This is a genomic window from Clostridioides sp. LIBA-7602 (genome assembly GCF_056688945.1).
The window spans coordinates 4,036,999-4,267,684 of the sequence record NZ_CP196991.1 but is presented as its reverse complement, the minus strand read 5'-3'; the positions used below and the strand labels follow the sequence as shown (position 1 = coordinate 4,267,684).

Here is a 230,686-nt window from a genome sequence, read left to right as displayed (position 1 = left end):
CTACTTAATAATGAATCCTTTAAAAGCTAAGCTGGCTGCTAACTCTAAGGAGGAAAAAGTTAATGAGAAAAAGCCTAAAATTAATAAAAAGTAAAAGTAGGGAAGAAGCTATAAGTAAGGCTATAGCAGAATTAAATTTAAAAGCAGAGGATATAGAAGTTGAAATACTTGAAAATCCGAGCAAGGGGTTTTTAGGTCTCATAGGTGCTAAAGATGGGACTTATGAAATTTTTGTTATCGAGAAGGAACTAGATGTAGCTAAAAATTTTATAGAGGTAATGTTGAAAAATGCAAATGTTGATGCCAAAGTCAATGTATCTCAAAAAGATAATTTAATCATGGTTGATATTGAAGGCAAAGAAGCTGCAAGTTTAATTGGTAGAAGAGGGGAAACTTTAGATTCTATTCAATTTTTAACTGGATTAGCTCTTAATAAAATAAATAAAGATTCTCATACAAGAGTGCTTGTAGATATAGAAAACTATAGATCAAAAAGAGAAGAATCTTTAATAAGATATGCTAATAAAGTTGCTAGAGAAGTAGCGAAAACAAGAAAAACTAAAAAATTAGATTATATGAATCCGTATGAGAGAAGAATAATACATTCAGCTCTTCAAAACGACAAATATGTAATTACATATAGTGAAGGAACCGATCCATATAGAAGATTAGTAATTGAGTGTAAAAGATAAAATCAACCTCCTAAACATTAGGGGGTTTTATTTTTTAATATTATTATATTATTGTGATTAGTCAAAAGTAAATCTATATGTAAAAAATTATAAATTAAGAGGTGATAAATTTGTTTATAGATGATACAATTGCAGCAATAGCTACAGCACCTGGAGAAGGTGGTATAGGAATAATTAGAATAAGTGGAGAAAAATCTTTAAAGATTGCAGAAGAAATTTTTAAGTCTATGTCAAGGAAGAGTATTAAAGAATATAATAAGAGAACATTAATATATGGAAATATAGTAGACGATGGAAATGTAATTGATGAAGTTTTATTGGCATATATGAAAGGTCCAAATTCATACACAGGAGAAGATGTAATAGAAATCAATTGTCATGGTGGATTTATTTCAGTAAAGAAAATCTTAGAATTAATATTATCAAAAGATGTTAGATTATCAGAAGCTGGAGAGTTTACTAAAAGAGCATTTTTAAATGGGAGAATAGATTTATCACAGGCAGAGGCAGTAATTGATGTTATAAAAGCCAAAACTGATATAGCTCATGAAGTTGCTCAAAACCAATTAGAGGGTTCTTTATCAAAAAGGATAAGAGAATTAAGAGATAAAGTTACAGAGATATTAGCTCATGTGGAAGTTGCTATAGATTATCCTGAAGAAGACATTGAGCATATAACATATCAAACTCTTAAAGAAAAAACTGATGAGCTTAAAAAGGAAATTAAAAAATTATATGACACAGCTGAAAGTGGAAAAATACTTAGAGAAGGTTTAAAAACAGTAATAGTTGGTAAACCAAATGTAGGTAAGTCTTCACTACTTAACTCCATTTTAGGAGAGAACAGAGCTATAGTTACTGATATACCAGGAACTACTAGAGATGTTATAGAAGAGTTTGTAAATATAAAAGGGATACCTTTAAAAATCGTTGATACAGCAGGTATAAGAGATACTGATGATATAGTTGAAAAAATAGGTGTTGAAAAATCTAGAGAATCATTTACTAGTGCAGATTTGATTATAATGGTTTTAGATGCATCTAGAAAGTTGTCAGAAGAAGATATAGAGATATTGGAAAGCCTTAGAGATAAACAAACAATAGTACTATTAAATAAGAATGATTTAAAACAGCAAATTGAAGAAGAAAAAATACTTAAATATGTAGAAAATAATAGTATAATAAAAATATCAGCTTTACAACAAGAAGGTATAGAAGAATTACAGGATAAAATAGAATCTATGGTATATAAAGGTAGCGTTAAAAATAATTCGAGTTTAGTAGTAACAAATTCTAGACATAAAGATGCACTTAGTAAAGCATATAAATCTGCCACAGATGCTTTAATTGCTTTAGAACAAAGCATGCCATTTGACTTTGTAGAGGTAGATTTAAAAAATATATGGGATTATCTTGGTTATATTAATGGAGATACAGTAACAGAGGATTTATTAGATAATATATTCCATAATTTCTGTATAGGTAAGTAAGGTTTAAAAGCAAATTTGATTTTTTTTATTATAGAGGTTTTAAAAAAATTATAGTGTTTCTCATGAAACATTAATTTAAAAAGAAAGGAATTATAAATGATAAAGTTTGAAGCAGGAAAATATGATGTTATAGTAGTTGGGGCAGGACATGCTGGGTGTGAAGCTGCTTTGGCTACTGCAAGAATGGGATATAAAACTTTGATAATAACAATGTCTTTAGATTCTATAGCATTAATGCCTTGTAATCCATCCATTGGTGGAACTGGTAAAGGTCAATTGGTTAAAGAAATAGATGCTTTGGGCGGCCAAATGGGATTAAATATAGATAAGACATATATACAAAGTAGAATGTTAAACACTGCCAAAGGACCAGCAGTACACTCTTTAAGAGCTCAAGCAGATAAATTTAAATATCATGAAGAAATGAAAAAGACATTGGAAGATGAACCAAATCTTGATATAGCTATGGATGAAGTAGTGGAAATTTTACATGAAGGAAATGTTGTAATAGGAGTTGGGACTAAATTAGGATGTTCATTTAAATCTAAAGCTGTAATACTAGCTACTGGAGTTTATTTAAATTCAAAAATATATATGGGTGAGGTTGCATTTTATGAAGGACCTAATGCATTAGGATATGCAAAATACCTTACAGATAGCTTAGTTGAATTGGGTCTTAGAATGAGAAGGTTTAAGACAGGAACTCCAGCTAGAGTCCATAGAGATAGCATAGACTTTTCTGTAATGTCTTTACAAGAAGGTGATGAAAAAGTAACTCCATTCTCATTTATGAATGAAAATATAGAAAAAAAGCAAGAACCTTGCTATTTAACGAGAACTACTGAAGAAACTCAGAAAGTTATATTGGATAATTTAAAAAGGTCTGCTATGTATAGTGGAGTAATAGAAAGTACTGGACCAAGATATTGTCCTTCTATAGAAGATAAGGTAGTAAGATTTAGCGATAAAACATCACATCAACTATTTATAGAACCAGAAGGGTTAAATACTAAAGAAATGTATATCCAAGGAATTTCAACTAGTTTACCTTTTGAAGTGCAATTAGATATGTACAAAACAATAAAAGGGCTTGAAAACTGTAAGATAATGAGACCTGCATATGCTATTGAATATGATTGTGTTGACCCAACACAACTAAAAATAAATTTGGAAATAAAGGGAGTAGAGAACTTATTTAGTGCTGGTCAATTTAATGGAACTTCTGGATATGAAGAGGCAGCAGCTCAAGGGCTTATGGCTGGTATAAATGCAGTTAGAAAAATAGAAGGAAAAGAACCATTTGTATTAGACCGCTCAGAAGCATATATAGGTGTTTTATTAGATGACCTTGTTACTAAAGGGACTAATGAGCCTTATAGAATGATGACATCAAGAGCAGAATACAGGTTGTATTTGAGACAAGATAATGCAGATATGAGATTAACTCAAAAAGGTTATGATATAGGATTAGTTAAAAAAGATAGATATGAACGATTCATAAATAAAAAGACTGCTGTAGAGAAAGAATTTGAAAGATTAAAAAATGAAAGAGTTACGCCAAAAGAAGTAAATAGTCTGTTAGAAGAAAAAGGAGCAACACCAATAAAAGTTGGAATTTCGTTGTATGAGTTTTTAAAAAGACCAGAGGTTACTTATGAATTGCTTGAAGAATTAGGAAAAGGCGCTGGTGAAGATGTTTCAAGAGAAGTTAAAGAGCAATGCGTAATAATAACTAAATATGAAGGTTATATAGAAAAACAATTAAAACAAATAGATCAATTTAAGAAACTTGAGAATAAAAAGTTAGATGAGAAAATAAACTATTCATCTATAGAAGGACTTAGATTAGAGGCTAGACAGAAGTTAGATGATATAAAACCTATTTCAATAGGACAAGCTTCCCGTATATCTGGAGTTTCTCCAGCTGATATATCAGTTTTACTTATATACCTAGAACAAGTCAGAAGAACTAGAGGTGGCAAAGGTGAATAACATAGAGCTTCTGAAAAATGGGATTGAAGATTTTAATATAATTACTAATGATAGTATGCTAGAAAAATTTAAAAAATATAGAGAGATATTAGTTGATTGGAATCAAAAGATGAATCTTACTGGGATAGAAGATGAAAAAGAGGTATATGTGAAGCACTTTTTAGATTCTATTTCAGCTGTAAAAAATGGATATATAAAAAATGGTATGTCTATAATAGATGTTGGTACAGGTGCTGGATTTCCTGGGATACCATTAAAAATATGTTTAGATGATTTAGAACTTACCTTACTAGACTCTTTGAATAAAAGAATAAACTTTTTAGAGGAGGTTGGTAGAGAATTAGAATTAGCTAATATTAAATTTATACATGGAAGAGCTGAAGATTTTGGTAAAGATGAAAAGTATAGAGAAAAGTATGATATTGCTACAGCAAGAGCTGTAGCTGGATTACCAATTCTTATGGAATTTTGTGTACCATTTGTAAAAGTTGGAGGATACTTCATTTGTTTAAAAGGTCCAAATGCTAATCTAGAACTAGAAGAATCACAAAAAGCTATTGATATTTTGGGATTAGAATTTGTTGAAAAAATAGATGTGGAATTACCAGAAATAGATTTAAATCATAATATATTAATTTTTAAAAAAATAAAAGAAACACCAGTTAAATACCCTAGAAAAGCTGGCAAACCAGCTAAGAATCCTATTATATAGTTGAAAAATTATTATAGGTAAGCTTAATTATTTCCTGAGAAATAATTAAGCTTACCTTAAACAAAACAAAAATAAAGGAATTATTAAAGTGGATGCAGAAATAAATTTGTATGTACATATAGAGAACAAAAATATTTATATCTAAAATAAGAGAGGTATGTTATGGAAGATAAAAGAGTTATGGAGATACCTATAGAAGATGTAGTTCCAAATCCATACCAACCAAGAAAAATATTTTCACAAGTTTCATTGGAGGAATTGAGTAATTCTATAAAGGTATATGGTATAATTCAACCTATAACAGTTAGAGCAAAAGATGGCAAATATGAATTAATTGCTGGAGAAAGAAGATTAAGAGCGGCTAAATTAGCAGAACTTAAAACTGTACCAGCGATTATAAATAATATGAATGATGAGTCTTCTGCTGTTCTAGCGTTATTAGAAAATTTGCAACGAGAAGACTTAAATTTCATTGAAGAAGCAATTGGTTATGAAAACTTAATAAAAGAACATGCTTTTACTCAACAGCAATTAGCAGAAAAATTGGGCAAAAATCAATCTACTGTAGCAAACAAGCTTAGAATATTAAAGCTTCCAAACAACATAAAAATGAAGTTGATAGAAAATAACTTAACAGAAAGACATGCTAGAGCATTCCTTAAACTACCAAGTGAAGATTTAATGCAAAGTGTACTAGAAAAAGTTATAAAAAATGAATTGACTGTTAAAAAAACAGAGAAATTGATACAAGAGATATTAGAAGAAACTAAAGTTCAAGAAGAGCCTGATAAAAAACAGAATATAAAGGGTGCTATGAGTATAAGAATTTACATAAATACTATAAAGCAGGCCTTTGATGCTATATCAAATACAGGAATTGATGCTAAGTATAATGAAATAGATAAGGGAGATTATATGGAAGTTGTTGTAAAAATCCCTAAAAAATAGAGATTACTGCTTACCAGTAATCTTTTTTTGTAATATAAGCCTTGTAATATAAATTGATTTATAGACATTATTTGTAATTATAAAAACACCTAGTCAACATTTAAAATTAATTCAATTCTTAAAGGGGGGGGAACATCATGGGCAAAGTTATAGCTGTATTCAATCAAAAGGGTGGAGTCGGAAAAACTACAACAAATGTAAACTTAAGTGCTAGTTTAGGAACTTTGGGGAAGAAAATATTAGTATTAGATTTGGACCCTCAAGGAAATACAACTAGTGGATATGGTATTAATAAAAACGAAGTGGAAAATACAATCTATGAAATTATGTTAGATGGGTTACATATTAAAGAAGCAATAATAAATACTGAGTTTGAAAATATAGATTTAGTTCCATCAGCTACTGAGCTATCAGGTGCAGAAATAGAACTTACATCTAAAAGTAATAGAGAGTATATTTTAAGAAATTCCATAAGAGCAGTAGCAGATGAATATGATTATATATTTTTGGATTGTCCACCCTCACTTGGGATGCTTACAATAAATTGTTTAACTGCTGTAGATAGTGTTTTAATTCCTATACAATGTGAATATTATGCTTTAGAAGGTGTTAGTCAATTGATGGAGACTATAAGATTAGTAAAATCAAGATTAAATGCAGACATAGAGATTCAAGGTGTTGTTTTAAGTATGTTTGATGGGAGAGCGAATCTATCAATACAAGTAGTTGAAGAAGTCAAAAAATATTTTAAAGGAAGTGTATATACGACCCTAATTCCAAGAAATGTAAGACTTGCAGAAGCTCCAAGTCATGGGAAACCTGTTATTTACTATGATAGAAGGTGTAGGGGGGCTATAGCTTATTTGGAACTAGCAGAAGAATTTATAGATTTAGAAGAGGAGGAATAGTAGTATGGAGAATAAGTCTAAAAGAAGTAACAGATTGGGTAGAGGTCTTAGTGCATTGATACCAGAGATTAAAGGAGAAACTTCAGAAAAAGAGATAGTCAACATAGATATAGACGAAATATATCCAAACGAAGTTCAGCCTAGAAAACAATTTGATGAAGAAAAGATAAAAGTGTTGTCTGATTCTATAAAAAACTATGGTGTATTACAACCAATAGTAGTTAAGAAGGATGAAAATGATAAGTATATGATAATAGCAGGGGAAAGAAGATTTAGAGCATCAAAACTTGCAAATAAAAGTAAAATACCTGCTATAATTAAAGATATAGATATGAAAGATATAATGGAGATAGCTTTAATTGAAAATTTACAGAGAGAAGATTTAAACTCAATAGAAGAGGCTCTAGCATATAAAAGTTTAATAGAGCATTATAATGTAACTCAAGAGGAAATATCAGAAGCTGTTGGTAAAAGTAGACCTCATATAACCAATACACTGAGACTTTTAAATCTTGGACAAGATGTCATAGAAATGATAGATAGTGGTAGAATTACAGCAGGGCATGGTAAGGCATTGTTGAGAATTGTAGATAAGGATTTACAACTACAAATAGCAAAAAAAATAGAGGAAGAAGAGCTTTCTGTAAGAGAAGTCGAAAATATAGCTAAAAAAATATCTGAAAACAAAGAAGAAGTACCAAAAAAATCTAAGCCTAAAGATGTATTTATCTTGGATGTAGAAGATAAACTTAGAAATATCTTTGGAACTAAGGTAAATATTTCCAAAGGAAAGAAAAAAGGCAAAATAGAGATAGAATACTATAATGATGATGATTTAAATAGTATTGTATCAATGCTTCTTGAATAGAACAAAACTATAAAACAGAGAGGAAGATTGTTATGATTTATTTAGATAATGCTGCAACTACATATCCAAAACCAGAAAGAGTGTATGATGCTGTTTTAGATTGCATGAAAAACTACTGTGCAAATCCAGGTAGAGCTGGACATAAACTTGCTATGAGAGCTGCTAGGGAAATATATGATACAAGAGAGAATATAGCTAAGTTGTTTAATGTGAGTAATCCTATGAGTATAGTATTTACATCTAACGCTACAGATTCCTTAAATTTAGCAATAAAGGGTGTATTACAAGAAGGAGACCATGTCATAACAACATCTATGGAGCATAATTCAGTAATAAGACCTATAAAATCATTGGAAAAAAAAGGTGTTGAAAATACTGTAGTAAAATGCGATTATGAGGGATTTTTAGATTATGATGAATTAGAGAAATCAATAAAGAAAAATACTAAATTGATTGTAACAACACATGCATCTAATGTATGTGGTACCTTAATAGATATAAAAAAGGTTGGAGAAATAGCTAAAAAACATAATATACTGTTTTTAGTAGATGCGTCACAAACGGCAGGTGTTTATGACATAGATGTAAATGAATGTAATATAGATATGTTGGCAATGCCAGGTCATAAATGCTTATTTGGACCTCAAGGAACAGGTATATTATATGTAAGAGATGGTTTAAATTTAAATATATTAAAAGAAGGTGGAACAGGTAGTAAATCAGAAGAAATGGTTCAACCAGAATTGTTCCCAGATAAATATGAATCAGGGACTCATAATACCCCTGGAATAGCAGGTCTTAACCAAGGCGTATTATTTATATTTGAAAGAGGAATCAACAATATAAGACAACATGAAGAAGAATTATGTCAATATATGATAGACAAATTAGAGGAAGTGCCAGATATAAAGATATATGGACCAAAAGATAGTAAAAAAAGAGCATCAGTAATAGCTATAAATATAGGAAACATGGATTCTGGAGAGGTTACTTTTTTACTAGATAGTGATTATAATATAGCAACTAGATCAGGAATACATTGTTCTCCACTAGCGCATACTACTTTAGGTACTTTAAAACAAGGTGCAGTAAGATTCAGCATAGGATATTTCAATACAAAAGATGAAATAGATAAAGCGGTAGAAGCTCTAAATAAAATTTCAAAAAACAAGTAGCATATAATAATTAAATAATATAAGAATATAAAAATAGTGTAGATTGTACAATCTACACTATTTTCTTGTAATAGCATGGCTTAAGTATATCTTAAAAAATTACTTTAAGTAATCTCCTTCTTCAAGAACTATATGACCACTTTCATAATTACCACCATCAACAGTAATTTTTATTTGTTCAACATTCATATTTTTTATGTAAGTACGAGCAACTGAATCAAGCATTAAAGTTTCTGCATCACTACCTAAGTTTGAATTTGTAAAATCAGAGTTAACATCTAATATACCAGTTTTTACACCATCAATATCTTTTGTAGTAAATGAATTTAGTTTTGAAGATTCTGGAACAACTTTAAGTTTTTGAAGTTCCTCAAATAAAGTATTTTCATCAACTTTATTTAAGTCAATCTTGTTTTCTATTAAATCTGTTTTATCTACATCAAAAGAATAAATAACAGCTGATTGAGTTTTCTTTTCCTCTTTTGGAGTAGATGTAGCTTTTTTATCAGGTGCCTCTTTTTCAGTATTGTTTTCCTCTTTTGGTTGCTCAACATTTGTATTACTCTTAGCTTCTTTTTTAGGTGTATCATTACCAACTTGAGCATTAGTACAACCAATTGCAAATATAGATATAGATAATATACTTAACACTAACATTATTTTCTTATTTTTCATAAAAATTTCTCCTCTCATAAAAACTATTCTTATATATAATTATAGTCGTTATGAGCAAATATATGAATACAAAATAGTAACAAATTTAAAAAATGATTTATTTAAATTAATTAAATTCAAAATAAACTAAATTTTAGTCATTTTTATGGGAAATCATTTAATGTACACAGAAAATATTGTAAAATAAAAGTAGTGTTTTTAAAATAAATATAAGTTATAATTATATTATAAAAAAATGTCTTCAAAAGGTGGGAATAGTATGGAAATTTTGAGCTTAGGAGAAAAGATTAAAAAATTAAGAAAAGAAAAAAACATGACATTAAAAGAATTAGCTGGAGATAGGATAACAGCAGCACAAATAAGCCATATAGAGAGGGATAAATCTCATACTAGCTATGAACTGTTGGAATATCTAGGCGATAAGTTAGATGTAAGTGTAGAGTACTTATTAGAAACCAAAGAAATGCAGTCAAAAAAGATAACTGATAATTTAATACTACAGAGCGAAATATATATAAAAGAAAATGAACTAAACAAGGCTGAGGACCAAATAAAAGAAGTTTTAGATATATGTAAGAGATACGATTTAATGGAGAACTATGGCAGATGTAATTTTTTAATGGCTAATATTAATCTAAAAAAATCTGATTATAATGATGCTATAGAAAACTTTGAAAAGGCATTATACTTCTTTATAAAAAATAGTGATAGTGAAAATATACTTAAGTGCTATTTAAACATAGGAAAAATATACATGCAAGAAGACTTTTATAAAGGTGCTATAAGCCACTTTAATTTTGCAGAGGAAATTTTGTTAGAGAGTAAGTTTGAGGATGTTAACATATACAAGGAACTATACAGTAAGATGGCATATTGCTACATAAAATTAGATAATCCAAATATGTCATTGAAGTACATAGATAAAATAAATGAAATAGATAATAGAAATGATAGAAAAGAAGATGTCGATATTTTGGTGTTAAAAGCAAATAATATGCTTGAAATAGGAAAATATGAAGAATCAAAAGATTATTTTAAAAAAGCGTTAAAGATACTTGAAAATGAAGATAATAAAACTGGATTAGCAAATGTATATTTAACAATTTGTGATGTTTACAGAAAAATAGGTGAGACAGATAGAGTACTTGAATATTCACAAAAGGTATATGATATAAAGAAAAATGATGAAGACGAATACATGATGTCAGGTTTATTTAAGATAATAGAAGCATATATAGATAAAGAAGATTATGATTTAGCTAGAAAATATTGCAAAATAGCTTTAGCTTCATCAATAAAAAATAAAAATAAGTTCAATGAATATAAAGCATTAAAATTCTATTCTAATATGTATAAAAATCAAAATGAAATTACCCTTGCAATTGAGTATTTAATTAAATGTATAAAAATAGTATCAGACTTAGGAAATAGTAGAATATTGGCTAATTTATATATAGATTTAGGTCAATTATATTCAAGTATTTCAAAAGAAAAAGAGTTAGAATATTATCAAAAAGGTGTATTTATGTATAAAAATTTAGAAATAATGTAAAAAAATAAACCTATAAGGCTATAGAAACAATCTATAACAAGCAAGATAACATCTATGATAAAATATAAATTGTATGAATATTTTTAAGGAGATGAATCAAACAATGAGTATAAAAATAGATGCTAGAGGACTTGCTTGTCCTAAACCAGTTATAAACACAAAAAAAGAATTGGATAACATAGAAGAAGGTATTGTAGTTACAACAGTCGACAATGAAACAGCTAAAGAAAATGTATTAAAACTTGCTAAATCTTTAAATTGTGAGGCAAATATTGTTGATGAAAAAGAGAATTTTATATCTATAGAAATTATAAAAGGTCAAAATATCTTAGATAAACAAAATAATGTAGACAAGAAAGAATGTGAACTAGAAGATACATGTGTATTTATATCTTCAGACAAAATGGGACTTGGAAATGATGAATTAGGGAAAGTATTAATAAAAGGATTTATATATACTTTGACAGAATCTAAGCCTTATCCTAAATATGTACTTTTAGTTAATGGAGGAGTAACACTAAGTGCTGAAAATGAAGAAACTATAGAAAATTTAAAAATACTTGAAAATGAAGGCGTAGAAGTCTTATCTTGTGGTACTTGTTTAGACTACTACAATTTAAAAGACAAACTACAAGTAGGTTCAGTTACAAATATGTATACTATAGTTGAAACATTAAAGAATGCATCAAATACTATTTCTATATAATGTATGTTTGTTTAATAATATAAAAACTAATAATAATGATTAACTTAAAGAAAAACAGATAGTCAGAAAGGATTAAGCAATGAATCAGATGTATATAGTGTCATTTAATTCGACACATCATGCAATAAGATCAGAAAAGTTATTTGGTGAAAATGGTCTAAAGGTAATGGCTCTTCCAACACCAAGAGAAATAACAGCAAGTTGTGGAATATCAATTAAATTTTCTTTTGAAGACATGGAAAAGATAAAAACAATTTTAACTGAAAATAATGTAGATATAAAAGGAATTTATTGTATAAGTAAATTAGAAGATGGTTCGAAAGAAGCAGAGAAGCTAGATTAGGAGGCTAATTATTTATGCCAATGGATTTAAAAATAGGAGACATTGTCGAATTAAAAAAACAACATGCATGTGGATGTAAAGAATTCGAAATCATAAGAACTGGAATGGATATAAAGATAAAATGTACTAAGTGTTCAAGGTTAATAATGCTTGATAGAGAGACTTTAGAAAAGAGAGTAAAAAAGCTAATAAAAGAATGATATAAATTTAACATTTAAAAAATGTCAAATACCGTATATTAATATCCAAAATTTTGGTATAATAGAAAATGAAGAAAACATTTTCATGGGGGTGCTTTAATTATGGCAATTAAATATGCAAGAAGAATGGAAGGTTTACAAGGATCTGAAATACGTGAGCTTTTAAAACTTACTCAACAACCACAAATAATATCTTTTGCTGGTGGAATGCCTGCTCCAGAATTATTTCCAGTTGAAGAAATGAAAAAAGTATCAGTTGCAGTGCTTGAAGAAAATGGAAGATCAGCTATGCAATACACTACAACAGAAGGATATGAACCATTAAGAGAGAAAATAGCAGCTAGAATGAATGAGAAAAATCAAACTAATGTAGACAAAGATGATATATTAGTTACAAGTGGTTCTCAACAAGGTCTAGATTTTGCAGGAAAAGTATTTATTGATGAAGGTGATGTAATTTTATGTGAAAGCCCATCTTACATAGGAGCTATAAACGCATTTAAATCTTATCAACCTAAATTCATAGACGTTCCAACTGATTCTAACGGAATGATAATGGAAGAATTAGAAAAAATACTAGAAACAACTGATAGAATAAAAATGATTTACGTAATTCCTGACTTCCAAAATCCAACAGGAAGAACTTGGCCACTTGAAAGACGTAAAAAATTCATGGAAATAGTAAACAAATTTGAAATACCAGTAATAGAAGATAATCCATATGGAGATTTAAGATTTGAAGGAGAATCTTTACCATCTTTAAAATCAATGGATACAAAAGGATTAGTAATATTCTTAGGAACTTTCTCTAAAATATTCTGCCCAGGATACAGATTAGGATGGACTTGTGCTTCTCCAGAAATATTATCTAAATTTAACTTTGCAAAACAAGGTGCAGACTTACAAGCATCAACTATATCTCAAATGGAAGTAAGTAAATTCATGGATATGTATGACTTAGATGCACACGTTGAAAAAATTAAAGCAGTTTATATTAAACGTAGAGATGTAATGCTTAAGACTATGGAAGAAGAATTCCCAGAAGGATTAGTATTTACTCATCCAGAAGGTGGATTATTTACATGGGTAGAGCTTCCAAGTAACTTAAATGCTAAAGAATTAATGCCAAAATGCTTAGAAAAGAATGTTGCTTATGTTGCTGGAGGAGGATTCTTCCCTAATGGTGGTAGAGAAAATACTTTCAGACTTAACTATTCAAATATGCCAGAAGAAAAAATAATAGAAGGTATAAAAAATATAGCATCAGTTTTAAAAGAAGCTATGGGTGTTGAAGCTTAATTAAAAATAATAACTTATATAGATATATTATAGGGGATGGCTATTGCCATCCCTTGTTAATTTAAGAATATATAATTTACCTTATATTAAACTTTGTCCAAAATTTAAATTGACATAAATGAGAATAAATGATAAAATGTGTAGGTATGAGATTTTAGTCTCATTTCTCTGCTCTAAGAGTGTAGAGCCGTTAAGTCCAAAGGGAGGTGAATTATAGTGAGAAATTATGAATTAGTTTATGTGGTAAAGCCAAACTCTGATGAAGAAGTAAGAGAGGCTATACTAAACAAAGTTAAGGAAGTTGTTGCAACTGACGGAGAAATAGTTAAAGTTGATACTTGGGGAACTAAAAAATTAGCTTATCCAATAGCTAAGTTTACAGAAGGTTTTTACGTATTAGTTAACTTTAAATCAGCAGTAGACGTTCCTAAAGAGATAGACAGAAACTTAAAGATAAATGAAAACGTAATAAGACACATGATAGTTGTTGCTTAATAACTGGGTTTTATTATAAAAAATAGGTGGTGTTTTTATGAATCAAGTTGTATTAGTGGGAAGATTAACTAAAGACCCTGAATTAAGATACATCCCAGGTACAGGAACACCAGTGGCATCCTTTACAATAGCCATTGATAGAGACTATGTAAAAAAAGATGGATCTAAAGAAACTGATTTTATACCTGTTGAAGTAATGGGTAAATCTGCTGAATTTTGTGCTAACTACATAACTAAAGGTAGATTAGTTGCATTGCAAGGATCTATAAGAGTAGACAATTATCAGACACAATCAGGTGAAAAGAGAACTTTTACAAAAGTAAGTACTAGATCAGTACAAGCTTTGGATAGTAAGAATAAATCGGAAAATTCATATAGAGAGAGTGCTCCAGCTTTTGAGCCAAGCTTTGAACCTCAAGGTCTAGACCCACAAGGTTTCCAAGCTATAGATGATGACGATATACCATTTTAAAAAGGAGGGAAAAAAGTCATGATGAATAAAAAAAGACGTAAGAAAAAAAGAGTTTGTCAATTCTGTGCTGACAAAAACGCTAAAATAGATTACAAAAGTACTCAGAGATTACAAAAGTATATAACTGAAAGAGGAAAGATATTACCAAGAAGAATATCTGGAACTTGTGCTAAGCATCAAAGAGAATTAACAGTTGCTATAAAAAGATCTAGAAATATAGCACTTTTACCATATACATTAGACTAAAAAAATGAGCCTTGTGCTCATTTTTTATTATAGGTATTTATATATCTAAATGAGGCGAGCTATAAAGCTCGTTTTTTTGTTTATATACTTAAATATATTATTATTTATGATATAATATTATATATTAAGGAGGGTTGTAAACGTGAAAATAGATAAAGGTTCTGAGATAACGAGAAACATAAAGATAATAGAATGGATGAAAACAGAAATATTAATGAGTGTAAGTGATTTGTTTAACTTATTATTTAAAGGGGTAAAACCTTTAGATGAAGCAATTCAAGATACTCTAGCAAATATAATAATGATAACATATCTCTTAGCAAAGAGATTAGGAATTAGTTTTAGAGATGTGGATTATAAAGTCAAAGAAAAAATAAAAATTGGTATAGATGAAGACCATAGTGTTGAAAGATGGTATGGAGATTTATCTAATTTAAAAAAACATATGGACAATAGGGAGTGATATTAAATTGAATAATAAAATTAGACTATCTAAAGCAATGTCTATAATAATTTTAGCTATAATAATCGCTTTAGTGATAGCCTATATTCCAATGCTAGGAATGTTTAGTATATTAGCAGCTGTTCCATATGTAATTATAGGTGCTATTACTGATAGAAAGTATTCTTTTATATCTATTTTGATTACATTTTGTGTACTAATTCTATTTGCAGACATTTCTTATGCATTAAATATATGTATAATGTATTCTTTACCAGGTATAGCAATAGGAAAGATGTTAAAGAGAAGTTTTGAACAAGAAGATAGTAATAAATTTGAACCAATATATGGTGGAACGATAATATTTGTACTTTCAATGCTTGTATATTTCTTTGTATTAAAAACATTTTTAAATGTAAACCTATTAGATGAAGTTTCTAAGATGATAACAGAAATTGTAAATATTCAAAAAAATAGTTTTTCAGCAGCTGAGCTTAAATTATTTGATAAAATGAAGCCAGATGAGATTGTAAGTTATTTTACAAATATGCTACCAATGATGCTATTTTTACAAGGGTTATTATCAGCATTTGTAACATATTATTTAAGTGTATTTTTTATCAAAAGAATTACAAAGATGAATATAAGATTTCCTAAATTTGCAGATTTTTATTTACCAGGAAATGCTATACTCACAACTTTTTTACTTTATTTATTAGTCTTATTTATTCAAATTATTGGTTCAAAACTATATACAGAATTAATAATGACTAATTTACAGCTAGTTTTTAATTTAATGTTTGTAATTCAAGGTATAGCAGTTTGTATCTATTTTTTAAAGAAATGGATAAGACAGGGACCAAATAAAATTATGTTTCTTTCAGGGATAATTTTATGTTTATTTGGATTTATGGGAATATCTTTTGTTGGTATGGTAGATAGTATAATTGACTTTAGAAAGGTGAGAAGTTATAAATCCACTTAGGAGGATAGAAATGAGTAATAAACAAACCTTTAAATTAAATATGCCAGAAATAAATTTATATATAATTGTTATTGGTATTTCTAGTATAATTTTGCTTTATTACAACTTGTATGTAGGGTGTTTATTTTTCTGTATTTTTGTATATATGGTTTTTCACAATTGGAGAACAACTAATATTAGACGTCATGAATGGACAGAGTATATTCAAAATTTATCTTTAGATATAGATGAGACAACCAAGAAAGCCATAATAAACCTTCCAATACCACTGTGTATCTTAGAATTTGATGGAAATATATCGTGGTACAATGGGAAGTTTTATGATATGATTGGTCAAAAAGATTTACTTGATAAAAATATAGAAGATATAGTTAAAAATCTTAACTTAAGAAAAGTATTAAATGAAAATAAAGAAATGTACACAGAAATAAACTACAAAGAAAAAGAATATACAATAATTTATAATGTTATAAAAAATGATCAAGAAAAAAATCCTAAATATTTGATGATATTATACTGGATAGACAAGACAGAATATTTAAAAGTAAAACAAGATTATGATGATGAAAAAAATGCAATGATGCTAATACAAGTAGATGGATACGATGAAGTATTAAAAAGTGCAGCAGAAGATAAGAGGGCTTTAATTAATGTTGAAGTAGAAAAAATACTTTCTGCTTTGGAATTAAATTCAAATGGTGCATTGAGAAGAACCTCAAAAGATAAATTTTTCTTGGTAATGCATAAAAAAGAGTTGAAAAAATTAGAAACTGAGAAGTTTTCTATTTTAGATACAATAAGACATATTGATTATGGAAATAATCTTCCTGTTACTATAAGTATAGGAATTGGTATAGATGGAGATACATTAAATGAGAACCTAAAACTTGCTACGGGTGCCCTTGACTTAGCACTTGGTAGAGGTGGTGATCAGGCTGTTGTAAAAACAAAAGATAAATTTGTATTTTATGGAGGAAAATCTAAAGCTGTAGAAAAGAAAACCAAAGTAAAGTCCAGATTGATAGGTCACGCTCTAAGAGAAGTTATACAACAAAGTGACCAAGTTTATATAATGGGACATAAATATCCAGATATGGATGCTATGGGAGCGGCAGTTGGAGTTTATGATATATGTAAATCCTGTAACAAAACAGCAAACATAGTTTTACACTCTGTAAATGAATCTATAGAAATATTTATAAATAAAATAAATGAAAATAATTATTATAAGAAACTATTTATTGGAAAAGAAGAAGCTATTGACAACTGTACTAAAAATACGTTAGTTGTAGTAGTTGATACTCATAGACCTAATTATACTGAATGTGAAGAGTTATTAAAGCTATCAGAGAAGATAGTAGTAATAGACCATCATAGAAGAGGTGTAGAATTCATAAATGATGCGGTACTTTTATTCCATGAGATATATGTATCTTCAACCTGTGAAATGGTTACAGAATTAGTTCAATATATGGATGAAGATGTAACAATAAATAAACTCACAGCTGAAGGACTTTTAGCAGGAATAAGTCTAGATACTAAAAACTTTGCGTTTAAAACAGGTGTTAGGACTTTTGAAGCAGCTTCTTATCTTAGAAAAGTTGGAGCAGATACTATTGAGGTTAAAAAGTTTTTCAATTCTGATGTAAAAGACTTCATAATAAAAGCTGAAATAATTCAAAGTACTAAAATAATTAATAATAGGATATGTTTAGCATATTCAAGTACAGAAATAGATAGTATAAATGTTATAATAGCTCAAACTGCTGATGAGTTATTAAACATAAAAGAAGTAGAAGCTTCCTTTGTATTAGGTGAAAAAGATGATACTATATTTATAAGTGCAAGGTCCTTAGGACAGATAAATGTACATGTGCTTATGGAGAAATTAGGAGGCGGGGGACATATAGATATAGCTGGAGCACAGTTAAAAGATGTTTCTCTAAAAGAAGCTTATAAGATGGTAAATAAAATAATAGAGGAGTATTTGGAGGAGGAAGAATAGATGAAAGTTATATTATTAAAAGATGTAAAAGGGACTGGTAAAAAAGGGGAAATGAAAGAAGTAAGTGATGGATATGCAAGAAATTTCTTATTTCCTAAAAAGATGGCTGTGCAAGCAGATAATGTAGCAATAAAAGAATTAAATGAAAAGAATAAGTCTAAAGAAATAAAAGCACAAAAAGAATATGAAGAAGCTGTTTTATTAGGTAAACAAATGGAAGAAATTAATATAGAAATATATTCAAAAGCAGGAGAAGGTGGAAGACTTTTTGGTTCAATAACTGCTAAAGAGATTGCTGAGCAATTAAAGAAACAAAAAGATATAGATGTAGATAAAAGAAAAATATTATTAGATGAGCCAATAAGAGCCCTAGGTTCAACTTTTGTAGAAGTAAAAATACATCAAAAAGTAACTACTAAAATAAGAGTAGATGTAAAAGAAAAACAGTAATAACTAGAGGTGATAAAGATGGAAGATATGACGAGAATTCCTCCTCATAGTGTAGAATCGGAACAATCAATATTGGGTTCTATACTTCTAGATAAAGATGCTATAATAACAGTCACAGAAACTATAAAGCCTGATGATTTCTATAAAGAGGCTCACAAAATAATATATGAATGTATGATAACTTTAAGTAATAAAGGTGAGCCTATAGACTTGATAACATTAACAGAAGAACTAAGAAAACAAGGGCATCTTAATGATATTGGAGGAATCAGTTATATTACAAGTCTTTCTACTATAGTACCGACGACTTCAAACGTAAAATACTATGCTGATATAGTAAAAGAGAAGTCTGTGCTTAGAAAGCTTATAAAAGCTTCTAATGAAATAATAAATCTAGGATATAGTGGAGCAACTAAAATTGAAGATGTTTTAGAACAAGCTGAAAAGAGTATATTTGATATATCACAGGAGAAAACTAGTGATGATTTTAAATCTATAAACTTAGTTTTAATGGATGCCTATGATATGATAGAAAAGTTATACACTAATAAGAGTGATGTGACTGGTATAACTACTGGTTTTAAAGATTTAAACAAAAAAATAAATGGTCTTCAAAGGACCGATTTAATATTAATTGCGGCTAGACCAGCAATGGGTAAAACTGCCTTTTCTTTAAACTTAGTGCAAAATGCAGCCCTAAAAGGTGATGCTTCTGTAGCTGTGTTCAGTTTAGAGATGTCTAAAGAACAATTAGTACAACGTATGCTATCTTCACAGTCTAGTGTAGAATTAAAAAAAATAAAGACTGGAACACTTAATGATAATGACTGGCCTAGAATTATAGATGCTATGGCGGTGTTATCAGATGCGAAAATACACATAGATGATACTCCTGGTATAAAAATATCAGAATTAAGGTCAAAGTGCAGGAAGTTGAAAATAGAAAAAGGTCTGGACTTAGTGCTTATTGATTATCTTCAACTTATGGAAGGTGAAGGCAATAATGAAAGTAGACAGCAGGAGATATCTAAAATATCAAGGTCACTAAAGGTCTTAGCTAAAGAATTAAACTGTCCTGTTGTAGCATTATCTCAGTTATCACGTGCACCAGAACAAAGAGCAGATCATAGACCTATGTTATCTGACTTAAGAGAATCTGGAGCAATAGAGCAGGATGCAGATATAGTTATGTTCTTATATAGAGATGAATATTATCATGCTGATTCTGAGAGTAAAAATATAGGAGAAGTAATAATAGCAAAAAATAGACATGGTGAAACTGGTTCTGTAGAACTAGTTTGGCTTGGTGAAGTTCAAAGATTTGGGGATAAGTTGAGAGACCTATAATCTAACGAATATCCACAGAACATCCTTTCTTTCTACAGGAAAAATGTGGATACCTGTCACTAAATATGTCTAAACATTGAAATTTAGCTAAAAAATTATCCACAGTATCCACAGGTGCCCTGTTGATAAGTGTGAATAAGTAGATAAAGCAAGCTTTTGGCTTGCTTTATCTGTGTATAAATGTTAATTATTAGGAGGAATAATATGGAAAAAATAAGCTTAAAGTGTATATATCCCAATATAATTAAAGTACTTGATGAAATAAACTTATTTAGAATAATTGATAATAACCTAAAAGAATCGATTGTTGTTTATGCTAGTATTGTGGATAGTCAGTATTATATAAATATGACTAATACAAACTTTGGAAATATAATTAACATATGTAAGTTAGAAAAACTTTTAGATGTGGATAAATTTATGGAAAAAATTATAAAATATGAAAAAGAAATTATAGAGAAAGATGAATTTTCAAAAATAGAAAAGTATTTGTTAAATATTGGAGAACGCTAAAAAAGTTGAAAAAAATACGAATGTTTGATAGAATAAATAAGTAAAGCGTTCGAGAGTATATAAAATATAGAGGTGAATTACATGAAAACAGTTGCAATTGTTGGTTCTCAATGGGGAGATGAAGGTAAAGGTAAAGTTATAGATTATCTTGCTACTCAAGCAGATGTAGTAGTGAGAGGACAAGGTGGAAATAATGCAGGGCATACATTAGTTGTGGAAGGTAAGAAGTATGCATTACATTTAATTCCATCAGGAGTATTAAATCCAAAAACAGTAAATATAATAGGAAATGGTATAGTATTTGACCCTAAAGGATTTTTAGAAGAATTGGAAATGTTTAAAGCGGATAATATAAGTACAGAAAATATAAAAATAAGCGATAGAGCCCATGTCATATTCCCATATCATAAAGAGCTAGATGCATTGTCAGAAGAAGCCAGAGGCGATTTAAAGATAGGTACAACAAAAAAAGGTATTGGACCTTGTTATATGGATAAAACAGAGAGATCTGGAATAAGAATATGTGATTTAATGGATAAAGATAAATTTGCTATAAAGTTAAAAGCTCAGATAGATGCTAAAAATGAAATAGTTAAAAATATATATGGAAAAGAAGAATTATTTGATTTTGAAACTATATATAATGAATATATAGGATATGCAGAACAGATAAGAAAATATGTTGCAGATACGTCAGTTATTGTATATGATGCGGTAAGAGCAGGTAAAAAAGTATTATTTGAAGGAGCACAAGGAACTTTATTAGATTTAGATTTAGGAACATATCCATTTGTTACATCGTCTCATCCAACATCTGGTGGATTTGCAATTGGTGCAGGTATAGGGCCAAATATGATAAAAGATGTTGTTGGTATAGTAAAAGCATATACTACAAGAGTTGGAGAGGGACCATTTGTTACAGAACAAATAAATGAAACTGGTGATAAAATAAGAGAACAAGGTCATGAATTTGGAGTAACTACTGGTAGACCAAGAAGATGTGGATGGTTTGATGCAGTTATAGTTAAGTATGCAGCTAGGGTTAATGGTTTAACTAGTATCTCATTTATGTTACTAGATGTTTTAACTGGATTTGATAAGATAAAAGTTTGTACATCTTACAAAATGGGCGATAAAATAATAACAGATTTCCCAGCATCATTAGATGATTTAGCAAAATGTGAACCTATATATGAAGAATTAGACGGATGGAATGAAGATATAACTCAAGTAGATAATTTTGATAATCTTCCAGAAAATGCAAAGAAATATATAGCTAAAATAGAAGAGTTGGTCGGAGTGAGTGTAGACATGGTTTCTGTTGGGCCTAATAGAGCTCAAACAATAATAAGAAAAAATATATTTGCTTAATATTTTATTAAACAATTTAAGTTATGAATAATAAGGAAAGAGTATCTCAAGGTAATGATTATAGTTATTAGAGATACTCTTTTGTGTTAGATTTGTATTAAATTTTTATTCAGTTAAAATTATTTATGTATATTCTATGTGTAATTAAAGTTGAATTTCTGTATTCTAATTACATATTTTATTTAAAATACTTGTTGAAAATAGGTAGTTCAAGAGGATTTTAATTATATGCTAAAAAAAATAAAAAAACTATTGACTAAAAATTGTACAGCAGTTATAATATAACTTGTGAGTGAAAGAAACGACGAAAAAAGTCGAAAAAATGTGGTCTATTAGCTCAGTCGGTAGAGCACCTGACTTTTAATCAGGGTGTCCCGCGTTCGAGTCGCGGATAGATCACCAAATTATGGCTCGTTGGTCAAGAGGTTAAGACACCGCCCTTTCACGGCGGTAACAGGGGTTCAATTCCCCTACGAGTCACCAGTATGGGACTATAGCTCAGCTGGGAGAGCACCTGCCTTACAAGCAGGGGGTCACAGGTTCGAGCCCTGTTAGTCCCACCATTTTTGAATTAGAGATGAATACTAGATTATATGCTGGTGTGGCTCAACGGTAGAGCAGCTGACTTGTAATCAGCAGGTTGTAGGTTCGATTCCTATCACCAGCTCCACAAAGTACATAAATTCAAATTAATATAATTTTCTATGTTACAGGATACTTTTAAGTATCTTTTTTTGATTGAAAAATTAAATTTAATTACAATAAAGTATTAAGTTATTTATAATGATATAATTTTAAGATTAAAATTTAGAATCTTTTTAGAATAGTATTATATAATCTGATAAGTTTATAATATTGATAAATTACAAGTAATATAAAGAATTAGATGTATTAAAAATACTTTAGAAGTGTACTTATAGCAGAGAGATTAGTTTCTTTAGTATAAGTTTTAAACAGAGAAGCAAGTTTGTTCTTACCTCTCTATTTAAAAATAAAAAAATGTTTTTTAAGGGCTATTTTATTTAAATCTTTCCCATCTCAAATCATCACCAGTAAATTCTAAAATCCTAAATTTGTCTAAAATTCTAGAAAGAGTTCTTTGAGTATAAGTGTTTCCTATTTGGGATGGTGTTAAGTTGGTTGAGATAATAATTTTTTTACCAGTAACTAGTCTTGTGTTTACAATGTTGAAGATTTCTCCACTAGTAAAAGAGTTATTAAGTTCAGTACCAAGGTCATCTATTATTAATAAATCACAATCAAACAAGTTTTTATAATTATCTTCACTTATCTGATTATTTGTGTCTCTTCTAAATTTATAGTCTTCAAGAATATCTAATATTCTAAAAGAAGTTTGATAGATTACAACATTTCCTTTGTCCAATAATTCCTTTGCAATACAATTGCACATATATGTTTTTCCCAGTCCAGTAGAACCATAAAACAGTAGATTTTCATCATTATCTTTCTTGAAATCATGAACAAAATTTTCGCAGATACTTAAATTATTTAGCATATTTTCTCTAGGAGATATTTCTCCATTAGAACCTTTTTTAGGAGAAAATATATTCAAGTTAAAATTCGAAAAATTTTCCTGACTTAAAATCCTATCTAAATTAGACATTTTATAAGCTTCATTTACAATTTCTTGTTTAAGACAAGAGCATTTTTCACCATTAGGTAAAAAACCTTTGTCTTTACAAGAAGCACATTGAAACTTTATTTCTAGGTAATCAAGAGGTATGTTATTTTCAACTAAAAGTTCTTCTTTCTTTACCTTTAAAGATTCTATAGTATCTTTAGATTTATTCACAATTTCATCTTTAGACTTAGGATTTAAAAGTACTATTCTAGCTAAGCTAAGGCCTATTTTAGAAATCTCATCATCTATAGATTTTATTTCTGGAATTCTATTATATACCTCATTTTTTCTATTTTCTAATAAGAGTTCGTTATTATCTCTTTTCTTATCGTATTTAGCAAGTATTTTTCTTATTTTATCTTCATTCATTTAATCACCTACTTAAACTTTTCTTTTTGACTTTTTTTAATAATCTCATCGAGTTCATCAGAGGTATACTGAGTGAATGTTTCGTTGAAATTATGAAACTTAGTTTTCTTGTAAGTATTGTTGTTTTGAGTAGTATTAATCTGCTTCTTATTAATATTCTCCTTAACTATACGTTCTTCCTCTTTTTGCTTTAAATCATTTAAATTTTTTATATTTTTTTCATTCCAATTTTTAACTATACCATTTATATAAGATATACTTGGGTTTGAAATATTTTTAGACTTAGAACAGGCATTTATTATCAAGTCCATATCCATATCAAATTTATCAAACCAACTGTCCATAAGTTCTTTTTCTGACTTTGATGGTTGTCTTGAAAATCCTAACTCATTGAAAATGGTTTTATATAAAATATATCTCTCACTTCTAACTAAAAAGCTGTCTTCAACATCTTTTGGTGTATATAAATTTGAATCATACCAATTCCTGATAATACCCTCAATGTATTTAACTGGTTTTGATGTACCTGTTTTATCTTTGACGTATTCATAAGCACAAAGTATCATATCAGGGCTCATATTGTATTTATTCATTATATCCATAATACTTATTTTTTCACTTGGGTCGAGATATCTGCCAACTATTTTATTTATGGAATTGAACATTTTTCTAATACTTGGATTTTCAGAAGTAGATACAACTTGATCTGTATTAGATTTTATAGATGAATTATTACCTAATATATTCTCAATATAGAAATTTTTTAAATCTAAAAATTCTATTGAATAATTAAAACTATCAAATTCTCCATTGTCATGTATTTTTATAATCTTCTTTTCCTCCCAAAATTTCCAAGCAAATAACACATCAGACAAAGGTATATTTAGGTTTTTGGCTATTGAATTATTGTCGAACTTAGGATTAGAAGTAATATCACATGCTTGTCTATAACCTAAAAGATAAACTTTTACGTATAACCCGTCCGCCATTGGCATAAATATATCTATAAAGATATTGGGAATAGTGATTTCACCTAAATCTATTTCATTGCTTTCTTTGAAAAACATTTTATCACCTCAGATTAAATTATATCATTTTTTATATTATATTTGTCTGTAAACAAATAAAAGGTCACAAGATTAGCATGTAAATATTTTCTAGCAATATTCATTTTGAAAGGGAGGAGATATTTTGGTTATAAAATTCAACCAAAAAGTAAGAAGAACATTATCAGTAGCAATTCTATTTGTGGTATTAATAATAGGTTGCTTTATAGAAAAGGATGACAGTTTAGAAACGTACAAAGAAAAAAATAATTCTAAGATAAATCAATATAATATGGATGTTATATTTGATGATGAAACTAAGAGGCTAATGTGTAATCAGAATGTTGAGTACATAAATAATACAAAATCAAATATGGATAAAGTATATTTTCATATATATCCAAATGCTTTTTCCAAAAAAGATTTTGCTCCTTTTGAAAAAGAGGAAATGACAAGAGCTTATCCTAATGGATTTAATGAAGGATACATAGATATAAAGAATATATTAAATAAGAATAGTAAAATGGAGTATAAAATTAAAGGGGATAAAAATGATATATTAGAAATAGAATTAGGAAAAGAATTGAAACCAAATGAAAAAATATCATTAGACATAAAATATAATGTAAAAATGCCAAATTCAGTTGGAAGATTCGGATATGGAGAAAATACTATAAATGTTACTAATTGGTTTCCTATAGCTTGTGTTAATGATGAAAGAGGATGGAATTTAAAGAGTTATGAAACAATTGGGGACCCATTTTATAGTGAAACTAGCGATTTTCATGTGAAACTATTGATTCCAAATAAATATAAAATTGCTCATACAGGAAAACTTATAAATGACAAACATGACAATAAAAAGATGTTATATGAAATAGAAGCTGAAAATGTTAGAGACTTTGCATTTATATTAAGTAGTAAATTTGATGTAAATAAAGTGGATTCAAAAGGAGTAGCTATTAGTACATACAATTTAAATAAAAAACTTTCTAAAAAAGCAACTGAAGCTGCAAAAGACTCAATAGATATATTTAGTGAATTATTTGGCAAATATCCATACAAAGAATACTCTGTTGTAGCAAGTGATTTTTTTATAGGTGGGATGGAATATCCTATGCTTGTTATGATAGACCAAAGTTTATATAATGAAAAAAATGAATTTCTACTTGAATATGTTATTGCTCATGAGACAGCACATCAATGGTGGTATTCTGCTGTTGGAAATGATGAAATAAGTGAACCTTGGTTGGATGAAGCACTTACTGAATATTCTACAATAGTGTATTTTGAACAGAAATATGGTAAAGAAATGGCAAATAAACTTCTAAAGACTATGGAAATACAGACAAAGAGTTATTTGAGTGAGAATATATTTAAGCCAACAAATGAGTATAAAAATTCTACTGAATACAGCTTAAATGTTTATACAAAAGGGGCAATAGCTTTTAATGAAATAAGAAAAGAAGTTGGCGATAAAGTATTCTTTGAGACTTTAAATGAATACTATAATAAATATAAACATAAAAATGCTAATGGAAGAGCTTTTGTAGAGCTATGGAGTAGTAAAGGGGTAGATATAAATAAGATTATAAGTGAATACAAGTAAATTCTGTACAGGGAATGTTTCAAAATAAGAATTTGGAGCATTTCTTTTTTTGTGTAAAGAACAGAAAAAATAGAAATGGAGGTTCTTAAGAACCTCTAATCTACAGTAGTTTTTAATGATAAATACAAATTTTTTTCATCATCATAAATTTGTGAGATTGAATTAGACATCTTCTTCAAAAGTTCAACATTAGCTGTCTGAGATAATTCCCACATATCATTAGCTATTTCGTTCCAATGTTCAGAAACATCAATAAACTTTTGACCTATCACAAATAGTCTCTCATCTTTTATTATTGGAGCAGATTCAATTAAAAACTCGCCATACATCTTGCGGAAAATACCACCACCAGTTCCACCATCTTTACTGATTTGAAAATAATTTGTTATCCCAGCCAAGCGTAGTTTGTTTGAGCTAAATTGCTTCCACTTTAGTATTTCTTTTGAAAATTTCATGATTCCATTAATACCCAGAAGTTGTGCTGGGGGGGCTAGCATTGTATCACAAGTTTCTTTTATAGCTTCTTGTAAAATTACTTTATCAATCACTCTGAAACCAGTAAAATCAAATATTAAATATTTATTGTTTGCAGGAAAAGGTCTATATACACTACTGCGTGCCTTTTCAATTTCATCGTAATCGACCATATGATAATCTTGAGATATTTGCCCAGAGGGAATTTTTATCGGATAATCATGATTATCTCTATCACTTATCCAAAATTTTCTTGATGTTTCATCATATCCAAATAAAACGACTGCATGACCTCCAAAATGGTTATTTTGGTTCATTCCTAGATATTTCATATAAGGCATATCTACATAAATTAGGACTGGATTATTTGTATCAACCAAATGTTTTGTACTGTCAAAAATCTTAGAATAATTATTCCCAGACTTACATTTAATTTCTATGTTTAATCGTTTGGCAAGTTTATTTTCAAACTCAAATATTTTTGTTCTTCCATTTATCATAGGTGAGGCAGATTGATTTAAATATAGAAATGATATACCTGATGCTAATCCGAATAACATTTCTTCTGACATTGGATAACCATAATAAGTAAAAATTTGTTTCAGCGAATTAGTAATACAGTGTTTCCCGCCTTGTGGAACAAAACTTTCAATTAATTTTTTCATAATTACTCCTTTTCTATTATTTCAAGAGGCAAAATAATTTCAGTTATATAATTAGCAGGATTTCCCCTGAAAATAGCACCAGGCCCTTTGATATATACTTCTCTACTTGGAGTCAAAAATTTCAAGTTATTAGCATTAGCATATTCAAACATAGCCTTATATGCAAGATATAAAGTATCATAGCTACCATAGTGTTTTGTACATATTGCTTTAATTTTAGGTAATACTTTACACTCAATACTTGTATCTGTAATGTGCTTTTTTAGAGGTATACATAATTCTATGTCTGCATTTTTAACATACTCCTCATCAAAATAGCAGTTAAAATGTTTTCCATCTTTATTATTTTTTACTGCTTTATAAAGCAACGGGACATACTTATCAAGGTCGCTATACTTTCCAGTGAATCTGATAGAAGCAACAAGCATTTTTTGAATTTCAATGTTTTCAATTTTGTATTTGTTATTCTCATGCGTAATTTCTAATGAAGATGTAGCCGTGCTAATTTTCTGTATGAGTTTCTTTTCTCTTGAAATATTCATTTCAATAAATTTAATTTTTTCTTGTAAGATATATACTAAATCATCTTCGTTTTTGACAGTTTCAACAACTTCTTTGATTTCTATTATAGAAAAATCTAAAGAGCGTAAATACTTAATAAGCATTGCTTTTTTCAAATTATCATCATCATAGTATCTATACTGATTTTCTTCATTTCTAAATGACGGTTCTAAAATACCTTCTTTATCATAATAGCGTAGAGCTTTTACAGTCAAACCAGATATTTTAGAAAACTGACTTATTCTATACATAATTGCCTCCTTCGATTTTAATTGTAAACTATCCTCTGCACTGGAATGTCAAGAAAATTATAACGTATTAAATATGACTATACAATAAGCTATTTATCTCTCTATTTATATATATAATGTCCTTATGGAATATAGAGTTGATACTCCTAGTAATTTATAATGTATTTTTAAAGTAATTTGCTTTATGGTTTGCATATTGAAAATATTATGTATAGTATTTAAATATGTTTGTGCCATTTAATAATATTATTACTTTGGGGCTTAAAAAGAGCATTGTAGGACAAGCCACAATATATGCTAGATGATATCATATTAACTATAAATAAAATAAACTTATTGGAGGAAATGAAATGTCAAGAATAACAGACATTACTGTGGTTGAACAGAGTGCATATTATGCTTTAGTAATAAGGAAAACAATTAACTTCATGCTTGAATTTCAAGAGTTCTCTGCTCAAGGATATGCCAAAATCATGGACTATATAAAAAGTAAAAATACTTTCGTAGCAGGAGCACCTATTGTCTGCTTTCACAATATGGACTTAGAAAACTTAAATATTGAAATAGGTTTTCCTACTGCAACTAAGATGGAAGGCGTAGATGATATTCAGGGGATAGAAATACCTGCACAAAAGATAGTTACTGCAATTGACCAAGGTGATTATCTTTTACAAGACTCTACATTAGAAGAATTGTTTGCATGGGTACAGAGTAGTCCATATGAAATGCTTGGAGAAATTTATTATCAATACCTAAATACGCCAAATCGCCCAACGAGCGAACTTTTAACCAAAATGATGTTGCCAATTCATTAATACAAGGTAGAGATTATATAGGTGATTGAATAAAAATAGATTGTATATCTTGTGTGCTAAAGTAAAGCAAGTCTGAAGACAGCAAGTTAGAAAAATTTCTAATATTTACCTAAGTGTAAGCCGTATAGAAGGAATATTTCTTTATTAAAAACAGGAGTTGAGCTTAAAATTTGATTAGAAAAAATCAATTTCGAGACAACTCCTGTTTTTTTGGTATAATATAATTTATAAGGCAGAAAAAGAGGTGAAGGAATGCTAAAGTATTGTTCAGTCGGAAGTGGCAGTAGTGGAAATTGCCATTATATAGGATATAAAAATACCAATATACTAGTAGATGCAGGATTAAGTGGAAAGAGAATAACTACAGGTCTTAAAGACATTGATGTAGATGCAGATAAATTAAAAGGAATATTTATAACACATGAGCATGTTGACCACATAAAAGGGGCAGGTATATTATCAAGAAAATTTGATATACCAATATTTGCTAATATAAAGACATGGTGTTCTATGAAGGATAAGTTAGGAGATGTTAAAGATAAAAATATGAAAGTTTTTGAAAATGATAAAACTTATTCATTAGGAGATATTATAGTTAGACCTTTTTCAATAGAACATGATGCGTCTGACCCAGTTGGATACAATTTCTATACAGAAAGTGATGAAAAGATATCTATAGCTACTGATATAGGATGTATAACTCAAAATATAAAAAAACACCTATATAAATCTAAGCTAGTAGTGTTAGAATCAAATTATGACCCTAATATGCTTATGATGGGGTCATATACATATGCTTTAAAGAAAAGAGTAATGTCAAATACTGGCCATTTATCTAATGAAGATGCAGCTAATTTCTGTGTTGAGCTTATTAATGAAGGGACAGAATCTATATTATTGGCACACTTAAGCAAAGAAAATAATTTTCCAGAATTGGCATATGAGACTTCAAAAGGAGTATTAGCATCAAATGATATAGTAGTTGGACAGGATGTAAAACTAGATGTACTATCACGAAATGATGTTTCTAATGTTTATGAAATGAAGTAGAGGTGAATAACTTTGCTAAAAAGAAATTTCGAAAATGTCGAAGATAATAAAATTTTGTATTCTATAAAGCAAGGAATGATTTTAGCGATACCTGCTATTATGGCTGGTTCAACTGCTCTTGTCATTTTGAATCTTCCAATTGATGCTTATCAAAAGTATTTATCAAGTTTGTTTAATGGAGAAATTACAAATATACTTAACTTTATAAATGATTCTACTTTAGGAATTATTTCATTAATAATATTATTAACAATAAGTTATAGTTATGGGAAAATATATGGGAGCAAGTATACAGTACTTGTTCCTATAGTTGCAATGTGCTCATTTTTAGTATTTTCAAGTGGTAATGAACTTAATTATATAGAAGTATTTAAGACCAAGTGGTTATTTACAGCTATTATTGTAGCTATGACATCATCTGTATTGTTTGTAAAACTTACAGAATCTTTTGTCACAAGTGTAAAGTTTCATACAGAGGGAGCAGATGCAGATTTTAATATGGTAGTTTCGGCTATAGTTCCGTTCATAATTGTAGTATTTTTATTTTCTATTTTTAGAGTAATAATGATAAGTCTAATTGGAAGTTCAAACTTTCAAGATATATTTTACGATTTATTTTCAAATGTGTTTAGTAAAATGGGAAGAAATCTCATGAGTGCCTTATTATTTATTTTCTTGATGCATTTCATGTGGTTTTTTGGAATTCATGGGAGTAATGTACTAGATACAGTTGCAAAAAGTTTATTTGAAAATAGTATGGCAATTAATATCAATTTAGTTAATAATAATCAATTGCCAACAGAAATTTTTACTAAGACTTTTTTTGATACAATGGTCTTGTTGGGTGGATGTGGTTCTTTGCTATGTCTAGTAATTGCGATTTTTCTTAGTGAAAAACGTATAAATGTAAGAAAGCTAGCCAAAATTGCTTCCATACCAGCTCTTTTTAATATAAATGAGATGTTAGTTTTCGGAATACCAATTGTTTTTAACCATATTATGTTTGTACCTTTTGTAATTACGCCTATAATCTTAACTATTACAAGTTATATAGCTATGTCTATAGGGTTTGTTCCATGTACAGTTTCTCCTGTAGAATGGACATCACCTATATTTTTAAGTGGCTATATGGCTACAGGCTCTATAAGAGGTAGTATGTTACAATTGTTTAATCTATGTATTGGGATTATGATTTATATACCATTTATAAAAATGTCGCAAAATAGATATACATACATGTTTAAGAATAATATAGAAAACTTAACAAATTTAATAAAAAGGTATGAATTAACAGGTGAACAGCCAAATCTTTTAAATTACAGTGGTAAAATAGGGTCAATTTCAAAAATGTTAGCTTCAGATTTAAAATTTGCTATGAAAAGAGGAGAGATAGAACTTTTTTATCAACCTCAAGTTAATTATAATGGAAGTGTCGTGGGTGCAGAGGGATTACTTAGATGGAAACATTCAATAGGGGGATTCATTTATCCACCACTAGTTATAATCTTGGCTAAAGAAGAAGGCTTTTTAGATGAGCTTGGGGAGTATATTATTAATAAAGCATGTGTTGATTTAAAGAAGAGTGAAAAGCTACTGAGAAATCCTGTTAAATTCTCTGTAAATATATCTCCAGACCAACTTGATGACCCTAAGTTGCCAGAGCAAATAAAAAATATAATTAATAGTAATGATATAAATCCCAATATGCTAGGTATAGAAATCACAGAGCAAGTTGCATTGTCAGGTTCACAAATAATTATTGAGCGTATAAATGCGATACATAACTTGGGAGTAAAGTTAATTATGGATGATTTTGGCATGGGGCACAGCTCTCTTATATATCTTCAAAATAATAATTTTGATATAGTTAAATTGGATGGTTCGTTAGTCAAAGAGATACTTACAAATAAAAGAAGCAGTGAAATCATAATGTCTATTGTAAATCTTTCAAAGCATTTGGATTTTGATATAATTGTAGAGTATGTTGAAAATTTAAATCAAAGAGATAAGTTATATGGATTAGGATGTGAAATATATCAAGGATATTATTACAGCAAAGCTGTAACTTTTGAAGAGTTTATAGAGTATGCAAATCAAGAAAGAGAGAGATGATTTTATAAGAGTTTATAGATTATATTAGGATATAAATTTGTAGCAAAATTAAGTTTAGGAGAAACATATGAATATAAGTATAATTGTAGTAGGAAAAATTAAAGAAAAGTATTTAAAGTTAGGTATTGATGAGTTTAAGAAAAGACTTTCTAAGTACTGTAAGTTGGAAATTATAGAGTTGGACGATGAGAAAGCTCCAGAGAATTTGAGTGCTAAGGAAATGGAAATTATAAAAGATAAAGAAGGTAAGAAAATTTTAGGGAAGATAAAGCACAATAGTTATGTTATAGCTTTAGCTATTGATGGAAAAAATTTGTCTTCTGAAGAGTTAGCTAAGACGATGAGTGATTTAGCGGTTAGAGGGAATAGTAGTGTCTGTTTTATAATTGGAGGTTCTCTAGGGCTTTCTGATGAAGTTTTAGGAAGAGCAGATTATAGGTTATCTTTTTCTAGGATGACTTTTCCTCATCAGATGATGAGGTTGATATTGTTAGAGCAGATTTATAGGGCATATAGGATAAATAATGGAGAACCATATCATAAGTAATGGAGTGTGAGTTAATTTATATGTAGTTTTATTATAAAAAAATATGATAAAATATAAAATTTGAATTGATTAAATATATACACAAATACAATAAATATTACATCAATAGCATGTCATGATAATATGAAACGTATAAAGCACACAATTCATATTATCATGGCAGATTTAGCATTTCTAATATTACCTTAAAAGTTTAGGTATTAACTCTTTAGCATATTGTATTAGAGGTAAATTTTCATTTAAAAAGGATATTGTTTTCATCAATTTTAAGAATATATTTTGATATAATGGCATATCTTTATCTTCTACCATTGATTTGTTTATAAGCATAGATCCAATACAAGTTTCATATGCCTTAAGAATTTCATCTGAACCATATATTTTATACTTTTCTACTACATTTAAAATTTCATTTATTCTATCGCTCAAAAGATCTTTTAGCTTAATACTAATGCCTGAGTTGATAATTTCATCTAAAATTACTCTAATATCATCACGAATTTTATCTAATTGATTTTCTGTTATAACTATATCAGAGCTATTCAATGAATAAGATAACATTTTTAAATTAGAAATGGTGTCAGTGTTTAAAATAGATTTAAAATCTTTAAAATCACCATTAGGCAAATCTATCGCACACAGTGCAGACATAACATTTTCTATTCTAGATTTCATAAACTCATTTTTAGACGAGTTTTCTTCAAAAGGAGCTATTTTATCAATTGTGTTAAGACAATTATTACATAGCTCAAATATTGAACCATATGTAGAATACACTTTCGTAGCATCATCTTTATCTATATCAAACATTCTAGAAAGAACCTGATTTAACTTATCTGTTGGTTTTCTTTCAATGTCAATAGTAATAGTACTATTAAATTCCTTAACTATATAATGTAGTCTATCTATACAATTTAGAGTTTCCATATTAACTTACCTCCTAATATAATATACAAATATATTACAATGAAATGTAAAATAATTCAAATACAGATTAAATGTTTCTAGTTATTTTTATAATTAAAAAGATTAGAAAAAATCAAAAGAAGTATTCTAATACAGACAAATTAGATGAAAATGCAAAAGGTAAAGGAGATTTATATAACAATGTGCATCAGATACCCTACAAACTGTTTGATGTAGAAACAGATAGTAATGTTTTAATAGGAACAGAGCTTTGGAATAAAATAGGAGCAAATGAACATGCTTATGATGAATTAATATATATATATTTGAAAAAGTAGGATAAGTATGTACTAAGAGAATCAGAGAGGAATGTTAAGTAAGGGATATAACATAATAAATAAAACAAAGGTAGACAAGGTAATAAACACCTAATCTACCTTATTTTATTAAATTGATGTATAAGCGCCATCCCACACTATTCTTTTATAATTTTCAGGATCAGTATCACCCTCTGTACTTATAACAAGTATTTTTGAATCTTTGTTTATGTTTAGCTTCTCAGCTATTTCTTTTAATCCATCTTCTTCTAAAATCAAACTTAAAATTCCTAAACCTACCGCACCAGATTCTCCAGATACAACCTTAGGGTCTCCCTTTAATGGGCTAGCAAGTATTCTCATTGCTCTTGCAGCTACATAATCAGGGCAAGAAATATACATATCAGAATAATCTCTTAAAATATTCCAACCTATAGTATTAGGTTCACCACAATTAAGCCCTGCCATTATAGTTTCCATAAAACCTGTAACAGCATGTGGTTTTTGGTCATTTATTTCTACCGATTTAAATATACATGCTGCTTCATTTGGTTCAACTATCGTAGTTATTGGTCTATTATTGCCAAATACATATTCTAAATATCCTTGTACAGTTCCAGCAAAAGATCCAACTCCTGCCTGAAGGAATACATGGGTAGGAATTCCATTATCTAAAGAATTTATTTGATTTATAGCTTCATCAATAAGAGTAACATATCCTTGCATAATCCAAGTTGGAATTTCTTCATAACCATCCCAAGCGGTATCTTGTATTATAACACCATTATTTTCATCAGCATATTTAGTAGCTAATCTTACTGCATCATCATAATTTAAATCTGTTATAGATGCTTTTGCACCTTCTTTTCTAATATTATTTAATCTTATCTCAGAAGACCCTTTTGGCATAAATACTACTGATTTTTGTCCAATTTGATTTGCAAACCAAGCAATCCCTCTTCCATGATTTCCATCAGTGGCTGTTACAAAAGTTAAGTCTCCAAGCTTTTCTTTTATATTTTTACTATTTAGCATTTCAAAAGAAAGATCAGAAATATCCATATTTAATTTTTTTGCTATATATTTTCCAACCGCGTATGAACCACCAAGACTTTTAAATGCATTAAGTCCAAATCTATATGACTCATCTTTTATCCAGATATTACTAATACCTAATTCATTAGCTAATTCACTTAAACTGTGAAGAGGAGTTACTTTATACTCTGAAAAGCTTCTATGGAAGTTTCTGATTTTTTCTATTTGTTCTTTGTTAATAAAGTCTATACTTACTTTAGATTTGTGTAAATTTCTTGAATTTTCATTTTGTATATATTTGATATCTTTTATATTTCTCATAGTTTTTATCTCCTAAAATTATTTATTATTTATTTCTTAATTATAATTATATTGACTAATTCACAAAAAATATATAATAATATAGGCAATAAATATCGTTATATTATCAAGTTATATATAATTTAAAAAAATCGAAATTAGTAAAAGGAGGATTGATTTATGCAGGATAATATTGTTACTAATAAAAATAAAAAAGAAGTAACACAACAAGGTTCATTTGAATTTCCAATTACAGTCTATCAAACTAAAATAAGTGAAAATATTTTAGGATATATTGATTGGCACTGGCATGAAGAGTTGCAATTTTGTATTGTAACAAAGGGTAATATTAATTTTAATGTTGATGGAGACTCAATAATTTTATCTGAAGGAGAAGGGATATTTATAAATGCAAGGCAATTACATCAAGCAAAAAATTATAAGGGAAGTGATTGTTCTTATATAAGTGTAGTTTTTAATTCAGACTTTATATTTAGCTTTGCAGGAAGTCTTGTAAATATAAAATATATACAACCTTATATAGATAATTCTAGAATTAATTATTGTATTTTGAAAAATGATATTGAATGGAAATCGGTTATATTAAACAAGGTTTTCAAAGTTTATGAAGAGTATAACAAAAAGGAAATGGGGTTCGAATTACAGATATTTATCTTATTAATAGAGGTATGGAACATTTTAATAAAATCTTATTTTGTATTATTTCCTAATGATAAAGCTAGAAACAATAGTTTGCATATAAAAAATATAATTAGCTATATATGTAATCATTATATGGAGAAAATTGAACTTAATAATTTAGCAAAAGAAGTTAATTTATCTAAAAGTACTTGTTGTCGTGAATTTAAAAAATATATGAATTGCACTATTTTTGAATATATTACTAATTACCGTTTAGTAGCTAGTTCAAATTTATTAATTACAACTAATGATTCAATTTCAGATATAGCTTATCAGTGTGGATTTGGAAGTACTAGTTATTTTATTGAAAAATTTAAAATAAAAACAGGAGTATCACCATCTATTTATAGAAGACAAAAAATAAATTTGTAATAAAATAGTCTTATTAATAGTTATAATTAGATATACTGGGGTATTGAGTATTTTATATTAAGGTTTAAGCAAATAAAATTCAATGATTAATCACTTATAGTTAAGTAATAAAAACACGCTCAGTGGATTAAGTTATGAAGAACTGTATCACAAGCAAATGATACGGTTTTTATCTGTTTTGCAACTAATAACATTAAAATAATAAAAAAGTGTTGAAAGTATATAGCATTTAAGGTAGAATTAAATAAATATTATAACATTATAATGTTTAAAATGTTATTAACAAAAAATAGGAGGGGAATATATGATAAAAATAATGTTGGCTTGTTCAGCGGGAATGTCTACAAGTTTATTAGTTAATAAAATGGAAAGTGCAGCTAAAGAAAACGGTATAGAGTCACAAATTTGGGCAATACCAGAATCAACTATACAAAATGAAATAGAAAAATGTGATGTTTTATTATTAGGTCCACAAGTTAGATACATATTACCTAAGGCTCAGGAAATAGCTAAGCCATATAATATACCAGTAGAGGTTATAAATATGATGCACTATGGGACAGTTGATGGAAAAGCTGTTCTAAATAGAGCAATAGAACTTAACAATGCGAAGTAATAGAAAATATAATTTATTTTTAATATATAAATTGGGAGAATCAAAGGATGGACGAAAAAATTATAGAGATTTCTTTTGGTATAATAGGTTATGCAGGTGAAGGTAAAGGATTAGCTTTTGAGGCAATACAAGAAGCTAAAAATGGAAATATAGAAAAAGCAAAAGAATTGTTAAAAGAGTCTAAGGAAGTTATAAATAAAGCACATAGATATCAAACAGAATTAATACAAAATGAAGCTAGTGGAAACAAGACAGAAATGAGTGTCATACTCGTACATGCACAAGACCACTTAATGAATTCTATGAATTTTCAACAGTTATCTGAGGAAATCGTTGATTTACATTTGAAGCTACAAGATAAATAAGAATTAAAAGGAACAAATTAAGAGAGTTCTTAAAATATACATTAAGTTTATTTTGAGGACTCTTTTTATATTAAGTTTAAAGTTAATATATATACTACTATTAAAGTATAAGATTATATGTTATAATATTATAACATATAATCTAAGAGGTGAATCATGTTAAGAAATCAACCATTATATATACAAGTTGTAGAGATATTAAAGCAAAAAATATTAAATAATGAATATAAAATTGATGAAAATATTCCAACAGAAAAAGAGTTAGAGCAAGAGTTTGGCGTTAGTAAAATTACTATTAGAAAAGCTATTGAGATATTAGAATCAGAAGGATATGTAGAGAAAAAAAGTGGGAAAGGTACAAAAGTAATAAGTAATAGTCTTTTTAATAGGTTATCTAAGGCAGATTCTTTTTCAAGTATACTTTTATCTAAAGGTCATAAGTTATCTAAAGAGATTATTTCAATTGAAAAAATTACAAATGATGCAAACTCACAAGAATTTTGTATATTTGGAGAAAACTGTAGTAAGATTACTAGAATGTATTACTTGAATAGCAAACCATACATATATTTTACTCATTATATACCTTTTGACGAAAATCTAACTATTGAAAGCTTTAATAATCACAGTTCTTTATATATGTACTTATATAGACGAAATATAAACATAACTAGATTTGAAGATGAATTTTTTATAGAAGAATCAGAAGTAGAAATATCAAAGGCTCTAAATCTTGAGAAAGACAAATTATTAGGAAGAAAGAGAAAAACATATGATGAAAATGATAGCATAGTTGAATTATCATTTGCAAGATATAATACAGAAGTACAAAATTATGTAATTAAATATGAAATATAATAAAAATCCTGAGCTTATTAAAGTGATAATATGCTCAGGATTTTTATTTCCTTTATAAAATATTATAACATTATAATGTTTACAACTAAACATTATAATGTTATAATATTTTTAAGCAAATAAGTGATATTACCAATTACATAAAAATTAATTTTTATTATGAAATAGTTATTGAATTATAAATAAAGGAAAATATCACTAATACAGGGGGGAATTATGGAAAAATTCGCAAGTTTTTTAGAACGTAAGGTTATGCCTGTAGCGGCGAAGATAAGTAATCAAAGGCATATGAGAGCTGTAAGGGCAGGTATAATAGCAACCTTACCACTAACAATAGTGGGTTCATTTTTTACAATATTACTAAACATACCTATTGATGCTTATATGGATTTTATAGCTCCATTCAAGGCAACATTAGATATACCATTTAGATATACTGTAGGATTTTTATCTCTATATGCTACTTTTGGAATAGCATCATCACTTGCCAAAAGCTACAACCTAGATACAACAGGTGTTGGTATGCTTGCAGTTATGGCATTTTTGGTTTCTACAATAGTTCCAACTCAAGTGATTGAACCGATAAATGGAGTTATAGAAGCTGGAAGATGGATGGATATGGCAAAACTTAATTCGCCATCATTATTTGGAGCAATCGTAACATCATTAATTACAGTTGAGATATATCGTTTTATGAAGGAAAGGAATATTACAATTAAGATGCCAGCAGGGGTTCCACCAGAGGTTTCAAACTCATTTACTGCATTATTACCAACAGCAGTGGTGTTAATGTTATTCTGGGTAATAAGACATATATTAGGATTTGATATAAGTACAGCGTTAAGTTCTATGTTATCACCTTTAAAAGGATTCTTATCAGGAAACAGTTTGGGTGGGGGACTGCTGACAGTATTCCTAATAACAGTATTCTGGGTACTTGGAATACATGGTCCAGCTATAATGGGTCCAGTAATAAGACCTATATGGGATATGTCCATAGCAGAAAATATAACTGCATTCACAGAAGGAGTATCAGCTCATGCAATGCCAAATATATTTACAGAACAATTTTTACAATGGTATGTATGGATAGGAGGAGCAGGAGCTACTCTTGCATTAGTTATAATGTTTATGTTTTCTAAGTCAAAATACCTAAAAAGTTTAGGGAGATTAGGATTTTTACCAGGGCTATTTAACATAAATGAGCCTATAATATTTGGAGCACCAATAGTTATGAATCCAATACTAGGGATACCATTTATAATTGGACCTATGATAATGACAGCTTTGTCGTATGTTCTTACTATTACAGGGATTATACCTATGATGGTAGCAAGACTACCCTTTGCAATGCCAGCACCAATAGCAGCTGTAATGAGTACTAACTGGAGTATAATGGCAGGTATCTTAGTATTAATTAACTTTGTGATATCATTTGTTGTTTATTATCCATTCTTCAAGGTTTTTGAAAAACAACAATTACAAAGGGAGCAAGAAGAAATGAGTGAAAGTTTATAAAAATACATAGAATAGAAGTTTTGTATTGTAAATATAAAAAACTTATAAATTATTAAAGGTGAAGGTAGGAGGAATTACCTTCACCTTTAATAATTTATATACTTTAAAAATGTAACTTGAGGAGGAGAAAGATGGAAAGAAGATTAGGGATATCAGTATATCCAGAACATAGTAATATGAAAGATGATAAAGCATATATAAAAATGGCTTCAAAGTATGGATTTAAAAGAATATTTATGTGTATGCTTTCAATTACAAGACCAAAGGAAGAGGTTAAAAAACATTTTAAAGAGATTATAACCTATGCAAGAGACTTGGGATTTGAAGTAATCCTTGATATAGCTCCAAATATATTTGATATATTAGAAATATCTTATGATGATTTAACATTCTTCAATGAGTTAAATGCTAGTGGAATAAGACTTGACTATGGATATGATGGAAGTAAAGAAGCCATGATTTCTTTTAATCCATATGATTTAAAAGTAGAGCTAAATATGAGTAATGATGTAGCATACTTAGATAATATAATTACGTACAAGCCAAATGTAAATAATATATATGGTTGTCATAATTTTTACCCTCAAAGGGGTACAGGTTTACCCTATGATTTCTTTGTAAGATGTTCAAATAGATTTAAAAAGTATGGAATAAGAACTGCTGCTTTTGTTAATTCAAAACATGCAACGATAGGACCTTGGGATATAAATGATGGATTGTGCACACTTGAAATGCATAGAAATTTAGATATATCTACAGCGACTAAGCACTTATTTGCAACTGATTTGATTGATGATGTGATTGTAGGAAATGCATATGCAAGTGAAGATGAACTAAAAAGAATGTCTGAAGTAAATAAATATCAAATTGTATTTAATGTAGTAGCTGAGGAGCAAATTTCTGAGGTAGAAAAGATAATAATGATAAAAGAGCAACACTTTAGAAGAGGAGACATAACTAGCCAGGTGGCCAGGTCTACAGAGGTAAGAAAAAAATATGCTAAAGAACATTTCCCTAAACATGATAACAGTACTGTTTTTAAAAGAGGAGACGTAGTGATTGGTAATGATGACTTTGGAAAGTATAAAGGAGAATTACAATTGATACTTCAAGACTGTGAAGATGAAAGAAAAAATAGGGTTGGTAGAATAAAGGAAGATGAAATAATGCTTTTAGACTTTATTGAACCTTGGAGCAAATTTAAGATTATTTTAGAGGGAGAGTAAAGTGAAGATAGACATATTAATCAAAGGTGGAAAAACAGTAGATAAACATATAATTGATATAGCTATATTAGAAGGTAAAATAATAGAGGTAACAAATAATATAGATGATTCTAAGTATCAAGCAAGCCAAATCATAGAGCTGTATGGAGAGACATTTATTAGTGCAGGATGGATAGATATACATACACACTGCTATGAAAGGTTAGAGATTTATAAGGATTATCCTGATGAGGTTGGAATAAAAAGTGGAGTTACCACTGTGGTAGATACAGGGACAACAGGTGCTTTAGATATAGAAAAATTTTATGAGGATACTAAAAAGTACAAAACAAATGTGTATGCTTTGATAAATATTGCAAAGCAGGGAATAACGTCTCAAGATGAACTTTCAAATATGATGAGCATAGATGAGGAGGCGCTTAAATATGCAGTTAAAAAATACAAAGACTTTATTGTTGGAATCAAAGCTAGAATGAGTAAAAGTGTTGTAATTTCAAATGGTATTGAACCTTTGAAGTTAGCTAAAAGAATTAAAAAAGAACTTAATCTACCTATGATGGTTCACTTTGGCAGTTCTCCTCCAACTATAGAGGATATATTAGGATATATGGAAAAAGGTGATATATTAACTCATATATATAACGGAAAACCAAATGGAATATTGAAAGGTAATAAACTTAAAGAGGAAATTATAGAAGCTAGGAAAAGAGGTATAATCCTTGATGTAGGTCATGGAACAGAAAGTTTTAGTATGGATGTTGCAATGAAAGCTAAGGATGCAGGACTTTTTCCAGATACCATAAGTACAGATATATATATTAAAAATAGAATAAATGGTCCAGTATATAGTTTATCTACAACAATGGAAAAGTTTATATATATGGGTTACTCACTTGAAGATATAATAAATAAGGTTACTAAAAATGCAGCAAATGCAATAAATTTGAAAAATAAAGGTTTAATAAAAAAAGGATATGATGCTGATTTAACTATATTTGATGTAGTAAATGAAGAAAAAGAGCTTCAAGATTCTTTGAATAATTCAGTAATCACAAATACGTCCATAAAACCAAGGGCTGTAGTAATAAATGGAGATTATTTGAATATATGTTAGTCCATAAAATAGAATGTATAGATGGGAGAGGCTGATTGTATGAGTAGTATATTTGAAAAGTACTCTGTAAGACGTGTTATAAATGCTTCAGGTAAGATGACTATACTAGGGGTGTCAACATTAGATAAGGAAGTTATTGAAGCAATAGGTCAAGGGTGTGAAAATTTCTTCATAGTAGAAGAGCTTGTAAATAAAACTGGTGAATATATATCGAGTTTATTAGGCTGTGAAAGTGCAGTAATAGTTTCTAGTGCATCTGCTGGAATTGCACAGAGTGTAGGTGCAATAATAGCAAAGGATGATATAAATTTAATTTACAATATAAATAACCCTAAGAAACAAATTAAAAGGGAAATAATAATTCCTAAAGGACACAATGTTGACTATGGAGTTCCAGTAGAAACAATGATAAGACTTGGTGGTGGAGAAGTTGTTGAGGCTGGTTATAGTAATATGTGCAGTAAGGAACATATAATAAGAGAGATAAATGACAATACAGCAGCAATTATGTATATTAAATCTCATCATTGTGTTCAAAAGAGTATGCTAAGTGTATTAGATGCAGTGCAAGTTTCCAAAGAATACAACCTACCTTTAATAGTAGATGCAGCAGCAGAGGAAGATTTAAAAGTATACTATGAATTAGGAGCAGATTTAGTTATATACAGTGGTGCAAAGGCTATAGAGGGTCCTAGTTCAGGGTTAGTAATAGGTAGGAAAAAATACATAGATAATGTAAAGCTTCAATCAAAGGGTATTGGAAGAGCTATGAAAATAGGAAAAGAAAATATAATAGGTTTAACATGCGCAATTGAGAGATATGTGAATAGTGCTAAAGTAACTTTAAAAGAAATGGAGGATAAGTTAAATCCATTTATAGATAAGATAAATACTTTAAAAGGGGTTAGTGCGAATATAACTAGAGACTCAGCAGGGAGAGAAATATTACGTGGAGAGATTAATTTTAATGAAGATATAATAAATAAATCAACACAACAAATTATAAACGAACTTAGAGGTGGAAAGATAGCTATATACACTCGAGATTATAAGTCTAATGAAGGCAATATAGAGGTTGATATAAGAAGCGTGAGTGAAGATGATTTAGATATTATTTATAATAGAATAAAAGAGATAATAGAAAAATAGAAAATAAGATAAATAAAATTATAAAGATTTATTAAATTTTACTAACGGGGGTAAGTGATATGAATTGTACGCCAAAATATTATAAAGATAGAGTTTGTTTAAATGTTCTTGCAGGAAGTATAAAAAACGCCAAAGAAATATATGATGCTTGTGATGGGCATGTATTAGTAGGAGTATTATCGAAGAATTATAGTACTGTAGAAGCAGCTATTGAAGATATGAAAAAATACTCAAAGGAAATAGATAATGCAGTATCTGTAGGTCTTGGAGCTGGAGATCCGAATCAGTCAAATATGGTATCTCAAATTTCTAAAGAACTTCAACCACAACATATAAATCAAGTATTTACAGGTGTAGCTACATCTAGAACATTACTTGGTCAAAATGATAGTATAATAAATGGATTAGTTTCTCCAACTGGTAAACCAGGATTTGTAAAGATATCTACAGGTCCATTAAGTTCAAAGGAGGAAGATGGCATAGTTCCTATAGAAACAGCTATAGCTATGATGAAGGATATGGGAGGAAGTTCAGTTAAGTTTTTCCCAATGAGAGGGCTTAAAACAAAAGATGAATATATAGAAGTTGTAAAAGCTTGTGCAGAACATAATTTTTATCTAGAGCCAACAGGAGGCATAGACTTAGATAACTTTAAAGAGATAGTTCAAATTGCACTTGATAATGGTGTAGAAAAGGTCATACCTCATGTTTATACATCAATAATCGATAAAGTAACAGGTGATACAAAAGTAGAAGATATAAAAACACTTTATAAAATAATGAAAGAATTATTGGGATAGATTTATGAATATATTAGCTTTTGGTGAAATAATGATGAGACTTTCAGTACCTGATTATAAATTTTTAACACAAACTGACCAACTAAATTATGTAATTACAGGTACAGGGTTAAATATATTATCTGGACTTAAAAACTTTGGATATAATACCTATATGTTAACAAAGTTACCTAATAACAATGTAGGTAAAGCATCAAGTGCAAACATAAGAAAGTTTGGAGTAAAAGATGACTTTATTACATATGGAGGAAATCATATGGGGGTATACTTTCTTGAAAGTGGATATGGGGAAAGACCTTCAGAAGTGACTTACTTAAATAGGTTAAATAGTTCATTTTGCGAGAGTAGGATACAAGACTATGATATTGATAAATGTTTAGAAGGAATTGATGTGGTTCATATTTGTGGTATTGCTATGCAACTTACAGATTCAGTTAAACATATTGCTTTACAACTAGCTAAAGAATCTTATGAAAAGGGAATAAAAGTATTCTTTGATTTTAATTTTAGACAATCACTAAATCCAGATAAGACTTATGATGATTTAGTAAACGATTATAAAAAAATACTGCCATATTGTCACGGATTATTTGCTAGTTATAGAGATATAAATAAAATACTTAATATAGATACTTTAGATATAAAATGGAGTTCAGAATTAATTAGAAAAGAGTATAATATAGAAATTGTAGCTGGAACTATGAGAAGATTTGATAATATGAACAATAGATTTATAAAGGGATACATATCAAATAATGATGGCTATTTTGAAAGTAAGGAATATAAACTAGAAATATACGATAGAGTAGGTGCTGGGGATGGATATGTAGCAGGAATTATATATTCATATTTGGAAAAGATGAGAAATGAAGATATTGTTGAATTTGGAGTTGCTAGTTCAGTGTTAGCTCATACAACTTATGGCGATAGTTCCTTAATAAATACAAATCATGTATTTAGATTGATGAACAATGAGAAATTAGATATATTGAGATAATATTTTTATATCATATTTATAGTGTTCCATTATTGATGTTTTGGTAAACCTAATTAATATAATTAAGTAGAAAATAGCATTAACCATATAAAAGTGGTTAATGCTATTTTTATAATTAATTTTATACTATAGAAATAAATTTTTCTAATGCTGGGTTTGTATTGTTTTTATTCCATACAACTACAACTTCAATTCTATCTTCTACTTCTTTTATAGGTACTATTGCAATACCATGTTCTATCATAGTATCTAGAACACAAAATGAAGGTAAAATGGATATCCCCATATTAGATGCTACTAGTGATTCAATAGTGTTAAGATTATTTGAACGTTGAACTACATTAGGCACAAATCCTGCTTCACGATATCTATTCTGTATCATGGATTTTTGACCATATTCATCTCCTGTTTCTTTTACAAAAATAAATTTCTCATGTTGTAGTTCAATTAAATCAATATAATCCTCATTGCAAAGTGGATGACCAGGGGGTAAAAGAGCTACCAAGGAATACCTTTCTACAGTTTTATATTCAAAATCTTTTAATGGTTGATTTTCTGGATTAATTACAAATGCAAGGTCCATAAAATTATTTTTTACTAAGTTTAAAAGTTCAGTTATCTCATTAGTACAAATTTCCATAGATATATTAGGGTATATATTAGAAAATTCTTTTAAATATTGTTGAAATTTGTTTTTTTCATATCCTATTAAAATTCCTATACTTAAAGTTCCAAAAAAACCATGTGCAAATTGCTGTGTTTTTGTAATAGCATCATCTATATTTTTTATTATAGTACGTACCTCAGATAAAAAAACTTTTCCAGCAGGTGTTAGTTCAACATGTCGTTTACTTCTTGTAAATAGAGTTACATTTATTTGTTCTTCTAAAGCTTTTATTTGCTGTGTAACAGCAGTTTGGGAAATATAAAATTTTTCTGCTGTTTTGGTAAAACTTAGGCTTTCTGCTACAGATATAAAATATTCTAATTGTTTAGTATTCAAATAATCACCCCTATTTAAACTTGATTGTTCGTAAACATCATTTATATATAATTAAAACTTATTATAGTATAAGAAAATTTACTTTTAAAGGATATTGAAAAATATTTGTATAAAAATATATATTTTAAACATATTTTCACACTAGATTTTATAAATTTATTAATAAGAATAACTTATATATTCCCATGAAAACGATATTGGATTTAAGTAAGTTTATCTCATAAAATGAAAGTATATCAATTGATAATACCTTAAATGAGAAGGGAGAAAAAATGGAAGATAAATTTTATGCAAAAGGTAAAGGAAATAACGGTTATATTAAAAATCTTGAAGTTTGTTCCTTTAATAACTTAGATGGAACTTGTGGAATGTTTCAAATGGCTCTGTACAAAAGAGATGAAAAATACTATTTATATGGATGCTGTTTTGGCGGAAGTAAGAAAAATGGAGTAATGATTAGTGATATTACAAATCCTTATAATCCACAATTTATAAAGCATTTTCAAATGTTAGACCCAAAAGAGTATCCTACAACAACAACTCCAAAAATTCAAATAGCAGATGATTTAATGATAGTAGCTATGAGCTGTGGAAGTGGACCAGGAGCTCTTGTTGACCAAGCTAAATTATCAAGTATTAAGTGTGAAGCAGGAATTAGAATATATAGTTTAAAAGAAGACCCTTTAAATCCTAAGTTTTTAGGATATTGGGATTGTGGATTAAAGCATGTGATGGGTGTTCATAGATTTATGTATAATGGTGGAAGATATGTACATTTATCAAGTGACTGTGTTGGATTTGAAGGTATGATTTACAGAATCATAGATATAATAGATCCAACTAATCCAGTAGAAATAGGCAAGTGGTGGAGACCAGACCAATACGCAGATGGATATCCAAATAAGACATTTGATCCAGGAGCACCTCATTGCCCAGAATTTATGGATAAAGGATGGCTTCATGGGCCTCCATTTGTAAGAGATGAAAAAGCATATTGTGGTTATGGTGGAGCTGGATTAGTTGTGTTAGATGTTGAGGATTTAACAAGACCAAGATGTTTAGGTGAATTACCATTTATGCCTGCATTTTCTAGTAGACTTGCAGGAGCAAGAACTCATACAGCACTACCATTACCAGGAAGGGATTTAGTAGTTGTTCAAAATGAAGGAGAGCGATTTCAATTTTTTAAACCAGATAGTATCACAGATGTTCAAGCCATGAACAATATACATATGGTTGATGTTAGTAATCCAACAAAGCCAACATTAATTGCTCAATTCCCATATCCTGAAGTACCAAAGGATTTTCCTTATCCTAATTTTAATGTTGCAGGTCTAGGAAAGCCAGGACCATTTGGCCCACATAATCTTCATGAACCAATGGATAATAAACCATGGCTAGAGCAAAGAGGAGATAGAGTATATTGTTGTTATTTCCACGCAGGTTTAAGAGTTTATGATGTATCAGACCCATATTACATCAAAGAGTTAGCATATTTCATACCACCAAATCCAAATAAAACGCCAGAAGAGTCTTATTTTCCAGGATTCCCTGGACCACGTTTGGCAGTAACAGAAGATATTATTGTTGATGATAGAGGATACATCATTATAGATGCTCTAGATGATGGATTCTATATATTAAAAATGAAAGAAGATTAATAAATACTGAAGAGGGAGAGTTAAAAATGAAAATATTAGGTATTTCTTTCGGAACAAAAAATGGAAATAATGACACAATGTGTAAAGTAGCACTTAAAGGAGCTCAAGAAGCAGGAGCTGAAGTAGAATTTATTCAAATGTCATCTCTTAATATTAAACATTGTACTGGGTGCTGTGCATGTGTTAAGACTTTATTATCTGGAAAAGGTAGTATGTGTGTACTAAAAGATGATTTTGAGTGGCTACTTGACAAAATGAAAGATGCAGATGGGATAGTAGCTTCAGACCCAATATTCGAAGAAGGAGCATCAGGATTATTTCATACGATAATGGATCGTTTTGGGCCAAGAGTAGATAAAGGAAATAATATTATAGGAACAAAAGTTGCAGAAGCTACAGGAGGAAAAATTCCAGACCCAAGGATTCTTAAAGATAAAGTAATATCATTTATGGGAATAGGTGGTTCAGACTGGGGTACAAGAGTTCAATGTGAGCATGCTATGTTAGCTCTAATACCAATGTGGAAAGTGATAGATAATGCTTGGTTTCCATGGGCAAAGGAACTAGTCATGAATGATGAAAAACTTGCTCAAGTTCGTCAAATAGGAATAAATATAGTTGAAGCAGCAAAAGATTTTGAAAAAGCTTCATACCAAGGAGAAGAAGGAGTCTGTCCACATTGCCATAATAGGCTATTCTACCTTGAACCAGGTACTAAAAAATCAATATGTGCTCTATGTGGTATAGTTGGAGAATTGGATACAGCAAATGGAAAAACTGTATTTAGTTTTCCAAAAGAGCAATTAGGTCATGCTCATGATACTTTACCAGGTAAGTTTATACATGGAGATGATATTAAACAAATGGAAGGTCATTATGCAGAAATTCGTAAAACACCAGAATTTAAAGAAAGAAAAGTAGCTTATAATTTTATAGAACCATTAACTAAAGAAAAGCAAGTTGAAGTTTCGTTAGGAGAATAATTGAAATATAAAGACTCTTTTTTAAGGAGTGTTATAGGAGGCTTATTATATGAATGAAAAGCCGTGCTTTAGACAAACTGTAGCTATCAATACAGTAAAAAATATACCCATAGCACTTATCGTGTCAGTTGTAGTACTAATAATACCACTATACCTAAGTTATTTTGTAGCATCTATAATTATAAGTCCAATAGCAATTAAGCTAATAGGAATGAGACAAACTAGAAAATTTACTAATTACAATATAGAAAATGGATAGAAAGAAAAAAGAAATATTAACACTATCCATAGGAATTGCTTTATTACCTCCTTTATGGGCAGTATTAGCACCTTATATAGGAATAAAAACTGGAGCAGTAGCATTAATTTGTGCAGGGTTATATGTAACTAATGGTAATAAACAAAAAGATGGATTAAAAATAATGTTTGGGTTTTGGTGTGGAGATTTATGGGCACTTTTGGCCATTTTAATTATGGAACATATAAATTTCAATCAAAACCTAGAATTATTTTTAACACTTAGTATATTGGGATTCTTTGCAGTTATAATTGCATCTTTATTTGAAAAAATAATTTTCTTACCATCATGGCTTTGTGGTTGGGCTATAGGTCTAACTATCATGACAGGTGAAAATATTATTAATTTACAGGACACTTGTATTCAAATTGCTATAGCTATGGCAGTAGGAGTGTGGTATGTGGGAGCAGGTGTAGATTTGTTTACTAGAGGTATTTTGAACAAAGATAAAAAAGAGAAAAATTGAAGCATGTGAATATAATTTGATTATAGGAGAATGTTTATGGGATTTGAATTTAAAATAATGAGAAGTTTAATATACGTAGGGCTTGCTAAGGAAGAGTATAGACCTAAATTAATGGACTGGTTATATCGTTACCATATTCCAGATAGTATTAGTAATTTTGGACCATATTGTACTAAATATGCTTTTTATCAAGCATATCCTACACCGAATGAAGGAGAACGCTTTGGGGTACGTAAGATGCAATTAACAGAGCATTATTGGATTGTGGATGAGCATATGCCTGAAATGGCAAATAGAATTATGACAGAGTACATGCCTATGGATGTTCTTCGTTGGCAAGGATGTATACCAGATGTGGAAAATAAAAAAGTTCATGAGAATGCAGAAAGTGGAGATGCAGGACGTGCAGTAGGTGGGGACAACGGATGTCCACCATTTATATTTGCTTTTGTTCCAATAAACTGGGAAGAAGATTTTAGAGGAAAAGGACGTACTGTGCAAGATGGACCAAACTATCGTTGGCAATTTATGATTAAGTATCCAGATGGCATTTCTAAAGAAGAAGGGGAAAAATGGTTCTATGATGAGGTAGTTCCATACTTTACAAACTGCTGTTATGTTAATCGTTTTGTAAGTAGTAAAATTATGATTAACTATGGAGCAACTGCTTTTGACCGTGTAGTAGAATTATGGTTTGAAGGAGAAGAAGAATGGTATAAAGCTGTGGTTGAAGAGGCAAAATCATTTATTAAAAAGCCAGAATGGGCACAAGAAGAGGAGTTTCCATATCTAAAGCCACAATTCAATATCGCATCAGTATTTTTAGGTGATATAGCAACAATGGATGCATATTCACAATATCGTGGATATATTCCAATGAGATAAAAATTTATAAGATATTTATTAAAAAGTGTTTAGAGTGTATTTAAAAATTGAGATATTCCTTTTATGATAGAGAGTTGAAATAATAAAACTGTTACCATGAAGGGAATATTTTTATGTCTAGAAAATCTTGTGAGGTAAAATTTTAAATATATGAAAGGGTATCTTAAAGGTAAAAAATTAAAAAATATTTTGGAGAATACACTATAGGAAAATATACTATAAAAGAAATGAAAGACTACATAAGATTGTATTCACTTTTTATGGTAAAATATAAAGAAATTTTAAAAGAGATTCAAGGAGGGATAAATATGGTTTTATTGGTAGTCGATACACAAAAACTAATAACAAATGAAAAGTTATATAATTTTAATGGATTTGTAGCAAATGTAGAAAACCTAATTGATACAGCTAGAAAAAATAACATAGAGATAATATATGTACGTCATGATGATGGGGCTGAAAATGAGTTGACTAAGGGTAAAAATGGTTTTGAGATATATGAAAAATTTAAACCATACGATAGAGAAAAAATATTTGATAAAGAAGTAAACAGCGCTTTTAAAGAAACTGGTCTATTAGAATATTTAACAAATAAGGGTGAAAAATATATAATTATCGTTGGGCTTCAAACAGATTACTGTATTGATGCAACTATAAAATGTGGATTTGAACATGGTTTTAACATGATAGTTCCGGCTTATTCGAATACAACTGTAGATAATTCATTTATGTCAGCAGAACAGTCATATAAATACTACAATGAACTCATATGGGATGGAAGATATGCAGAATGTATTTCATTGGATGAAACTCTTAAAAGAATGAAATAAGTATAGACTACTTATAATAAAAAAGTGTAATCTACTTGAATTAAAATATTAAAATCATAAGAAGTATAAGCTACTGAATCTTGTATTTAGACAACTTAATTTTAGAAAAGTATGATACTAGAGTAAAAGTTAATGGACAAATCTAGTGTATTAGAATTATATAAGTAGGATAAGGCACATCAATTTTATTTTAAATTAATGTGCTTTTTAAGTGAAATAATGTGCTAAAAGTGAATATGATTTTTATTTATAAAATCAGTTTTCTTGTGTTTCTTTACTAAAGAAACCTTTTTTATTTATAAAATCTACAATTGTAATATGGTATCTATTTTAGATAAGTATAATTTTTGTCTCAATCTAAAACAAAAGTTATACTTAAATGAAATTGAAAACAATAAAATTCTCCAATAAAATAAATATTGTGGAGGTGATGAAAGAATCCAATGATAATATGAAGACTAATCTTAATAAGAAAGTAGGGATTAATGGTAGTGGACAAAGAAATTGTATCAATTCTCCAGATTTTATTAAATAGCACGTTGATTACAACTAATGGATTACAAGAAGAATCCAACTCATCAAAGAGGCAAATTACTTATAGAATAAATAAAATCAATGACATGCTTAAAGTAAAAAAAGTACCACTTATATGTTTAAGAGCTGATAAAGATATTATCGTTAGAAAAGAAACTAAAAAAGCAATTAAAGAAATTTTAGAAAAAAACTATTCTAAGAATACTTATTACTTTAGTAAAGAAGAAAGACTTTTATATATGTACCTAATGCTTTTTATTAACATGGAGGATATCTCAATTAACCATTTTACAAATTCTATAAAAGTGAGTAGGTCTACTGTAAATCTTGATTTTAAGGATTTAATACCAAATCTTGAAAAAAAAGGCATATATGTTAAGAACAATCGTATAAGTGGTTATTATTTAGTTGGAAATGAAATGGAAATTAGAAGGGTACTTATTAAGAATATTATAGAAACTCTGTCTAATGAGAAGAGCTCAAGAGTATTTGATATTTTTATTGAAGAATATCATTTAGATAGCTTTGAAGAAGCCAAAAAAATTATATTAAAGCTCATAAAAAGATACGAAATTAATTTTGTTGAAGATAGATTAATAGAATTTATATATATATTTATCTTTCTAAAAGCAAGGATGTGTTCAACTAGAATAGTTACTCAAGAAAATATAGATATTCCTAATATTTCGGTTATGAGTTCAATGAAGGAATATAAATTTGCTAAGGAATTATTAGAAGTATATGAAAGTGAAGAAAAGATAAGACCTCATAATATAATGTATATTAGTGCTTGGATTTTAGGTATATCAGTAGGAAATTATGAAGAAGATACAGAAGATAAGGCTGTAATTTCAGAAATTGTAAATAAAATGATGACAAGGTTTGGATATTTAAGTGGGGTTTATTATATAAGTCAAGAAAAGATATTTAAACAATTATATTCTCATTTTAGACCAGCTTATTATAGACTTTTGTTTAAATTGCCTATTTATAATCCAATTTGTGAAAAGGTAAAAGAAGAATATAGATTAGTTTATAGAATTGTAAGTAATTCAATGAAAGAGTTTTGTGGATTATTTGGAGAAGAAATTCAAGAAGAGGAATTAGCATACTTAACAATGCATTTTGCAACTCTTTTTTCAAATAAAAAGGAATTCGAAGACTTTAGAAAAAGAATAGCATTAATAGTTTGTTCAAATGGTGTTGGGAGTTCAGCTATTTTACATGCAGAACTTACAAACTTATTTCCTGACTTGCATTTTATACCAATGTCAGAATCAGTTGGTTTGGAAAATATAAGTGAACCTGTAGACATTGTATTTACTACTAATTATAATACAGAGAGTCTAAAGACAGATGTACCAGTAATTAAAGTAAGTCCTGTTATGACCACAAAAGAAAAATATAAGATTACACGTGAAGTGTACATTCAATTGGGAGATATTTTTTTAAGACAACCTAAGATAGATGAGGTTATGAATATAATAAAAAAATATGCAAAAGTAACTTCTGAAAGTATGCTTTCAAGCGAGTTATTAGCTTATTTTGCACAAATAGAGAATTTTACATCTAAGGAAGGAGAGGGGCCTATGCTAAGTGAGATTACTAGTGAAACACTAATAAAATTAAAGATAAAAGCTAAGAATTGGGAGGATGCTATTAGACAATCAGCTTCTGTTTTAGTTGAAAACAATAAAGTAACTGAGGGATATGTAGATGCCATGATTGACTCAGCAAAAGTATCTGGGCCATACATAGTAATTACAAAACATGTGGCACTTCCACATGCTAGACCAGAGGCTGGCTCAAAAGAGATTGCAATAGGTATTGCTACTTTAGATAGCCCTATTAAGTTTGGAAATGATGAAAATGACCCTGTAAAATATGTATTTTGTTTAAGTGCAGTAGATAATAATAGTCATTTACGTGCTATGTCTGAACTGGTTGAATTATTGGAACAAGATGAATTCTTTAGCGTGTTGGATACTGCTAAAGAAGGTAAAGAAATTATTGATTTTATAAAAAGACACGAATTATAAGGGAGGATTTAATAATGTATAAAATTTTAATCGCATGTAGAGCAGGAGTTGGCTCAAGTTTAATGTTAAAAATAAAAACTCAACAAATTATTAAAGAAAATAACTTTCCAATCGAAGTAGAACATGGTTCATTGGATTCATTAAATGGATTTAATGGAGATGCTGTAGAAACATTAATTGATGTTGCTGAAGAATTAAAAAAGAAAAATTTGAAATTCGATATAATTGGAATTCGTAATATTGTTGACCGTAACGAGATTAAGGCGACACTAGAAAAATTCCTTGCTTCAAAAGAGGGATAAATTTAAGAGAATAGGGAGGAATGTTTATGGAGTTTATTATTAGTTTGTTGAGTACACCTGCTGTTTTGCTTGGTGTAGTTGCATGTATAGGATTGATTCTTCAAAAGAAATCAGCTGTTGAAGTATTTACTGGGTCTTCAAAAACGCTTATTGGCTTTCTAATATTTGGTATTGGTGCATCTGCTATGACTGGTGCACTTCAGAATTTCAATAAATTGTTCCAACATGGGTTTGGAATTACTGGTGTTATAGCTTCACCAGAAGCAGCTACAGCACTTGCACAAAGTACATACGGTTTTGCAGTTTCATGTACATTAATTCTTGGATTTATATTAAATTTAGTTTTTGCACGTATTACAAAGTTTAAAAATATTTTCTTTACAACAGGTCATAGTTTATTCTTTTCTTGTGTATTAGTTTTAATCATGAAAGCACATGGATTCGATAATACAATCACTATTTTAATAGGTGGAGTTATTTTAGGATTTATGTCTGCTGCACTACCTCAATTTTGTCAGCCATTTATGCGTGAATTGACAGGTGGAGATGAACAAGCCATTGGTCACTTCAATATGATTGGTTATGGTCTATCAGGATATATAGGACGTTTATTTTCAAAGCATAAAGATGATACAACAGAAACTATAGAATTTCCTAAGTGGTTATCAATATTTAGAGACTTTTTAATGGGTCTATCTATAGTTATGTTAATCTTATTTTATATTGCAACATTAAAAGCTGGACAGGCATTTACTCAAGAAATCGCTGGTTCAACACATTGGTTAGTATTTCCACTTATAGAGGCATTTACATTTGTAGCTGGTATGTCAATACTGATGTCAGGTGTTCGTATGTTCTTAGCTGAAATAACTGCGGCATTCGTAATTATTTCAGAAAAATATATTCCAGGTTCACGTCCTGCACTTGATGTTCCAACAGTATTTCCATATGCACCAAATGCAGTTATTATTGGCTTTATATCAGCATATGCTGCGGGTCTATTAGCAATTGTTATTATGGCATCATTTCCTAGTATATTCCCTGTAGTAATTATTCCAGCTGCTCATATATGTTTCTTTTCAGGTGGTACAGCTGCGATATTTGGTAATACTTCAGGAGGATGGAGAGGAGCTATTGCAGGGTCGTTTGTTGTAGGATTATTACTTGCATTTTTACCAGTTATACTATATCCAGTTTATGGAACTCTTGGTATAGAGGGTGCAACTTTCCCAAATATTGATTATAACGTAGTTGGCTCAATCTTACATAATATTTTACAATTTATAAAACCTATCTAGTCTTAAAGTAACAATGTAAAAGTCATAGGTATGGTTACCATAATTTAAAGGAGGATAAGTCTATTATGGAAAACACGCTATCTGAATTTCTAGACACTCTATCTAATGAAGTATCAGAGTTTATTGCATCAATAGATGAAATATCTATAAATAAAGCATGTGATTTAATTTTTGAAGTTGAAAGGAATCATGGACGTGTACACGTGACTGGTATTGGTAAACCAGGACATGTATCAGGGTATATTTCATCATTACTTTCATCTACTGGAACGCCAGCATATATATTACATGGTACAGAAGCAGTACATGGCTCAAGTGGTCAAGTAGTAGCTGGGGATGTTGTTATTGCAATATCAAATAGTGGTGAGACTCAAGAATTAAAAGCAACTATTGAGACATTAAAAGTAAATGGAGCAAAGATAATTGGTGTAAGTGGTAATACAAATTCATTCTTAAAGGATGTTTCTGATATATTCTTGTTTGCAGGTGTTAAACAGGAAGGTGATTGCCTTAATAAAGCCCCTCGTGCTTCGATTCTTGCTGAAACTATAGTCTTACAGTCCTTAAGTGTTGCATTACAATATGCTAAAGAACTTGATGTACAACAGTATTTGAAGTGGCATCCAGGAGGAAGTCTTGGAAAGTCTATTAGAGAGGAAATGTAATTTTATGAAATATAAAGGTATTATATGTGCAATGATAACACCTTTTGATGAAAATCAAAATATAAATCCACAGGCAACATGTGAGTTAATTGACTATCTAGTAGGTAAGGGAGTTTATGGGTTATTTATTTTGGGAACTAATGGTGAATGTCATGTGCTAACAGATGATGAAAAGGTTGAATTCGCAAAAATTGTTGTTAATCACACTAATAATCGTGTACATGTTTTTGTTGGAACAGGTGGTAATTCAACTCGTGAAGTTATAAGTTTATCTAAGAGAATGGAATCTATTGGAGCAAGCGCTTTATCTATTATTACACCATACTTTGTAACACCAACACAGGAGGAATTAATTTTACATTATAAAACTATTGCTAATTCAGTTAATTTACCCATTATGATGTATAACATGCCAGGTAAGACAGGGATTAATATTGAGCCTGAATCAGTGCGTGAATTGGCAAAGATAAAGAATATCGTTGGTATTAAAGATAGTAGTGGTAAACTTGACAACATGAAAGCTTATATTGAAGTAACTAAGAGTGAGGATTTTAGTATATTTTCAGGTTCAGATTCACTTATTCTTGATAGTTTGAAGGCTGGTGGACAAGGTGCTGTTGCTGCAACAGCAAACTTTCTTACAGAGATTGATATTGCTATTTATGAAAATTTCATGAAGGGGGATTTGGAAGAAGCTCAAAAAGCTCAAAGTAGTATAGAGGAGCTTCGTCGTATCCTAAAGCTGGGAACAATTCCATCTGTTATAAAAAAAGCTGTTGTATTTAATGGAATTAACGTTGGAACTGCACGACTTCCTGTAACTGAACCAACTGGAAAAGCACTTGAAGAAATTAAGCAAGTGGTTAAAAATTATAGAGGAGTACTTAATCAATATAGTGATAATAGATAACATAGATAAGGGAATCACATTTGCATATGACTAATATATGTCTTATGAAAATGAAGTTAACTTAATGGAAAAGTAAAATGGTTTGATAAATATAGAGGTGATGATATGAAAAAGATGAATATAACCAAAAGAATGGCAGAATGTGGGGCTCTTGCAATTGTAAGAGAAGAAACACTTAATCGTGCATGTGAAATTGCTGAAGGTTGTATAAAAGGTGGAATAACGGTTATGGAAATGAGCTATACTTTGAATAATGCTGGAGAAATAATTCAAGGGCTTAATAAAAAATATGGTGAATCCCTTTGTGTAGGAGCAGGAACCATTTTGGATAGTGAAACAGCTCGCCATGCTATCTTACATGGAGCTCAATTTATTATTGCACCAAATTACAATGAAGATGTAGCAAGGCTTTGCAATAGATATCAAATTCCTTATGCTCCAGGATGTACATCATTGACTGAAGCAGTAGATGCACTGAGCTTAGGAGCTGCCTTTATCAAGGCTTTTCCAATATCAGATTTCTATGGACCTAAACTAGTAAAGGTATTTAAAACACCGATACCTGATATGCCAGTTTTGGCAAGTGGTGGAATTAACCTTGATAACCTGCATGTATGGCTTGGAAACGGTGTTGATGTATGTGGTTTTGGTGGCTTATTAACTAAAGGTAATGTTGGGGATATTGCTGAAAATGCTAAAAAGATTCGTGAAATCATTAAAAATACAAGAGAAGTTTAATATTCAGGCTATATCATAGTAGTTTATAATTACTATGATATAGCCTCTTTAATATTTGTTATATTTTAATCTAAACTATAGATAAAATTAGTAATGCAACTATTAGTTAACAAAATGCAACTATATAAGGATTGTGAATCAATCAATATATAAATATAATTAAGTTGAGATGAGGTGATAATATTGAATTTTGGAGAAAATTTAAAGCGACTAAGAAAAGAAAGAAATTTATCACAAGAACAACTTTCTGAAATGCTAAACGTATCTAGGCAAGCTATATCAAAATGGGAATCCAATAAAACATATCCAGATATAGAGAATTTAATGTTACTAAGAAATATATTTAATATAACTTTAGATGATTTGTTATTTGATTAAAAAATAGCTACGCACACTCGTGACTTTAGTCGTGAGTTAGTAGCTAAAGTAGTCAGCATATAGGGAAACTTATATGTAGAGATAGGAAAGAACCTATCCAATACTACTTGAATTGCTGGAAACCCCTAAAGCTAACTAAACTAAAACATAAGGATGAAATAAACCTAAGTGTGAAAGTTACGAAAGTAGAAAAAATTGGTTAGATGGTATAAGGTTAAACCCTAAGTACTTTAAAATGGGCAATCAGCAGGTAAGCTCCGAATAGGAGAAACTTCAACGACTATTCCTCTTGAGGGAAGTACACTACAAGCTATTGGTAGTGGAAGTGGGTAGACCTTAACGGATAATGCCGAAGGATAAGATATAGTCTGTGCTTGCATGAAAATGTAAGAAGTTCATAAGAGAACTGCATAGGTAGTAGCGAACTTATGTGAACGACAACCTCAAAAATGATAAAAGTTAAGGGCTTACAGTTCTTATATATGTTATTTAAAAAATAAATATGAAAACCTTCAAAATACTTGTTTTAAATGTTAATATTATGATGGGTGATGAATAATCAGAAAAAACAAGTAAAGTGAGGTGATAGTAGTGGAAAAGGCATATAAGTTTAGAATGTATCCAAATAAAAAACAGCAACAGTTAATTAACAAAACTTTTGGATGTTGTAGATTTGTATATAATAAGTATCTTGCTAAAAAAATAGAAGTTTATGAAAATAATAAAGAAACTTTTACTTATAAACAGTGCAGTTCTGATTTGACCAATTTAAAAAGAGAATTAGAGTGGCTTAAAGAACCTGACAAATTTTCACTACAAAACACCTTAAAAGATTTAGAAAACGCATATAAAAAATTCTTTAAAGAAAATGCAGGATTTCCTAAATTTAAATCAAAGAAAACTAATAGATTTTCATATAGAACTAACTTTACAAATGGAAATATTATGTGCTGTGGTCAATATATAAAATTACCTAAACTTGGTATGGTCAAAGTAAGGGATAAACAAGTACCTCAAGGGAGAATACTTAATGCTACTGTATCTAGGGAGCCAAGTGGTAAATATTATATATCATTATGCTGTACTGATATAGAGATTGAAGCACTTGAAAATACTAATAATAAGATAGGTTTAGATTTAGGAATTAAAGAATTTTGTATCTTAAGTTGTGGACAATTTATAGAAAATCCTAAGTATCTTCAAAAGTCATTAAACAAACTTGCTAAATTACAAAGAGAATTATCGAGAAAAACAATTGGTAGTTTAAATAGAAATAAAGCAAGGTTAAAAGTTGCAAGACTTCAAGAACATATAGCTAATCGTCGAGAGGATTTTTTACAAAAACTATCTACTAAATTAATACGAGAGAATGATATTATTTGCATAGAAGATTTACAAGTAAAGAACATGACTAGAAATCATAAACTATCTCTTTCTATTTCTGATGTATCATGGTCAGAATTTATTCGTCAATTAGAATACAAGGCTAATTGGTATGGTAGACAAATTGTAAAGGTAGGTAAATTCTTTGCAAGTTCACAAATATGCAATAAATGTGGGTACAAAAACGAGGAAATGAAGAATTTAAGTATAAGAGAATGGATGTGTCCTTGTTGTAATGAAACTCACGATAGAGATATAAATGCAAGTATAAATATACTAAAAGAAGGATTAAGACTAATAAGAGTTTAAAATAAATAACTTATGTAAGAACCGTAGGAACTACGGGGATAGCTTGTGGAGAATTGGTAAGACATATTTTAGTATGCAAAATTCTATGAAGCAGGAACCCTGTGACTTTAGTCATGGGAGGTTCAGGAAAATACAGATAAAATTGAAGACATGATTGAGTCAAGCAAATTGCCTACAAATAGTATAAATTATGATGAAAATGAGTCAGAAGATGAACTGTCAGAGAATTTCATTATAGGTGGTTTTATAATAGGAATATCAATTGGATTTATTACAGATAATTTTATATGGGGGCTAGCAGGTAGTTTTATAGGTATGGGAATTAGTTATCTAATCGAATATGTAAATAAAAAAGACAAGATAAACTAAATAAAAAAACTTTCAATAAAAGTGCAACATGGAAATACATTATAAATAAGAATATATAGTTTGGTTATAAGTGAGCAATACATGTATATAGAGTATTATCTAGTAAATATATTGTATAGTATAGAAGTAACAATTATTAGAATTAAAAAAGGAAATTTACCTTAAGCATATTTATTGTATAATATCTTGAAATAAAACTTTATATCAATGAATAATCAAGACCATATAGGATAATTACTTATATGGTTATTTTTAGTGAAGTAATTTCAGTTGTTTTGTATTGTTTCTTTGACTTAGAAAAGGACTGATTTAAAAATCAAGTTATGATATAATTTCATTAAAAGAATGCAAACTTGAGATATGTATGAAAAAATTATGATTGAAGTAGAAATAAATTTGGTTCTATATATTAAATAAATCAAGCTTTGTTTACAACAAATCAAACTTATCATTTAAATGACAATAAACAAACCTTACAAACTAAATTTTTAAAAATAGTCTTAAGTATATTATCAAAGTCAAATAAATAAAACTTTCGTCTTTAAATTTGGAAAAAGATTAATTATAATTACAAAAGATTTAATATTAAGTAAAAAGAAACAGGGAAAGAGAACTTATATATTTCAGAGAGAAATTTAAATATGGATTTAAGTTAAGAAGAAGCTGTAAATAAGATAGGTTAACACACATTGATGATTCACTTTTAGCATTATGTTATAAAAAGCATAATGTATTGAAAAAGGGTGATAAGGATAGGAGGATAACAAAAAATGATACGAGATAATGCTGGGTTAGATAAAGTATTTGAAAAAGAACAAACAATAAATAATGAAGTTATTTCAGAAGAAATGTTAAAATCCATGGGTATTGGAGTTAGTAAGCATTTTTTAGATGATTCATTTACAGTTATCTGGGGAAATGCAGCTTTTTATCAGTTGTTAGGATATACAGAAAAAGAATTTTTGAATGAATTTTCTAATCTAAGAGATTATTATGAAAATGATTATGATGATTTTGAATCTATGAGAGATTATTTTTTCGATGTTTACCATAATGGTAAGAAGAGTGGAGAGCATAAAACTTGCATTCCAATAAATTATGGAAGTAATCTTTGGGTAATAATGAATGGCATATTAATCGAATCACAGGAACATGAAAAAGCAATAATCTATATATTGTATTCAAATATCAATGAATTAAAAATAAAGCAAGATGAACTGTGTGAGAAGGAAAAAGAAAGTAAAGAGAATTTTGAATGGATGATGTCAGAGTATGCTGGAAACGTTTATATTAGCGATATGAATACGTATGAGTTGTTATATTTAAATAAACAATCGTGTAATACCTTACAAGCATCACCAAGTGAGCTGATTGGAAGGAAATGTTATGAGGTAATTCAAGGAAGAACTTCTCCATGTCCATTTTGTACGAATTCATATTTAAAGAAAGATGATATATATGAATGGGAGTTTTACAATAAAAAACTGAAAAGAACATTTATGATTAAAAATCGCATGATAGATTGGAAAGGTCGAAGAGCTCGCATAGAGTTATCTTATGATATGTATAGTGCTGAGTATAAGCTAGCGAAAAAAGACCAGGAAAGAGAATCAATCTTGAAAACTATTCCAGCAGGTATGGTTCGAATAGATGCAAGAGATTTTAGTACAATACTTTGGCATAATAACATATTCTTGAACATGATTGAATATACAAAGGAACAGTTTGAAAAAGAACTTGATAATCAATGTAGATATTTATTTTCCGAGGATTATAAACGCAGTAAGGAATTGGCACTAGATTTAAAAGAGTCTGGAGATAATGTTGTATTTGAAACAAGAATATATACACGCTCAAAGCAAGAACGCGTATGGACTGTCACGCTGTGTTATGTTAGTGGAGAAGATAGTTGGGATGGAATACCATCTTTTTACAGTATAGGGCTTGACATTACTAAAGAAAGAAAGCAGATTGAGAAATTACAGTACATATCAGAGAAAGATGCATTAACAGGAATTTATAATCGTGCTGAAACCGAGAGGCAGATTAAGAAATATTTTGAAGAGAATTTAGATGTTATGGGTGCATTGTTTATGATTGATACAGATAATTTTAAACAGATTAATGATACAGAAGGACATATGATTGGAGACATAGTGCTCACTGAAATAGCAGCAGGTATGAAAAAAATAATGCGAGACAATGATATTGTTGGCAGGATTGGTGGGGATGAGTTTACTATTTTAATGAAGAATATTTCTTCATTAAAAGATGCGGAAAAGAAAGCAGAAGAACTTTTATATATGTTTCGTCATCTATTTCATAAAGAGAAAAGTTCCATAAAAGTGACCTGTAGTATTGGAATAGCTATATATCCAAAAGATGGTGGTACATTTAAGGCGATGTACAAAAGAGCGGATAAGGCTTTATATCAAGCAAAAATTCTGGGGAAAAACAATTATGTCATATATGATCAAGGTTACTTTGAAGATTTGGAAGAATTTAATTACTCTTCTCTTGGAACAGCTATTGATTCAGAAAAGAAATATGCTGAATGTCCTGATAACCTTACACGTTATATATTCCGTATGCTTTATCAGTCTGATGATATAGATAAAACAATTAATATGATACTTGAAGTTGTTGGGAAACAGTTTAATGTGAGTCGTGTTTATATTTTTGAAAATACAGAAGATGGTCAATATACATCGAACACTTATGAATGGTGTAATACTGGAATTTCTTCTCAAATGGCTAATTTACAAAATAGTGATTATCAAGAGTATAATGATTATGAAAAGCTTTTTGGAGAAGATTTAGTTTTCTATTGTCGTGACATTCATACACTACCTCCTAAGTTAGAAGAGCTGTTCTCTAGTCAGGGTATCCATTCTACACTTCAATGTGCATATAGAGATGGTCAAGTTTTCAGTGGATTTGTTGGATTTGATGAGTGTACAGGACTACGTCTATGGACACAGGAAGAAGTCAGCACATTATCTTTGATTTCTCAAATTATATCAATATTTCTACAACGTAAAAAAGAAAAGAAAGTAAGTCAACATATGAACCAATATAAGTCTATTTTAGATAATATTGAACAATGTATTTATGTGATTGATAAGGAAAATAATATTTTGTTGTATTTAAATAAAAAATTTAAAAATACATATTCTGGATTCCAAATTGGACAACCTTGTTATCTTGATTCTATAGATATTCATAGTACATCCATTATGTGGAATCAAAAAGAAGCATACCTATGTATTGATATGGTGTAATGGAAGAATTTAAACCTTAGGAAAAAGAGTAGTTTGTAAATATAAGTATAATATGATATCATATAGGCTCAAAAGAAATTTTATGTTGTAAAAAATTTAAAAATAACAAGTGGAGGACATATAAATATGGAAAGTTTGCCAAATTGCCCGAAATGTAATTCAGAATATACTTATGAAGATGGAACTCTTTTAGTTTGCCCAGAATGCTCTCATGAATGGGCCTTAGAATTGGGAACAGAAGAAAATTCAAATATTATTAAAGACATAAATGGAAATATATTAAATGATGGAGACTCTGTTACAGTAATTAGAGACCTTAAAGTAAAAGGGAGTTCATCATCTATAAAGATTGGAACAAAAGTAAAAAATATACGTTTAGTACATGACCCATCAGATGGGCATGATATAGAATGCAAAATAGATGGATTCGGAGCTATGAAGTTGAAGTCTTCGGTAGTTAAAAAAGCGTAAAATCATGAATAAAGTATTTTATTTATGATTTTATAGTACAGTATAAACCACAAGAGTTTATTACAGAATTAAAGCTTATTTATCTTTATATTCTCTTGTGGTTTTATTAATATGCAGTTGTAATAAGTTTATTTTTCAAGAGATATTCTGAACATTTTGCCTAATCGCTCATAAAGTCCATTATCACTCTTACTGATATATTCACCAATACATTTACCTAATCTATTATATAGGTTGAAAACTCTAGGATGACTTGATTTTACATAAATACTTTTGAATTTTTTACCATAGTAATATGGAATAATGATATCTCTTAACCAACGTCCACCATTACCTCGGTCTTCTGGAGAAATATGAAAATAATTGAATACCAAAATATTATCTGTAGGTTCTGAAATATGTATCGTGTCTGGGAAAAAAAGTGGTATATCAAGTATTCCATGTGACATTAATCCAACTCCAATTATGTTATCATCTTTTTTTATATAGTGAAAGTCCATTATAATATTTGGATTCTGTTTTACTGTTTCAATTAAATGGCAACAATGATATATCTCGTCATAATCATCCCATTCATTTTCTGCTTTATATAAAAGGTTTTTAATAACTGGTACTAGCATGTTACTTGTGAAAGTATCTGAAACAAAAAAATTATACTTTTTCTCTTTATGTAGCAATAGTTCCATAAATATTCTCTCCTCTGCAAATAAGTTAATCGTATTTACTTAAAATAGTAATATAGTTGTTAGGCTTATTTATACTAGAATTGTAAAGTTAAATGAGATACTTAGCTTTGTATAGTTAATTTGCATATTTTTGATTTTATAGGTTGTATCTATGGCTATTATATCATGGATTCTAAAAACATTGAAATTTTCAACTTCTAAAAATATTTATAGTTCATGAGCTATATTATGATTGGGTGAAAACTTATTAGTATAATGTTATAGTTAAAATAAGTTCTAGTATAAAAAGTGTTGTTACAAATATCAAGAAACCAATGTATACTATTGGAATAACAAACACATTAAATTATAATTAAAAATAAGAAATGTTACATAATAGGTTGAAATGTAATTTATTTACAACAGTAACTTATTAAAAAACATGCTGAGAAGGAGAAGCGATATGATAAATATACATAAAGATATATATAATAATAAATTATTTGATGAGTTAAAAATTGATTGTGAAAAGTGTTTTGGACTTTGTTGTCTAGCTCTTTATTTTTCTGCTTCAGATGGATTTCCTGTTGATAAGGAATCAGGAAATCCATGTATTAATTTGCAATCAGATTTTAAATGTTCTGTACATAGCAATCTTATAAAGCGAGGTTTTAAAGGCTGTACTGCATATGATTGTTTTGGTTCAGGTCAGAAAGTAGCACAAGTAACATATAAAGGTAGAGACTGGATGCAATCATCAGAATTAGCAAGTCAAATGTCTGAAGTATTTTTAATTATGAGACAGTTACATGAAATGCTATGGTATCTTAAAGAAGCATCTATATTAGATATAGCAGATGCAATAAAAGTAAAAATTGACTCAATAATTGAAGAAACTGAAAAGATAACTAATATGAATCCAGAACAGCTAATTGATTTAGATATCACATCACATAGAGTAAAGGTAAATTCATTATTAGCACAAGCTAGTGAGTCTGTAATGGAAAAAGTCAAATCTTTTCTTAAAACTTCTAATCCTAAAAACAAGAAAAAATTAAGTAAAAGTATAGATTTAATAGGAGCAGACCTTAGAAAAACAAATCTAATAGGAGCAGATTTAAAAGGAAGATTCATGATAGCAGCAAATTTAAAAGACGCAGATTTAAGTGGAGCAAATTTAATAGGAGCAGATTTAAGAGATTGCAATATTAGAGGAGCTAATCTTAAAAATAGTATATTTTTAACACAATTGCAAGTTAATACTGCAAAAGGAGATTCTAATACAAAATTACCAGCTTCACTAGTACATCCTAAACATTGGAATGAATAATTAAATTAATACATAATTTTACAAAATATGAACTTTTTTGACTCTGATTCATACTATATATTAGAGATTCTTTAGAGGAATTTCTAAATATATAATATAACAAGGAGAGATATAAAAATGAGTTATCAAAATTATAAATGTGAAAGAGATTATGTATATGATGATTATAAATATAATGAATGTAATAAGTGCTATAATGATTATGAGGAAATGACACATGTTCATGAATACTCACAAAGTGTTAAGTTAGCAGAAGAATGCGACGATAGACATAACCATCGTGCAGCAGGAGTTACTGGTGAAGTTATACCAATAAATGGTGGTACAAATCATGTTCATAAAATAAATGATAATGTGGATTTCCTTGACCATTTCCATAAGATATGTGTTACAACAGGTCCAGCTATTAAGATACCAGGAACTAACAAACATGTTCATTTGGTATGTGGAAATACTACTGTTAATGATGGTCACTGCCATAAATTCCTTTTTACTACTCAGATAGAAGCTCCATTAGTATAGCTAATATGAATTCTTGTAGTAAATTTGTTAGACTTTAGTATATAATTATAAAAATATAATGGATTATATTTAAATTTAATTAGGGCTATGATATTAACTTTCATAGCCCTTTCTAAATTTTATATAAATAATCAGGAACAATTAAAAATCACATAGAACAGAAAGGAAGTTTTTATGAACTCTGAAATAATTTTTGAAATGAGACAAATAAATTCAAACGAATATGAGGAAATGTTGAAAGTCTGGGAATCATCAGTAAGAGCCACTCATGATTTTTTAATAGAGAAAGATATTGAATCTTTAAGACCATTAGTTAAAACTGGGCTTAAAGAAGTAGAAAATATAGTCTGTGTTAAAGAAAAAAATATAATAAAAGCCTTTATGGGAATAGATAAAGACAAAATTGAGATGCTATTTATAAAAGATAAATATAGAGGTCATGGTATTGGTAAAAAGTTAATAACGTATGCTATAGATAAATATAATATAAAATATGTTGATGTAAATGAACAAAATAAAAAAGCAGTGGGATTTTATCTTCATTTAGGATTTAAAGAATTTGATAGGTCTGAAATAGATGGGCAAGGCAATCCATTTCCAATATTACATATGAAATTAACTTAAATAAAACTGCAGTTATAATAATATATTTGGGGAAATATAATTCTTTGTATTAGCTTAAATAAAATTATTAATTTAAAAAAATAGTATATATTTATGAGGTTTACAGGATAAAATACAATAAAAAGATTAAGGGGACATCATGAATAAGAATATCTTAGATACTTTTGTAAAATTAATAAAATATAACTGGACCACATTAATTACATTTGAACTGTTTCATAAGGGATTGGCTTTGATAATTATATTGCCATCAATTAAATTTGTATTAAGTAGCTCTATGAAAAGTGCAAATATAGTTTATTTAAGCACTGATAATATAGGAAAAATATTAACTAATCCTTTATCAATATTATTAGCCATACTTTCAATTGTGATATTAACATTTTATATGTTTTTTGAATTTACTTCAGTAATTATTTGTTTTGATAAATCAAGAATTTCTGAAAAAATTACATTGTATAAACTTATTAAATTGTCTTTAAAAAAATCTATGAAAATATTGTATCCTAAAAATATATTGTTATTTGTATTTGTGCTACTGATAGTTCCACTTACAAACATAGCCTTAACCTCAGGGTTTATTGGAAAAATAAAGCTTCCAGAATACATATTAGAGTATATAAATTCTAATATAGTTTTAAATATAATTTATATGTTTTTAATTTTAATATTATATATATCAGTTATTAGATGGATTTTTAGTATACATGAAATAACTCTAAATACAGATGCTTTTAAAGAGGCAAGAAATATAAGTAATAACCTTACAAAAGGAAAAGCTATAAAGTTGATTTTTTATTCATTAGGAATATCTTTAATAGTCAGTATTATAGGATATATAATATATCATATTATTGTTATATTGATAGGGATATGGACAAAAAATTATACTGATGCAAATTTTTTGAAAGATATATTTATTAATAGGTGTATATTATTCAATGACTATGCTACATTTATTTCATCAATAGCTATATTTATAATTAGTACAGGTTTTATTTCTACATTTTATTATGAATATAATGATATTAGGATTTATGAAAAAAAATCTGAGAAACAAAAAAACTCAGTAATTCAACTATTAAGAATAACTCTAAAAATATCCATAATTTTATTTATCCTACATATTGAATCTATAGCGTATTCTTTAAATAATGATATTTTATTTAACTCTTCATTTTTTTATAATACAACAGCAACTGCTCATAGAGTTTCTTCATTAATTGCTCCGGAAAATACACTAGCTGCTTTTAAAGAGACTTTTATAACTCAAGCTGAGTATGCCGAAATTGATGTACAAGAAACTAAGGATGGGGAATTGATTTTATTTCATGATTCTAACTTTGAGAGAGTAACTGGTGTAAATAGAAATGTTTGGGAAGTAAATTATGATGAAATTAAGAACTATGATGCAGGTAGTCACTTTAGTTCAGGTTTTGCAGGTGAAAAAATACCAACTCTTGATGAGGCTATGAAGTATTCGAAAGGGAAAATAAAACTTTTAATAGAAATAAAACTTAATGGTCATGAAAAAACTAATGTAGAAAAAAAGGTTTTAGAATTAATTAAATCAAACAGGTTAGAGAACCAATGTGTTGTAGCATCTATGAATAAAGATGTATTAAAAAATGTCAAAAGATTAAATCCAGATATAATAACATGTTATTTAACTGCGGTTGCATATGGAAATTTTTACAACTGGGATTATGTTGATATATATGGAATAGAGTCTACATTTATAACTGAAAACGTTGTGGATAATATATACCAAAAAGGAAAGCAAGTTTTTGTGTGGACTATCAATAACAGCAAATTAATGAAAAAAATGATTAATTTAAATGTAGATAGTATAATTACTGATAATCCATTTTTATTAGATGATGTAATTTACTGGCAACAGAATGGATTTGTTAATAGAGTATCTTATTACTTGTTTGGTGATGATTCTGACAAAACTATAGACGAAACTATAATTGAAGAAAGCTAGATTATATAAAATGTATATTGACATTGACGCGACATAATTCTATATACTCTATTTTGAAGGAGATGATAAAGATGAACATTATAGAAGTTCGCTCAGATAAGATATACAAGAAGATAATGAATGCACCATTAAACAAGAAAGAAGATATATACAGATATGAACTTATGAAGCCTTTTGAATTTAAGTGGAAGTGCATAAATGTTCCAATGGTTGCTAGACAAGAAGGTGGATATGATGTAATTATGGCAAGTGAAATGATGGGGTTTTTATCACCTAAGGATATTGATGAAAATCAAAAAAATAATATAAATGCACTATCTGATGATAAACTTTGGAACACTTGCAAAGAAACCATAGAAGAGTCTATAAACTCATTTATAAGAGAAGGATACGATTTGAATATTAAGGACTATAAATATTCAATCTTATTGGCTAATCCAAATAGCCCTTATACAATTTTAAGTGATGGATATTGGGGCGATGGTGGAATACCTGGATATATGTTCATATCATTGGTTCCTAATGAATACACAACTAATAGATTACAAGTAGCACTAGCACATGAATGTAATCATAATATCAGATTCCAGTTTATAGATTGGAGTAATAGTATAACATTAGAAGAAATGATGATAAATGAGGGGCTTGCAGAAAATTTTGCGACATGGATGTTTGGCGAGGATATGGTAGGACCTTGGGTTAGTAAAACAGACATCCAGACGTTAAACACATGTATAAAACCAATAATTAAAGATGCTTTAAAAGAGACTGGATTTCAAAACATAACATCCTATCTTTATGGTGATGATATAGCTAAAATGCAAGGATACTTTCCAGTTGGCTTACCTTACTGTGCAGGATATGCTTGTGGATATCATATGATTAAATATTATCTAGAAAAAACAAATAAATCAATAGTAGAAGCTACTTTATTGCCTTATAGTGAGATAATAGAAGGGATAAAAGAATTTTGGGAATAAATATTATGGGTTGCATAATTTGAAAAAAATTATGCAATTTTTCTATTTTTAAGAAAAATAATTTGACAATAATTTGTAACAAATATAAAATAATATATATAAAGAAATATTTCAATGTATGAAATTTTGAAGATTTCATATCTAAAGTATCTAACATTGTATGTTAGTTTCTTATTACTTATCTAAATATTATATATTTCATAGTATATATAAAACTACTATAAGAGCATGAAATATATTAAATAATCAACTGAAAAATGAAATATTAATAAAAAATAATTCAAATTTTGAATATTAAATGAATATAATTAAAATAAATATATAAATTTGAGTAGAATACTCATGTTTTAGTGTATTATTAAATTTTAATTGTACTTTATGCACCACAACTTATAAAACTTATGTCATGTTATATTTGAATAAATAATAAAATTGTAGATATATTTTAATCTACAAAATTTATATGAAATGGAGTTGATGCTATGACAGAATTGATGATTATAAGTGGTTTAGTGCTATTGATTTGTATAACCTCTAGCAAGGTCTTATATAAATTTGGAGTACCAATATTATTAATTTTTATCTTATTAGGGATGTTATTTGGGTCTGATGGTATGGTAGGAATTTATTTTGACAACTATGAATTAACAAAACAATTATGTTCTATAGGACTAATATTTATAATGTTCTTTGGAGGATTTGGAACAAACTGGAATATGGCTAAGCCTGTTGCAATACCTTCTATACTGATGTCATCACTGGGTGTAATAATTACAGCAGGAGTAACAGGTATATTTTGTCATATGGTAGTAGGAACTAGTTTACTTGAAGGCTTATTAATTGGAGCAATTGCAGCTTCAACAGATGCTGCATCTGTGTTTGCCGTGTTGCGTTCTCGAAAACTAAATTTAAAAGGTTCTCTTGCCTCCTTATTGGAAGTCGAAAGTGGAAGTAATGACCCAATAGCGTATATGTTGACACTAATTTTTTTGACATTGATGAATAATTCTGGAGTAGAACTTATTGTGCCAATGGTAATAAAGCAAATATTTTTTGGTTTAGCTATAGGATTTGTACTAGCAAGACTGTCTGTTTATATCTTAAGAAATTCAAACTTCGAGATAGAAGGATTTTATACTATATTTATAACAGCTATTGCAATTCTTTCTTATGCATTTAGTGAGTATCTTGGAGGAAATGGATATTTAAGTGTGTATATTTCAGGTATTATTCTAGGAAACAGTAAGATACCTCATAAAAAAAGTTTGGTTCATTTCTTTGACGGAATCTCATGGATTATGCAAATAATGTTATTCTTTATGTTAGGGTTGTTATCTTTCCCTTCCAAGCTACCAAATGTATTTGGTATAGCAATGGCAATATCTATATTTATGATAGTTATTGCAAGACCATTAGCAACATTTATAGTTCTAGCAAAGTTTAAATTTTCAAATAAAGAAAAATTATTCATATCATGGGTAGGTCTTAGAGGTGCTGCTTCAGTAGTTTTTGCGATTTATGCAGTTACTCAGGGTGTAATCATAGAGAATGACATATTCCATATAATATTTTTTATAGCGTTACTTTCAGTAGGAATACAAGGAACATTAATACCAACTGTAGCTAAAAAGCTCGATTTGGTTGATGATAACACACCAGTATTAAAAACATTTAATGATTATGATGGAGAGATTAGCTCTAAACTTATAGAAGTAAATGTTGATGATAGTAGTAAGTGGGCAAATAAGAGTATAATGGATTCTAATATACCAGAGGATATATTAATAGTTATGATAAAACGAAAGGAACAGGTTTTAGTACCTAAAGGTTCAACTGTTATAAAAACAGGAGATACATTGGTATTAAGTGGAGATAGAATTGAAGAATTAATACAATTATAATTTATTTTGTATTGACTTTAACCTAAGGGGAAGGTTTAAACTTAAATTAATCAAATCTAATGCGCAGGTGATGAGATGTTTTCTATAGGAATGTTTTCTAAAATAAATAAAATAACTACAAAGACATTAAGGTATTATGAAGATATAGGCTTATTAAAGCCAGAATATGTAGATGAGTTTACAAAATATAGGTACTATACAACAGAGCAATTACCTAAATTACATCAGATAATAACTTTAAAACAAATGGGCTTATCATTAGCTGAGATAAAAGAAGCTGTGGAAAATCCTGAAGAGGTTGAAAATATTTTAATGAATAAAGAAAAAGAAATGTTGGATGTAATCAAAAGTGAAGAATATAAACTCATTAAACTGCGTAATTATCTTGTGAATTTGAAAGGAGAAGTCAATATGAATGATGTAATTATTAAGTCTTTACCAAAAGTTAAAATTGCCTCTATGAGAAAGGTATTAAAGGGGTATGATGAACTTTTCAATCTATTTCCAAACGTAATGGCTGAAGAAATGAGAAATACAGGGTGTACATGTGCGGTTCCTGATTATTGTTTCAATATATATCATGATGGTGAATATAGAGAGTCTGATATGGATGTTGAGATGTGTCAAGCTATAAATGATTTAAAGAAAGATACAGATATATTAAAGTTTAAAGAACTAGATGAAGTTGAAAATGCAGTTTGTATATTACACAATGGTTCATATTCAACATTAGGAAAGACTTATGCAGATGCATTTAAATGGATAGAGGACAACAAATATGAAGTAATTGGAAATCCTAGAGAGTCTTATATAGATGGCATATGGAATAAAGAGAATGAGGATGATTGGTTAACAGAAGTTCAGATACCAGTGAAACGAGTTTTATAAGAGGTTAAAATTAATCAAGATAAAGCTATTAAATGGGGCTGTCTCAGAATAGAGATAAGCCTCTTTTTCGTTGTTGAAATGATAAAAATATATTTGATTTAATACAAAAAAGAGTGCCTCATTAACTAAACAGTTCATTTTGAGACACCCTCATTTTTTGAGATTATTTTTTGGTTTATTTTGGGGTTTAGATAAATCTAAAGATAAGCATTTTAAGCAGGAAAATAAAAAATACATACAGAAAGTTATAAGTAAAAAAGAGTGTAAGTATTTAGAACAAATAAATGATATTTTATTTGATTTTGGAGAAATAAGGGTATAATTATTATATAATTGATATTCTTATGAAGCTGGCACTAAGAGAAAGAATATATATCTATATATATGCTTTATTTAGAAATAGCATTAGAAATAAACGATTTATTTAGTAATGTATATACTTGTCAAAATGAAAATATAGAAGTTGTTAAATACATTTGTAACATAGAAGGTTTATATGTAGGATAATCAATTGTATTTCGAATATTGATTTTTAAGAATAGTAGGTGATTATATGGAAATATTTGCGATAGGACATTCAAATTATCCCTTTAGTAAACTTATTGATATGATAAAAAAGTACAATATAAACTGTGTAGTTGATATTAGAGAAACTCCATATTCTAAATATAATATTCAATATAATAAAGAGGCATTTAACGAATCTCTTAGAGAATCTGGATTTGTATATATATACATGGGTAAGGAGTTTGGAGCAAAAAGGACTAACAAAGATGTATATACAGAAGAAGGTTATGCAGATTTTGAAAAGGTAATTGAGGAAGAGATTTTTTTAAAAGGGATAGAAAGATTAAAAAAGGGATGTCAGATGGGATATAAAATAGTTTTATTAGGAGCAATGCAAGAGCCTATACGATGTCATAGAAGCATTTTGCTAGGTAAGGTACTGAATAAAGAAGGTTTTGATGTAAAATATATAATGCATGAGGGACATTTAGCAACTCAAGAAGATATAGAAGAATCATTATTGGATAAGTATTTTAGTGATAGAAAACAACTTAGTATTGATAATTTATTAGGGAATGCGTTGACAAGAGAAGAAATGATACAAGAAGGCTATAAATTAGCAAACAAAGAGATAGGATTTAGAACAGAAAAAATAAGTAAATAGAAATATTAAGTACTAAAAATTATCTTAAATAATAAAATGTGATAAAATTGTAACAGATAAACATGATGTACTGATTAATAATGTTACTATAATTTAATAATATGATTTAGTTTATGATATTGTTTCAAATAGTACATCATGTTGTAATGTTACAAAATAAAATTTCTAATACTGCCATAATCAACAGTTCTATTAAGTGTAGGATGACTGGATATAAATCTAACTGTAATTTTTGAGTTTAATAAACAAGAGTTAGAAATGAAGAATATTCTATCTCCAATTGCAATAGAAGTAATTGCAATTGGAAGAATATTAACAAAAGCATCATATCTATTTCTAGCAATTTCATAAGGGTAGTTTCCAACAAAAACGAATAGATTTAAATCATATATGTCACCAACAACCCAAGCCCATTGACCATAAACTTTATCAATACTTACTGTTCCTAAACCAAGTGTATCGAAGTAGGTTGCTATAGTTAAATAAATATTGCTCATATTTTCTGAGTATGAAACAGTGTATCTTCTAAAACGTATAGGAGCTGTAGCAGAAACAGGATAAACCATATTTACATTTAAATTATTTGCATTCAAATTAACCAAAGTATCACATCCTAAAAATAGTCTATAAAATACAATATTAAATTGAGTCAGTTTTGTTACATTTATATTGTAAGATTTTATATTTTAGCTTATCTTTTATATAAATTGGAGCAATCAAAACATGGATAAATATGGATAAATGTGTGACATGTATTTATTGTGATTATTACACAATAATGATACAATATTAACGAAATATAGCTATCTTTTATAATAGTTAATTATACTAATTGTCTAATTTAAATATATAAATATTTAAATTCTAGTATCCATAAAAAATAATAAACATAAAATAATTATAAAGATGTACTGTGTTCAAATGATATTAAATAAGAATAATATTATTTGGACACAGTATATTATGATGTCAACAATATAATTTTAACTTTAAAAACCAACTTAAAGTTTGATAAGTTAACTAAAATTTAAATTTACATAAATGGGGAAAAGAGGGAGAAGTATGTTTATAAGGAAAAATGTTATAAAATTAGCAATTCCTATAATGATAGAGCAGACATTTGTCATGCTTCTAGGAGTATTTAATACGATGATGGCAGGTCATATTGGAGAAGAGGCTGTATCTGCAGTTGGAATGGTTGACTCAATAAATAATATATTTATATCTGTATTCGCTGCACTATCTGTTGGTGCAACTGTTGTTGTAGCTCAACAGATAGGTAAAAGGGATAGTGAAAAAGTGAATGAAACTATAAAGCAAGCTCTAGTATCTGGAGTAATACTATCATTTACAATAACAATATTAATGTGGGTTTTTAGAACGGGTGTAATCAATTTATTTTATGGTTCAGCAGAAGAATTGGTAAAATCAAATGCAAAATTATACATAGAATTTACATTATTTACGTATCCATTTATTGCAACACAACAAATAGCAAATGGTATTTTAAGAGGATGTGGAGATGTAAAGAAACCTATGTATGTTACTATGTTTATGAATATAGTAAATGTAACATTAGGATATATACTTATATATGGCATTGATTTAAACCCTCTAGGTATAAATCTACAAACACCATCTTATGGAATAACAGGTGCAGCTATGTCTATTGCTATAGCTAGAATAATTGGATGTATAGTTATTATAAGAGCTTTATTTAAAGGAAATGAATTTATATCTATAGGTAAAATATTTCCATTTAAGATTGATATTGAAACTCAAAAATCTATATTTAATATAGGAATACCAGCAGGCGTTGAACAATTACTTTTTAACGCAGGGAAATTAATTGTTCAAGTGTTTATAGTTACTATGGGTACCTCAGCAATTGCATCCAATGCAATAGGAATGTCAATTGCATCTATCATAAATGTAATAGGAAATGCTTTGGCCTTATCTGCAACGACATTGGTAGGTCAGTATATAGGGCGTGGAGATATTAAAGGGGCTAAAAGTACTCTCTTATACCTAACTAAATTTGCAACAATTTGTTTATTTGTAGTAGGAGCTATATTTATACCAATTGCACCTTGGATTTCAAGTATGTATACTCAAAATACTAGTGTAATTGCTGTATCAACACAACTGATTCGAAGTGATTGTTTAGCTATGGTAATATGGCCTATATCATTTGTATTGTCAGCAGGGTTAAAAGGGGCTGGAGATACAAGATATACAATGATGACAGCTATAATAGGCATGTGGATTTTTAGAATTTTTACAGGTTATGTATTGGGAGTTGTGTTAGAATTTGGAGTACTTGGTATTTGGATAGGTATGTACACAGATTGGCTTGTTAGAGGAACGTTATACTGTTTAAGATTAAGAGGAACAAAATGGCTAAAACATAAAATTGCATAGGATATATAAAATCACTTTTAGATATAAAACACTATTTAAGAGTGATTTTTAGTGTACATATTTTCATAATTATAAGTATGATACAGAATGATTAAATCATATAAATAAAGTCTATAATAATATGGGATAAATAAATTACATTATAGTTTAGAATTATATAATATGGGATAAATATTAGAAATATATATCTATAGAAAATAATATATATGGGTATATTATTAAATATAAAAAATATTAGATATTTATTTAATAATAAAGGTGGGTATTGTTATGATAAATAAAATAGGAAAGATAAGCCTCTATGTAAACAATCAAGAGGATGCAAAATTGTTTTGGACAGAAAAATTAAACTTTGTAGTAACTTATGAAAAGGAAATGGGCCCAAATGTGAAATGGTTAGAAATAGCACCAAGCAAAAATGAGTTTACGACATTTGTACTGTATGATAAAAATCTAATGATGAAACAAAATAAAGAGATAGATTTATCTCATCCGTCAATAATTTTAAGTACAAGAGATATTAATGGAACTTATGAACAAATGGCTAATAATGAAGTTGAGGTTGGTGAACTAATGGAAATGCCTTATGGAAGGATGTTTTCATTTAAAGACCAAGATGGAAATGATTATTTGGTTAGAGAGGATAAATAATTTTACAAAGTATTAAATTTACTCTATATCTGATATAATTAGAGACAATAATTATTATAAGTTAGTCTAAGACTAGGTTTATATAATTAAAAATCAATTGTAAATTTTGAGTAGAGGTGATAAAATGTTTAAGAAAATGGCAGTGTTAAAAGATATAGCAACTAAAATAGGACGTAAAAAAGCTTATGAGTTATTAGAAATGGTTGAAGGTAATGATGCTTTTGTAGCTGAGGTAAAGATAAAAAAGAATGGAATAGAATCTAAAAAAGAAGAGATTATGTTAAAAGATAATCAAAAAATAATACTAGAGTATATAGAAAGTTAATTTTTCAAATACATATAACTTTATAATAAGAACTTTTTAAGATGAGTCAGTATAAGACTCATCTTTTTTGTTTTTTAATAAGTCTGTTTTATTATTTAATACATATTTTGTCTCTTTGGAGTTGCTGGTATATAAAAATTACTGATATAATAAAAGAATGGATATCAATGTAATATTTTACAGAAAAGAGGGGTATTATGCTTGAAATAAAAAATCTTTCCTTTAATGTTGAGTCTAACAATGAGGAACTAGGAATAATAAATGATGTTAGCCTTTCATTTGAGAGAGGAAAACTTATTGTTATCACAGGGCCAAATGGTGGAGGAAAATCTACAATTGCTAAACTTATCATGGGAATTGAAAAAGCCACTAGTGGCCAGATAATTTTAGATGGAGAAGATATAACAAATCTTAGTATTACAGAAAGGGCAAAGAAGGGGATAGGATATGCATTTCAACAACCACCAAGAATAAAAGGTATGACAGTTGAAAATCTACTTACACTTGCTCATGGAAAACCATTGTCTACAGATGTATGTTGTCAATATCTTACGGATGTTGGATTGTGTTCAAAAGACTATTTAAACCGTGAAGTTGATAACTCTCTCTCTGGAGGAGAAATGAAAAGAATTGAGATAGCAACTCTTTTTGCTAGAGATTTAAAGATTTCTATATTTGATGAACCTGAAGCAGGGATAGACCTTTGGAGTTTTGGAAAGCTTAATGAAAGTTTTAAGAAAATCCACGAAGAGTCTGACCAGACTATAATCATAATTTCTCACCAAGAAAGAATATTAGAGTTAGCTGATGAAATAATCGTTTTACAAGATGGTTCAGTAAAAAGCCATGGAACAAAAGATGCTATATTACCTGAAATCATGTGCCAAGTTAATTCAAGTTGTGAATTAATGAAAGATATGAATTAATTAGAAAGGAAGGCAAATTAAATGAATAAAACAGATTTAAATCTTTTAGAAAAAGTTGCTGAACTTCGTGGAACTCCATTAGGAGCATACAATATACGTAAAAATGGGCAAGGAATAGAGAGACATTCAACTGAAAATGTAACTATAGTTCCTAAAAAGGATAAACCTGGAATTGATATTATAGTAAAGCCAAATACAAAAGGCGAAAATGTCCATATACCAGTAATAGTAACAGAAGCTGGTGTACAGGATATGGTTTATAATGATTTTGAAATTGGAGAAAATGCAGATGTTGTTATAATTGCTGGATGTGGAATACATAATTGTGGTTGCGATGATAGTGAACATAATGGAATACATAGATTTTTCTTACGTAAAGGAGCTCGCTTAAAATATGTAGAAAAACATTATGGTGAAGGTGATGGAGAAGGAAAGAAAATTTTAAATCCAGTTACTATTGTTAATATGGATGAAGATTCATATTGTGAGATGGAAACAATTCAAATTAAGGGTGTAGATTCGACTAAAAGGGAAATGGATGCAAACCTAGGTAAAGGAGCTAAAATAGTAGTATTTGAAAAATTATTGACTCATGGAAATCAAGTTGCTGAGTCTAATATGAAGGTTGTATTAGAGGGAGAAAATTCCTCTGCTCAAGTAATTTCTCGTACAGTTGGGCAAGATAATTCTAAACAAAAATTCAATCCTTGTGTTATTGGGGATTCTCTTTGTTCTGCACATGTTCAATGTGACTCAATAATCATGGGAAATTCTCAAATTAGTGCCATACCTGAGATTGCTGCAAATCATCCAGATGCTCTCTTAGTACACGAGGCGGCTATTGGAAAAATTGCAGGAGACCAAATACTAAAGATGATGACATTAGGTCTTACTGAAGAAGAAGCTGAACAACAAATACTTAATTGTTTCTTAAAGTAAATTGAAGTTTTTATTTAATTTAACATAATGAATATAGTATAATATAATGAATAAGTCTAAATTATTTCTATTTTTAGACTTATTTTCTTTATGTAAGAAAAACTATTAGAGAAATTATACTGTAATTAGGATGTGGAATAAATGAAAAATTTACTTATAAGAAATGGGACAATAATATCTCCAAAAGATGGTATCAAGTTTGAAAAAAAAGATATCTTGGTTTTGCATGGGAAAATATATGCTATTGGATTGAATCTCAAAGAAAAGATAAGAAAAGAGAAATTACTTACAAATAAAGAATTTGAGATAATAAATGCTGATAATATGTATATTTCTCCTGGATTTATAGATGTTCACACCCATTGTTATAAGAGAAAATTACCTACAGGTATGGACTCTGATTCAATTGGAATTGAAAAAGGTTCAACAGTCATATTTGATGCAGGTACAGCAGGTCCTTTAAATTACTATGATTTTAAGAAAAAGTATATGGATGAGTGTAAAACTGAAGTGTATTCATTTCTAAACGTAACAAATGAGGGACTAAATATATTGAACGAATCAACCTCTTTAGATGTTATAAACTTTGATAATGTTGAGTCTATTGTAGAAAGAAATATGGAAAAGATAAAAGGGATAAAAGTAAAAGCAAGTAGGTTTCAATCTAATGAAAATGGGATAGATATAGTTAAAAAATCAAAGCAAGTTGCTAAAAAATTAAATTTACCATTAGTGGTATATATAGGTGAGCATCCATCATATATAGATGAAGTAATGAATATTTTGGGAAAAGGAGATGTGGTTACACCTGTATATGGAAATAGCACACATGGAATATTTAATGAATTTGGCACACTGAGAGAGTCAGTAATAAATGCAAAGAATCGAGGCGTACTATTTGACGTGTGCCATGGATTAGACCAGTTTGATTTTAAAGTTTTTAAAAAAGCAGTAAATCAAGGATTAGAACCAGATTTAATAAGCACTGATATGCATATAAAAAATATGAAAGACATAAATTATTCTCTTTTAAATGTTATAAATAAAATTATGGAACTTGGAATATCTTTAGAAAAATGTATAGAAAAAGTAACTGAATATCCAACAAAGATTTTCGATTTACATGGAAGTAAAGGTAGAATAAAGGTTGGTGGAGAAGGTGATTTTACTATATTTACAATGGAAAAGGGCAACGATATTATAAAAGACTATAATGATAATGAACTCACTTTAAATAGAAAGTTAAGTTTACAATATACCGTAAAATCATGGATGAAAAGTAGCGAAGTTTATAGACATGGATATGAAGATACTATAATAAACTGAGCAATAGTGATAAAATAATAAATATATGTTTAAATTGGCATATATTGGATAAATATCTTAAGGAAACAATAATTAAAAAATGATAATTTTAGGGGAGGTATTTTAGTATGAAAGCATTTGTTGATAAGGATGTATGTGTAGCTTGTGGAGCGTGTATAGGAACATGTCCAGACGTTTTTAGTATGAGTGATGAAGGACATTCAGTTGCAATTGAAGGAGAAATACCAGCAGATTTACAAGATTTATGTAAAGAAGCAGAAGAAGGATGTCCAGTTTCAGCTATAACAGTTAAATAGAGCTATTCAAATTTATTTTAAAACTAAATATGTAAGATTTAATTGTTATTTAAGCTATAGTATTAGAAAATTCTATTACTATAGCTTTTTAAAATATATAAATATAAAATATAAGATATTACTTTTTATAAATATGGAGGATTTAAATATGAAAAAAAACTATGAAATAGTATTGTTTGATTTGGATGGAACGCTTACAGATCCTAAAGAAGGAATAACAAAGTCTATTCAATATTCTTTGGATAGTTTTGGTATAAAAGAAGATTTAGATAACTTGGAACAATTTATAGGACCACCCTTATATGATACTTTTAAAGAATATTATAAATTTGAGGATGAAAAAGCTAAAAAAGCTGTTGAAAAATATAGAGAATATTTTTCAGATAAAGGAATATTTGAAAATAAAATTTACAAGAATGTAAAAGAAATATTAGAAATGTTATATAAAAAGGGTAAAATATTATTAGTAGCTACTTCTAAACCAACAGTTTTTGCAGAAACTATACTTAAATATTTTGAGATAGATAGATATTTCAAATATATAGCAGGTAGTAATCTTGATGGGACAAGAGTAAATAAAAATGAAGTTATACAATATGTATTAGACTTATGTAATGTGGAAGATAAAGATAAAGTTATCATGGTTGGAGATAGAAAATATGATGTAATTGGTGCAAAAAAAATAGGCATAGATTCTATTGGAGTGTTGTATGGATATGGTTCGTTTGAAGAGATTAGTGAAAGTGAACCTACTTATATTGTCGAAAGTGTAGATTCTATAAAAGATATTTTGCTATAAACATCTTTTATAAACAAAAATAATACAAAATACTGTAGCATATTTAAAAATATGATATTATAATTAAGGAAGTCATTTAAAAAAGAGGAGGATGCACTTAAAATGAAATCTATTTTAATTATGGGTGGAAGCGACTTCATAGGTTCTGCACTTGCTAAGCGTTTAATTAAATGTGGGTATCAAATTGATATACTTACAAATGGTAAAAAGGAAATAGATTATACAGGTTTTAAAGAACATCTAATTTGTGATAGAAAAGTTCGCAAAGATATGGAAAACATTATCAGGGGAAGAAAGTATGATTACATATATGATATGACGGCATATACAAAAGACGATGTAAGTAATCTTATTGATTTTGTAAGCATAGATAGCCTAAAGAAATATATAGTATTGTCAGCAGGAGCAGTATACAAAGATAGTGGGAGAAATGTTAAAGAAGAAAATGAGAAGGGTGAAAATGAAAACTGGGGAAAATATGGTCTAAATAAAAAAGAAGCAGAGGATTTTGTTATAAGTAGCTCTATACCATATATAATTATTAGACCAACTTATATATATGGCGAAAATAATAATTTATATAGAGAATATTATTTCTTCGAAAAAATAGAAAAAAATGAAAAAATACCAGTGCCAAAAGGAAAACAAGTGAGTAATCAATTTATATATATTGGTGATTTGGTAAAGGTATTAGAAAGTATAATGAAAAATCCTCATGTAAGAGAGGCTTATAACGTAACAAATCCACAGTTAATTTCTTGGGATGAACTTATACATACATGTGGAGAAGTTATTGGTAAAGAACCTATTATAAAGTATGTAGATATGGAAAAAGTGGAGTTTAGAGAAAGAACCTATTTCCCATTTAGAAATATAGACTTCAATCTTGATATAAATAAGCTTATTGAACATGGGCTTTATATACCAAATGTATTATTAAAAGAAGGGCTTACAGCGACATATAAATGGTTTTTAGCTAATAAGCCAAAAATGCATGACAGAAAAATGGACAAAGTTGAATCTGTAATGCAAATAGTTTAAGAAAGTAAATAAGTAGGTAGATGCTTTGAATTTAAAAGTTAAGTCTTTTTTAAAAATTTTTATACTGATAGTTATTTTGATTTTTATATACTCAGTTGCGATAGAACCGAGTCTATTAATTGTGAAAAAATATAGTATAAGTGAAAGTGGAGATTTGGTAAAAAATGATACAGTGAAGCCCAAATCTGAAAGTATAAAAGTAGTTCAAATTACAGATACTCAAATAGGAAGTTTTTACTCAACTAAGAACCTTAAGAAAGTAGCTAATAAGATTAATGCTTTAAATCCAGATATAATAGTATTTACTGGTGATTTAATTGATTATTCCAATAAAAATCCAGATATAGATGAAATTACAACTATTTTATCAAGTATGAATGCTAGGTTGGGAAAATTTTCAGTATTCGGCAATCATGATTATATGTATAAACTTCCTAGGTATTATAGACAGATTATGAAAAATTCCAACTTCAATCTTTTGATAAATGAAAATAAAAAAATAAAATTAGCTGAGGACAAATATATTAACATATTAGGTGTTGATGAAATATTAAATGGAAATCCTAATATAAAATATCTGGAGAATAAAACTGATAAGAAAAATTTTAATTTATTGTTGGCACATGAACCAGATTTAGTTGATATGCTCAGTAAGGATGCGATGAATTTAGTTTTATCTGGGCATAGCCATGGTGGTCAAATAAGAGTACCTTTTAAAGGAGCTCTAGTTACTCCTCCATATGGGAGAAAATATACTAAAGGGTTTTATGAGATAAATGGAAATCATTTATATGTAAGCTCAGGACTTGGAAGTACAAAGCTACCATTTAGATTTCTTAATATACCAGAGATAGTAGAATTTAACATTCTAATTTAATATGAAATATTATTTTATTTATTAGAATATGTAGAAACTGTAAGAATAGATTGAGTTAAGATACAAAATATTCAAGTTATTATAATTAGTGTATTAGATAATATAGATATTATTAATAACTGTTAAAATATACATTAAAACAATATAAGATAAAAAATAAAAATACAGCAAGATTGTGTAGCTTATATACTGATTATTTATAATTAATACAATCTTGCTTTTTTGTGTGTAAAAATATTAATTACTATTTAAAGTTTTTTATTTTTTCTTTATCCCATATAAATAATTTTTCTGAATTATTTAAAGCACCAAATATATTTCTTTTAAAATCTGGCATTTCTTTGTTTAAATCAGCAATAAGATTTTTTATGTATTCTCTTCTAGTATGACCATTTGCAGGGCATGGATTTGTTATAATAGGATAGTTAGAATCTTTTGAAATCTTTTTAGTCATATACTCTTCTATGTAAATCATAGGTCTTATGACAGTTAAATCTTGTCTATCTAAATATGTTTTTGGAGAAAAACAATTTACTCTGCCTTCATAAAACATAGACATTAAAAATGTTTCAATTGCATCATCTTTATGATGTCCAAGAGCTACTTTGTTACATCCAAGCTTTTTAGCATTATCATTTAAGGCACCTCTTCTTAAATTAGCACATAATGCACAAGGATTTTTTTCTTGTCTTATATCAAATACAATTTCCTTTATATCAGTTTGAAACTCATAAAAAGGCACATCTATTTCCTGACACAACTTATCTAGTGGAGAATTATCAATACTACCAGTATTTAATGTTATAGCTATCAATTCAAATTTTTGAGGAGAAAATCTTTGATAACTTTTAAGTATATGAAGTAATGTTAAGCTATCTTTTCCACCAGAGAGTCCAACAGCAATTTTATCATTTTCTTGTATCATATCGAAGTCTTGTATAGCCTTGCGAGCTTTACTAAGAAGTTTTTGTATAGACATTTTTAGCACCACCTTTCAAAAATATTAAATTTAAGATTTACTTAAGATTTACTTATAAAATACTTAAAATTTATACTCTAAAATTAACATTATAGACAAACATACAAAAAGGAGAAGATGTAACCATGAAAAAATTTAAATTAATATTAGCCATTATTATAGTAGTATTTATAAGTGTATTTATATCTAAAGATAAATTTCTTATAAAAGACAAAAACCCAACAGGAACTGCCCAATTTGCTTCAGAAGAAGATGTTGAATCAAATTCCCAAAATAAAAATCACTCAAATAGTATAGCAAATATATTACTGGTAAACAAGACAAATGGAATTGGCAAAGATTATGCTCCCGAAAATATTACTAAAGTAAATATACCTTTTGTTGAAGAAGCAACAGAAGAGGAAAAACAAATGGCAGGAGTACCTGCAAAAGCAGTTGAAGATTTAGTTAAGCAAGCTAAAGAAGAAGGAATACAATTTTTAGGGTCTTCAGCATATAGATCTTACAGTACTCAGCAAGAGACTTATACAAAAAGGGTAAAATCTCAGGGACAGGAAAAAGCAGATGCATATGTGGCAAAGCCTGGTTATAGTGAGCATCAAACTGGACTTTGTATAGACTTAACAAACCCAGAAAGATGGTTTGTTGGGAGTACAAAAGAAGCTATATGGTTGGCAGAAAATGCTCATAAGTTTGGATTTATAATAAGATATCCTAAGGGTAAAGAAGATATAACAGGTACAGCATATGAACCATGGCATATTAGATATGTTGGAAAGGATATTGCCGAGGAAATTTATTCAAAAGATTTAACTTTAGAAGAATATTTGCAAAATAAATAATATAAATATTTAAAGTTAATTGTATAATATTGGAAGTTAAGAAGTGGGTAAATTTAATGGATTACACTAACTAAAGTATAGTATAATTTTATATGAATAAAAACTATATACAAAAGTTAAGTTGGGATGTGTAAAAGTGGAGAATACAATTCTTGTTGTTGATGATGAAAAAGAAATAAGAGACCTTATAGAGATATATCTTTTAAATGGTGGATATAATGTAATTAAAGCTGAAGATGGAGAAGAAGCTCTAGATATTTTAAAAAAAGAAAATATTCATTTAATGGTGTTGGATATAATGATGCCAAAAATGGATGGGATAGAAGTTTGCAGAAGAGTTAGAGAAAGTTTGAATATACCAATACTTATGTTGAGTGCAAAATCAGAAGACATGGATAAAATACAAGGAATAATGACTGGTGCAGATGATTATCTTACAAAACCATTTAATCCACTTGAACTTACTGTGAGAGTGAAATCATTGATTAGAAGAGCATATTATTTTAGTGGAGCTAATAATGACAATAAAAATATCATAGAAGTTGGAGTGGTATTAATAGATAAGGAAAAGCATAGTGTAACAGTAGCTGGAAAGGACATAACTTTAACGTCAAGAGAATTTGATATACTGTACTTATTGGCAAATAATAAGGGAAGAGTATACAGTACAGAAGAAATATTTGAAAAAGTATGGAAAGAGAAATATTATCAATCTAACAATACTGTAATGGTTCATATGAGTAGAATAAGGGATAAAATTGAAAAATATACAGATGGAGAAAAAATAATTCATACTGTATGGGGAGTAGGATATAAAATTGAAAAATAAAAGCTTATTAAATCATATGTTTCGTCCTATAATAGATTTTACGATAAGTTGCATTATTACCTTAATAATTATGCTAACAAGCATTTATATAATAAAAGTGTTATATGTTAATACTGGTTTATCTACAATTAATTATCTTGTATATAATTTAAGAGATTTAAGAGCGTTTATAGGTGAGGGATTATTTTATCCATTTTTATTTGTACTCTCATCATTAGCAATTTATTCTTTAATATCATACAAGAGAAATAAACAACTTGTCGATTTTATAAGAAAAAATAATAAAAAAAATCAGAAGTTAGAAATCATTGTAGATGCTGTAAATTCAATGGATGAAGGCGATTTACAAAAAAATATAGATATTGAGTATGACTTAGAAGGGTTAAAGGATAAAGAAGTTGATGATATTGATGAACTAGCACATAAAATTAATAGTATTATTCATCAACTTAGAAACATAACTGTTGAAGAGAGACAAGCTCAGCAAACCAAAACAGATTTAATAACAAATGTGTCGCATGATTTAAGAACCCCTTTGACATCAATAATGGGTTATTTAGGATTGATAGAAGAAGGTAAGTATAAAGATGAAGTACAGATGATGTATTATATTAATATTGCATATGAAAAATCAAAAAGTTTAAATGTACTTATAAATGATTTGTTTGAGTTTACAAAAATGCAAAATAATACAATAAGATTAAATAAAATAGAAATAAATTTAGTAGAATTATTAAGTCAGATAGTATCTCAATTTGAAATTTATTTTAAGCAGGAATTTATGGTTAGTAGAGCTAATTTTAATGAAGAAAAATTAATTGTAAAAGCTGACCCGAATAAATTGGTAAGAGTATTTGAGAATCTTATGACTAATGCTATGAAGTATGGAAAAGATGGACTTTATGTAGACATAGTTACAGAGAAAAAAGGAGATATGGCAGTTGTAAAGGTCATAAATTATGGAGAACCAATTCCAGTATTAGATTTACCAAACATATTTGATAGATTTTATAGAGTTGAAAAATCAAGAAATAGAAATGCTGGAGGGTCTGGACTAGGTCTTGCAATTACAAAAAATATTGTGAACTTACATGATGGACAAATCACCGTTTTAAGTGATAAACATCAAACTGTATTTGAGGTACAACTACCACTAATACAATCAGTTGAGTTATAAAATAAAAGCATATTTATATGTATAAATAATATAGCAATAAAGTGTTTACAAAAATAAAAAAGTAATATATAATTTAAGTCAGTTTAATAAGATACTTATCAAGAGTTAGGGGAGAGAGTTAGCTCGGTGATCCTATACCAACCTTTTATCAGGTGGTCCTGCTAACAACGATGAGACGATTTGAAATAATATACTCTTCTTATCAATAATGGATAGGGGGAGTTTTTTTTAGAATTAATATAATAAATTTTAAATGATAATGGAGGATTAAATAATGGAAAAAGTGGAAAGTTTTAAGTTAGATCATACAAAAGTAAAGGCCCCTTTTGTAAGAAAGTGTAGTGTACTTGATGGAGTAAAGGGAGATAAAGTAAGTAAATTTGACCTAAGATTTTTACAACCAAATGTAGAAAGCTTTGGAACTGCTGCTATGCACGGTTTAGAGCATCTTTTAGCAACTTATTTAAGAGACACACTAGAGGGTGTAATAGATTTATCTCCAATGGGATGTAGAACAGGATTTTATTTAATACTGTGGGGAGATGTAGATGCCAATACAGTTAAGGTTGGTTTAGAAGAAGCGTTAAAAAAAGTGGTTGAATCAGATGAAATGCCAGCAGCTACAGCAATAGAATGTGGAAACTACAGAGATTTATCTTTATTTGGAGCAAAAGAATATGCAAAAGATGTTTTGGATAAAGGATTTTCTTTAAATATATATGGAGAATAATTTTATTGAAAAAGGAAATATAAACATAAATCAAAGTGAAGTTTTAAGATACTTACAATACAGAGGTCAAGAGATAGATAAAGACCTTAAAGATACTATTGATGAATGTGTAGATATAACTAAAAATAAAATAAATCCTAGATATTTATCTAGGATTTATCCTATTAAAATAAATAAAGATAATGTTGTAGAGTTAGAGGGAACAAATTTAACATTAGAAAGTAAAGACATATATGAACTTTTAAAAGAATGTAATGAATGTGTAATTATGGCAGCTACCATAGGATTAGAGATAGAAAAAGAAATAAAAAGACATTCTTATTCAGATTTAACAAAAGGACTAATAATAGATTCATGTGGAACAACAGCAATAGAAGAAGTATGTGACATCGTTCAAGATAATGTAGAAAAGGTTTTTTCAGAACAAAATAAATTTATAACTATGCGATATAGCCCAGGATATGGAGATTTACCGATAGAGAAAAATATAGACATATTAAATGTGTTAAATGCTCAGAAACAAATAGGTCTAACAATTACCTCCAATGGAATTATGATACCGAGAAAGTCTGTAGTGGCTATCATAGGCATTTCTAATATAAAAATAGGTGAATCTAAAAAAGAAAAATCGTGTGAAAATTGTAAAAACTATAGAAACTGTACATATAGAAAAGGAGCGAATTCTTGTGGAAATAAGACAATATCTAAAGAATAATATACTAATATTTGATGGCGCAATGGGAACAATGCTTCAACAAAAAGGTTTAAGGTTAGGTGAAAACCCAGAAGTGTTTGGTATTCAAAATCCAGAAAAACTTATAGAAATACATACCTCATATTTAGAGGCAGGCTCAAACGTAATTCTTACAAATACTTTTGGATGTAATGAGCTAAAATTAGATAGTAAGTATACAGTAGAAGAAGTGATTGATAATGCTGTTTCAGTGGCTAGAAAAGCTATAGAAAATGTAGATAATACTAAACCAAGATATGTAGCATTAGATATTGGTCCTATAGGAGAAATGCTAGAGCCTATGGGAACTTTAAGCTTTGATAGAGCATATGAAATATTTAAAAGACAAGTGTTACAGGGGGCTAAGTCTGGTGTTGATGTAATAGTAATAGAGACTATGATGGACTTATATGAAGCTAAAGCAGCTGTATTAGCAGCTAAAGAAAATTCTGATTTACCTGTTTTCTGTACTATGACATTTGATGAAGGTGGAAGAAGTTTTACTGGATGTATGCCAGAGAGTATGGTGGCTACTATAGAAGGATTGGGTGTTGATGCAATAGGAGTTAATTGTTCATTAGGGCCTAAACAACTTTTACCGATAGTTAAAAAAATAGTATCAAGAGCTACAATACCTGTGATGGTTCAAGCAAATGCTGGTTTACCAAATATAGTTGATGGAGAGGCTATATATGATGTTGATGCAAAAGAGTTTTTTGAAGGTGTCAAGAAATTCGTTGAGGTTGGTGCTACTATAATAGGCGGATGTTGTGGTACAAACCCAAGTTTTATAAAAGAAATATCTGATAATATAAATTCTGTTACTAAAGGAAGTATAGAGAAGATTGATAAATGTGTTGTTTGCTCACCATCAAAATTTGTAGAAGTAGAATCACCTATAGTTGTTGGAGAAAGATTGAATCCTACAGGCAGAAAATCTCTACAAGAAGCATTGAAAAATGAAAACGTAGATTATGCAATAAATTTAGGGTTAGAACAAGTGAACGCTGGAGCACAAATATTAGGAGTAAATGTTGGCTTACCAGAGATAGATGAAAAAAAATTAATGCCAAAACTAATAAAAGAAATACAGGCAGTAGTAGATACTCCTTTACAAGTCGATTCTTCCAATGTAGAGGCACTTGAGCAAGGACTTAGATATTATAATGGTAGAACAATAGTAAACTCTGTAAATGGCAAAGAGGAGTCTTTAGAAAGCATATTACCAATAGTCAAAAAGTATGGTTCATGTGTGGTTGGACTTACACTTGATGAGAAAGGGATACCTAAAAAAGCCGAAGAAAGATTTGAAATAGCAAAAAGGATAGTAGATAGAGCAGTTTCTTATGGAATAAAGCCAAAAGATATATTTATAGATTGTTTATCATTAACTGTGTCAGCACAACAAGAAGAAGCAATAGAGACTATAAAGGCTATAACAATGGTAAAGGCATTGGGAGTAAAAACTATATTAGGTGTTTCAAATATTTCCTTTGGACTTCCAAATAGAAAGGCACTTAATGCTTCTTTTCTAACATTAGCTCTAGGGGCGGGACTTGATTTAGCAATTATAAACCCAAATGAATATAGTATGATGGAGGCTATTAATTCTTTTAAAATCTTAAATAATACAGATAAAGGATGTATTAACTATATAAATCAATACAGTAATATAAATAACTCAAAAAAATCAGATTCTACTACTAAAGCTGACAAAGAGTTGTCTCTAGATGTTTTAGTTGAAAGAGGCTTAAAAGATGACGCAAAAAATGTAACGCTGAATCTTTTGAAGGAAAAGGATGAAAATTATATATTGGATGAGATTCTAATTCCCGCCCTTGATAAAGTAGGAAAGAGATATGATAGTGGAGATATATTTTTACCACAATTGATTCAATCAGCAGAGACAGTAAAAGCTTCATTAAATACAATAAAGGAAACTTTATTAAGTAAAAGTAGTGATAATGTATCTAAAGGAAAAATAATAGTTGCTACAGTAAAAGGTGATATTCATGATATTGGAAAAAATATAGTAAAAATAATGTTAGAAAATTATGGATATGAGGTTATTGACTTAGGGAAAGATGTTCCAATTGAAGAGGTAGTAGAAGTTGCTAAAAAAAGAGATATAAAGTTAGTAGGCTTAAGTGCGCTTATGACTACAACTGTCCAAAGTATGAAAGATACAATTCAGGCATTAAGAGATAATGATATAAATGCAAAAGTATTTGTAGGTGGTGCAGTTTTAACAGAAGAATATGCTGAAGAAATGGGTGCTGACTATTATTCAAAGGATGCAAAATCTGCTGTTGAAATAGCAAAGTTAAATTTTTAGCATGTAAATTAAAATAAAGGTTGTGCTAAATAGGATATTTTATATATAATATAAATATAAGTTTTAGATACTTATGTTTGAAACAATAGGAATTAATCTATAAAAATGAGATTAATTAATATAAAAAAATATTTATCATCAACATTAAAAAGGGCTGGGAAGTCTGGTATAACTTCCATCAGCCCTTTTTAGTTAAAAATATAGATTAAAAAGCCCAGTTGCCGTTTTTAAAAATCTGTATTTGTTTTCCATCATAAGTTTCTCCGATAATATCCATATCCGCAGAACCAATCATAAAGTCCACATGTGTTAAGCTGTCATTTACACCGTATTCATCTAATTCTTCATCTTTTAAATTGTTTCCACCCTCTAGACAAGTTTTATAAGCAGAACCAATTGCAAAGTGGCAAGAAGCATTTTCATCGTATAGAGTATTATAAAAAATTATATCTGTATTGGATATTGGTGAATTGTATGGAACAAGAGCAACTTCTCCTAAATAATGAGACCCTTCATCTGTTTCAATAAGATTCTTTAAAGTATCTAATCCTTTTCCAGCAGAGAAATCTATTATTTTACCATCTTTAAAAGTTAAGAAGAAATTATCGATTATATTTCCACCATAAACAAGGGGTTTAGTACTATAAACAGTTCCATTTACTTTAAATTTATGTGGCATTCCAAAAATTTCTTCAGTTGGGATATTAGGATTAAAACTTATTCCATTAGGGTCTTTAGATGCTCCACTTAACCAAATATGGCCTTTTGGCAAATCTAGAGTCAAATCAGTTTTTGAAGATTTATATCTTAGAGTTTTAAAATTATTTTTATTTAAAAACTCCATTTTAGATTTAAGATTTTCATTATGTTCTTCCCATGCCTTTATAGGGTCTTGACCATCTACTCTTGAACACTTAAATATAGTATCCCATAGTTTTTCTATTGCTTTATCTTCTGATAAATTTGGAAATACTTTTTTTGCCCACGCTTTTGTTGGTACAGAAACTATGCTCCACTTACACTTATCAGTTAGAGTATAAGAACGCCATTCTTTTAAAGCTTTACCAGATGCTTTTTGAAAATTTGCAACTCTTTCAGGGTCAACATCTTTTAGTAAGTCAGGGTTTTGAGCATATACTGATAAAAACGCTCCACCTTCTTTTGCTATATCTACATATTGTTCTGCTGTCCATTTTGGAAACTCATGAAACGCTTCATCTGGAGCATACAAATACTTAATGAGAGAACTTTCTTCATCAGACCATTCTATATATACATTTTTAGCACCACATTTATATGCCTCTTTAAGTGCGTTTCTTGCAAAATTGGCACATTCTATTGGTGATTTTATAAGTAAAGTTTGACCTGGCTGTATGTTAATTCCGACTTTGATTGCCAATTCAGCATATTTTTCTAAATTTCTATTTAAATTCATATCCATCCTCCTATATTTTTAATATTGAATAACTTATAAAGTATTATAACATTACTTAGATTTTGGGTCATATTTAAAATATTTATACTCTGTAAACTGAGAAATAAAAAATATCTATTTTAATTAAAATAGATTGTTTAGATGTACAAACTTAAGTGGAAGAATATTTTTTGTTGATATTAGTATTAAAGTAGAAATAAAAATACTTTTTTAGTGAAAAGCTATACAAGAATACCGAAAAAAACTTATAATATAATAATGAGATAAATATAAATAATGAAATAAAAAATTTTCTGGCAAAGCTTATATATGTTTAAATATAGTAGTTTATATATTATGAACAGAAGATTTCAGTTAGGAGGGCATAAATGGAGCTTTATGAAGCCATTTTTTATAGAAAATCTGTAAGAAATTTTTCCAGTAATAAGATAAAAAGGCCATTAATGGAAGAAATAAAGAGAAGTTGTAAAAATTTAGAATATTTAAATGAAGATTTAAATATTAAGGCGCATGTTGTTGATAGAGGTCATATAATACATTTTTTAATGGGTAAGGAATGTAAAGTAAAAGCACCTCATTATATAGTAGTCACATCAAATAAAGGTGAAGACTATTTACAAAATATAGGTTTTGCTACAGAAGGTGTAGTTTTACGTCTTACAACATTGGGTGTAGCTACCTGTTGGCTGGAAGGAAACTTAAAGAGAGAAGATATTTTAGAATTTGTGGATATTGGAAACAAAAGCTCTGAAGAAGATGAAGAAGACGATTTAGATTATTTAGCTGGAATAAAAACAGAAGAAGATAAGGAAGAAGAAATAGAGTATCCTTATATAATAATAGCTTTTGGATATCCAGCGAGAAATGAGGATTTATTTAGGACAAGATATGCTAGACCTGATAGAAAACCAGTAAAAGATATGATAAATAAAATAAATAGGAATAGAAAGTGGAAAGAAGTATTAGAATTTACAAGAAGAGCTCCATCTGTAAAAAATTCTCAGCCATGGTATTTCCATAAGGATGAACGAGGTCTTCATTTATTTGAAAAAAAACCTAAGAAACATTGTGAAGATATGAATAAAGTTAGCTTAGGTGCAGGATTAAGGCATTTTGATATAGCTTGTATAAAAAATAAAATAGATGTTTCATATGAAAAACTTCCTATAAGAAATAAAATAGGAAAATCATATTTTATAACCGTAGTTGAACATGTGAAACCAGAAGAAGAAATACCAGAAGAAAGTGTAACTCCAGAGAAAGAAGAATCACAAGAAGAATAAAATTTTGGAAGGGGATATTGGATATGTACAAGTGTGGAAAGTGTAATCTTAGGGGCTGTTCTGATGGAAATATGGATAAGCTGATGAAGATATGTCCTACTAGAGAAGTTGAACTACAACAAAAAGCAAAACAGCTTTATGAGGAAGAGGAAAATAGGAAAATAGCTTATAATGCTGGACTAGTTGAGACAGAAGGGTATTGTCAATATACTAGATTAAAAGAGATAATAGAGTTTGCTAAGAAATGTGATTATAAAAAAATAGGTATAGCATTTTGTATTGGATTAAAAAGAGAAATGCAAACAGTACAAAAAATATTTGAACACCATGGATTTGAAGTATTTTCGGTTATATGTAAAAATGGAGCAATGCCTAAGAGTACAGTTGGCTTAGAAGCATCTCAAACAATATCAAAGTGTGCAGATGAAATAATGTGTAATCCAATAGGACAGGCTTTGTTTTTAAATGAAGCTAAAGTTGACCTCAATGTAATTCTTGGATTATGTGTTGGACATGATACATTAGCCATGAAATATATGGAAGCTCCGATAACAACTCTAATTGTCAAGGATAGAGTAACTGGGCATAATCCAGCTGCTGCGATATATAATGCAGAGTCATATTTTGAAAAAAAATTGTTTGATAAAGATGAAGAATAATTCAAAGACTTATTGACATAAAAAGCAATTAGTGGTTTAATTATAAAAAAAGATAAAACTTTAAATTATCTTAGAGATACATAAAGTTATATTAATAAAGAAAAATATTACAGCTAAATTCCTTAAATTAGTCCAGAGAGACTAAAGGGTTATAGATAGTGTTAATATATAACCTCTAGTAAATCTTCTAGAGGTTTTTGATGAGTATAAAATAAAAATTTAAATATAATAAAGTCTTTTAAACTAGTCCAGAGAGACTGGGAAAGATATCTCATAGCTGAGAATTGAGTTATGTATAGATAAAATCCTTGTGCCTCTTTTGGTGTGAGGATTTTTTTATGAAGATTTAGGCTTTATTAAAAAGGAGATGTAAAAATGATAAATGGTAAAGAAAAATTGATAGTTGCAATTGATACTGACGAATTTGATAAAGCTAAAGAATTAATAGACAGATTAGAAGATAGTGTAGATATATTTAAAGTAGGACTAGAGCAGTATGTTGCTACAAAAGGAAAAACAATAGATTATCTTAAAGAAAAAGGAAAAAAGATATTTTTAGACCTGAAATTTCATGATATTCCAAATACTATGAAAAGTGCAGTAAGAGCTGCAGTTAGAGATAATGTTTGGCTAATGACAATACATGTATCAGATATGGAAGGAATGAGACAGTGTGCACTAGTTGCTAAAGAAGAAGCAGAAAGATTAAACATAGAAAAACCTTTAGTAGTTGGAGTAACAGTTCTAACTTCATTAAGCAACCAAGACTTACAGGATATAGGATGCAATATGACAACAGAAGAGTTAGCTATAAAGAGAGCTAAACTGGCAAAAGAATCAGGAATAGATGGAGTTGTTTGTTCAGCACAGGAAGTAGATAAGATAGTAGAAGCATGTGGAACTAATTTTATAACAGTTTGTCCAGGAATAAGACCTAAATCAGCAGAGGTTGGAGACCAAAAAAGAGTTGTAACTCCGTCAGATGCAATAAAAAGAGGAGCTCATTATTTAGTTGTTGGAAGACCTATAACAAAAGCAGAAAATCCAAGAGAATCAGCGATTAACATTGTAAAAGAAATAGAAAATGCTTAGATAAAATATTTGGGAGGTAGCTTATATGAAGGGGAAATTAATTTTAGAAGATGGAACAGTATTTGAAGGAAAAGCATTTGGATATCTAAAAGAAACTGTTGGAGAAGTTGTATTTAACACTTCAATGGCTGGATATGGAGAACTATTAACAGATGCAACTTATTATGGACAAATAGTTACTATGACTTATCCACTTATAGGTAACTATGGAATAAATTTAGAAGATGTTGAATCAAATAAAGTACAAGTAAAAGGACTTATTGTAAGAGAAAAAAGTGATAACCCAAATAATTTTAGATGTGAAATGGATATAGACACATATCTAAAGCAAAATAAGGTAATAGGACTTGAAGGAATAGATACAAGAGCACTAACTAAAATTATTAGAAACAATGGAACAAAGAGAGGTATTATAACTTTAGAAAATGCATCATTACAAGATGTTAAGTCTAAGTTAGCAGAGCATTGTAACAAGGATTCAGTAAAAAATGTTACAAGAAAAGAAATTGAAAATATTAAAGGTGTTGGTTCAAAAGTTGTAGTTATAGACTTTGGTGTTAAAAATAGCATACTAGAGTCTCTTAAAGCTTGTAACTGTGATATAACTATAGTACCAGCGATGACTACATCAGAAGAAATTTTAAATATAAATCCTGACTTAATATTATTATCTAATGGACCAGGGAATCCAGAAGATGTAAATGATATAGTTGAAAATATAAAAAATTTAGTAGGTAAAAAGCCACTGACAGGAATCGGTTTAGGACATCAAATTTTGGCATTGGCATTAGGAGGAAAGACTTCAAAACTTACATTTGGACATAGAGGAGGGAATCATCCAGTTAAATGTTTAGAAACTGGAAAAGTGTTCATAACTTCTCAAAATCATGGATATAATGTTTCAGAAATGCCAGAAAATACAGAAGTAACTCATATAAATTTAAATGACAATACTATAGAAGGAATAAGACATAAAGAATTACCAATATATAGTGTTCAGTACATTCCAGAATACACAACAAGAGAAGATTTAGATTGTATATTTAACAAATTCTTAGCATTAATATAGATTTAGTATTATTTACAGATAGTAAAAACCATTTAGATAAGGAGAAAAATTTATGCCTAAATTAGATAGTATAAAGAAAACTTTAGTATTAGGGTCAGGACCAATAATAATAGGTCAAGCAGCGGAATTTGACTATTCAGGTACACAAGCTTGCCAATCTTTAAAAGAAGAAGGAATTGAGGTTGTATTAATAAACAGTAATCCAGCTACTATAATGACTGATAAAGAAGTGGCAGATAAAATATATATAGAACCATTAACAATAGAATTTATAGAAAAAATAATAGAAAAAGAAAGACCAGATAGTTTACTTGCAGGTATGGGTGGACAAACAGGATTAAACTTAGCAGTTGAACTTTATGAAAAAGGCATACTAGATAAATATGGAGTAAAGATAATAGGAACTTCAGTAGAATCTATCAAAAAAGGTGAAGATAGAGATATATTTAGAGATGTAATGAAAGAAATAAATCAGCCAGTAATAGTTAGTGATATAGTTACAGATTTACAAGCAGGTCTTGACTATGCACTTACAATAGGTTATCCAGTAGTTGTAAGACCAGCATACACATTAGGTGGAACTGGTGGAGGTATAGCTGATAATGAAGAAGAATTAAGAGAGATACTTTCACATGGATTACAATTAAGCCCAGTTGGACAAGTATTAATTGAGAAAAGTATAAAAGGCTGGAAAGAAATAGAATATGAAGTAATAAGAGATTCAAAAGGAAACTGTATTGTTGTATGTAATATGGAGAATATAGACCCAGTTGGAGTTCATACAGGAGATAGTATAGTTGTTGCCCCAACTCAAACTTTAAGTAATAAAGAATGTGCAATGCTTAAAAAAGCATCTTTAGATATATTAAATGCAGTAGAAGTTCAAGGTGGATGTAATGTTCAGTTTGCATTAAATCCGCACAGTTTTGAATATGCAGTTATTGAGATAAACCCAAGAGTTAGTAGATCATCAGCTCTAGCATCAAAAGCTACAGGATATCCAATAGCTAAAGTTTCATCAAAAATAGCTCTAGGTTATACTTTAGATGAGATAGAAAATGCAGTAACTAAAAAAACTTATGCTTGTTTTGAGCCAACTATAGATTATGTAGTAGCAAAAATACCAAAATGGCCATTTGATAAATTTAAAAAAGCAAATAGAAAATTAGGAACTAAGATGATGGCAACTGGTGAAATAATGAGTATAGGAAGTAACTTTGAAGCTGCCATTCTTAAAGGTATAAGATCGCTTGAAATAGGAAAATATTCATTAGTGCATGTGCCATCTGAAGAGAGAAGTATTGAAGAATTAAAGAAAAGAGTTGTAGCACCTGATGATGAGAGATTGTTTGACTTAGCTGAAATGATAAGAAGAGGCTATAAGTTAGAAATGATAGAGCAAATTACAGGTATAGATAAATGGTTTATAAATAAATTTAAGTGGATAGTAGAGCAAGAAGAAAAACTAAAAGTTATGAGAATTGAAGATTTAACTAAAGATTATCTTCTTGAATTAAAGAAAAAAGGATTCTCTGATAAAGGGATATCTGACTTGATGAAGATAAGCCCAGAAAAATTATATGAATTGAGAAGTCTATATAATATAAAACCAGCATATAAGATGGTTGATACTTGTGCAGGTGAGATAGATGCTATATCTCCTTACTATTATTCAACTTATGAGCAATATGATGAAGTAGTTGTTAGTGATAAGAAAAAGGTAATAGTATTGGGTTCTGGACCAATAAGAATAGGTCAAGGTATAGAGTTTGACTATTGTTCAGTTCACTGTGTAAAATCTCTAAGAAAAATGGATATAGAAACTATAATCATAAACAATAACCCTGAGACAGTAAGTACAGATTTTGATACATCAGACAAGTTGTATTTTGAACCATTAACAGAAGAAGAAGTTCTAAGTATAATTGAAAAAGAAAAACCAGAAGGTGTAATACTACAGTTTGGTGGACAAACAGCTATAAAATTAGCTAAGTTCTTACATGAGAAAAATATACCTATATTAGGGACTGATTTTGATGATATAGATGCAGCAGAAGATAGAGAAAAGTTTGATGATTTACTAGAAAAGCTAGACATAAATAGACCAAAAGGAAAAGGTGTATGGTCACTTAGTGAAGGTATTGAAGTTGCCAATGAATTAGGTTACCCAGTATTGGTTAGACCATCTTATGTACTTGGTGGTCAAGGTATGGAAATAACTTATAACGAAGAAAAATTATCTCAATACTTACAGGATGCATTTGATAGAGACCATAAGAATCCAGTACTTATAGATAAATATCTAACTGGTAGAGAAATAGAAGTAGACGCTATATGCGATAAAGAAGATATATTAATACCTGGTATAATGGAGCATTTGGAAAGAGCTGGAGTTCACTCAGGAGATAGTACAACAATGTATCCAAGTCAAAATATATCTGATGAGATAAAAGAAAAGATAGTAGAATACACTAAAAAAATAGCTTTAGAGCTTAATGTACTTGGCATGGTTAATATACAATTTATAGAATTCCAAAATGAACTATATATAATTGAGGTTAATCCTAGAGCTAGTAGAACAGTTCCATATATAAGTAAAGTTAGTGGAGTACCAATAGTTGACTTAGCGACTAAATGTATGTTAGGGGCTAAATTAAAGGATTTAGGATATGGTACAGGAGTTTACAAAGAGCCAAAACTAGTATCAGTAAAAGTGCCAGTATTCTCAATGTCTAAATTAGCTAAGGTTGAAGTAAGTCTAGGACCTGAGATGAAGTCTACAGGAGAGGTTCTAGGTGTAGGAGAAAACTTAGAAGAAGCTTTATACAAAGGATTCTTAGCAGCAGGTAGACATATGTCTGATGAAAGAGGAGTAGTCCTTGCCACTGTTAATAATCTTGATAAAGATGAGTTTATAGAGATAGCAAAAGATATGAAAGAGTTAGGATATACTTTTGTCGCTACAGAAGGAACAGCTAAGAGTCTAAGAGAAAATGGAATAGAGGCTGATATAGTAAATAGAGTAGAAGAATCTAGACCAAACATATTAGATGCTATAAGAAATAAGCAAGTTGATATAGTAATAAATACACCAACTAAAGGTAATGACTCTACAAGAGATGGATTTAAGATGAGAAGAACAGCGATTGAGTTCTCTACTGAAATAATGACATCTTTAGATACATTAAAAGCCTTAGTAGAGGTTAAGAAGAAACATTTAAATAAAGATAAGTTAAAAGTTTACAATATAGCTGAATAGAAATTGAGTTGATTGTATAGTTTAAGAATTTAATTATTAAATTAATAAAGAAGAAGTTATTTTTTCTATGAGTTTTTACTTTTGAGATAACTTCTTTTTTTTAAGAAATTTGTAGTATAATAGAAAAAGATAAAAAATAACTGTAAATAAGTATAAAACTAGAATGTAAAAGTGAAAAATATATATAGATATTTAAAAGCTTATATTTAGTTAATGTTCTTTAGCTTGCCTAAAGAGAATTATAGGAGGTACTGTAATATGAAAGCAAGGTTAATATTAGAAGATGGGACAATTTTTATAGGAAAGGCATTTGGATATTTAGAAGAAAGTGTAGGAGAAGTAGTGTTTAATACTTCTATGATAGGATATGGTGAAGTTTTAACAGACCCTTCTTACTATGGTCAAATAGTTACTATGACTTATCCTCTTGTAGGAAATTATGGTATAAATTTATCATCAGCAGAATCTGAAAAAGTGCAAGTAAAGGGATTTATAGTAAGAGAAAAAAGTGATTCTCCAAGTAATTTTAGATGTGAAATTGATATAGACCAATATTTAAAGCAAAATAAAGTTATTGGACTTGAAGGAATAGATACAAGAGCTTTGACTAAGATACTTAGAAATAATGGAACAATGAAAGGTATAATTACATTAGAAGAGAGTAAATTAGAAGATGTAAAACATAAATTGGATAAATTCTCAAATACAGAAGCAGTTAGAACAGTTACAAGAAAAGAAGTAGAGCATATAAAAGGAAATGGTCCAAAAGTAGCTGTTATGGATTTTGGAGTTAAGAGAAACATATTAAGATCATTTGTAGCTCGTGGATGTGATGTAACAATATTTCCAGCTACAACATCTCCAGAAGATGTATTAAGCATAAATCCTGATTTAATATTCTTATCAAACGGACCTGGAGACCCAGAAGACCTAGAAGATGTTATAGAAAATATAAAAGCCCTTATTGGTAAAAAGCCTATAGTTGGTATATGCCTAGGGCATCAACTTTTAGCTTTAGCTCTTGGCGGAAAGACTGCTAAGCTTAAATTTGGACATAGAGGTGGAAATCACCCAGTTAAAGATTTAGAAGAAGGAAAAGTATTTATAACTTCTCAAAATCATGGATATTATGTTTCAGAAGTTCCTGAACAAATGAAAGTTACACATATAAATTTAAATGATAATACTGTTGAAGGAATGAGACATGAGAATCTAGATGTATACAGTGTCCAATACCATCCTGAAGCTTGCCCAGGACCAAAAGATAATGATTATATTTTCGATAAGTTTTTAGAGTTAGTAAAATAATAATACGAGGATATATAGCTAAAAAATAAGAATAACTTAAATCAAAAAATAGATTGATTTAATTAACATAGATATGTATAATGATAAAACTCAAATTTAAGATGAAATAAAGTAATTAAAATTGATTATATAGATGATAAAGATAAGAGCTGTAAAAATTGTTTAGATAAGGAGAAAGAGTTATGCCTAAATTAGATAGTATAAAGAAAACTTTAGTATTAGGGTCAGGACCAATAATAATAGGTCAAGCGGCAGAGTTTGACTATTCAGGAACACAGGCCTGCCAAGCACTAAAAGAAGAGGGAATAGAAGTTGTATTAGTTAATAGTAATCCAGCTACTATAATGACTGATAAAGAGATTGCTGATAAAATATATATAGAACCACTAACAATAGAATTTATAGAAAAAATAATAGAAAAAGAAAGACCAGATAGTTTGCTTGCAGGTATGGGTGGTCAGACAGGACTAAACTTGGCTGTAGAATTACATGATGCTGGTATATTAGATAAATACAATGTAAAAGTTATAGGAACATCTATAAATTCTATAAAAAAGGGCGAGGACAGAGATTTATTTAGAGAGGTAATGAAAGAAATAAATCAACCTGTAATAGTTAGTGATATAGTTACAAACTTAGAAGCAGGTCTTGAGTTTGCCAATAAAATAGGATATCCAGTAGTTGTAAGACCAGCATATACATTAGGTGGAACTGGTGGAGGTATAGCCGATACTGAGGAAGAATTAAGAGAAACTCTTACACATGGTTTACAATTAAGTCCAGTAGGTCAAGTTCTTCTTGAAAAGAGTATAAAAGGCTGGAAAGAAATAGAATATGAAGTAATGAGAGATGGAAATGGTAACTGTATAACTGTATGTAATATGGAAAATGTAGACCCAGTTGGAGTTCATACAGGAGATAGTATAGTTGTTGCCCCAAGTCAAACTTTAAGTGATGAAGAGTATCAATTACTTAGAAAAGCATCAATAGATATAATAAATGCAATAGAAGTTCAAGGTGGTTGTAATGTTCAAATAGCTTTAAATCCGCATAGTTTAGAATATGCGATAATAGAAATAAATCCAAGAGTTAGTAGATCATCAGCTCTAGCATCAAAAGCTACAGGCTATCCAATAGCAAAAGTAGCGGCTAAGATAGCTCTAGGATACACTTTAGATGAGATAGAAAATGCAGTAACTAAAAAAACTTATGCTTGTTTTGAGCCAACATTAGATTATGTAGTAGTAAAAATACCAAAATGGCCATTTGATAAATTTAGACATGCCAATAGAAAATTGGGAACTAAGATGATGGCAACTGGTGAAATAATGAGTATAGGAAGTAACTTTGAAGCTGCAATTCTTAAAGGGATAAGATCACTTGAAACAGGAAAATATTCATTGGTTCATGCTCCATCAGAAGGTAGAACATTAGAAGAATTAAAGGCTAGAGTAGTAGTACCTGATGATGAGAGACTGTTTGATTTAGCTGAAATGATAAGAAGAGGCTATAAAGTAGAAATGATTTCAGAAATAACTGGTGTTGATAAGTGGTTTATAAATAAATTTAAATGGATAGTAGAACAAGAAGAAAAATTAAAAGTTCTAAAAATAGAAAACTTAGACAAAGAGTATTTACATGAATTGAAGAAAAAGGGATTCTCTGATAAAGGTATATCTGACTTAATGAAAATAAGCCCAGAGAAATTATACGAATTGAGAAGTTTATATAATATACAGCCAGTTTATAAAATGGTTGATACATGTGGGGGAGAATTCGAAGCTCTATCACCTTACTATTATTCAACTTATGAGCAATATGATGAGGTAGTTGTTAGTGATAAGAGAAAGGTAATTGTATTGGGTTCTGGACCGATAAGAATAGGTCAAGGTATAGAATTTGACTATTGCTCAGTTCACTGTGTAAAATCTTTAAGAAAAATGGGCATTGAGACTATAATTGTAAACAATAACCCTGAGACAGTAAGTACAGATTTTGATACATCAGACAAGTTGTATTTTGAACCATTAACAGAAGAAGAAGTTCTAAGTATAATTGAAAAAGAAAAACCAGAAGGTGTAATACTACAGTTTGGTGGACAAACAGCTATAAAATTAGCTAAGTTCTTACATGAGAAAAATATACCTATATTAGGGACTGATTTTGATGATATAGATGCAGCAGAAGATAGAGAAAAGTTTGATGATTTACTAGAAAAGCTAGACATAAATAGACCAAAAGGAAAAGGTGTATGGTCACTTAGTGAAGGTATTGAAGTTGCCAATGAATTAGGTTACCCAGTATTGGTTAGACCATCTTATGTACTTGGTGGTCAAGGTATGGAAATAACTTATAACGAAGAAAAATTATCTCAATACTTACAGGATGCATTTGATAGAGACCATAAGAATCCAGTACTTATAGATAAATATCTAACTGGTAGAGAAATAGAAGTAGACGCTATATGCGATAAAGAAGATATATTAATACCTGGTATAATGGAGCATTTGGAAAGAGCTGGAGTTCACTCAGGAGATAGTACAACAATGTATCCAAGTCAAAATATATCTGATGAGATAAAAGAAAAGATAGTAGAATACACTAAAAAAATAGCTTTAGAGCTTAATGTACTTGGCATGGTTAATATACAATTTATAGAATTCCAAAATGAACTATATATAATTGAGGTTAATCCTAGAGCTAGTAGAACAGTTCCATATATAAGTAAAGTTAGTGGAGTACCAATAGTTGACTTAGCGACTAAATGTATGTTAGGGGCTAAATTAAAGGATTTAGGATATGGTACAGGAGTTTACAAAGAGCCAAAACTAGTATCAGTAAAAGTGCCAGTATTCTCAATGTCTAAATTAGCTAAGGTTGAAGTAAGTCTAGGACCTGAGATGAAGTCTACAGGAGAGGTTCTAGGTGTAGGAGAAAACTTAGAAGAAGCTTTATACAAAGGATTCTTAGCAGCAGGTAGACATATGTCTGATGAAAGAGGAGTAGTCCTTGCTACTGTTAATAATCTTGATAAAGATGAGTTTATAGAGATAGCAAAAGATATGAAAGAGTTAGGATATACTTTTGTTGCTACAGAAGGAACAGCTAAAAGCTTAAGAGAAAATGGAATAGAAGCTGATATAGTAAACAGAATTGAAGAGCCTAGACCAAACATATTAGACGCTATAAGAAATAAGCAAGTTGATATAGTAATAAATACACCAACTAAAGGTAATGACTCTACAAGAGATGGATTTAAGATGAGAAGAACAGCTATTGAATTTTCTACTGAAATAATGACATCTTTAGATACATTAAAAGCCTTAGTAGAGGTTAAGAAGAAACATTTAAACAAAGACAAGTTAAAAGTTTATAATATAGCAGAGTAGAATAAAATTCTTATATAAGAGGCTATAAATTTTGTATAATAAAAAGACTGTAGATAAGTTATATATTTTATACAAGTTTATTTACAGTCATATATGTTAATTGTATAGTTTATATTTATTTTAAACTATTTTAAAGGCGTTAGCTCTAGAGGCTTTCGCCTTTTATTTTAATCAATAGATAAAGGATAAAGATGATAATCATGAATTTCTTCATGTATAAGATTTTCATATTTATCATAAGAATATTTAATTGTAACAACTATCTTATCTCCCTTAGATACATTGCTATAAAGTTTTTTGTTCTTGATAGAATAGACAACATCTTTGTATAAGGCATTAACTATAAAAATTTCTGATTCATAATCAAATGTACCCATTATTGGATTATAGTGTTTTGAATCTTCTTTATAACAAAAACTATCGACAGTCATTATATAAGTGCCAAATGAAATCCATTTAGTGTCTTTAAATAAATTCATTTTTTCATTGATATAGGAAACTCCTGGTGTATCAAGAAATTTTTCTAATAACATTTTTTTATCCATATAAAAGCTCCCTTCATAATCTTTATTTATTAGGAATAAATAAGAAATTAAAATATAGTTATAAGGTTACGTATTGTAATCATTTTCTATTTCTTTTTTTAATTTCTTAATTAAGATACTTAAAATTATTAATACAATAATTGATATTATTAAAACTATAATCAGCCATGGTGGAGTTATATGACCAAAACTTCTATTTATTGTGAATGCAGTAGCAGCAAAAAGCCATCCAAATAAATTTAAAAATACAATCCTTAAATTTGATAATTTTCGTAATAAAACTTTTTTAGGTTCTATTTTTTGTTTGAATATTGAACGTAGTTCTACTGACACTTCATTATTACCATCAAATCTTTCTATTGCTTTATTTTGTGCTTCATCTATATCATATCCATTCTCAATAAACTCGTTTGTAGAATTCATTAGATGCTCTCTCAATTCTTCTTTTAAGTCTTGAATTTCTTTGCTAGTATCATTTTTATATAGTGTTCCTAAATACTCTTCTATTATTTTCATAAATCTATTCACCCCTCTTTAGAAATTTGTTCATAACGCTTTGTATAAAGTTCCACTCTTGAATTTTTACTTCTAAATTTTCTTTTCCTTCATCAGTTATATTGTAATACTTTCTTCTACTTCCAAGACCTTGGTCATTTCCCCAATATGATTTTATTAGACATTTGGATTCTAATCTTTTAAGAGATACATAGAGAGTACTTTCCTTTAATTCAAAACTTGTTTCATCTCTAACTACTTTTGCTATTTCGTAGCCATATGAATCTCCTTTGTCTAGTATTGATAATATTAAAGTATCAATATGCCCCTTAAGTACTTCTTTATTCAAGTCCATAAATTCACCTACTTTGTTTTATCATATACCTTATAATATGAGGTATATATAACTATATAATAAGACTTCTAGATTAATTTTTCAAGTATAAATTATAAAATGTACACTTACGTTAGAACTAATAGAAAAAATTAGTAAATATTAAGATTAATAGCTATACTACTGTGGATATAGTGAAGATTATGGAGTATGATTATAAACTAATTATGTGAAAATGTTTTTACCTATATCGTGTTTTATGACTCAACTTGTATCTTTGTGTCAAAAGAAATATAATAAAGCAATGAAGGGTTATTTATGATTATATAACAACAAAATATACTGCTAAACTTTGGAAAACTAAAGATAGAATGGCAGTGCATGATTATTCTTTTAAGCGGATTAAAGGGGCTAAAAAATAGGAAATACATGGTTTATTTTAGCTTACTCGCAAAACTAACCGATAGAAAGTATAAAACCAGTAAAATAAAGGGGGATGAAATAAATGAAACGGATATTTTTGGTTGAGGATGATAAGGCAATTGCCAAGAACCTTATTCTTTTGCTAAATGCAGAAGGATTTATGGTAACCCACGCTCCCACAAGAAGTGAAGCACTTGGCGAGATTGTTGGCAATAAATTTGACTTGGCACTAATTGATATTTCCTTGCCTGACGGAAATGGATTTACGATTTGCACAGAAATTAAAGAAACAAAAGATATTCCTGTTATCTTTCTGACAGCTTCTGGAGATGAATCAAGTGTTGTTACTGGGCTGAACATGGGTGCAGACGACTATATCACAAAACCTTTTCGTCCACGTGAATTGATTGCACGAATCAAAACAGCACTAAGAAAAAGTGAGCGTTTTGGGTCAACTTTTGAAATCTGTGGGCTTTCTGTTGATACAGCAAGTGGCATTGTGAAAAAAAATGGCAATGAAGTCTTTCTTTCAGCTTTAGAATACCGCTTATTGCTGGTATTTATTAGCAATCCCAAAAGTGTTATTACGAGGGGTAGGCTGCTTGACGAATTATGGGATGCAGCGGGTGAATTTGTCAATGACAATACATTGACTGTGTATATCAAACGCTTGAGAGAGAAGATAGAGAATGACCCCTCAAGTCCGCAAATAATTCTGACTGTTCGTGGAACAGGGTATAGATTGGGGGGAGGGTATGCTTCGGAATAGGGAGTTTCGTAAATTTACTATTTTGTTCTTATTAATAACTGTTGTTACTGTAACTCTGGGATTTTCAATCAATACGGCAGCTGGAATACTTGTCATTGCTTCTGATGCCGTTTTTGGAATAGTATTTCTAATATTTACTAAATCCCGATACAAAAGTATTGCACATATTTCAGAACAAATTGATATTGTGCTTCATAATGCTGACCATCTGTATATTGCCGAGGTAGACGAAGGAGAACTTTCTATTCTGCAAAGTGAGATAACCAAAATGACATTGCGTATTAGGGAGCAAAATGACGCACTAAAAAAAGAAAAAAAACATCTAGCTGATTCTTTAGCTGATATAGCTCATCAGCTACGCACTCCTCTTACATCGGTAACTATTATCCTGTCGTTATTAGAGACTAATCCTGATGAAGATGAGAGAAAAGATTTGATACGGGAGACAGAAGAATTGCTTGTACAGGTGGATTGGTTGATTACCTCTCTATTAAAATTATCCCGATTGGATGCGGGTATTGTAGAGTTCAAAAGTGAACAGATAGATGTAAATGACTTGATATACACTGCATTTAGACCGTTTATGATTCCAATGGAACTGCACAATATTGCTTTACAAGTAGACGTACCTAAAGGGATGAGTATTCAGGGAGATTCAAGTTGGCTTTCAGAAGCAATTCAAAATATCCTTAAAAATTGTATGGAAAAGGCAGGTGATAATGGTAAGATTGAGATTGTTTGTGAGGATAACATATTGTTTACTGAGATTACCATTCATGATAGCGGAATGGGTTTTGAGAAAGAAGATTTACCATTTTTGTTTGACAGGTTCTATCGTGGAAAAAATACAAATATGGTAGGATATGGGATTGGATTATCTCTCTGTAAGATGATTATAATGCGTCAAGGAGGGACAATTACTGCAAAAAATCATCCGCAGGGTGGTGCTATATTTGCTATTCGTTTCCCAAAGTGACTAATCTCTCACCTGAAAGTCACAGAGATGTAAGTTGAAAGTTCTATTATATGGGTAAACCATAAGAAAGGAGACTCACATAATGGAGTTTTTAAAAATTCAAAATCTATGCAAGACTTACGGAAAGGGTGAAAATCAGGTCACTGCACTCGACCATGTTTCACTTACTATCCAAAAGGGAGAATTTACAGCAATTATCGGCTCATCTGGGTCTGGTAAATCTACGCTGTTACACGCCATTGCAGGTGTAGACGTGCCAACAAGTGGAAAGATATATTTGGAGGGGCAGGATGTATATGGTCAGAGTAATGAAAAACTCGCTATTTTCCGCAGACGACAGGTTGGATTGATTTATCAGTTTCACAATCTGATACCAACACTAAATGTAGTGGAAAATATTACCCTACCTATACTTATGGACAAGCGAAGGGTTAACCAAGAACGACTAAATGACCTTTTAGAGTTACTTGGACTAAAAGAACGAAAAACGCATTTACCAAACCAGCTTTCTGGAGGTCAGCAACAACGTGTAGCTATCGGTCGTGCTTTGATGAATGCACCAGCAGTTATGCTTGCTGATGAACCTACTGGAAGTCTAGACAGTAAAAATGGACAGGACATTATACAGTTACTGAAAGAAAGCCATAATAAATATCACCAGACACTTATAATTGTCACACATGATGAAAATATTGCTCTGCAGGCAGATAGAATTATATGTATTGCAGATGGAAAAGTAGTGCGTGATGAAAGACAGGTGAATCGTCCATGAATATTTTCAACAAAGTTGCCCTGCAAGGACTGAAAAAAAATCGTACACGAACTCTTGTAACGATTATAGGAGTTGTGCTATCTGCTGCCATGATTACAGCAGTCACGACTTTTGGAGTTTCTTTGATAGACTATATGACAAAGGGTGCTATTTCGAAATATGGTGATTGGCACATTGATTTTTTAGATGTTGATTCATCTTTCGTCCAGAAACAGAAAGGTAATGATAAAGTTTCAAATACTACAGTATTTGAAAATGTTGGATATGCAACACTTAGTGGCAATAGAAACCCAGATAAACCGTATCTTTTTATAGCTGGATTTAACGAAGAAACTTTTGATACTGTGCCTATAGATTTGATATCTGGCAGATTACCTAAAAACAGTGGGGAAATTATTGTTTCGAGTAAGGTTGCAACAGATGGTGGTGTCAAATTCTCAGTAGGTGATACTATTTCCTTGAATGTAGGTAAACGTATAAATGGAAATAATAGACTTGGTCAAGGTAACCCATACACTGCTGGAAGTGAAACCTTTGTATCACAAGACAAGAGAACATATAAAGTTGTTGGTATATGTCGAAAACCCGTGTTTGAGGAATCTTCTGCACCAGGATATACTTTGATAACCAAAGCAGATGCGCAATTCAAAGTGGATAGCTTTAGTTTGTTTGCAACATTGAAAAATCCGCGCCAAGTTCATTCCTATGCAAGTAGCACTGGAGAGAATGCTTACATTTTAAATGATAATGTGTTGCGTTTCATGGGAGCTTCTGACAACAATCTGTTCAATGTGTTTTTATATTCAGTTGGCGGAATTGTACTTGCTATCATAATGATTGGATCAATTTTTCTAATCTATAATTCGTTTAATATGTCACTGAATGAACGCACACAGCAGTTTGGAATCCTTTCATCTGTTGGAGCTACAGCAAAGCAGTTACGGAATTCAGTGTTGTTTGAGGGGCTTTGTATTGGTGCTATTGGGATACCAATTGGTGTTGCAGTTGGTATAGTCAGTATTGAGCTTGTAATTTCTGTTATTGCCAAAAACTTTGCAAATGTTCTATACACTAACGTCCCTTTGACCTTGACGTTGTCTATCCCTGCAATCATCGTTGCAGTAGTAGTCAGCATGGTTACCATCTTAATCTCAGCCTATATTCCAGCTAGAAAAGCAGCAAGTACACCAGTAATGGAGTGTATACGCCAGACAAACGAAGTAAAAGTCGAATCTAAAGCTGTGAAGACATCAAATCTTGCGCAACGCATTTATGGTTTGGAGGGAACCCTTGCACTGAAAAATTTTAAAAGAAATAAGAAACGCTATCGCAGTATAGTTCTATCATTAGCTCTAAGTATAGTGCTATTCATATCAACTAGTGCTTTGGTAGAGGATTTGAAACAGATGTCAAGTCAGAAGTCAGAGGTTACTGACCATGACATTATTTTTTCTACACAAGGTATGAGAGACAGTGAAATGCTAAAGCTTTATGATAAGATGAAGAGTGCCAATGGTGTTTACGAAGGCTTGTATCAAGAAATTATGACCTATTCATGTGTTGTTAAAGAAAATAAGCTTACAGATAACTACTTGCACCATGAGGGTTTACATTCAAAGAATAAAACAGTTAATCTACCAGTAGATATGCAGTTTCTTGATGATAGTACTTATCTGAATATTATCAAAGGTCTTGGATTAAACACAAAAGAATATACTGGGAAAAATGCAAAAATGATTGCTGTTTCTATGGTTGTTGAGGATGACCATACTATTGATATTTTCAAAAATTCTTCCATGGATGTTAATCTTATTCCTGAAACCAATGGTGAGTTGAAGAAAGTTGAAAAGCAAAATGTAAACATTACATTTGTAAAAATAGTACCACCTGATTCTCCTCCAGGTGTAAGAAACTCCAATCATAAACAAGCAAGCTTTAGAGTATTGGCTCCTTATTCAGCCAAAGATAAGTTTGAGACTCTCGATGCTTCTACAGGAATTAAAAGCATGGGATTTCAATCAAAAAATCCAACTAAGTCAGTTGAAGAAATGGAAAAGATTATCGAGAGCGAGGGGATTACAGTTGAGCATAATCTGTACAATATGTATGGAATGATGGATGAGAACCGCAATTACATCTTCATTGTTAACGTATTCGCCTATACTTTCATCATTATGATTTCTCTTATTTCTGTTGCTAATGTGTTCAATACAATTTCTACGAATATCAAGTTACGCCGTAGAGAGCTTGCCATGCTTCGCTCTGTTGGAATGTCTGAGCGTGATTTTCAAAAAATGATGAATTTTGAGTGTGTTTTTTATGGTATGAGGGCTCTACTTTTCGGGCTTCCTATAGCAGTAATTTCTTCTTGGCTAATTCATAAAGGAATGGTCACAGATGATATTAACTTTGCGTTTCCATGGGTAAGTATCGGAATCAGCGTGTTTGGCGTTCTCTTTATCGTATTCATTACAATGCTGTATACTATTAATAAGATAAAAAAAGAAAATATTATTGATGCACTTAGAGATGAGATGGCTTAATTTAAGACATATATTAATTTTATGAAAAACTCTTCTTGAAAGATGGTGCAAGAAAAGACTATTAATTTATACTAAAAACAGGTGGGAATTGGCATTAGCTATTTTCCCACCTGTTTTCTTAAAAATTTTACTGAGAGAAGGCAATTACACTAAACATCTTAAATCAATTTCTCTCTTTTTAACTTGTATCTGAATTTCAGTTAGAAGCTCTTCTTCATTGTTTGTAGACAAAGGGTCTATTATAGGTATTTCATATATATAATTTTCAATAGGTATTCTTTTATACTCAACATAATCGACCAGCTTCTTAAAAGCAGTATAATTTTCTTTGTAAGGTCCCTTATATGTCATACAGATAAAGTCGCCAGCTGAAATTTCTGTTATATATTTTTGTGATTTTGTATCAAATAAATCTCTTTCAACTGTAACAAAACTATTGTCATAAATGACTTTATCTTCCTTTAAAAATCTATCTATAGATACAAGTCCACTCACACCACCATAAAACACAGATATATTATCTTCTAATATATTTGCTATTTGTCTTCTCGAAAGTTCCATAGTTTCTTCACTACTTAATCCTTCTTCATATTCTATAGATAAGATACTTCTTCGTGGAATATGCTTTCTTACTATTTTATTAACATCATCTACTTTCATACCCTTTTCCATTGTTTCTTTCTTAGTACTTAGTACCTTTTTTATAAGTTCTAATTCTTTAATTTTTTCGTCAACTATGTTAATTTTATTAGTTAGTAGTTTTAGAATTTCTTCATTGTTTTCATCAAGTTTAGATTTAATTTCCTTTAGAGGCATACCTAGATATTTTAAGTATTTTATAATATCTAATTGTGAAAATTGGTCAATTGAGTAATATCTGTAATTGCTTTCTTGATCAACATGAACGGGTTTAAATAAATCTATTTGGTCATAGTATCTTAGTGTCTGTATACTTATTTTATGAAGTTTTGACATTTCTCCTATTGAAAACTTTTTACTCATACAATCACCTCATTTGAGATTTAAAATATATTCCATGGATATTTATCAGGTGGATGACATGTAAATTCCATTTTTTCTTTTGTAGTAGGATGATAGATTTCTATTTTATTAGACCAAAGAGATATTTGTTGTCCAACTTTATTTATTTCTTTACCATATCTTTGGTCTCCATATAATGGATGTTTTCTGCTTGCAAACTGAACCCTTATTTGATGAGAACGACCAGTTTTCAGGTTAACTTGAACTAAACTTAGATTTTCTTTAAAGTCTAATATCTTATAGTCAAGCTCGGCTTCTTTAGCATCTTTATGATTTTTTTTCACTACAGTTACCATATTGGTCTTTTTATTCTTATATAAAAAATCTTTTAATGTATCTTCAGAAGATTTCATTTTTCCATGTACAATAGCTAGGTAAGTTTTGTTGAAAGTCTTATTTCTTACTTGTTCAGACAGTCTTGATGCTGCTTTTGATGTTTTTGCAAAAACCATAACTCCACCTACTGGTCTATCCAATCTATGTATTAAACCGATATATACATTTCCAGGTTTGTTATACTTTTTTTTTATATAGTCTTTTAAAAGATTTACCATATCTTTATCATTAGTATCATCTCCTTGAGACAATATATTAACTGGTTTTTCTACAACTAATAAATGGTTATCTTCATATATGACTTTTATCATTATTTTTTCTCCCATCTTCCAAATATACCACAAGGAAGAATCTTACCATCTCTAGAAGCTGGTATTCCTAACTCTCCTCCATATATATCTCCTGCATTTGTTTTTTTGCCTATTGTTGTAGAAAGTACATTTTCAAGAACTATTGGAGAAAAGCCTGTTGTATAAGAATTAATCAAGAAAAATAATGGGTCATCTGATAAAACTCCCATACATAAGTCTACAAAACTATATAGTTTTTCTTCTATTTGCCATACTTCTCCCTTAGGTCCCCTTCCGTAAGAAGGTGGGTCCATTATTATTGCATCATATTTTTTACCCCTTCTTATTTCTCTCTCAACAAACTTTACAACATCATCTACTATAAATCTTACTGTTTGATTTTTAAGACCTGATAACTCTATGTTTTCTTTTGCCCAATTAACCATACCTTTTGCTGCATCAACATGGCATACTTCTGCACCAGCAGATGCACAAGCTACTGTAGCTCCTCCTGTATATGCAAACAGATTTAACACTTTTATAGGTCTGTTAGCTTTCTTTATTTTGTCTATCATCCAATCCCAATTGGCTGCTTGCTCTGGGAACAATCCAGTATGTTTGAATCCAGTTGGTTTAATGTGAAACTTTAAGTTTTTATAATTTATAGTCCATTGTTCAGGGTATCTTTTTTTATGTTCCCATTGACCTCCACCTTTATTACTTCTATGATAATGTCCATGAGGATTTTTCCATAGAGCCCATTCAGATTCCATTGGCCATACAACTTGTGGGTCTGGTCTTCTAAGTACATAATTACCCCAACGTTCTAATTTTTCTCCATTTCCCATATCTATAAGTTCATATTCTTTCCATTTATCTGCTAATAATAACATATCTTTCCTCCTATAAAATAACTCTCAATCCTATGTATTATACCACAAAATCAGTCATTTTTTGCTGTTTTAGATACTTTCTATTCTTTGCATTTACTATTAACATTATTACTGTTTTAAGCATATTATATTGTATCTGATTTTTTTAATAAAAGGGGGAGGATTTTAATGGAAAATTATCAATCTACAAATACTTGTACATATAACATATTATATGTGCAATTTAATGAAGACTTTGAAAGAAGTAAGTATTTTTCATACGATGTAAAATATCCTATAATATACAATATTAGAAATCAATCTACTTATGTAAATCCAGCGATTTTAAATAACATAAACAATGCTGTAAAAATGACTGTAAACAATTTTAAAAATGGTTTACAGGAAGAAGAACAAGAATATAATAATGCAGCTTCTCAAAATTCACTTCCAAAGCAAAGCTACTGGGTATCTACAAATTATGCAGTTACTTTTAATAAAAATTATGTGCTAAGTATGATATTAAGTCTTATGGCGTTTACTAGTAACTCTGGACCTAAATATAATACATTGAATAATTACAATATAGATTTGACAACTGGAAAAGAACTTTTGCTTGATGACGTTTTTAGAGATGGGGTTGATTATATAAATATAATAACTGATTATATAAAATCTCAAATAAATGAAAATAGAGATATGTATTATTCTAATGTGGAACTAGTCATACCTGAGGACCAAGCTTTTTATCTTACAGATGATGGAATTGTTGTTTATTTTGGTGTTGATGAGATAGCACCTGAAAGTTTTGGAATACCTAAGTTCAAGCTTAAGTTTTCTGATTTTGGAAATTTCATAAATTCACGTTTCTATTGTATCTCTCCAGATATATATGTTCAATCAAGAGGAAAATCGAAGCATTTTATAGGATAAAAATATAGATAATTCTAAGCCCTATTTTAGTATTTATACTGGAGTAGGGTTAAGATTTATCTATCTTAAATAATGTGATTTAAATAGTACTATTTATATGTGTTAATTATATAAATTTAGACATATTGATAAATATTTAAAATAGCACGATTGTTTTGTATTAAAAGTTTTAACTTTTGAATCAACAAGAGGATTATATTATCATATACATTTAAGTCACTATTTTTTTTTATACATTTGCTGATAAGCAGAGTTTTTATTAATAACCTCTACATTCAAATTGGGATTACTTACCACTTCATATAAAAAGAGTTTTCCTAATTTTAATCTGATATTCATCTCCAACCTGTTCCATTCATAGCCTTTGAACAATTCTTTTAATAAAAAAACTTCGCCACAATTGATGTTTTTTAATTCATCTATTGCTTCTTTTAACAGACTATTCATATTATTTCCTCCAATTTGTGTAAACTCATTAATTTCATTATATTGGTAATTTTTGACATAGTCAAACAAATTATAAAGGAATTATTATGGTGTCAAAAGTTAACAGTATTGACACTAAAAAACCATTTTAGTAAAATGGATAAAGATGATTAGATACAAGCCTCTAGGCAACTTCTGTACTAAATCTTTATGTTAGGAAGTGATTATTATTATATATGGATATTGTCGTGTAAGTACAAAAAATCAAACAGATAACAATAGTCTGTATCAGCAACAACAGGAAATATTGAGCAAATATAACGATGCTAAGATAATAAAAGAAACTTATACAGGTACTACTACAAATAGACCTAAATTTGAAAAAGTTATATCATCTCTGAAAAAGGGCGACTTACTTGTTGCAACTAAATTAGATAGGCTAGCTAGAAGTACATCAGAAGGAATACAATTAATAGAAGGATTATTTGCTAAAGAAGTAAGTGTTCATATTTTAAATATAGGACTCTTAGAAAATACTTCAATGGGTAAATTTTTTCTAACTACATTGCTTGCAGTTGCAGAGCTTGAAAGAAATATGATAATAGAGCGTACTCAATTAGGCAAGGAATTTGCTAGAAAGAAAAAGGATTTTAAAGATGGTAGACCAAAGAAATACAGTAATCAACAGATACAATATGCATTAGGATTATTAAACTCTAAACCATATAGAGAGGTTGTGAAGATGACTGGAATCTCTAAAAGCACACTTATTCGTGCAAAAAAATCAATATAATAGAGAGATAATTTATGAAAAATTAGAGGTATAAATAAACTAAAGATATTTATATCTCTAACTAATCTTATTTTAAATTATAATGCATAAAAAATTCTTAAAGGTTTTGTAAAATATTTTTTATATTATATAATTTTACTTTTAGAGTATGTCTGATTAAAGATATTAAGTAATATTAAAATATTTAACTATAGTATATCTATAAAGAGATAATAAATCTTTAAAAATTTATGTGTTACATAAAAAATTAATGATTTATGTAATTATTTAAGGAACAACATAAAAATAGGTATATCTTAGAGTGACATTAGTTATTCTAAGGTATACCTATTTTTGTGCTAAATATTTTAAACATTGTAAAAAAAATATCAAAAATATATTGACTCTATAGTTACTATAGAGTTTATAATTAGAACTGTAAAAAGACAAAATAAGTGTAAGATTTTTAGGAATTATAACAAATATAAAAGTATACTTAAAAAATTTGTATTAAGATTAAGCTAAATTGGTGAAATTTGGCAGGGAAAACGTTGTATAAATAAGTCAAACCAGGAGGGAATTAAAATGAGTAATAATATTAATCAAGATTTAGAGACAAAAATAATACATTGGGGACATAGTGCAGACCCAACGACAGGTGCATTAGCTACACCAATATGCCAAACAGCAACATTTGCAGCAAAGACAGTAGAACATTTTGAAGAGTTATGTATGACATGGGGATATGTATATACAAGAGAGTGTAATCCTACACTTACAGAATTAGAGGATAAATTAGCTATGCTTGAAAATGCAGAAAGTGCAATATCTAGTACATCAGGCATGGGGGCAATAACATCTACTATATTAGCATTAGTAAAAAGTGGAGACCATATAGTTAGTTCAGATGGGATATTCTCGCACACTAAATTATTTATGTCTGAATTATTATCTAAATTTGGAGTTGAAGTTACATTTGTAGATGCAGTAAATCCGCAAAATATAAAAGATGCAATGAAGCCAAATACTAAGATTGTTTATATAGAAAGTCCTTTAAACCCTTCATTGGATTTGGTAGATATAAAAACAATAGCTGAAATTGCTCATGAAAATAAAAGCTTAGCAATAGTTGACAGTACTTTTGGTACACCAATTATACAAAGACCGATAGATTTAGGTGCAGATTTAGTAATACATAGTCTTACTAAATTTATAAATGGACATGGGGATACTTTAGGGGGATCAGTAGCAGGTTCGAAGGAATTAATAGACTTAGTTAGATGGCCAAGTTTATGTTGTTTTACAGGAGCATCTTTACCACCAATGAGTGCATGGATGATTTTAAGAGGTATGAAAACGTTAGATATGAGAATGAAAAAGCATTGTGAGAATGGATTAGCAGTAGCAGAGTTCTTGGAACAAGAAGAAAGCGTGGAATTAGTAAAATATCCAGCACTAAAATCTCATCCTCAATATGAGCTTTGTAAAACTCAAATGAATGGTTTAGGTGGAGGTGTAGTTTCATTTAAACTAAAAGATGGTATCAATGGTTTGACAAGAGACCAAGCTAGTAGAAGATTAATGAACTCTTTAGAACTTGCAACAATAGCAACAAGTTTAGGAGAAGAGCATACATTAGTTCAAATGAATGGAGAAAATCTAATAAGAATAGCTGTAGGATTAGAATCTTCAAATGATATAATAAACGATTTTAAACAAGCGATAGAAAAATTAAAATAAAATTATATGAATAAAATTACAAATAACAAAATTTTAAGGAGAGAAAATCAATGGAAAACAAAAGTAATGTTAAAAGATTTTTGATAATATTCATATTGGCATTTGGAACAACAGCTATGTATAGTTTACCATATATGAAATCATCATTTTATGACCCAATGCAACAAGCTTTAGCATTAAGTCATACACAAATAGGGAACTTATTGAGTTTATATGGATTAGTAGGAATGGTATCTTATTTTATAGGAGGATGGTTTGCAGATAGATTCTCAGTTAGAAAGCTGATAACTTTTTCTTTAATTGCTTCAGGGTTACTTGGGTTTTACTTCTCAACATTCCCATCATATAATATGATTCTTTTAATATTTGTATTGTGGGGATTTACAACAATATTAACTTTCTTCTCAGCATCTGTTAAAGTTGTTAGAATGCAAGGTAGTGAATCAGAGCAAGGAAGAATATTTGGTTTTTATGAAGGATTATCAGGTGTATCAGGTACATTAATTTCTTTTATAGGTCTTTATTTCTTTGGTAAATTTGCTGAAATAACAATAGGATTCAAATATGTAGTATGGTTATATTCTGCAGCATCTATAATATGTGGTATACTTTTATTCTTCTTAGTAGAAGAGAAAAAAGATACTGGAGCATCAGATGAAGGCTTAAGCATTAAATCACTATTAAAAGTAGTTACAATGCCAAAGGCTTGGTTAATTGGTCTTATAATATTTTCAACTTACCTAGTATTCTCAAGTTTAACTTACTTAAGCCCATATTTATCAGAAGTTTATGTAATGCCAATGACTTTAGTTTCAGCTCTATCAATAATTAGAACTTATGTTATAAAAATGGGAGCATCTCCTGTTGCTGGTGTCATAACAGATAAAGTTGGCTCATCTATAAGAGTAATGTTTGTAGGATTTATACTAATGACAGTAAGTACAGCTGCCTACTTGGTAATTCCTAAAGGTGCAGGGTTTATATGGATAGCTGTAATAAATATGATAATACTAAGTGTAATCTTGTTTGGATTTAGAGGAATATACTTTGCATCTGTTTCAGAATCTAATATATCTTTAGAAACTACAGGAGCAGTAGTTGGATTTGCCTCATTTATAGGATTTTCTCCAGACGCATTTTATTACACTATAGCAGGTAATTGGTTAGATAAATATGGACAAACAGGATATACATATATATTCATTTTATCTGTAGTATGTGCAGTTATAGGTATATTTGCCACTTATGCTCTAAATAAGATAAATAAAAGAGAAAATAACAATTTGAATAACAAGATTGCTTAATAACGAGATTGATTAAATACTTATAATTATTATATAACTCTACCTATTTTTATGGAAATGGGTAGAGTTGTTCATATTTACATATTAAAGTAAAAATTTAAAATATAAGAACGTGGAGATTAGATATGTTAGCATTGTGGGAAAATGGAATTATAGTTATATTTGCATTTATATTATTAGGGATAGGTTATTATTTTTCTAGAAATGTAAAAGATATGGAGAGCTATTACCTAGGAAATCGAAGCTTACCATGGTCATTGATAGTAGGTACTTTGGTTGCTTCATGGTATGGGGGCGTTGGTACGGTAGGTAGTGTAGAATATGCGGCTATATATGGAATATCTGCATGGGCAGTTTGGTCAATAGCTGCACATATTGGAAGGATGCCTTTAGCATTATGGGTTGGGCCGAGAATTCATATAAGAACCAATATAACAGTTCCTGACCTATTGGAAAGTTTTTATGGTAAACAGGTTGCTATAATTGGAGCAATCTTGATGTTTATATATTGTGCACAGCTTGGAGAAATAACAGCTATGGGAACTATAGGTAATGTAGCTTGGGGAATAGATAAAGAATTGATTGGTTTAATAATGGTAGTTGTAGTCGTTGTACTTACAGTACTTGGTGGGCTTATGGGAGTTGCCATTACAGATATGGTATTATTTTTTTGCATGGTATTTGGTCTAACTATGGTTATGCCAGGTCAATTTGAACAAATAGGAGGTTTTCAAGGTCTTACAGAAGCACTTAAAGATGCACCTCAGCTTATGCATCCTACCAAAGGTATGTCAGCGATGAAAGCACTGATGTTAATTGTATATTCTTTTGGAGCTTATTCAGACCCAACTTTTTATCAAAGATTTTCAGCAGCAGACTCCCCTAAAGTTGGTAGAAGGGCCTTATTAACTTGTTTTTCTTTATGGATATGTTTTGATATGGTTTTAACTATGACAGGTCTTATAGTAAGAGCCACTTATCCAGAAATGGCACCAGCTGCTGGGTACATAACTTTAGTTTTGGAGACATTACCACAAGGAATAAGAGTAATATTTATAATAGGAATCTTAGGTTCTATAGTATCAACATTAGATAGTTATTATTTAGCGGCAGGAGCTACATTAGCAAATGATATATATGGAAGAATTACGAAAAAAGAGTTATCTCAGAAACAATTAGTAAAGTTTACTAGAATAGGTGTATGTTTAGCAGCAGTTATGGGACTTAGTGTAGCATTTAGATTTGAAAATGTATATGATGCATGTATATTTGTAGGAAGTATCTGGATGGGTTCAGCATTTGTACCTATAGTAGGTGGACTTCTTGGAAATGGAAGGAGAACATCTATGGGTGGAATTCTAGGAATGATTGTAGGGGGGGTTACTTTTGGTTATTTTAAAATATTCCCAGTTCAAAGTTTTGAGCTAGAACCTCTTGTAGTGGCTATACCTCTTTCATTTATTGCATGGATAATTGGAAACAGAATAGGTGAAAATTTAAATACACAAAATAATCTATAAAAGGAGAAACTGCTATGTCTAAATTAGTGTCTAAGGTAAAAAAAGATTTAGAAATAAAATGGCTTGGAATAGATGGTTTTCTAGTACTATTGTACTTTTTAATAACAGGATTTATATTTTATGGTATAGTGACTAGAAATGATATTATAGTTGGAAAGATAATTCCATATGGAGTTATGACAGTTGTAGTTATAATATTTTTTGACTATCTATATAGAGTTGTAAAAATGACAAGAAAAAAATAAGAAAGAGAATGATTTTATGGATATAAGAGCCTTACCTATAAAAATTACAAAAGATGAAGCTATAGATATAGCCAAAAATGGAAAAAACTCTTTGATTAGCAAATTTATATTAAAGAACAAAGATACTCATGAAGTTAGACTTCACTATATAGAGTTTAAAGTTGTCACACTTAAAATTCATAAAAATAAATCTATTTTTATGAAAAAAAAACATTCTAATTATACAAATGAATTAAAAATCTTGGTGAATGGTTCTACAGGTGCTGGTAGTATAGTGCAAGAGTTGCCAGTACATGAAATAGTAAAAAATGTAGATTGTAATATTGTACAGTATAGTGATAAAGATGAAAGAAGAGTAAAAGCAAAAGCAAACAAGATGGCTATGAGGTTAACTCATAGGTTTATGGGAGGAATTCCAGAAATTGAAATAGTTAAAATTGAAAGTATTTTTAGACCATATTGGGTAGTATTTTTTGGAAAAGTGGAATTGAATACAAGAGTTAGTTATCTTCCAATTGAAGCTGATGGCTTTGTTATAGGAATGTAATATATTTTGCACTTATTGTATAATACATATTAAGAGAAGATGTTATATTTAGCTATATAATATGTCTTCTATAGTAGATAATATGATTTGCAATAAGTGCATTTTAGATTTTATAGATTATAAAAATGGAGGAAATTAAGTCTTATGGAAAGTTATGAATATAATGGATTTTATATAGAAAAACCAGTGGGGAACAATGTATTCTCATATGATAAGAGAGACAATAAAAGTATATATGTACCAAAACTTATAAGTGGTACATTGAATGATGTAAAGCTGGGTAATGAGGTAGTTTTTAATGAAATAGACGAAAATGAGGAAATAAAAGCAATAGGATTGGAGAATATGGTCGAATATGTCCTGGGAAATAAAACAATATACGTGTTTGATAATCATAATCATGCATTTTATTTTTGGTTAAAATCTATGATGAATGATGAATTTACAAGAGGATGTAAGTTAGTACATGTAGACCAACATAAGGACACTAGAGAGCCTGAAAGCTATGATGTAGATGTAAACAATATAGAAGATGTATTTAGGTATACAAATGAGGTTCTAAATGTAGGAAGTTTTATAAAACCAGCACTAAAACATAAAATATTTTCAGAATTAATAATAATAGACAGTTTATATGGATTTGATTTAGAGATAGAGCCAGAGTTTGTTCTTGATATAGACTTGGATATATTTTCAAGTGATATGGACTACATACCGTTTGATTTCAAACTGGATAAGATAAAAAACTTAATTAAAAAAGCTAAAGTAATAACAATTGCTACAAGCCCTTACTTTATAAACCAAGAGTATGCTATAAAAGTGTTAAAAGAATTGTTTAATTATGATATAATATAAGAGTTAACTTTAAATAGAATATGGTATAATCAAAAAGAAGAAACTTCCAATCTAACTAAAAGATTTTATACTATAAAAACTATAAAAATATAGATGTACTTAGGAGGAAAAAAGTATGAGTTTATATACTGAATGGAGAAATTTAAGTGATAATCATGAAAGTCAAGAAGCAGAGGTAAAATTCTGGGAAGCATATTTAAAAATTGAAGCTGGAATATACAATGAAATATTAAACAATAAAATGGATGTTGTTGAAGGTAAAGTAAGTGAATTAGCTGAAAAATTTGGAACTACTAATGAATTTTTCATGGGATTCATAGATGGAATAAGTGAAAGTTTAAAAGAAGATATAGTTTTAGAAGGTGTAGAAGCTGATAAAGAAGTTTCTATAAAAATAGATTGGGAAAAATTATATAACAATATGGTAACTGTTGAAGCTCATTGGTTATATAATCTACAAGGTTGGGAAGAAATATTACCAGCAGACCAAAGAAAAGAAATAATAAAAGCGTACAAAAAATCTAAAACTATAGTTAAAGAAGCAAAAATAGGAAGAAATGATTCATGCCCATGTGGAAGTGGAAAAAAATATAAGAAATGTTGTGGAAAGTAAGGTAGTCTTATGTTTATTTTAAGATTTGCAGATGATGATGACAATTTATCAGTTAAAGATTTTACATCTTTAACTGATTTAAAAAAATATATTAGTGAAAATAATATAGATAAGACATGGCATCAAATTGAAGAGGTTAAAAGAGTAATACCTAACTTAAAAGAGGAATAAGATAAAGTAATATCAAAAAGAATATTAAAAAATAGTTGTCAATAGTTGTCTATAAGGACAACTATTTCTATTTTTGGATATAAATATAAAATATACAGGGGGTATAAATATGAAATTTATTGATTTACATTGTGATACTATAGCAAAGCTAATGGAAAATGTAGAAACAAGCGAACTTAAGTCTAACAAGTATTCTGTTGATATAGACAGATTGAAAAAAGGGGATTCATTAGCTCAAACATTTGCCCTTTTTGTTGATACTGAAGAAGTAAAGCATCCTTTTGATTATTGTATGAGCATGGCAAATAAATTTCATGAGGAAATGAAAAAAAATAGTGATGTGATAGCTTTAGCTACTAACTATGAAGAAATTATGAAAAATCAATCAGAAGGAAAACTTACAGCACTTTTATCTATTGAGGAAGGTGCAGTACTTGAAGGTAAGATAGAAAATTTAACTAAATTTTACAACTTAGGGGTTAGAATGATGACAATAAGTTGGAATCATGTGAATGAATTGAGTTTTCCTCATAATAAAGTAGAGTATAGAGAAAAAGGTCTTACTGATTTTGGAAGAGAAGTAGTACATAAAATGAATGAATTGGGAATGTTAGTTGATGTTTCACATATTTCAGATGGAGGATTTTATGAAATTGCGAAGATTTCTTCTAAGCCAATAATTGCTACACATTCTAATTCAAGAGCAATGATGAATCATTCTAGAAATCTAACTGATGATATGATTAGAGTATTGGCAAATAAAGGCGGAGTTACAGGTATAAACTTTTTCCATATGTTTTTAAGTGATAAAAGCGAAAGTAAGCTTGAAGATATGCTTAGACATATAAAACATATTGTAAATGTTGGAGGAATAGATGTTGTGGCTCTAGGCTCAGATTTTGATGGGATAGATTCAAAGGTTGAGATTGAGGATATATCTCAAATGGGTAAATTATACGAACCCCTAAAAAAAGAAGGATTTAGTGAAGATGAAATAGAAAAGATATACTATAAAAATGCTTTAAGAGTAATAAGAGATGTATTATAAGAAATGTTTTTTTGACATTAGGAAACAAAGTTTTATATCGAACATAGTATAAACTAAGATAAAAATTTATTGGAGGTTTAACTATGAAGGTAGGAGACATTGTAGCTAGAAAGTCACATAACAAAGATATAGTATTTAAAATAGTCTCTTTTGGTGTAGATGAAAATAATGAAAAAATAGCTATACTAAAGGGTATTGCATTTAGAGTAATAGCAGATGCTTATATTGATGATTTAGAATTAGTAAAAGCACCTGATATAAAAGATATATTAATAGATAAAAATGTAGAAAATTTATTATATAAGTCAGTGAGAAAAGCTAAAGAAAGACAAAAGAGAATGACAAGAGCAGTTCCAAAACTTCAATTAAATCCTAACACATATGGAATGCCTGGAAAAGTATTACAGATAGATGGAGATAAAGAATATCTAAAAATTTGTTTGGATGTATACGCTCAACTTGGAATACCTGCTGTAGGAGTAGCAGTTTCAGAGCAAAACCAGTATAAAGAAGTAAGAGCACTACTAGAAAAATATAATCCGGATATACTAGTAATAACAGGTCATGATGCAATGACAATAAAAAGAGGAGATATAGAAGATATGAGCAACTATAGAAACTCTTTAAACTTTATGAAAACGGTAAAAGAAGCACGTAAATGGCAACCAAATTTGGATAATCTTGTTATATTTGCAGGAGCATGCCAATCAAATTATGAAAAAATAATAAGTGCAGGAGCAAATTATGCAAGTTCACCTGGAAGAATAATGATACATGCTTTAGACCCTGTTTTTGTAGTGGAGAAAATTGCTTGTTCAAGAATTGATGTAGTAGTGCCTATTGACGAGGTCATAGAGCAGACTATTACAGGTGTTAAGGGTATCGGCGGTTCTGAAACAAGAGGGAAATTTAGATGGGCAATGCCAAAAACAATATTACATTAACAAAAATTAGCATAATTATACTGTATATCTTCAAAAATAGTATTGACATTTTTGCAAAAAATATATAAAATAATTAGTTTAAACATTTGACAAAAATGTTTATATGTGATATTATGTAAACATATAAACGTTAAAGAAGGTGATATTGTGGCTACTGTTCAAACTCTGGATAAGATAAGAGTAAGCTTAGAGAGACATATAGGAAAGAAAATATTGTTGAAAGCTAATAAAGGAAGAAAGCAGATTATTACAAAAGAGGGTATACTAGAAAAAGTTTATCCAAGCGTGTTCGTTATAAAATTAGATGATGAAAGTAATGGATACCCTAGAGTATCTTATAGTTACTCAGATTTATTAACATCTAATGTAAAATTGCAAGTTTTTAGAGATCAAGATAAATTACAGATAAGTTAAAATTATACCTATTAAAAATAGGTGTAATTTTTTTTTTGCTCCTTAAATATAAATATAGTGTGATACTTTTATAATACTTAAGGAGGTAAAGTATGGAATTAATTAAAGATGTAATTAAGATTGACAATAGAATAGACTTTGGAAAATTTCAAACATTTATTGAGGCGGAGGCGGTAGTACCAGACAAAAAATTAGATGTATATGAAATTGTAAAGACAGAAGGGTACATATCACTTAAAAAAATTGAAATGGCAGATGGGAAGATACTTTGTAGGGGAAGCTTTAATTATAATGTAATCTATATTGCAGATGATAAAAATACTATTTCTAATGTAGATGGAAAAGTAGATATAAACGAAGTTATAGAAAAAGATAATGTTGTTCAAGATATGGAATACATGTTATTTTCAGAAGTAGAGCATATGGATTGTACTATAATGAATGAGAGAAAAATCAAAGTAGGAGCTCTTATGAATATAAGAGGAAGTTTATTTGAAAAGCAAAGATTAGATATAGTAAAGGATGTATCACAAGTAGAAGGAATACAAAAGCATAGAAAAGAAATTTGTTTTCAAGATATAGTTGGAATAGAAAAAGCAGAAAGTTCTATAAGAGATACTATAACTATAAACACAGAAGAAATTCAGTCTATAATAAGTTTGAATCCATCTGTTAAAGTAAAAGAAAGCAGAGTGACTGACAATAAGGTTATTATTGGTGGAGTATTAGAAATAAATCCATTAGCTTGTACATATGAGGGTGAACTTGTAGAGTTAGATAGAGTAGGTATTGAGTTTACTCAATTTGTAGAAGTACCTGGAGTTAGTGATGGTATGATTGAGGAAGTCTTATTGTCCATGTCAGACTTCAATCATATTTTCAAACAAAATAGTGAAAGTAATACAGGTCTTTTAGAAATAGATTGTATGGCTTGTTGTAAAGTGAAAGTTACAGATGAGGTGACGAGAGAAGTATTACAAGATGCATATTCTCCTCAGAAAATAATAAAATTTGACCATAAGCCTATTCAATTAAACAAGACTTTAAGAAATAGTGAAGAGACATTTATGGTTAGAGAAGGCATAAGAAATGATAATGATGATATACAAATAAAAGATATTGTAAGCGTTTGTCCAACTATGTCTATAGAAAATAGTTATATTGAAGAAAATAAAAGTATTATACAAGGGATTATAAAAGTTGAGATTTTATTTGTTCCAGTTGAGGGTCTAAAATTAGTTTACAAAATTAGTGAAGAAATTCCATTTGAACATGATATAGAGATGGATAATTTAACTGATACAGCATCTGTATTTAATACAGCATGCATTGATAAAATTGAAGTTGATTTGAATAGAGACCAAATAGACTTAGTTATAAAAATTAAGCGATTTACTGAAGCACTAGATAAAAAGGCAGAAAACTTTATCATCAAAGGTGAAGACCAAGGTGTATATGATTTGTCTAAGGCTCCTAGTATAATTGTATATATATGTAAAGAGGGAGATACTTTCTGGAACATCGCAAAAAAATACAATACAACAGAAAATGAAATTGCAGAGCTTAATGATATAAAACTTGATGAACCAATTAAGCCTGGCAAGTGTCTTATTTTAGAAAAAAAAGTCGTATTAGTAGATTAATATTAAAAAATTTAAAGTAATTAAGTATAATAGGGTATTATAATACCCTATTATTTTATTTTTTGTAGTATAATATTATTGTTAGTGATGCATTATTCTTTAAACAAGGAGGATAGAATGGATTTTATAAAACTAAAAAGTAAGGCAAAAATAAATTTATCCATTGATGTCTTAGGAAAAAGGCAAGATGGTTATCATTTTGTTGAAATGATAATGCAAACGATAGATTTATACGATATAGTAAAAGTAAAAGAATTAGATGAAGATGAAATAAAGGTAAAAAGCACTAGTTTAGATATTCCTTTAGATGAAGATAATATTGTTTATAAAGCCGCAAAAATACTTAAGAATAAATTTGATATAAAAAAAGGTGTAGAAATATTCATAGAAAAAAATATCCCTGTAGCAGCGGGAATGGCTGGAGGAAGTTCTAACGCAGCCGCAGTATTAGTAGGTTTAAATCAATTGTGGAAGCTTGAATTATCTGAAGATGAATTAAAAGACATAGGATTTAATTTAGGAGCAGATATTCCATTTTGCATATCAGGAAAGCCTGCTTTAGCTCAAGGAGTTGGAGAAAAGCTAACTGATATCAAAGGTTTGCCACGTGATATAAATATATTAATATGTAAACCAGACTTATTTGTTTCTACTAAGGAAGTTTATCAAGGATTAGATTTGAATAATATTAAAAAAAGGCCAAATAATAAATATTTGATAGAATGTTTAAAATCTGAAGATATAAAAGCTTTATCAGAAAATATGGTAAATGTTCTTGAAAATGTTACTATAAGTAAGCACAAAGAAATAGATAATATAAAGCAAATCATGATGAAAAATAATGCTTTAGGTTCTATGATGAGTGGAAGTGGTCCTACAGTTTTTGGATTATTTGAAAGTAAAGAAGATGCTCTAATTGGAAAAAAAGAATTATTAAAAAAATATAAACAGGTATATGTTGTTAATAGCAGTCAAAAAGGGGTTGAAATTTGTGGAGAATTTAACTAAACTGAACTTGGATAATTACAAGCCATTAAGAGATGTAGTTTTTGAAAATTTGAGAGAAGCAATCTTAGAAGGAAAATTAAAGCCTGGTCAAAGGCTAATGGAAGTACAGCTAGCAGAACAATTGGGAGTAAGTAGAACTCCAGTAAGAGAGGCAATAAGAAAGCTTGAATTAGAAGGTTTAGTTGTTATGTTGCCTAGAAAAGGTGCTTATGTGGCAAATATGTCATTAAAAGATATTATGGATGTATTAGAAGTAAGAGCGAGCTTAGAAGGTTTAGCAGCATATCTTGCTGCTGAAAGAATCAGTGATGAAGATATTAAAAAGCTTAAAGATATATCAGAAGACTTTAAAAAAAGCACTTTAGAATGTGATGTAGATTCATTATTAAAACTTGATGTAGAGTTTCATGAATGTATATTTAAAGCAACAAACAATAAAAAATTAATCCAATTGATAAACTCATTATGGGAACAAGTATATAGGTTTAGAGTTACTTATATGTCTGATTATGACACATCACATAATATTGTTGAAGAACACAGATACTTACTTGATGCTATAATTAAGGGAGATAGTGAGCTATCTAAGAAGTACGCTACAGAACATATAGAAAAAGCAGAACAGTTTATGATAGATAAGGCTATGATTAATAAAGACTTATAAAATATAAAGTGAAAAAAGCTATTTTAAAATGATTATAATCGTTTTAAAATAGCTTTTTTTATTAATATTAAAAAATATTATGAATAAATTAAATTAAATTGGACATAATTGATGATATAAATTTATCTTAAGGGGGATTTTCAGTGAGAAAAGTTAAGATTAGATTGGGAATATTAATATTAAGTCTTATATCAGTTATATCAATAATGACAATAGTAATAAATGGTGAAGTAAAAAAGGTCGATAGTATATCAAAAGACTATAAAGATAAATTAATAAGATTTCATGTTATAGCAAATAGTAATACAGATGAAGACCAAGAACTTAAGTTAAAAGTTAGAGATGAAGTAATAAAATACCTACAGCCAAAGCTTCAAAATTCAAAAAGCATAGAAGAAAGTGAAGCAATTATAAAAAGGGAATATAGTAATTTGGAAGAAATAAGTAAAAATATTATTCTTGAAAATGGATATAATTACAGTGTAAAGGTAGGTATACAATACAGTAATTTCCCTACTAAACAATATTCTAATATAGTTCTTCCAGCTGGTGAATATAAAGCTTTAAAAATTATCATTGGAAAAGGCGAAGGAAAAAATTGGTGGTGTGTTATGTTTCCACCATTATGCTTTGTTGATGAATCTAATGGAGTAATAGATAAATCCACAGATGATAAGTTGAAAGAAGTATTAACTGATAAAGAATATAAGTTAATAAAACAAGATACACCAAAGAAAACAAGTAGAGTAAAAATTAAGTTTAAAGTACTTGAAGTAGTAAAGGATTTAGAGAAAAAATTTTAAAAATAAGATTGTAAGGAGTGGTTTTAATCATGGACAGGTGGAGTAAACTGATGGCTATACTATTAGCTTTGACTTGTATATTTATGCCTATTAAAGAGGTATTTGCATATGAACCAACAGAGAAAGTTAATAAAATAAATAAACAAGAAAAAAATATAGCAAAGAAAGAAGTCATAAATTTATCTAATGATGACTTGATGCTATTATCTAGGTTGGTTGCAGGAGAAGCTAGAGGAGAAAGCTATGAGGGACAGGTAGCTGTGGCAGCTGTAGTAATAAATAGGATATTGGACCCTAGATTTCCAGACACAATAGAAGAAGTCATATATCAAAAAAATGCTTTCTCAGTTGTGCTTGATGGGTCAATAAATATGACACCAACAGATTCAGCATGTAAAGCAGCTCAAGAAGCACTTTATGGAACTGACCCAACTAATAAAGCAGTATATTTTTGGAATCCAGAAATAGCCACTTGCAAATGGATAAATAGACTAAGTCCATATATGAAAATAGGGAATCATGTGTTTGCAAAATAAATATAAATTTTTGAAATATCGAAAGGAGTTGTCTTTTTCTAGAAATTATTTTCTAATTTAAGATAGCTCCTTTATTTTTTGTTTAAAATAAACTATAATAATCATTTAGGTAATAATATATTAACTGTGAATATAAATATAAATTTTAGCGATAAATAAGTTGTTGTTAAACACAAAATTGTAAAGTAGGTGTTGTATAAAAATGAGTAATAAGCCAATAGGAGTTTTTGATTCGGGATTAGGCGGATTAACTGTTCTAAAAGAGATAATGAAGATATTACCAAATGAGGATATAATATACTTTGGAGATACTGCCAGAATACCATATGGTTCAAGATCTAAAGAAACTATAATTAAATATACTTTTCAAGCTATAAACTTTCTAAAAACTAAAGATGTAAAAGCCATAGTTATAGCATGTAATACTGCTACTGCAAGAAGTTTAAAAGAAGCTCAAGAAAAATATGATATACCTATAATTGGTGTTATAGAGGCAGGAGCTAGAACAGCTGTAAGTTCTACAAAAAATAAAATTGTAGGTATAATAGGAACTGAAGGAACTATAAGTTCAAAAGCATATAATTTAGAAATATCTAAAATAGATGAAAGTATAGAAATTGTTAACAAAGCATGCCCTTTATTTGTGCCTATTGTTGAAGAAGGTTGGGCAAATACAGAAGTAGCTAAATTGACGGCAAAGATATATTTACAAGAATTGAAAGAAAAAAACATAGACTCTTTAGTATTAGGGTGTACTCATTATCCTATCTTGAAGAGAACAATAGGCGAAGAAGTTGGAGAACATATAAGATTAGTTAATCCAGCTAAAGAGACTGCTAAGGATTTAAAAACGATTTTAGAGGTACAAAATATTATAAACGATACAGAAGTTCATGGAACATATCAATATTATGTATCAGACATACATGAGAAGTTTTCGGATATAGCAAGAGAATTCTTAAAGAAAAAAATTGATAAGATTCAAAAAGTAGAAATACAAAAATATTAGCGTATATGAGGAATCTATGGAGGAAAAATCGTTGAGTGTAAAAATAAGTATAAATACTAGACAATATGATGAAAAAGGAAATATGGACACCATAGAGATGACTGCCTTTGGTAAAATTTTTTATAAAAATGATGGAATATATGTTATTTACAAAGAAAAAGAAGAAAATATAGAAATAACTAATACTATAAAGATACTTAAAGATGAAGTTAGTATCAAAAAATTTGGTGCTATTAACTCAACAATGCTGTTTAAGTGTGGAGAAAGTAGCGCTACAAAATATGTGACCCCACAAGGTACTCTATTAATTGATATTGATACAAGAGAATTGGATATAAATATACAAGAAGGGGAACACATAAAATTGAAAATAGACTATAATATAAAGATACAAGATTTATTTTTAGGTAGGAATAAAATAGATATATACATAGGTATTAAATAATAACTATAGCTATTTTCTAGAAATTTTATAAAGGTAGTGAAAAAACTACCTTTTATTTAATTTATTTGGTATTATTATATTTATATTAAACTTTAATTTCTTAAAATTGATACAAGGGTTTAGCGTTTTTTTATAGAAAGTATACTTAAAAGTGAATAAAACTAAGTGTAAGAGGGATAAATATGATATTTGATAAGGTACTAAGTACTATAAATAAACATAATTTAATACAAAAAGGCGATAAAATAGTTTTAGGTCTCTCTGGAGGACCTGATTCAGTTTGTTTATTGCATGTACTAAATAGATTAAAAAAAGATTTTAATATAGAAATATATGCAGCACATTTAAATCATCAGATAAGAGGGATAGAAGCTCAAAAAGATGCATTATATGTATCTAAACTTTGTGAGGATATGGGAATAGTATTCTTTGTAAAGTCTATTAATGTACCAAAATATTGTGAAAATGAGGGGTTATCATTAGAAGAAGGAGCAAGGAAGTTAAGATATGAAATGTTTTATGAAATTAAGGATAAGATTAAAGCTAATAAGATAGCTATAGGTCATAATCTTAATGACCAAGCTGAAACTGTTATGATGCGTATCATGAGAGGAACAGGTCTAACAGGTCTAAAGGGAATTGATTATATTAGAGATAATTGTATAATTAGACCAATATTAGATGTGGAAAGAAGTGATATAGAGGATTATTGTGAAGCTTATAATTTAAATCCTAGAATAGATAAAACCAACTTAGAAAATATATACACTAGAAATAAAATAAGGTTAGACCTTTTACCATATATGAAGGATAATTTTAATTCAAATGTAATAGAATCTATAGTGAGGATGAGCAATAGTTTAAAAATTGATAACGATTATATTGAGAAAGAGGCAGAAGCTAAATTTAGAGAAGTTTCAAGTGTAAAAGAAAAGGGCTTTGTAGAGATAAATTTAGACGATTTTATTTGCTTGCATGATGCTATCAAAGTTAGGGTTCTTAGAAATTCTATAAAACATATACTAGGAGATACTAATTTTGTTGACCAAAGACATATAGAGGATATAATGTCTTTAGAGGATAATTCGAAAGTAAATAAAATGTTAACTCTTCCAAGAAATATATTTGTTTATAGAAAAAAAGACAGTATAATATTAACCAATGAGGAAATTGTTAATGAGGAGATTGAATTTTATTACAATGTACCTAGTAATGGGTTTATTAAAATAAAAGAATTAAAACAAATTATTGAGACCCAAATAATGAGTATAGATAGGTATAAGAGTATGAAATTAGACAATTCATCTAAAGGGTTTGATTTTAATAAGGTAAAAGGGGGTATAGTAATAAGAAGCAGAAGGCAAGGTGATAAGATAAAGCTTGCTATGGGAAGTAAAAAAGTGAAAGATTTATTCATAGATTTAAAAATCCCAAGAGAAGAAAGGTGTAAAATTCCTATAATCACAGATAGTGAGGGAATAATATGTGTTGGAGATTATAAAATCAGTGAGAATTATAAAATTGACGAAAGCACAAAAGAAGTATTAAAAATTAATTTTAACAAATTATAGAGCAAAGCAATGTATGAAAGGAGGGCTTCTATATTGAATAAGTTGCTAAAAGGGGCAGGTTTTTATCTACTTGTTTTTATAATTATAGTGGGTATAGTTCAATTCTCAGGTAAGCCTACAGAAAAAATAAAAGATTTAAAATTCTCCGAAGTGTATAGAGAATTAACTGATGAGAATATATCAAGATTATACTTTGTAAATCAAACTTCCGTAGAAGGTACTATAAAAGATACAAATACAAAGTTTAAGTCATATGTTCCAACAGAAGTAATGGGAAATAAACTTGCAGATGAGGTGTTAGACCAAGCTAAGGCTGGTAAACTAACTTTTGGTGGTGAAGCTAAACCATCTACACCTTGGTTTGTTGAAATGTTGCCTACATTACTATTAATATTCTTTATGGTAATTCTTTGGTTTGTATTTATGAATCAGTCTCAAGGTGGAGGCGGAAAGGTTATGAGCTTTGGTAAGTCAAAGGCTAAGGTTCATAAAGATGATGAAAAGACTAGAGTTACATTTAAGGATGTAGCTGGATTGGATGAAGAAAAAGAAGATTTACAAGAAGTAGTAGACTTCTTAAAGAATCCTAAGAAATATATTGAATTGGGTGCAAGGATACCAAAAGGTATGCTTATGGTAGGTCCTCCTGGAACTGGTAAAACATATCTATCAAGAGCTGTTGCAGGAGAAGCAGGAGTTCCATTTTTCAGTATAAGTGGTTCTGATTTCGTTGAGATGTTTGTTGGGGTTGGTGCTTCTAGAGTAAGAGACTTATTTGAACAAGCTAAGAAAAGTGCTCCAGCTATAATATTTATAGACGAGATTGATGCAGTTGGTAGAAAAAGAGGTGCAGGTCTTGGTGGAGGTCATGATGAAAGAGAACAAACTCTTAATCAACTTCTAGTTGAAATGGATGGATTTGGAGTAAACCAAGGTATAATAATCATGGCAGCTACAAATAGACCAGATATACTTGACCCAGCTTTACTTAGACCAGGAAGATTTGACAGACAAGTTGTTGTTGGTACGCCAGATGTAAAAGGTAGAGAGGCTATATTTAAAGTTCATTCAAGAAATAAGCCACTAAGTGATGATGTGAAAATGGATGTGTTAGCTAGGAGAACACCAGGATTTACTCCTGCTGATATAGAGAACTTAATGAATGAAGCTGCAATATTGACAGCTAGAAAAAGAGAAAAGAAAATTAAGATGGATACTATAGAAGAAGCTATAACTAAGGTTATAGCAGGTGTGGCTAAAAAATCAAAAGTAATAAGTGAAAAAGAAAGAAGACTTACAGCATATCATGAAGGTGGGCATGCAGTTTGTGCTCATGTACTTGAGGAAGTAAGCCCTGTTCATCAAGTTACAATAGTACCAAGAGGAAGAGCTGGAGGATTTACAATGCAACTTCCTGTTGAAGATAAATTCTATGCTACGAAAAATGAAATGAAAGAAAACATTGTAGTTTTACTTGGAGGTAGAGTAGCAGAAGAGTTAGTACTTAAAGATGTATCTACAGGTGCTTCAAATGACTTAGAAAGAGTTACAGCTACTGCAAGAAGTATGGTAACAAAATATGGAATGAGTTCTAAGCTTGGCCCAATGTCATTTGATAGTGATGATGAAGTATTCTTAGGCAATAGTTTTTCAAGTAAGAGAAATTATTCTGAAGAAGTTGCTTTTGAGATAGACCAAGAAACAAAACGTATAGTTGATGGTGCATACGATAAGACAAGAAGTATACTGCAAGAAAATATGGATAGATTAGAGTATGTAGCACAAGCTTTACTTATATATGAAACTTTAGATGCAGAGCAATTTGTAAAAGCATTTAATAAAGAATTACCATTAAATGATATTGAAAATGCAATTACAGAGGAAAATTCTCCTAAAGAAGTTGAAGAACAACTAACTATAAAATTAGAAAAAGATGAAGTAGAAAGAAACAATGTTATTGATATAAATAAAAATTTAGATAATAAATCTGATGAGGATAAATAGTTTTAAAATATTGATTATTTTAAGGTTATTATCTGTTATAGATTAAATACTAAAACTGAAAGTATAATATTAAATTAATGAGCAAAGTATATTTGCAAGTGTTAATTTGATTGATACTTTCAGTTTTTTATTATTTTACGAAGATTTAAGTAAAATAATAAATCCTCCACATAAAATATAAATATTATTGTGATAAGATATTGAAAAGGAAATTTAAAATTAATAGTATTAAAAGTCTATTAATAATGTATAATTATTTATTAGAAGAAAATAAGTCATGAAATTATGTCATATTAGAGGTGAAATATGCGAGATAAGATAATAGAAATTATATTAAATAAAAAATCTGAATTTATTTCAGGAGAAGAATTATCAAAACAATTAGGGGTATCACGTGCAGCTATATGGAAGCACATGAAAGCCCTAAAAGAAGAAGGATACAATATAGAATCTGTAAATAAAAAAGGTTATAGATTATCAGAAAATCCAACGGATTTATTAAGTCCACAGAATATTTACTATAAATTAAATACGGAGTTTATTGGAAAGAATATAATACACCTTGAAACTGTAGATTCAACTAATGAATATGCAAAACGAATAGCTACAAATAATATAGATGGAACTGTGATTTTAAGTGAACATCAAGATATGGGAAAAGGTCGATTGGGAAGAACATGGGATTCCAAACCTCATGAAGGAGTTTGGATGAGTATTATTTTAAAACCAGATATGGAGCCATTTAAGGCACCCTTTATAACTTTGATTAAAAAATAGCTACGCACACTTGTGACTTTAGTCATGAGTTAGTAGCTAAAATAGTCAGCATATAGGGAAACTTATATGTAGAGATAGGATAGAACCTATCCAATACTACTTGAATTGCTGGAAACCCCTAAAGCTAACTAAACTAAAACATAAGGATGAAATAAACCTAAGTGTGAAAGTTACGAAAGTAGAAAAAATTGGTTAGATGGTATAAGGTTAAACCCTAAGTACTTTAAAATGGGCAATCAGCAGGTAAGCTCCGAATAGGAGAAACTTCAACGACTATTCCTCTTGAGGGAAGTACACTACAAGCTATTGGTAGTGGAAGTGGGTAGACCTTAACGGATAATGCCGAAGGATAAGATATAGTCTGTGCTTACATGAAAGTGTAAGAAGTTCATAAGAGAACTGCATAGGTAGTAGCGAACTTATGTGAACGACAACCTCAAAAATGATAAAAGTTAGGACTTACGGTTCTTAAATATGTTATTTAAAAATAAATATAAAACCTTCGAAATAATTGTTTTAAATAATTACGTTTGTTAATATTATAATGGGTGATGAAAAATAGAAGTTACTCGGATATGTATATTAATAATCATAAAAAACAATTAAAGTGAGGTGATAGTAGTGGAAAAAGCTTATAAGTTTAGAATGTATCCAAATAAAAAACAGCAAGAGTTAATTAACAAAACTTTTGGATGTTGTAGATTTGTATATAATAAGTATCTTTCTAAAAAAATAGAAGTTTATGAAAACAATAAAGAAACTTTTACTTATAAACAGTGCAGTTCTGATTTGACCAATTTAAAAAGAGAATTAGAGTGGCTTAAAGAACCTGACAAATTTTCACTACAAAACACCTTAAAAGATTTAGAAAACGCATATAAAAAATTCTTTAAAGAAAATGCAGGATTTCCTAAATTTAAATCAAAGAAAACTAACAGATTTTCATATAGAACTAACTTTACCAATGGAAATATTATGTACTTTAGTCAATATATAAAATTACCTAAACTTGGAATGGTTAAAGTAAGGGATAAACAAGTACCTCAAGGGAGAATACTTAATGCTACTGTATCCAAAGAACCAAGTGGTAAATATTATGTATCATTATGTTGTACTGATATAGATATTGAAGCATTTGAAAATACTAATAATCAGATAGGTTTAGATTTAGGAATTAAAGAATTTTGTATCTCAAGTTGTGGAGACTTTATAGAAAATCCTAAGTATCTTAAGAAGTCATTAAATAAACTTTCTAAATTACAAAGAAAACTATCGAGAAAAACAATTGGTAGTTTAAATAGAAATAAAGCAAGATTAAAAGTTGCAAGACTTCAAGAACATATAGCTAATCAAAGGAAGGATTTTCTACAAAAACTATCTACTAAATTAATACGAGAGAATGATATTATTTGCATAGAAGATTTACAAGTAAAGAATATGACTAGAAATAGTAAACTATCTCGCTTAATTTCTGATGTGTCATGGTCAGAATTTGTTCGTCAATTAGAATACAAGGCTAATTGGTATGGTAGACAAATTGTAAAGGTAGGTAAATTCTTTGCAAGTTCACAAATATGCAATAAATGTGGGTACAAAAACGAGGAAATGAAGAATTTAAATATAAGAGAATGGATTTGTCCTTGTTGTAATGTAACTCACGATAGAGATATAAATGCAAGTATAAATATACTAAAAGAAGGATTAAGACTAATAGCAGTTTAAAATAGATAACTTATGTAAGAACCGTAGGAACTACGGGGATAGCCTGTGGAGAATTGGTAAGACATATTTTAGTATGCGAAATTCTATGAAACAGGAACCCTGTGACTTTAGTCATGGGAGGTTCAGAGCAGGAGCAAGTGTAACGAAGGCTTTAAATAATTTAGGGGCAAACACCTTAATAAAATGGCCAAACGATGTTATTTTAAATGGTAAAAAAATATGTGGTATATTAACAGAGTTGTCTGCTGAAATTGAGAGAACAAATTATATTGTTCTTGGAATTGGAATAAATGTTAAGATAATGGATTTTGAGCCAGAAATAGCCGAGAAAGCTACATCATTGTATAAAGAAGGATACAAATTATCTAGAGTAGATATTGTTAGAAATGTGTTGACTGAATTTGAAAAGCTATATTTAGATTATATCGTAAATAACTCTAAAGAAAAAACTCTAAAGATATGTAGAGATTATTCTGCAATTATAGATAAAAATATATATGTATTAAAAGGCACTGATAAGGAATTAGTGAAATGTTTAGACATAAATGAGGATGGGAATCTATTAGTTCAAAGTAGTGATGGAATTGTAAAAGAAATCATTTCGGGTGAAGTTTCTATAAGAGGAGAAAAAGGATATGTATAATAATATTTTGGATATAGAAGGACTAAAGGTTGGGCAAGTTGAGGATAGAGATGGTCTTACTGGATGTACAGTAGTAATATGTGAAGAAGGAGCTACTTGTGGTGTTGATGTAAGAGGTTCTGCTCCAGGGACTAGAGAAACCGATTTATTGGACCCTGTGAATATGGTTCAAAAAGTTCATGCAGTAGTTTTAGCTGGAGGTTCTGCATATGGTCTTGAATCTACTTGTGGTGTAAGTAGATACTTGGAGGAAAAAGGAATTGGGTTTGATGTAGGTGTAGGAAAAGTACCTATAGTTGTTGGAGCAGTGTTATTTGATTTGGGCGCAGGAGATTTTAAGTGTAGACCAGATTTACAAATGGGTTATAGAGCTTGTGAAGTTGCAAGCAAGGATATTTTAAATCAAGGAAATTATGGAGCGGGATGTGGAGCCACTGTTGGAAAGATAAGAGGTCAGGAGTATGCCATGAAAGGTGGTATAGGAAGTTATTCCATAAAATTGGATAATGGTCTAATTGTATCTGCATTGGTTGCTGTAAATGCTCTTGGAGATGTTTATGAAAATGGTGAGGTTATAGCAGGTGCTTTAAATGATAAAAAGACAGAGACCATTGATACATATAAGCTAATGAAACAAGGCGAAAGTAAAGGTGGATTTAGTATAGATAATACTACAATTGGAGTAATTGCAACAAATGCTAAGTTAACTAAAGCTGAATGTAAAAAGATATCTCAAATGGGACATGATGGATATGCTAAAGCTATTTTTCCTATTCACACACCTCATGATGGAGATACAATATTCACAATATCAGCAGGAGAAATAGAAGCAGATATAACATTATTGGGTTCATTAGCTGTAGAGGTTGTGGAAAAAAGTATAATAAATGCAGTAAAAAAAGCGGATAGTATAGAAAATATAATAGCGTATAAAGATATAGTAAAAAAACGAGAAATATGATGAAATTAGCATATTTTTCTTGTCAAATTGTTGACAATAGCAACTCATCTTGATAAAATTATTCTTGTTAGAGCGGGCATCCTAGAATGGTAGCCTGACTCAGAAATATAAGAAAAAAGACCAAAAAACGAAAAAATTAAGTAGTCCGGCATCGTTATGAGCTGGAACGGAGGTGTATTTTTTATGATGAACACAAGTGCATCAGTAAGAAAAGTAAATGTAAGAAAAATGACTATAATAGGAGTACTATCAGCTATTTCTATTATGCTATCTATGACTCCATTGGGATTTATTCCAGTTGGACCTACAAAAGCAACTATAATGCATATACCAGTTATTATTGGAGCTATTATAGAGGGTCCAATAGTTGGGGGTGCAATAGGATTTATATTTGGAGTATCAAGTCTCCTAAATGCTATAATAAATCCAACCATAACATCCTTTGTTTTTATAAATCCGTTAGTTTCAATATTACCAAGAGTTATGATAGGTATATTGGCTTATTATGTATATCAGTTAATAATTAAGGCTACAAATAAGGTATACATATCAGGTTTAATTACAGGAGCTATAGGTTCCTTGTTAAATACAGCTGGAGTTTTAGGAATGATATATGTCTTATATGCTGACAAATATCTTCATGCAATGGGTCAAAGTGGTTCAGCAGGAAAAGTAATAATGGCTCTTGCCGCAGCAAATGGGGTACCAGAAGCAATAGTAGGAGCTTTAGTAGTAGCTGCCGTTGCCACTGTACTTAAGAAAAGCAAAAAATAGAAAGAAGGTTAATGACATATGCTTCTAGTATTTGATGTTGGAAATACTAATATGGTTTTAGGTATATATAAAGGTGATAAATTAGTTAATTATTGGAGAATTAAAACAGATAGAGAAAAAACATCTGATGAATATGGAATTCTAATAAGTAGTTTATTTGAGTATGATAATGTTGATATAAATTCTATTAATGATGTGATAATATCATCTGTAGTACCAAATGTTATGCATTCTCTTGAAAACTTTTGTATAAAATACTGTAAAAAACATCCATTAATAGTAGGTCCAGGCATAAAAACAGGTCTAAATATAAAATATGATAATCCAAAACAAGTTGGAGCAGACAGAATAGTTAATGCTGTAGCAGGCATAGAAAAGTATGGAGCACCAAGTATACTTGTTGACTTTGGAACAGCAACTACGTTTTGCGCTATCTCTGAAAAAGGTGAATATCTAGGTGGGACAATAGCACCAGGAATAAAAATATCTAGTGAGGCATTATTTCAAAGTGCGTCTAAATTACCTAGGGTAGAATTAACTAAACCAGGTATGACTATTTGTAAGAGTACTGTATCAGCTATGCAATCTGGAATAATTTATGGATATGTTGGTTTAGTGGATAAAATAATAAGCATGATGAAGAAAGAATTAAATTGTGATGATGTTAAAGTTATAGCTACAGGTGGATTAGCTAAACTGATTGCTTCAGAGACAAAAAGTATAGATTATGTAGATGGTTTTTTAACACTAGAAGGATTGAGAATAATATATGAAAAAAACCAAGAATAATTAATATACAGGGAATTGGGTTATATATCCAATTCCCTTTTTATGATAGTTTCCTAGCTTTATGTGGTATATTATAATGAGGAAATATGAACTTTAAAATCAAATCATAAAATAAAGGAAAAAATAGGAGAAAAGCAATGAAAATAGGAAATTTAGAATTGAAAAATAAAGTTTTTCTATCACCTATGGCAGGGGTAACAGACCTTCCATTTAGATTAATTTGTAAAGAACAAGGTTGTGGACTTTTATATACAGAAATGATAAATGGTAAGGCACTTTGCTATGATGATGAAAATACTAAAAAAATGCTTAAGATAGAAGAGGAAGAACATCCAGTAGCTGTTCAGATATTTGGTTCAGAGCCAGATTTTATGGGAAGAGCAGCAGAGATAATGAATGATTATTCAAATGAGATTCTTGATATAAATATGGGATGTCCAGCTCCAAAAGTAGTTAAAAATGGAGATGGGTCAGCACTTATGAAAAATCCTAAGCTTACGGAGAAGGTATTAAAGGCAGTAGTGAAGAATTCAAAAAAACCAGTAACTTTAAAGATAAGGAAAGGATGGGATGATAATAGTGTAAATGCTGTTGAAATAGCAAAGATAGCAGAAGCTTGTGGAATAAGTGCTCTAGCAATACATGGAAGGACTAGAGAACAGTTTTATACAGGCAAAGCAGATTGGAATATAATTGCAGAAATTAAGAATAGTTTAAACATACCTGTCATAGGAAATGGTGATGTATTTACAATAGAAGATTCAATAAATATGTTAGACAAAACTGGTTGTGATGCTATAATGATAGGTAGGGGTGCTCAAGGTAACCCGTGGATATTCAAAAGAATAAACCATTATATGAATACAGGCGAGGTTTTGCCAGAGCCAACTCTTAACGAAAAAATAGGTACTGCCATTAAGCATTTAAAACTTGCAGTAGAAGAACATGGAGAGTATGTAGCTGTAAGGGAAATGAGGAAACACATCGCTTGGTATTTAAAAGGACTTAGAAATTCTGCAAGATTAAGAGATGAAATTAACAAAATAGAAGACTATCAAGAAGTTGTGTCGAAATTGGAGTACTATATGGAAGACTCCTTGACATAAAAATAATAGTGACTTATAATATAGCGCATAAATTAAAAAAAGATTATAAAATTTTTAAAATATAATTAGGAAAATTCCTAAGAAATTTGTGAAGGAGTTGTATTTATAATGGAAGAAAATAAAGAGTTTTTATTGACACAAGAGGGATATGATAAATTAGAAGAAGAATTAGAAAACTTAAAGGTTGTAAAGAGAAAAGAAGTTGCAGAGAGAATAAAGGTTGCTATATCTTTTGGTGATTTATCTGAAAATGCTGAGTATGATGAAGCTAAAAAGGAACAAGCACAAGTTGAAGAAAGAATTCTAAAATTAGAAAATATGGTTAGAAAAGCTGTTATCATAGATGAAAGCAAAATAGACCTTAATGTTGTTACAATAGGATCAATAGTTAAAGTTAAGGATTTAGAATTTGACGAAGATGTTGAATATACTATAGTTGGTTCGACAGAAGCAGACCCATATGATGGAAAAATATCAAACGAATCTCCTGTAGGGAAAGCACTTTTAGGAAGAGCTGTAAAAGAGGTTGTAGAAGTGCAAGTTCCTGATGGAGTTGCTAAGTTTGAAATATTAGAAATAAGAAGATAATCTGGAGGAAAAAAATGAAAAATAATCAACAAAGCAATGAAGAAGCACAAATTCAAGAAGACCTTAGTGAAGTACTTCAAGTAAGAAGAGATAAACTAAAAAAATTACAAGAATCAAATAGAGACCCTTTTAAAGAGAGTAGATATGATAGAACTCATTATTCTGCTGAGATAAAAGATAATTTTGATTCTCTTGAAGGTGAAACTACAAAAATAGCAGGACGTATAATGAGTAAGAGAATACAAGGTAAGGCTGGTTTTATAGATATTCAAGACCAAGAAGGAAGAATTCAATCTTATGTAAGATTAGATGCTATAGGGGAAGAAGAGTATAGTGTATTTTCAACATATGATATTGGAGATATAGTTGGAATTGAAGGGGAAATCTTTAAAACTAAAAGGGGAGAAATATCTGTAAAGGCTAAATCTGTAGTATTACTATGTAAATCTTTACAAGTACTACCAGAAAAATATCATGGATTAAAAGACCAAGAATTAAGATATAGACAAAGATATGTTGATTTAATAGTAAACCCAGAAGTAAAAAATGCTTTTTTAACTAGAACAAAAGCATTAAAAGCATTGAGAACATACTTAGATGATAGAGGATTTTTAGAAGTTGAGACTCCAATATTAAACACTATAGCAGGTGGAGCAAATGCTAGACCATTTATAACTAATCATAATACTTTACATATACCAATGTATTTAAGAATAGCTAATGAATTATACTTAAAGAGACTTATTGTTGGTGGATTTGATAAAGTTTATGAAATGGGAAGAATGTTTAGAAATGAAGGTATGGATTTAAAACACAATCCTGAATATACTGCAATAGAACTATATCAAGCATATGCTGATTATACTGATATGATGGAAATAACAGAAAATGTTATCGCACATATGGCTGAAGTTGCTACAGGAAGTATGATAATTAACTATCAAGGAACAGAAATAAACTTTACACCTCCTTGGAAAAGAATGAGTATGGAAGAATGTGTTAAAGAGTATTCTGGGGTAGATTTTTCTACTATAGATACAGACGAAGAAGCGTTAGAAGTTGCTAAAGAAAAAGGTATAGAAATAAAACCTGGAATGAGAAGAGGAGAAGTAATAAATGCTTTCTTTGAAGAATTTGGAGAAGATAAATTAATCCAACCAACATTTATAACTCATCATCCAGTTGAAGTATCTCCATTATCTAAGAGAAATAATGAAGACCCAAGAAGGACTGATAGATTTGAAGCATTTGCTAATAAGTGGGAATTAGCTAATGCGTTTTCTGAGCTTAATGACCCAATTGACCAAAAAGGAAGATTCATGGATCAATTGAGAAAAAGAGAATTAGGTGATGATGAAGCTTTTGAAATGGATGAAGACTTCTTAAAAGCATTAGAAGTAGGTTTACCTCCTACAGGAGGATTAGGAATCGGTATAGATAGAGTAATTATGTTATTGACTAACTCTCCATCTATAAGAGATGTATTATTATTCCCTACTATGAAACCTATTGATAATAATCCAAATAAAGAAGAAGAGAACTAAAAAATATAAGCATTCTATCAAGTTTTAAATAAAGTATAGCTGTTAAATTAGCAATAAATAGCTTTATTTTATTTAAAATGTCAATGTAGAATGCTTTTTATATATTACAAATAAATTTTTAGATATTTAATTTATAAATTACCAACAAATATTACAAAATGATATTAATTTTTGTTGATTGAGATTTTATATTTAGAAAATATGATTGAAAGTAATTTATTATGAAAATATTTAGAATAATTTTTGGGAAGGGAAATGGAATAATTTCTGAGAATACTATATATAAAAAATTATTGGGGGAATGTCTGATGTTTCAAGTAATTGATTTTTTATGTTTATTTTGTGTTGGATTTTTAGTTCTTGATGTTATGGTATATTTTTGTAAAGATGCAATGGATATTTTTGAAGGTACAACTAAGGTTAATAAAGTTAAGAGTATAAATGTTTGGGCAGATAGAGTCAGAGCTAATTCATATTCTTATGAAAATAAAATTGCAAAATAGGTAAAACTATATATGCAGGTATTGCTTGTAATATCAAGGGTTATATCTATTAGTTTTAATTAAATTGATTAAAAAAAACAAAGAGCTATAACCTTTTTAAAAATAAAAAATAAAAAAATATTGAAAAAGTGTTGACGAATCATTTTTAAGATGATATAGTATTACTTGTCCTTAAGAAAAGGGCAAACATGAAAAATGAACTTTGAAAATTAAACAGTAGGTTAATTTATAAAACAAGAAACAAACCATAAAGCCAGATATTTTGATAACAATAGTATCTGAGCCTGATAAACTTTTATTTGAGAGTTTGATCCTGGCTCAGGATGAACGCTGGCGGCGTGCCTAACACATGCAAGTTGAGCGATTTACTTCGGTAAAGAGCGGCGGACGGGTGAGTAACGCGTGGGTAACCTACCCTGTACACACGGATAACATACCGAAAGGTATGCTAATACGGGATAACATATTTGAGAGGCATCTCTTAAATATCAAAGGTGAGCCAGTACAGGATGGACCCGCGTCTGATTAGCTAGTTGGTAAGGTAACGGCTTACCAAGGCGACGATCAGTAGCCGACCTGAGAGGGTGATCGGCCACATTGGAACTGAGACACGGTCCAAACTCCTACGGGAGGCAGCAGTGGGGAATATTGCACAATGGGCGAAAGCCTGATGCAGCAACGCCGCGTGAGTGATGAAGGCCTTCGGGTCGTAAAACTCTGTCCTCAAGGAAGATAATGACGGTACTTGAGGAGGAAGCCCCGGCTAACTACGTGCCAGCAGCCGCGGTAATACGTAGGGGGCTAGCGTTATCCGGATTTACTGGGCGTAAAGGGTGCGTAGGCGGTCTTTCAAGTCAGGAGTGAAAGGCTACGGCTCAACCGTAGTAAGCTCTTGAAACTGGGAGACTTGAGTGCAGGAGAGGAGAGTGGAATTCCTAGTGTAGCGGTGAAATGCGTAGATATTAGGAGGAACACCAGTTGCGAAGGCGGCTCTCTGGACTGTAACTGACGCTGAGGCACGAAAGCGTGGGGAGCAAACAGGATTAGATACCCTGGTAGTCCACGCTGTAAACGATGAGTACTAGGTGTCGGGGGTTACCCCCCTCGGTGCCGCAGCTAACGCATTAAGTACTCCGCCTGGGAAGTACGCTCGCAAGAGTGAAACTCAAAGGAATTGACGGGGACCCGCACAAGTAGCGGAGCATGTGGTTTAATTCGAAGCAACGCGAAGAACCTTACCTAAGCTTGACATCCCAATGACATCTCCTTAATCGGAGACTTCCCTTCGGGGACATTGGTGACAGGTGGTGCATGGTTGTCGTCAGCTCGTGTCGTGAGATGTTGGGTTAAGTCCCGCAACGAGCGCAACCCTTGTCTTTAGTTGCCATCATTAAGTTGGGCACTCTAGAGAGACTGCCAGGGATAACCTGGAGGAAGGTGGGGATGACGTCAAATCATCATGCCCCTTATGCTTAGGGCTACACACGTGCTACAATGGGTAGTACAGAGGGTTGCCAAGCCGTAAGGTGGAGCTAATCCCTTAAAGCTACTCTCAGTTCGGATTGTAGGCTGAAACTCGCCTACATGAAGCTGGAGTTACTAGTAATCGCAGATCAGAATGCTGCGGTGAATGCGTTCCCGGGTCTTGTACACACCGCCCGTCACACCACGGGAGTTGGAGACGCCCGAAGCCGATTATCTAACCTTTTGGAAGAAGTCGTCGAAGGTGGAATCAATAACTGGGGTGAAGTCGTAACAAGGTAGCCGTATCGGAAGGTGCGGCTGGATCACCTCCTTTCTAAGGAGAATTGCCTACTGTTTAATTTTGAGGGTTCGTTTTTACGAATACTCAAAATTTGCACTTTAAGCAACAGAATAAGCTGAGCGCATGCGAAGTTTGTTTGTTGGCGACGTGCGTTAGCACTTTAAGCAACGGGATTTATCCGTTGGCGCTGTGCGCTAGCACTTTGAAAACTGCATATATATTTAGTGATATGACATCTAATTTGTAATATATAAAGCTGATAACTTTTTAAAATTATCAAGTTGATAGACTTTAATCTATCAAACCTTTTTAACTGGTCAAGTTATTAAGGGTGCAGGGCGGATGCCTTGGCACTAGGAGCCGATGAAGGACGTGATAAGCTGCGATAAGCTTCGGGGAGTTGCACGTAAACTTTGATCCGAAGATTTCCGAATGAGGAAACTCACTTAGAGTAATGTCTAAGTATCATTAAGTGAATACATAGCTTAATGAGGGGAACTCAGGGAACTGAAACATCTAAGTACCTGAAGGAAGAGAAAGAAATTCGATTCCGTAAGTAGCGGCGAGCGAACGCGGAATAGCCCAAACCAATAAAGTTTTCTTTATTGGGGTTGCGGACATATCATAACGAAGAGGTATCGTAATTGAAGAGGTTTGGAAAGACCCACCACAGAAGGTAATAGTCCTGTATGTTAAACGAGAAGACTTCAGATATGATCCAGAGTACCACGGGACACGTGAAACCCTGTGGGAAGCAGGAGGGACCACCCTCCAAGGCTAAATACTACCTAGTGACCGATAGCGTATAGTACCGTGAGGGAAAGGTGAAAAGAACCCCGGGAGGGGAGTGAAATAGAACCTGAAACCCTGCACTTACAAGCTGTGGAAGCACATTTCTTGTGTGACCGCGTACTTTTTGTAGAACGGGCCAACGAGTTACGTTAAGTAGCAAGGTTAAGCACTTAAGGTGTGGAGCCGTAGCGAAAGCGAGTTTTAACTGAGCGTTCAGTTACTTGACGTAGACCCGAAACCGGGCGACCTACCCATGAGCAGGATGAAGCGAAAGTAAAATTTCGTGGAGGTCCGAACCCACGAGCGTTGAAAAGCTCGGGGATGACTTGTGGGTAGCGGTGAAATTCCAATCGAGCCCGGAGATAGCTGGTTCTCCCCGAAATAGCTTTAGGGCTAGCCTCAAGGTGAGAGATACGGAGGTAGAGCACTGAATGTCCTAGGGGGTATTGCACCTACCGAAGACTATCAAACTCCGAATGCCGTCATCTTATACTTGGGAGTCAGACTGTGGGTGATAAGATTCATAGTCGAAAGGGCAACAGCCCAGATCGTCAGCTAAGGTCCCTAAATGTAAGTTAAGTGGTAAAGGATGTGGGATTGCACAGACAACCAGGATGTTGGCTTAGAAGCAGCCACTCATTCAAAGAGTGCGTAATAGCTCACTGGTCGAGTGATCCTGCGCCGAAGATTTCCGGGGCTAAAACTTACTACCGAAGCTACGGCATCATTATGATGGGTAGGGGAGCTTCCCATACGGGTTGAAGCATGACCGTAAGGACATGTGGACAGTATGGGAGTGAGAATGTTGGCATGAGTAGCGAGATGTGGGTGAGAATCCCACAGGCCGTAAACCCAAGGTTTCCAGGGGAAGGTTCGTCCGCCCTGGGTTAGTCGGGACCTAAGCTGAGGCCGAAAGGCGTAGGTGATGGACAACAGGTTGATATTCCTGTACTACCGATAACCGTTTGAGAGATGGGATGACACAGTAGGATAAGCTAAGCACACTGTTGGTTATGTGTGCCCAAGCATTGAGGCAGTCAGAGTAGGTAAATCCGCTTTGATAATGCTGGGATGTGATGGGGAGCGAAATTTAGTAGCGAAGTAGCTGATTTCACACTGTCAAGAAAAGTCTCTATCGAGGTTAAAGGTACCCGTACCGCAAACCGACACAGGTGGGTGAGGAGAGTATCCTAAGGCCCGCGAGAGAACTGTTGTTAAGGAACTCGGCAAAATGACCCCGTAACTTAGGGATAAGGGGTGCCACCATCCGGTGGCCGCAGAGAATAGGCCCAAGCGACTGTTTACCAAAAACATAGGTTTCTGCTAAGTCGCAAGACGATGTATAGGAGCTGACGCCTGCCCGGTGCTGGAAGGTTAAGGGGATCTGTTAGAGCAATCGAAGCAGTGAACTTAAGCCCCAGTAAACGGCGGCCGTAACTATAACGGTCCTAAGGTAGCGAAATTCCTTGTCGGGTAAGTTCCGACCCGCACGAAAGGCGTAACGATTTGGGCACTGTCTCAACAACAGACTCGGTGAAATTGTAATTCCGGTGAAGATGCCGGATACCTGCGACAGGACGGAAAGACCCCATGGAGCTTTACTGTAGCTTGACATTGGGTCTTGGTACTACATGTACAGGATAGGTGGGAGGCTTTGAAACCAGGACGCCAGTTTTGGCGGAGCCATCCTTGGGATACCACCCTTGTAGTACTGGGACTCTAACCATAGGCCATGAATCTGGTCTTGGGACACTGTCAGGTGGGCAGTTTGACTGGGGCGGTCGCCTCCCAAAAGGTAACGGAGGCGCTCAAAGGTTCTCTCAGTACGGTCGGAAATCGTACGTAGAGTGTAAAGGCAAAAGAGAGCTTGATTGCAAGACATACAGGTCGAGCAAGGATGAAAATCGGACTTAGTGATCCGGTGGTTCTGCGTGGAAGGGCCATCGCTCAACGGATAAAAGCTACCCTGGGGATAACAGGCTTATCTCCCCCAAGAGTCCACATCGACGGGGAGGTTTGGCACCTCGATGTCGGCTCATCACATCCTGGGGCTGTAGTAGGTCCCAAGGGTTGGGCTGTTCGCCCATTAAAGTGGTACGCGAGCTGGGTTCAGAACGTCGTGAGACAGTTCGGTCCCTATCCGTCGCAGGCGTAGGAAATTTGAGAAGACCTGTCCTTAGTACGAGAGGACCGGGATGGACGTACCTCTGGTGTACCAGTTGTTCTGCCAAGGGCATGGCTGGGTAGCTATGTACGGAATGGATAAGCGCTGAAAGCATCTAAGCGCGAAGCCAACTTCAAGATAAGATTTCCCACCGCAAGGGTAAGACCCCAGAAAGACTATCTGGTTGATAGGTCGAAGGTGTAAGTGCAGCAATGTATTTAGCTTATCGATACTAATAGGTCGAGGACTTGACCAAATTATTTGATGTCCATTCAGTAAAATATATATGTAGTTTTTAGAGTGCTAACTCTAAAGAAACTAGTATTACTAGATTCTAATAACTTAATAGAAATATTAAGCATAAAGATTATGTGGTTACAATAGCAGAGAGGATACACCTGTTCCCATTCCGAACACAGAAGTTAAGCTCTCTAGCGCTGATGGTACTTGGTGGGAAACTGCCTGGGAGAGTAGGACGTAGCCACGTAATTTTTTTATTTTTTGTAAAAAAAAACAAAAAATATGTATTTCTTTTTTCATTTCGGGAAAACTAAACACAGGAATTATGGACTATTATAAAAATTTAATTCTTGAGGAGTGATAGAAATGAAAAAAGTTGCTTTAATTTTAGCTATAATCGGTGCTCTTAACTGGGGAGGAATTGGTATCCTAGGTACAGATTTAATAGGTAGTATTTTTGGTGGAACATATGAAATGGTAAGTAGAATAATATACTTCATTGTAGGTTTAGCTGGATTATACTTAATACCAAGCTTAATGTCTGATGATAGAGAATAATTTAATTTATACTTTTATATTAAATACCTCATTCTAAATATTTAGGATGGGGTATTTAATTTTATAAAAATCTTAATTTGTATCTTTTTTAATGGTAAAATAGATAAGAATTGAAGTTTTTAAAAAGATGTATTATGAAAAAAGAAATACTATGTGAAAAAAGGAGTATTATATAATATATGTTTATAATTAATGAATTAAGTAAGATTGTAGATGAAGAAGTGATATCTTTTCATATGCCTGGTCATAAAAAGGGCAGAATTTATGAGAAATTAGGATATAGAAATGTATTAGAAAATTTGTATAAAATGGATACTACTGAAATATTAGGAACAGATAACTTGCATTCGCCAGAAGGGATTATAAAGAGTTCTCAGAAGAAAGCCTCAAGAGTATTTAAAAGCGATTATACATATTATCTAGTGAATGGAAGTAGTTGTGGAATACAGTCCGCGATAATGTCAGTGTGTACTCCTAAAAGTAAAATAATTGTAAATAGAGATTGTCATCAGTCTGTTATAAATGCATGTATTTTGGGAGATATAGATATAGAGTATATTTCTTGTGAGATAAGTGAAGATACGAATGTCTTAAAGGGAATATCCATAAATAATGTAATTGATGTAATGGATAAGAATTTAGATGCAAAAGCAGTGCTTCTTACATATCCTACATATTATGGAATGACATATGATTTAGAATATATTTGTAATTATGCACATGATAAAAAAATGGTGGTAATAATAGATGAAGCACATGGTGCTCATTTAGGTCTTAGTGATAGACTTCCTAAAACAGCTCTTGAGCAAGGTGCAGATATAGTTGTGCAGAGTACTCATAAAACACTTCCATCATTTACCCAATCATCAATGATACATATAAAAGGAAATAGAATTGACATAGATAAACTTTTAAATATGTTGAGAATCACAGAATCTTCAAGTCCTTCATATATATTGTTATCTTCTTTGGAATTAGCAATAGATATATATGAAAATAGGGGACAAGAACTAATGAAAGAGCTTTTAAATAAAATTAGAGTTTTTAAGAATAATATTAACAAAAATATTGAGATATACGATACAAATGATAAAACAAAAATATTTATATCTTCTAAAAATATAGGTCTAACAGGTTATGAACTAGAAAATATTCTAAGAAATAAATATAATATACAAGTAGAATTATCTAATTATTATGGAGTTCTTTTAATATGCACGATAGGAAATAGTACTAATGATTTCAATAGTTTAGAAACAGCATTGAACAATATTGTAAAAGAAGACTTTAAATTTACAAAGTTAGAAAATAAAAAATATCCCACTCTTATTCCAAAGAAAATATTAACACCTAGAGAAGCATTTTATAAAACTAAAAAAAATGTTAAAATATATGACAGCATAGGTAAAGTCTGTGGTGAGTGTATAGTACCATATCCACCTGGAATAAGCATAATATCTCCTGGAGAAATTATCAGCAAAGAAATAATAGATTATTTAATATTCTGTAATTCTAAAGGTATGGTTGTAAGTGGATTAAAAGACATAGATTTAAATTTTATAGAAGTAATAGATTTAGAAAATATTTAAATTTATAATACAAAGTTTAGAATTATAATGCGAAGTAAAAAACTTATAGTTGTAATAAGTAATGTATAGAATATTTATATAAAGTTGTCTAAATAAAAATTATATTAAAAAGTAAAAAGTGTTTGTATGGAGGATATGAAAATGAAAGGTAAGTTAATAATTATAGAAAGTGGTTCAGATGCAAGTGGAAAGGCAACTCAGACAAAAAGATTATATGAAAGATTAGAAAAAGAAGGCTATATGATTAAGAAGGTAGAATATCCAAATTATGAGTCTCCATCATCTGCTTTGGTAAAAATGTATTTAAAAGGAGATTTTGGTAAAAATGCCTCAGATGTAGACCCATATATAGCATCAACTTTTTTTACTGCAGATAGATATGCTTCATTTAAAACCGATTGGGAGAAGTTTTACAATGAAGGTGGAATAATTATCGCAGATAGATATACAACTTCTAATATGGTACACCAGGCTTCTAAAATGGATGCTTCTGATAGAGAAGAATATTTGAACTGGTTAGCTGATTATGAATTTAATTTATTTAAGATACCACAACCTGATTGTGTTATATTTCTAGATGTCCCTATTAAGTTTAGTGAGAAACTTATGGAAAATAGAAAAAATAAGATTACAGGAGAAGAAGAAAAAGATATTCATGAAAGTGATATAGAGTATTTAAAGAAATCTTATAATAATGCTTTATACATAGCAGATAAATATAATTGGAAAAAAATAAATTGTGTTTCAGATAACGAATTGAGAAGTATTGAAAGTATACATAATGAAGTTTATGAAATAGTTCTTGATTCAATAAAATCTATGGAGAGATAAATATGTATTTTGAAAATATTATAGGGCAAAGTTTTGCAAAGAAATATTTAACAAATTCTATAAAGAAAAATAAACTTAATAATGCGTATATGTTTGAGGGAATAGATGGGATAGGGAAAAAGAAGTTTGCTGATGAACTATCCAAGCTGTTGCTTGACTATGTAAATCTAGAAAACAGTCCAGACTATGTACTCATAAAGCCAGATGGAAATAGCATAAAAATAGCTCAAATCAGAAGTTTACAATCAGACATAGTAATAAGACCTCATAAGGACTATAAAATATATATAATTAACAATGCTGAAAAAATGACTGTAGAAGCCCAAAATGCACTTTTAAAGATACTGGAGGAACCTCCAAATTATGCTATAATAATCTTAGTCACAAACAACAAAGAATCTTTATTAGAAACTATAAAATCTAGATGTGATATAATAAAGTTCTCACCTATACCAATGCAAGATTTAAAAAATTATTTGATGAATGCAGGTATAGAGGAAGAAAGAGCTCAACTGTTGGCTACTTTTTCAAGGGGAAGTATTGAGAATGCTTTAAATCTATCTCAGTCTACTGAGTTTTCAGTGATGAGAGAAGATATACAACAGTATATTCAAGTAATGTTAGATAAAAACATAGTAGAGATTCTAAACATACCAAATAATATGGAAAAATACAGAGGTAAGATTATAAGTTTATTGGATATTATGATAAACTATTTTCGAGATATTATCCTATTAAAAGAAAATGTTAATAAAAATATGCTAATAAATGTAGATAAGCTAGTTTTTATTCAAAATATGAGTGGAAAAATTAGTTATTCTCAATTGTCTAAGATTATTGATATAATAGAAGATGCAAAGAGTAAAATAAAGAGCAATTGCAATTTCAATATAAGCATACAAGTTATGTCTTTAAATATATACGAGGTGATTAAATGATAAAAATAGTAGGTATAAGGTTTAAAAGTGCAGGAAAAATATATTATTTTGACCCTGTTGATTTTAATATAGAGCAAGAAATGGATGTAGTTGTAGAAACTGCAAGAGGTTTAGAGTATGGAAAAGTAGTAGTAGGGCCAAAAGAAATGGATGAGAGCGAACTAGTTTCCCCTTTAAAACCAATTATAAGAATAGCTACAGAAGAAGATAAAAAAATATATCTAGAAAATAAAGAAAAGGCAAAAGAAACCTTTGAATTATGCCAACAAAAAATAAAAGAGCATGAGTTAACAATGTTTCTAATAGATTGTGAATATACTTTTGATAGAAATAAATTGATTTTTTACTTTACAGCAGAAGGAAGAATAGACTTTAGAGAACTTGTAAAAGATTTAGCTGCTATATTTAAAACGAGAATAGAGCTTAGACAAATTGGTGTTAGAGATGAAGCAAAATCCATAGGAGGTCTAGGACCTTGTGGTAGAAAACTTTGCTGTTCATCATGGTTGGGTGATTTTCAACCAGTTTCAATAAAGATGGCAAAAGATCAAAGCTTATCTTTAAATCCAACAAAAATATCTGGAATATGTGGAAGATTGTTCTGCTGTTTAAAATATGAGCATGATGTATATAGTGAGGCAATAGAAAAAATGCCTATTGTAGGTGCACTAGTGCAATCAGATGATGGAAAAGGAAAAGTTGTAGAAGTAAATCCTCTATTAGAGCAAATTAAAGTAGAGTTTCAGGATAAAACAGTAAAGATATATACAAGAGAAGAGATAAAAATACTTAGAGAGCCTAAAAAATGTGATGGCTGTGGCGGTAAATGCAAAGATAATGATGGATTAGATGAAGCCACACTAAGAGAGTTAAAGAAATTAGAAGATTAAATTTAAGGTAGGGCTTTTCCTACCTTTTTTAAAGCAAATAATACTTGAGGTTATTAATATTTGAGGAGATTTTATGAACATGCAATTAAAAGATTCAGAAAGAATAGATGATTTACAATTAAAAGGTCTTAGACTTATACAAGATACTAATGGATTTTGTTTTGGTATAGATGCAGTTTTATTAGCTAATTTTACTAAAATAAAAAAAGATGCTAAAGTTGTAGACCTAGGTACAGGAACAGGAATCATACCTATTTTAATAGCAGGAAAAAGTGAAGCTAAAAAAATTATTGGTGTAGAAATACAAGAAGATGTATATGAAATGGCAACTCGTTCTGTAAAATTAAATAATTTGGAAGAAAGAGTTGAGATTATAAATGAGGATATAAAATCTATAGATAAAGTTTTAGATATAAATGGTTATCATGTAGTTACATCAAATCCTCCATATATGCATATCGATGGAATAAAAAATCCAAATGATAAAAAAGCAATATCAAGACATGAAGTAAAGTGTAATTTAGAAGATGTAATCAAAGCTGCATCTAGATTAGTTATGCCTAGAGGAAAGTTTTTCATGATACATAGGCCAACAAGGTTGGTTGATATAATAACTTTAGGGCGAAAATATAAACTAGAGCCAAAAGTTATCCAATTTGTACATCCAAGACCTAAAAAAGCACCTAATTTGGTTTTAGTTCAATTTGTAAAAGATGGAAGACCAGAGCTTAAAATATTAGACCCATTGTATGTTTATGGAGAAGATGGGAATTATACAAAAGAATTAAAAGCAATATATAATAATGAAGATATAGGAGAGTTATAGATGAGTGGGAAATTGTACATATGTCCAACACCAATAGGAAACTTAGAGGATATAACATATAGAACTTTAAGAGTATTAAAAGAAGTGGATTTAATTGCAGCAGAAGATACAAGACATAGTATAAAGCTTTTAAATCATTTTGAAATCTCAAAGCCTTTGACTAGTTATCATGAACACAATAAAGATTCAAAGGGTGATTATTTAATAAATAAACTAATTGATGGCGAAAATATAGCCTTGATAAGCGATGCAGGTATGCCTGGTATATCTGACCCAGGAGAAGAAATAATAAAACAAGCTATACAAAACAATATAGAAATAGAAGTTTTACCAGGTGCAACAGCATTTGTAACTGCTTTGGTTGGTTCTGGTATGGATACACATAAATTCGTTTTTGAGGGCTTTTTAGATAGAGATAAAAAAGTTAGAAAAGGGCAACTAGAAGAAATAAAAGAAGAAAGTAGAACTATAATTTTTTATGAATCACCACATAGATTGAAGGATACACTAAAAGATATGTTTAAGATTCTTGGAAATAGAAAAATTTCCATAAATAGAGAACTTACAAAAAAATATCAAGAGATAATCAGAGAAGATATAGAAACTGTTATAAAAATATTTGATGAAAAAGAAGTAAGAGGTGAGTTCGTATTAATCGTAGAAGGATTTCATGGTGAAAAGTCAAAAAAAGAAGATTATGATGCTCTTACAGACAGAGAATATGTTTTAAAACTAATTGAAAGTGGTATGAACAAAAAAGATGCAATAAAAATAGTTTGTAAAGATAGAAAATTAAAAAAGGATGTAGTTTATAAACAAGTCCTGGATTTATAAAACCTGAATCTGAGGTGATTTTATGGAAATAGAAAAAATTATAATAGAGAGTTTAAATAGAAAAGATACACACAAAACGTTTGTAGAGTTAGATGAAAAGGAAGAACTAGAAAAAATAATACCTAAAGTAAAATGTATGAAGTCTGTAGGAGAATGTAAGTATCATGTTGTTAATTGCTTTGAACACTCTATAAATGCATTAAGAGAATTAGAAATAGTGTTAAATGATAAAGCTTTTTTTCCAATACATTTAAGAGAACATGTATCAAATTATTTAAATGTATGTATTGGGGATGGTATAAATAAGTTACATGCACTAAAGTTAGGAATATTTCTACATGATATAGGTAAGCCTGATAGTATGACTTTAGATGAAACAGGAAGAGTTCATTTTACAAATCATGAAAAAATAGGTGCTCAAATAATAGACAATATGGGGATAAAGTTAGATTTATCAACAGAGACATATAAACTTATAAGCAAATATGTAAGATATCACATGATACTGCTATCCTTGTATAAGAAAAATGATTTGAGTAGAAAAGAATTAATTAATGTATTTAATCTAGTGGATGAAGATACTATAGGCATAATACTTCTTGGATATGCAGATATAGTTTCTACAATAAAACTATTAGATAAAAGTGAAGAAGTGAGTGTGTTAAAGACATATATGGAATACATTCTAACAAATTACTTGTATAAGAGTAATTATACACATGTATAAATTTAGTTAACATAATTGAATTTTAAATGGTTAGATAAAGTTTAAAATATGTAGATTTCAAAAACATAAAAGAAGTTGTCTTTGTTATAAAATTATGAAAGACAACTTTTTTTATATCAAAAATTGGAATCTCATTAAGAATACTTAATGGTCTATTAGTCAATAAACCATTAGTATTTAACTTATATTACAATATTGATTTTGCTTGTATTGGTGTTGATAGTATAACAGAGGTCTTAGTAGAGCCTATTTTCTTTATAGTATCAATCACATTTTCTAATTCGTACATATCTTTTACAATGACTTTTAAAAGTAAGCAATCATCACCTGTTATATGGTGACATTCTACAATTCTAGGGTCCTTTCCAGCTGATTCAATGAACTCTGTATATCCATTACTTGGAAGAGAAATATGAATAAATGCCTTTATAACTCTACCTAATGAATCTGGGTTAACAATAGCCTTATATCCTTCTATAACACCAGATTCTTCTAATCTTTTGACTCTTTCTGAAACTGCAGGAGAAGTTAAACCAACTATTTTTCCTAAGTCCTTCATAGAAATTCTCCCATCATCCTGTAAAATTTCTATGATTCTATAATCTGTAACATCCATAAATAAACAGTCCCCCTTAAATAAAAATAATTAATGCTATAAAACTTTTTTAGAATCTATCATTTTTGTTTTTAAATACCAAAGATTTCTAGATAAATCAACCTTATAAATGTGTGGTTTTGAAAGTCTTTTGTATTGTTCCCAGATAGTACTTAATTCATATTGTACATGATTTTTTATTTCAAGAACAGGTTTTTTATTATATTTGCATATTCCTTTTATATACAATGGTTTAAGAAGCTCTTTAACTTTATAGTTTGTAAATATCTTCGTTTTCCATGTATATGTAGGATGGAAGATTTCTAAAGGTTTAGATTCATCTATAACTTCATCATGTAACATAATTAAATCTGCCTCTGCTTTATTGTCTTCGTTATATATTCTTATAACTTTCTTGTAACCAGGATTATTTATTTTCTCTGGATTTTCAGAAATTTTTATCTTAGGTTCAAGAGTTCCATTTTCACAAGATGCAGCTAATTTGTAAACTCCTCCAAGAGAAGGTGAATCGAAAGATGTAATGAGCTTTGTGCCTACTCCCCATGAATTTATAGTAGCTCCTTCTGCTTTAAGTGATGATATAGTGTATTCATCAAGGTCATTAGATGCAGTAATGCTAATATCTGAAAAACCAGCACTATCTAATTGTTTTTTTGCTTCTTTAGATAAATAAGCTAAATCTCCAGAATCTAGTCTTATACCCATAGGTTTGTATCCTTTTTCGGAAATATTTTTAAATACTTTTATTGCATTAGGTACACCACTGTTTAATACATCATAAGTATCTACAAGTAGTAAGCATTTGTCTGGATAAACATCAGCATATGCTTGGAATGCATCAAGTTCAGTATCAAATTTTTGTACCCAACTATGAGCATGTGTACCAATTATAGGTATATCAAACATTTTCCCAGCTAATACATTTGCAGTTCCAGTACAACCACCAACTACAGCAGCTCTAGCACCATATATACCTGCATCTGCACCTTGTGCACGGCGTAATCCAAATTCAAATACAGGGTCTCCTTGAGCTGCAAAACAAACTCTAGAGGCTTTAGTAGCAATAAGAGATTGAAAATTGACTATTGTCAACAATGCTGTTTCAATAAGTTGAGCTTGATATAAAGGTGCCTTAACAGTAATCAATGGCTCATTAGGAAACATGATAGTTCCTTCTTCAACAGCATATATATCTCCTGTGAACTTAAATTCTTTTAAAAACTTTAGAAACTTATCAGAAAATAAATTTAAGCTTTTTAAGTACTCTAAATCTTCATCTGAGAAATGAAGATTATCTATGTATTCAACAACCTGATCAATACCACAAACTATAGTATACCCTCCATCACAAGCGTTTTTTCTAAAAAACATATCGAATACAACAATGTCTTCGTGAATATTTTTTTCAAAATAGCCATTTAACATAGTCAGCTGATATAAATCAGTAAGAAGTGTTAGATTTCTCATTATTTCTCTCCTTAATTATTATTAAATATTAAAAATTATAAAAACTCCCACACTTATACTAAAACATAATATAGTACAACTTTCAAGTATAAAGTATTACCTAACTATCATAAAATTATTTAAAGAGGAGGATGATTAGGATAGGAAAAATATGGTTTTATATGGTATCAATAGGAATAATAGGAAGTTTGATTTCTAAAAATATGGGTGAATTAAATAAAGTTATATTAAGTGAAACATCAAAAGGTATAGAATTTGCAATAAGTCTAGCTGGTATAATGGCACTTTGGATGGGTGTAATGAATATTGCAAAAGAATCAGGTCTAATCGAAAAGATAGGCCAGAAATTAAATCCTATAATGAGAAGATTATTTCCTTCTATTCCAAAAGGTCACAAAGCAATGTCTTATATAGTTATGAACATTGCTTTAAACATGCTGGGTGCTGGAAATGGTGCAACAGCATTTGGTTTAAAGGCAATGAGTGAGCTTCAAACTTTAAACAACAAAAAAGATACAGCAACTAATGATATGATTATGTTTATGGTAATAAATATATCATCTATACAAATAATTCCATTTACCATAATTAAATTAAGGATGGATATGGGAGCTCAAAATCCAAGTGAAATAATTTTTACAACCTTATTTGCAACCATTATATCTACAGTAATAGCGATAATAACATGTAAATTTTTTCAAAGAAGATATAGATAAAGGGGATGTAGATATATGGAAGTGTTTTCAAACTTACTTATACCAATAATAATTTTGTACATAGTAGTTTATGGTAAATATAAAAAAATAGATGTGTATGATAGTTTTGTAAAAGGGGCAATTGATGGGCTAAAGGCAGCATGGGATATTCTACCATATATAATAGGAATATTCCTGGCAATAGGAATATTCAAAACAGGTAAAGGTCTTGATATGTTAGAATGGTTATTTACACCAATAGCTAATATGATGAGTATACCAAAAGAATTAATAGGTCTAATAAGTGTAAAACCTTTATCTGGAAGTGGTGCTTTAGGTATGTATAGTGAACTTGCAAATAGGGTTGGAATAGGTAGTTTAGTAGAAAAAATGGGTGCTACAATTGTAGGTTCTTCTGAAACTATCTTTTATACAATGGCAATATACTATGGAAGTCTAAAGATAAAAAATACTAGGCATACATTGTCATGTGCTATGATTAGTCATGTAGCTGGTGTTATAGCAGCTGTTTTTATTTGCTATGTAATATTTGTATAATTTGTTGACAATGTGGGAAAAATTTTATAATATAGTGATTATATAGAAATAAATAGTAATATAAATTATAAGCTATGAAAAGAAGAGTAAATAAAGGTTTTTTCTATCAGAGAGCTAGGTTAGGTGAAAGCTAGTGTCAAAAGCTTTATTGAAGATGGTCTTGGAGCTTTTTATCTGAGCATATATGCTAGGATAAAACGGTTGGGCACGTTATAGTCTACTAAGATGTCTATAAAGTGAATTTCTACATTTCATGTGAAACATAATTATTATAGATGAATTAGGGTGGTACCGTGAATAATCTCGCCCCTATGTTAGCTCATAGGAGGCGATTTTTTATTATTTCAATGAAATATTTATAAAACTAGAACGATAAAAAAATTAGGAGGTAAATAATATGAGCAAACCGAGTTTTTATGTAACAACACCAATATACTATCCAAGTGGAGGATTACACATAGGTCATACTTATTCAACAGTAGCAGCAGATACGATAGCTAGATTTAAGCGTTTTTGTGGATACGATGTAAAGTTCTTAACAGGAACAGATGAGCATGGTGAAAAAATCCAAAAGAAAGCTATAGAACAAGGAATGTCAGAGATAGAATATCTTGATGGAATGATAAAAGATATAAAGGCTTTATGGAATACTATGGATATATCTTATGATGATTTTATAAGAACAACAGAAAAAAGACATACAGACATAATACAAAAAATATTTACTAAATTATATGAGCAAGGTGATATATATAAAGGAGAATATGAAGGTAGATATTGTACTCCTTGTGAAAGTTTCTGGACAGAATCTCAATTATTGGAAGGAAATAAATGCCCTGATTGTGGAAGAGAAACATATTTAGTGAAAGAAGAATCTTATTTCTTTAGACTATCTAAATATGAAGATAGATTAAAAGAGTTATTTAAGGATGATAGCTTCTGTTTCCCTGCTGCTAGAAAAAACGAAATGGTAGCAAACTTTTTAGATAAAGGATTAGAGGACTTAAGCGTAACAAGAACGACTTTTGACTGGGGTATAAAAGTTCCTTTTGATGAAAAACATGTAATTTATGTATGGGTAGATGCTTTATGTAATTACATAACAGCATTAGGATATATGACTGACAATGATGAAGAATTCAAAAAATATTGGCCTGCAAATGTTCAAATAGTAGGTAAAGAAATAGTGAGATTCCATACAATAATATGGCCAGCACTTTTAATGGCTTTAGGTTTAGAAGTTCCAAAGCAAGTATTTGGACATGGATGGATATTATTTGCTGATGATAAGATGAGTAAATCAAAAGGTAATGTGGTTTATCCAGAACCTATAATAGAAAGATATGGAATAGATACACTTAAATATTTCTTATTAAGAGAGTTTGCATTTGGACAAGATGGAAGTTATACTCATAGAAATTTTGTAACAAGAATAAATTATGACCTAGCAAATGATTTAGGAAACTTAATAAGCAGAACAGTAGCCATGGTTGAAAAGTATAATAATGGTATAATACCAACAGTAAAAGTTTCAACTGACTTTGATGCAGATTTAAAAGAGCAAGCTGTATCAACTAGAGAAAACTTTGAAGCTGAAATGGACAAAATGCAATTCCATGAAGCATTAGAGAGTGTATGGAAATTAGTTAGAAGAACTAATAAATATATAGATGAGACTATGCCTTGGGCACTAGCTAAAGATGAAACTAAGAAAGATGAATTAGACACAGTTTTATATAATTTATGTGAATCTATAAGAATAATTGCAACATTAATAAATCCTATAATGAATGAAACAGCAAATAAGATATATGAGCATATAGGAATAAAAGGTCAAGATGATATAACTACATGGGAAAGTACAAAAACATTTGGCCTTATTGGCGAAAATGTAAAGGTATTTAAAGGTGAACCTTTATTCCCAAGATTAGATGTAGAAAAGGAAATAGAAGAATTAACTAAGATGTTTTCTGGGAAACCTCCAGTAGAAGAAAAGCCATTAGAGCATAAAGAAGAAATTACTATTGATGACTTAGATAAAATAGAGCTTAGAGTAGGAAAAATAATAAGCTGTGAAAAGCATCCAAAAGCAAATAAATTATTAGTATCACAAGTTAAAATTGGACCAGAAACAAGACAAATAGTATCAGGAATAGCTGAATACTATAAGCCAGAAGACTTGGTAGGTAAGGAAGTTACAGTAGTATGTAACTTAAAACCAGTCAAATTAAGAGGTGTAGAATCTCAAGGTATGATACTAGCAGCAGGTGATGATGGAGACCCATATGTTCTACCATTTACACAAGGGGCTAAAGATGGATGCGAGGTTCGTTAATAAGCAATTAAACAGTAAGGAGATTAAAAATGTTATTTGACTCACATGCACATTTAAACGATGAAAGTTTTGATGAAGATAGAGATGAACTTATTGGTTCATTAAAAGAAAAAGGTGTAGATTTAGTTGTAAATCCAGGTGCAGATATAGAAACATCAATAACAGCAATTGAACTAGCAAAAAAGTATGATTTTATATATTCAGCAGTTGGAGTACATCCACATGATGTATCAAAGCTAGATGATACAGCAATAGATACTTTAAGAAAACTTGCAACTGAAAATGAAAAAGTTGTAGCTATTGGAGAAATTGGGTTAGATTATTATTATGATTATTCTCCAAGAGAAGAGCAAAAAGAGTGGTTTAAGAAGCAAATTGAGTTAGCTAATGAGTTAAAACTTCCAATAATAATACATGATAGAGATGCACATGGAGATACTTTTGAGATAATAAAAAGTACTAAAAGTCCTGAAATAGGGTGTGTACTCCATTGTTATAGTGGCAATGTGGAATTAGCTAGAGAATATGTTAAAATGGGTTGTTATATATCAATTCCAGGAACAGTTACTTTTAAGAATAATAAGAAAACTAGAGAAGTAGTAAGAGAAATTCCTCTGGAAAGGCTGTTTATAGAGACTGATTCACCATATATGTCACCAGAGCCACACAGAGGAAAGAGAAATAACCCTTCTCAAGTAGCTTTTGTTGCTGATAAAATAGCTCAAGAAAAAGGTATATCATATGAAGAAGTATGTAGAGCTACAAAAGAAAATGCAAAGAAGTTTTTTAATATAAAATAAATAATTAAAACTTATAATGATATATTAAAATAAATCATTATAAGTACAAAATGAGGGAGTGTCTCAAGACGAACTTTTTAGTTCATGAGGCACTCTTTTTTTTGAAATCAAATATATTTTCATCATTTTAACAATGAAAAAGGTGCTTATATCTATTTTGGGACAACCTCCTTTTTTATTTCTAGTGATTTAATTTACATTTTCAATATATAATTTCTTAACATTGTTAAAAAAGAATTTACAAGATATCCATTAGAATTAACTGAAACATAATATCTATTTAACTTAAGTTGTTTATTATATTCTTAGGTAAGCAAACGAAAGGTAAATTAAGGAGGCAAAATCTTGTATACAGTTGATAGTACTAAGATATTGATAAATATGGATTTAGGGAAACTAGAAAAAATATATTCAATGATAAAAAACATATCAAGTATTTCTATAATCAAAGAACCTAACTTAGCTACGGTGATGGTAAGAGCTAATGAAAGTGTAAATAATGCAACATTTAATTTAGGAGAGATATTAGTGACAGAATGTAGTGTAAAGGTGGATGAAAGTTTAGGTTATGGAATAGTTGCAGAAAATGATGATAAGAAAGTTGTTTATTTAGCAGCTATAGATGCAGTTTTACATAGCAATAACACTAAATTTGATGAGTTAAAAAATTATATAAATAAAAGTGTATATGAAGAGAGCTTAAGATATGAGCAAGAGATTATTGACGAGTTTAGTTTGATTAATAAAACAAAAGTTCAATTCAATACTATGGATTAAATAGGAGGAGAATCATGGTAAATTATACACAAGAAATATATAGAAAACTGCTAGATAGTGCTTCATTTCCTGGGAAATTAAATAACATAGATAATATAAATATAGAAAATAATACAAAACTATCAAATGGAGCAATTGGTATAGCAATTACTCTATTAGACCAAGAGGTTACCTTCTATGTAGAAAATCATACTCAAGAAGATATAAAAAACATAAGAGCACTTACAATGTCAAATCAAGTAGATTATAAAAAGTCAGATTATCTATTTTTAGATATTAATTCAGAAATAGATATACTGCAAGTTAGAATAGGTTCTTTTGAATATCCAGATGAGAGTGCAACTATAATACATCAAGTAAATGATTTATCAATAGATTATCAAACTAAGTATATAAAACTTGATTTAAGTGGTCCTGGTATAAAATCTAAAAATAGTTTATATATAGATGGAGTTAAAAAAGAATTTCTAGAAAGATTATCTACTATAAATAAAGATTATCCAATAGGAGTAGATTTGATTTTAGTGGATAAAAAAGGAGAACTTGTTTTTATACCAAGGTCATCAAAATTAAGTTGGGAGGTACTATAAAAATGGCTTATGTAGCAGTTAAAGGTGGAGAAGAAGCTATATTACAGGCTAAAAATATACTTGAATTTTATAGAGTAAAAGGAGAGAGTTTGCCTATAGATGTAAAGCAGATTAAAGAGCAGATGTCTTATGCTGTAGATAAAGTAATGTCTGAAGGTAGTTTATACAACAAGGAATTATCTGCATTAGCTATAAAACAAGCTCAAGGTGATATATTAGAAGCATCTTTCTATATAAGAGCTTTAAGGTCAACAATGCCTAGAGTTACATATTCAGAACCTATAAACACAGAAGAGATGAGAATAAAGAGGAGAATATCAGCTACATTTAAAGATATACCAGGAGGTCAATATCTTGGAGCAACAAGAGATTATGAGAATAGAATACTAAATGTAGAATTATTAAAAGAAGACGAAAAAAAGAATAGAGACTTTAAAGATAGTTTCATAAGTGAATTAGAAAAAGTGGATGAAATACCTAAGTTTACAAAGATATCTAATATATTTAGAGAAGAAAATTTATTACAAGAAGAAGTGTGTGAAGATAAATCAGAGGAAGTGATAGATGATATCACAAGAAATAGTCTAAGATTTCCAGTTTCTAGGTCGGCAAAATTACAGGCTTTAACCAGAGGTGAAAGTGGAGTGGTATCAGGTTTTGCTTATGCTATTGTAAGAGGTTTTGGTGATGAACATCCATATATAAGTGAACTTAGAACAGGTAATGTATCTATAAAAATAAAACATCCTATCTATGAAGATGAGCAAATAACAGTTGGTGACATGTTGGTTACTGAATGTGAAATAGTTTCCAAAGCATCACAAAACAAGACTGAAAGTTCTAAAAAAAGTTCAGAAGATAGAAATAAAATGTCTTTAGGATATGGTCTTTGTATGGGGAACAACGAGAATAAGGCTATATCTATGGCTATACTAGATAAATCTTTGGAACCAAATAGTGAAAAACTAGCACAAGATGAAGAATTTGTATTGCTTCATATAGATGGAATAGATTCATTAGGATTTATATCTCACTTTAAGCTTCCTCATTATGTAGATTTTAAAGCGGATGTAGAAAGAATAAAATAGTTTATGGAGGTAAGTTTAGGTGATATATAACTATGGTTTTTTAGATGAAAACACGAAGAAGGAAATAAGAAGAAAAATATTAAAAGCAGTATCAATACCTGGTTATCAAGTTCCTTTTGGTTCAAGAGAATTGCCTATAGCTAAAGGATGGGGTACTGGAGGTCTACAACTGACACTATCATTAATTGGTAAAAGTGATGTAGTAAAAGTAATTGACCAAGGAAGTGATGATTCTACAAATGCTTGTAATATAAGAAGCTTTGTCGCAGATGTAAGCAATGTAGAAACCACAAAAGATACATTAGATGCTACATTGATTCAAACAAGACATAGAATACCAGAAGAAAAACTAAAATCTAACCAAATACTGATATTTCAAGTACCAATACCAGAAACACTTAGAATAGTAGAACCTAGTGAAGTTGAAACGAGAAGAATGCATTCAGAAGAAGATTATAGCAGGATGTGGGTATATCTTTATGAAGATATAGTTAGATTTGATGATATATCAATAGCAGCCGAATATCCATGTAAAGTAAATGATAGATATTTAATGAATCCATCTCCAATACCAAGGTTTGACATAAAAAAATTAAACATGTCAGACAATTTATTCTTATTTGGTGCAGGAAGAGAAAAAAGGATATATGCAATTCCTCCATATACAAAAGTGGAACCTTTAGAATTTGAAGATTATAAATTTGAAGAGGAAAAATTTGAAGGAAAGTATTGTAGTTTATGTAAAAGTACAAACACATTTTTGGATGAAGTGTATGATAGTGACACTAATGAAAAGTACTATAGTTGCTCAGATACAAGTTATTGTGAAAAGGTTAGGTTAAGAAATAACGGTGTAGATGTGACAATTGGAGGTGCTTGGAATGAGTAATATAAATAAAACTAAAAGAGTAGAAAATTTAGATAAACAAGTATTAATAGGAAGAAATATCAATCTTATTTATGGAGATGGATGTGAAAAGTGTTTTGAAAGCACAGGATATGAAAGTAACAATATATGCAAATATTGTGGCTCTATAGTTGCATGTAATAATGTAAATCTAGAACTTTATGAAGGGGAAGTTCTTGGTATTGTAGGTGAATCTGGTTCAGGAAAAAGTACATTATTAAAAATACTATTTTTTCAAGAACATGCCAACAGTGGAGAGGTATATATATCACATTACAATAAAGATGAAAATATATTAGAACTTTCAGACCAGAAAAAGAGGTATATAAAGAATCATTTTATGGGTATTGTATATCAAAATCCTCATCTTGGTTTAAACTTGGATTTTAGCAGTGGTGGTAACATAGCAGAAAAATTATTAATGGCAAATTTATATAACGTTGAAAAAATAAGAGATAGAGCCAAAGAACTTCTAATAAAAACTAACATACCTGTAGAGAGAATAGACCATAAACCAAAATACTTTAGTGGGGGAATGCAACAGCGAGTTCAAATAGCAAAAGCTCTTTCAAATAATCCTCCAATATTGCTACTAGATGAAGTTACAACAGGTTTAGATGTATCTGTACAAGCCGAAGTTTTGGATTTAATAAGAGAAATTCAAAGAGAGCTGAAGATTTCTATGGTAGTTGTATCTCATGACTTTGATGTTATCAAAATGCTTGCTGATAGGACAATTGTAATGAAAAATGGAAGTGTTATTGAGTCTGGTCTTACAGACCAAATAATGGAAGACCCACAACACCCATATACTCAGCAACTTATAAATTCATTGTTATAAATATTGTTTGTAAATAAGTAAAATGGGGGCTTTGAATAAAATGAAAGAAACTATACTTGAAGTAAATAATTTTAGTAAGGATTTTGAACTACATGCATTGAACAAAACTATAAAGGCATGTAATAATATAAGCTTTGAAGTTTCAAAAGGGGAATTCTTAGGAATAATAGGTAAATCTGGAGCAGGTAAATCCACTATATTAAAAAGTATTTACAAAACATACATACCAACAACTGGAGAAATAATCTTTAACTCAGAAACATATGGGAATATAGACTTGGCTAAAATTGGAGACAGAGAAATGATAAACCTTAGAAAAAAGGAAATAGGGTATGTATCACAGTTTTTAAAGACACTTCCACGAATAACTGCAATTGAACTAGTAATACATTCATTAATTGAGAGTGGGTTTGAAAAAATTTGTGCATATGATATGGCAAAAGATATACTTAATCAATTTGAAATAAAGGAAAATTTATGGGATGCTTATCCAAATAATTTTTCTGGTGGAGAAAAGTTAAGATTAAATCTTGCTCAAGCTATGGTTAAAAAACCTAGACTCTTGTTACTTGATGAACCAACTGCATCGCTTGATAATCAATCTAAAATATATGTAAAAGAAAAAATGTTGGAACTTAAAAGTCAAGGAACTACAATGATAGGAATTTTTCATGATATAGAATTTATGGAAACTGTTATAGATAAGACCTTTACTATGGCAAAAGGGACTATGAGTGAAAGTGGGGTAGCCTAGATGATAAAACTAATTCATAATGCAAATATTGTATTAGAAGATGCAATACTTGAAAATGCTCATTTAATTATAGAAGGAGATACAATAAAAAAAGTATCAAATGATAAGATTGACTATGCATTTGATTTTAATGAGATAGATGAAATAATAGATGCAAAAAACTTGTATGTCATACCTGGTATCATAGATATTCATAGTGATGCTATTGAAAAGGAAATAGAGCCAAGACCAAGTACATTATTACCATTTAATATGGCATTTTATGAACTTGATAAAAAATTACCTGCAAATGGAATAACTACAGTTTATCATTCTATATCTTTAGGTGATGGAGTAGGGGTTAGAAGTATTGATAATTCTTTAAAGATGATTGAAAATATTGATTCATACAAAAATGTAGATAGTAAGAGTATAAATCATAAGGTTCATCTAAGATACGAAGTATTATATCATGAAGGTTTAGATAAGGTTTCAGAATTATTAGAGGAAAATAAAATAGATTATTTATCAATAATGGACCATTCTCCAGGTCAAGGTCAGTATACAAATCCAAAATTTTATAGAGAATATGCTACTAAAGTATGGGGAGTTACAGAAAATTATGTTGATACATGGCTAGATGGTCTAGTAGATTTACATGATAATTTGGATTGGAACAAAATAGCTAATGTTATAGGAAAAGCAAAAAATAAAAATATAAATATTGCTTCACATGATGATGATACATTAGAAAAGATGGATTTTATAAAAAATATAGGAGTCAATGTATCTGAATTTCCTATAACTCTTGAGGTTGCAAAGTATTCAAAGAAGCTAGGTGTCTTAACTTGTCTGGGTGCACCAAATATTGTAAGGGGAAAATCTCACAATAACAACTTAACAGCAATGGATGCTATATTGGAAGACTGTTGTGACATTGTTTGTTCGGATTATCTTCCATCAGCTATGATAAAGTCTATGTGCATAGTTGCAGAAAAAACTAACAATTTAAATAGAGCAGTCAATTTATTTACTTCAAATCCAGCTAAAGCAGTTGGTATATACGATGAAAGAGGTAGCATAGAAGAAAATAAAAAGGCAGATTTAGTTTTAGTAGATATTGATAGTGAATATCCAAAGATTGTAAATACTATTGTAAATGGAAATACAGTTTATAAAAGGGAGGTATAAAGATTGTTAACAGATTTACATTGTCATACAAGTATATCAGATAATAATTTAACTACAGAAGAAATAATAAAAAAAGCATCAGAAAAGAATATAAATGTACTAGCAATAACAAATCATGATACTTTATCTGGATTAGATGAAGCTCTTGTACTTGGAGAACATTATGGAATAACAATAATACCAGGTATAGAAATTTCGGCTTATGATTACAAAAATAGAAAAAGAGTTCATATTCTAGGATATAACATAGATTTAAATAGTCAAGAAATAAAAAGTCTATGTAATCCAATGGTATGCGATAGACATAAAGCATCCGTTAAGATGGTAAATAAAATTATAGATTTAGGATACAAAATATCTCTAGAAGATGTAAAGAAATACTCATCAAAAACTGGAATATTTAAACAACACATAATGAAAGCTCTTATAGATAAAGGATATACAGATAATATATATTCCAGTCTATATAAAGAATTGTTTCACAGAGGAAATGGTAAGGCATATGTATCCTTAAAGTATGTGGATTATAGAGATGCAATAAAAGCTATAAAAAATTCTGGTGGAATTTGTGTATTAGCCCATCCTGGTCAAATGGACAATTTCAGTGCTATTGAAGATATGGTAAAAGTAGGATTAGATGGCATAGAAGCATATCATCCTTCACACAATAAAGAATTGGAAAAAGAATCACTTTTTTATGCTAAGAAGTACAACTTGGTAGTTACAGGAGGTTCAGATTACCATGGGGATTATTCTCAGCATAACTATGAACTTGGAAGCAAGAGTTTAAATAGAGAAGACCTATTTAAGTTCAGGTTGGCTTTGGGAGGGGTTTTATAAATGTCTTTTTTACAAGTAAAAAATGTAAGTAAAAGTTATGGACAAGTCAAAGTACTAAAAGATATATCTATTGACATTGAAAAAGGAGAGTTTATCTGTTTACTAGGTCCAAGTGGTTGTGGTAAAAGTACATTGCTTAGGATAATTGCAGGTCTTGAAGATAAACATGATGGAAAAATAATAATAAACGATAAGGATATGACCAATTCACCACCTGAAAGTAGAAATTTTGGTATAGTTTTTCAGTCATATGCATTATTTCCAAATATGAATGTTTACAAAAACATAGCTTTTGGATTAGAAAATAAAAATATAAGTAAATCTAATATCGATAAGAAGGTTAAAGAAGTTCTAGAAGTTGTAGAATTGAGTGGATATGATAAAAAATATCCAGCACAATTATCAGGAGGACAACAACAAAGAGTAGCATTAGCTCGTGCAATTGCTTTAGAACCAGACTTTTTACTTCTTGACGAACCTTTATCGGCATTAGATGCAAAAGTAAGGTTAAAACTTAGAGAGCAGATTAGAAGTTTACATAGAAAACTAGGAATTACAACTATAATGGTAACTCATGACCAAGAAGAAGCGCTTTGTTTGGCTGATAAGATGGTTGTTATGAATAGCGGAGAAATAATACAGGTTGGAACACCAAAAGAAGTATATAAAAATCCCAACACACCTTTTGTAGCTGACTTTATAGGAACAATTAATTTTATAGATGATGGTATTAATAAAATAGCAATTAGACCAGAAGATATAAAAGTAGAATTCAATAGAGATTCTAAAGATAAGGATATAAAAGTAGGAGAAATTTTGGATATTGAATTTAGGGGATTTAACTATAGAATTACAGTTGAGTATTGTTCTAAACAAATGAAGTTAGATGTAGTTTCAAAAGTTGCTGAACAAATGAAACTATGTATAGGTTCTAAAATAAACTTTAAGATACCTAAAGAAGGAATTGTAGAGTATAAATCAGAGGGATGTGCTTAATAGCTAGGGGTGAATAAATGATAACAGCAAAGAATAAAAGAAGAATAGGTGATAGCACGATACAGAAATGTTTCTTAGTTTTTTCAGTAATTTTACTAATAGTATTTATATTATTTCCATTAGTATCATTATTAAAAAATGCATTCTTAGATACAACTGGAAATTTTATAGGTTTTTCAAATTTTAGTAAGTATATTGAAAATCCAAGTCTTATAGCATCGTTTAAAAACTCAATTTTTGTATCTACAGTTTCGTCTTTAATATCACTATGTTTAGCATTTATATATTCGTATGCAATAACAAGAACAAATATAAAGTTTAAAAACTTTTTTAAAACTATGGGGATGTTTCCACTTTTTGCACCAACTATGTTATATGGTATTTCACTTATATACCTTTTTGGAAATAAAGGAATCTTTACAACAATGGGATTTGAGGTACCATTATATGGTCCATTAGGAATAATTATTTCTCAGATACTATTTACATTTCCACAAGCATTTTTAATATTATCTGTTGCACTTTCAATGGCAGATTATAGACTTTATGAAGCAGCAGATAGCTTGGGAGCTAGTGAATTTAAGAAGTTCTGTAAAATTACAATTCCAGGTATAAAGTATTCACTGGTTAGTTCATTCTTTGTGTCCTTTATACTAGCATTTACAGATTTTGGAGCAGCCAAGGTAGTTGGAGGAAACTATAATGTATTGGCTACTGACATATACAAACAAGTAGTAGGGCAATTTAACATACCAATGGGAGCAACTGTTTCTATGGTAATGCTGATTCCTGTACTGATAGCTTTTACATTAGATAAGATGGCAAGTAAAAAGCAAGGAATGACTATAACTGCAAAATCTATGCCATATAAAATTAAGGAAAATAAGCTTAGAGATAGAGTATTTTTAATAGCATGTAGTTTTATAACTTTATTAATCTTTATTTTGATATTCGTTTCAGTTATAGGTTCAGTTATAAAACTATGGCCATATAATTTAAGTTTTACAATGGAGCATTATACATTTAAAGGTATCTTGGGAAGTGGAATAAAAACATATTTAAGTAGTTTAAAAATATCAACTTTAACAGCAATATTTGGAACTATATTTGTATTTTTTAGTGCATATATGATAGAAAAAGTAGATAAATTTCCTAGATTAAGACAAACGGCTTACTTTTTATCAATGATACCTATGGCATTACCTGGATTGGTTTTAGGTATATCATATATAACTTTTTTTAACTCAGCAAATAATCCATTAAACTTTCTATATGGAAGTACAGTGATACTAGTTATAGTAAATATAGTTCATTTTTATTCAGTTTGCTTTATAACTTCAAATTCATCGCTAAAGATTCTAGATAAAGAATATGAACTAGTTGCAAAATCTATAAATATACCATTTTATAAAGTGTTTTTTAACATAACAGTTCCAATGTCTATAACATCAATACTTGAAATAGTAGTATATTATTTTGTAAATTCAATGGTTACTGTTTCAGCATTAATATTTTTATATACTCCTCAGACTCAGACAGCATCAATATCAATACTAAAGTTGGATGAGATAGGATATATAGGGCCATCGGCTGCTATGGCAGTATTAGTGCTTTTAACAAATATAGTAGTAAGGCTTTTGTACGAATTTGTCACAAAGAAGTTGAAAAATAACACACAAAAATGGCAACAAAAAGATGTTGCCTAGGGGAGGTAAAAATGAAATTTAAGAAGCTAGTTTCTTTAGGAGTATTATCAACACTTTTATTGAGTGTAATAACAGGGTGCAGTACTGCCTCATCAGGTTCGGATTCAAAGACTGATAGTAAGACAAAAGGAGATTTAACAGTTTATACAGCAATTGAAGAAGATAGTATAGAACCATATTTAGCTACATTTAAAGAAAAATATCCAGATATTAAATTAAATATTGTTAGAGCATCAACAGGAGACATAACAGCAAGACTACTGGCTGAAAAGGATAATCCTCAAGCAGATGTTGTATGGGGAGTTGCAGCTACAAGCTTATTAGTTGCAGATGAGCAAGGAATGTTAGAACCATATGCCCCAAAAGGTTCTGAGGAAATAGAGTCTGCATTTAAAGATGATAAGGAAGTTCCTTCTTGGGTTGGAATAGATGCTTGGATGACAGGTATAACAGTAAATACTAAAGAATTAAAAGATAAAAACATACCAGTTCCTAGTTCTTATGAAGATTTAACAAAGCCAGAGTATAAAGGTCTTATATCTATGCCTAATCCATCTTCTTCTGGTACAGGATATTTAACAGTATCAGCACTTATACAAATTATGGGTGAAGAAAAAGCATGGCAATACATGGACAAATTACATGAAAACATTGGTGTATATACTCAATCTGGTTCAGCTCCAGCTACATCAGCAGCTTCTGGAGAATATCCTATAGGTATATCTTTTGGATATAGAGGTATAAAATTAAAAGAGGAAGGATATCCAGTAGAAGTTGTATTTCCAAAAGAGGGTTCTGGATGGGATATAGAAGCAAATGCTCTTGTAAAAAAAGATGATATAAAAGAAGCTTCAAAAGTATTTTTAGATTGGGCGATAAGTAAAGAAGCAATGAATGAGTATTCTAAGAATTATGCTGTTACTACAGTTTCTACAGGAAATCCAATACCAGAAGGATTCCCTAAAAAACCATTAGAACAAATGATAGATAATGATTTAAAATCAGCAGCAAAAAATAGAGAAACTATACTAAATAAATGGATATCAAAATATGATGGAAAGACAGAAAAAGAGAGTTAAGTTTAATAATAAAATCAAATAAAAAAGAGCCTAGAATATAAATTTTATATCTAGGCTCTTTTAACGTGTTAAAATTTTTAAAATATTTTTCAGAACCAATATAAACTCAATATTTATAAATAATTATGTATTAAACTTATAACAATCAACATATTTTACTTATTACTATTAATTTAGAAGTATAGATATTACAGATTAAAATAAGTTATTTTTAATATTAAGATTAAAATATAACTATAATATATCAAGTAATTACGTTATTAACCGATTATTAAAATAGGTATGTAAATTTTTATTTAAGTAATTCTAGAATATATGATGAAAGAAGATATAAAGAAGGAAAATAAAAAGTAAATTGCTTTCAGATAACTATTAACTTGAAAGCAAGAGTTTAAATAGAGAAGACCTATTTAGGTTCAGGTTGGCTTTGGGAGGGGTTTTATAAATGTCTTTTTTACAAGTAAAAAATGTAAGTAAAAGTTATGGACAAGTCAAAGTACTAAAAGATATATCTATTGACATTGAAAAAGGAGAGTTTATCTGTTTACTAGGTCCAAGTGGTTGTGGTAAAAGTACATTGCTTAGGATAATTGCAGGTCTTGAAGATAAACATGATGGAAAAATAATAATAAACGATAAGGATATGACCAATTCACCGCCTGAAAGTAGAAATTTTGGTATAGTTTTCCAGTCATATGCATTATTTCCAAATATGAATGTTTACAAAAACATAGCTTTTGGATTAGAAAATAAAAATATAAGTAAATCTAATATCAAAAAAAAGGTTAAAGAAGTTCTAGAAATTGTAGAATTGAGTGGATATGAGAAAAAATATCCATCACAATTATCCGGAGGTCAACAACAAAGAGTAGCATTAGCTCGTGCAATTGCTTTAGAACCAAACTTTTTATTTCTTGATGAACCTTTATCTGCATTAGATGCAAAAGTAAGGTTAAAACTTAGAGAGCAAATTAGAAGCTTACATAGAAAACTAGGAATTACAACTATAATGGTAACACATGACCAAGATGAAGCACTTTGTTTATCTGATAAGATGGTTGTTATGAATAATGGAGAAATAATACAGGTTGGAACACCAAGAGAAGTATATAAAAATCCCAACACACCTTTTGTAGCTGACTTTATAGGAACAATTAATTTTATAGATGATGGTATTAATAAAATCGCAATTAGACCAGAAGATATAAGTATAGAATTTAATAGAGATTCTAAAGATGAGGATATAAAAGTTGGTGAGATTTTGGATATTGAATTTAGAGGATTTAACTATAGAATTACAGTTGAGTATTGTTCTAAGCAAATAAAAATAGATGTAGTTTCAAAAGTTATGGAACAAATGAATTTGTGTATAGGTTCTAAAATAAACTTTAAGATACCAAAAGGAATTGTAGCGTATAAATCAGAGGGATGTGCTTAATAGCTAGGGGTGAATAAATGATAAAAGTAAAAAATAAAAGAAAAATAAGTGATAGTACTATACAAAAGTATACTTTAACTTTTTCAGTAATTTTACTAATGGTATTTATATTATTTCCATTAGTATCATTATTAAAAAATGTTTTTCTAGATACAAGTGGAAATTTTATAGGCTTTTCAAACTTTAGTAAGTATATTGAAAATCCAAGCCTTATAAAATCGTTTAAGAACTCAGTTTTTGTATCTACAGTTTCGTCTTTAATATCACTATGTTTAGCATTTATATATTCGTATGCAATAACAAGAACAAATATAAAATTTAAGAACTTTTTTAAAACTATGGGAATTTTTCCACTTTTTGCGCCAGCTATGTTATATGGTATTTCACTTATATATCTTTTTGGAAATAAGGGGTTTTTTACAATTATGGGATTTGAGGTACAATTATATGGTCCATTAGGAATAATTATTTCTCAGATACTATTTACATTTCCACAAGCATTCTTAATATTGTCTGTCGCACTTTCAATGGCAGATTACAGACTTTATGAAGCAGCAGATAGCTTGGGAGCTAGTGGATTTAAAAAGTTCTATAAAATCACAATTCCAGGTATAAAGTATTCACTAATTAGTTCATTCTTTGTATCCTTTATACTAGCATTTACAGATTTTGGAGCGGCAAAGGTAGTTGGAGGAAACTATAATGTGTTAGCTACTGACATATATAAACAAGTGGTTGGACAATTTAATATACCAATGGGAGCAACTGTTTCTATGGTAATGTTGATTCCTGTACTAATAGCTTTTGCATTAGACAAGATGGCAAGCAAGAAACAGGAGATGACTATAACTGCAAAATCTATACCATATAAGATTAAGGAAAATAAGCTTAGAGATAGAGTGTTTTTAATAGCATGTAGTTTTATAACCTTATTAATCTTTATCTTGATATTCGTTTCAGTTATAGGCTCAGTTATAAAGTTATGGCCATATAATTTAAATTTCACAATAGAGCATTATACATTTAAAGGAATATCTGGAAATGGAATAAAAACATATTTAAGTAGTTTAAAAATATCAACTTTAACAGCAATATTTGGAACTATATTTGTATTTTTTAGTGCATATATGATAGAAAAAGTAGATAAATTCCCTATGTTAAGACAAATAGCTTACTTTTTATCAATGATACCTATGGCATTGCCTGGCTTAGCTTTAGGTATATCATATATAACTTTTTTTAACTCATCAAATAATCCATTAAACTTTCTATATGGGAGTACAATGATACTAGTTATAGTAAATATAGTTCATTTCTATACCGTTTCTTTCATAACTTCAAATTCATCACTAAAGATGCTAGATAAAGAATATGAACTAGTTGCAAAATCTATAAATATACCATTTTATAAAGTGTTTTTCAATGTAACAGTTCCTATGTCTATAACATCGATACTTGAAATAGCAGTATATTACTTTATGAATTCAATGGTTACTGTTTCAGCATTAATATTCTTATATACACCTCAAACTCAAACAGCATCAATATCAATACTAAAGTTAGATGAGATAGGATATATAGGGCCATCGGCTGCTATGGCAGTATTAGTGCTTTTAACAAATATAATAGTAAGACTGTTGTACGAATTTGTAACAAAAAAACTAAAAAATAACACACAAAAATGGCAACAAAAAGATGTTGCCTAGGGGGGAAAAAATGAAATTTAAGAAGCTAGTTTCTTTAGGAGTATTATCAACACTTTTATTGAGTGTAATAACAGGGTGCAGTACTGCCTCATCAGGTTCAGATTCAAAGACTTATAGTAAGACAAAAGGAGAGTTAACAGTTTATACAGCAATTGAAGAAGATAGTATAGACACATATTTAGCTACATTTAAAGAAAAATATCCAGATGTTAAATTGAATGTTTTTAGAGCATCAGTAGGAGATATAACAGCAAGACTACTGGCTGAAAAAGACAATCCTCAAGCAGATGTATTATGGGGTGTTGCAGCTACAAGTATGATAATTTTAGATGATCAAGGAATGTTAGAGCCATATACTCCAAAAGACTTTGATAAGATAAATCCTGCTTTTAAAGATGATAAGGAAGTTCCTTCTTGGGTTGGAATAGATGCTTGGATGACAGGTATAACAGTAAATACTAAAGAATTAAAAGATAAAAACATACCAGTTCCTAGCTCTTATGAAGATTTAATAAAACCAGAATATAAAGGTCTTATATCTATGCCTAACCCATCTTCTGCAGGAACAGGATATTTAACAGTATCAGCACTTATACAAATTATGGGTGAAGAAAAAGCATGGCAATACATGGATAAGCTACATAAAAATATTGGGGTATATACTCAATCTGGTTCAGCACCAGCAATATCAGCAGCTTCTGGAGAATACCCTATAGGTATATCTTTTGGAAATAGAGGTATAAAATTAAAAGAGGAAGGATATCCAGTAGAAGTTGTATTTCCCAAAGAGGGTTCTGGATGGGAGTTAGAATCAAATGCTCTTGTGAAAAAAGACAATATGAAGGAAGCTTCAAAAGTATTTTTAGATTGGGCGATAAGTAAAGATGTAATGAATGAGTATTCTAAGAATTTTGCAGTTACTACAATTGATACAGGAAATCCAATACCAGAAGGATTCCCTAAAAAGCCATTAGAACAAATGATAGACAATGATTTAAAATCATCAGCTAGAAATAGAGAAGCTATACTAAATAAATGGACATCAAAATATGATGGAAAGACAGAAAAAGAGAGTTAAACTTATAGAAAAGTAATTTAAAATAGAATGTATCAAAATGAAATGATAATTTATGTGTATAAAAAGGTGGATTCTGATATATAGAATTCGCCTTTTGACATATACAAATGTTCTATAGATGGCATAATATACTTAATATTAATAAAAGATATTAACATATTAAATATAAAGAAAAGTATCTCTACTACTATTTGTAAATAAGGTTATAAAAAACAAGGTAGTATTCATTTAATAAAAATGATTTTTTAATAAGATATGTTTTCAAATAAAAATAAATAGCTTAGTACCTTGATTAAATCAAATAAAAACCTTAAAATAAATAGATGTAAAGAAAAACTAAAAACGAATAAAAGGTGAATTTATATGATAAAAGAAATAATCGTAGTAGAGGGTAGAGATGATGTTACAGCAGTTAAGAGAGCAATAGATGCAGAACTTATAACTACAGGGGGATTTGGATTTCCAAAAGGTGTAATGGAGCGTATAAAAGCTGCTAATGAAAGACGTGGTGTCATAATATTTACAGACCCAGACTTTGCAGGTGAAAAAATAAGAAAAAAAATAGCATCAGAAGTTCCAGGATGTAAACATGCATTTCTACCAAGAGAAGAAGCTAAAAAAGATGGAGACATAGGAATTGAAAATGCTACTCCTAAAAGTATAATAGCAGCTTTGAATAAAGTTAGAACTGAAAATACAGAAAAAAGAAATGAATTTAAACAAGTTGACCTAATTAGAAATGGTCTTATAGGTAACGAAGATGCATCACATAGAAGAAATGCACTTGGTAAAATACTTGGAATTGGATATGGAAACGCAAAACAATTTTTAAATAGATTGAATAATTATGGAGTTGAAAGAGAAGAATTTATAGATGCATTAAAACAACTCTAAATGTAATATTTAGTATATGAAAAATATTATATAAAATAGATGTGAAATCACAGGTTAATTTAAGACAAATTATTTCTAATAAATACTTTGTTTTAAACACATACAAATATGTATAATTAAAAAAATTAAATCTTAAAATAAGTTAAAAGGAGTAAATAATGGATAGACTATCTTCACATAGTGCAACAAAAGAAGTAGTACAAAAATATAATTTTAAATTTTCAAAGTCTCTAGGTCAGAATTTTTTAATAGATAGTAATATAATTGATAAAATATTAGTTGGAGCTAGGATTAAAGAAGGCGACAACATAATAGAAGTAGGACCTGGAATAGGTACTCTTACTCGTGAAATGGGTAAAGTAGCAGAAAAAGTAGTGGCTATAGAAATTGACAGAAATCTAATACCTATACTGAAAGATACATTGTCAGATTTAGATAACACAGAAGTAGTAAATAAAGATATATTAAAAGTAGACATACAAGAACTAATAAAAGATAAATTAAATGGTGGGCCAGTTAAGCTTGTGGCAAATCTTCCATATTATATAACTACGCCAATAGTCATGAAGTTTTTAGAAGAAGATATACCTGTAACAGATATAGTAGTCATGGTTCAAAAAGAAGTTGCAGATAGAATGAATGCTATACCAAGTACTAAAGATTATGGAGCATTATCTATAGCTGTTCAATATTATTGTGAAACAGAGATTGTAGCAAAAGCTCCAAGACATATGTTTATACCACAGCCAAATGTAGATTCTACAGTTATAGGTCTACATGTAAGAGCTGAAAGAAAATATGATGTTCATAACGAAGAACTATTCTTTAAAACAGTAAAAGCATCTTTTGGGCAAAGAAGAAAAACTCTTCTCAATTCGTTGGGAGGTCTTGGTTTTATTAATAAAGACGAAATAAGAGAAATATTAAAAGAAGCTAATATAGATGAAAAAAGAAGGGGTGAAACTCTTAGTATAGAAGAGTTTGCAGTTCTTTCAAATATAATAAATACAAAAGTATCTTCTAAATAGAAGGTACTTTTTTTTATTTTATTAACATATATTGTTTAGAGAAACTGTGTTAAGGGGGGATTGCAGTGGGTTCTAAAAGAAAGTTTAAAAGAGACTATATAATACTAGAAGCTAAAGACATAAACTTTAGATACAAAGAACGAGTACTGCCAAAAGCTTTTGCAAAAGTTGAAGTAAATGATGAAAAAGCAATTATTGCATTATATGTAGAAAATCTAAAATATGTTAAAGATGGGTATAAAGCAGTGGCAATAAAAGGTGACCATGGGTTAATAGACCTAGGAAATATAATTTTAAATGAACAAGGAAGAGGTGAATTTGTTTTAGACTTAGAGGATTATGATGATGAAATAAAAGGTATTGCATTATTGTATGGGAAAAATATACCATTAATTGGATTTAAAGGAAATAAGATTGAAAATTATGAGGACATATTATTCCAAGAGGTAGAAGATGAAGAATATGAAGAGCTGGAAGAAGACGAAGAATATGAAGAGATAGACAATGAGGAAGATAGTGAGAGAGAAGAAGGTAGCGACGATGATGAAGAATATATTATAGAAGAATATGATGAAGATGAGTACGAAGATTATTGGGAAGATGATGAAGACGTTGAAGATGGAGAATTAAAAGCAAGAACGGACATAGAAGATTCTAGTGATGAGGAAATAGAAGAATTTAATAATTATAAGGAAATAGAAAACTACAATAAGGTTAAGGCACAAGAAGAATATAGAGATATGGAATATGATGATGAATGTGACGAAGATAATGAAGATGAAGAAGAAGATTTTGAAATAAACAGAGAAGAGGAATCTGTTGTTTCTTTAAAACCTACTAAATCAAAGAAAGCTCAGAAAGAGCAGAATAATATTGAAAAAATAAAAAGAGCCAATGGAGTAAGTCAAGGAGATAGTGGAAATAAACAAACTAGTACATTACTTATGCCTAGACAAATAAAGAAAGGTTTGAAATTATTTAGAGAAGTAAAACCTTTTGCAACAGATTATATAGATAAGACAAGATGGTGGAAAATAGAGATAAACCCTACAACTCTATGTGGATATACAATGCCTCATTTAGGATATTTAAATGTGTTGAATTATACGATGTATAGTGATGCAGTATTGCATTCATATAAATATAGACATTACTTATTTGGAGTTCAATATGATGAATATAATAAAAGAAAACATTATATCTATGCTATTCCAGGAAATAGAAGTGAACAGCCAGACAATGGAAGCACAGGGTTCTTAAGATATCAAGCTTGTGACAATAGAACAAATAGCTTAGGATATTGGTTATGTTTTATAGATTCTAGACAAAGAAATATAGTTAGATAGAAATAATAAAAATGCAAGAATTTAGCCTTGACTTTCACTTTACTAAAAAAATTAAGGAAAGTAATATAAAAACTTAAAAACTATTGATAATATTTAAATATTACACTACAATATATGTTGAAATACCTATTATATTATGGAGGAAGATTATGATAAACGAGCAAAGAATTTTAAACGAGTTCCTTGAATTAATACAGATAGACAGTTTATCTTTAAAAGAGGGGAATGTTGCTAAAGTATTAGTTGAAAAATTAGAAGAAATAGGTTGTTCAGTTGTAGTAGATAATGCTGGTGAAAAAACAAATGGAGAAACTGGCAATATAATAGCTACATTAAAAGGAAATAAAGAAGGTAAGAAAATATTATTTAGTTCACATATGGACACAGTAACTCCAGGTATAGGAGTAAAGCCTATAGTGGATGAAGCAAATGGAATAATAAAAAGTGATGGTACTACAATATTAGGTTCTGATGATAAAGCAGGTATAGCAGCTATATTAGAAGGCTTAAGATATATAAAGGAAAATAACATAGAACATACTGATATACAGGTTGTATTCTCTATATGTGAAGAATGTGGATTAGTTGGAGCTAAAAATTTAGACTATGGAAAAATAGATTCTAAATATGCTTTTGTATTAGATAGTGGTGGTTCTCCTGGAGAAATAATAGTAAAAGCTCCTGCACAAGATGTAATAAATGTTAAGATATTAGGAAAGACTGCTCATGCAGGTCTTGAGCCTGAGGCTGGTATAAGTGCTATAATGGTAGCAGCTAGAGCAATAGAAAATATGAATTTACTTAGAATAGATGAAGAAACAACTGCTAACATAGGAATTATAAACGGTGGAACAGCTACAAATATAGTAACAGGTGAAGTTAATATAGTTGCAGAAGCTAGAAGTTTAAAAGAAGATAAATTGGATGTTCAAACTAAACATATGGTAGATACTTTTGAAAAAGCTGCTAAAGATTTTGGAGCTCAAATTGAGATAGATGTAAACAGAGCATATACTCCAATAGATGTTAACGAAGATTCTGAAATAATAAAACTTGCAAAGAAAGCTTTTTCAAACTTAGGTATAGAGGGTCATACTGAATCTACAGGAGGAGGCAGTGATACAAATATATTAAGTAAAAATGGTATCGAAGCTATAACTTTAGGAATAGGTATGAAAAATGCTCATACATTAAGTGAACATATAGCTATAAAAGACTTATATGATTCTGCTAAGATGGTAGTAGAGATAATAAAAGAAGCATAAATTTAAATAATAGTGTATAATATATATCGCCTAGCTTAAGCTAGGTGATTTTTCATTTTATAGAAGATTGATAATCTTTATTGAAAGTAAAGAGTATACATTTGCATGTAATAGTAGATTTAATCTATGTCCAGATGTATATTTTGATTAAAAAATAGCTACGCATACTCGTGACTTTAAGTCGTGAGTTAGTAGCTAAAATAGTCAGCATATAGGGAAACTTATATGTGGAGATAGGATATAACCTATCCAATACTACTTGAATTGCTGGAAACCCCTAAAGCTAACTAAACTAAAACATAAGGATGAAATAAACCTAAGTGTGAAAGTTACGAAAGTAGAAAAAATTGGTTAGATGGTATAAGGTTAAACCCTAAGTACTTTAAAATGGGCAATCAGCAGGTAAACTCCGAATAGGAGAAACTTCAACGACTATTCCTCCTGAGGGAAGTACACTACAAGTTATCGGTAGTGGAAGTGGGTAGACCTTAACGAATAACGCCGAAGGATAAGATATAGTCTGTGCTTACATGAAAGTGTAAGAAGTTCATAAGAGAACTGCATAGGTAGTAGCGAACTTATGTGAACGACAACCTCAAAATGATAAAACTTAGGACTTACGGTTCTTACATATGTTATTTAAAAATAAATATAAAAACCTTTAAAATACTTGTTTAAAAAAATTTACCTTGTTAATATTAGGATGGGTGAGTAAAAATTGAAGTAGCTCAGATATGTATATTTAGTACAATACCATATAGTATGGTGTGTAAAATATAGACATCCAGTATTACATAATCATAAAAAACAAGTAAAGTGAGGTGATAGTAGTGGAAAAAGCATATAAGTTTAGAATGTATCCAAATAAAAAACAGCAAGAGTTAATTAACAAAACTTTTGGATGTTGTAGATTTGTATATAATAAGTATCTTGCTAAAAAAATAGAAGTTTATGAAAATAATAAAGAAACTTTTACTTATAAACAGTGCAGTTCTGATTTGACCAATTTAAAAAGAGAATTAGAGTGGCTTAAAGAACCTGACAAATTTTCACTACAAAACACCTTAAAAGATTTAGAAAACGCATATAAAAAATTCTTTAAAGAAAATGCAGGATTTCCTAAATTTAAATCAAAGAAAACTAATAGATTTTCATATAGAACTAACTTTACAAATGGAAATATTATGTACTGTGGTCAATATATAAAATTACCTAAACTTGGTATGGTTAAAGTAAGAGATAAACAAGTACCTCAAGGAAGAATACTTAATGCTACAGTATCCAAAGAACCAAGTGGTAAATATTATGTATCATTATGTTGTACTGATATAGATATTGAAGCATTTGAAAATACTAATAATCAGATAGGTTTAGATTTAGGAGTTAAAGAATTTTGTATCTCAAGTTGTGGAGACTTTATAGAAAATCCTAAGTATCTTCAGAAGTCATTAAATAAACTTGCTAAATTACAAAGAAAACTATCGAGAAAAACAATTGGTAGTTTAAATAGAAATAAAGCAAGATTAAAAGTTGCAAGACTTCAAGAACATATAGCTAATCAAAGGAAGGATTTTCTACAAAAACTATCTACTAAATTAATACGAGAGAATGATATTATTTGCATAGAAGATTTACAAGTAAAGAATATGACTAGAAATAGTAAACTATCTCGCTTAATTTCTGATGTGTCATGGTCAGAATTTGTTCGTCAATTAGAATACAAGGCTAATTGGTATGGTAGACAAATTGTAAAGGTAGGTAAATTCTTTGCAAGTTCACAAATATGCAATAAATGTGGGTACAAAAACGAGGAAATGAAGAATTTAAATATAAGAGAATGGATTTGTCCTTGTTGTAATGTAACTCACGATAGAGATATAAATGCAAGTATAAATATACTAAAAGAAGGATTAAGACTAATAAGAGTTTAAAATAGATAACTTATGTAAGAGCCGTAGGAACTACGGGGATAGCCTGTGGAGAGTTTGTAAGACATATTTTAGTATGCAAAATTCTATGAAGCAGGAACCCTGTGACTTTAGTCATGGGAGGTTCAGAATAGTTAGAGTTGTTTTATAAGGAGGAATAAAAATGGAAACAAGGTATGAGGAAGCAAATAAAATAACCATACAGTCGATACTTTGGAATATAGTATTAACAATAATTAAGATGATAGCTGGGGTTATTGGTAATTCTAGTGCAATGATTGCAGATGGATTACACTCAGCATCAGATATCATAAGTTCTGTAGGAGTATTAATAGGTAACTATGTATCTTCTAGACCAGGAGATAGAGAGCATAATTATGGGCATGAGAAAGCAGAAACATTGGTATCATTCGTATTATCAATATTACTTATATTTGTTTCTATAACAATAGGTATAGAAGCAATTAAATCTTTATTTAACCTAGATGCATTACATGTCCCATCAATATTACCATTAGTGGTATCAGTTATTTCAATCTTGATAAAAGAGTATCAATATAGAATAACAATAAAAGTTGCTAAAAAGATAAATTCTCCAGCCTTAAAAGCTGATGCTTGGCATCATAGGTCGGATGCATTATCTTCAGTAGCTGCTTTTATAGGTATAGGAGGTTCTATTTTAGGATTTAAGCCTTTAGACCCAATTGCATCAGTTGTAGTAGCTATATTTGTAGCTAAGGTAGGAATCAATATACTTATAAGCTCTGTTAATGAATTGATGGATGTTTCAGTTGATGAAAAAGAAATAAAAGAATTAAATTATATCGTAGCTGATACAGAAGGTGTTAAGAATCTAGGGGATATAAAGACTAGAAAACATGGGGCTATGGCATATGTTGATTTAACTATATGCGTTGATGAGAATTTGACAGTTAAACAAGGTCATGACATTGCTACTAAACTGGAAAAACATATAATAAAACATATGGAATTTGTAAAAGGTATAACGGTTCACGTTGAACCATGTACTAATTGTCAAGGAAATAAGTGTAATAAATAATTAAACCTTAAAAAAAAGTGTAAAAAGTTATATAATTGTTTTATGATTATAAACTCTAGGGGTGGTTAAATGAGTAAGAAAAGAAAACTAAAGAAAAAAGCTGCGATATTAATAGGAGTAGTTGTTTTCTTTATAATATACTTTATATCCTTCAAAATAGGATTGAATATGGAAAAGGATAAAAGTGAAGTTCCAAAGAAGGTAGAAAGAGAAGAAGAAGATACTAGGTCTTTAATGACTCAAATAAAAGAGAAGAAGAAGATTTATATATCAGACAAAAATATAGAAAACATAAAAATTGAAGAAGATATGTGGAATGACATAAAGTTCTTTTTCTCAGATTTTAAGAAAGTAAGAAATACTACATCTTCTTATGAAGCAGTTTATGAAGGATATTCTGATGATGGCGTTAAATTTTCTACAGACCTTAATTTTTTTAGAGTATATACTGTAAACAAGGAAGAGTATTATAAAGTTCCAGTTGATTCTAAGAATGCTTTTAAGAAGCTTTTAGATGAGAGTATATATACCTCATTTGACCTTTTAAGTCACTATAAAGATTGGAAAGAAGTGACTATATCTCATAGAAAAGAAATTAAAAAAGTTCATAGATGGAAGTTTGATGATTTAGCACATAAGATGATTTCAAAGAGGGTTGTAGGAAAAGTTCAGCCTGAGAAAAGTAAGGAAAGAAGTGAATATAACTTTACTATAGACATAAAAGGCGATAATTTTGCTGTAAAAGTTGAAACAATGGGAAAAGATTATGTGAAAGTTACTTCTAAGAAAACTGTATCTTATTATGAAGTTCATACAAGTTTGTTTGATTACCTTAAAAATGAGATATTTGAGATTGGAAAGAAATAGGACTTTAAGAAGGCTATCAAATGAGATATTTGATAGCCTAAATTATTTTTTATATATTATTTTTCAACCAACAAGTCTGCAACTTTATAAATTGGACCAGCACCAGCAGTTATTACTAAATCATTATCGTTAACATTTTCATGTAAATATTTTACTATATCTTCAAATTCTTTTATGTAGATAGCATCTACATTGTTTTGATATAATTTTTCAACTAAATCTTTAGAATGTATATCTCCTGGGTCATTTTCTCTAGCAGCATATATATCTGTTATTATAACTTTATCAGCAGCATAGAATGCCTCTGAGAATTCGCCTAAAAGAGATTTTGTTCTAGTATAAGTATGTGGCTGGAAGATACACCATAAAGTAGATTTTTTTAATTTTTTAGCAGCAGCTAAAGTAGCTTTTAATTCAGTTGGATGATGTGCATAATCATCTATTACTAAAGCATTCTTATAATATCCTTTAGCTTCAAATCTTCTTCCTACACCTTTATAAATTTTTATATTTTTTCTTATAGTCTCTAAATCAATACCAGAAACAAGAGCTGCTATTATAGCAGAAGATGCATTGTATATGTTATGAAGACCATATACAGAAAGTTCAAATTCTCCTAAGTCTTTTCCTTGATATTCTATTTTAAATATTCCATGACCACCATTGTCAAAGTGAATATCTTTTATTACAGCATCATTATCAGAGTCTCTACCGTATTTTATAATAGTAGCTTTAACATCATATAATATGTCATCGACATTTTCATCATCACCATTTATTATGAAATAGCCATCTGGAGGTAAGAGCTTACCAAATTTGTTAAAAGAAGCCTTGATTTCATCTATACCAGAGAAATAATCAAGATGGTCTTCCTCAACATTTAGGACTATAGATATTTTAGGGTTAAAATTAAGGAAGCTATCTACATATTCACATGCTTCAGTTATAAAGTGGTCAGAATTACCTATCTTAACATTACCACCTATCATACTTAAGTTACCACCAACTAGTATAGTTGGGTCTAAGTCTGCATATTCAAAGATTGTGGATAACATAGATGTTGTAGAAGTCTTTCCATGTGTTCCAGAAACTGCTATAGAATTCTTATATTCCCTCATGATTTGACCTAAAAAAGTAGCTCTGTTCATTACTAATTTATTTTTTTCTTTAGCAGCTATAAGTTCTTCATTGTCTGGATGAACTGCTGCTGTATAAACAACCATATTTACATTATCTGATATGTTCTCTTTTTTCTGACCAATATAGATAGTTGCCCCTTGGTCTCTAAGTTTGTCTAATAGGTATGATTCGTTTGAATCCGAACCTGAAACTTGGTAACCTTTATTGATACATATTTCAGCTAATGCACTCATGCTGATACCGCCAATTCCTATAAAGTGTATATTCATAATAAAACCACCTTTCTTTTTAATTAAGTCCTACAATATGAACTATTTTTGTGGTATAATAATATAATGTTCAATATTTTATAATTAATATGCATATAATATTATATGTATTTTATTTTTGAATATAATAAAACATAAGTAATATTATACCACAATAAGAATTGTTATGCATTAGTTAGTTTAACGTTATATAAAGGTACTTGTAGGAGGAAATAGTAATGAAATTTAAAAGAACAGAGAGAATTGGAGCGATAGTTAAAATACTATCTGACAATCCAAATAAAATATATACATTAAGTTATTTTACAAATCAATTTAATGCAGCAAAATCAACAATAAGTGAAGATTTATTAGTCGTAAAGAATGTATTTGAAAAACTGCATTTAGGTAAAGTTATAACTATCTCAGGAGCAGCAGGAGGAGTAAAATATATACCTAAAACTTCTATAGCAGAAAATGCAGAGTTCTTAATGGAATTATGTGAGAAAATATGCGACAAGTCTAGAATATTATCTGGTGGTTTTTTATACTTGATTGATTTAATTTATGACCCTACAATAGCTGCTAAAATAGGAAAGATATTTGCCTCAAATATTGAGTATGTAGATGCAGATTATGTTGTGACAATGGAGACAAAAGGTATACCTATGGCACTTATGACTGCAAAAGCTATGAATTTACCTCTAGTTATAATAAGAAAAGATATAAAAGTATCAGAAGGTCCTACTCTTAGTATGACATATGTGAGTGGAAATAGAAGCTCTAAGGTTGAGAGTATGAGTTTGCCAAGAAAAGCCCTTAAGCCAGACAGTAAAGTTATAATTATAGATGATTTCATGAGGGGTGGAGGTACTATAAAAGGAATGGTAGACCTTATGAATGAATTTGGTGCAGAAGTTATAGGTACTGGAGTATTCATATCTACAACAAATCCTTCAGAAAAGATGGTAAAAGATTATATCTCATTAATTCAGTTGGATGTCAATGGAGATAAAATAGTAGTAGAGCCAAATTTAAAGACTTTTAAAGATGAATATAGAAATGAAGATTTAGATGAAGAAGATTCAGAATTTGAATTTGAGATAGATGAAGATTAATAAAAAAAATATTTAGAAAAATATGTAAAAATAAAAAGAGGATATCCCTAGTTGTTCATAGAATTACTTAAAAAACAGTTTATATTAATTTATTCCAGCGATAATAATTTTAATATAAATTAATTTCTGTCAAAATCAAAGGGGGATATTTTGGTATGAAGATAACTGACGTAAGAGTAAGAAAATTAACAGAAGAAGGTAAGATGAAATGCATAGTTTCAATAACTTTCGATAATTTGTTTGTAGTACATGATATAAAAGTTATAGAAGGCCATAATGGCCTATTTATAGCAATGCCTAGCAGAAAAGTAGGCGAAGGAAATTTCAGAGATATAGCTCATCCAATAAATGCAGAAATGAGACAAGTTTTAGAAGATGCAGTTTTACAAGCATATCATGAAGCATTAGTTCAATGGGAAGTAGCTGCTGAATAATAATAAATATATAAAATGGAGAGAGCCCGAACATTTAGGCTCTTTTTAAATGTAGAATTTGTATTAAAATATGTACTTTTTAGTAAAAAAGTGCTATATTATTAGTGATAATGTATATGTTGTATACAAATTGTCAAATAAATGTATTATAATGTATATTGATTGAGAGAATAATACGAATAAAATTAAATTAGATTGAATGGAGTGTATCAATGAACTTTAAAGCTATAATCCTTGCCGCAGGCAAAGGAACAAGAATGAAGTCTAAATACCCAAAAGTTATTCATAAAGTATGTGGAAAAGAAATGGTTAACCATATTATAGATGTTTCAAAAAAATCAGGTGTGAAAGATACTGTTGTGATTTTGGGGCATGAAGCTGATGTAGTAAAGGAAAAACTAGCAGAAGAAACTATAATAGCTATGCAAACAGAACAGCTTGGAACAGGACATGCTGTAAAGATGGCTAAAGAATATATTAATGATGAAGATATAATAGTTGTACTTTGTGGAGATACTCCACTTATAAAGGAAGAGACACTAAAAAAATTATTTGAATATCATATAGAAAATAAATATCATGCCACAGTTCTTACAACAAGAGTTGGAAATCCAACAGGTTATGGTAGAATAATAAGAGATAAGAAGGGCGACCTTCTTAGAATAGTGGAACAAAAAGATGCAAATTCAGAAGAAAAAATGATAAGTGAGATAAACTCTGGAATTTATTGTTTCAATGGTAAGAGCCTTAGAGAAGCATTGGATTTGTTAAATAATAACAATGCACAAGGCGAATATTATTTAACTGATACTGCTAAAATAATGAGAGATAAAGGTCTTAAAGTTGGTGCATTTGCAGGTTCAACTATTGAAGAGCTTATGGGTGTTAATTCAAGAGTAGAATTATCAAAAGCAGAAGAGATTATGAGAAGAAGAATAAATGAATCTCATATGGTAAATGGAGTGACTATAATAAACACTAACTCTACCTATATAGAATCTGATGTTGAGATAGGTAATGATACTATAATATATCCAGGTGTTATGTTACAAGGAAAAACAAAGATAGGTTCAGATTGTATAATTGGAATGAATTCATCTATAACAAACTCAGAAATAGGTGATGGTACAGAAGTAAAAAATTCAACTATAATTGATAGTAAAGTTGGAGAAAATACTACTATTGGTCCATATGCATATTTAAGACCAAAGAGTAACTTAGGAAACAATGTAAAAATAGGTGATTTTGTTGAAGTAAAAAATGCTATTATAGAAGATGGTTCAAAAGCATCTCATCTTTCTTACATAGGAGACGCACATGTTGGTAAAAATGTAAATATAGGATGTGGAGTAGTCTTTGTAAACTATGATGGTAAAAATAAGTTTAAATCAATAGTAAAAGATAATGCATTTATAGGTTCAAATTCCAATCTAGTTGCACCAGTAGTTGTAGAAGAAAAAGGATATATAGCAACTGGTTCAACAATAACACACGATGTTCCAGATGGAGCTTTGGCAATAGCTAGAGAAAGACAAGTTATTAAAGAAGGTTGGGTAGAGAAGAAGAACCAAAAAGATGCAGAAGGTAAATAAGTATTAGTTTATTATTTTGGCTAATAAATTTAGCTTGAAATTATTATAAATTATATTCATTAGGATTTTAAAATTTTCAGGAGGGTTACATAAATGAATACTAGCGGAAGCGAGATTAAAATTATTGCAGGTAATTCATCGAAAGAGTTAGCACAGAAAATAGCTGACTATATAGGTGTATCAGTGCTAGACTGTGAAGTAGGTACATTCAGTGATGGTGAAATATGTGTAAACATGAACGAGACAGTAAGAGGTTGTGATGTGTTTGTAGTACAATCTACTAATAGCCCAGTAAATGATAACTTAATGGAGTTATTAATCTTAATTGATGCATTAAAGAGAGCATCAGCAGGAAGAATAACAGCTGTTATTCCTTACTATGGATATGCAAGACAAGACAGAAAAGCTAAGGCAAGAGATCCAATCACTGCTAAATTAGTTGCAAACTTAATAACTGCTGCTGGAGCAGACAGAGTATTAACAATGGATTTACATGCAGCTCAAATACAAGGATACTTTGATATACCACTAGACCACTTATTAGGTGGAACAATATTAGCAGATTATTTCAATGAAAAGAAAATAGAAGATTTAGTAGTAGTATCTCCTGACTTAGGAAGTGTTACTAGATCAAGAAAATTTGCTAATTCTTTAAATGGAGAAGTGCCAATAGCTATAATAGATAAGAGAAGACCAAAAGCTAACGTATGTGAAGTTATGAACTTAATAGGTGATGTTAAAGGTAAAAATGTTATACTATTAGATGATATGATAGATACAGCTGGAACAATAGTTAATGCGGCAAATGCACTTAAAGAGTTTGGTGCAAAAGATGTTTATGCTTGTTGTACTCACGGTGTATTATCAGGACCAGCTATTGAGAGAATTTCTAATTCAGAGATAAGTGAGTTAATAGTTCTTGATACTATACAACTTCCTGAAGAAAAAAGAATAGATAAGATAAAGATAAAAACTGTAGCTCCTTTATTTGGAGATGCTATAAGAATGATATTCTCTAACGAATCAGTAAGTAAATTATTCTAATTTATTAGATTTATAAGAGTTGTTTAAAAGGATGTAAAACTTTTGAACAGCTCTTTTTTGATATTTTAATTTATATAGCTGTTTTTTATTTATTATAAGAGTGTATGTGATTTTAGAAAAATATTATGGTTTAAAATTTATGTATAGATACGTAAAAGAAATCTGGAAAAGTACATAAAAATATGAATATTATGAATATAAAAAATATTTGGAAAAAGTATTGAAAAATTTCAGATTATGTAGTATTATGTAAATATAAACAAAGAAAGAGGTGTTTCCAATGGGAAGGTCAGAAGATGAACCCCTAATACTTAAATGATTCAGTCACAATCTAGAAGGAATATAAAAGTCTATTGAAAGTTTATTTATAAGAATTGAAAATAGTATCTATTCTATATCTTTGATGTTTGTGAGAGGGTTCTGGATTATATAAAGTTACTGTAAAGAAAGTAATTTTGCACAATGAGCATATCTGTAAATGAAGAGTTTCATTTATATAGTGATTGTGGCTGAATCATAATTAAAAGAGATAGAATGTTTATAATAGATGATTTTAATAAAATACTATATTGTAATAGCTTCTAGCTTTCAAATAAATATTAGCAAAGGATGGAAATGACAATGATAAAACTAAATGATAATTTATAAATATCTCCTTACGATATATGATAATTGTAGGGAGATGTTTCTTTTTTTGTATAGTATAATTATTTGTATGAACTGTGTTTCAATATGTAAATTATTGGTATATATAAATAATATAAACTTAGTTGATAAAATTTGGTAACTATTATATAATATAAGTGGATATGTATATATAATTATGCATTACCCTGAATTTAATAAAAATAGAAACGTTGATATATGTTCTGTGATTTGGGCACCTTAGAACATATGGAGTTAGTGGTGCAACCGGCTATGGAATTGTATTTATTTATGGATACTTTTATTTTCATAGCATTTTTTGTTTTAAAATGGTTATATGCTAGAAATAAATCTGGTTAGTACGTGTAAATAATTTTACTTAGATTTTTAACCAGATATATTATAAGTAAGTATTAATTAAAAAATTTGAGGGGGAATAAAAATGAAGTTAAGAAAGAATAAAAAAGGTTTCACTTTAGTGGAATTATTGGTAGTAATTGCAATTATAGGTATATTAGCAGTAGTAGCAGTTCCAGCTTTATTTAGTAATATAAATAAGGCTAAGGTAGCAAGTGTTGAGTCTGATTATAGTTCAGTTAAGAGTGCAGCATTGTCTTATTATGCAGATAAGAATGAGTTACCTAAAGATATTACTGATGATTTAAAAACATATCTAGAATCTGATATAAAAGATTCTGATATTGGTGGAACTTATGATTTAGTTAAAGTTAGTAATAATAAAAAATTAGCATTATTGATAGATGGCGCAACAATAACAAAAGAACAAGCGAGCAAACTAGTATCTGATATAGGGGAAGATAAGGTTTATACAGATGAAAATCTTTCTAGTAAGTTAACTAGTGCTTTAGATAAAGGTGATATATACATCATTCTTATAGATAATTTAGAGGATAATGGTAGTAGTGGTAATTAATAGTAAATAATATATTTATTATTTGATTATATTTAAGTTTAATTATAAATTTAATGAAAAAGACAGGAAGAAAATCTTCCTGTCTTTTATACTATTTTCTTTTATATCCAATCACAAATGATGATATAATTGAGATAGTAAAGGAGTGAAATCTGTGGCTAAAAAAGTTAGAATAGGAGACAAACTGGTTGAAAAAGGATACATAACAGAAGACCAGCTTAAATGGGCATTATCAGAACAAAAAAACAGTGGAAAAAGACTAGGAGAATTTCTAGTACAAGAAGGTCTTATAGATAGTAACTTATTAATAAGTGTATTAAAAGAACTTTTGGATATAGAAAGTGTATTTTTAGAAGGAACAGAAATAGACACATTAGCTACAAAGATGGTTCCAGAAAATATATGCAAAAGATATGCTGTATTTCCATTCAAAATAGATGGAAACAAGATATGTCTAGCCATGTCAGACCCACAAGATAGAGAAGCAGTTCAAGATGTAAGGCGTATGTCAGGAAAAGATGTAGAGATATTTATATCGAGTGCAGAAGATATAAACAAAGCAATAGGTCATGCTTATGCACATTCAGAAATAAATAAAGCTATGACTGAGTACAACAAGAATAGAACTGGTGGAGTAAGAGAAACAGTAATACTTGAAGAAGATGTAAATGCAGCTCCAATAGTAAGATTAGTAAACAACATACTAGAAAATGCTGTAAGAATGGAAGCAAGTGATATACATATAGAACAAAGCGAAAATTACATGCGTGTTAGATTTAGGATAGATGGCATGCTAAGGGAATATATGAGAATGAACTCAGCGCCATACAAAGCAGTAGTAAGTCGTATCAAAATAATGTCAGATATAAATATATCTGAAAAGAGAATCCCACAAGATGGCAGAATCTATTTAAAAGTGGATAACAAACCTATAGATTTTAGGGTTTCTACAATGCCAACTAATAGGGATGAAAAGATAGCCATGAGGGTTCTTGATAAGAGTAATTTTATGGTTAGTAAAGAAGTACTAGGAATAGATGAACATGGCTCTAAGATATATGACGAGTTGATAAACACTCCTTATGGACTTATATTGGTGGTTGGACCTACTGGAAGTGGAAAGACAACTACACTATATTCAATGTTAAATCAATTAAATACAGAAAATAGGAACCTCCTAACAATAGAAGACCCTATAGAGTATGAATTACCTGGTGTAAATCAATCTCAAATAAATGAAAAAGCAGGTCTTACCTTTGCCAGTGGGCTTAGAGCTTTTATGCGTCAAGACCCAGATATAATAATGGTTGGGGAGATAAGAGATACTGAAACTGCAGAAATAGCAATTAGAGCTTCTCTTACAGGACATTTAGTTTTAAGTACATTACATGCAAATACAGCAGTTGGAGCAATTTCACGTCTTTTGGATATGGATGTAGAAAGTTTTCTAATAACATCATCCGTTTTAGGGGTAATATCTCAAAGACTTACAAGAAAAATATGTGAGCATTGTAGGGTTTCATATGAAGCAGACATTGGAGAAAAAAAGGCTCTTGGTATTGATGTAAATGAATCAGTAACTATTTATAAAGGAGAAGGATGTGAAAGATGCAATAATACAGGATATAAGGGGCGTCTAGGTATATTTGAAATGCTTGAAATAACACCAGAAATAAAAGAGTTAATAGATTCATCTGCCAATCAAAGAGAAATTTTAAAGGTGGCTAGAAAACAAGGTATGATTAGTCTGAAAGAGGATATAGTTAAAAAGGTTTTAAATGGAAAGACAACAGTAGAAGAAATGATTAGAATAATTTTGATGACTGATTAAAGGATGATATTATGAAAAGTTTTAAGTATACAGTAATAAAAGAGGATGGAAAAAAACAAACTGATGTAATTGAAGCCAATGATTTTAATGAAGCTAGAAGTCTCCTTAGAAAAAGAAATCTTAGAGTTCTTGAAATTAAAGAAAGTAAAAGTAAAAACATAAGCGTCTTTAATAGAAAGAGAAAAAAAGACTTAGGAGCTGACCAGATAAGCCACTTTTGTAGACAGTTTGCTATTATAGTATCTTCTGGTATAAATAGTATCTCAGGTCTAGAAACATTAGCTAGAAGGTCAACTAATGTTACCTTGAGAGAAGAGATTAATCGTATAGTAGCAGAAATAAAAATAGGTTCTACTATTGCAGATTCAATGCTTTCATCAAAATCAAAGTTTCCAAAATTACTTGGGGCTATGATAGCTACAGGTGAGGCTACTGGTAAATTAGATGAAGTACTAAAAAGTATGGCTTCATTTTATGATAGTGAACACAGGGTTAAGCAAAAGCTTAGAAATGCGGCAACATATCCATTAATAGTTTTGATTTCTTCCTTTGTAATGATTTTTATATTTACAGCATTTATGGTGCCTAAGATGGTTAATTCAATTACAACAGTAGGAGCATCTCTGCCACTTATAACAAGAATTGTTATGGGGTTTGGTGTGTTTATGAAGAATTTTTGGATAATAGTACTTCTAGCTATTATATTGTCTATTTACCAATTTAAGAAGTATCTAAAAACACCCATTGGTAGAGCACATAAAGATAGAGTCATAAATAAAATTCCTATTTTAGGAAAAGGAATAAACTGTATGGTGGCTACACGCTTTTCAAGAGCATTGTATCTATTTGTATCAACAGGATACCCTTTAGTTCAGGGGCTTGATTATATTATAGATAGTGTAAATAATACCATGGCAGAAAAGATTTTGGCATCAGCCAAAGATGGAATAACAAGAGGTGAGGGCTTAGCAGAGAACTTAGAAAGATATACATATTTTGATTCTGTGCTAGTACAGATGATAGCTATAGGGGAGCAGACAGGGGAGTTAGAGAATATAAGCAGACAGATGGCCGAATTCTATGAGTATGAATCCGAAATTTATTTAAATAGGATGGCATCAATGATAGAACCTGTTTTAATAATTGCAGTTGGTATTATAGTTGCGGTACTGGTTGTATCAATATTTATGCCAATGCTTAGTATATATGATGCTATGTAGGAGGGAAAGGACAAATGAACAAGGTTTATGTATCATATTATGGCGATTCTATTTCCATAGTTGAGGGCAGATATAAACATGATAAAGATAAGTTTTATATAAAAAGTTTTAATGCGTTTTCAATAGAGGATATTGCACAAGATTTTTCTAAGGAAAAGTATGCTCTATTGAGATACGCATTAGAAAATGTGAAGTTAAAATCAAGACACGTAGTTTTTTGTTTAAATACAAGAGATGTAATTCTAAAACCCCAAAAACTCCCTAAGATGGATAAAAAGGATTTAGATGGATTTATGAAGCTAGAAATGGATGAGATGATGGCTTTGGAATCAGATGAATATGTGTTTTCATATGAAGTATCTAGTGAAACATCAGATAGTTCAACTGGTGAGGAGTCAAGTTTGAATCTTATCATTGGAGCTATAAAAAAGGAAGAAATAAATGCAATTGTAGAGATAATGCATGAGTTTGATTTAATATTAGATAGAGTAGATACACTATCAACAGCTTATTTAAGAATTCTTAAAAATTTAGATTACAGTGACATAATGGTAACTAATATAAGTGACAATAGTACAATTATAAATATATATAAGAAAGATACTTTATTTATTAGTGATAATATACCTATAAGAATAACTGCAAAAGACATGGAAATGCAGTTATTAAATGTAGTAGAAGAATCAAAAGGTCTTATGAATTACTATTCATCAAGAAACTTTGGTAAAGTTACAGACACTATATTAATCTTAGGAAAAAGATATTCCAATAAATTGATTTACGAGGCTTTTAGTTCTGCATTTTCAAATTATGTTTCTCAAGGTCTTACTGAAATAATGGATATATCTGATATGATAACTGGAGATATAGACGAAGATGATATAAATTCAATCGTAGAAATTCTAGGAAGTATGATAGAACCTAAAGGTAAAAAAGATTTTGAAAATATAAACTTTTTACCAATGGATATACTCAAAAAACAGATGAAAGCCAAACAAATGAAAAACATACTGAAAATAGCACCAATAGTTATATTAGTTCTTGCTATTCCATATTTATGTTTGATTTTTTTTAATAATCTAGTCAATAAAGAGCTTGAAAATGTTAATGATGAAATAAGAAATATTGAATCTGCATATTATCAGATTGGAAACATAGAAAAAATGATACAAAGCAAAACTGAAGAAATAAAGGTATATGATATGTTAATTGGGAAAAAGGTAAAATGGGAAAATTTATTGGATGATATAGATAAAAATACTCCAAGTAGAGTTGAACTAACGAACCTATCAACGACTTATCAAAATCTTGGAACTACTAATAAAACTGAGAACTCAAATAACAATAAAACTACCACAAATAAATCAAGTAGCAATGAAACAAAATCAAATACGAAAAGTAATAATGATGGAGATAAAACCAGCAGTGATTTAAATGAAGATAAGACTACAAATGTATCAGAAGCATTAACTGGAGATAGTGAAACTGATAGTGCTGATACAGAAAAAGATGATAAAACACCATTATATGATAAGATACCAAATGTTATAAACATAGAAGGAAACGCTAAAGATTCTTCTTATGTAGGTCAATTTTTATATAAATTAAAGGGCTTGTATTATTTTGAAGATGTTAAATTACATAGCATAAAAAATAATGAAGAAGATTCTAACTATACATTTAGTATGACATTATACCTGAAAGAAGGTGTATTAACTAATGAATAAAGATATATTTAAAAAAGATATAAAAGATATATTCAAAATGGAAGTTAGCTTAAAAGGAATTCTTATAAAAGTCATAATTTTATTAGCTATTTTATCATATGGATACTTTGGGCTTTACCCTCAATACCAAAAATATGTTGCTACAAAAAATTCTGTAAAACAATCTACAGAAAAATTAAATACATATAAAGAGAAAACAGCTCTTATGCCAAAATATGAAAAACAACTTAAAGAAGTTGAAAGTGAGCTGAAAGAAAAAAGCAAAAATCTTTTATATGATATGCAAGATGGACTTTTTTTAATAGGCTTAGATAAGAAAATGAAAGTATATAATATTGACTTAACTAGTTACGATGTTGGAAGTGTTAGAGAATATGAACATTTTTATGGTGTATCAACAACAATAAGTGTTAGAGGGGATTATAGAAATGTCAAAAAATTAATGGCTTATTTAGAAGAGCAAAAAAATGTTACTCAGATATTAGATTATACAATGACTTCATACATAGAGCCAGAAAAAGAAGAAAAAGAAACGACAAGCAATAAGGATTTAATTAAAAATGTGAACATAAATAAAGATACAAAAATATATTGGGTAGAAGGCGAAGATAAATGGCACTTATATAATGATTGTCCATTGATAAAAGAAGGCGAAATTTTAAAAAATGATAAGCTTTTAGATAGGTCTACTAGTTATCTATGTAATACTTGTGTACTTAGAGCAGCTACAGAGAAAGAAACACAAAAAGAAGTTGTGGCTCCAGAAGCAGAAGGTGTAGTAGATGCTACATTTAAATTTATAATGTACACTAAGGATAATACTACTATGATACTTGATACAGATAATCCATCTTCATGGAGACCAGGAAAATATAATCCATTTAAGTCTAGTGCAAAATAAAGCTAAATGGGCCTTAAAGATAGGTGATAAACTTGTACAAAAATAATGAAAAGGGTCTTACCTTATTAGAAATAATAGTAGCTGTATTTATATTAACTGTAGTTTTAAGTATTTCTTATAAAGTGTTTAATGGTATAACATCAGCAGTAAAGAAACAACAAATCATTACAGATGCTCAAGTAAATATTAACTTAATTAATAAGTATCTAAATAGGGATTTAGAAAACTGCAAAGAGGTAAGAAAAGCTAGTTCAGGTAGTAATTATGAATATAATATAGAGACACCAGATAATATCGTAAGGTATGAAGTTTCTATAGAAACTAAAAATAATACAGCAGTATATTCTGTAACGAGAATTCAAGAAGATACTCCTGATGCCGAAAATGCGGTTAGAGAAGAAATAATATCTAATCAACCACTAGTTCAAAATAATAAAGAAATGAAGGAAACACCATTTAAAATAGAGAAGCAAGCTGATAAATCTATTTATACTGTAAGTATATACTATAATGAATCAACACAAGAAAGCCAGAAAGATAGTGATTTAAATAATAAGACTTATACATTTGATGTTATGTCTAGAATTGGGTAATGAGAATTTATTTAAAAATAAGTAGGTTGATAAAATATGGGTAAAAAGAGAAATGAAAAAGGATTTTCTTTAATGGAAGTATTAGTAGCTATGGCTATTATGGGAATTATACTATTTGCATTTTTTAATATTATCAATACTAATAACAAAGCTAACACTAAAAATGATACAGATATAAGTTCCTTAAACTATGTTCAAAGTGAAATAGAAAATCTGAGAGGAAAAATAAAGAGTGGAGAATTTGATTTTGATAGTTTAGAAAAACGAGAAGACGGAACTGCCGTGTATGAAAAACTCATAGATAAGTCAAAAAAAGTTGTGTATGATAAAGTACTTAGTAAGGATGATGTGAGTTTATATGATACTCCGTATGAAAAGATTACAACAATAGAAAATAAAGATGGAGATTTAATTGACAAAGAAAGTATTGCAAATAAGATAAAGATTACTGTAGAAGATAAAAATGGTCAAATATATAAAATAACTGCAACTGGAAAAAGTATGAGTGATTATTCAAGTAAAAAAGAAGTTAAAATTGTAACTGAAGTATTTAAAGATAAATAATTTTACTTGGGGGTGAGATTTTGAGGAAGTGGAATAAATCTAAAAGTGAAAGAGGGGCAGCTTTAGTTTTAGTTTTGGTTGTAGTAGCATTGCTTTCTATTGTTGGGTTGACATTTTCAAATCAGATAGCTAATAGAATAAAATCTACAAAGACTACTAATGAGGGTATACAAGCAAAGTATTTGGCAGAAACATGTGTGGAAAATAGTGTTGATAAAGCATATACAAAATTATATGATGAGCTTGAAAAAATAGATAATGAGTTTAAAAATGAAAATAAAGAAAAATCTATATCTAGGTCAACATTAAGGAATATATCAGATACAGATGTTAATAATCAAGATGAGGAAAATCTTCCAGTGGAGAGACTTGGGTATATGAATAATATAAAGTTCTATTTAAATAAGGCTGCTCCAGATTTAGAAAAAGCTAGTATAGAGTTAAAAAAATTACAGGGTTTAAATATATTTGATGATAGGGATATTGAAGATATAGCTGAAACTATTCTTTCACATAGAGATTCTACATTAAAAATTTGTAAGACTTATACTTCTGGAGATATCAGTAAAATAAATGAAAGTATTTTGGTTGGAGATATAGATTCAACTACATTACTTCAGACAAAGTTAGTAAATAATGATATTCTTTTAAAAATGTTTTTAGAAGGAAATAAAGTTGAAAATGAACATTTAAATGCGACCTTTTCGTACACTTATAAAGCTTTAGATAATATTTCCTTGGCAATGCAAAATATGATTGAATACAGACATACATTTCATATTGATGAGCAAAAAGTAGAAGTATCTGATGGAATTCCAAATTATCAACAGTATCATGACTTAATACAAAATCCTATAATAAATGGGAATAGATATTGGAATAGTAAATGGGAGACATTAGAAGATATGTTAAGGGTTTTACCAAATCAAAATGAAGGGTTTAATGCTTTGAGAGTTCACTTGAGAAATAATGTAAAAAAATTTGAAAAATTAAGTGATAATATCTCTAATGGAAATAAAAATACAGCAGAAAATTTTCTGGAATATAAAGATTTACTATATGAGATATCAGAGCAATGCAATCAATTAAAAAGTTTGTCTTATGAGAAGATACCAGTAGAATATGATAATATGGCCTTGATAACAACTTTTGACTATATACAGAATGAGCTTTTAGCAGAGATAAAATGTAGACTGAAAGAATTAAAACCTCAAGAAGTTGATAAAACAGAAGATGCCACTATAAAAATACCTTTTTATAAAGCTGACTATGACATGACAAAGGAAAACTGGCCAGAATTAAAAGAAAATGGCTCAGGTGCAGAGTTAAGTTTAATAGTAACTGGTGATAAAAATGGAATAAAAGAGGTAGAAGTTAAAGATGGGCAAAAAAATATTCTTGGATTAGGTGTTGAAGAAAACTCAAATTCAAAATATGAAGTTGAAGCTAAAGTTAAATTTAATATAAATGTAGATTCAAATATATTAGATAATTATGACATAAAAGATAAAATTTCAATTAGTCATGACATAAGTTCATACAAAAAAGTAAACTAAACAAAAAAATATAACTTAGTATAAATGAACAAGTAATAAAATAACTTTATATATTTATTGCTAAAAAAATAAGTAAACTAATAGAAGATATGGAGATTAAATATTATGTATATTTATGATTTATTGGAGCAAGGGATAAGACTAAATGCATCAGACATACACATAACAGTTGGAACAAATCCTGTAGCTAGAGTAAAAGGTGGATTTGTAAAACTAAGTGAACAGATACTTACACCAGAAATAACAATGCAAATGGCAAAAGACATAGCAGGGGAATCTATGTTTAAAGTAATAGAAGAACATGGAGAAGCTGATTTTTCAGCTTCTCTAAAAACAGGTGAGAGATTTAGGGTAAACTCATATAGACAAAAAGGAAATTACGCAATAGCAATAAGAACTATAACAGCGGAGATACCAACTTTTGAGAAATTAGGTCTTCCAGAAAATATAAAATCATTTACTGACAGACATAAAGGACTAGTTTTAGTTACAGGTCCAACAGGAAGTGGTAAAAGTACAACACTTGCAAGTATGATAAATATAATAAATGAAACACAACAAAAACATATAATTACACTTGAAGACCCAATAGAATATGTACATCGCCATAAACAAAGCTTAGTAAATCAAAGAGAAGTAGGAACTGATACTGAAAGTTTTCACTCAGCTCTTAGAGCTATCTTGCGTCAAGACCCAGATGTAATACTAATAGGAGAGATGAGAGACCCTGAAACTGTATCAATAGCATTAACAGCAGCTGAAACAGGTCATTTAGTATTTTCAACACTACATACAGTTGGAGCAGCTAAGACAATCGATAGAATAGTGGATATGTTCCAACCATCTCAACAGCAACAAATAAAAACTCAACTATCTACAGTTTGTGAAGGGGTAGTATCACAGCAATTACTTCCTACAGCAGATGGAAAAGGTAGAATAGCTGCAATTGAATTGATGTTTGCTACTCCAGCAATAAAAAACTTAATAAGAGAAGGTAAAACATATCAAATTCCAAACATGATACAAACTGGCGTCAAAGCAGGTATGAAGACTATGGACCAAGATTTAATGGAACTTTATAAAAACGGAAAAATTACAAAAGATATGGCACTTAGTAGATGTACTGACCAAGAATTTCTGACAAGAATGATAGGTGGAGTAAATTATAATGGACATTATAATCGTTAATTTATATGTATTTATAGTGGGTCTAGTATTTGGAAGTTTCTTTAATGTTTGTATTTTTAGGATTCCAGAGGGAATTTCTATTTCTAGACCTCCATCACATTGTATGAGTTGCAACACTAGACTAAAACCTATAGACTTAATACCAGTACTAAGCTATTTAATTAGTGGTAGAAAATGTAGATATTGTTGTGAGAAAATTTCTAGTAGATATGCTATAGTAGAATTAATTACAGGAATTTTATTTTTAACAGTATTCATGATATATGGAATATCTACAACAACTATTTATTATTTCATTCTTGTATCTTTGCTGATTATAATAACATTTATAGATATTGACCACTTTATAATCCCAGATAAAATACTGATTTTTGGAGCTATATTCGCTATAATTTTTAATCTCATTTTTAAAGAAATACCAATTAAAAGTTCAATTATAGGAGCTTTTATTTGTGGAGGAAGCGTTTGGCTTGTTGTGATTTTGATTGAATTTATAGTAAAAAAAGAGTGTATGGGTGGAGGAGACATTAAACTATTTGCAATGATAGGTCTTTATATGGGTGTTAAAAATGGACTTTTGACCGCTCTATTAAGTGTTTATGTGGGAGCAGTATATGGAATTTGTGTGATAATCTTAAGTAAGATAAAGAAAAAGGAATACAATTCTGTTATACCTTATGGTCCATTTATATCAATTGGAGCATTAATAACAATCTTATGTGGTAAACAATTACTTGAACTTTATTTTTCTATGATTATGTAGACAATAGTTAAATTTAATCAAGTTTTAATTTTTATAAAAGTGAATTAAAGTATTCGATAAGGACAATATTATTATTAACCCTATTACTAAAGTGCTATAGGCTATGGAGTATATAATAATAATTTCCTTATTTTTTGCACATTTGATAAATAAATCTCTATGTATTTTTTGTGATAGAGCAAAGAAAAATCTATATAATATGTTTTTTATTTACATAATAACTGTAGTTTTATCTTTATTAATATATATAAAATTTGGAATTAGTGTAGAATGTGTACAATATATGGTATTAATTCCATTTCTAATAATTATATCCATTATAGATTACTACACAATATATGTATATGATATAACAATAGTTAGTGGTATAATAGTTCAAGGTATAATTTTTTTGGTCTTTTGTAATATTGTGCAATTTGACTATATAAATCATATAATTGGACTAGCGATAGGCTTTATTATACCTTATATTATTGCTAAATTAACAAAAGGATTAGGCTATGGAGATGTAGGTCTCTATAGCTTATGTTGCTTTGCATTGGGAAATAATTATGTATTTTATGTGATAGTTTTATCATTTATTTTAGCGTTTTTGTTTTTTATTGTTTTATACATAACTAAAATATTTAAAGGTATAAATGTAAAAAAGCAAATTCCTTTTACACCTTTTATTTCCCTATCGACAATTATAATAATATTTACAGAGTATAATATATTTGATTTTTATTATAGTTTGTTATACAAATTTATATAACAGGAGGTAAGAAATGTACGTAGTAGTAGGGTTAGGTAATCCAGGAAAGAAGTATGAGAAGACTAGACATAACGTTGGATTTGATGTCATAGATATTCTTGCAAAAGAATACAACATTAGTGTTACTAAAATAAAGCATAAGGCTTTAATTGGAGAAGGTAGAGTAGGTACTGAAAAAGTATTATTAGTAAAACCACAAACTTATATGAATTTAAGTGGGGAAACATTAATAGATATATATAAATATTACAAGGTTGATTTAAGTAATATAGTAGTAGTATATGATGATATAGATTTAGAGGTTGGAAAGATACGTATAAGAAAAAAGGGAAGTGGAGGAACTCATAATGGTATGAAGTCTATAACAAAATGCCTAGGTTCAAATGATTTTCCAAGAGTAAGAGTAGGTGTATCTAAGCCAGCAATTGGTCAAGATTTAGCTGATTTTGTACTTTCTAGATTTAGAAAAGAAGAATCTGATAATATAAATGAAGCATTAGAAAAAGCGGCATGTGCTATTGACTCTATAATAAGAGAAAACATAGATATGTCTATGAACAAATACAATGGATAGTGAGAGGGAGATTTAAATGAATGATGTTTTTTTATATCCTTTGCAAAATTCAAAAGAGTATAAAGATATAATAAACTGTATAAAAAATACAAAAGGCTCATTATTGGTTAATGGACTTTTGCCAGTACAAAAACCTCATATATCTTATTCTATGTTTAATGATTTGTCACGACAAATGATTTTTATAACTAGTAGTGATTTAGAAGCCAAGAAAGTATATGAAGATTTAAGTTTTTATATTGAAGATAAAGTTGAATATTTAGGATTTCAAGATATTTATTTTTATCACTTAGATGCAAAGGACAGAAACGAAGAGGCAAAGAAATTAAAGGTATTGTTAAAACTAGCAAATAGGGAAAAAATAATTTTAGTAACTTCTATTGAAGCGGTTTTAAGAAAATACATACCAAAACAAGTTTTACTTGATAGTGTATCTCATTATAAGGTGGGAGACAGTTTAGATTTAGAAAAACTAACTGAGAAACTAGTTTCATTAGGATATGAAAGAGTTTCAAAAATAGAGGGGTTTGGTCAGTTTAGTATAAGAGGTGGAATTATTGACGTGTTTTCACTTGAATATACAAATCCAATTCGTATGGAATTATTTGATGATGAGATAGATTCCATACGAACTTTTGACGTATATTCGCAAAAATCAATTGATAAATTACAACAGTTTTCTATTACCCCATCTAGAGAATTTATTTATCCAGAGAAAACTACAGATGCATTAGTTAAACTAAAAAAAGAAACAACTAAGATTACTGATGAAGGTACATTTCAAAATATAGACTATATATCAAGCAAGACTTATTTTGAAGGTGTAGAAAACTATATAGACTATATTTATCCAGAAGAAAACAAAAGTATATTTACCTATCTAGCAGATGATGCAATAGTATTTATCAATGATATAACAAGGCTTAAAGAAAGATGCGAAAATTATATAAATGAGTTTAGAGAAAATTATAAACTTAATCTTGAAAGAGGCTTGGCTATTAAAAACCAAGGAAAATTATTATATCATTATACAGACTTAGAATATCTAGTAAAAGACAAGTCTGTAGTTTTAAACTCACTATTGCCAAAGTCTATAAATAATTTTTCTATAAAATCTATAATCAACTTTGAAAGTAGAGAAGTTCCTGCATTCAATGGAAAAGTAGATTTGCTTATAGAAGAATTAAATCGACTGAAATATAATGGATACAAAATAATTTTAGCAACAAATACATTGGAAAGAGCAACTAAATTAAGAAAAGATTTATTGGATAAAGGCTTAGAAACAACTGTTTCTAAAGATAGAGATATTGAAATTAAATCTTCTCAAATTGTAATCGTACCTGCACATATAAACAGTGGTTTCCAGTATAAATCAATAAAGTTTGTTGTTATAACAGATAATGAAATGATAGGTGTTTATAAAAGAGCATCTAAAGCTAGCAATAAAAAAGCTAAAAAAGGGAAAAAGATAGAATCATTTTTAGATTTAAGTGTTGGTGATTATGTAGTACATGAAAATAGTGGTGTAGGTAGATACACAGGGATTGAACAGATTACAGTCAATGCTATTAAAAAAGATTATATGAAAATAGTTTATCAAGGTGGAGATAATCTATATGTGCCAATAGACCAGATGGATAAAGTACAGAAATATATTGGTGCAGAGGTAGAAAAAGTTAAGTTAAATAAGCTTGGAACCAATGAATGGACAAAGGCAAAAGCAAAAGTAAAAAAAGAAATTGAGGACATGACAAAGGACTTAATTGAACTTTATGCAAAACGTGAAAAAATACAAGGATATAAGTTTTCAAAAGATACACCTTGGCAGGCAGAGTTTGAGTCATTATTTCCATATCAAGAGACAGAAGACCAATTAAAGGCAATAGAAGAAACTAAAAAAGATATGGAATCAAGTAAGGTAATGGACAGACTTGTATGTGGAGACGTTGGTTATGGAAAAACAGAAGTGGCGATTAGAAGTATTTTTAAAGCTTGTATGGACCAAAAACAAGTTGCTGTACTAGTTCCAACAACCATACTAGCTCAACAACACTATAATACATTTAAAGAGAGATTTGAAAATTATCCTTTGAGAGTGGAAGTTTTAAGCAGATTTAAAACGCCAAAACAACAAAAACAAATTATTGAAGATGCCAAAAAAGGATTAGTAGATATTTTGATTGGAACACATAGAATAATATCCAAAGATATAAATTTACCAAATTTAGGTCTTGTAGTTATTGATGAGGAACAAAGATTTGGGGTAAAACATAAGGAAGCTTTAAAGAAAATTAAATCTACAGTAGATGTACTTACACTTTCAGCAACTCCTATACCAAGAACCTTACATATGTCTTTAAGTGGAATAAGAGACATGAGTGTTATAGAAGAACCTCCACAAGAAAGACACCCTGTAATAACATATGTTACAGAGAGTAAGGAAAGCGTAATTCAAGATGAAATAGAGAGAGAATTAAGTAGAGGTGGACAGGTATTTTTCGTATACAATAGAGTTGAGCATATTGAAGAAATGGCAAGTATGATTCAAAAGCTCGTACCAGATGCTAGAGTAGCTGTTGCACATGGAAGAATGACTTCTAAATCATTAGAAAATATAATCCTAGGATTTTTAAATAAAGAATATGATGTACTAGTTTGTACTACAATAATCGAAACGGGTATGGACATATCCAATGCAAATACAATGATTATATATGATGCAGATAAAATGGGATTAGCTCAACTTTATCAATTGAGAGGTAGAGTTGGAAGAAGCTCCAGACAAGGATATGCGTATCTTTTATATGAAAAAGACAAAACTCTGAGTGAGATAGCAGAGAAGAGATTAAAAGCTATTAGGGAATTTACAGAGTTTGGCTCAGGTTTTAAAATAGCAATGAGAGACCTTGAAATAAGAGGTGCTGGAAATATTTTAGGCTCTCAGCAACATGGTCATATGGCAGTCATAGGTTATGATTTGTATGTTAAAATGCTTAATGATGCAATTAAAAAGGTTAAAGGTGAGCCTATTGTGGAAGAAATTGATGTTGAAATAGATTTAAGTGTAAATGCATACATTCCAGATAATTATATAAAAGATGAATTGATTAAGATTGAAATGTACAAAAAAATAGCTTCTATTGAAAATAAAGAAGATATGTTGGAGATACAAGAAGAACTTGAGGACAGATTCTCTGATATACCTAAACCAGTTCAGACACTACTTACAATAGCTTATATAAAATCATTGTGTAAGGTATTGAAAATAGAAAAAATAAGACAATTAAAAGATGAAATATTATTAGTTCCAATAACAAAGTATAGAACTAAACAGAAAATAGGTTATAATATAGTTACAGAATTAGAAGAATTATTAGAAAAAATGTGCAAGGTGAAATAACTTGTAAATTTAAGAAGGGATGTTTTAAATTTGAAAAAAGTAATAACATTGGCAATAGCTATGATTTTGGTAGTATCTATGACTGCCTGTAGTTCTAGTAAAGAAGAAACTGTAGCGACAGTTGAAGGAGCAAAGATATCATCAGATGAATTTAAAAAAACTATAGCTCTTTATAAAGATTCTATGGAACAAACTTATGGAAAAGATATATGGGATAAGGAAGTTGAAAAAGGTGTAAAGTATAAGGACAAGTTTAAGGATTTAATTCTTGACCAACTTATAACTACAGAAGTAATATATTCTCAAGCTAAAAAAGATAACTTACTTCCTAAGAAAGAAGATGTTGAAAAAAGTCTTAAAGATTTAAAAGATGCTATGAGTAAGGACGAAAAATATAAAGAACAGCTTAAAAAGTTAGGAATAGATGATGCATTTTTAAAAGACCAACAAGAGAAAGATTTAGCTATGCAAAACTATCAAAGTAGTTTCGCTAAAAAGACTAAAATATCAGATGAAGAAATGAAAAAATACTATGATGAGCACAAAGATGAATTTAAAAAAGATGAGGTAGAAGCTTCTCATATTTTATTAAAAACAGTAGATGAGAATAACAAGCCACTTTCAGATGAGAAAAAAGCAGAAGCTAAGAAAAAGGCTGAAGAAGCTCTTAAAGAAGTTAAATCAGGTGAAGATTTTGCAAAAGTAGCAAAAAAATATTCACAAGACTCTACAGCAAGTGATGGTGGTAAATTAGGTTTCTTCTCAAGAGGACAAATGGTTGCTGAGTTTGAAGAAGCTGCTTTTTCTATGAAAAAGGGTGAAGTATCTAATTTAGTTGAAACTCAATATGGATATCATATAATTAAAGTAACAGACAAAGTAAATGAGCAAACATCATTTGAAGATGCAAAAGAAACTATAAAAGACCAATTGTTAAAAAATAAGTATCAAGAGCAAATAGAAAAATTAACTAAAGAAGCTAAAGTGGAAAAAGATGAAAAAGTAATAAATAAAATCACAATCTAAAAACTAAAAAAAGAGTAATATGCTTAAAAAAGCTATATCTAGATAAGATATAGCTTTTTTTGTATATTTTTCTTAACAATGGTAAAAATAAACTTAAAGTAATTTATGGAGGGATTAAAAAATATGAAAGCAACAGGTATAGTTAGAAGAATAGATGATCTTGGAAGGGTAGTTATACCAAAAGAGATAAGAAAGACATTAAGAATTAGAGAAGGAGACCCTTTAGAGATATTCACAGCAAAAGATGGAGAAGTCATACTTAAAAAATACTCTCCAATAGGAGAATTAAATGAATTCTCTCAAGAATATGCTGAAACATTAGCTGAAGTGCTAGGATATGGTGTATTGATAACAGACTTAGATTCTATAATAGCTGTATCTAAACTTCCTAAAAAAGATTATAAAGAAAAAAGTATAAGTGATGAGCTAGAAGCAATAATAAGTGAAAGGACAGTAAAATATTCAAAAGATAAAAACCTTTTACCTTTATTTAAAGAAGACCAAAAAGAATATACTAGTCAAGTTATTATGCCTATAATTAGTGCATCTGGTGACTGTATAGGTTCAATTGTAGTAGTTTCAAAAGATAAAGATACAATTGCAGAAAATGAAGAAAAATCTTTGAAAATTGCTGCTAACTTTTTAGGAAAACAAGTTCAATAATTTTATCATAAAGACCTTTTAAATGAAGGTCTTTTGAAGTTTTTGTGTAAAATATTGAATATAGCATCAAAAATATGGTATATTAAAGTTTGTTATATAAACAGTATGGAGGTTATGTTATGAACAATAACAAAAATAAAGACTCCTTTTTAAAGGGAGCCCTTATACTTGGGCTAGCAGGTGTAATCGTAAAAATAATGGGAGGATTTTTTAGAATCCCTCTTGGGAACATGATTGGTTCAGAAGGAATGGGATACTATCAGGCTGCTTATCCTGTGTATACTCTATTTTTAACATTAGCTACTGCTGGATTCCCAACGGCCGTGGCAAAATTGGTTTCGGAAAAAGTTGCCATTGGAAATTTTAAAGGTGCAAATAAGATATTTAAGGTATCACATACAGTTTTATTTATAACCGGAATAATATCATTTTGTATATTATTTTTTGGTGCCGACTACATAGTAACAAACATAATGAAAAATCCAGGTGCATTATACTCTATGAAAGCTATTGCTCCAGCATTATTATTTGTCCCTGCAATGTCTGCATATAGAGGATATTTTCAAGGGAGACAAGATATGACTAAGATTGCTGTGTCTCAAGTTGCAGAGCAATTTTTTAGAGTTGTATTAGGTCTTACTTTGGCCTACCTACTTATGAGAAGTCTAGGTCAGACTTTTGGAGCAGCTGGTGCTATATCAGGAGCTACAATAGGTTCAGTAGCATCTATGATTTACTTGATGTTTGCTTATATGCTAGGAAGAAAAGAGCGTAGAGCAGAGATAGATGCAAGTCAAAGATTTAAAGATGAGAGAGTTTCTTATATTTTTAAAAAGCTTTTAATTGTTGCTATCCCTATAACAATAGGAGCATCAGTAATGCCACTTGTAAATATGATAGATAATGTTATCGTGATAAGAAGACTTATGGAAGCAGGCTTTACATACAAAGTAGCAAATTCAATGTTTGGTCAGTTAACAGGTATGGCAATGGCCACAATAAATTTACCAGCAGTTATAACAACTGCAATGAGTATGAGCTTAGTGCCAGCAATTTCTAAAGCATATGCATTAGGAAATAAGTCAAAAGCTAGAAAAGATACTAAGAGTGCAGTTAAGGTAACTTTACTTATAGTGTTACCTTGTGCGTTTGGTATGGCTTCTTTAGCAATACCAATAATGGGTCTTTTATTTCCACATGAACCATCTTCTGTAGGAACTATTTTGTTTACTCTTACTCCATGTGTATTATTTTTAGGTTTAATACAAACATTAACTGGTATAATTCAAGGAATGGGAAAACCAATAGTCCCTGTAATTGCCCTATGTGCTGGTATGTTATGTAAGATTGTGATAAGTTATACTTTGACAGGGATACCAGATATTAATGTATTGGGTTCTGCATTTGGGACAGTTACAGCATACTTTGTGGCAGCTATGATTAACTTATTATATGTTAAAAAACACATGAATGTAAACTTCCCTAAAAAAGAATTTATAATAAAGCCATTTATAACAGTTATGACAATGTTTATAATGGTTAAGTTGAGTTACGGTGCTTTAGCTGGATTCTTAGGAAATAGCATATCTACAATAATTGCAATATGTATTGGTGGAATTGTATATGTAGTAGTTATACTTGGAATAGGAGGAGTTAAAAAAGAAGAGATTTTAACTATGCCAAAAGGTGATAAATTATATAAATTGTTAAAAAAAGTTAAACTTATAAGATAATATAGGAATATATATGTAAATAAAGGAAATACTATACAAATAGTAAAACTCCTTATTTGCATAATAATACAAAAATAAAGTGAAATTTGCTAATAGGAGTGATGTTATGGGTAAGATAAGTATTGTAGGTCTTGGACCAGGAGATTATTCTCTTATAAGCCAAGGTGTTTTAGAATCTTTAAAAAATAGCCCTAGAGTCTTTTTTAGAACAGAGAAACATCCAATAATTGATAAACTTAAAGAAACTATACAATACACTTCTTTAGACTATTTTTATGAAAATGAAGAAAATTTTGAAAATGTATATTTAAAAATATCTGAGTTTATCATAGAAGAAGCTACAAAGGGTGACTTAATATATGCTGTTCCTGGTCATCCAAGAGTCGCAGAAAAGACTGTAAGTATAATAGAAAGACTAGCCAATGAAAAGCACATAACAGTAGAAATATTGCCTTCTATGAGCTTTGTAGACGCTATGTTTAACTATTTGGGCATAGACCCATCTGAAGGCTTTAAATTGATAGATGCTTTTGAAATAGAAAATTCATATATAGACTTAGATACTAGTATGATAATAACTCAAGTATATGATAAATTTATAGCATCTAATGTAAAGTTAAAGCTTATGGAATACTATGACTATAATCAAGAAGTATGTATAGTAAATGGAGCAGGTGTCAAAGATTTAGAAAGTAAAAAGTTTATAAAACTGTGCGAATTGGACAGAAATGAAAACTTTTTTGACTATTTAACTAGCTTATATATACCCAAAAGTTCTAAAAAGATGTATAATACAGTACATGACTTAGAAATAATAGTTAATACACTTAGAAGTCCATCTGGATGTGAATGGGATAAAAAACAAACGCATCAATCATTAAAAAATTCTGTTATAGAGGAAGCATATGAGCTTTGTAATGCAATTGACAATAATGATATAGATGAAATGGTAGAAGAACTAGGAGATGTTCTTTTACAAGTTATATTCCATTGTCAGATAGGAAATGAGGAGGGCTACTTTGATTTAAAAGAAGTAGTAAATGGAATCTGTAAAAAATTAATTCATAGACATCCTCATATATTTAGTGGTGTAAAACTAGATATGTCTAAGTTTGAAAAAACTTGGGAAGAATTAAAGAAAGAAGAAAAGGGCGAAAGCACTGTAACAGATGGTCTTAGAAGGATACCAAAACATCTACCAGCTCTTATGAAGGCTAGTAAAGTTCAACATAAAGCAGCCCTTGTTGGCTTTGATTGGGACAATGTAGAAGATGTATTTAAAAAAATTGAAGAAGAATATCAGGAATTACTTGACGAACACAGGGTCGGGAATATAAAATACATAAAGGAAGAACTAGGCGATTTATTATTTTCGGTAGTAAATCTAGCTAGATTTTTAGACATAGACTCAGGAGAAGCCTTGAACTGTACTACAGATAAATTCATAAATAGATTTGAGTTTGTAGAGAAAAGTGCAATGAATTTAAATAAAAAATTAGAAGACATGACACTTGAAGAGATGGATGAATTTTGGAATCAGGCTAAAAAACAATAAAATTGTGGAAGGAAATTTGTCAAAAATCTAGAACTTTTATCACAAAGATAGAAGTCTATATTATAAACATTTTTAGGAGGTAAATATCGTGAATAAAGCTGAATTAGTATCAAAGATGGCAGAAAAAAGTGGATTAACAAAGAAGGAAGCAGAGGCTGCATTAAACGCATTTATGAGTTCTGTTCAAGATGCACTAGTAAATAATGAAAAAGTTCAATTAGTTGGATTTGGAACATTTGAGACAAGAGAAAGAGCTGCTAGACAAGGAAGAAATCCAAGAGATCCAGAGCAAGTTATAGATATACCAGCTTCTAAAGCACCAGTTTTCAAAGCTGGAAAAGGATTAAAGGATATAATAAATGGATAATTAGAAATCTTGTGAAAAAGTGTGGATAAATTTGCCACACTTTTTCTATAGAACTAAGGAAGGTGATAATTATGAGATTAGATAAGTTTTTAAAAGTATCTAGGATTATAAAGAGAAGAACTGTTGCTAAAGAGGCATGTGATAAAGGAATTGTCACTATAAATGGAAAAGTTGCTAAATCTTCTTCAGAAGTGAATATTGGAGACACATTAGAAATACAATTTGGAGAGAAAAAGATGAAGCTTAAGATAAATGAAGTAAAAGAGCATGTGTTAAAAAATGATGCAAAAGAAATGTACGAAATTTTAGAATAAAATTGATAGTCCTCTAGTATATTAATAGTAGTATTAGTGAAATATTTACTGGGGGGATATTATGGAACAGAACATAACTTTGAAAGATAGATCAAAGCTGGTTATTTCAGGAGTCGAGCACATATATTCTTTTAATGACAAAAGAGTTGAGCTTAAAACTTCTGTAGGCGAGATGGTGATTGAAGGCGAGAACCTAGATATGAGCAAGCTAAGTATAGACGAAAATATAATTAGCATAGATGGAACTATAAATTCTATGGTGTATGCAAAGCCTAAAAAGCCACAAGAGAGTTTCTTGAAAAAGGTATTTAGATAGATGATACCTTTCACTCAAGATGTAAGTATTTTTTATGCTACTATTTATGGTGGAATACTTATAGGAGTATTGTTTGATTTTTATAGAGGTCTAAGAGGAAACTTTAAATTTATCAATTATTTCGCAATAATCTTTGATGTGTTGTTTTGGTTTCTAGCAACGGCTATAATATTTCTAACAATAAACCTTACGGAATTTTTTGATTTAAGATATTACCATTTTGTGGCTTTGTTTATTGGTTTTATTTTATACTATAACACCATAAGTAAAATTGTTTTATCAATTATCAATAAAATAATCTGTTTTGTGAGGAATTTTTTAAAAAAAGTTATACACTACATAGTCAGTTTTTTAAATAATTTGTATTACGTTATAATCTATTCACTACACCTACTATTTGATATTATATTTTATATACCAAACATATTTATAGCAACAAAGAAGGGTATAAAAAGAAAATCAAATAAAAAATCAAAGAGCAAGAAAAAAACAAAACCTAAGAAGAAAAAAAATAAAACTAAAAAAAGGGTGTAGAGAAAATGAACTTAAGAAAAAAATTTTCAGGACAAATTGTTGTTATCAGTTTATTTTTAGGAATGTCAGTTTTTAGTATGATAACAGGGTTTGTATTTGAGTACACAAAAGCCAAGGAATATAAAAAAGAAATAGCAAGTCTAAATAAACAATTAAAAAAGACTGAAATACAAATAAACAGCTTAAAGAAAGATGAAAAATCATATGAAGGAGACTTAGAAGAAATAGCAAGAAAAAGATTAAATATGGTAAAGCCTAATGAAACTGTTTATGTTGATATAAATCGTTGATTAAAGCTTGCTAATAAGTTTACAGATGTATTGATTTTAAAATTTAAGATTTGATAAAAAAGTCATTCAGTTTAAGGATGGCTTTTTATTTTTATTGAGGAGGTATTTCATAATGAAAGTAGGAGCTATAGACATTGGGACAAACTCAATGAGATTATTAATAGCAGATTATAGAGATGGAAATCTCATAAACAGAAAAAAGTTTGTTAATACAACTAGAATTGGGCATGGTGTAGATAGTAAAGGATATATAAAAGAAGATGCTATTCAAAGAAATATAGATGCCTTAAAAGAATTCTCTGATAAGTGTAATGATGAAAAGTGTGAGAAGGTATATTGTATGGGAACATCTGCCCTTAGAGATAGCAAAAATGGAGATTACTTTGTTAAACTTGCAAAAGAAGAAACTGGAATAGATGTTGATATAGTTACAGGAATAGAAGAATCGAATTTGGGATTTAAGGGTGTCTTAGAAGGTATACAAGGTGATGATAATATTATTGTTATAGATATTGGTGGAGGTTCAACAGAATTTATTATAGGCGACTCAGATGGAATTAAATTTAATAAAAGTGAAAATGTAGGTGCTCTTAGAATGACAGAGAGATTTTTAAAGCATGATATCATTGAAGATGAAGAGTTTGAAAATATGAGTTCATTTATATATAACGAGATTGATGAAACTTTAAATTATATAAAAGAAAGGGGATTAAAAACTCTTATAGGCATAGGTGGTACGATTACATCATTATCAGCAATGAATCAAGAATTAGAGGTTTACTCTATGGAAAAAATACATAATAGTAAAATACACAAAAAAGAAATAGAAGAAATTCTACAAAAATTAATAAACATGACATTAAGTGATAAAAAGAACTTAAAAGGGCTACAAGAAAAACGTGCGGATATTATAACTGCTGGTGTAAAAATATTGAATATAATAATGGAAAAATTAGAAATAGAAGAAATAACCGTAAGTGAATACGATAATTTGGAAGGCTTAATATGTCAAAAGTCAAAAAAAATGTATTAATATTTTTTGATTTTTAAAACCGATTATGACAAAAAAAATTACTCCTCTTTGTTACAATTCTTAATATAAACAAAAGAGGAGGTTTTTTTATGCAAAGAAGTGTAGCAGTTGTGGAGAATAAGACTGTAAAACCAAATGTCATAAAATTAATAAGCGGATATATTGATTTTACTACGGCGGCATTCGCCGTAATGGGATTTTTACTTAGTAGGTCTATTATAGTAGACTCTGTAGCCCCTTTAGGAATTGCCTTTTTTATATGTGCATCAAAGATTGACAAGTACAAGATACCTGTATTCATATCAACATTATTAGGAATATTGTTATCATCTAATGATTTTGGAAATGTAGCAAAATATGCTGTGTGCCTTACAATATTTATGGCGATGAATAAGAAATTAAAATTATCAGATTCAATTGCTAAGGTAGCATTTATAGGTGCAATGATATTACTTCCAATTTCCATGGGACAAGCTTTCTTTTCAAATAGGTATACGTACAATCTTCTTATAGCAGGTGTAGAAGCAATAATAATGTTTATATCTATATATGTGTTTTCTTATGGGATAGGTTTAATGGCCAATGTCAACAATAGGATGTCTGTACGGACAGAAGAAGCTATCTCAATAAGTTTACTGCTGACCTTTAGCATAATGGGGATAGGTGATATATCCTTGTTTGGAATATCAATAAGGACCATTTTATCAACCGTATTGATATTACTGACCTCCATAGTAGGAGGAGCTACCATGGGAGCATCTAGTGGTGTAATTATTGGGGTAGCATCCATTTTAAATAACATGACATCAGCTATTTATATGGGAATATATTCTTTTTCAGGATTAATAGGTGGTGCATTTAATAAAATAAATAAATATTTCTGTATATTAGGATATATTCTAAGTTGGACAATAATATACCTATATACTTCTGGTATTCCTTCTAATATGATGCAATTAAGAGATATACTATTAGGTTGCTTAATAGTCCTGGTGTTGCCAGAGAGGTTGTTTAATAAGATTGAAAAATTAATAAAAAGTAATGTAGCTTCAAATGAAATCGTATACGATTATATTATGAGAAGCAAGAACTTAACTAATAGTAGATTGAATAGTATTTATAAAACTTATGATGACCTTGCAGATACATTTGACAAGATAAGAGAAAAGGATAAGGTACTAGACCAAAGAGATATAGCCAATGTAATAGATATGATTCATAACGATGAATGTAAAAGTTGTAGTATGAGAAGAATGTGCTGGGAATCAAGATTTAATCATACATACACTATGATATATAACATTCTTGAAAAAATTGAGGAGAAGGGAGAATTAAGTTTAAACGATATACCTAAAAACTTTAGAAAGGAATGTATGAAACCAGAGTCAATAGTGAAAATATCAAATCACTATTACAAAATGTTTGTATTAGATTATGATTGGAGTGTGAAGTTTTCAGAAAGTAGAAAATTAATAGCAAATCAGATAAGAAGTATTTCAAAGTCAATTAAATCGTTATCTCAAGATTTAGAGGGCGATATAATGTTGGATATAGAAAAAGAAAAAAATATATATGAGCAATTAGAGAGATATGACATAACAGTTGATAAAGTAAGTTACTTAACGAAGAGTAACAGTGAATTTGAAATATCAATAGAAAAGAAAACTTGTCATGATGGATGTATGTGTGAAGATAAAATTGTGAACATAATTTCAGACCTAGTAGGTGAAAATATGTCTGTTAGAAAAATAGGGTGCCATTGTTTAGGAGGTAAATGTAAGGCAACATTCGTTAAGTCCCAAAAATATAAGGCTGTTACAGAAGTTTCAGCAATGTCAAGGGATGGGCATATTCTTTGTGGAGACAATTACACATATATGGAGATAAATGATGGTAAATATATGATGGCTATAAGTGATGGTATGGGAAAAGGTAAAAAAGCATATGAAGAATCTTCTGCTACCATTGATATATTAGAAAAAATGATAGATGCAAAAATTAAAGACGAAATAGTTATAGATACTATAAATAATATGTTGCTATTAAAGTCTTCAGAAGAGATGTTTTCAACTCTAGATTTGGGAATTTTAGATTTGAAACGAGGCTCTTTAGAGACTATAAAGATGGGAGCGTGTTCTACCTATATAAAAAGAGGTGATGGAGAAGTCGACTTAATATCGTCATCATCATTACCTGTGGGTATATTATCAGATGTAAAAATTGATAGAAAAAATGTAAAAGTTAAGGAAGGAGACTATGTTATAATGGTTTCTGATGGAATTGTAGATGCAGGAAGAAATAACAATTTAGGAGATAATTGGTTAATATACTTCTTAAAGAATATAGAGACTACAAATCCAAAAGAAATTTCAAACTTGATATTAGATAGAGCATTAGAGTTACAAGCGTTACAAATCGAAGATGATATGACTGTTTTAGTTACTAAGATATGTACAAAATAAAATTTATAAAATTCTGTGTATAATATGTGGATAACTTGTGTATAATATGTTAATAGACTTTTGAAAAAAGTATAGTTATTAACAAAAAAAACATATAAATCAACAAAATTTGTTGATAAGTATGGCATAAATGTTAATAAAATGTAAAAAAAGAAAAAACAAAAGCTATTATCAAGAGAGATTCATGTTGAAATAACTAAATTTCTAGGTAAACAAAGCCTGTGAATATGTTGATTATTATGTGGATAACTATTAATTCGATATTTATTTATATAGTATGAATAATTGAATAATATATCTAAAAAAAGCCATCCTATTATTAAGTAAATTTATTGAAAGGATGGCTTTTTATGAATAGAAAATTGTGCAAAGCAATAATACCTTTATTTATTTCTATTTTTTGCATGTTAATAATAAGTATAAAAGCTGACCAAGGATATCAAAAGAATAATGATAGAGCAGTTACTGTCATGAATAATGATACTGAAGATGATGCTGAAAAAAAACAAGAAATAGATTATGAAAAAACATGTTGGAACTTACAATCTTTGTTTAAAAGTGATGACCAATGGAAAAAAGAACTTAAGAGTTTTGATAAAGATACTAAAGAATTAAAAAATTACATAGGTAAAGTAACAAAATCACCAACACATTTGTCTTTTGCCTTAAATATCAAGGAAAAGCTTGATATAAGATTAAATAGACTTTCTGCCTATGTAAAATTAAAACAAGATACTAATAAAAATTCATATAAATATTTAGATATGAATGATACTATGAGTAAATCTTATGGCAACTATATGGGGATTTGTTCGGATTTAGAATTAGAGATATTAAAATTATCAAACAAAGATTATAAGAAAATTATTTCAAATAAAAATATAAATAGGAAATATGGTGCATATTTAAGAGATATAAGAAGAAATAAAGTACATTATTTGGATGATAAGTCAGAAGACATCCTAAGCAAAGTGTCTTCAATAAGTAGTCTTCCAAGTCAAGTTTATGAATTATTTAGGAATATGGATAGAAAAACTAATTTGACACCAGCTCAATATGCTAGTGAATTAGAATCATCAGACAGAGAAAATAGAAAAAAAGCTTATCAAGATGAACTTATAACCTACAACGATAATGTAAATACAATTGCAGGTTTGATTACTGGTCAAGTTAAAAAGAATATTTTCTATTCTCAAGAGAGAGGTTATGAGTCTTCTTTAGAAATGTATTTGGAGTCTGATAATGTAGATGAAAAAGTATACAATAATTTAATAAGAACTGTAAATGGAAACATGGACAGTCTACACAAATATATAGATTTAAGGAAAAAAGTCTTAAAATTAGATAAGGTTCATTCATATGATATGTTTGTACCTATAGTTAAAGCTGTTGATAATAATATTAACTATGAAAAAGCACAGAGCATAGTGTATTCAGCATTATCACCTTTAGGAAAAGAATATAATGATGTAGTCTATAAAGCTTTCAATGAAAAATGGATAGATGTCTATTCACATGAAAATAAAGTAAGTGGTGGGTATTGCTTATCTGTTTATGAAAATCATCCATATATACTTTTGAATTATAATAATTCGTTAGGCTCAGTTTCAACTTTATCTCATGAACTTGGTCATGCTGTATATGAATATTTAAGTTCTAAGAGTCAAAACTATTTTAATTCAAATCCATCTATATTTACTCATGAGGTTGCATCTACAACTAATGAAGCATTACTTTATGAGATGCTTATAAGAGAAGCTAAAGGTAATGATGAAAAAGCTTATTATATAACACAATATTTAGACTTAATAAAAGATACTCTTTATACACAAACGATGTATGCTGAATTTGAAAAAACTATACATGAGTTAGTGGAAAAAGGAAAAAGTGTAAATGCGCTAGTATTAAATGATGTTTGGGGACAACTTCTTAAAAAATATTATGGACAAAGCTATGAATTAGACCAATTATCTAAGGTCGGATGGGCTAGAATCCCACATTTTTACAATAGTTTCTATGTCTATAAATATGCAACAGGTTGTAGTGCAGGAGTAAGTTTTGCCCAAGACATACTAAAAAATGGTTCAGATAACTATATAAATTTTCTTAAAAAGGGAAGCTCAGATTATCCAATAAACTTGTTAAAATCAAGTGGTATAAATTTAACTAATACAAAGCCTATAGAAAATACAATCAAAAAATTTGACAGCTTAGTAGCAGAACTTGAAAAGCTATTATAAAAGATTATTATAATCCACATGGTAAATATATCGAATTAATGATAAAATATACTAAAAGTTTAAAGTCCTATCAAGATAGGGCTTTTTATTTATTAATTAGTGGGAGATGATTCTATGCAAGTTAAAGTTAAAAAAGCCGTAATACCAGCAGCAGGTTTAGGGACTAGGTTTTTGCCAGCTACTAAGGCACAGCCAAAAGAAATGTTACCAATAGTTGATAAACCAACTCTACAATACATAATAGAAGAAGCTGTGGCTTCAGGGATAGAGGAAATACTAATAATAACAGGTAGAAATAAAAAGTCTATTGAAGACCACTTTGATAAATCCGTAGAATTGGAACTTGACTTAGAGAAAAAAGGCAAAAAGGAATTGTTAGAGATAGTCCAAAATATATCTAACATGATTAATATACATTATATAAGACAGAAAGAGCCAAAAGGATTGGGTGATGCAATTTATTGTGCTAGACACTTTATAGGCGATGAGCCTTTTGCAGTAATGTTAGGTGACGATATTGTAGATAATGATGTACCTTGCCTAAAGCAGCTAACAGATGCATATGAAGAGTATAGAACTACAATATTAGGTGTTCAGAAAGTGAATCTAGAAGACACTAATAAATATGGTATAATAGAAGCAAAAAATATAGAAGGTAGAGTTTATAAGGTAAAAGATATGGTAGAAAAGCCGGAGCCAGGAAAAGCTCCTTCAAATATTGCTATCTTAGGTAGATATATAATAACTCCTGAAATATTTGATATTCTTAAAGATTTGCCACCAGGTAAAGGTGGAGAGGTGCAATTAACAGATGCTTTAAAAATATTGTCTAGGAAAGAAGCTATGTATGCATACAACTTTGAAGGAAAGAGATACGACGTTGGTGATAAGCTAGGATTTTTAGAAGCTACTGTTGATTTTGCTCTAAAAAAAGAAGACCTTAAGAAAGATTTTATCAAGTACTTAAAACATGTTTGTGAGGAATTTGATAAAGATAAAAATGTGTTATACAATAGCACAGATGAAGAATTGGACTCATCTGAAGTGTGCGATGCTAGAGAACTTGAAATTCAAAAATAATTAGTGAAAGGTGATGTATTGTGGCAAAATCAAGTCAGAAAAAAATTAATAGAATAATAGCTGTTGGGATTGTGGGAATTCTTGTATTAACAAGCATAACAGCTGTTTTAAGTATGATTGCAACTATGTAATAGGATAAATAACTACAGTGAATATACATAAATATAAAAACCATATATAACTTAATGTAGTTAAAAATTTACAACATTTTAGTTATGTATGGTTTTTAGAATTTATAAATGTAAAAAAAAATTTTTATAATAGTTGCATATTTTAAGGGAAAATATTATTATAAGATATAAATATAGTGATAAATTTATAAAAACGTGCTAAGATTGGACTTGAGATACAATAATATAATGGATAACAGTGTTTTAAATTTTATTTATTGACCATAATGTATAAATAGTGATATTATTAGACTTAACTGTTTAAATAAGACTTTTCTTTTTCATGCCTTCAATTTCCAAAATAAGTATGTATATAAATGAATATATAGATGAGGAGGATTTTTTTGATTTTAGATGATAAAGTATTAGAAGGATTAGGTAGTAAAACCTTAGTTGAACTAAGAGAGATAGCTAAAGAATTAAAAATAAAATCAATTACTACATATAAGAAAAATGAGTTAATTGAGATTATAAATTCTAAAAGTAAAAATGAGGAAAAAGTAAACGAAGAGATTAAAGAAAAAAATGAAGATATTAAAGAAGACATAAAAAATAGAAAAGAAAATATAGAGCGTGAGAGTATAGAAAAAGAAGTTGAATATAAGAGCCCTACCAAATCATACAACAAGAAAGAAATAGATACTCAAAATATTTCCCAAAACCAAGAAAACAGAAACCAAAGAAATGATTATAATAAGACAACGAATGTAAATGATTGTAATAAGGCATCAAATATATCTAATAGAATGGTCAGAAATAATAATAAAAACTATTATATGCCTAAACAAGTCGATGAATCTAAGATAGTTGATGAATTTAACACATCAAAAGAAGATGAAGTAGTAGGTGTACTTGAAATTTTGCCAGATGGATTTGGTTTTTTAAGAGGTTCAAATTATTTATCTACTGAAGGAGATGTTTATGTCTCACCATCTCAAATAAGAAGATTTAATATGAAAACAGGAGATAAAATTAAAGGGATAACTAGACATCCAAAAAGCGGAGAGAAATTTAGAGCACTTTTATACGTTCAAAAAATAAATGATGAAAATCCTGATACAGCTATACAAAGAAACGCATTTGAGACATTAACACCAATATTCCCAGAAGAACGACTTACACTGGAGACTAATAGAAATGAAATAGCAACAAGAATTATAGATTTAATTTCTCCTATAGGAAAAGGACAAAGGGGATTAATAGTAGCACCTCCAAAGGCTGGGAAAACAGTTCTTTTAAAAAGTGTTGCAAATAGCATAGCTAAAAATCATCCAAATGTTGAGCTTATAGTACTTCTTATAGATGAAAGACCAGAGGAAGTTACTGACATGAAAGAATCTATTGAAGGAGATGTTATATATTCTACTTTTGACCAAGTATCAAGTCATCATGTTAAAGTTGCAGAGATGGTGTTAAATAGAGCTCAAAGACTAGTTGAGCATGGGAAAGATGTAGTAATCTTATTAGATAGTATAACTAGACTAGCAAGAGCATATAACCTTACAATATCTCCTACAGGTAGAACTTTGTCTGGTGGTATTGACCCTGGTGCACTTCATGGACCTAAGAAGTTCTTTGGAGCAGCCAGAAATATTAGACAAGGTGGCTCTTTAACTATACTAGGAACAGCATTGGTTGAAACTGGTTCTAGGATGGATGATGTAATATTTGAGGAATTTAAAGGTACAGGAAATATGGAATTGCATCTAGATAGAAAGTTAGCTGAAAAGAGAATATTCCCTGCAATAGATATTTACAAATCTGGGACAAGAAGAGATGACTTATTGCTTGATGATGAAGAAAAGACAGCTCTTTGGAGATTAAGAAGAGAAATGAGCAATAATTCAGTAATGGAAATTACAGATAAAGTCATTGAACTTATAAAAAGAACTAAGGACAATAAAGAGTTTGTAAAATCAATAAAGAATTTGTAAAGTCAGCAATATATCAGCAATATAAATGTAAATATAGATTATATAAAGTAATGGAAAAATCACTTGAATGGCATAATAAGTTGTGCTATAATAATGTAGTTGATAATGTAAAAAGAAAGTTAATATAATTAATTTTTTTAAATAAAGAGAAGAGGTGACTATAATGCAAAAGGAAATACAACCAAAATACAATCCAGTTGAAGTGCGTTGTGCTTGTGGGAACACATTTGCTGCTGGTTCAACTAAGGACGAAATAAAAGTTGAAATATGTTCAGAGTGCCATCCATTCTATACAGGAAAACAAAAGAACATAGAAAAAGGTGGAAGAATCGACAAATTCAAGAAAAGATTCAAAATGGATTAATTTTTATAAAAATGGAGTTGGAGGAAGCCAACTCCTATTTTATTACAAAAAAACATTCATATTCTACTTTAAATTGTCTTTTTGTATTATAATAATAAATATGTAAAATTGAGTATTCTAAATACAATAAAATGAGGTGAGTGGATGTCAAAACAAGCTGTAGGTGGGCAAGCTGTTATTGAAGGTGTAATGATGCAATCAAAAGACAAAAGAGCAGTAGCTGTTAGAAAAAGTGACGGAGAAATAGCACTAAAAGAAGATAGAATAAAAAGTTGGGTAAGAGATAAGAATATAGATAAGATACCTTTTGTTAGAGGTTCTTTTGTTATGATAGATACAATGATTCAAGGGATAAAAAGTTTAAATTTTTCTTCAGAATTTTTTATGGAAGAAGCAGAAGAGGATAAATTTGATTTATTTATAAAGAAAATTTTTAAAGATAAGGCAAATGATATAATTATAATATTTTCATTGGTCATAGCAATGCTACTTTCTGCTGGATTATTTATTTTCATACCTACATTAGTAGGAGGAGCTTTTTCTAAGGTAATGCCTAATGACTTTATGCTCAATTTAATAGAAGGTATTATAAGAATAGTGATATTGTTTGCATATATAGTACTAATCTCACGAAGCAAGGATATAGAAAGAGTATTTCAATATCATGGTGCAGAACATAAATCTATATATTGTTATGAAAATGATTTAGAACTTACAGTAGAGAATGCAAGAAAATTTAAAAGATTACATCCTAGATGTGGTACGAATTTTTTATTTATAGTTATGGCTGTGTCAATAATACTGTTTGCGTTTTTTGGTTGGCCAAATCCAATCCTTAGAATATTTATGAGAATCATATGTGTGCCTATAGTAGCAGGTTTATCCTATGAAGTAATTAGAATTCTTGGAAAATATGATAATAGATTCACTAAAATTGTTGCATACCCAGGAATGATGTTGCAATATTTTACAACAAAAGAGCCTGATGATGAGCAACTAGAGGTAGCCTTAGAAGCGTTAAAGGCAGTGGTAGATTAAAGAAAAGGATATTTATTATGACGATAAAAGATATAATTATTAAATATTCAGATACATTTAAAGATATAAGTGATACTCCAAGATTAGACACAGAGTTATTATTGCAAAAAGCATTAGGTGATGTTGATAGACTGTATATTCACTTAAATCTAAATAAAGAGTTAACTGAAGAACAAGAAATAAAATTTATAGGTTTTGCTAAAGAAAGATTAAATGGAAGACCAATAGCCTATATAGTTGAAAATAGAGAGTTTATGGGATTAGATTTTTTTGTTAAAGAAGGTGTATTAATACCAAGACCAGATACAGAAACTTTAGTAGAAGAAATAATTGAAATATGTAAGGGAAAAAAAGATGTAAGTATACTAGACATAGGTACTGGCTCTGGTGCTATTACAGTTAGTTTGGCAAAATACATTGAAAATTCTAAAGTAATGTCTTTTGATGTATCAGAAATAGCTTTAGAAATAGCTAAAAAAAATGCTATTATAAATGAAGTTGATGAAAAGATAAAATACATTAATTCTGATTTATTTACAGCAATAAGTGATAGTAATATAAAATTTGATATCATAGTTTCAAATCCACCATATATTAAAAAGCAAGATATAGAAACTTTGCATACACAAGTAAAAGATTATGAGCCATATAATGCTCTTGAAGGTGGAGAAGATGGATTAGATTTTTATAGAAAAATAACAGAGCAAGGTAAGAAATATTTAAATAGATGTGGAATATTAGCATATGAAGTTGGTCATAATCAAGCTGAAGATGTTATTAATATTATGAAAAGCAATGGATATAAAAAAATATATACAAAGAAGGATATTCAAGGCATTGATAGAGTTGTTATAGGTTACAATATATGATATAATCAACAATTGATATGTTACATTTAATCGAGGTGAAAGTATGTTAAAAAAATTAGAGGTATTGGAAGATACATATAAAGACTTAAGTGAAAAAATAGGTGACCCTGATATAATAAATGATCAAAAAGTTTGGCAAAAGTATATAAAAGAACATGCTGACTTAGAACCTATTGTTATGAAATACAGAGAGTATAGAAATGTTTTAGATAGTATAAAAGAATCAAAAGAAATATTGCAAGAAGAGTCAGATGAAGAACTAAGAGAATTAGCTAAGATGGAATTAGCTGAGATGGAAGAAAAAGTAGAACCTTTAGAGGATGAAATAAAAATATTATTATTACCTAAAGACCCTAATGATGATAAAAATGTTATAGTTGAAATTAGAGGTGGAGCTGGAGGCGATGAAGCAGCTCTATTTGCAGGTGATTTATTTAGAATGTATTCAAGATATGCTGAGAGAAGAAGATGGAAAATAGAATTATTAAGTGCAAGTGATACTGGAGTTGGTGGATATAAAGAAGTATCTTTTATGATAAAAGGTAAGGGAGCATATTCAAGATTAAAGTATGAGTCTGGAGTTCATAGAGTCCAAAGAATACCATCAACTGAATCTGGTGGAAGAATACACACATCAACTTCTACGGTTGCAGTATTACCAGAAGTTGAAGATGTAGAAGTTGATATAAATCCAAATGATTTAAGAATAGACGTTTTCCGTTCTTCAGGTAATGGAGGACAAAGTGTCAACACTACTGACTCTGCAGTTAGGGTAACACATATACCTACAGGTGAAGTAGTATCTTGTCAGGATGGAAAATCACAATTAAAAAATAAAGAGCAAGCTTTAAAAATATTAAAAGCTAGACTTTACGATAAAGCATTGGCAGAGCAACATAAAGATATAGCAGCAGAAAGAAAGAGCCAGGTTGGAACAGGAGACAGATCAGAAAGAATAAGAACATATAATTTCCCTCAAGGTAGAATAAGTGACCATAGAATAAATTTAACTTTATATAAGTTAGATGCGTTCTTAGATGGAGATATAGATGAAATGATAGATGCTTTAATTACTGTTGACCAAACAGAGAAAATGACTGCAATATAAGTAATGTTTTAAAGAAGCTGTTTCTTTCTAGAAATTATTTTCTATTTTGAAACAGCTATTTTGCATTTTAGGTCATGTTATCATATTCTACTGTATATAATTGTTATATACAAGTATAGGAGGGTTATATGATACTAAAAGTAACAATGATTGGACTTTTGGCAGGTGTTATAGGGACAGGATTAGGAGGAGTAATATCAGCTATTTTTAAAAAGGAAGTTGATAAATATCTAAATTTCTTTATGGGATTATCTGGTGGAATAATGTTAGCTGTAGTGGTATTTGATTTGATGAAAGAATCAATGGATAAAATGGGGATAATCAATACAGTTATATTTACATTTGTTGGAGCTCTCATAACTATGTACATAAAAACAAAATTAGATGTGTCTGGAAGTATGACATCTGGGTATCTTATATTCATAAGTATATTACTACATAATTTGCCAGAAGGGTTAGCTATAGGTTCTTCTTTCATGTCAACTGAAAGCTTAGGTATTACTCTTGCTATAGTTATAGGTCTACATAATATACCAGAAGGATTGGCTATGGCATTGGGTTTAGTTTGTAATAAAATGAAACTAGGTAAAGTTATTTTATTTACTGTAATAGCTGGACTACCTATGGGTCTAGGAAGTTTTTTAGGTGTTTATTTTGGAGGAGCATTTACGTCTCTTATAGGTGTATTTCTTGCCACAGCAGGAGGTACAATGATGTATGTTGTATTGGAAGAAATTTTTCCGCATTCAAAAAGTGTGTATTGTATAATTGGTTTTTTGGTAGGTACAATAATTGTAAACTATATATAAAATTAAAATGAAAGCAGGCATACAAAAGATGAAAACTATTATAAGTAGTATTGATATAAATAATATTGATTATGAGGAAATAAAAATACAAGCAAAACTTCTTAGAGAAGGTAAGACAGTTATCTTTCCAACTGAGACAGTATATGGACTAGGTGCAAATGCGTTAGATGAAAATGCAGTAAAGAAGATTTATGAGGCTAAAGGAAGACCTAGTGATAATCCATTAATAGTCCATATCTATGAAAAAGAAGAAGTATATGATTTAGCTAAAGATATAAGTGATAAAGCTAAACTTGTTATAGAAAAGCTTTGGCCAGGGCCTATAACAATAATATTAAATAAGAAAGATATAATTCCATATAGAACTAGTGGGGGGCTTGATACAGTTGCAATAAGGATGCCTTCTAATGTTATTGCCAGGGCAATAATAAAAGAAGCTGGTGTACCTATTGCAGCGCCTTCTGCAAATATATCTGGTAGACCATCTCCAACAAAAGCAAAACATGTCTATGAAGAAATGAATGGAAGAGTAGACGGGATAGTTTTAGGTGGAGATAGTAACTTTGGGTTGGAGTCAACAGTATTAGATTTAACAGAAGAAACTCCAATGATATTGAGACCAGGGAGTATAACTAAAGAAGTTTTAGAAGAAATTCTTGGAGAAGTAAAGCTCGACCCATCATTAAGTAAAAAAGAGGATAATCAAAAAGCTAAGGCTCCTGGAATGAAGTATAAACACTATTCTCCAAATGCAGATGTATATATTATATCTGGAAAAAGAGAAAATGTAGCAACAAAGATAAATGATATGATAAAATCTAATAGAGAGAAAGGCCTAAAAACAGGCGTAATGTGTATTAGTAGAAATAGAGAGTTTTATGATGGAGAAGTGATAGATTTAGGAAGCACTCTTGAAGAAGTTGCAAGTAATCTGTTTGATGCTCTTATAGAAATGGATAAAAAGGGTATTGATGTCATATATTCAGAGGAGTTCCCTAAGACTGGAGTTGGACAAGCAATTATGAATAGACTACTTAAGTCAGCAGGATATAAAGTAATAAAGGCTTAAAAGGGAGTTGTAAAATATGAATATACTTATTGTATGTACAGGTAATACTTGTAGAAGTCCTATGGCTGAGGCTATATTAAAGAAGGAAATTGAAAAATCAGGAAGAAATATTGAAGGATATTGCATATCATCAGCAGGTATATCTACAGTAGATGGTATGAATGCTTCCCAAAATTCTATAGAAGTATTAAAAGAATTAGGGATAGACTTGTCGAATCATAGAAGTAAAGTAATTACTAAGGAATTAATAGATAACTCAGATATAATACTAACAATGACCAAGTATCATAAAGAAATTTTAGTACAAGCAGTTCCAAAATGCAAAGAAAAAGTGTATACTTTTAAAGGGTTTGTAAATGAAAATGAGGCAGATATATCTGACCCATTTGGTGGAAATTTAGATACTTATAGAGATACTATGGAAGAAATAATGTATTCTGTCAACGAAATAGTAAAAAAAATATGAATTGGAGGATAAACAAATGAAGATAGGATTAGGTTGTGACCATGGAGGATATAATTTAAAAAAAGAAATAATAAGCTATTTAGAAGGTAGAGGTATAGAATGTGTAGATTATGGAACTAATAA

Annotated in this window: 218 protein-coding genes, 4 tRNA genes, 3 rRNA genes, 1 pseudogene, 1 riboswitch and 1 other annotated feature (2 of these 228 running past the window's edge); of the genes and pseudogenes, 204 read left to right on the top strand and 22 right to left on the bottom strand. The window is 29.5% G+C overall.

From position 1 onward, the window contains the following. The 9 genes from ACTG45_RS19855 to ACTG45_RS19815 all read left to right on the top strand — a co-directional run. Window positions 1-94, top strand: the 3' end of a protein-coding gene (locus ACTG45_RS19855; protein WP_021386599.1) for a YidC/Oxa1 family membrane protein insertase. 614 nt of this gene lie to the left of the window's left edge; only the last 94 of its 708 coding nucleotides appear in the window; the start codon falls outside the window, past its left edge; its stop codon occupies window positions 92-94. Continuing rightward, entirely contained in the window at window positions 63-692 is a 630-nt protein-coding gene (gene jag, locus ACTG45_RS19850; protein WP_021386604.1) for an RNA-binding cell elongation regulator Jag/EloR, read from the top strand. Before ACTG45_RS19855 ends, jag begins: the two co-directional genes overlap by 32 nt. Window positions 693-802: 110 nt before the next feature. Beyond that, window positions 803-2,182, top strand: coding sequence for a tRNA uridine-5-carboxymethylaminomethyl(34) synthesis GTPase MnmE (gene mnmE, locus ACTG45_RS19845; RefSeq protein WP_021386576.1), 1,380 nt, complete (start codon window positions 803-805; stop codon window positions 2,180-2,182). Window positions 2,183-2,278: 96 nt separating this feature from the next. Beyond that, window positions 2,279-4,174, top strand: coding sequence for a tRNA uridine-5-carboxymethylaminomethyl(34) synthesis enzyme MnmG (mnmG, locus tag ACTG45_RS19840; RefSeq protein WP_021386603.1), 1,896 nt, complete (start codon window positions 2,279-2,281; stop codon window positions 4,172-4,174). Further along, complete coding sequence (gene rsmG / locus ACTG45_RS19835; protein WP_021386613.1) at window positions 4,167-4,886, top strand: 16S rRNA (guanine(527)-N(7))-methyltransferase RsmG; 720 nt, start codon at window positions 4,167-4,169, stop codon at window positions 4,884-4,886. The genes mnmG and rsmG overlap by 8 nt, the downstream gene beginning before the upstream one ends. Before the next feature lie 162 nt (window positions 4,887-5,048). Then, entirely contained in the window at window positions 5,049-5,834 is a 786-nt protein-coding gene (noc, locus tag ACTG45_RS19830) for a nucleoid occlusion protein (protein ID WP_021386567.1), read from the top strand. Window positions 5,835-5,971: 137 nt separating this feature from the next. Then, complete coding sequence (locus tag ACTG45_RS19825; RefSeq protein ID WP_021386631.1) at window positions 5,972-6,742, top strand: ParA family protein; 771 nt, start codon at window positions 5,972-5,974, stop codon at window positions 6,740-6,742. A gap of 4 nt (window positions 6,743-6,746) precedes the next feature. Further along, window positions 6,747-7,610, top strand: coding sequence for a ParB/RepB/Spo0J family partition protein (locus ACTG45_RS19820; protein WP_021386586.1), 864 nt, complete (start codon window positions 6,747-6,749; stop codon window positions 7,608-7,610). A 32-nt stretch (window positions 7,611-7,642) separates the two neighbouring features. After that, complete coding sequence (locus tag ACTG45_RS19815; RefSeq protein WP_021386579.1) at window positions 7,643-8,785, top strand: aminotransferase class V-fold PLP-dependent enzyme; 1,143 nt, start codon at window positions 7,643-7,645, stop codon at window positions 8,783-8,785. Window positions 8,786-8,884: 99 nt separating this feature from the next. Here ACTG45_RS19815 and ACTG45_RS19810 read toward each other — a convergent pair whose 3' ends face one another. Beyond that, on the bottom strand, window positions 8,885-9,460 hold the full coding sequence (locus tag ACTG45_RS19810) for a GerMN domain-containing protein (protein ID WP_021386629.1): 576 nt from the start codon (window positions 9,458-9,460) through the stop codon (window positions 8,885-8,887). A gap of 259 nt (window positions 9,461-9,719) precedes the next feature. Between ACTG45_RS19810 and rstA the strand changes: the two genes are divergently transcribed. The 19 genes from rstA to ACTG45_RS19715 all read left to right on the top strand — a co-directional run bounded on the left by rstA (window position 9,720) and on the right by ACTG45_RS19715 (window position 22,556). Beyond that, window positions 9,720-11,012, top strand: coding sequence for a toxin production/motility transcriptional repressor RstA (rstA, locus tag ACTG45_RS19805; protein ID WP_021386565.1), 1,293 nt, complete (start codon window positions 9,720-9,722; stop codon window positions 11,010-11,012). 103 nt (window positions 11,013-11,115) lie between these two features. Continuing rightward, window positions 11,116-11,718, top strand: a complete 603-nt coding sequence (gene yedF, locus ACTG45_RS19800) for a sulfurtransferase-like selenium metabolism protein YedF (RefSeq protein WP_021386623.1) — start codon at window positions 11,116-11,118, stop codon at window positions 11,716-11,718. 79 nt (window positions 11,719-11,797) lie between these two features. Then, window positions 11,798-12,061, top strand: coding sequence for a putative Se/S carrier protein (locus tag ACTG45_RS19795; protein ID WP_021386600.1), 264 nt, complete (start codon window positions 11,798-11,800; stop codon window positions 12,059-12,061). A 14-nt stretch (window positions 12,062-12,075) separates the two neighbouring features. Continuing rightward, window positions 12,076-12,261 (top strand): DUF951 domain-containing protein, encoded by a 186-nt coding sequence (locus tag ACTG45_RS19790; RefSeq protein WP_021386561.1) that lies wholly within the window; start codon window positions 12,076-12,078, stop codon window positions 12,259-12,261. A gap of 102 nt (window positions 12,262-12,363) precedes the next feature. Next, complete coding sequence (locus ACTG45_RS19785; RefSeq protein ID WP_021386598.1) at window positions 12,364-13,560, top strand: aminotransferase-like domain-containing protein; 1,197 nt, start codon at window positions 12,364-12,366, stop codon at window positions 13,558-13,560. A gap of 216 nt (window positions 13,561-13,776) precedes the next feature. Further along, complete coding sequence (rpsF, locus tag ACTG45_RS19780) at window positions 13,777-14,055, top strand: 30S ribosomal protein S6 (RefSeq protein WP_003420522.1); 279 nt, start codon at window positions 13,777-13,779, stop codon at window positions 14,053-14,055. A gap of 37 nt (window positions 14,056-14,092) precedes the next feature. Next, window positions 14,093-14,527 (top strand): single-stranded DNA-binding protein, encoded by a 435-nt coding sequence (locus ACTG45_RS19775; RefSeq protein ID WP_021386628.1) that lies wholly within the window; start codon window positions 14,093-14,095, stop codon window positions 14,525-14,527. Window positions 14,528-14,545: 18 nt separating this feature from the next. Then, on the top strand, window positions 14,546-14,773 hold the full coding sequence (rpsR, locus tag ACTG45_RS19770) for a 30S ribosomal protein S18 (protein WP_021386573.1): 228 nt from the start codon (window positions 14,546-14,548) through the stop codon (window positions 14,771-14,773). 142 nt (window positions 14,774-14,915) lie between these two features. Beyond that, window positions 14,916-15,236, top strand: a complete 321-nt coding sequence (locus tag ACTG45_RS19765; RefSeq protein WP_003420530.1) for a MazG-like family protein — start codon at window positions 14,916-14,918, stop codon at window positions 15,234-15,236. A gap of 7 nt (window positions 15,237-15,243) precedes the next feature. Continuing rightward, window positions 15,244-16,200 carry a YybS family protein gene (locus ACTG45_RS19760; protein WP_021386569.1) on the top strand — a complete coding sequence of 319 codons (957 nt, stop codon included), beginning with the start codon at window positions 15,244-15,246 and terminating at the stop codon, window positions 16,198-16,200. A gap of 10 nt (window positions 16,201-16,210) precedes the next feature. Next, window positions 16,211-18,205: a DHH family phosphoesterase gene (locus ACTG45_RS19755; RefSeq protein ID WP_021386606.1), complete on the top strand. Its 1,995-nt coding sequence runs from the start codon at window positions 16,211-16,213 to the stop codon at window positions 18,203-18,205. After that, complete coding sequence (gene rplI, locus ACTG45_RS19750) at window positions 18,206-18,655, top strand: 50S ribosomal protein L9 (protein ID WP_021386595.1); 450 nt, start codon at window positions 18,206-18,208, stop codon at window positions 18,653-18,655. Window positions 18,656-18,673: 18 nt separating this feature from the next. Continuing rightward, the gene (dnaB, locus tag ACTG45_RS19745; protein ID WP_021386564.1) at window positions 18,674-20,002 is read left to right on the top strand and encodes a replicative DNA helicase; all 1,329 of its coding nucleotides are present in this window, start codon (window positions 18,674-18,676) and stop codon (window positions 20,000-20,002) included. A 204-nt stretch (window positions 20,003-20,206) separates the two neighbouring features. Further along, window positions 20,207-20,515 carry a hypothetical protein gene (locus ACTG45_RS19740; RefSeq protein ID WP_021386560.1) on the top strand — a complete coding sequence of 103 codons (309 nt, stop codon included), beginning with the start codon at window positions 20,207-20,209 and terminating at the stop codon, window positions 20,513-20,515. 81 nt (window positions 20,516-20,596) lie between these two features. After that, on the top strand, window positions 20,597-21,886 hold the full coding sequence (locus ACTG45_RS19735; RefSeq protein ID WP_021386596.1) for an adenylosuccinate synthase: 1,290 nt from the start codon (window positions 20,597-20,599) through the stop codon (window positions 21,884-21,886). Between the two features lie 326 nt (window positions 21,887-22,212). Next, window positions 22,213-22,288: transfer RNA gene (locus ACTG45_RS19730), tRNA-Lys, on the top strand. Window positions 22,289-22,294: 6 nt separating this feature from the next. Beyond that, window positions 22,295-22,369 (top strand) — tRNA-Glu (locus ACTG45_RS19725). A 4-nt stretch (window positions 22,370-22,373) separates the two neighbouring features. After that, a tRNA-Val gene (locus tag ACTG45_RS19720) sits at window positions 22,374-22,449 on the top strand. Between the two features lie 32 nt (window positions 22,450-22,481). After that, window positions 22,482-22,556 (top strand) — tRNA-Thr (locus ACTG45_RS19715). A 348-nt stretch (window positions 22,557-22,904) separates the two neighbouring features. On the opposite strand, the gene ACTG45_RS19710 is transcribed toward ACTG45_RS19715, so the two are convergent. Both ACTG45_RS19710 and ACTG45_RS19705 read right to left on the bottom strand, forming a co-directional pair. Further along, window positions 22,905-23,897 (bottom strand): ATP-binding protein, encoded by a 993-nt coding sequence (locus tag ACTG45_RS19710; protein ID WP_021386587.1) that lies wholly within the window; start codon window positions 23,895-23,897, stop codon window positions 22,905-22,907. Between the two features lie 8 nt (window positions 23,898-23,905). After that, window positions 23,906-24,964: a DnaD domain protein gene (locus ACTG45_RS19705; RefSeq protein ID WP_479919632.1), complete on the bottom strand. Its 1,059-nt coding sequence runs from the start codon at window positions 24,962-24,964 to the stop codon at window positions 23,906-23,908. A 124-nt stretch (window positions 24,965-25,088) separates the two neighbouring features. On the opposite strand from ACTG45_RS19705, the gene ACTG45_RS19700 reads away from it, so the two are divergent. Beyond that, complete coding sequence (locus tag ACTG45_RS19700; RefSeq protein ID WP_052328897.1) at window positions 25,089-26,552, top strand: M1 family metallopeptidase; 1,464 nt, start codon at window positions 25,089-25,091, stop codon at window positions 26,550-26,552. Between the two features lie 95 nt (window positions 26,553-26,647). On the opposite strand, the gene ACTG45_RS19695 is transcribed toward ACTG45_RS19700, so the two are convergent. After that, window positions 26,648-27,691 carry a BtrH N-terminal domain-containing protein gene (locus ACTG45_RS19695; protein ID WP_021386602.1) on the bottom strand — a complete coding sequence of 348 codons (1,044 nt, stop codon included), beginning with the start codon at window positions 27,689-27,691 and terminating at the stop codon, window positions 26,648-26,650. 2 nt (window positions 27,692-27,693) lie between these two features. Continuing rightward, entirely contained in the window at window positions 27,694-28,503 is an 810-nt protein-coding gene (locus ACTG45_RS19690) for a MerR family transcriptional regulator (RefSeq protein ID WP_021386622.1), read from the bottom strand. A gap of 350 nt (window positions 28,504-28,853) precedes the next feature. Between ACTG45_RS19690 and ACTG45_RS19685 the strand changes: the two genes are divergently transcribed. The 4 genes from ACTG45_RS19685 (at window position 28,854) to rlmH (ending at window position 33,027) form a co-directional block, all read left to right on the top strand. Continuing rightward, on the top strand, window positions 28,854-29,318 hold the full coding sequence (locus ACTG45_RS19685) for a GyrI-like domain-containing protein (RefSeq protein ID WP_021386568.1): 465 nt from the start codon (window positions 28,854-28,856) through the stop codon (window positions 29,316-29,318). A 252-nt stretch (window positions 29,319-29,570) separates the two neighbouring features. Further along, window positions 29,571-30,368 (top strand): MBL fold metallo-hydrolase, encoded by a 798-nt coding sequence (locus ACTG45_RS19680; RefSeq protein WP_021386601.1) that lies wholly within the window; start codon window positions 29,571-29,573, stop codon window positions 30,366-30,368. Between the two features lie 12 nt (window positions 30,369-30,380). Then, a complete protein-coding gene (locus ACTG45_RS19675; RefSeq protein ID WP_479919631.1) occupies window positions 30,381-32,480 on the top strand; it encodes an EAL domain-containing protein in 2,100 nt (699 codons plus the stop codon). A 67-nt stretch (window positions 32,481-32,547) separates the two neighbouring features. Then, window positions 32,548-33,027 carry a 23S rRNA (pseudouridine(1915)-N(3))-methyltransferase RlmH gene (rlmH, locus tag ACTG45_RS19670; protein ID WP_021386630.1) on the top strand — a complete coding sequence of 160 codons (480 nt, stop codon included), beginning with the start codon at window positions 32,548-32,550 and terminating at the stop codon, window positions 33,025-33,027. Window positions 33,028-33,207: 180 nt separating this feature from the next. Here rlmH and ACTG45_RS19665 read toward each other — a convergent pair whose 3' ends face one another. Next, window positions 33,208-33,954: a hypothetical protein gene (locus tag ACTG45_RS19665; RefSeq protein WP_021386571.1), complete on the bottom strand. Its 747-nt coding sequence runs from the start codon at window positions 33,952-33,954 to the stop codon at window positions 33,208-33,210. A gap of 71 nt (window positions 33,955-34,025) precedes the next feature. Between ACTG45_RS19665 and ACTG45_RS19660 the strand changes: the two genes are divergently transcribed. After that, on the top strand, window positions 34,026-34,271 hold the full coding sequence (locus tag ACTG45_RS19660; RefSeq protein WP_021386589.1) for a TdeIII family type II restriction endonuclease: 246 nt from the start codon (window positions 34,026-34,028) through the stop codon (window positions 34,269-34,271). Window positions 34,272-34,379: 108 nt separating this feature from the next. On the opposite strand, the gene dpaL is transcribed toward ACTG45_RS19660, so the two are convergent. Further along, window positions 34,380-35,606 (bottom strand): diaminopropionate ammonia-lyase, encoded by a 1,227-nt coding sequence (gene dpaL / locus ACTG45_RS19655; protein ID WP_021386617.1) that lies wholly within the window; start codon window positions 35,604-35,606, stop codon window positions 34,380-34,382. Window positions 35,607-35,765: 159 nt separating this feature from the next. On the opposite strand from dpaL, the gene ACTG45_RS19650 reads away from it, so the two are divergent. The 10 genes from ACTG45_RS19650 to ACTG45_RS19605 all read left to right on the top strand — a co-directional run bounded on the left by ACTG45_RS19650 (window position 35,766) and on the right by ACTG45_RS19605 (window position 45,302). Then, window positions 35,766-36,659 (top strand): AraC family transcriptional regulator, encoded by an 894-nt coding sequence (locus ACTG45_RS19650; RefSeq protein WP_479919630.1) that lies wholly within the window; start codon window positions 35,766-35,768, stop codon window positions 36,657-36,659. Window positions 36,660-36,963: 304 nt separating this feature from the next. Continuing rightward, window positions 36,964-37,275 (top strand): PTS sugar transporter subunit IIB, encoded by a 312-nt coding sequence (locus ACTG45_RS19645; RefSeq protein WP_021386610.1) that lies wholly within the window; start codon window positions 36,964-36,966, stop codon window positions 37,273-37,275. Between the two features lie 47 nt (window positions 37,276-37,322). Then, complete coding sequence (locus tag ACTG45_RS19640; RefSeq protein WP_021386590.1) at window positions 37,323-37,640, top strand: PTS lactose/cellobiose transporter subunit IIA; 318 nt, start codon at window positions 37,323-37,325, stop codon at window positions 37,638-37,640. A 156-nt stretch (window positions 37,641-37,796) separates the two neighbouring features. Beyond that, window positions 37,797-38,498 (top strand): GntR family transcriptional regulator, encoded by a 702-nt coding sequence (locus ACTG45_RS19635; RefSeq protein WP_479919629.1) that lies wholly within the window; start codon window positions 37,797-37,799, stop codon window positions 38,496-38,498. Window positions 38,499-38,714: 216 nt separating this feature from the next. Then, a complete protein-coding gene (locus tag ACTG45_RS19630; RefSeq protein ID WP_479917825.1) occupies window positions 38,715-40,016 on the top strand; it encodes a PTS sugar transporter subunit IIC in 1,302 nt (433 codons plus the stop codon). A gap of 131 nt (window positions 40,017-40,147) precedes the next feature. Then, complete coding sequence (locus tag ACTG45_RS19625; RefSeq protein ID WP_479919628.1) at window positions 40,148-41,242, top strand: DUF871 domain-containing protein; 1,095 nt, start codon at window positions 40,148-40,150, stop codon at window positions 41,240-41,242. 1 nt (window position 41,243) lies between these two features. After that, the gene (locus ACTG45_RS19620; RefSeq protein WP_479919627.1) at window positions 41,244-42,356 is read left to right on the top strand and encodes an amidohydrolase/deacetylase family metallohydrolase; all 1,113 of its coding nucleotides are present in this window, start codon (window positions 41,244-41,246) and stop codon (window positions 42,354-42,356) included. 39 nt (window positions 42,357-42,395) lie between these two features. Beyond that, on the top strand, window positions 42,396-43,505 hold the full coding sequence (locus ACTG45_RS19615) for a DgaE family pyridoxal phosphate-dependent ammonia lyase (RefSeq protein ID WP_479919626.1): 1,110 nt from the start codon (window positions 42,396-42,398) through the stop codon (window positions 43,503-43,505). A gap of 59 nt (window positions 43,506-43,564) precedes the next feature. Then, window positions 43,565-44,305, top strand: coding sequence for a 2-dehydro-3-deoxy-phosphogluconate aldolase (gene dagF / locus ACTG45_RS19610; protein WP_479917824.1), 741 nt, complete (start codon window positions 43,565-43,567; stop codon window positions 44,303-44,305). 4 nt (window positions 44,306-44,309) lie between these two features. Beyond that, the gene (locus ACTG45_RS19605) at window positions 44,310-45,302 is read left to right on the top strand and encodes a sugar kinase (RefSeq protein WP_479917823.1); all 993 of its coding nucleotides are present in this window, start codon (window positions 44,310-44,312) and stop codon (window positions 45,300-45,302) included. A 121-nt stretch (window positions 45,303-45,423) separates the two neighbouring features. On the opposite strand, the gene ACTG45_RS19600 is transcribed toward ACTG45_RS19605, so the two are convergent. After that, complete coding sequence (locus ACTG45_RS19600; protein WP_021386575.1) at window positions 45,424-46,305, bottom strand: LysR family transcriptional regulator; 882 nt, start codon at window positions 46,303-46,305, stop codon at window positions 45,424-45,426. Between the two features lie 272 nt (window positions 46,306-46,577). Here ACTG45_RS19600 and ACTG45_RS19595 point away from each other — a divergent pair, with 272 nt between their 5' ends. The 17 genes from ACTG45_RS19595 to ACTG45_RS19515 all read left to right on the top strand — a co-directional run bounded on the left by ACTG45_RS19595 (window position 46,578) and on the right by ACTG45_RS19515 (window position 64,105). Further along, entirely contained in the window at window positions 46,578-47,966 is a 1,389-nt protein-coding gene (locus ACTG45_RS19595; RefSeq protein ID WP_479919625.1) for an LVIVD repeat-containing protein, read from the top strand. 26 nt (window positions 47,967-47,992) lie between these two features. Next, window positions 47,993-48,949: a flavodoxin family protein gene (locus ACTG45_RS19590; RefSeq protein WP_021386584.1), complete on the top strand. Its 957-nt coding sequence runs from the start codon at window positions 47,993-47,995 to the stop codon at window positions 48,947-48,949. 49 nt (window positions 48,950-48,998) lie between these two features. After that, a complete protein-coding gene (locus ACTG45_RS19585; RefSeq protein ID WP_021386588.1) occupies window positions 48,999-49,208 on the top strand; it encodes a hypothetical protein in 210 nt (69 codons plus the stop codon). Next, window positions 49,201-49,713 carry a DUF1097 domain-containing protein gene (locus ACTG45_RS19580; RefSeq protein ID WP_021386580.1) on the top strand — a complete coding sequence of 171 codons (513 nt, stop codon included), beginning with the start codon at window positions 49,201-49,203 and terminating at the stop codon, window positions 49,711-49,713. Before ACTG45_RS19585 ends, ACTG45_RS19580 begins: the two co-directional genes overlap by 8 nt. Before the next feature lie 30 nt (window positions 49,714-49,743). After that, window positions 49,744-50,598, top strand: a complete 855-nt coding sequence (locus tag ACTG45_RS19575) for an acetyl-CoA hydrolase (RefSeq protein ID WP_479919624.1) — start codon at window positions 49,744-49,746, stop codon at window positions 50,596-50,598. A gap of 308 nt (window positions 50,599-50,906) precedes the next feature. Continuing rightward, a complete protein-coding gene (locus tag ACTG45_RS19570) occupies window positions 50,907-51,428 on the top strand; it encodes a cysteine hydrolase family protein (RefSeq protein ID WP_479919623.1) in 522 nt (173 codons plus the stop codon). 485 nt (window positions 51,429-51,913) lie between these two features. Continuing rightward, entirely contained in the window at window positions 51,914-54,001 is a 2,088-nt protein-coding gene (locus ACTG45_RS19565; protein ID WP_479919622.1) for a BglG family transcription antiterminator, read from the top strand. A gap of 14 nt (window positions 54,002-54,015) precedes the next feature. Then, entirely contained in the window at window positions 54,016-54,303 is a 288-nt protein-coding gene (locus ACTG45_RS19560) for a PTS sugar transporter subunit IIB (RefSeq protein WP_479919621.1), read from the top strand. Between the two features lie 26 nt (window positions 54,304-54,329). Then, the gene (locus ACTG45_RS19555; RefSeq protein WP_021386607.1) at window positions 54,330-55,601 is read left to right on the top strand and encodes a PTS ascorbate transporter subunit IIC; all 1,272 of its coding nucleotides are present in this window, start codon (window positions 54,330-54,332) and stop codon (window positions 55,599-55,601) included. Between the two features lie 65 nt (window positions 55,602-55,666). Next, entirely contained in the window at window positions 55,667-56,266 is a 600-nt protein-coding gene (locus ACTG45_RS19550; RefSeq protein ID WP_021386582.1) for an SIS domain-containing protein, read from the top strand. After that, entirely contained in the window at window positions 56,238-57,176 is a 939-nt protein-coding gene (gene dapA / locus ACTG45_RS19545; RefSeq protein WP_479919620.1) for a 4-hydroxy-tetrahydrodipicolinate synthase, read from the top strand. Before ACTG45_RS19550 ends, dapA begins: the two co-directional genes overlap by 29 nt. Before the next feature lie 105 nt (window positions 57,177-57,281). Beyond that, window positions 57,282-57,914, top strand: a complete 633-nt coding sequence (locus ACTG45_RS19540) for a beta/alpha barrel domain-containing protein (protein WP_479919619.1) — start codon at window positions 57,282-57,284, stop codon at window positions 57,912-57,914. Between the two features lie 183 nt (window positions 57,915-58,097). After that, window positions 58,098-58,292 carry a helix-turn-helix domain-containing protein gene (locus tag ACTG45_RS19535; protein WP_479917817.1) on the top strand — a complete coding sequence of 65 codons (195 nt, stop codon included), beginning with the start codon at window positions 58,098-58,100 and terminating at the stop codon, window positions 58,290-58,292. Between the two features lie 582 nt (window positions 58,293-58,874). Continuing rightward, window positions 58,875-59,984 carry an IS200/IS605 family element RNA-guided endonuclease TnpB gene (tnpB, locus tag ACTG45_RS19530; protein ID WP_479919618.1) on the top strand — a complete coding sequence of 370 codons (1,110 nt, stop codon included), beginning with the start codon at window positions 58,875-58,877 and terminating at the stop codon, window positions 59,982-59,984. Window positions 59,985-60,152: 168 nt separating this feature from the next. Continuing rightward, entirely contained in the window at window positions 60,153-60,353 is a 201-nt protein-coding gene (locus ACTG45_RS19525) for a hypothetical protein (RefSeq protein ID WP_479919617.1), read from the top strand. 770 nt (window positions 60,354-61,123) lie between these two features. Next, window positions 61,124-63,634 carry a sensor domain-containing diguanylate cyclase gene (locus ACTG45_RS19520; RefSeq protein WP_479917814.1) on the top strand — a complete coding sequence of 837 codons (2,511 nt, stop codon included), beginning with the start codon at window positions 61,124-61,126 and terminating at the stop codon, window positions 63,632-63,634. Between the two features lie 126 nt (window positions 63,635-63,760). Further along, window positions 63,761-64,105 carry a zinc ribbon domain-containing protein YjdM gene (locus ACTG45_RS19515; protein WP_021386555.1) on the top strand — a complete coding sequence of 115 codons (345 nt, stop codon included), beginning with the start codon at window positions 63,761-63,763 and terminating at the stop codon, window positions 64,103-64,105. Between the two features lie 128 nt (window positions 64,106-64,233). Here ACTG45_RS19515 and ACTG45_RS19510 read toward each other — a convergent pair whose 3' ends face one another. Then, window positions 64,234-64,791, bottom strand: coding sequence for a hypothetical protein (locus tag ACTG45_RS19510; RefSeq protein WP_479917813.1), 558 nt, complete (start codon window positions 64,789-64,791; stop codon window positions 64,234-64,236). 442 nt (window positions 64,792-65,233) lie between these two features. On the opposite strand from ACTG45_RS19510, the gene ACTG45_RS19505 reads away from it, so the two are divergent. From ACTG45_RS19505 to ACTG45_RS19470, 8 genes are all read left to right on the top strand, one after another. After that, the gene (locus tag ACTG45_RS19505) at window positions 65,234-66,100 is read left to right on the top strand and encodes a pentapeptide repeat-containing protein (RefSeq protein WP_479917812.1); all 867 of its coding nucleotides are present in this window, start codon (window positions 65,234-65,236) and stop codon (window positions 66,098-66,100) included. Window positions 66,101-66,217: 117 nt separating this feature from the next. Beyond that, window positions 66,218-66,622: a YmaF family protein gene (locus ACTG45_RS19500; RefSeq protein ID WP_021386546.1), complete on the top strand. Its 405-nt coding sequence runs from the start codon at window positions 66,218-66,220 to the stop codon at window positions 66,620-66,622. A gap of 174 nt (window positions 66,623-66,796) precedes the next feature. Next, complete coding sequence (locus ACTG45_RS19495; RefSeq protein WP_479917811.1) at window positions 66,797-67,246, top strand: acetyltransferase; 450 nt, start codon at window positions 66,797-66,799, stop codon at window positions 67,244-67,246. A 139-nt stretch (window positions 67,247-67,385) separates the two neighbouring features. Next, window positions 67,386-69,233, top strand: coding sequence for a glycerophosphoryl diester phosphodiesterase membrane domain-containing protein (locus tag ACTG45_RS19490; protein WP_479919616.1), 1,848 nt, complete (start codon window positions 67,386-67,388; stop codon window positions 69,231-69,233). Between the two features lie 71 nt (window positions 69,234-69,304). Next, window positions 69,305-70,213, top strand: coding sequence for a DUF2268 domain-containing putative Zn-dependent protease (locus ACTG45_RS19485; RefSeq protein ID WP_021386557.1), 909 nt, complete (start codon window positions 69,305-69,307; stop codon window positions 70,211-70,213). A 482-nt stretch (window positions 70,214-70,695) separates the two neighbouring features. Next, window positions 70,696-72,114 carry a potassium/proton antiporter gene (locus ACTG45_RS19480; protein ID WP_479919615.1) on the top strand — a complete coding sequence of 473 codons (1,419 nt, stop codon included), beginning with the start codon at window positions 70,696-70,698 and terminating at the stop codon, window positions 72,112-72,114. Between the two features lie 75 nt (window positions 72,115-72,189). Continuing rightward, window positions 72,190-73,002 (top strand): MerR family transcriptional regulator, encoded by an 813-nt coding sequence (locus ACTG45_RS19475; RefSeq protein WP_021386542.1) that lies wholly within the window; start codon window positions 72,190-72,192, stop codon window positions 73,000-73,002. 553 nt (window positions 73,003-73,555) lie between these two features. Further along, window positions 73,556-74,173: a DUF488 domain-containing protein gene (locus ACTG45_RS19470; RefSeq protein WP_021386531.1), complete on the top strand. Its 618-nt coding sequence runs from the start codon at window positions 73,556-73,558 to the stop codon at window positions 74,171-74,173. Window positions 74,174-74,322: 149 nt separating this feature from the next. Here ACTG45_RS19470 and ACTG45_RS19465 read toward each other — a convergent pair whose 3' ends face one another. After that, window positions 74,323-74,775, bottom strand: a complete 453-nt coding sequence (locus tag ACTG45_RS19465; RefSeq protein WP_021386525.1) for a staygreen family protein — start codon at window positions 74,773-74,775, stop codon at window positions 74,323-74,325. A gap of 460 nt (window positions 74,776-75,235) precedes the next feature. Between ACTG45_RS19465 and ACTG45_RS19460 the strand changes: the two genes are divergently transcribed. From ACTG45_RS19460 to ACTG45_RS19415, 10 genes are all read left to right on the top strand, one after another. Further along, window positions 75,236-76,594, top strand: a complete 1,359-nt coding sequence (locus tag ACTG45_RS19460; protein ID WP_021386539.1) for an MATE family efflux transporter — start codon at window positions 75,236-75,238, stop codon at window positions 76,592-76,594. Window positions 76,595-76,864: 270 nt separating this feature from the next. Then, window positions 76,865-77,245, top strand: coding sequence for a VOC family protein (locus ACTG45_RS19455; RefSeq protein ID WP_021386535.1), 381 nt, complete (start codon window positions 76,865-76,867; stop codon window positions 77,243-77,245). A 124-nt stretch (window positions 77,246-77,369) separates the two neighbouring features. Beyond that, entirely contained in the window at window positions 77,370-77,570 is a 201-nt protein-coding gene (locus tag ACTG45_RS19450) for a hypothetical protein (RefSeq protein ID WP_479919614.1), read from the top strand. 197 nt (window positions 77,571-77,767) lie between these two features. Then, complete coding sequence (locus ACTG45_RS19445; protein ID WP_479919613.1) at window positions 77,768-78,496, top strand: ATP-binding cassette domain-containing protein; 729 nt, start codon at window positions 77,768-77,770, stop codon at window positions 78,494-78,496. A gap of 21 nt (window positions 78,497-78,517) precedes the next feature. After that, window positions 78,518-79,435, top strand: coding sequence for a SufB/SufD family protein (locus tag ACTG45_RS19440; RefSeq protein WP_021386538.1), 918 nt, complete (start codon window positions 78,518-78,520; stop codon window positions 79,433-79,435). A gap of 141 nt (window positions 79,436-79,576) precedes the next feature. Continuing rightward, the gene (locus tag ACTG45_RS19435; protein WP_021386559.1) at window positions 79,577-80,761 is read left to right on the top strand and encodes an amidohydrolase family protein; all 1,185 of its coding nucleotides are present in this window, start codon (window positions 79,577-79,579) and stop codon (window positions 80,759-80,761) included. A gap of 107 nt (window positions 80,762-80,868) precedes the next feature. Then, entirely contained in the window at window positions 80,869-81,057 is a 189-nt protein-coding gene (locus tag ACTG45_RS19430) for a ferredoxin (protein ID WP_003422320.1), read from the top strand. Between the two features lie 148 nt (window positions 81,058-81,205). Further along, the gene (locus ACTG45_RS19425; protein ID WP_021386553.1) at window positions 81,206-81,856 is read left to right on the top strand and encodes an HAD family hydrolase; all 651 of its coding nucleotides are present in this window, start codon (window positions 81,206-81,208) and stop codon (window positions 81,854-81,856) included. A 102-nt stretch (window positions 81,857-81,958) separates the two neighbouring features. Further along, the gene (locus ACTG45_RS19420) at window positions 81,959-82,897 is read left to right on the top strand and encodes an SDR family oxidoreductase (RefSeq protein ID WP_479917805.1); all 939 of its coding nucleotides are present in this window, start codon (window positions 81,959-81,961) and stop codon (window positions 82,895-82,897) included. Window positions 82,898-82,922: 25 nt separating this feature from the next. Next, the gene (locus ACTG45_RS19415; RefSeq protein WP_052328895.1) at window positions 82,923-83,774 is read left to right on the top strand and encodes a metallophosphoesterase; all 852 of its coding nucleotides are present in this window, start codon (window positions 82,923-82,925) and stop codon (window positions 83,772-83,774) included. Window positions 83,775-84,018: 244 nt separating this feature from the next. On the opposite strand, the gene ACTG45_RS19410 is transcribed toward ACTG45_RS19415, so the two are convergent. Further along, window positions 84,019-84,753 carry a tRNA 2-thiocytidine biosynthesis TtcA family protein gene (locus ACTG45_RS19410; RefSeq protein ID WP_479919612.1) on the bottom strand — a complete coding sequence of 245 codons (735 nt, stop codon included), beginning with the start codon at window positions 84,751-84,753 and terminating at the stop codon, window positions 84,019-84,021. A 125-nt stretch (window positions 84,754-84,878) separates the two neighbouring features. Here ACTG45_RS19410 and ACTG45_RS19405 point away from each other — a divergent pair, with 125 nt between their 5' ends. The 6 genes from ACTG45_RS19405 to ACTG45_RS19380 all read left to right on the top strand — a co-directional run bounded on the left by ACTG45_RS19405 (window position 84,879) and on the right by ACTG45_RS19380 (window position 91,399). Beyond that, a complete protein-coding gene (locus tag ACTG45_RS19405) occupies window positions 84,879-85,595 on the top strand; it encodes a M15 family metallopeptidase (RefSeq protein WP_479917803.1) in 717 nt (238 codons plus the stop codon). A 136-nt stretch (window positions 85,596-85,731) separates the two neighbouring features. Then, a complete protein-coding gene (locus tag ACTG45_RS19400; RefSeq protein ID WP_479917802.1) occupies window positions 85,732-86,424 on the top strand; it encodes a response regulator transcription factor in 693 nt (230 codons plus the stop codon). Next, window positions 86,414-87,601 carry a sensor histidine kinase gene (locus tag ACTG45_RS19395; protein ID WP_479919611.1) on the top strand — a complete coding sequence of 396 codons (1,188 nt, stop codon included), beginning with the start codon at window positions 86,414-86,416 and terminating at the stop codon, window positions 87,599-87,601. Before ACTG45_RS19400 ends, ACTG45_RS19395 begins: the two co-directional genes overlap by 11 nt. Before the next feature lie 274 nt (window positions 87,602-87,875). After that, window positions 87,876-88,331, top strand: a complete 456-nt coding sequence (locus ACTG45_RS19390; RefSeq protein WP_021386558.1) for an S-ribosylhomocysteine lyase — start codon at window positions 87,876-87,878, stop codon at window positions 88,329-88,331. Further along, window positions 88,321-89,046, top strand: a complete 726-nt coding sequence (locus tag ACTG45_RS19385) for a vitamin B12 dependent-methionine synthase activation domain-containing protein (RefSeq protein ID WP_479919610.1) — start codon at window positions 88,321-88,323, stop codon at window positions 89,044-89,046. The genes ACTG45_RS19390 and ACTG45_RS19385 overlap by 11 nt, the downstream gene beginning before the upstream one ends. Beyond that, window positions 89,018-91,399: a homocysteine S-methyltransferase family protein gene (locus tag ACTG45_RS19380; protein ID WP_479919609.1), complete on the top strand. Its 2,382-nt coding sequence runs from the start codon at window positions 89,018-89,020 to the stop codon at window positions 91,397-91,399. Before ACTG45_RS19385 ends, ACTG45_RS19380 begins: the two co-directional genes overlap by 29 nt. Window positions 91,400-91,604: 205 nt before the next feature. Here the strand turns inward: ACTG45_RS19380 and ACTG45_RS19375 are convergent, their stop codons facing one another. Next, a complete protein-coding gene (locus ACTG45_RS19375; RefSeq protein WP_479919608.1) occupies window positions 91,605-92,834 on the bottom strand; it encodes an aminopeptidase in 1,230 nt (409 codons plus the stop codon). 368 nt (window positions 92,835-93,202) lie between these two features. On the opposite strand from ACTG45_RS19375, the gene ACTG45_RS19370 reads away from it, so the two are divergent. The 7 genes from ACTG45_RS19370 (at window position 93,203) to carB (ACTG45_RS19340) (ending at window position 104,893) form a co-directional block, all read left to right on the top strand. Beyond that, window positions 93,203-94,117, top strand: coding sequence for a nitroreductase family protein (locus ACTG45_RS19370; RefSeq protein ID WP_479919607.1), 915 nt, complete (start codon window positions 93,203-93,205; stop codon window positions 94,115-94,117). Between the two features lie 23 nt (window positions 94,118-94,140). Beyond that, the gene (locus ACTG45_RS19365; RefSeq protein ID WP_479917795.1) at window positions 94,141-94,776 is read left to right on the top strand and encodes a DUF1847 domain-containing protein; all 636 of its coding nucleotides are present in this window, start codon (window positions 94,141-94,143) and stop codon (window positions 94,774-94,776) included. A gap of 375 nt (window positions 94,777-95,151) precedes the next feature. Next, on the top strand, window positions 95,152-95,868 hold the full coding sequence (pyrF, locus tag ACTG45_RS19360) for an orotidine-5'-phosphate decarboxylase (protein WP_479917794.1): 717 nt from the start codon (window positions 95,152-95,154) through the stop codon (window positions 95,866-95,868). A gap of 25 nt (window positions 95,869-95,893) precedes the next feature. Continuing rightward, window positions 95,894-96,937 carry a glutamine-hydrolyzing carbamoyl-phosphate synthase small subunit gene (carA, locus tag ACTG45_RS19355; protein WP_021386549.1) on the top strand — a complete coding sequence of 348 codons (1,044 nt, stop codon included), beginning with the start codon at window positions 95,894-95,896 and terminating at the stop codon, window positions 96,935-96,937. 52 nt (window positions 96,938-96,989) lie between these two features. Then, window positions 96,990-100,196, top strand: coding sequence for a carbamoyl-phosphate synthase large subunit (gene carB, locus ACTG45_RS19350; protein WP_479919606.1), 3,207 nt, complete (start codon window positions 96,990-96,992; stop codon window positions 100,194-100,196). 258 nt (window positions 100,197-100,454) lie between these two features. Further along, window positions 100,455-101,504, top strand: a complete 1,050-nt coding sequence (gene carA, locus ACTG45_RS19345; RefSeq protein ID WP_021386523.1) for a glutamine-hydrolyzing carbamoyl-phosphate synthase small subunit — start codon at window positions 100,455-100,457, stop codon at window positions 101,502-101,504. A 182-nt stretch (window positions 101,505-101,686) separates the two neighbouring features. Beyond that, the gene (carB, locus tag ACTG45_RS19340) at window positions 101,687-104,893 is read left to right on the top strand and encodes a carbamoyl-phosphate synthase large subunit (protein ID WP_479919605.1); all 3,207 of its coding nucleotides are present in this window, start codon (window positions 101,687-101,689) and stop codon (window positions 104,891-104,893) included. A gap of 167 nt (window positions 104,894-105,060) precedes the next feature. Here the strand turns inward: carB (ACTG45_RS19340) and ACTG45_RS19335 are convergent, their stop codons facing one another. The 3 genes from ACTG45_RS19335 to ACTG45_RS19325 all read right to left on the bottom strand — a co-directional run bounded on the left by ACTG45_RS19335 (window position 105,061) and on the right by ACTG45_RS19325 (window position 106,288). Next, window positions 105,061-105,438 (bottom strand): hypothetical protein, encoded by a 378-nt coding sequence (locus ACTG45_RS19335; protein ID WP_021386512.1) that lies wholly within the window; start codon window positions 105,436-105,438, stop codon window positions 105,061-105,063. A gap of 66 nt (window positions 105,439-105,504) precedes the next feature. Next, window positions 105,505-105,954 carry a permease prefix domain 1-containing protein gene (locus tag ACTG45_RS19330; RefSeq protein ID WP_021386516.1) on the bottom strand — a complete coding sequence of 150 codons (450 nt, stop codon included), beginning with the start codon at window positions 105,952-105,954 and terminating at the stop codon, window positions 105,505-105,507. Window positions 105,955-105,958: 4 nt separating this feature from the next. Then, window positions 105,959-106,288 carry a PadR family transcriptional regulator gene (locus ACTG45_RS19325; protein ID WP_021386501.1) on the bottom strand — a complete coding sequence of 110 codons (330 nt, stop codon included), beginning with the start codon at window positions 106,286-106,288 and terminating at the stop codon, window positions 105,959-105,961. 484 nt (window positions 106,289-106,772) lie between these two features. Between ACTG45_RS19325 and ACTG45_RS19320 the strand changes: the two genes are divergently transcribed. From ACTG45_RS19320 to ACTG45_RS19305, 4 genes are all read left to right on the top strand, one after another. Continuing rightward, window positions 106,773-107,459, top strand: coding sequence for a response regulator transcription factor (locus ACTG45_RS19320; RefSeq protein WP_021386518.1), 687 nt, complete (start codon window positions 106,773-106,775; stop codon window positions 107,457-107,459). Next, window positions 107,446-108,435 carry a sensor histidine kinase gene (locus tag ACTG45_RS19315; protein ID WP_021386510.1) on the top strand — a complete coding sequence of 330 codons (990 nt, stop codon included), beginning with the start codon at window positions 107,446-107,448 and terminating at the stop codon, window positions 108,433-108,435. Before ACTG45_RS19320 ends, ACTG45_RS19315 begins: the two co-directional genes overlap by 14 nt. An 82-nt stretch (window positions 108,436-108,517) precedes the next feature. Further along, a complete protein-coding gene (locus tag ACTG45_RS19310; protein ID WP_479919604.1) occupies window positions 108,518-109,207 on the top strand; it encodes an ABC transporter ATP-binding protein in 690 nt (229 codons plus the stop codon). Next, window positions 109,204-111,750: an ABC transporter permease gene (locus ACTG45_RS19305; protein ID WP_479919603.1), complete on the top strand. Its 2,547-nt coding sequence runs from the start codon at window positions 109,204-109,206 to the stop codon at window positions 111,748-111,750. Before ACTG45_RS19310 ends, ACTG45_RS19305 begins: the two co-directional genes overlap by 4 nt. Before the next feature lie 144 nt (window positions 111,751-111,894). Here the strand turns inward: ACTG45_RS19305 and ACTG45_RS19300 are convergent, their stop codons facing one another. The 3 genes from ACTG45_RS19300 to ACTG45_RS19290 are packed head-to-tail and all read right to left on the bottom strand — an operon-like array spanning window position 111,895 to window position 114,310. Continuing rightward, window positions 111,895-112,752 carry a MerR family transcriptional regulator gene (locus ACTG45_RS19300; RefSeq protein WP_021386502.1) on the bottom strand — a complete coding sequence of 286 codons (858 nt, stop codon included), beginning with the start codon at window positions 112,750-112,752 and terminating at the stop codon, window positions 111,895-111,897. Window positions 112,753-112,772: 20 nt separating this feature from the next. Continuing rightward, window positions 112,773-113,438: an RluA family pseudouridine synthase gene (locus ACTG45_RS19295; protein WP_479919602.1), complete on the bottom strand. Its 666-nt coding sequence runs from the start codon at window positions 113,436-113,438 to the stop codon at window positions 112,773-112,775. Then, a complete protein-coding gene (locus ACTG45_RS19290; RefSeq protein WP_021386509.1) occupies window positions 113,438-114,310 on the bottom strand; it encodes a class I SAM-dependent methyltransferase in 873 nt (290 codons plus the stop codon). Before ACTG45_RS19290 ends, ACTG45_RS19295 begins: the two co-directional genes overlap by 1 nt. Window positions 114,311-114,478: 168 nt before the next feature. Between ACTG45_RS19290 and ACTG45_RS19285 the strand changes: the two genes are divergently transcribed. Then, window positions 114,479-115,222, top strand: coding sequence for a DUF3298 and DUF4163 domain-containing protein (locus ACTG45_RS19285; protein ID WP_021386514.1), 744 nt, complete (start codon window positions 114,479-114,481; stop codon window positions 115,220-115,222). 219 nt (window positions 115,223-115,441) lie between these two features. On the opposite strand, the gene ACTG45_RS19280 is transcribed toward ACTG45_RS19285, so the two are convergent. Further along, entirely contained in the window at window positions 115,442-115,669 is a 228-nt protein-coding gene (locus tag ACTG45_RS19280) for a single-stranded DNA-binding protein (RefSeq protein ID WP_021386506.1), read from the bottom strand. 202 nt (window positions 115,670-115,871) lie between these two features. Between ACTG45_RS19280 and ACTG45_RS19275 the strand changes: the two genes are divergently transcribed. From ACTG45_RS19275 to ACTG45_RS19070, 42 genes are all read left to right on the top strand, one after another. Next, a complete protein-coding gene (locus ACTG45_RS19275) occupies window positions 115,872-116,441 on the top strand; it encodes a recombinase family protein (RefSeq protein ID WP_074178786.1) in 570 nt (189 codons plus the stop codon). Between the two features lie 564 nt (window positions 116,442-117,005). After that, on the top strand, window positions 117,006-118,160 hold the full coding sequence (locus ACTG45_RS19270) for a trans-sulfuration enzyme family protein (protein WP_021386505.1): 1,155 nt from the start codon (window positions 117,006-117,008) through the stop codon (window positions 118,158-118,160). Window positions 118,161-118,210: 50 nt separating this feature from the next. Then, on the top strand, window positions 118,211-119,464 hold the full coding sequence (locus tag ACTG45_RS19265) for an MFS transporter (RefSeq protein WP_021386483.1): 1,254 nt from the start codon (window positions 118,211-118,213) through the stop codon (window positions 119,462-119,464). Window positions 119,465-119,589: 125 nt separating this feature from the next. Next, window positions 119,590-120,984: a sodium:solute symporter family protein gene (locus ACTG45_RS19260; RefSeq protein WP_021386493.1), complete on the top strand. Its 1,395-nt coding sequence runs from the start codon at window positions 119,590-119,592 to the stop codon at window positions 120,982-120,984. Window positions 120,985-120,998: 14 nt separating this feature from the next. Then, on the top strand, window positions 120,999-121,229 hold the full coding sequence (locus ACTG45_RS19255; protein ID WP_021386481.1) for a hypothetical protein: 231 nt from the start codon (window positions 120,999-121,001) through the stop codon (window positions 121,227-121,229). Window positions 121,230-121,245: 16 nt separating this feature from the next. Continuing rightward, entirely contained in the window at window positions 121,246-121,776 is a 531-nt protein-coding gene (locus ACTG45_RS19250) for a hypothetical protein (protein WP_021386482.1), read from the top strand. 144 nt (window positions 121,777-121,920) lie between these two features. Continuing rightward, window positions 121,921-122,631, top strand: coding sequence for a peptide arginase family protein (locus ACTG45_RS19245; RefSeq protein ID WP_021386498.1), 711 nt, complete (start codon window positions 121,921-121,923; stop codon window positions 122,629-122,631). Window positions 122,632-122,746: 115 nt separating this feature from the next. Next, window positions 122,747-123,244 carry an SEC-C metal-binding domain-containing protein gene (locus ACTG45_RS19240; RefSeq protein WP_021386499.1) on the top strand — a complete coding sequence of 166 codons (498 nt, stop codon included), beginning with the start codon at window positions 122,747-122,749 and terminating at the stop codon, window positions 123,242-123,244. A 9-nt stretch (window positions 123,245-123,253) separates the two neighbouring features. Then, window positions 123,254-123,415, top strand: a complete 162-nt coding sequence (locus tag ACTG45_RS19235; protein ID WP_021386480.1) for a hypothetical protein — start codon at window positions 123,254-123,256, stop codon at window positions 123,413-123,415. Between the two features lie 109 nt (window positions 123,416-123,524). Continuing rightward, the gene (locus ACTG45_RS19230; protein ID WP_479917785.1) at window positions 123,525-124,463 is read left to right on the top strand and encodes a dipeptidase; all 939 of its coding nucleotides are present in this window, start codon (window positions 123,525-123,527) and stop codon (window positions 124,461-124,463) included. Between the two features lie 83 nt (window positions 124,464-124,546). Next, entirely contained in the window at window positions 124,547-125,407 is an 861-nt protein-coding gene (gene yabG / locus ACTG45_RS19225) for a sporulation peptidase YabG (protein ID WP_021386497.1), read from the top strand. 147 nt (window positions 125,408-125,554) lie between these two features. Further along, on the top strand, window positions 125,555-125,821 hold the full coding sequence (locus ACTG45_RS19220; RefSeq protein WP_009892135.1) for a Veg family protein: 267 nt from the start codon (window positions 125,555-125,557) through the stop codon (window positions 125,819-125,821). 92 nt (window positions 125,822-125,913) lie between these two features. After that, window positions 125,914-127,464: a DUF3794 and LysM peptidoglycan-binding domain-containing protein gene (locus ACTG45_RS19215; RefSeq protein WP_021386491.1), complete on the top strand. Its 1,551-nt coding sequence runs from the start codon at window positions 125,914-125,916 to the stop codon at window positions 127,462-127,464. A 117-nt stretch (window positions 127,465-127,581) separates the two neighbouring features. Continuing rightward, window positions 127,582-128,472: a 4-(cytidine 5'-diphospho)-2-C-methyl-D-erythritol kinase gene (gene ispE / locus ACTG45_RS19210; RefSeq protein ID WP_021386484.1), complete on the top strand. Its 891-nt coding sequence runs from the start codon at window positions 127,582-127,584 to the stop codon at window positions 128,470-128,472. Further along, entirely contained in the window at window positions 128,456-129,136 is a 681-nt protein-coding gene (locus ACTG45_RS19205) for a GntR family transcriptional regulator (protein WP_021386492.1), read from the top strand. Before ispE ends, ACTG45_RS19205 begins: the two co-directional genes overlap by 17 nt. A 143-nt stretch (window positions 129,137-129,279) precedes the next feature. Continuing rightward, window positions 129,280-129,939, top strand: a complete 660-nt coding sequence (spoIIR, locus tag ACTG45_RS19200) for a stage II sporulation protein R (protein WP_021386486.1) — start codon at window positions 129,280-129,282, stop codon at window positions 129,937-129,939. Window positions 129,940-129,989: 50 nt separating this feature from the next. Continuing rightward, entirely contained in the window at window positions 129,990-130,475 is a 486-nt protein-coding gene (locus ACTG45_RS19195) for a cell wall hydrolase (RefSeq protein WP_021386494.1), read from the top strand. A 202-nt stretch (window positions 130,476-130,677) separates the two neighbouring features. Next, window positions 130,678-131,484, top strand: a complete 807-nt coding sequence (gene murI / locus ACTG45_RS19190) for a glutamate racemase (RefSeq protein WP_021386488.1) — start codon at window positions 130,678-130,680, stop codon at window positions 131,482-131,484. Between the two features lie 16 nt (window positions 131,485-131,500). Beyond that, on the top strand, window positions 131,501-131,929 hold the full coding sequence (locus ACTG45_RS19185; protein WP_052328894.1) for a YwiB family protein: 429 nt from the start codon (window positions 131,501-131,503) through the stop codon (window positions 131,927-131,929). A 182-nt stretch (window positions 131,930-132,111) separates the two neighbouring features. Beyond that, window positions 132,112-133,500: a tRNA lysidine(34) synthetase TilS gene (tilS, locus tag ACTG45_RS19180; protein WP_021386490.1), complete on the top strand. Its 1,389-nt coding sequence runs from the start codon at window positions 132,112-132,114 to the stop codon at window positions 133,498-133,500. Window positions 133,501-133,533: 33 nt separating this feature from the next. Then, entirely contained in the window at window positions 133,534-135,504 is a 1,971-nt protein-coding gene (gene ftsH / locus ACTG45_RS19175; RefSeq protein WP_021386495.1) for an ATP-dependent zinc metalloprotease FtsH, read from the top strand. A 306-nt stretch (window positions 135,505-135,810) separates the two neighbouring features. Beyond that, window positions 135,811-136,281: a biotin operon repressor gene (locus ACTG45_RS19170; RefSeq protein ID WP_021386487.1), complete on the top strand. Its 471-nt coding sequence runs from the start codon at window positions 135,811-135,813 to the stop codon at window positions 136,279-136,281. A gap of 612 nt (window positions 136,282-136,893) precedes the next feature. Then, window positions 136,894-138,003 carry an IS200/IS605 family element RNA-guided endonuclease TnpB gene (gene tnpB / locus ACTG45_RS19165; protein ID WP_479919601.1) on the top strand — a complete coding sequence of 370 codons (1,110 nt, stop codon included), beginning with the start codon at window positions 136,894-136,896 and terminating at the stop codon, window positions 138,001-138,003. A 1-nt stretch (window position 138,004) separates the two neighbouring features. Then, window positions 138,005-138,646 carry a biotin--[acetyl-CoA-carboxylase] ligase gene (locus ACTG45_RS19160; RefSeq protein WP_479918811.1) on the top strand — a complete coding sequence of 214 codons (642 nt, stop codon included), beginning with the start codon at window positions 138,005-138,007 and terminating at the stop codon, window positions 138,644-138,646. Continuing rightward, window positions 138,639-139,607 carry a P1 family peptidase gene (locus ACTG45_RS19155; protein WP_021386473.1) on the top strand — a complete coding sequence of 323 codons (969 nt, stop codon included), beginning with the start codon at window positions 138,639-138,641 and terminating at the stop codon, window positions 139,605-139,607. Before ACTG45_RS19160 ends, ACTG45_RS19155 begins: the two co-directional genes overlap by 8 nt. 183 nt (window positions 139,608-139,790) lie before the next feature. Next, the gene (locus ACTG45_RS19150) at window positions 139,791-140,381 is read left to right on the top strand and encodes an ECF transporter S component (protein ID WP_021386471.1); all 591 of its coding nucleotides are present in this window, start codon (window positions 139,791-139,793) and stop codon (window positions 140,379-140,381) included. A gap of 18 nt (window positions 140,382-140,399) precedes the next feature. After that, window positions 140,400-141,170, top strand: coding sequence for a type III pantothenate kinase (locus ACTG45_RS19145; RefSeq protein ID WP_021386477.1), 771 nt, complete (start codon window positions 140,400-140,402; stop codon window positions 141,168-141,170). A gap of 137 nt (window positions 141,171-141,307) precedes the next feature. Beyond that, entirely contained in the window at window positions 141,308-142,276 is a 969-nt protein-coding gene (dusB, locus tag ACTG45_RS19140; RefSeq protein WP_021386475.1) for a tRNA dihydrouridine synthase DusB, read from the top strand. A gap of 108 nt (window positions 142,277-142,384) precedes the next feature. Beyond that, window positions 142,385-142,864, top strand: a complete 480-nt coding sequence (gene greA, locus ACTG45_RS19135; protein ID WP_021386470.1) for a transcription elongation factor GreA — start codon at window positions 142,385-142,387, stop codon at window positions 142,862-142,864. Between the two features lie 14 nt (window positions 142,865-142,878). Beyond that, complete coding sequence (gene lysS, locus ACTG45_RS19130; RefSeq protein ID WP_479919600.1) at window positions 142,879-144,408, top strand: lysine--tRNA ligase; 1,530 nt, start codon at window positions 142,879-142,881, stop codon at window positions 144,406-144,408. Window positions 144,409-144,716: 308 nt separating this feature from the next. Beyond that, entirely contained in the window at window positions 144,717-144,911 is a 195-nt protein-coding gene (locus tag ACTG45_RS19125; RefSeq protein ID WP_021386474.1) for a hypothetical protein, read from the top strand. 295 nt (window positions 144,912-145,206) lie between these two features. Further along, window positions 145,207-146,709: ribosomal RNA gene (locus tag ACTG45_RS19120) — 16S ribosomal RNA — on the top strand. Window positions 146,710-146,991: 282 nt separating this feature from the next. Next, window positions 146,992-149,888, top strand: a 23S ribosomal RNA gene (locus ACTG45_RS19115). Window positions 149,889-150,002: 114 nt separating this feature from the next. Next, window positions 150,003-150,119 (top strand): 5S ribosomal RNA (gene rrf, locus ACTG45_RS19110). Together the 16S, 23S and 5S rRNA genes form the textbook arrangement of a ribosomal RNA operon. A 119-nt stretch (window positions 150,120-150,238) precedes the next feature. Next, window positions 150,239-150,430, top strand: a complete 192-nt coding sequence (locus ACTG45_RS19105) for a DUF378 domain-containing protein (RefSeq protein ID WP_021386455.1) — start codon at window positions 150,239-150,241, stop codon at window positions 150,428-150,430. A 179-nt stretch (window positions 150,431-150,609) separates the two neighbouring features. Further along, on the top strand, window positions 150,610-152,019 hold the full coding sequence (locus ACTG45_RS19100) for an aminotransferase class I/II-fold pyridoxal phosphate-dependent enzyme (protein ID WP_479919599.1): 1,410 nt from the start codon (window positions 150,610-150,612) through the stop codon (window positions 152,017-152,019). A gap of 141 nt (window positions 152,020-152,160) precedes the next feature. Beyond that, window positions 152,161-152,850, top strand: a complete 690-nt coding sequence (locus tag ACTG45_RS19095; RefSeq protein WP_479919598.1) for a dTMP kinase — start codon at window positions 152,161-152,163, stop codon at window positions 152,848-152,850. 2 nt (window positions 152,851-152,852) lie between these two features. Beyond that, window positions 152,853-153,788, top strand: a complete 936-nt coding sequence (locus ACTG45_RS19090; protein ID WP_479919597.1) for a DNA polymerase III subunit — start codon at window positions 152,853-152,855, stop codon at window positions 153,786-153,788. Next, the gene (locus ACTG45_RS19085) at window positions 153,785-154,678 is read left to right on the top strand and encodes a PSP1 domain-containing protein (RefSeq protein ID WP_021386447.1); all 894 of its coding nucleotides are present in this window, start codon (window positions 153,785-153,787) and stop codon (window positions 154,676-154,678) included. Before ACTG45_RS19090 ends, ACTG45_RS19085 begins: the two co-directional genes overlap by 4 nt. A 79-nt stretch (window positions 154,679-154,757) precedes the next feature. Beyond that, a complete protein-coding gene (locus tag ACTG45_RS19080; protein ID WP_079747087.1) occupies window positions 154,758-155,504 on the top strand; it encodes a tRNA1(Val) (adenine(37)-N6)-methyltransferase in 747 nt (248 codons plus the stop codon). Then, on the top strand, window positions 155,505-156,338 hold the full coding sequence (rsmI, locus tag ACTG45_RS19075) for a 16S rRNA (cytidine(1402)-2'-O)-methyltransferase (RefSeq protein WP_021386462.1): 834 nt from the start codon (window positions 155,505-155,507) through the stop codon (window positions 156,336-156,338). 22 nt (window positions 156,339-156,360) lie between these two features. Next, entirely contained in the window at window positions 156,361-157,065 is a 705-nt protein-coding gene (locus ACTG45_RS19070; RefSeq protein ID WP_479919596.1) for an HD domain-containing protein, read from the top strand. Window positions 157,066-157,252: 187 nt separating this feature from the next. Here ACTG45_RS19070 and ACTG45_RS19065 read toward each other — a convergent pair whose 3' ends face one another. Further along, the gene (locus ACTG45_RS19065) at window positions 157,253-157,681 is read right to left on the bottom strand and encodes an Lrp/AsnC family transcriptional regulator (RefSeq protein ID WP_021386461.1); all 429 of its coding nucleotides are present in this window, start codon (window positions 157,679-157,681) and stop codon (window positions 157,253-157,255) included. A 36-nt stretch (window positions 157,682-157,717) separates the two neighbouring features. Beyond that, window positions 157,718-159,148, bottom strand: coding sequence for a nicotinate phosphoribosyltransferase (locus ACTG45_RS19060; protein ID WP_021386454.1), 1,431 nt, complete (start codon window positions 159,146-159,148; stop codon window positions 157,718-157,720). Between the two features lie 131 nt (window positions 159,149-159,279). Here ACTG45_RS19060 and ACTG45_RS19055 point away from each other — a divergent pair, with 131 nt between their 5' ends. The 26 genes and pseudogenes from ACTG45_RS19055 to ACTG45_RS18930 all read left to right on the top strand — a co-directional run bounded on the left by ACTG45_RS19055 (window position 159,280) and on the right by ACTG45_RS18930 (window position 186,894). Beyond that, window positions 159,280-159,864 (top strand): nucleoside recognition domain-containing protein, encoded by a 585-nt coding sequence (locus ACTG45_RS19055; protein WP_479917775.1) that lies wholly within the window; start codon window positions 159,280-159,282, stop codon window positions 159,862-159,864. 15 nt (window positions 159,865-159,879) lie between these two features. Further along, window positions 159,880-160,401: a spore maturation protein gene (locus tag ACTG45_RS19050; RefSeq protein ID WP_021386457.1), complete on the top strand. Its 522-nt coding sequence runs from the start codon at window positions 159,880-159,882 to the stop codon at window positions 160,399-160,401. Window positions 160,402-160,466: 65 nt separating this feature from the next. After that, window positions 160,467-160,715, top strand: a binding site (T-box leader). An 83-nt stretch (window positions 160,716-160,798) separates the two neighbouring features. Next, entirely contained in the window at window positions 160,799-162,736 is a 1,938-nt protein-coding gene (metG, locus tag ACTG45_RS19045) for a methionine--tRNA ligase (protein WP_021386453.1), read from the top strand. 29 nt (window positions 162,737-162,765) lie between these two features. Further along, window positions 162,766-163,536, top strand: coding sequence for a TatD family hydrolase (locus ACTG45_RS19040; RefSeq protein WP_021386463.1), 771 nt, complete (start codon window positions 162,766-162,768; stop codon window positions 163,534-163,536). Between the two features lie 345 nt (window positions 163,537-163,881). Then, window positions 163,882-164,313, top strand: coding sequence for a phosphonate C-P lyase system protein PhnG (gene phnG, locus ACTG45_RS19035; RefSeq protein WP_044214042.1), 432 nt, complete (start codon window positions 163,882-163,884; stop codon window positions 164,311-164,313). 14 nt (window positions 164,314-164,327) lie between these two features. Next, a complete protein-coding gene (gene phnH, locus ACTG45_RS19030; protein WP_479919595.1) occupies window positions 164,328-164,903 on the top strand; it encodes a phosphonate C-P lyase system protein PhnH in 576 nt (191 codons plus the stop codon). Between the two features lie 2 nt (window positions 164,904-164,905). Further along, the gene (locus ACTG45_RS19025) at window positions 164,906-165,991 is read left to right on the top strand and encodes a carbon-phosphorus lyase complex subunit PhnI (RefSeq protein WP_479919594.1); all 1,086 of its coding nucleotides are present in this window, start codon (window positions 164,906-164,908) and stop codon (window positions 165,989-165,991) included. Between the two features lie 19 nt (window positions 165,992-166,010). Next, complete coding sequence (locus ACTG45_RS19020; protein ID WP_021386460.1) at window positions 166,011-166,880, top strand: alpha-D-ribose 1-methylphosphonate 5-phosphate C-P-lyase PhnJ; 870 nt, start codon at window positions 166,011-166,013, stop codon at window positions 166,878-166,880. Next, window positions 166,873-167,739 (top strand): ATP-binding cassette domain-containing protein, encoded by an 867-nt coding sequence (locus ACTG45_RS19015; protein WP_479919593.1) that lies wholly within the window; start codon window positions 166,873-166,875, stop codon window positions 167,737-167,739. The genes ACTG45_RS19020 and ACTG45_RS19015 overlap by 8 nt, the downstream gene beginning before the upstream one ends. Before the next feature lie 40 nt (window positions 167,740-167,779). After that, entirely contained in the window at window positions 167,780-168,493 is a 714-nt protein-coding gene (locus ACTG45_RS19010) for a phosphonate C-P lyase system protein PhnL (RefSeq protein ID WP_021386449.1), read from the top strand. After that, window positions 168,494-169,663 (top strand): alpha-D-ribose 1-methylphosphonate 5-triphosphate diphosphatase, encoded by a 1,170-nt coding sequence (locus ACTG45_RS19005; protein WP_479919592.1) that lies wholly within the window; start codon window positions 168,494-168,496, stop codon window positions 169,661-169,663. 3 nt (window positions 169,664-169,666) lie between these two features. Then, a complete protein-coding gene (locus tag ACTG45_RS19000) occupies window positions 169,667-170,503 on the top strand; it encodes a PHP domain-containing protein (protein WP_021386467.1) in 837 nt (278 codons plus the stop codon). Continuing rightward, window positions 170,504-171,499, top strand: coding sequence for an ABC transporter ATP-binding protein (locus ACTG45_RS18995; RefSeq protein ID WP_479919591.1), 996 nt, complete (start codon window positions 170,504-170,506; stop codon window positions 171,497-171,499). It begins immediately after the preceding gene. A gap of 17 nt (window positions 171,500-171,516) precedes the next feature. Further along, a complete protein-coding gene (locus tag ACTG45_RS18990; protein ID WP_479919590.1) occupies window positions 171,517-173,205 on the top strand; it encodes a putative 2-aminoethylphosphonate ABC transporter permease subunit in 1,689 nt (562 codons plus the stop codon). An 11-nt stretch (window positions 173,206-173,216) separates the two neighbouring features. Then, window positions 173,217-174,284 carry a putative 2-aminoethylphosphonate ABC transporter substrate-binding protein gene (locus tag ACTG45_RS18985; RefSeq protein ID WP_479917772.1) on the top strand — a complete coding sequence of 356 codons (1,068 nt, stop codon included), beginning with the start codon at window positions 173,217-173,219 and terminating at the stop codon, window positions 174,282-174,284. 445 nt (window positions 174,285-174,729) lie between these two features. Next, window positions 174,730-175,722, top strand: coding sequence for an ABC transporter ATP-binding protein (locus ACTG45_RS18980; protein WP_479917771.1), 993 nt, complete (start codon window positions 174,730-174,732; stop codon window positions 175,720-175,722). Between the two features lie 17 nt (window positions 175,723-175,739). Continuing rightward, window positions 175,740-177,428: a putative 2-aminoethylphosphonate ABC transporter permease subunit gene (locus ACTG45_RS18975; RefSeq protein ID WP_479919589.1), complete on the top strand. Its 1,689-nt coding sequence runs from the start codon at window positions 175,740-175,742 to the stop codon at window positions 177,426-177,428. 10 nt (window positions 177,429-177,438) lie between these two features. Then, window positions 177,439-178,506 carry a putative 2-aminoethylphosphonate ABC transporter substrate-binding protein gene (locus ACTG45_RS18970; protein ID WP_479917769.1) on the top strand — a complete coding sequence of 356 codons (1,068 nt, stop codon included), beginning with the start codon at window positions 177,439-177,441 and terminating at the stop codon, window positions 178,504-178,506. 363 nt (window positions 178,507-178,869) lie between these two features. After that, window positions 178,870-179,400, top strand: a complete 531-nt coding sequence (rnmV, locus tag ACTG45_RS18965) for a ribonuclease M5 (protein WP_479919588.1) — start codon at window positions 178,870-178,872, stop codon at window positions 179,398-179,400. A gap of 158 nt (window positions 179,401-179,558) precedes the next feature. After that, a complete protein-coding gene (rsmA, locus tag ACTG45_RS18960) occupies window positions 179,559-180,428 on the top strand; it encodes a 16S rRNA (adenine(1518)-N(6)/adenine(1519)-N(6))-dimethyltransferase RsmA (protein ID WP_479919587.1) in 870 nt (289 codons plus the stop codon). 65 nt (window positions 180,429-180,493) lie between these two features. Then, window positions 180,494-181,774 carry a hypothetical protein gene (locus ACTG45_RS18955; protein WP_479919586.1) on the top strand — a complete coding sequence of 427 codons (1,281 nt, stop codon included), beginning with the start codon at window positions 180,494-180,496 and terminating at the stop codon, window positions 181,772-181,774. A 149-nt stretch (window positions 181,775-181,923) separates the two neighbouring features. Next, complete coding sequence (locus tag ACTG45_RS18950) at window positions 181,924-183,039, top strand: tripeptidase T (RefSeq protein ID WP_021386442.1); 1,116 nt, start codon at window positions 181,924-181,926, stop codon at window positions 183,037-183,039. 733 nt (window positions 183,040-183,772) lie between these two features. Continuing rightward, window positions 183,773-183,838: pseudogene (locus tag ACTG45_RS18945) on the top strand (transposase); the annotation flags it as partial. Window positions 183,839-183,860: 22 nt separating this feature from the next. Beyond that, window positions 183,861-184,970, top strand: coding sequence for an IS200/IS605 family element RNA-guided endonuclease TnpB (gene tnpB / locus ACTG45_RS18940; RefSeq protein ID WP_479919585.1), 1,110 nt, complete (start codon window positions 183,861-183,863; stop codon window positions 184,968-184,970). Between the two features lie 160 nt (window positions 184,971-185,130). Then, the gene (locus ACTG45_RS18935; RefSeq protein WP_021386415.1) at window positions 185,131-186,027 is read left to right on the top strand and encodes a cation diffusion facilitator family transporter; all 897 of its coding nucleotides are present in this window, start codon (window positions 185,131-185,133) and stop codon (window positions 186,025-186,027) included. Between the two features lie 69 nt (window positions 186,028-186,096). Next, on the top strand, window positions 186,097-186,894 hold the full coding sequence (locus ACTG45_RS18930) for a hypothetical protein (RefSeq protein WP_479919584.1): 798 nt from the start codon (window positions 186,097-186,099) through the stop codon (window positions 186,892-186,894). Between the two features lie 56 nt (window positions 186,895-186,950). On the opposite strand, the gene murC is transcribed toward ACTG45_RS18930, so the two are convergent. Next, on the bottom strand, window positions 186,951-188,303 hold the full coding sequence (gene murC / locus ACTG45_RS18925) for a UDP-N-acetylmuramate--L-alanine ligase (protein ID WP_021386408.1): 1,353 nt from the start codon (window positions 188,301-188,303) through the stop codon (window positions 186,951-186,953). Between the two features lie 218 nt (window positions 188,304-188,521). On the opposite strand from murC, the gene purR reads away from it, so the two are divergent. The 39 genes from purR to rpiB form a co-directional block, all read left to right on the top strand. After that, on the top strand, window positions 188,522-189,400 hold the full coding sequence (gene purR / locus ACTG45_RS18920; RefSeq protein ID WP_021386395.1) for a pur operon repressor: 879 nt from the start codon (window positions 188,522-188,524) through the stop codon (window positions 189,398-189,400). Between the two features lie 155 nt (window positions 189,401-189,555). Beyond that, on the top strand, window positions 189,556-189,834 hold the full coding sequence (gene spoVG / locus ACTG45_RS18915; RefSeq protein ID WP_003421453.1) for a septation regulator SpoVG: 279 nt from the start codon (window positions 189,556-189,558) through the stop codon (window positions 189,832-189,834). Window positions 189,835-190,046: 212 nt separating this feature from the next. After that, on the top strand, window positions 190,047-191,426 hold the full coding sequence (gene glmU, locus ACTG45_RS18910) for a bifunctional UDP-N-acetylglucosamine diphosphorylase/glucosamine-1-phosphate N-acetyltransferase GlmU (protein ID WP_479919583.1): 1,380 nt from the start codon (window positions 190,047-190,049) through the stop codon (window positions 191,424-191,426). Between the two features lie 93 nt (window positions 191,427-191,519). Then, entirely contained in the window at window positions 191,520-192,470 is a 951-nt protein-coding gene (locus tag ACTG45_RS18905) for a ribose-phosphate diphosphokinase (protein WP_021386410.1), read from the top strand. An 841-nt stretch (window positions 192,471-193,311) separates the two neighbouring features. After that, window positions 193,312-193,397, top strand: a riboswitch (cyclic di-GMP riboswitch). 160 nt (window positions 193,398-193,557) lie between these two features. Continuing rightward, window positions 193,558-194,049: a type II secretion system protein gene (locus ACTG45_RS18900; protein WP_479919582.1), complete on the top strand. Its 492-nt coding sequence runs from the start codon at window positions 193,558-193,560 to the stop codon at window positions 194,047-194,049. Window positions 194,050-194,203: 154 nt separating this feature from the next. Beyond that, entirely contained in the window at window positions 194,204-195,880 is a 1,677-nt protein-coding gene (locus ACTG45_RS18895) for a GspE/PulE family protein (RefSeq protein WP_479919581.1), read from the top strand. Window positions 195,881-195,891: 11 nt separating this feature from the next. Then, a complete protein-coding gene (locus ACTG45_RS18890) occupies window positions 195,892-197,100 on the top strand; it encodes a type II secretion system F family protein (RefSeq protein WP_021386397.1) in 1,209 nt (402 codons plus the stop codon). A 14-nt stretch (window positions 197,101-197,114) separates the two neighbouring features. Beyond that, complete coding sequence (locus tag ACTG45_RS18885) at window positions 197,115-198,827, top strand: PilN domain-containing protein (RefSeq protein WP_479919580.1); 1,713 nt, start codon at window positions 197,115-197,117, stop codon at window positions 198,825-198,827. Further along, the gene (gene pilO, locus ACTG45_RS18880) at window positions 198,820-199,728 is read left to right on the top strand and encodes a type 4a pilus biogenesis protein PilO (protein ID WP_021386425.1); all 909 of its coding nucleotides are present in this window, start codon (window positions 198,820-198,822) and stop codon (window positions 199,726-199,728) included. The genes ACTG45_RS18885 and pilO overlap by 8 nt, the downstream gene beginning before the upstream one ends. 23 nt (window positions 199,729-199,751) lie before the next feature. Beyond that, window positions 199,752-200,321: a PulJ/GspJ family protein gene (locus ACTG45_RS18875; RefSeq protein ID WP_479919579.1), complete on the top strand. Its 570-nt coding sequence runs from the start codon at window positions 199,752-199,754 to the stop codon at window positions 200,319-200,321. 36 nt (window positions 200,322-200,357) lie between these two features. Beyond that, entirely contained in the window at window positions 200,358-200,885 is a 528-nt protein-coding gene (locus tag ACTG45_RS18870; protein ID WP_479919578.1) for a prepilin-type N-terminal cleavage/methylation domain-containing protein, read from the top strand. 20 nt (window positions 200,886-200,905) lie between these two features. Next, window positions 200,906-202,441, top strand: a complete 1,536-nt coding sequence (locus ACTG45_RS18865; protein WP_021386435.1) for a hypothetical protein — start codon at window positions 200,906-200,908, stop codon at window positions 202,439-202,441. A 105-nt stretch (window positions 202,442-202,546) separates the two neighbouring features. Continuing rightward, window positions 202,547-203,629, top strand: a complete 1,083-nt coding sequence (locus ACTG45_RS18860; protein ID WP_021386438.1) for a type IV pilus twitching motility protein PilT — start codon at window positions 202,547-202,549, stop codon at window positions 203,627-203,629. Continuing rightward, on the top strand, window positions 203,610-204,392 hold the full coding sequence (locus tag ACTG45_RS18855) for a prepilin peptidase (RefSeq protein WP_021386405.1): 783 nt from the start codon (window positions 203,610-203,612) through the stop codon (window positions 204,390-204,392). Before ACTG45_RS18860 ends, ACTG45_RS18855 begins: the two co-directional genes overlap by 20 nt. Before the next feature lie 103 nt (window positions 204,393-204,495). Beyond that, window positions 204,496-205,146: a prepilin peptidase gene (locus ACTG45_RS18850; protein ID WP_021386427.1), complete on the top strand. Its 651-nt coding sequence runs from the start codon at window positions 204,496-204,498 to the stop codon at window positions 205,144-205,146. A gap of 13 nt (window positions 205,147-205,159) precedes the next feature. Then, the gene (gene pth / locus ACTG45_RS18845; RefSeq protein WP_021386404.1) at window positions 205,160-205,720 is read left to right on the top strand and encodes an aminoacyl-tRNA hydrolase; all 561 of its coding nucleotides are present in this window, start codon (window positions 205,160-205,162) and stop codon (window positions 205,718-205,720) included. A gap of 16 nt (window positions 205,721-205,736) precedes the next feature. Next, a complete protein-coding gene (mfd, locus tag ACTG45_RS18840; RefSeq protein WP_479919577.1) occupies window positions 205,737-209,123 on the top strand; it encodes a transcription-repair coupling factor in 3,387 nt (1,128 codons plus the stop codon). Between the two features lie 30 nt (window positions 209,124-209,153). Then, window positions 209,154-210,149: a peptidylprolyl isomerase gene (locus tag ACTG45_RS18835; RefSeq protein WP_021386426.1), complete on the top strand. Its 996-nt coding sequence runs from the start codon at window positions 209,154-209,156 to the stop codon at window positions 210,147-210,149. 123 nt (window positions 210,150-210,272) lie between these two features. Beyond that, a complete protein-coding gene (gene spoVT, locus ACTG45_RS18830) occupies window positions 210,273-210,812 on the top strand; it encodes a stage V sporulation protein T (RefSeq protein WP_021386391.1) in 540 nt (179 codons plus the stop codon). A gap of 119 nt (window positions 210,813-210,931) precedes the next feature. Next, window positions 210,932-212,545, top strand: coding sequence for a putative polysaccharide biosynthesis protein (locus tag ACTG45_RS18825; RefSeq protein ID WP_479919576.1), 1,614 nt, complete (start codon window positions 210,932-210,934; stop codon window positions 212,543-212,545). Between the two features lie 106 nt (window positions 212,546-212,651). Beyond that, window positions 212,652-214,100, top strand: coding sequence for a bifunctional methyltransferase/pyrophosphohydrolase YabN (gene yabN / locus ACTG45_RS18820; RefSeq protein ID WP_021386437.1), 1,449 nt, complete (start codon window positions 212,652-212,654; stop codon window positions 214,098-214,100). Window positions 214,101-214,188: 88 nt separating this feature from the next. Next, window positions 214,189-214,467 carry an HU family DNA-binding protein gene (locus ACTG45_RS18815; protein ID WP_003421415.1) on the top strand — a complete coding sequence of 93 codons (279 nt, stop codon included), beginning with the start codon at window positions 214,189-214,191 and terminating at the stop codon, window positions 214,465-214,467. A gap of 71 nt (window positions 214,468-214,538) precedes the next feature. Then, complete coding sequence (locus ACTG45_RS18810; RefSeq protein WP_021386414.1) at window positions 214,539-214,781, top strand: RNA-binding S4 domain-containing protein; 243 nt, start codon at window positions 214,539-214,541, stop codon at window positions 214,779-214,781. 61 nt (window positions 214,782-214,842) lie between these two features. Then, entirely contained in the window at window positions 214,843-215,097 is a 255-nt protein-coding gene (locus ACTG45_RS18805) for a YabP/YqfC family sporulation protein (RefSeq protein WP_003421411.1), read from the top strand. After that, window positions 215,098-215,631: a spore cortex biosynthesis protein YabQ gene (gene yabQ, locus ACTG45_RS18800; protein ID WP_021386407.1), complete on the top strand. Its 534-nt coding sequence runs from the start codon at window positions 215,098-215,100 to the stop codon at window positions 215,629-215,631. A gap of 5 nt (window positions 215,632-215,636) precedes the next feature. Further along, window positions 215,637-215,921, top strand: coding sequence for an FtsB family cell division protein (locus ACTG45_RS18795; protein WP_021386423.1), 285 nt, complete (start codon window positions 215,637-215,639; stop codon window positions 215,919-215,921). Window positions 215,922-216,033: 112 nt separating this feature from the next. Further along, complete coding sequence (locus ACTG45_RS18790) at window positions 216,034-216,954, top strand: Ppx/GppA phosphatase family protein (RefSeq protein ID WP_479917762.1); 921 nt, start codon at window positions 216,034-216,036, stop codon at window positions 216,952-216,954. A gap of 89 nt (window positions 216,955-217,043) precedes the next feature. Further along, complete coding sequence (spoIIE, locus tag ACTG45_RS18785; RefSeq protein ID WP_479919575.1) at window positions 217,044-219,416, top strand: stage II sporulation protein E; 2,373 nt, start codon at window positions 217,044-217,046, stop codon at window positions 219,414-219,416. A gap of 350 nt (window positions 219,417-219,766) precedes the next feature. Then, a complete protein-coding gene (gene pepF / locus ACTG45_RS18780; protein WP_479917760.1) occupies window positions 219,767-221,656 on the top strand; it encodes an oligoendopeptidase F in 1,890 nt (629 codons plus the stop codon). 114 nt (window positions 221,657-221,770) lie between these two features. Further along, window positions 221,771-222,736, top strand: coding sequence for a UTP--glucose-1-phosphate uridylyltransferase GalU (gene galU / locus ACTG45_RS18775; RefSeq protein ID WP_479917759.1), 966 nt, complete (start codon window positions 221,771-221,773; stop codon window positions 222,734-222,736). 499 nt (window positions 222,737-223,235) lie between these two features. Further along, on the top strand, window positions 223,236-224,840 hold the full coding sequence (gene rho, locus ACTG45_RS18770; RefSeq protein WP_044214027.1) for a transcription termination factor Rho: 1,605 nt from the start codon (window positions 223,236-223,238) through the stop codon (window positions 224,838-224,840). 163 nt (window positions 224,841-225,003) lie between these two features. Next, window positions 225,004-225,204: a 50S ribosomal protein L31 gene (gene rpmE, locus ACTG45_RS18765; protein ID WP_021386394.1), complete on the top strand. Its 201-nt coding sequence runs from the start codon at window positions 225,004-225,006 to the stop codon at window positions 225,202-225,204. Window positions 225,205-225,348: 144 nt separating this feature from the next. After that, window positions 225,349-226,242: a DUF1385 domain-containing protein gene (locus tag ACTG45_RS18760; RefSeq protein WP_021386432.1), complete on the top strand. Its 894-nt coding sequence runs from the start codon at window positions 225,349-225,351 to the stop codon at window positions 226,240-226,242. A gap of 17 nt (window positions 226,243-226,259) precedes the next feature. After that, the gene (gene prmC / locus ACTG45_RS18755) at window positions 226,260-227,111 is read left to right on the top strand and encodes a peptide chain release factor N(5)-glutamine methyltransferase (protein WP_021386400.1); all 852 of its coding nucleotides are present in this window, start codon (window positions 226,260-226,262) and stop codon (window positions 227,109-227,111) included. Between the two features lie 43 nt (window positions 227,112-227,154). Then, complete coding sequence (prfA, locus tag ACTG45_RS18750) at window positions 227,155-228,219, top strand: peptide chain release factor 1 (protein ID WP_021386387.1); 1,065 nt, start codon at window positions 227,155-227,157, stop codon at window positions 228,217-228,219. A gap of 128 nt (window positions 228,220-228,347) precedes the next feature. Next, a complete protein-coding gene (locus tag ACTG45_RS18745) occupies window positions 228,348-229,028 on the top strand; it encodes a ZIP family metal transporter (RefSeq protein ID WP_021386431.1) in 681 nt (226 codons plus the stop codon). Window positions 229,029-229,056: 28 nt separating this feature from the next. Next, on the top strand, window positions 229,057-230,097 hold the full coding sequence (locus ACTG45_RS18740) for an L-threonylcarbamoyladenylate synthase (RefSeq protein ID WP_479919574.1): 1,041 nt from the start codon (window positions 229,057-229,059) through the stop codon (window positions 230,095-230,097). Between the two features lie 16 nt (window positions 230,098-230,113). Next, window positions 230,114-230,563 (top strand): low molecular weight protein arginine phosphatase, encoded by a 450-nt coding sequence (locus ACTG45_RS18735; protein ID WP_021386416.1) that lies wholly within the window; start codon window positions 230,114-230,116, stop codon window positions 230,561-230,563. Between the two features lie 16 nt (window positions 230,564-230,579). After that, window positions 230,580-230,686, top strand: the start of a protein-coding gene (gene rpiB / locus ACTG45_RS18730) for a ribose 5-phosphate isomerase B (protein WP_479919573.1). It continues 346 nt past the right edge of the window; only the first 107 of its 453 coding nucleotides appear in the window; the start codon lies at window positions 230,580-230,582; its stop codon lies beyond the right edge, outside the window.

What these genes read in the sequence shown, in the direction of transcription:
- jag (WP_021386604.1), top strand. Translation starts at nt 63, where the DNA reads ATGAGAAAAAGCCTAAAATTAATAAAAAGTAAAAGTAGGGAAGAAGCT.
- mnmG (WP_021386603.1), top strand. Translation starts at nt 2,279, where the DNA reads ATGATAAAGTTTGAAGCAGGAAAATATGATGTTATAGTAGTTGGGGCA.
- noc (WP_021386567.1), top strand. Translation starts at nt 5,049, where the DNA reads ATGGAAGATAAAAGAGTTATGGAGATACCTATAGAAGATGTAGTTCCA.
- ACTG45_RS19825 (WP_021386631.1), top strand. Translation starts at nt 5,972, where the DNA reads ATGGGCAAAGTTATAGCTGTATTCAATCAAAAGGGTGGAGTCGGAAAA.
- ACTG45_RS19820 (WP_021386586.1), top strand. Translation starts at nt 6,747, where the DNA reads ATGGAGAATAAGTCTAAAAGAAGTAACAGATTGGGTAGAGGTCTTAGT.
- ACTG45_RS19815 (WP_021386579.1), top strand. Translation starts at nt 7,643, where the DNA reads ATGATTTATTTAGATAATGCTGCAACTACATATCCAAAACCAGAAAGA.
- ACTG45_RS19810 (WP_021386629.1), bottom strand. Translation starts at nt 9,460, where the DNA reads ATGAAAAATAAGAAAATAATGTTAGTGTTAAGTATATTATCTATATCT.
- rstA (WP_021386565.1), top strand. Translation starts at nt 9,720, where the DNA reads ATGGAAATTTTGAGCTTAGGAGAAAAGATTAAAAAATTAAGAAAAGAA.
- yedF (WP_021386623.1), top strand. Translation starts at nt 11,116, where the DNA reads ATGAGTATAAAAATAGATGCTAGAGGACTTGCTTGTCCTAAACCAGTT.
- ACTG45_RS19795 (WP_021386600.1), top strand. Translation starts at nt 11,798, where the DNA reads ATGAATCAGATGTATATAGTGTCATTTAATTCGACACATCATGCAATA.
- ACTG45_RS19790 (WP_021386561.1), top strand. Translation starts at nt 12,076, where the DNA reads ATGCCAATGGATTTAAAAATAGGAGACATTGTCGAATTAAAAAAACAA.
- ACTG45_RS19785 (WP_021386598.1), top strand. Translation starts at nt 12,364, where the DNA reads ATGGCAATTAAATATGCAAGAAGAATGGAAGGTTTACAAGGATCTGAA.
- ACTG45_RS19775 (WP_021386628.1), top strand. Translation starts at nt 14,093, where the DNA reads ATGAATCAAGTTGTATTAGTGGGAAGATTAACTAAAGACCCTGAATTA.
- rpsR (WP_021386573.1), top strand. Translation starts at nt 14,546, where the DNA reads ATGATGAATAAAAAAAGACGTAAGAAAAAAAGAGTTTGTCAATTCTGT.
- ACTG45_RS19755 (WP_021386606.1), top strand. Translation starts at nt 16,211, where the DNA reads ATGAGTAATAAACAAACCTTTAAATTAAATATGCCAGAAATAAATTTA.
- rplI (WP_021386595.1), top strand. Translation starts at nt 18,206, where the DNA reads ATGAAAGTTATATTATTAAAAGATGTAAAAGGGACTGGTAAAAAAGGG.
- dnaB (WP_021386564.1), top strand. Translation starts at nt 18,674, where the DNA reads ATGGAAGATATGACGAGAATTCCTCCTCATAGTGTAGAATCGGAACAA.
- ACTG45_RS19740 (WP_021386560.1), top strand. Translation starts at nt 20,207, where the DNA reads ATGGAAAAAATAAGCTTAAAGTGTATATATCCCAATATAATTAAAGTA.
- ACTG45_RS19735 (WP_021386596.1), top strand. Translation starts at nt 20,597, where the DNA reads ATGAAAACAGTTGCAATTGTTGGTTCTCAATGGGGAGATGAAGGTAAA.
- ACTG45_RS19710 (WP_021386587.1), bottom strand. Translation starts at nt 23,897, where the DNA reads ATGAATGAAGATAAAATAAGAAAAATACTTGCTAAATACGATAAGAAA.
- ACTG45_RS19705 (WP_479919632.1), bottom strand. Translation starts at nt 24,964, where the DNA reads ATGTTTTTCAAAGAAAGCAATGAAATAGATTTAGGTGAAATCACTATT.
- ACTG45_RS19695 (WP_021386602.1), bottom strand. Translation starts at nt 27,691, where the DNA reads ATGAAAAAATTAATTGAAAGTTTTGTTCCACAAGGCGGGAAACACTGT.
- ACTG45_RS19690 (WP_021386622.1), bottom strand. Translation starts at nt 28,503, where the DNA reads ATGTATAGAATAAGTCAGTTTTCTAAAATATCTGGTTTGACTGTAAAA.
- ACTG45_RS19685 (WP_021386568.1), top strand. Translation starts at nt 28,854, where the DNA reads ATGTCAAGAATAACAGACATTACTGTGGTTGAACAGAGTGCATATTAT.
- ACTG45_RS19680 (WP_021386601.1), top strand. Translation starts at nt 29,571, where the DNA reads ATGCTAAAGTATTGTTCAGTCGGAAGTGGCAGTAGTGGAAATTGCCAT.
- rlmH (WP_021386630.1), top strand. Translation starts at nt 32,548, where the DNA reads ATGAATATAAGTATAATTGTAGTAGGAAAAATTAAAGAAAAGTATTTA.
- ACTG45_RS19665 (WP_021386571.1), bottom strand. Translation starts at nt 33,954, where the DNA reads ATGGAAACTCTAAATTGTATAGATAGACTACATTATATAGTTAAGGAA.
- ACTG45_RS19660 (WP_021386589.1), top strand. Translation starts at nt 34,026, where the DNA reads ATGTTTCTAGTTATTTTTATAATTAAAAAGATTAGAAAAAATCAAAAG.
- dpaL (WP_021386617.1), bottom strand. Translation starts at nt 35,606, where the DNA reads ATGAGAAATATAAAAGATATCAAATATATACAAAATGAAAATTCAAGA.
- ACTG45_RS19650 (WP_479919630.1), top strand. Translation starts at nt 35,766, where the DNA reads ATGCAGGATAATATTGTTACTAATAAAAATAAAAAAGAAGTAACACAA.
- ACTG45_RS19645 (WP_021386610.1), top strand. Translation starts at nt 36,964, where the DNA reads ATGATAAAAATAATGTTGGCTTGTTCAGCGGGAATGTCTACAAGTTTA.
- ACTG45_RS19640 (WP_021386590.1), top strand. Translation starts at nt 37,323, where the DNA reads ATGGACGAAAAAATTATAGAGATTTCTTTTGGTATAATAGGTTATGCA.
- ACTG45_RS19635 (WP_479919629.1), top strand. Translation starts at nt 37,797, where the DNA reads ATGTTAAGAAATCAACCATTATATATACAAGTTGTAGAGATATTAAAG.
- ACTG45_RS19630 (WP_479917825.1), top strand. Translation starts at nt 38,715, where the DNA reads ATGGAAAAATTCGCAAGTTTTTTAGAACGTAAGGTTATGCCTGTAGCG.
- ACTG45_RS19625 (WP_479919628.1), top strand. Translation starts at nt 40,148, where the DNA reads ATGGAAAGAAGATTAGGGATATCAGTATATCCAGAACATAGTAATATG.
- ACTG45_RS19615 (WP_479919626.1), top strand. Translation starts at nt 42,396, where the DNA reads ATGAGTAGTATATTTGAAAAGTACTCTGTAAGACGTGTTATAAATGCT.
- dagF (WP_479917824.1), top strand. Translation starts at nt 43,565, where the DNA reads ATGAATTGTACGCCAAAATATTATAAAGATAGAGTTTGTTTAAATGTT.
- ACTG45_RS19605 (WP_479917823.1), top strand. Translation starts at nt 44,310, where the DNA reads ATGAATATATTAGCTTTTGGTGAAATAATGATGAGACTTTCAGTACCT.
- ACTG45_RS19595 (WP_479919625.1), top strand. Translation starts at nt 46,578, where the DNA reads ATGGAAGATAAATTTTATGCAAAAGGTAAAGGAAATAACGGTTATATT.
- ACTG45_RS19590 (WP_021386584.1), top strand. Translation starts at nt 47,993, where the DNA reads ATGAAAATATTAGGTATTTCTTTCGGAACAAAAAATGGAAATAATGAC.
- ACTG45_RS19585 (WP_021386588.1), top strand. Translation starts at nt 48,999, where the DNA reads ATGAATGAAAAGCCGTGCTTTAGACAAACTGTAGCTATCAATACAGTA.
- ACTG45_RS19580 (WP_021386580.1), top strand. Translation starts at nt 49,201, where the DNA reads ATGGATAGAAAGAAAAAAGAAATATTAACACTATCCATAGGAATTGCT.
- ACTG45_RS19575 (WP_479919624.1), top strand. Translation starts at nt 49,744, where the DNA reads ATGTTTATGGGATTTGAATTTAAAATAATGAGAAGTTTAATATACGTA.
- ACTG45_RS19570 (WP_479919623.1), top strand. Translation starts at nt 50,907, where the DNA reads ATGGTTTTATTGGTAGTCGATACACAAAAACTAATAACAAATGAAAAG.
- ACTG45_RS19565 (WP_479919622.1), top strand. Translation starts at nt 51,914, where the DNA reads ATGGTAGTGGACAAAGAAATTGTATCAATTCTCCAGATTTTATTAAAT.
- ACTG45_RS19560 (WP_479919621.1), top strand. Translation starts at nt 54,016, where the DNA reads ATGTATAAAATTTTAATCGCATGTAGAGCAGGAGTTGGCTCAAGTTTA.
- ACTG45_RS19555 (WP_021386607.1), top strand. Translation starts at nt 54,330, where the DNA reads ATGGAGTTTATTATTAGTTTGTTGAGTACACCTGCTGTTTTGCTTGGT.
- ACTG45_RS19550 (WP_021386582.1), top strand. Translation starts at nt 55,667, where the DNA reads ATGGAAAACACGCTATCTGAATTTCTAGACACTCTATCTAATGAAGTA.
- ACTG45_RS19540 (WP_479919619.1), top strand. Translation starts at nt 57,282, where the DNA reads ATGAAAAAGATGAATATAACCAAAAGAATGGCAGAATGTGGGGCTCTT.
- ACTG45_RS19520 (WP_479917814.1), top strand. Translation starts at nt 61,124, where the DNA reads ATGATACGAGATAATGCTGGGTTAGATAAAGTATTTGAAAAAGAACAA.
- ACTG45_RS19515 (WP_021386555.1), top strand. Translation starts at nt 63,761, where the DNA reads ATGGAAAGTTTGCCAAATTGCCCGAAATGTAATTCAGAATATACTTAT.
- ACTG45_RS19510 (WP_479917813.1), bottom strand. Translation starts at nt 64,791, where the DNA reads ATGGAACTATTGCTACATAAAGAGAAAAAGTATAATTTTTTTGTTTCA.
- ACTG45_RS19505 (WP_479917812.1), top strand. Translation starts at nt 65,234, where the DNA reads ATGATAAATATACATAAAGATATATATAATAATAAATTATTTGATGAG.
- ACTG45_RS19500 (WP_021386546.1), top strand. Translation starts at nt 66,218, where the DNA reads ATGAGTTATCAAAATTATAAATGTGAAAGAGATTATGTATATGATGAT.
- ACTG45_RS19495 (WP_479917811.1), top strand. Translation starts at nt 66,797, where the DNA reads ATGAACTCTGAAATAATTTTTGAAATGAGACAAATAAATTCAAACGAA.
- ACTG45_RS19490 (WP_479919616.1), top strand. Translation starts at nt 67,386, where the DNA reads ATGAATAAGAATATCTTAGATACTTTTGTAAAATTAATAAAATATAAC.
- ACTG45_RS19485 (WP_021386557.1), top strand. Translation starts at nt 69,305, where the DNA reads ATGAACATTATAGAAGTTCGCTCAGATAAGATATACAAGAAGATAATG.
- ACTG45_RS19480 (WP_479919615.1), top strand. Translation starts at nt 70,696, where the DNA reads ATGACAGAATTGATGATTATAAGTGGTTTAGTGCTATTGATTTGTATA.
- ACTG45_RS19475 (WP_021386542.1), top strand. Translation starts at nt 72,190, where the DNA reads ATGTTTTCTATAGGAATGTTTTCTAAAATAAATAAAATAACTACAAAG.
- ACTG45_RS19470 (WP_021386531.1), top strand. Translation starts at nt 73,556, where the DNA reads ATGGAAATATTTGCGATAGGACATTCAAATTATCCCTTTAGTAAACTT.
- ACTG45_RS19460 (WP_021386539.1), top strand. Translation starts at nt 75,236, where the DNA reads ATGTTTATAAGGAAAAATGTTATAAAATTAGCAATTCCTATAATGATA.
- ACTG45_RS19455 (WP_021386535.1), top strand. Translation starts at nt 76,865, where the DNA reads ATGATAAATAAAATAGGAAAGATAAGCCTCTATGTAAACAATCAAGAG.
- ACTG45_RS19450 (WP_479919614.1), top strand. Translation starts at nt 77,370, where the DNA reads ATGTTTAAGAAAATGGCAGTGTTAAAAGATATAGCAACTAAAATAGGA.
- ACTG45_RS19445 (WP_479919613.1), top strand. Translation starts at nt 77,768, where the DNA reads ATGCTTGAAATAAAAAATCTTTCCTTTAATGTTGAGTCTAACAATGAG.
- ACTG45_RS19440 (WP_021386538.1), top strand. Translation starts at nt 78,518, where the DNA reads ATGAATAAAACAGATTTAAATCTTTTAGAAAAAGTTGCTGAACTTCGT.
- ACTG45_RS19435 (WP_021386559.1), top strand. Translation starts at nt 79,577, where the DNA reads ATGAAAAATTTACTTATAAGAAATGGGACAATAATATCTCCAAAAGAT.
- ACTG45_RS19430 (WP_003422320.1), top strand. Translation starts at nt 80,869, where the DNA reads ATGAAAGCATTTGTTGATAAGGATGTATGTGTAGCTTGTGGAGCGTGT.
- ACTG45_RS19425 (WP_021386553.1), top strand. Translation starts at nt 81,206, where the DNA reads ATGAAAAAAAACTATGAAATAGTATTGTTTGATTTGGATGGAACGCTT.
- ACTG45_RS19420 (WP_479917805.1), top strand. Translation starts at nt 81,959, where the DNA reads ATGAAATCTATTTTAATTATGGGTGGAAGCGACTTCATAGGTTCTGCA.
- ACTG45_RS19410 (WP_479919612.1), bottom strand. Translation starts at nt 84,753, where the DNA reads ATGTCTATACAAAAACTTCTTAGTAAAGCTCGCAAGGCTATACAAGAC.
- ACTG45_RS19405 (WP_479917803.1), top strand. Translation starts at nt 84,879, where the DNA reads ATGAAAAAATTTAAATTAATATTAGCCATTATTATAGTAGTATTTATA.
- ACTG45_RS19390 (WP_021386558.1), top strand. Translation starts at nt 87,876, where the DNA reads ATGGAAAAAGTGGAAAGTTTTAAGTTAGATCATACAAAAGTAAAGGCC.
- ACTG45_RS19385 (WP_479919610.1), top strand. Translation starts at nt 88,321, where the DNA reads ATGGAGAATAATTTTATTGAAAAAGGAAATATAAACATAAATCAAAGT.
- ACTG45_RS19375 (WP_479919608.1), bottom strand. Translation starts at nt 92,834, where the DNA reads ATGAATTTAAATAGAAATTTAGAAAAATATGCTGAATTGGCAATCAAA.
- ACTG45_RS19370 (WP_479919607.1), top strand. Translation starts at nt 93,203, where the DNA reads ATGGAGCTTTATGAAGCCATTTTTTATAGAAAATCTGTAAGAAATTTT.
- ACTG45_RS19365 (WP_479917795.1), top strand. Translation starts at nt 94,141, where the DNA reads ATGTACAAGTGTGGAAAGTGTAATCTTAGGGGCTGTTCTGATGGAAAT.
- pyrF (WP_479917794.1), top strand. Translation starts at nt 95,152, where the DNA reads ATGATAAATGGTAAAGAAAAATTGATAGTTGCAATTGATACTGACGAA.
- carA (WP_021386549.1), top strand. Translation starts at nt 95,894, where the DNA reads ATGAAGGGGAAATTAATTTTAGAAGATGGAACAGTATTTGAAGGAAAA.
- carB (WP_479919606.1), top strand. Translation starts at nt 96,990, where the DNA reads ATGCCTAAATTAGATAGTATAAAGAAAACTTTAGTATTAGGGTCAGGA.
- carA (WP_021386523.1), top strand. Translation starts at nt 100,455, where the DNA reads ATGAAAGCAAGGTTAATATTAGAAGATGGGACAATTTTTATAGGAAAG.
- carB (WP_479919605.1), top strand. Translation starts at nt 101,687, where the DNA reads ATGCCTAAATTAGATAGTATAAAGAAAACTTTAGTATTAGGGTCAGGA.
- ACTG45_RS19335 (WP_021386512.1), bottom strand. Translation starts at nt 105,438, where the DNA reads ATGGATAAAAAAATGTTATTAGAAAAATTTCTTGATACACCAGGAGTT.
- ACTG45_RS19330 (WP_021386516.1), bottom strand. Translation starts at nt 105,954, where the DNA reads ATGAAAATAATAGAAGAGTATTTAGGAACACTATATAAAAATGATACT.
- ACTG45_RS19325 (WP_021386501.1), bottom strand. Translation starts at nt 106,288, where the DNA reads ATGGACTTGAATAAAGAAGTACTTAAGGGGCATATTGATACTTTAATA.
- ACTG45_RS19320 (WP_021386518.1), top strand. Translation starts at nt 106,773, where the DNA reads ATGAAACGGATATTTTTGGTTGAGGATGATAAGGCAATTGCCAAGAAC.
- ACTG45_RS19315 (WP_021386510.1), top strand. Translation starts at nt 107,446, where the DNA reads ATGCTTCGGAATAGGGAGTTTCGTAAATTTACTATTTTGTTCTTATTA.
- ACTG45_RS19310 (WP_479919604.1), top strand. Translation starts at nt 108,518, where the DNA reads ATGGAGTTTTTAAAAATTCAAAATCTATGCAAGACTTACGGAAAGGGT.
- ACTG45_RS19305 (WP_479919603.1), top strand. Translation starts at nt 109,204, where the DNA reads ATGAATATTTTCAACAAAGTTGCCCTGCAAGGACTGAAAAAAAATCGT.
- ACTG45_RS19300 (WP_021386502.1), bottom strand. Translation starts at nt 112,752, where the DNA reads ATGAGTAAAAAGTTTTCAATAGGAGAAATGTCAAAACTTCATAAAATA.
- ACTG45_RS19295 (WP_479919602.1), bottom strand. Translation starts at nt 113,438, where the DNA reads ATGATAAAAGTCATATATGAAGATAACCATTTATTAGTTGTAGAAAAA.
- ACTG45_RS19290 (WP_021386509.1), bottom strand. Translation starts at nt 114,310, where the DNA reads ATGTTATTATTAGCAGATAAATGGAAAGAATATGAACTTATAGATATG.
- ACTG45_RS19285 (WP_021386514.1), top strand. Translation starts at nt 114,479, where the DNA reads ATGGAAAATTATCAATCTACAAATACTTGTACATATAACATATTATAT.
- ACTG45_RS19280 (WP_021386506.1), bottom strand. Translation starts at nt 115,669, where the DNA reads ATGAATAGTCTGTTAAAAGAAGCAATAGATGAATTAAAAAACATCAAT.
- ACTG45_RS19270 (WP_021386505.1), top strand. Translation starts at nt 117,006, where the DNA reads ATGAGTAATAATATTAATCAAGATTTAGAGACAAAAATAATACATTGG.
- ACTG45_RS19265 (WP_021386483.1), top strand. Translation starts at nt 118,211, where the DNA reads ATGGAAAACAAAAGTAATGTTAAAAGATTTTTGATAATATTCATATTG.
- ACTG45_RS19260 (WP_021386493.1), top strand. Translation starts at nt 119,590, where the DNA reads ATGTTAGCATTGTGGGAAAATGGAATTATAGTTATATTTGCATTTATA.
- ACTG45_RS19255 (WP_021386481.1), top strand. Translation starts at nt 120,999, where the DNA reads ATGTCTAAATTAGTGTCTAAGGTAAAAAAAGATTTAGAAATAAAATGG.
- ACTG45_RS19250 (WP_021386482.1), top strand. Translation starts at nt 121,246, where the DNA reads ATGGATATAAGAGCCTTACCTATAAAAATTACAAAAGATGAAGCTATA.
- ACTG45_RS19245 (WP_021386498.1), top strand. Translation starts at nt 121,921, where the DNA reads ATGGAAAGTTATGAATATAATGGATTTTATATAGAAAAACCAGTGGGG.
- ACTG45_RS19240 (WP_021386499.1), top strand. Translation starts at nt 122,747, where the DNA reads ATGAGTTTATATACTGAATGGAGAAATTTAAGTGATAATCATGAAAGT.
- ACTG45_RS19235 (WP_021386480.1), top strand. Translation starts at nt 123,254, where the DNA reads ATGTTTATTTTAAGATTTGCAGATGATGATGACAATTTATCAGTTAAA.
- ACTG45_RS19230 (WP_479917785.1), top strand. Translation starts at nt 123,525, where the DNA reads ATGAAATTTATTGATTTACATTGTGATACTATAGCAAAGCTAATGGAA.
- yabG (WP_021386497.1), top strand. Translation starts at nt 124,547, where the DNA reads ATGAAGGTAGGAGACATTGTAGCTAGAAAGTCACATAACAAAGATATA.
- ACTG45_RS19215 (WP_021386491.1), top strand. Translation starts at nt 125,914, where the DNA reads ATGGAATTAATTAAAGATGTAATTAAGATTGACAATAGAATAGACTTT.
- ispE (WP_021386484.1), top strand. Translation starts at nt 127,582, where the DNA reads ATGGATTTTATAAAACTAAAAAGTAAGGCAAAAATAAATTTATCCATT.
- ACTG45_RS19195 (WP_021386494.1), top strand. Translation starts at nt 129,990, where the DNA reads ATGGCTATACTATTAGCTTTGACTTGTATATTTATGCCTATTAAAGAG.
- murI (WP_021386488.1), top strand. Translation starts at nt 130,678, where the DNA reads ATGAGTAATAAGCCAATAGGAGTTTTTGATTCGGGATTAGGCGGATTA.
- ACTG45_RS19185 (WP_052328894.1), top strand. Translation starts at nt 131,501, where the DNA reads ATGGAGGAAAAATCGTTGAGTGTAAAAATAAGTATAAATACTAGACAA.
- tilS (WP_021386490.1), top strand. Translation starts at nt 132,112, where the DNA reads ATGATATTTGATAAGGTACTAAGTACTATAAATAAACATAATTTAATA.
- ACTG45_RS19170 (WP_021386487.1), top strand. Translation starts at nt 135,811, where the DNA reads ATGCGAGATAAGATAATAGAAATTATATTAAATAAAAAATCTGAATTT.
- ACTG45_RS19155 (WP_021386473.1), top strand. Translation starts at nt 138,639, where the DNA reads ATGTATAATAATATTTTGGATATAGAAGGACTAAAGGTTGGGCAAGTT.
- ACTG45_RS19150 (WP_021386471.1), top strand. Translation starts at nt 139,791, where the DNA reads ATGATGAACACAAGTGCATCAGTAAGAAAAGTAAATGTAAGAAAAATG.
- ACTG45_RS19145 (WP_021386477.1), top strand. Translation starts at nt 140,400, where the DNA reads ATGCTTCTAGTATTTGATGTTGGAAATACTAATATGGTTTTAGGTATA.
- dusB (WP_021386475.1), top strand. Translation starts at nt 141,308, where the DNA reads ATGAAAATAGGAAATTTAGAATTGAAAAATAAAGTTTTTCTATCACCT.
- greA (WP_021386470.1), top strand. Translation starts at nt 142,385, where the DNA reads ATGGAAGAAAATAAAGAGTTTTTATTGACACAAGAGGGATATGATAAA.
- lysS (WP_479919600.1), top strand. Translation starts at nt 142,879, where the DNA reads ATGAAAAATAATCAACAAAGCAATGAAGAAGCACAAATTCAAGAAGAC.
- ACTG45_RS19125 (WP_021386474.1), top strand. Translation starts at nt 144,717, where the DNA reads ATGTTTCAAGTAATTGATTTTTTATGTTTATTTTGTGTTGGATTTTTA.
- ACTG45_RS19105 (WP_021386455.1), top strand. Translation starts at nt 150,239, where the DNA reads ATGAAAAAAGTTGCTTTAATTTTAGCTATAATCGGTGCTCTTAACTGG.
- ACTG45_RS19100 (WP_479919599.1), top strand. Translation starts at nt 150,610, where the DNA reads ATGTTTATAATTAATGAATTAAGTAAGATTGTAGATGAAGAAGTGATA.
- ACTG45_RS19095 (WP_479919598.1), top strand. Translation starts at nt 152,161, where the DNA reads ATGAAAGGTAAGTTAATAATTATAGAAAGTGGTTCAGATGCAAGTGGA.
- ACTG45_RS19090 (WP_479919597.1), top strand. Translation starts at nt 152,853, where the DNA reads ATGTATTTTGAAAATATTATAGGGCAAAGTTTTGCAAAGAAATATTTA.
- ACTG45_RS19085 (WP_021386447.1), top strand. Translation starts at nt 153,785, where the DNA reads ATGATAAAAATAGTAGGTATAAGGTTTAAAAGTGCAGGAAAAATATAT.
- ACTG45_RS19080 (WP_079747087.1), top strand. Translation starts at nt 154,758, where the DNA reads ATGCAATTAAAAGATTCAGAAAGAATAGATGATTTACAATTAAAAGGT.
- rsmI (WP_021386462.1), top strand. Translation starts at nt 155,505, where the DNA reads ATGAGTGGGAAATTGTACATATGTCCAACACCAATAGGAAACTTAGAG.
- ACTG45_RS19070 (WP_479919596.1), top strand. Translation starts at nt 156,361, where the DNA reads ATGGAAATAGAAAAAATTATAATAGAGAGTTTAAATAGAAAAGATACA.
- ACTG45_RS19065 (WP_021386461.1), bottom strand. Translation starts at nt 157,681, where the DNA reads ATGGATGTTACAGATTATAGAATCATAGAAATTTTACAGGATGATGGG.
- ACTG45_RS19060 (WP_021386454.1), bottom strand. Translation starts at nt 159,148, where the DNA reads ATGAGAAATCTAACACTTCTTACTGATTTATATCAGCTGACTATGTTA.
- ACTG45_RS19055 (WP_479917775.1), top strand. Translation starts at nt 159,280, where the DNA reads ATGATTAGGATAGGAAAAATATGGTTTTATATGGTATCAATAGGAATA.
- ACTG45_RS19050 (WP_021386457.1), top strand. Translation starts at nt 159,880, where the DNA reads ATGGAAGTGTTTTCAAACTTACTTATACCAATAATAATTTTGTACATA.
- metG (WP_021386453.1), top strand. Translation starts at nt 160,799, where the DNA reads ATGAGCAAACCGAGTTTTTATGTAACAACACCAATATACTATCCAAGT.
- ACTG45_RS19040 (WP_021386463.1), top strand. Translation starts at nt 162,766, where the DNA reads ATGTTATTTGACTCACATGCACATTTAAACGATGAAAGTTTTGATGAA.
- phnH (WP_479919595.1), top strand. Translation starts at nt 164,328, where the DNA reads ATGGTAAATTATACACAAGAAATATATAGAAAACTGCTAGATAGTGCT.
- ACTG45_RS19025 (WP_479919594.1), top strand. Translation starts at nt 164,906, where the DNA reads ATGGCTTATGTAGCAGTTAAAGGTGGAGAAGAAGCTATATTACAGGCT.
- ACTG45_RS19015 (WP_479919593.1), top strand. Translation starts at nt 166,873, where the DNA reads ATGAGTAATATAAATAAAACTAAAAGAGTAGAAAATTTAGATAAACAA.
- ACTG45_RS19010 (WP_021386449.1), top strand. Translation starts at nt 167,780, where the DNA reads ATGAAAGAAACTATACTTGAAGTAAATAATTTTAGTAAGGATTTTGAA.
- ACTG45_RS19005 (WP_479919592.1), top strand. Translation starts at nt 168,494, where the DNA reads ATGATAAAACTAATTCATAATGCAAATATTGTATTAGAAGATGCAATA.
- ACTG45_RS18995 (WP_479919591.1), top strand. Translation starts at nt 170,504, where the DNA reads ATGTCTTTTTTACAAGTAAAAAATGTAAGTAAAAGTTATGGACAAGTC.
- ACTG45_RS18990 (WP_479919590.1), top strand. Translation starts at nt 171,517, where the DNA reads ATGATAACAGCAAAGAATAAAAGAAGAATAGGTGATAGCACGATACAG.
- ACTG45_RS18985 (WP_479917772.1), top strand. Translation starts at nt 173,217, where the DNA reads ATGAAATTTAAGAAGCTAGTTTCTTTAGGAGTATTATCAACACTTTTA.
- ACTG45_RS18980 (WP_479917771.1), top strand. Translation starts at nt 174,730, where the DNA reads ATGTCTTTTTTACAAGTAAAAAATGTAAGTAAAAGTTATGGACAAGTC.
- ACTG45_RS18975 (WP_479919589.1), top strand. Translation starts at nt 175,740, where the DNA reads ATGATAAAAGTAAAAAATAAAAGAAAAATAAGTGATAGTACTATACAA.
- ACTG45_RS18970 (WP_479917769.1), top strand. Translation starts at nt 177,439, where the DNA reads ATGAAATTTAAGAAGCTAGTTTCTTTAGGAGTATTATCAACACTTTTA.
- rnmV (WP_479919588.1), top strand. Translation starts at nt 178,870, where the DNA reads ATGATAAAAGAAATAATCGTAGTAGAGGGTAGAGATGATGTTACAGCA.
- rsmA (WP_479919587.1), top strand. Translation starts at nt 179,559, where the DNA reads ATGGATAGACTATCTTCACATAGTGCAACAAAAGAAGTAGTACAAAAA.
- ACTG45_RS18950 (WP_021386442.1), top strand. Translation starts at nt 181,924, where the DNA reads ATGATAAACGAGCAAAGAATTTTAAACGAGTTCCTTGAATTAATACAG.
- ACTG45_RS18935 (WP_021386415.1), top strand. Translation starts at nt 185,131, where the DNA reads ATGGAAACAAGGTATGAGGAAGCAAATAAAATAACCATACAGTCGATA.
- ACTG45_RS18930 (WP_479919584.1), top strand. Translation starts at nt 186,097, where the DNA reads ATGAGTAAGAAAAGAAAACTAAAGAAAAAAGCTGCGATATTAATAGGA.
- murC (WP_021386408.1), bottom strand. Translation starts at nt 188,303, where the DNA reads ATGAATATACACTTTATAGGAATTGGCGGTATCAGCATGAGTGCATTA.
- purR (WP_021386395.1), top strand. Translation starts at nt 188,522, where the DNA reads ATGAAATTTAAAAGAACAGAGAGAATTGGAGCGATAGTTAAAATACTA.
- spoVG (WP_003421453.1), top strand. Translation starts at nt 189,556, where the DNA reads ATGAAGATAACTGACGTAAGAGTAAGAAAATTAACAGAAGAAGGTAAG.
- glmU (WP_479919583.1), top strand. Translation starts at nt 190,047, where the DNA reads ATGAACTTTAAAGCTATAATCCTTGCCGCAGGCAAAGGAACAAGAATG.
- ACTG45_RS18905 (WP_021386410.1), top strand. Translation starts at nt 191,520, where the DNA reads ATGAATACTAGCGGAAGCGAGATTAAAATTATTGCAGGTAATTCATCG.
- ACTG45_RS18900 (WP_479919582.1), top strand. Translation starts at nt 193,558, where the DNA reads ATGAAGTTAAGAAAGAATAAAAAAGGTTTCACTTTAGTGGAATTATTG.
- ACTG45_RS18890 (WP_021386397.1), top strand. Translation starts at nt 195,892, where the DNA reads ATGAAAAGTTTTAAGTATACAGTAATAAAAGAGGATGGAAAAAAACAA.
- ACTG45_RS18885 (WP_479919580.1), top strand. Translation starts at nt 197,115, where the DNA reads ATGAACAAGGTTTATGTATCATATTATGGCGATTCTATTTCCATAGTT.
- pilO (WP_021386425.1), top strand. Translation starts at nt 198,820, where the DNA reads ATGAATAAAGATATATTTAAAAAAGATATAAAAGATATATTCAAAATG.
- ACTG45_RS18870 (WP_479919578.1), top strand. Translation starts at nt 200,358, where the DNA reads ATGGGTAAAAAGAGAAATGAAAAAGGATTTTCTTTAATGGAAGTATTA.
- ACTG45_RS18860 (WP_021386438.1), top strand. Translation starts at nt 202,547, where the DNA reads ATGTATATTTATGATTTATTGGAGCAAGGGATAAGACTAAATGCATCA.
- ACTG45_RS18855 (WP_021386405.1), top strand. Translation starts at nt 203,610, where the DNA reads ATGGACATTATAATCGTTAATTTATATGTATTTATAGTGGGTCTAGTA.
- ACTG45_RS18850 (WP_021386427.1), top strand. Translation starts at nt 204,496, where the DNA reads ATGGAGTATATAATAATAATTTCCTTATTTTTTGCACATTTGATAAAT.
- pth (WP_021386404.1), top strand. Translation starts at nt 205,160, where the DNA reads ATGTACGTAGTAGTAGGGTTAGGTAATCCAGGAAAGAAGTATGAGAAG.
- mfd (WP_479919577.1), top strand. Translation starts at nt 205,737, where the DNA reads ATGAATGATGTTTTTTTATATCCTTTGCAAAATTCAAAAGAGTATAAA.
- spoVT (WP_021386391.1), top strand. Translation starts at nt 210,273, where the DNA reads ATGAAAGCAACAGGTATAGTTAGAAGAATAGATGATCTTGGAAGGGTA.
- ACTG45_RS18825 (WP_479919576.1), top strand. Translation starts at nt 210,932, where the DNA reads ATGAACAATAACAAAAATAAAGACTCCTTTTTAAAGGGAGCCCTTATA.
- yabN (WP_021386437.1), top strand. Translation starts at nt 212,652, where the DNA reads ATGGGTAAGATAAGTATTGTAGGTCTTGGACCAGGAGATTATTCTCTT.
- ACTG45_RS18810 (WP_021386414.1), top strand. Translation starts at nt 214,539, where the DNA reads ATGAGATTAGATAAGTTTTTAAAAGTATCTAGGATTATAAAGAGAAGA.
- ACTG45_RS18805 (WP_003421411.1), top strand. Translation starts at nt 214,843, where the DNA reads ATGGAACAGAACATAACTTTGAAAGATAGATCAAAGCTGGTTATTTCA.
- yabQ (WP_021386407.1), top strand. Translation starts at nt 215,098, where the DNA reads ATGATACCTTTCACTCAAGATGTAAGTATTTTTTATGCTACTATTTAT.
- ACTG45_RS18795 (WP_021386423.1), top strand. Translation starts at nt 215,637, where the DNA reads ATGAACTTAAGAAAAAAATTTTCAGGACAAATTGTTGTTATCAGTTTA.
- ACTG45_RS18790 (WP_479917762.1), top strand. Translation starts at nt 216,034, where the DNA reads ATGAAAGTAGGAGCTATAGACATTGGGACAAACTCAATGAGATTATTA.
- spoIIE (WP_479919575.1), top strand. Translation starts at nt 217,044, where the DNA reads ATGCAAAGAAGTGTAGCAGTTGTGGAGAATAAGACTGTAAAACCAAAT.
- pepF (WP_479917760.1), top strand. Translation starts at nt 219,767, where the DNA reads ATGAATAGAAAATTGTGCAAAGCAATAATACCTTTATTTATTTCTATT.
- galU (WP_479917759.1), top strand. Translation starts at nt 221,771, where the DNA reads ATGCAAGTTAAAGTTAAAAAAGCCGTAATACCAGCAGCAGGTTTAGGG.
- rho (WP_044214027.1), top strand. Translation starts at nt 223,236, where the DNA reads ATGAGGAGGATTTTTTTGATTTTAGATGATAAAGTATTAGAAGGATTA.
- rpmE (WP_021386394.1), top strand. Translation starts at nt 225,004, where the DNA reads ATGCAAAAGGAAATACAACCAAAATACAATCCAGTTGAAGTGCGTTGT.
- ACTG45_RS18760 (WP_021386432.1), top strand. Translation starts at nt 225,349, where the DNA reads ATGTCAAAACAAGCTGTAGGTGGGCAAGCTGTTATTGAAGGTGTAATG.
- prmC (WP_021386400.1), top strand. Translation starts at nt 226,260, where the DNA reads ATGACGATAAAAGATATAATTATTAAATATTCAGATACATTTAAAGAT.
- prfA (WP_021386387.1), top strand. Translation starts at nt 227,155, where the DNA reads ATGTTAAAAAAATTAGAGGTATTGGAAGATACATATAAAGACTTAAGT.
- ACTG45_RS18745 (WP_021386431.1), top strand. Translation starts at nt 228,348, where the DNA reads ATGATACTAAAAGTAACAATGATTGGACTTTTGGCAGGTGTTATAGGG.
- ACTG45_RS18740 (WP_479919574.1), top strand. Translation starts at nt 229,057, where the DNA reads ATGAAAACTATTATAAGTAGTATTGATATAAATAATATTGATTATGAG.
- ACTG45_RS18735 (WP_021386416.1), top strand. Translation starts at nt 230,114, where the DNA reads ATGAATATACTTATTGTATGTACAGGTAATACTTGTAGAAGTCCTATG.